Annotated in this window: 242 protein-coding genes, 1 pseudogene and 1 riboswitch (1 of these 244 cut by a window edge); of the genes and pseudogenes, 60 read left to right on the top strand and 183 right to left on the bottom strand. The window is 36.5% G+C overall.

Translation table 11 applies throughout. From position 1 onward, the window contains the following. A protein-coding gene (pdxR, locus tag ABNX05_RS04335) for a MocR-like pyridoxine biosynthesis transcription factor PdxR (RefSeq protein WP_349658593.1) crosses the window boundary here: on the bottom strand, positions 1-1319 show its 5' portion. It extends 73 nt beyond the left edge of the window; only the first 1319 of its 1392 coding nucleotides appear in the window; its start codon is at positions 1317-1319; the stop codon falls past the left edge of the window. A gap of 246 nt (positions 1320-1565) precedes the next feature. Between pdxR and ABNX05_RS04340 the strand changes: the two genes are divergently transcribed. Then, entirely contained in the window at positions 1566-2774 is a 1209-nt protein-coding gene (locus ABNX05_RS04340) for an MFS transporter (protein ID WP_349658594.1), read from the top strand. Between the two features lie 445 nt (positions 2775-3219). Further along, positions 3220-4323, top strand: a complete 1104-nt coding sequence (locus tag ABNX05_RS04345; RefSeq protein ID WP_349658595.1) for a hypothetical protein — start codon at positions 3220-3222, stop codon at positions 4321-4323. 82 nt (positions 4324-4405) lie between these two features. Here the strand turns inward: ABNX05_RS04345 and ABNX05_RS04350 are convergent, their stop codons facing one another. The 12 genes from ABNX05_RS04350 to ABNX05_RS04405 all read right to left on the bottom strand — a co-directional run bounded on the left by ABNX05_RS04350 (position 4406) and on the right by ABNX05_RS04405 (position 21051). Next, a complete protein-coding gene (locus ABNX05_RS04350) occupies positions 4406-8881 on the bottom strand; it encodes an endonuclease (protein ID WP_349658596.1) in 4476 nt (1491 codons plus the stop codon). A 576-nt stretch (positions 8882-9457) separates the two neighbouring features. Then, complete coding sequence (locus tag ABNX05_RS04355; protein WP_349658597.1) at positions 9458-11173, bottom strand: FTR1 family iron permease; 1716 nt, start codon at positions 11171-11173, stop codon at positions 9458-9460. Continuing rightward, positions 11148-12407, bottom strand: coding sequence for an iron uptake transporter deferrochelatase/peroxidase subunit (gene efeB, locus ABNX05_RS04360; RefSeq protein WP_349658598.1), 1260 nt, complete (start codon positions 12405-12407; stop codon positions 11148-11150). The genes ABNX05_RS04355 and efeB overlap by 26 nt, the downstream gene beginning before the upstream one ends. An 18-nt stretch (positions 12408-12425) precedes the next feature. After that, a complete protein-coding gene (gene efeO, locus ABNX05_RS04365) occupies positions 12426-13292 on the bottom strand; it encodes an iron uptake system protein EfeO (RefSeq protein WP_349658599.1) in 867 nt (288 codons plus the stop codon). A gap of 162 nt (positions 13293-13454) precedes the next feature. Next, a complete protein-coding gene (locus ABNX05_RS04370; RefSeq protein ID WP_349658600.1) occupies positions 13455-14654 on the bottom strand; it encodes an MFS transporter in 1200 nt (399 codons plus the stop codon). Positions 14655-14665: 11 nt separating this feature from the next. Then, the gene (locus ABNX05_RS04375; RefSeq protein ID WP_349658601.1) at positions 14666-15088 is read right to left on the bottom strand and encodes a MarR family winged helix-turn-helix transcriptional regulator; all 423 of its coding nucleotides are present in this window, start codon (positions 15086-15088) and stop codon (positions 14666-14668) included. Between the two features lie 504 nt (positions 15089-15592). Continuing rightward, positions 15593-16540 carry a nuclease-related domain-containing protein gene (locus tag ABNX05_RS04380; RefSeq protein WP_349658602.1) on the bottom strand — a complete coding sequence of 316 codons (948 nt, stop codon included), beginning with the start codon at positions 16538-16540 and terminating at the stop codon, positions 15593-15595. Positions 16541-16828: 288 nt separating this feature from the next. Then, on the bottom strand, positions 16829-17209 hold the full coding sequence (locus tag ABNX05_RS04385; protein WP_349658603.1) for a hypothetical protein: 381 nt from the start codon (positions 17207-17209) through the stop codon (positions 16829-16831). Between the two features lie 94 nt (positions 17210-17303). Continuing rightward, a complete protein-coding gene (locus tag ABNX05_RS04390; protein WP_349658604.1) occupies positions 17304-18311 on the bottom strand; it encodes a FecCD family ABC transporter permease in 1008 nt (335 codons plus the stop codon). Beyond that, positions 18304-19305, bottom strand: a complete 1002-nt coding sequence (locus ABNX05_RS04395) for a FecCD family ABC transporter permease (RefSeq protein WP_349658605.1) — start codon at positions 19303-19305, stop codon at positions 18304-18306. The genes ABNX05_RS04390 and ABNX05_RS04395 overlap by 8 nt, the downstream gene beginning before the upstream one ends. 25 nt (positions 19306-19330) lie before the next feature. Then, on the bottom strand, positions 19331-20248 hold the full coding sequence (locus ABNX05_RS04400; protein ID WP_349658606.1) for an iron-hydroxamate ABC transporter substrate-binding protein: 918 nt from the start codon (positions 20246-20248) through the stop codon (positions 19331-19333). 14 nt (positions 20249-20262) lie between these two features. Further along, on the bottom strand, positions 20263-21051 hold the full coding sequence (locus tag ABNX05_RS04405; protein ID WP_079560181.1) for an ABC transporter ATP-binding protein: 789 nt from the start codon (positions 21049-21051) through the stop codon (positions 20263-20265). Between the two features lie 148 nt (positions 21052-21199). Here ABNX05_RS04405 and ABNX05_RS04410 point away from each other — a divergent pair, with 148 nt between their 5' ends. The 3 genes from ABNX05_RS04410 (at position 21200) to ABNX05_RS04420 (ending at position 25538) form a co-directional block, all read left to right on the top strand. Further along, positions 21200-22249 (top strand): NAD(P)/FAD-dependent oxidoreductase, encoded by a 1050-nt coding sequence (locus tag ABNX05_RS04410; protein ID WP_349658607.1) that lies wholly within the window; start codon positions 21200-21202, stop codon positions 22247-22249. A 587-nt stretch (positions 22250-22836) separates the two neighbouring features. Beyond that, positions 22837-23583, top strand: a complete 747-nt coding sequence (locus ABNX05_RS04415) for an ABC transporter ATP-binding protein (protein ID WP_349658608.1) — start codon at positions 22837-22839, stop codon at positions 23581-23583. Positions 23584-23693: 110 nt separating this feature from the next. After that, positions 23694-25538 carry an FtsX-like permease family protein gene (locus ABNX05_RS04420; protein ID WP_349658609.1) on the top strand — a complete coding sequence of 615 codons (1845 nt, stop codon included), beginning with the start codon at positions 23694-23696 and terminating at the stop codon, positions 25536-25538. A gap of 9 nt (positions 25539-25547) precedes the next feature. On the opposite strand, the gene ABNX05_RS04425 is transcribed toward ABNX05_RS04420, so the two are convergent. Next, positions 25548-26333 (bottom strand): sensor histidine kinase, encoded by a 786-nt coding sequence (locus ABNX05_RS04425; RefSeq protein ID WP_349658610.1) that lies wholly within the window; start codon positions 26331-26333, stop codon positions 25548-25550. A 203-nt stretch (positions 26334-26536) separates the two neighbouring features. Further along, the gene (locus tag ABNX05_RS04430) at positions 26537-27211 is read right to left on the bottom strand and encodes a response regulator transcription factor (RefSeq protein WP_349658611.1); all 675 of its coding nucleotides are present in this window, start codon (positions 27209-27211) and stop codon (positions 26537-26539) included. Between the two features lie 645 nt (positions 27212-27856). On the opposite strand from ABNX05_RS04430, the gene ABNX05_RS04435 reads away from it, so the two are divergent. Continuing rightward, a complete protein-coding gene (locus ABNX05_RS04435) occupies positions 27857-28648 on the top strand; it encodes a class I SAM-dependent methyltransferase (protein WP_349658612.1) in 792 nt (263 codons plus the stop codon). A gap of 155 nt (positions 28649-28803) precedes the next feature. Here the strand turns inward: ABNX05_RS04435 and ABNX05_RS04440 are convergent, their stop codons facing one another. Together ABNX05_RS04440 and ABNX05_RS04445 are read right to left on the bottom strand one after the other, a co-directional pair. Continuing rightward, the gene (locus tag ABNX05_RS04440; protein ID WP_349658854.1) at positions 28804-29403 is read right to left on the bottom strand and encodes a TetR/AcrR family transcriptional regulator; all 600 of its coding nucleotides are present in this window, start codon (positions 29401-29403) and stop codon (positions 28804-28806) included. Between the two features lie 12 nt (positions 29404-29415). After that, positions 29416-30132 (bottom strand): MBL fold metallo-hydrolase, encoded by a 717-nt coding sequence (locus tag ABNX05_RS04445; RefSeq protein WP_349658613.1) that lies wholly within the window; start codon positions 30130-30132, stop codon positions 29416-29418. 324 nt (positions 30133-30456) lie between these two features. Between ABNX05_RS04445 and ABNX05_RS04450 the strand changes: the two genes are divergently transcribed. From ABNX05_RS04450 to ABNX05_RS04460, 3 genes are all read left to right on the top strand, one after another. Then, complete coding sequence (locus ABNX05_RS04450; RefSeq protein ID WP_349658614.1) at positions 30457-31584, top strand: DUF418 domain-containing protein; 1128 nt, start codon at positions 30457-30459, stop codon at positions 31582-31584. A 151-nt stretch (positions 31585-31735) separates the two neighbouring features. Continuing rightward, on the top strand, positions 31736-32713 hold the full coding sequence (locus ABNX05_RS04455) for a sensor histidine kinase (protein ID WP_349658615.1): 978 nt from the start codon (positions 31736-31738) through the stop codon (positions 32711-32713). Then, positions 32710-33315: a response regulator transcription factor gene (locus ABNX05_RS04460; protein ID WP_349658616.1), complete on the top strand. Its 606-nt coding sequence runs from the start codon at positions 32710-32712 to the stop codon at positions 33313-33315. Before ABNX05_RS04455 ends, ABNX05_RS04460 begins: the two co-directional genes overlap by 4 nt. Before the next feature lie 85 nt (positions 33316-33400). Here the strand turns inward: ABNX05_RS04460 and ABNX05_RS04465 are convergent, their stop codons facing one another. The 10 genes from ABNX05_RS04465 to ABNX05_RS04510 all read right to left on the bottom strand — a co-directional run bounded on the left by ABNX05_RS04465 (position 33401) and on the right by ABNX05_RS04510 (position 42647). Further along, positions 33401-34486, bottom strand: a complete 1086-nt coding sequence (locus ABNX05_RS04465) for a hypothetical protein (RefSeq protein ID WP_349658617.1) — start codon at positions 34484-34486, stop codon at positions 33401-33403. Between the two features lie 185 nt (positions 34487-34671). After that, positions 34672-35382, bottom strand: a complete 711-nt coding sequence (locus ABNX05_RS04470; protein ID WP_349658855.1) for an ankyrin repeat domain-containing protein — start codon at positions 35380-35382, stop codon at positions 34672-34674. Between the two features lie 143 nt (positions 35383-35525). Then, entirely contained in the window at positions 35526-36212 is a 687-nt protein-coding gene (locus ABNX05_RS04475) for a response regulator transcription factor (RefSeq protein ID WP_349658618.1), read from the bottom strand. After that, positions 36190-37668: a sensor histidine kinase gene (locus ABNX05_RS04480; protein ID WP_349658619.1), complete on the bottom strand. Its 1479-nt coding sequence runs from the start codon at positions 37666-37668 to the stop codon at positions 36190-36192. Before ABNX05_RS04480 ends, ABNX05_RS04475 begins: the two co-directional genes overlap by 23 nt. Positions 37669-37831: 163 nt before the next feature. Further along, positions 37832-39196 (bottom strand): PepSY-associated TM helix domain-containing protein, encoded by a 1365-nt coding sequence (locus tag ABNX05_RS04485; protein WP_349658620.1) that lies wholly within the window; start codon positions 39194-39196, stop codon positions 37832-37834. Positions 39197-39385: 189 nt separating this feature from the next. After that, complete coding sequence (locus ABNX05_RS04490) at positions 39386-40405, bottom strand: 2,3-butanediol dehydrogenase (RefSeq protein WP_349658621.1); 1020 nt, start codon at positions 40403-40405, stop codon at positions 39386-39388. 17 nt (positions 40406-40422) lie between these two features. After that, complete coding sequence (locus ABNX05_RS04495; RefSeq protein WP_349658622.1) at positions 40423-41031, bottom strand: TetR/AcrR family transcriptional regulator; 609 nt, start codon at positions 41029-41031, stop codon at positions 40423-40425. A 587-nt stretch (positions 41032-41618) separates the two neighbouring features. Continuing rightward, positions 41619-41801, bottom strand: coding sequence for a hypothetical protein (locus tag ABNX05_RS04500; protein WP_349658623.1), 183 nt, complete (start codon positions 41799-41801; stop codon positions 41619-41621). A 61-nt stretch (positions 41802-41862) separates the two neighbouring features. Next, positions 41863-41985 carry a hypothetical protein gene (locus ABNX05_RS04505; RefSeq protein ID WP_349658624.1) on the bottom strand — a complete coding sequence of 41 codons (123 nt, stop codon included), beginning with the start codon at positions 41983-41985 and terminating at the stop codon, positions 41863-41865. 30 nt (positions 41986-42015) lie between these two features. Beyond that, positions 42016-42205, bottom strand: a riboswitch (cobalamin riboswitch). Positions 42206-42497: 292 nt separating this feature from the next. Further along, positions 42498-42647, bottom strand: coding sequence for a hypothetical protein (locus tag ABNX05_RS04510; protein ID WP_349658625.1), 150 nt, complete (start codon positions 42645-42647; stop codon positions 42498-42500). Positions 42648-43047: 400 nt separating this feature from the next. On the opposite strand from ABNX05_RS04510, the gene ABNX05_RS04515 reads away from it, so the two are divergent. Together ABNX05_RS04515 and ABNX05_RS04520 are read left to right on the top strand one after the other, a co-directional pair. Next, a complete protein-coding gene (locus ABNX05_RS04515) occupies positions 43048-43410 on the top strand; it encodes a VOC family protein (protein WP_349658626.1) in 363 nt (120 codons plus the stop codon). A 529-nt stretch (positions 43411-43939) separates the two neighbouring features. Beyond that, the gene (locus tag ABNX05_RS04520; RefSeq protein WP_349658627.1) at positions 43940-44863 is read left to right on the top strand and encodes a C40 family peptidase; all 924 of its coding nucleotides are present in this window, start codon (positions 43940-43942) and stop codon (positions 44861-44863) included. A 59-nt stretch (positions 44864-44922) separates the two neighbouring features. On the opposite strand, the gene ABNX05_RS04525 is transcribed toward ABNX05_RS04520, so the two are convergent. Then, positions 44923-46308 carry a UDP-N-acetylmuramoyl-tripeptide--D-alanyl-D-alanine ligase gene (locus tag ABNX05_RS04525; RefSeq protein ID WP_349658628.1) on the bottom strand — a complete coding sequence of 462 codons (1386 nt, stop codon included), beginning with the start codon at positions 46306-46308 and terminating at the stop codon, positions 44923-44925. Between the two features lie 145 nt (positions 46309-46453). Next, a complete protein-coding gene (locus tag ABNX05_RS04530) occupies positions 46454-47848 on the bottom strand; it encodes a UDP-N-acetylmuramoyl-tripeptide--D-alanyl-D-alanine ligase (protein WP_349658629.1) in 1395 nt (464 codons plus the stop codon). Between the two features lie 149 nt (positions 47849-47997). On the opposite strand from ABNX05_RS04530, the gene ABNX05_RS04535 reads away from it, so the two are divergent. Further along, on the top strand, positions 47998-49203 hold the full coding sequence (locus tag ABNX05_RS04535; protein ID WP_349658856.1) for an ATP-grasp domain-containing protein: 1206 nt from the start codon (positions 47998-48000) through the stop codon (positions 49201-49203). A 147-nt stretch (positions 49204-49350) separates the two neighbouring features. On the opposite strand, the gene ABNX05_RS04540 is transcribed toward ABNX05_RS04535, so the two are convergent. The 7 genes from ABNX05_RS04540 to ABNX05_RS04570 all read right to left on the bottom strand — a co-directional run bounded on the left by ABNX05_RS04540 (position 49351) and on the right by ABNX05_RS04570 (position 55029). Then, positions 49351-51621: a YheC/YheD family protein gene (locus tag ABNX05_RS04540; RefSeq protein WP_349658630.1), complete on the bottom strand. Its 2271-nt coding sequence runs from the start codon at positions 51619-51621 to the stop codon at positions 49351-49353. A gap of 120 nt (positions 51622-51741) precedes the next feature. Next, positions 51742-52200: a hypothetical protein gene (locus ABNX05_RS04545; RefSeq protein ID WP_349658631.1), complete on the bottom strand. Its 459-nt coding sequence runs from the start codon at positions 52198-52200 to the stop codon at positions 51742-51744. A 440-nt stretch (positions 52201-52640) separates the two neighbouring features. Beyond that, positions 52641-52973, bottom strand: a complete 333-nt coding sequence (locus ABNX05_RS04550; protein WP_349658632.1) for a DMT family transporter — start codon at positions 52971-52973, stop codon at positions 52641-52643. Between the two features lie 14 nt (positions 52974-52987). Further along, positions 52988-53314: a DMT family transporter gene (locus ABNX05_RS04555; protein WP_349658633.1), complete on the bottom strand. Its 327-nt coding sequence runs from the start codon at positions 53312-53314 to the stop codon at positions 52988-52990. Between the two features lie 5 nt (positions 53315-53319). After that, positions 53320-53850: a TetR/AcrR family transcriptional regulator gene (locus ABNX05_RS04560; protein WP_349658634.1), complete on the bottom strand. Its 531-nt coding sequence runs from the start codon at positions 53848-53850 to the stop codon at positions 53320-53322. A gap of 316 nt (positions 53851-54166) precedes the next feature. Then, entirely contained in the window at positions 54167-54379 is a 213-nt protein-coding gene (locus tag ABNX05_RS04565) for a helix-turn-helix domain-containing protein (RefSeq protein ID WP_079560164.1), read from the bottom strand. An 11-nt stretch (positions 54380-54390) separates the two neighbouring features. Then, the gene (locus ABNX05_RS04570) at positions 54391-55029 is read right to left on the bottom strand and encodes a DUF2975 domain-containing protein (protein WP_349658635.1); all 639 of its coding nucleotides are present in this window, start codon (positions 55027-55029) and stop codon (positions 54391-54393) included. 210 nt (positions 55030-55239) lie between these two features. Here ABNX05_RS04570 and ABNX05_RS04575 point away from each other — a divergent pair, with 210 nt between their 5' ends. Beyond that, the gene (locus ABNX05_RS04575; protein WP_349658636.1) at positions 55240-55899 is read left to right on the top strand and encodes a hypothetical protein; all 660 of its coding nucleotides are present in this window, start codon (positions 55240-55242) and stop codon (positions 55897-55899) included. A 37-nt stretch (positions 55900-55936) separates the two neighbouring features. Here the strand turns inward: ABNX05_RS04575 and ABNX05_RS04580 are convergent, their stop codons facing one another. The 3 genes from ABNX05_RS04580 to ABNX05_RS04590 all read right to left on the bottom strand — a co-directional run bounded on the left by ABNX05_RS04580 (position 55937) and on the right by ABNX05_RS04590 (position 60718). Continuing rightward, positions 55937-57211 carry a DUF5068 domain-containing protein gene (locus ABNX05_RS04580; RefSeq protein WP_349658637.1) on the bottom strand — a complete coding sequence of 425 codons (1275 nt, stop codon included), beginning with the start codon at positions 57209-57211 and terminating at the stop codon, positions 55937-55939. Positions 57212-58245: 1034 nt separating this feature from the next. After that, positions 58246-59760 carry an osmoprotectant update ABC transporter permease/substrate-binding subunit OpuFB gene (opuFB, locus tag ABNX05_RS04585; RefSeq protein WP_349658638.1) on the bottom strand — a complete coding sequence of 505 codons (1515 nt, stop codon included), beginning with the start codon at positions 59758-59760 and terminating at the stop codon, positions 58246-58248. Then, a complete protein-coding gene (locus ABNX05_RS04590; protein ID WP_349658639.1) occupies positions 59753-60718 on the bottom strand; it encodes an ABC transporter ATP-binding protein in 966 nt (321 codons plus the stop codon). The genes opuFB and ABNX05_RS04590 overlap by 8 nt, the downstream gene beginning before the upstream one ends. 696 nt (positions 60719-61414) lie before the next feature. Here ABNX05_RS04590 and ABNX05_RS04595 point away from each other — a divergent pair. Continuing rightward, complete coding sequence (locus ABNX05_RS04595) at positions 61415-62173, top strand: glucosaminidase domain-containing protein (RefSeq protein WP_349658640.1); 759 nt, start codon at positions 61415-61417, stop codon at positions 62171-62173. Positions 62174-62231: 58 nt separating this feature from the next. Here ABNX05_RS04595 and ABNX05_RS04600 read toward each other — a convergent pair whose 3' ends face one another. The 15 genes from ABNX05_RS04600 to ABNX05_RS04670 all read right to left on the bottom strand — a co-directional run bounded on the left by ABNX05_RS04600 (position 62232) and on the right by ABNX05_RS04670 (position 76733). Further along, on the bottom strand, positions 62232-62588 hold the full coding sequence (locus tag ABNX05_RS04600; RefSeq protein WP_349658641.1) for a hypothetical protein: 357 nt from the start codon (positions 62586-62588) through the stop codon (positions 62232-62234). Positions 62589-62717: 129 nt separating this feature from the next. Beyond that, positions 62718-63533 carry a C40 family peptidase gene (locus ABNX05_RS04605; protein WP_349658642.1) on the bottom strand — a complete coding sequence of 272 codons (816 nt, stop codon included), beginning with the start codon at positions 63531-63533 and terminating at the stop codon, positions 62718-62720. Further along, a complete protein-coding gene (locus tag ABNX05_RS04610) occupies positions 63530-64315 on the bottom strand; it encodes a serine hydrolase (protein ID WP_349658643.1) in 786 nt (261 codons plus the stop codon). The genes ABNX05_RS04605 and ABNX05_RS04610 overlap by 4 nt, the downstream gene beginning before the upstream one ends. Positions 64316-64322: 7 nt before the next feature. Beyond that, a complete protein-coding gene (locus tag ABNX05_RS04615; RefSeq protein ID WP_349658644.1) occupies positions 64323-65255 on the bottom strand; it encodes a S66 peptidase family protein in 933 nt (310 codons plus the stop codon). Then, on the bottom strand, positions 65252-66199 hold the full coding sequence (locus tag ABNX05_RS04620; RefSeq protein WP_349658645.1) for an ATP-binding cassette domain-containing protein: 948 nt from the start codon (positions 66197-66199) through the stop codon (positions 65252-65254). Before ABNX05_RS04620 ends, ABNX05_RS04615 begins: the two co-directional genes overlap by 4 nt. After that, positions 66189-67253: an ABC transporter ATP-binding protein gene (locus tag ABNX05_RS04625; RefSeq protein ID WP_432760120.1), complete on the bottom strand. Its 1065-nt coding sequence runs from the start codon at positions 67251-67253 to the stop codon at positions 66189-66191. Before ABNX05_RS04625 ends, ABNX05_RS04620 begins: the two co-directional genes overlap by 11 nt. Positions 67254-67259: 6 nt before the next feature. Next, positions 67260-68234, bottom strand: a complete 975-nt coding sequence (locus ABNX05_RS04630; protein ID WP_349658647.1) for an ABC transporter permease — start codon at positions 68232-68234, stop codon at positions 67260-67262. Further along, on the bottom strand, positions 68234-69304 hold the full coding sequence (locus ABNX05_RS04635; protein ID WP_349658648.1) for an ABC transporter permease: 1071 nt from the start codon (positions 69302-69304) through the stop codon (positions 68234-68236). The genes ABNX05_RS04630 and ABNX05_RS04635 overlap by 1 nt, the downstream gene beginning before the upstream one ends. Before the next feature lie 76 nt (positions 69305-69380). Beyond that, positions 69381-71204 (bottom strand): peptide ABC transporter substrate-binding protein, encoded by a 1824-nt coding sequence (locus ABNX05_RS04640; RefSeq protein ID WP_349658649.1) that lies wholly within the window; start codon positions 71202-71204, stop codon positions 69381-69383. A 179-nt stretch (positions 71205-71383) separates the two neighbouring features. Next, positions 71384-72451, bottom strand: a complete 1068-nt coding sequence (locus ABNX05_RS04645; protein WP_349658650.1) for a dipeptide epimerase — start codon at positions 72449-72451, stop codon at positions 71384-71386. Positions 72452-72474: 23 nt separating this feature from the next. Further along, entirely contained in the window at positions 72475-73269 is a 795-nt protein-coding gene (locus ABNX05_RS04650; protein ID WP_349658651.1) for a M55 family metallopeptidase, read from the bottom strand. Continuing rightward, the gene (locus ABNX05_RS04655; protein ID WP_349658652.1) at positions 73266-73802 is read right to left on the bottom strand and encodes a M15 family metallopeptidase; all 537 of its coding nucleotides are present in this window, start codon (positions 73800-73802) and stop codon (positions 73266-73268) included. The genes ABNX05_RS04650 and ABNX05_RS04655 overlap by 4 nt, the downstream gene beginning before the upstream one ends. A 765-nt stretch (positions 73803-74567) precedes the next feature. Then, entirely contained in the window at positions 74568-75605 is a 1038-nt protein-coding gene (locus tag ABNX05_RS04660; RefSeq protein WP_349658653.1) for a DmpA family aminopeptidase, read from the bottom strand. A gap of 1 nt (position 75606) precedes the next feature. Continuing rightward, complete coding sequence (locus tag ABNX05_RS04665; protein WP_349658654.1) at positions 75607-76284, bottom strand: aspartate/glutamate racemase family protein; 678 nt, start codon at positions 76282-76284, stop codon at positions 75607-75609. A 161-nt stretch (positions 76285-76445) separates the two neighbouring features. Continuing rightward, positions 76446-76733 (bottom strand): hypothetical protein, encoded by a 288-nt coding sequence (locus ABNX05_RS04670; protein ID WP_349658655.1) that lies wholly within the window; start codon positions 76731-76733, stop codon positions 76446-76448. Positions 76734-76962: 229 nt separating this feature from the next. Here ABNX05_RS04670 and ABNX05_RS04675 point away from each other — a divergent pair, with 229 nt between their 5' ends. Further along, positions 76963-78357, top strand: a complete 1395-nt coding sequence (locus ABNX05_RS04675; RefSeq protein ID WP_349658656.1) for an alanine/glycine:cation symporter family protein — start codon at positions 76963-76965, stop codon at positions 78355-78357. Between the two features lie 55 nt (positions 78358-78412). On the opposite strand, the gene ABNX05_RS04680 is transcribed toward ABNX05_RS04675, so the two are convergent. Further along, the gene (locus tag ABNX05_RS04680) at positions 78413-80374 is read right to left on the bottom strand and encodes a methyl-accepting chemotaxis protein (RefSeq protein WP_349658657.1); all 1962 of its coding nucleotides are present in this window, start codon (positions 80372-80374) and stop codon (positions 78413-78415) included. Positions 80375-80713: 339 nt separating this feature from the next. Here ABNX05_RS04680 and ABNX05_RS26355 point away from each other — a divergent pair. Further along, positions 80714-80889: pseudogene (locus ABNX05_RS26355) on the top strand (transposase); the annotation flags it as partial. 343 nt (positions 80890-81232) lie between these two features. Here ABNX05_RS26355 and ABNX05_RS04685 read toward each other — a convergent pair. Next, positions 81233-83194, bottom strand: coding sequence for a methyl-accepting chemotaxis protein (locus ABNX05_RS04685; RefSeq protein ID WP_349658658.1), 1962 nt, complete (start codon positions 83192-83194; stop codon positions 81233-81235). A gap of 275 nt (positions 83195-83469) precedes the next feature. After that, on the bottom strand, positions 83470-85149 hold the full coding sequence (locus ABNX05_RS04690) for a methyl-accepting chemotaxis protein (RefSeq protein WP_349658659.1): 1680 nt from the start codon (positions 85147-85149) through the stop codon (positions 83470-83472). Positions 85150-85475: 326 nt separating this feature from the next. Here ABNX05_RS04690 and ABNX05_RS04695 point away from each other — a divergent pair, with 326 nt between their 5' ends. Next, the gene (locus ABNX05_RS04695; RefSeq protein ID WP_349658660.1) at positions 85476-85811 is read left to right on the top strand and encodes a hypothetical protein; all 336 of its coding nucleotides are present in this window, start codon (positions 85476-85478) and stop codon (positions 85809-85811) included. A gap of 45 nt (positions 85812-85856) precedes the next feature. Here the strand turns inward: ABNX05_RS04695 and ABNX05_RS04700 are convergent, their stop codons facing one another. The 8 genes from ABNX05_RS04700 to ABNX05_RS04735 all read right to left on the bottom strand — a co-directional run bounded on the left by ABNX05_RS04700 (position 85857) and on the right by ABNX05_RS04735 (position 89647). Continuing rightward, complete coding sequence (locus tag ABNX05_RS04700; RefSeq protein WP_349658661.1) at positions 85857-86393, bottom strand: DUF1572 family protein; 537 nt, start codon at positions 86391-86393, stop codon at positions 85857-85859. A gap of 170 nt (positions 86394-86563) precedes the next feature. Continuing rightward, positions 86564-87466: a hypothetical protein gene (locus ABNX05_RS04705; RefSeq protein ID WP_349658662.1), complete on the bottom strand. Its 903-nt coding sequence runs from the start codon at positions 87464-87466 to the stop codon at positions 86564-86566. Continuing rightward, positions 87459-87869: a sigma-70 family RNA polymerase sigma factor gene (locus ABNX05_RS04710; RefSeq protein ID WP_349658857.1), complete on the bottom strand. Its 411-nt coding sequence runs from the start codon at positions 87867-87869 to the stop codon at positions 87459-87461. Before ABNX05_RS04710 ends, ABNX05_RS04705 begins: the two co-directional genes overlap by 8 nt. Positions 87870-88037: 168 nt before the next feature. After that, complete coding sequence (locus tag ABNX05_RS04715) at positions 88038-88166, bottom strand: RNA polymerase sigma factor (RefSeq protein WP_349658663.1); 129 nt, start codon at positions 88164-88166, stop codon at positions 88038-88040. Between the two features lie 106 nt (positions 88167-88272). After that, complete coding sequence (locus ABNX05_RS04720; RefSeq protein WP_349658664.1) at positions 88273-88881, bottom strand: SCO family protein; 609 nt, start codon at positions 88879-88881, stop codon at positions 88273-88275. Between the two features lie 104 nt (positions 88882-88985). Then, positions 88986-89108, bottom strand: a complete 123-nt coding sequence (locus tag ABNX05_RS04725) for a YvrJ family protein (protein WP_082337366.1) — start codon at positions 89106-89108, stop codon at positions 88986-88988. Positions 89109-89194: 86 nt separating this feature from the next. Next, positions 89195-89419, bottom strand: coding sequence for a DUF2922 domain-containing protein (locus ABNX05_RS04730; protein ID WP_349658665.1), 225 nt, complete (start codon positions 89417-89419; stop codon positions 89195-89197). Positions 89420-89431: 12 nt separating this feature from the next. Then, entirely contained in the window at positions 89432-89647 is a 216-nt protein-coding gene (locus ABNX05_RS04735) for a DUF1659 domain-containing protein (protein ID WP_349658666.1), read from the bottom strand. Between the two features lie 172 nt (positions 89648-89819). Here ABNX05_RS04735 and ABNX05_RS04740 point away from each other — a divergent pair, with 172 nt between their 5' ends. Both ABNX05_RS04740 and ABNX05_RS04745 read left to right on the top strand, forming a co-directional pair. Continuing rightward, on the top strand, positions 89820-90482 hold the full coding sequence (locus tag ABNX05_RS04740; protein WP_349658667.1) for a hypothetical protein: 663 nt from the start codon (positions 89820-89822) through the stop codon (positions 90480-90482). Positions 90483-90722: 240 nt separating this feature from the next. Continuing rightward, complete coding sequence (locus ABNX05_RS04745) at positions 90723-90902, top strand: hypothetical protein (protein WP_349658668.1); 180 nt, start codon at positions 90723-90725, stop codon at positions 90900-90902. Positions 90903-91287: 385 nt separating this feature from the next. Here ABNX05_RS04745 and ABNX05_RS04750 read toward each other — a convergent pair whose 3' ends face one another. From ABNX05_RS04750 to ABNX05_RS04760, 3 genes are read right to left on the bottom strand one after another with little or no spacing between them, the layout of a single operon-like run. Further along, positions 91288-91821 carry a hypothetical protein gene (locus tag ABNX05_RS04750; protein ID WP_349658669.1) on the bottom strand — a complete coding sequence of 178 codons (534 nt, stop codon included), beginning with the start codon at positions 91819-91821 and terminating at the stop codon, positions 91288-91290. Between the two features lie 13 nt (positions 91822-91834). After that, the gene (locus tag ABNX05_RS04755; RefSeq protein ID WP_349658670.1) at positions 91835-92431 is read right to left on the bottom strand and encodes a replication-relaxation family protein; all 597 of its coding nucleotides are present in this window, start codon (positions 92429-92431) and stop codon (positions 91835-91837) included. After that, a complete protein-coding gene (locus ABNX05_RS04760; RefSeq protein ID WP_349658671.1) occupies positions 92370-93668 on the bottom strand; it encodes an FtsK/SpoIIIE domain-containing protein in 1299 nt (432 codons plus the stop codon). The genes ABNX05_RS04755 and ABNX05_RS04760 overlap by 62 nt, the downstream gene beginning before the upstream one ends. Positions 93669-93934: 266 nt before the next feature. Here ABNX05_RS04760 and ABNX05_RS04765 point away from each other — a divergent pair, with 266 nt between their 5' ends. Next, a complete protein-coding gene (locus tag ABNX05_RS04765; RefSeq protein WP_349658672.1) occupies positions 93935-94150 on the top strand; it encodes a helix-turn-helix domain-containing protein in 216 nt (71 codons plus the stop codon). Between the two features lie 16 nt (positions 94151-94166). Here ABNX05_RS04765 and ABNX05_RS04770 read toward each other — a convergent pair whose 3' ends face one another. Both ABNX05_RS04770 and ABNX05_RS04775 read right to left on the bottom strand, forming a co-directional pair. Next, positions 94167-94346 (bottom strand): hypothetical protein, encoded by a 180-nt coding sequence (locus ABNX05_RS04770; protein ID WP_349658673.1) that lies wholly within the window; start codon positions 94344-94346, stop codon positions 94167-94169. A 15-nt stretch (positions 94347-94361) separates the two neighbouring features. Beyond that, positions 94362-95255 (bottom strand): helix-turn-helix domain-containing protein, encoded by an 894-nt coding sequence (locus ABNX05_RS04775; protein WP_349658674.1) that lies wholly within the window; start codon positions 95253-95255, stop codon positions 94362-94364. A 166-nt stretch (positions 95256-95421) separates the two neighbouring features. On the opposite strand from ABNX05_RS04775, the gene ABNX05_RS04780 reads away from it, so the two are divergent. Both ABNX05_RS04780 and ABNX05_RS04785 read left to right on the top strand, forming a co-directional pair. Beyond that, the gene (locus ABNX05_RS04780; protein WP_349658675.1) at positions 95422-95634 is read left to right on the top strand and encodes a helix-turn-helix domain-containing protein; all 213 of its coding nucleotides are present in this window, start codon (positions 95422-95424) and stop codon (positions 95632-95634) included. Between the two features lie 80 nt (positions 95635-95714). Beyond that, complete coding sequence (locus ABNX05_RS04785) at positions 95715-96515, top strand: hypothetical protein (RefSeq protein WP_349658676.1); 801 nt, start codon at positions 95715-95717, stop codon at positions 96513-96515. A gap of 62 nt (positions 96516-96577) precedes the next feature. On the opposite strand, the gene ABNX05_RS04790 is transcribed toward ABNX05_RS04785, so the two are convergent. From ABNX05_RS04790 to ABNX05_RS04940, 30 genes are all read right to left on the bottom strand, one after another. After that, on the bottom strand, positions 96578-96919 hold the full coding sequence (locus tag ABNX05_RS04790; RefSeq protein WP_349658677.1) for a YhjD family protein: 342 nt from the start codon (positions 96917-96919) through the stop codon (positions 96578-96580). Further along, on the bottom strand, positions 96916-97113 hold the full coding sequence (locus tag ABNX05_RS04795) for a transcriptional regulator (protein ID WP_349658858.1): 198 nt from the start codon (positions 97111-97113) through the stop codon (positions 96916-96918). Before ABNX05_RS04795 ends, ABNX05_RS04790 begins: the two co-directional genes overlap by 4 nt. A 325-nt stretch (positions 97114-97438) precedes the next feature. Next, entirely contained in the window at positions 97439-97837 is a 399-nt protein-coding gene (locus ABNX05_RS04800; protein ID WP_349658678.1) for a hypothetical protein, read from the bottom strand. A gap of 298 nt (positions 97838-98135) precedes the next feature. After that, positions 98136-98903: an N-acetylmuramoyl-L-alanine amidase gene (locus ABNX05_RS04805; protein WP_349658679.1), complete on the bottom strand. Its 768-nt coding sequence runs from the start codon at positions 98901-98903 to the stop codon at positions 98136-98138. Continuing rightward, complete coding sequence (locus ABNX05_RS04810) at positions 98900-99322, bottom strand: phage holin family protein (protein ID WP_349658680.1); 423 nt, start codon at positions 99320-99322, stop codon at positions 98900-98902. The genes ABNX05_RS04805 and ABNX05_RS04810 overlap by 4 nt, the downstream gene beginning before the upstream one ends. Before the next feature lie 70 nt (positions 99323-99392). Continuing rightward, positions 99393-99779, bottom strand: coding sequence for a DUF2513 domain-containing protein (locus ABNX05_RS04815; RefSeq protein WP_349658681.1), 387 nt, complete (start codon positions 99777-99779; stop codon positions 99393-99395). 99 nt (positions 99780-99878) lie between these two features. Then, complete coding sequence (locus tag ABNX05_RS04820; RefSeq protein WP_349658682.1) at positions 99879-99989, bottom strand: CD1375 family protein; 111 nt, start codon at positions 99987-99989, stop codon at positions 99879-99881. After that, positions 99989-100396 carry a hypothetical protein gene (locus ABNX05_RS04825; protein WP_349658683.1) on the bottom strand — a complete coding sequence of 136 codons (408 nt, stop codon included), beginning with the start codon at positions 100394-100396 and terminating at the stop codon, positions 99989-99991. The genes ABNX05_RS04820 and ABNX05_RS04825 overlap by 1 nt, the downstream gene beginning before the upstream one ends. Before the next feature lie 14 nt (positions 100397-100410). Next, positions 100411-102573, bottom strand: coding sequence for a hypothetical protein (locus tag ABNX05_RS04830; RefSeq protein ID WP_349658684.1), 2163 nt, complete (start codon positions 102571-102573; stop codon positions 100411-100413). Next, positions 102573-103709: a siphovirus ReqiPepy6 Gp37-like family protein gene (locus ABNX05_RS04835; protein ID WP_349658685.1), complete on the bottom strand. Its 1137-nt coding sequence runs from the start codon at positions 103707-103709 to the stop codon at positions 102573-102575. Before ABNX05_RS04835 ends, ABNX05_RS04830 begins: the two co-directional genes overlap by 1 nt. A gap of 4 nt (positions 103710-103713) precedes the next feature. Beyond that, complete coding sequence (locus ABNX05_RS04840) at positions 103714-104601, bottom strand: phage tail family protein (RefSeq protein ID WP_349658686.1); 888 nt, start codon at positions 104599-104601, stop codon at positions 103714-103716. Positions 104602-104612: 11 nt separating this feature from the next. Continuing rightward, positions 104613-109295 carry a hypothetical protein gene (locus ABNX05_RS04845; RefSeq protein ID WP_349658687.1) on the bottom strand — a complete coding sequence of 1561 codons (4683 nt, stop codon included), beginning with the start codon at positions 109293-109295 and terminating at the stop codon, positions 104613-104615. A gap of 262 nt (positions 109296-109557) precedes the next feature. Continuing rightward, a complete protein-coding gene (locus ABNX05_RS04855; RefSeq protein WP_349658688.1) occupies positions 109558-109914 on the bottom strand; it encodes a hypothetical protein in 357 nt (118 codons plus the stop codon). Between the two features lie 24 nt (positions 109915-109938). Further along, a complete protein-coding gene (locus tag ABNX05_RS04860; protein WP_349658689.1) occupies positions 109939-110562 on the bottom strand; it encodes a major tail protein in 624 nt (207 codons plus the stop codon). Positions 110563-110579: 17 nt separating this feature from the next. Beyond that, on the bottom strand, positions 110580-110897 hold the full coding sequence (locus tag ABNX05_RS04865) for a hypothetical protein (protein WP_349658690.1): 318 nt from the start codon (positions 110895-110897) through the stop codon (positions 110580-110582). Then, the gene (locus ABNX05_RS04870) at positions 110894-111259 is read right to left on the bottom strand and encodes an HK97 gp10 family phage protein (RefSeq protein WP_349658691.1); all 366 of its coding nucleotides are present in this window, start codon (positions 111257-111259) and stop codon (positions 110894-110896) included. Before ABNX05_RS04870 ends, ABNX05_RS04865 begins: the two co-directional genes overlap by 4 nt. Continuing rightward, complete coding sequence (locus ABNX05_RS04875; protein WP_349658692.1) at positions 111260-111625, bottom strand: phage head closure protein; 366 nt, start codon at positions 111623-111625, stop codon at positions 111260-111262. Further along, on the bottom strand, positions 111612-111920 hold the full coding sequence (locus tag ABNX05_RS04880) for a hypothetical protein (RefSeq protein WP_349658693.1): 309 nt from the start codon (positions 111918-111920) through the stop codon (positions 111612-111614). The genes ABNX05_RS04875 and ABNX05_RS04880 overlap by 14 nt, the downstream gene beginning before the upstream one ends. A gap of 9 nt (positions 111921-111929) precedes the next feature. Beyond that, positions 111930-112109, bottom strand: coding sequence for a termination factor Rho (locus ABNX05_RS04885; protein ID WP_349658694.1), 180 nt, complete (start codon positions 112107-112109; stop codon positions 111930-111932). A 36-nt stretch (positions 112110-112145) separates the two neighbouring features. Next, positions 112146-113285 (bottom strand): phage major capsid protein, encoded by a 1140-nt coding sequence (locus ABNX05_RS04890; RefSeq protein ID WP_349658695.1) that lies wholly within the window; start codon positions 113283-113285, stop codon positions 112146-112148. 25 nt (positions 113286-113310) lie between these two features. Continuing rightward, positions 113311-114039, bottom strand: a complete 729-nt coding sequence (locus ABNX05_RS04895; protein ID WP_349658696.1) for a head maturation protease, ClpP-related — start codon at positions 114037-114039, stop codon at positions 113311-113313. After that, positions 114026-115183, bottom strand: a complete 1158-nt coding sequence (locus ABNX05_RS04900; RefSeq protein WP_349658697.1) for a phage portal protein — start codon at positions 115181-115183, stop codon at positions 114026-114028. Before ABNX05_RS04900 ends, ABNX05_RS04895 begins: the two co-directional genes overlap by 14 nt. A 51-nt stretch (positions 115184-115234) precedes the next feature. Beyond that, a complete protein-coding gene (locus ABNX05_RS04905) occupies positions 115235-116953 on the bottom strand; it encodes a terminase large subunit domain-containing protein (protein ID WP_349658698.1) in 1719 nt (572 codons plus the stop codon). Between the two features lie 188 nt (positions 116954-117141). Then, complete coding sequence (locus ABNX05_RS04910) at positions 117142-117492, bottom strand: HNH endonuclease (RefSeq protein ID WP_349658699.1); 351 nt, start codon at positions 117490-117492, stop codon at positions 117142-117144. A gap of 4 nt (positions 117493-117496) precedes the next feature. Further along, positions 117497-117772, bottom strand: a complete 276-nt coding sequence (locus ABNX05_RS04915; protein ID WP_349658700.1) for a hypothetical protein — start codon at positions 117770-117772, stop codon at positions 117497-117499. 14 nt (positions 117773-117786) lie between these two features. After that, a complete protein-coding gene (locus ABNX05_RS04920) occupies positions 117787-118128 on the bottom strand; it encodes a hypothetical protein (RefSeq protein WP_349658701.1) in 342 nt (113 codons plus the stop codon). A gap of 3 nt (positions 118129-118131) precedes the next feature. Then, positions 118132-118347, bottom strand: a complete 216-nt coding sequence (locus ABNX05_RS04925) for a hypothetical protein (protein WP_349658702.1) — start codon at positions 118345-118347, stop codon at positions 118132-118134. 71 nt (positions 118348-118418) lie between these two features. Beyond that, complete coding sequence (locus ABNX05_RS04930; RefSeq protein WP_349658703.1) at positions 118419-118676, bottom strand: hypothetical protein; 258 nt, start codon at positions 118674-118676, stop codon at positions 118419-118421. A gap of 46 nt (positions 118677-118722) precedes the next feature. Further along, a complete protein-coding gene (locus ABNX05_RS04935) occupies positions 118723-118938 on the bottom strand; it encodes a hypothetical protein (RefSeq protein WP_349658704.1) in 216 nt (71 codons plus the stop codon). A 445-nt stretch (positions 118939-119383) separates the two neighbouring features. Then, positions 119384-119800 carry a DUF722 domain-containing protein gene (locus ABNX05_RS04940; protein ID WP_337990320.1) on the bottom strand — a complete coding sequence of 139 codons (417 nt, stop codon included), beginning with the start codon at positions 119798-119800 and terminating at the stop codon, positions 119384-119386. Between the two features lie 123 nt (positions 119801-119923). Here ABNX05_RS04940 and ABNX05_RS04945 point away from each other — a divergent pair, with 123 nt between their 5' ends. Further along, a complete protein-coding gene (locus ABNX05_RS04945) occupies positions 119924-120265 on the top strand; it encodes a hypothetical protein (RefSeq protein WP_349658705.1) in 342 nt (113 codons plus the stop codon). Positions 120266-120318: 53 nt separating this feature from the next. Here the strand turns inward: ABNX05_RS04945 and ABNX05_RS04950 are convergent, their stop codons facing one another. The 9 genes from ABNX05_RS04950 to ABNX05_RS04990 form a co-directional block, all read right to left on the bottom strand. Then, the gene (locus ABNX05_RS04950; RefSeq protein WP_349658706.1) at positions 120319-120852 is read right to left on the bottom strand and encodes a nucleoside triphosphate pyrophosphohydrolase family protein; all 534 of its coding nucleotides are present in this window, start codon (positions 120850-120852) and stop codon (positions 120319-120321) included. Then, complete coding sequence (locus ABNX05_RS04955; protein ID WP_349658707.1) at positions 120839-121066, bottom strand: hypothetical protein; 228 nt, start codon at positions 121064-121066, stop codon at positions 120839-120841. Before ABNX05_RS04955 ends, ABNX05_RS04950 begins: the two co-directional genes overlap by 14 nt. Beyond that, positions 121063-121404, bottom strand: a complete 342-nt coding sequence (locus ABNX05_RS04960; RefSeq protein ID WP_349658708.1) for a hypothetical protein — start codon at positions 121402-121404, stop codon at positions 121063-121065. The genes ABNX05_RS04955 and ABNX05_RS04960 overlap by 4 nt, the downstream gene beginning before the upstream one ends. Positions 121405-121420: 16 nt before the next feature. Then, positions 121421-121594 carry a hypothetical protein gene (locus ABNX05_RS04965; protein ID WP_349658709.1) on the bottom strand — a complete coding sequence of 58 codons (174 nt, stop codon included), beginning with the start codon at positions 121592-121594 and terminating at the stop codon, positions 121421-121423. A 72-nt stretch (positions 121595-121666) separates the two neighbouring features. Then, a complete protein-coding gene (locus tag ABNX05_RS04970; protein WP_349658710.1) occupies positions 121667-122206 on the bottom strand; it encodes an ERCC4 domain-containing protein in 540 nt (179 codons plus the stop codon). After that, positions 122203-122439: a hypothetical protein gene (locus tag ABNX05_RS04975; protein ID WP_349658711.1), complete on the bottom strand. Its 237-nt coding sequence runs from the start codon at positions 122437-122439 to the stop codon at positions 122203-122205. Before ABNX05_RS04975 ends, ABNX05_RS04970 begins: the two co-directional genes overlap by 4 nt. Beyond that, positions 122436-122810 carry a beta barrel domain-containing protein gene (locus ABNX05_RS04980; RefSeq protein ID WP_349658712.1) on the bottom strand — a complete coding sequence of 125 codons (375 nt, stop codon included), beginning with the start codon at positions 122808-122810 and terminating at the stop codon, positions 122436-122438. Before ABNX05_RS04980 ends, ABNX05_RS04975 begins: the two co-directional genes overlap by 4 nt. Positions 122811-122924: 114 nt before the next feature. Next, positions 122925-123353 (bottom strand): hypothetical protein, encoded by a 429-nt coding sequence (locus ABNX05_RS04985; protein WP_349658713.1) that lies wholly within the window; start codon positions 123351-123353, stop codon positions 122925-122927. Positions 123354-123667: 314 nt separating this feature from the next. Further along, complete coding sequence (locus tag ABNX05_RS04990) at positions 123668-126043, bottom strand: phage/plasmid primase, P4 family (RefSeq protein ID WP_349658714.1); 2376 nt, start codon at positions 126041-126043, stop codon at positions 123668-123670. Positions 126044-126145: 102 nt separating this feature from the next. Here ABNX05_RS04990 and ABNX05_RS04995 point away from each other — a divergent pair, with 102 nt between their 5' ends. Further along, entirely contained in the window at positions 126146-126913 is a 768-nt protein-coding gene (locus ABNX05_RS04995; RefSeq protein WP_349658715.1) for a DUF4393 domain-containing protein, read from the top strand. 111 nt (positions 126914-127024) lie between these two features. Here ABNX05_RS04995 and ABNX05_RS05000 read toward each other — a convergent pair whose 3' ends face one another. The 8 genes from ABNX05_RS05000 to ABNX05_RS05035 are packed head-to-tail and all read right to left on the bottom strand — an operon-like array spanning position 127025 to position 129918. Then, positions 127025-127471: a DUF669 domain-containing protein gene (locus ABNX05_RS05000; RefSeq protein WP_349658716.1), complete on the bottom strand. Its 447-nt coding sequence runs from the start codon at positions 127469-127471 to the stop codon at positions 127025-127027. Further along, positions 127458-128405, bottom strand: coding sequence for a DEAD/DEAH box helicase family protein (locus tag ABNX05_RS05005; protein WP_349658717.1), 948 nt, complete (start codon positions 128403-128405; stop codon positions 127458-127460). The genes ABNX05_RS05000 and ABNX05_RS05005 overlap by 14 nt, the downstream gene beginning before the upstream one ends. An 18-nt stretch (positions 128406-128423) precedes the next feature. Beyond that, positions 128424-128894, bottom strand: coding sequence for a siphovirus Gp157 family protein (locus ABNX05_RS05010; protein ID WP_349658718.1), 471 nt, complete (start codon positions 128892-128894; stop codon positions 128424-128426). A 2-nt stretch (positions 128895-128896) separates the two neighbouring features. Next, positions 128897-129073: a hypothetical protein gene (locus ABNX05_RS05015; RefSeq protein ID WP_349658719.1), complete on the bottom strand. Its 177-nt coding sequence runs from the start codon at positions 129071-129073 to the stop codon at positions 128897-128899. A gap of 8 nt (positions 129074-129081) precedes the next feature. Continuing rightward, complete coding sequence (gene abrB, locus ABNX05_RS05020; protein WP_349658720.1) at positions 129082-129351, bottom strand: transition state genes transcriptional regulator AbrB; 270 nt, start codon at positions 129349-129351, stop codon at positions 129082-129084. Positions 129352-129375: 24 nt separating this feature from the next. After that, positions 129376-129522 carry a hypothetical protein gene (locus tag ABNX05_RS05025; RefSeq protein ID WP_349658721.1) on the bottom strand — a complete coding sequence of 49 codons (147 nt, stop codon included), beginning with the start codon at positions 129520-129522 and terminating at the stop codon, positions 129376-129378. A gap of 14 nt (positions 129523-129536) precedes the next feature. After that, positions 129537-129680, bottom strand: a complete 144-nt coding sequence (locus tag ABNX05_RS05030; RefSeq protein WP_349658722.1) for a hypothetical protein — start codon at positions 129678-129680, stop codon at positions 129537-129539. Continuing rightward, positions 129673-129918: a hypothetical protein gene (locus ABNX05_RS05035; protein ID WP_349658723.1), complete on the bottom strand. Its 246-nt coding sequence runs from the start codon at positions 129916-129918 to the stop codon at positions 129673-129675. Before ABNX05_RS05035 ends, ABNX05_RS05030 begins: the two co-directional genes overlap by 8 nt. A 60-nt stretch (positions 129919-129978) precedes the next feature. Here ABNX05_RS05035 and ABNX05_RS05040 point away from each other — a divergent pair, with 60 nt between their 5' ends. Beyond that, a complete protein-coding gene (locus tag ABNX05_RS05040; protein ID WP_349658724.1) occupies positions 129979-130443 on the top strand; it encodes a DUF2321 domain-containing protein in 465 nt (154 codons plus the stop codon). Between the two features lie 259 nt (positions 130444-130702). Here ABNX05_RS05040 and ABNX05_RS05045 read toward each other — a convergent pair whose 3' ends face one another. Both ABNX05_RS05045 and ABNX05_RS05050 read right to left on the bottom strand, forming a co-directional pair. Next, positions 130703-130954, bottom strand: a complete 252-nt coding sequence (locus ABNX05_RS05045) for a hypothetical protein (protein WP_349658725.1) — start codon at positions 130952-130954, stop codon at positions 130703-130705. A 22-nt stretch (positions 130955-130976) separates the two neighbouring features. Beyond that, positions 130977-131159 (bottom strand): helix-turn-helix domain-containing protein, encoded by a 183-nt coding sequence (locus tag ABNX05_RS05050; RefSeq protein WP_349658726.1) that lies wholly within the window; start codon positions 131157-131159, stop codon positions 130977-130979. Positions 131160-131552: 393 nt separating this feature from the next. Between ABNX05_RS05050 and ABNX05_RS05055 the strand changes: the two genes are divergently transcribed. From ABNX05_RS05055 to ABNX05_RS05070, 4 genes are all read left to right on the top strand, one after another. Continuing rightward, a complete protein-coding gene (locus tag ABNX05_RS05055; protein WP_349658727.1) occupies positions 131553-131894 on the top strand; it encodes a helix-turn-helix domain-containing protein in 342 nt (113 codons plus the stop codon). 3 nt (positions 131895-131897) lie between these two features. Next, a complete protein-coding gene (locus tag ABNX05_RS05060; protein ID WP_349658728.1) occupies positions 131898-132392 on the top strand; it encodes an ImmA/IrrE family metallo-endopeptidase in 495 nt (164 codons plus the stop codon). Positions 132393-132480: 88 nt separating this feature from the next. After that, a complete protein-coding gene (locus ABNX05_RS05065) occupies positions 132481-134127 on the top strand; it encodes a recombinase family protein (protein ID WP_349658729.1) in 1647 nt (548 codons plus the stop codon). 159 nt (positions 134128-134286) lie between these two features. Further along, positions 134287-134715, top strand: a complete 429-nt coding sequence (locus ABNX05_RS05070) for a DUF2621 domain-containing protein (protein ID WP_197144166.1) — start codon at positions 134287-134289, stop codon at positions 134713-134715. 190 nt (positions 134716-134905) lie between these two features. Here the strand turns inward: ABNX05_RS05070 and ABNX05_RS05075 are convergent, their stop codons facing one another. The 4 genes from ABNX05_RS05075 to ABNX05_RS05090 are packed head-to-tail and all read right to left on the bottom strand — an operon-like array spanning position 134906 to position 136745. Then, positions 134906-135037 (bottom strand): hypothetical protein, encoded by a 132-nt coding sequence (locus ABNX05_RS05075; protein ID WP_349658730.1) that lies wholly within the window; start codon positions 135035-135037, stop codon positions 134906-134908. 56 nt (positions 135038-135093) lie between these two features. After that, the gene (locus tag ABNX05_RS05080) at positions 135094-135591 is read right to left on the bottom strand and encodes a CcdC family protein (protein ID WP_349658731.1); all 498 of its coding nucleotides are present in this window, start codon (positions 135589-135591) and stop codon (positions 135094-135096) included. 22 nt (positions 135592-135613) lie between these two features. After that, entirely contained in the window at positions 135614-135982 is a 369-nt protein-coding gene (locus ABNX05_RS05085) for a response regulator (protein ID WP_249071955.1), read from the bottom strand. A 52-nt stretch (positions 135983-136034) separates the two neighbouring features. Then, positions 136035-136745, bottom strand: coding sequence for a cytochrome c biogenesis CcdA family protein (locus ABNX05_RS05090; RefSeq protein ID WP_349658732.1), 711 nt, complete (start codon positions 136743-136745; stop codon positions 136035-136037). Positions 136746-137172: 427 nt separating this feature from the next. Between ABNX05_RS05090 and ABNX05_RS05095 the strand changes: the two genes are divergently transcribed. The 4 genes from ABNX05_RS05095 (at position 137173) to ABNX05_RS05110 (ending at position 140957) form a co-directional block, all read left to right on the top strand. Next, positions 137173-137901: a FadR/GntR family transcriptional regulator gene (locus tag ABNX05_RS05095; protein WP_349658733.1), complete on the top strand. Its 729-nt coding sequence runs from the start codon at positions 137173-137175 to the stop codon at positions 137899-137901. Between the two features lie 181 nt (positions 137902-138082). After that, a complete protein-coding gene (locus ABNX05_RS05100; protein ID WP_349658734.1) occupies positions 138083-138799 on the top strand; it encodes a (Fe-S)-binding protein in 717 nt (238 codons plus the stop codon). 14 nt (positions 138800-138813) lie between these two features. Then, positions 138814-140241, top strand: coding sequence for a LutB/LldF family L-lactate oxidation iron-sulfur protein (locus ABNX05_RS05105; protein WP_349658735.1), 1428 nt, complete (start codon positions 138814-138816; stop codon positions 140239-140241). Continuing rightward, entirely contained in the window at positions 140241-140957 is a 717-nt protein-coding gene (locus ABNX05_RS05110) for a LutC/YkgG family protein (protein WP_349658860.1), read from the top strand. Before ABNX05_RS05105 ends, ABNX05_RS05110 begins: the two co-directional genes overlap by 1 nt. Positions 140958-141043: 86 nt before the next feature. Here the strand turns inward: ABNX05_RS05110 and ABNX05_RS05115 are convergent, their stop codons facing one another. Continuing rightward, positions 141044-142330: an MFS transporter gene (locus ABNX05_RS05115; RefSeq protein WP_349658736.1), complete on the bottom strand. Its 1287-nt coding sequence runs from the start codon at positions 142328-142330 to the stop codon at positions 141044-141046. A 149-nt stretch (positions 142331-142479) separates the two neighbouring features. Here ABNX05_RS05115 and ABNX05_RS05120 point away from each other — a divergent pair, with 149 nt between their 5' ends. Further along, positions 142480-143730 carry a helix-turn-helix domain-containing protein gene (locus ABNX05_RS05120; protein WP_349658737.1) on the top strand — a complete coding sequence of 417 codons (1251 nt, stop codon included), beginning with the start codon at positions 142480-142482 and terminating at the stop codon, positions 143728-143730. 43 nt (positions 143731-143773) lie between these two features. On the opposite strand, the gene ABNX05_RS05125 is transcribed toward ABNX05_RS05120, so the two are convergent. Then, positions 143774-145678, bottom strand: a complete 1905-nt coding sequence (locus ABNX05_RS05125) for an endonuclease MutS2 (protein ID WP_349658738.1) — start codon at positions 145676-145678, stop codon at positions 143774-143776. A 710-nt stretch (positions 145679-146388) separates the two neighbouring features. Here ABNX05_RS05125 and ABNX05_RS05130 point away from each other — a divergent pair. Continuing rightward, positions 146389-147291 (top strand): LysR family transcriptional regulator, encoded by a 903-nt coding sequence (locus tag ABNX05_RS05130; protein ID WP_349658739.1) that lies wholly within the window; start codon positions 146389-146391, stop codon positions 147289-147291. A 135-nt stretch (positions 147292-147426) separates the two neighbouring features. Here ABNX05_RS05130 and ABNX05_RS05135 read toward each other — a convergent pair whose 3' ends face one another. The 4 genes from ABNX05_RS05135 to ABNX05_RS05150 all read right to left on the bottom strand — a co-directional run bounded on the left by ABNX05_RS05135 (position 147427) and on the right by ABNX05_RS05150 (position 150752). Beyond that, positions 147427-147576, bottom strand: a complete 150-nt coding sequence (locus ABNX05_RS05135) for a hypothetical protein (protein ID WP_349658740.1) — start codon at positions 147574-147576, stop codon at positions 147427-147429. A gap of 40 nt (positions 147577-147616) precedes the next feature. Then, positions 147617-148837, bottom strand: a complete 1221-nt coding sequence (locus ABNX05_RS05140) for an amidohydrolase (RefSeq protein ID WP_349658741.1) — start codon at positions 148835-148837, stop codon at positions 147617-147619. A 24-nt stretch (positions 148838-148861) separates the two neighbouring features. Then, positions 148862-150094, bottom strand: coding sequence for an amidohydrolase (locus ABNX05_RS05145; protein WP_432760121.1), 1233 nt, complete (start codon positions 150092-150094; stop codon positions 148862-148864). Between the two features lie 520 nt (positions 150095-150614). Then, positions 150615-150752: a hypothetical protein gene (locus ABNX05_RS05150; protein WP_349658743.1), complete on the bottom strand. Its 138-nt coding sequence runs from the start codon at positions 150750-150752 to the stop codon at positions 150615-150617. 1026 nt (positions 150753-151778) lie between these two features. Here ABNX05_RS05150 and ABNX05_RS05155 point away from each other — a divergent pair. Further along, entirely contained in the window at positions 151779-152177 is a 399-nt protein-coding gene (locus ABNX05_RS05155; RefSeq protein WP_349658744.1) for a GNAT family N-acetyltransferase, read from the top strand. Between the two features lie 539 nt (positions 152178-152716). Here the strand turns inward: ABNX05_RS05155 and rarD are convergent. The 9 genes from rarD to ABNX05_RS05200 form a co-directional block, all read right to left on the bottom strand. Continuing rightward, positions 152717-153622, bottom strand: a complete 906-nt coding sequence (gene rarD, locus ABNX05_RS05160) for an EamA family transporter RarD (protein ID WP_349658745.1) — start codon at positions 153620-153622, stop codon at positions 152717-152719. A 131-nt stretch (positions 153623-153753) separates the two neighbouring features. Further along, complete coding sequence (locus ABNX05_RS05165) at positions 153754-154290, bottom strand: hypothetical protein (protein WP_349658746.1); 537 nt, start codon at positions 154288-154290, stop codon at positions 153754-153756. Positions 154291-154463: 173 nt separating this feature from the next. Beyond that, positions 154464-155633 carry a toxic anion resistance protein gene (locus ABNX05_RS05170; protein WP_349658747.1) on the bottom strand — a complete coding sequence of 390 codons (1170 nt, stop codon included), beginning with the start codon at positions 155631-155633 and terminating at the stop codon, positions 154464-154466. Positions 155634-155970: 337 nt separating this feature from the next. Beyond that, entirely contained in the window at positions 155971-157212 is a 1242-nt protein-coding gene (locus ABNX05_RS05175; protein WP_349658748.1) for an ABC transporter permease, read from the bottom strand. Next, positions 157199-158104, bottom strand: a complete 906-nt coding sequence (locus ABNX05_RS05180) for an ABC transporter ATP-binding protein (protein WP_197144072.1) — start codon at positions 158102-158104, stop codon at positions 157199-157201. Before ABNX05_RS05180 ends, ABNX05_RS05175 begins: the two co-directional genes overlap by 14 nt. Before the next feature lie 11 nt (positions 158105-158115). Beyond that, on the bottom strand, positions 158116-158646 hold the full coding sequence (locus tag ABNX05_RS05185) for a DUF2812 domain-containing protein (protein WP_349658749.1): 531 nt from the start codon (positions 158644-158646) through the stop codon (positions 158116-158118). A gap of 220 nt (positions 158647-158866) precedes the next feature. Continuing rightward, entirely contained in the window at positions 158867-159403 is a 537-nt protein-coding gene (locus ABNX05_RS05190) for a DUF2812 domain-containing protein (RefSeq protein WP_349658750.1), read from the bottom strand. After that, positions 159396-159719, bottom strand: coding sequence for a PadR family transcriptional regulator (locus ABNX05_RS05195; RefSeq protein ID WP_349658751.1), 324 nt, complete (start codon positions 159717-159719; stop codon positions 159396-159398). The genes ABNX05_RS05190 and ABNX05_RS05195 overlap by 8 nt, the downstream gene beginning before the upstream one ends. 511 nt (positions 159720-160230) lie before the next feature. Continuing rightward, positions 160231-160803, bottom strand: coding sequence for a TetR/AcrR family transcriptional regulator (locus ABNX05_RS05200; protein ID WP_349658752.1), 573 nt, complete (start codon positions 160801-160803; stop codon positions 160231-160233). A gap of 197 nt (positions 160804-161000) precedes the next feature. On the opposite strand from ABNX05_RS05200, the gene ABNX05_RS05205 reads away from it, so the two are divergent. Then, entirely contained in the window at positions 161001-161759 is a 759-nt protein-coding gene (locus tag ABNX05_RS05205; protein WP_349658753.1) for an SDR family oxidoreductase, read from the top strand. 58 nt (positions 161760-161817) lie between these two features. Here the strand turns inward: ABNX05_RS05205 and brnQ are convergent, their stop codons facing one another. Then, positions 161818-163167 (bottom strand): branched-chain amino acid transport system II carrier protein, encoded by a 1350-nt coding sequence (gene brnQ / locus ABNX05_RS05210; RefSeq protein WP_349658754.1) that lies wholly within the window; start codon positions 163165-163167, stop codon positions 161818-161820. Positions 163168-163357: 190 nt separating this feature from the next. After that, entirely contained in the window at positions 163358-164110 is a 753-nt protein-coding gene (locus ABNX05_RS05215) for an alpha/beta hydrolase (protein WP_349658755.1), read from the bottom strand. Positions 164111-164394: 284 nt separating this feature from the next. On the opposite strand from ABNX05_RS05215, the gene ABNX05_RS05220 reads away from it, so the two are divergent. Continuing rightward, positions 164395-165276 (top strand): LysR family transcriptional regulator, encoded by an 882-nt coding sequence (locus tag ABNX05_RS05220; protein ID WP_349658756.1) that lies wholly within the window; start codon positions 164395-164397, stop codon positions 165274-165276. A 179-nt stretch (positions 165277-165455) separates the two neighbouring features. Here ABNX05_RS05220 and ABNX05_RS05225 read toward each other — a convergent pair whose 3' ends face one another. Next, entirely contained in the window at positions 165456-166256 is an 801-nt protein-coding gene (locus ABNX05_RS05225; RefSeq protein ID WP_349658757.1) for a DUF1835 domain-containing protein, read from the bottom strand. Between the two features lie 14 nt (positions 166257-166270). Further along, the gene (locus tag ABNX05_RS05230; protein ID WP_349658758.1) at positions 166271-166894 is read right to left on the bottom strand and encodes a LysE family translocator; all 624 of its coding nucleotides are present in this window, start codon (positions 166892-166894) and stop codon (positions 166271-166273) included. 287 nt (positions 166895-167181) lie between these two features. On the opposite strand from ABNX05_RS05230, the gene ABNX05_RS05235 reads away from it, so the two are divergent. The 7 genes from ABNX05_RS05235 to ABNX05_RS05265 all read left to right on the top strand — a co-directional run bounded on the left by ABNX05_RS05235 (position 167182) and on the right by ABNX05_RS05265 (position 173809). Beyond that, positions 167182-167565, top strand: a complete 384-nt coding sequence (locus tag ABNX05_RS05235) for a sodium:proton antiporter (RefSeq protein WP_349658759.1) — start codon at positions 167182-167184, stop codon at positions 167563-167565. Between the two features lie 501 nt (positions 167566-168066). After that, complete coding sequence (gene proB, locus ABNX05_RS05240; protein WP_349658760.1) at positions 168067-169152, top strand: glutamate 5-kinase; 1086 nt, start codon at positions 168067-168069, stop codon at positions 169150-169152. Positions 169153-169173: 21 nt separating this feature from the next. Beyond that, positions 169174-170424: a glutamate-5-semialdehyde dehydrogenase gene (locus tag ABNX05_RS05245; RefSeq protein WP_349658761.1), complete on the top strand. Its 1251-nt coding sequence runs from the start codon at positions 169174-169176 to the stop codon at positions 170422-170424. Positions 170425-170648: 224 nt separating this feature from the next. After that, a complete protein-coding gene (locus ABNX05_RS05250) occupies positions 170649-171563 on the top strand; it encodes a DMT family transporter (RefSeq protein ID WP_349658762.1) in 915 nt (304 codons plus the stop codon). A 610-nt stretch (positions 171564-172173) separates the two neighbouring features. Then, positions 172174-173148, top strand: coding sequence for a carbohydrate kinase family protein (locus tag ABNX05_RS05255; RefSeq protein ID WP_349658763.1), 975 nt, complete (start codon positions 172174-172176; stop codon positions 173146-173148). A 21-nt stretch (positions 173149-173169) separates the two neighbouring features. Beyond that, positions 173170-173559, top strand: coding sequence for an RDD family protein (locus ABNX05_RS05260; protein WP_349658764.1), 390 nt, complete (start codon positions 173170-173172; stop codon positions 173557-173559). Between the two features lie 61 nt (positions 173560-173620). Then, on the top strand, positions 173621-173809 hold the full coding sequence (locus tag ABNX05_RS05265) for a nucleotidyltransferase domain-containing protein (RefSeq protein WP_349658765.1): 189 nt from the start codon (positions 173621-173623) through the stop codon (positions 173807-173809). Between the two features lie 572 nt (positions 173810-174381). On the opposite strand, the gene ABNX05_RS05270 is transcribed toward ABNX05_RS05265, so the two are convergent. Beyond that, a complete protein-coding gene (locus tag ABNX05_RS05270; RefSeq protein WP_349658766.1) occupies positions 174382-174816 on the bottom strand; it encodes a GNAT family N-acetyltransferase in 435 nt (144 codons plus the stop codon). A gap of 160 nt (positions 174817-174976) precedes the next feature. On the opposite strand from ABNX05_RS05270, the gene ABNX05_RS05275 reads away from it, so the two are divergent. Then, positions 174977-175429: a MarR family winged helix-turn-helix transcriptional regulator gene (locus tag ABNX05_RS05275; RefSeq protein WP_349658767.1), complete on the top strand. Its 453-nt coding sequence runs from the start codon at positions 174977-174979 to the stop codon at positions 175427-175429. A 177-nt stretch (positions 175430-175606) separates the two neighbouring features. Continuing rightward, a complete protein-coding gene (locus ABNX05_RS05280; RefSeq protein WP_349658768.1) occupies positions 175607-176032 on the top strand; it encodes an HD domain-containing protein in 426 nt (141 codons plus the stop codon). A gap of 427 nt (positions 176033-176459) precedes the next feature. Here ABNX05_RS05280 and ABNX05_RS05285 read toward each other — a convergent pair whose 3' ends face one another. From ABNX05_RS05285 to ABNX05_RS05330, 10 genes are read right to left on the bottom strand one after another with little or no spacing between them, the layout of a single operon-like run. Beyond that, positions 176460-177287, bottom strand: a complete 828-nt coding sequence (locus ABNX05_RS05285; RefSeq protein ID WP_349658769.1) for an ABC transporter permease — start codon at positions 177285-177287, stop codon at positions 176460-176462. Between the two features lie 14 nt (positions 177288-177301). After that, a complete protein-coding gene (locus tag ABNX05_RS05290) occupies positions 177302-178243 on the bottom strand; it encodes an ABC transporter permease (protein ID WP_349658770.1) in 942 nt (313 codons plus the stop codon). A 17-nt stretch (positions 178244-178260) separates the two neighbouring features. Next, on the bottom strand, positions 178261-179808 hold the full coding sequence (locus ABNX05_RS05295) for an ABC transporter substrate-binding protein (protein ID WP_349658771.1): 1548 nt from the start codon (positions 179806-179808) through the stop codon (positions 178261-178263). Positions 179809-179826: 18 nt separating this feature from the next. Further along, positions 179827-180798: a P1 family peptidase gene (locus ABNX05_RS05300; protein WP_349658861.1), complete on the bottom strand. Its 972-nt coding sequence runs from the start codon at positions 180796-180798 to the stop codon at positions 179827-179829. Positions 180799-180835: 37 nt separating this feature from the next. Then, entirely contained in the window at positions 180836-181813 is a 978-nt protein-coding gene (locus tag ABNX05_RS05305; protein ID WP_349658772.1) for an ABC transporter ATP-binding protein, read from the bottom strand. Continuing rightward, on the bottom strand, positions 181788-182816 hold the full coding sequence (locus ABNX05_RS05310) for an ABC transporter ATP-binding protein (protein WP_349658773.1): 1029 nt from the start codon (positions 182814-182816) through the stop codon (positions 181788-181790). Before ABNX05_RS05310 ends, ABNX05_RS05305 begins: the two co-directional genes overlap by 26 nt. A gap of 25 nt (positions 182817-182841) precedes the next feature. Next, a complete protein-coding gene (locus tag ABNX05_RS05315) occupies positions 182842-184296 on the bottom strand; it encodes an aldehyde dehydrogenase family protein (RefSeq protein ID WP_349658774.1) in 1455 nt (484 codons plus the stop codon). Between the two features lie 11 nt (positions 184297-184307). Beyond that, complete coding sequence (locus tag ABNX05_RS05320) at positions 184308-185054, bottom strand: SDR family NAD(P)-dependent oxidoreductase (protein ID WP_349658775.1); 747 nt, start codon at positions 185052-185054, stop codon at positions 184308-184310. A gap of 1 nt (position 185055) precedes the next feature. After that, positions 185056-186144 carry a tartrate dehydrogenase gene (locus tag ABNX05_RS05325; RefSeq protein WP_349658776.1) on the bottom strand — a complete coding sequence of 363 codons (1089 nt, stop codon included), beginning with the start codon at positions 186142-186144 and terminating at the stop codon, positions 185056-185058. Continuing rightward, positions 186141-187373, bottom strand: coding sequence for a M20 family metallopeptidase (locus ABNX05_RS05330; protein ID WP_349658777.1), 1233 nt, complete (start codon positions 187371-187373; stop codon positions 186141-186143). The genes ABNX05_RS05325 and ABNX05_RS05330 overlap by 4 nt, the downstream gene beginning before the upstream one ends. A 203-nt stretch (positions 187374-187576) precedes the next feature. Between ABNX05_RS05330 and ABNX05_RS05335 the strand changes: the two genes are divergently transcribed. Beyond that, a complete protein-coding gene (locus tag ABNX05_RS05335; protein WP_349658778.1) occupies positions 187577-187834 on the top strand; it encodes a hypothetical protein in 258 nt (85 codons plus the stop codon). 768 nt (positions 187835-188602) lie between these two features. On the opposite strand, the gene ABNX05_RS05340 is transcribed toward ABNX05_RS05335, so the two are convergent. From ABNX05_RS05340 to ABNX05_RS05400, 13 genes are all read right to left on the bottom strand, one after another. Further along, positions 188603-189511: a hypothetical protein gene (locus ABNX05_RS05340; RefSeq protein WP_349658779.1), complete on the bottom strand. Its 909-nt coding sequence runs from the start codon at positions 189509-189511 to the stop codon at positions 188603-188605. A 406-nt stretch (positions 189512-189917) separates the two neighbouring features. Next, positions 189918-191042 carry a conserved virulence factor C family protein gene (locus tag ABNX05_RS05345; RefSeq protein ID WP_349658780.1) on the bottom strand — a complete coding sequence of 375 codons (1125 nt, stop codon included), beginning with the start codon at positions 191040-191042 and terminating at the stop codon, positions 189918-189920. A 12-nt stretch (positions 191043-191054) separates the two neighbouring features. Then, entirely contained in the window at positions 191055-192941 is a 1887-nt protein-coding gene (locus ABNX05_RS05350) for an ABC-F family ATP-binding cassette domain-containing protein (protein ID WP_349658781.1), read from the bottom strand. Then, entirely contained in the window at positions 192941-193078 is a 138-nt protein-coding gene (locus ABNX05_RS05355; RefSeq protein WP_349658782.1) for a hypothetical protein, read from the bottom strand. The genes ABNX05_RS05350 and ABNX05_RS05355 overlap by 1 nt, the downstream gene beginning before the upstream one ends. Positions 193079-193180: 102 nt before the next feature. Next, on the bottom strand, positions 193181-194602 hold the full coding sequence (locus ABNX05_RS05360) for an anion permease (protein WP_432760122.1): 1422 nt from the start codon (positions 194600-194602) through the stop codon (positions 193181-193183). 566 nt (positions 194603-195168) lie between these two features. Next, positions 195169-196716, bottom strand: coding sequence for an esterase/lipase family protein (locus ABNX05_RS05365; RefSeq protein WP_349658863.1), 1548 nt, complete (start codon positions 196714-196716; stop codon positions 195169-195171). Between the two features lie 848 nt (positions 196717-197564). After that, positions 197565-198179, bottom strand: a complete 615-nt coding sequence (locus ABNX05_RS05370; RefSeq protein WP_349658783.1) for an HD domain-containing protein — start codon at positions 198177-198179, stop codon at positions 197565-197567. A 904-nt stretch (positions 198180-199083) separates the two neighbouring features. Continuing rightward, positions 199084-199386 (bottom strand): hypothetical protein, encoded by a 303-nt coding sequence (locus tag ABNX05_RS05375; RefSeq protein ID WP_349658784.1) that lies wholly within the window; start codon positions 199384-199386, stop codon positions 199084-199086. Positions 199387-199668: 282 nt separating this feature from the next. Beyond that, positions 199669-200727 (bottom strand): S-methyl thiohydantoin desulfurase domain-containing protein, encoded by a 1059-nt coding sequence (locus ABNX05_RS05380; protein WP_349658785.1) that lies wholly within the window; start codon positions 200725-200727, stop codon positions 199669-199671. A 16-nt stretch (positions 200728-200743) separates the two neighbouring features. Beyond that, positions 200744-202318 carry an OPT/YSL family transporter gene (locus tag ABNX05_RS05385; protein WP_349658786.1) on the bottom strand — a complete coding sequence of 525 codons (1575 nt, stop codon included), beginning with the start codon at positions 202316-202318 and terminating at the stop codon, positions 200744-200746. Between the two features lie 23 nt (positions 202319-202341). After that, positions 202342-203094: an IclR family transcriptional regulator gene (locus ABNX05_RS05390; RefSeq protein WP_349658787.1), complete on the bottom strand. Its 753-nt coding sequence runs from the start codon at positions 203092-203094 to the stop codon at positions 202342-202344. Positions 203095-203108: 14 nt separating this feature from the next. Continuing rightward, positions 203109-204788: a hydantoinase B/oxoprolinase family protein gene (locus ABNX05_RS05395; protein ID WP_349658788.1), complete on the bottom strand. Its 1680-nt coding sequence runs from the start codon at positions 204786-204788 to the stop codon at positions 203109-203111. Positions 204789-204791: 3 nt separating this feature from the next. Continuing rightward, the gene (locus ABNX05_RS05400) at positions 204792-206828 is read right to left on the bottom strand and encodes a hydantoinase/oxoprolinase family protein (protein ID WP_349658789.1); all 2037 of its coding nucleotides are present in this window, start codon (positions 206826-206828) and stop codon (positions 204792-204794) included. A 311-nt stretch (positions 206829-207139) separates the two neighbouring features. Here ABNX05_RS05400 and ABNX05_RS05405 point away from each other — a divergent pair, with 311 nt between their 5' ends. Further along, positions 207140-207340: a hypothetical protein gene (locus tag ABNX05_RS05405; protein ID WP_349658790.1), complete on the top strand. Its 201-nt coding sequence runs from the start codon at positions 207140-207142 to the stop codon at positions 207338-207340. A gap of 76 nt (positions 207341-207416) precedes the next feature. Here the strand turns inward: ABNX05_RS05405 and ABNX05_RS05410 are convergent, their stop codons facing one another. Beyond that, positions 207417-209096 carry a formate--tetrahydrofolate ligase gene (locus ABNX05_RS05410; RefSeq protein ID WP_349658791.1) on the bottom strand — a complete coding sequence of 560 codons (1680 nt, stop codon included), beginning with the start codon at positions 209094-209096 and terminating at the stop codon, positions 207417-207419. Positions 209097-209299: 203 nt separating this feature from the next. Here ABNX05_RS05410 and ABNX05_RS05415 point away from each other — a divergent pair, with 203 nt between their 5' ends. Next, positions 209300-209500 carry a cold-shock protein gene (locus tag ABNX05_RS05415; RefSeq protein ID WP_079560081.1) on the top strand — a complete coding sequence of 67 codons (201 nt, stop codon included), beginning with the start codon at positions 209300-209302 and terminating at the stop codon, positions 209498-209500. A 76-nt stretch (positions 209501-209576) separates the two neighbouring features. Here the strand turns inward: ABNX05_RS05415 and ABNX05_RS05420 are convergent, their stop codons facing one another. Continuing rightward, positions 209577-210362: a VOC family protein gene (locus ABNX05_RS05420; protein WP_349658792.1), complete on the bottom strand. Its 786-nt coding sequence runs from the start codon at positions 210360-210362 to the stop codon at positions 209577-209579. 180 nt (positions 210363-210542) lie between these two features. On the opposite strand from ABNX05_RS05420, the gene ABNX05_RS05425 reads away from it, so the two are divergent. Next, a complete protein-coding gene (locus ABNX05_RS05425) occupies positions 210543-211031 on the top strand; it encodes a flavin reductase family protein (protein WP_349658793.1) in 489 nt (162 codons plus the stop codon). Between the two features lie 251 nt (positions 211032-211282). Here ABNX05_RS05425 and ABNX05_RS05430 read toward each other — a convergent pair whose 3' ends face one another. From ABNX05_RS05430 to ABNX05_RS05440, 3 genes are all read right to left on the bottom strand, one after another. Next, on the bottom strand, positions 211283-211438 hold the full coding sequence (locus ABNX05_RS05430) for a YezD family protein (protein WP_349658794.1): 156 nt from the start codon (positions 211436-211438) through the stop codon (positions 211283-211285). Positions 211439-211800: 362 nt separating this feature from the next. Next, positions 211801-212466, bottom strand: coding sequence for a phosphopantothenoylcysteine decarboxylase domain-containing protein (locus ABNX05_RS05435; RefSeq protein WP_349658795.1), 666 nt, complete (start codon positions 212464-212466; stop codon positions 211801-211803). 519 nt (positions 212467-212985) lie between these two features. Then, on the bottom strand, positions 212986-213861 hold the full coding sequence (locus tag ABNX05_RS05440; RefSeq protein ID WP_349658796.1) for a LysR family transcriptional regulator: 876 nt from the start codon (positions 213859-213861) through the stop codon (positions 212986-212988). Positions 213862-213995: 134 nt separating this feature from the next. Between ABNX05_RS05440 and ABNX05_RS05445 the strand changes: the two genes are divergently transcribed. After that, positions 213996-214895, top strand: coding sequence for a DMT family transporter (locus ABNX05_RS05445; protein WP_349658797.1), 900 nt, complete (start codon positions 213996-213998; stop codon positions 214893-214895). Positions 214896-215024: 129 nt separating this feature from the next. On the opposite strand, the gene ABNX05_RS05450 is transcribed toward ABNX05_RS05445, so the two are convergent. The 4 genes from ABNX05_RS05450 to ABNX05_RS05465 form a co-directional block, all read right to left on the bottom strand. After that, positions 215025-215372 (bottom strand): general stress protein, encoded by a 348-nt coding sequence (locus ABNX05_RS05450; RefSeq protein ID WP_349658798.1) that lies wholly within the window; start codon positions 215370-215372, stop codon positions 215025-215027. A 211-nt stretch (positions 215373-215583) separates the two neighbouring features. Beyond that, on the bottom strand, positions 215584-216024 hold the full coding sequence (locus tag ABNX05_RS05455) for a Dps family protein (RefSeq protein WP_349658799.1): 441 nt from the start codon (positions 216022-216024) through the stop codon (positions 215584-215586). 274 nt (positions 216025-216298) lie between these two features. Further along, entirely contained in the window at positions 216299-217090 is a 792-nt protein-coding gene (locus ABNX05_RS05460) for an RpnC/YadD family protein (protein WP_349658800.1), read from the bottom strand. Between the two features lie 115 nt (positions 217091-217205). Beyond that, positions 217206-217379, bottom strand: coding sequence for a hypothetical protein (locus tag ABNX05_RS05465; RefSeq protein WP_349658801.1), 174 nt, complete (start codon positions 217377-217379; stop codon positions 217206-217208). A 169-nt stretch (positions 217380-217548) separates the two neighbouring features. Here ABNX05_RS05465 and pepF point away from each other — a divergent pair, with 169 nt between their 5' ends. Next, positions 217549-219357 (top strand): oligoendopeptidase F, encoded by a 1809-nt coding sequence (gene pepF / locus ABNX05_RS05470; protein ID WP_349658802.1) that lies wholly within the window; start codon positions 217549-217551, stop codon positions 219355-219357. A 223-nt stretch (positions 219358-219580) separates the two neighbouring features. Next, positions 219581-220564: an SEC-C domain-containing protein gene (locus tag ABNX05_RS05475; RefSeq protein ID WP_349658803.1), complete on the top strand. Its 984-nt coding sequence runs from the start codon at positions 219581-219583 to the stop codon at positions 220562-220564. Between the two features lie 257 nt (positions 220565-220821). Here ABNX05_RS05475 and ABNX05_RS05480 read toward each other — a convergent pair whose 3' ends face one another. After that, positions 220822-221013: a zinc-finger domain-containing protein gene (locus ABNX05_RS05480; protein WP_197144123.1), complete on the bottom strand. Its 192-nt coding sequence runs from the start codon at positions 221011-221013 to the stop codon at positions 220822-220824. A 364-nt stretch (positions 221014-221377) separates the two neighbouring features. Between ABNX05_RS05480 and ABNX05_RS05485 the strand changes: the two genes are divergently transcribed. Together ABNX05_RS05485 and ABNX05_RS05490 are read left to right on the top strand one after the other, a co-directional pair. Beyond that, a complete protein-coding gene (locus ABNX05_RS05485; protein WP_197144124.1) occupies positions 221378-221770 on the top strand; it encodes a ribonuclease HI family protein in 393 nt (130 codons plus the stop codon). A 344-nt stretch (positions 221771-222114) separates the two neighbouring features. Further along, on the top strand, positions 222115-222753 hold the full coding sequence (locus ABNX05_RS05490; RefSeq protein WP_349658804.1) for an NlpC/P60 family protein: 639 nt from the start codon (positions 222115-222117) through the stop codon (positions 222751-222753). Between the two features lie 196 nt (positions 222754-222949). Here ABNX05_RS05490 and ABNX05_RS05495 read toward each other — a convergent pair whose 3' ends face one another. Together ABNX05_RS05495 and ABNX05_RS05500 are read right to left on the bottom strand one after the other, a co-directional pair. Then, the gene (locus ABNX05_RS05495; protein ID WP_349658805.1) at positions 222950-224134 is read right to left on the bottom strand and encodes an MFS transporter; all 1185 of its coding nucleotides are present in this window, start codon (positions 224132-224134) and stop codon (positions 222950-222952) included. Between the two features lie 5 nt (positions 224135-224139). Further along, positions 224140-224538 carry a MarR family winged helix-turn-helix transcriptional regulator gene (locus ABNX05_RS05500; RefSeq protein WP_349658806.1) on the bottom strand — a complete coding sequence of 133 codons (399 nt, stop codon included), beginning with the start codon at positions 224536-224538 and terminating at the stop codon, positions 224140-224142. Between the two features lie 232 nt (positions 224539-224770). On the opposite strand from ABNX05_RS05500, the gene ABNX05_RS05505 reads away from it, so the two are divergent. Beyond that, positions 224771-225325: a DJ-1/PfpI family protein gene (locus tag ABNX05_RS05505; protein WP_349658807.1), complete on the top strand. Its 555-nt coding sequence runs from the start codon at positions 224771-224773 to the stop codon at positions 225323-225325. 37 nt (positions 225326-225362) lie between these two features. Here the strand turns inward: ABNX05_RS05505 and ABNX05_RS05510 are convergent, their stop codons facing one another. From ABNX05_RS05510 to coaW, 4 genes are all read right to left on the bottom strand, one after another. After that, positions 225363-225692: a DUF3889 domain-containing protein gene (locus ABNX05_RS05510; protein ID WP_349658808.1), complete on the bottom strand. Its 330-nt coding sequence runs from the start codon at positions 225690-225692 to the stop codon at positions 225363-225365. A gap of 101 nt (positions 225693-225793) precedes the next feature. Continuing rightward, positions 225794-225937: a hypothetical protein gene (locus ABNX05_RS05515; protein WP_170938888.1), complete on the bottom strand. Its 144-nt coding sequence runs from the start codon at positions 225935-225937 to the stop codon at positions 225794-225796. Positions 225938-225951: 14 nt separating this feature from the next. Beyond that, positions 225952-226188, bottom strand: coding sequence for a hypothetical protein (locus tag ABNX05_RS05520; protein ID WP_386827991.1), 237 nt, complete (start codon positions 226186-226188; stop codon positions 225952-225954). A gap of 121 nt (positions 226189-226309) precedes the next feature. Next, on the bottom strand, positions 226310-227146 hold the full coding sequence (gene coaW, locus ABNX05_RS05525; protein WP_349658809.1) for a type II pantothenate kinase: 837 nt from the start codon (positions 227144-227146) through the stop codon (positions 226310-226312). 106 nt (positions 227147-227252) lie between these two features. Between coaW and ABNX05_RS05530 the strand changes: the two genes are divergently transcribed. Both ABNX05_RS05530 and ABNX05_RS05535 read left to right on the top strand, forming a co-directional pair. Further along, on the top strand, positions 227253-227450 hold the full coding sequence (locus ABNX05_RS05530) for a hypothetical protein (protein WP_349658810.1): 198 nt from the start codon (positions 227253-227255) through the stop codon (positions 227448-227450). 397 nt (positions 227451-227847) lie between these two features. Further along, a complete protein-coding gene (locus ABNX05_RS05535) occupies positions 227848-228669 on the top strand; it encodes a squalene/phytoene synthase family protein (RefSeq protein WP_349658811.1) in 822 nt (273 codons plus the stop codon). A 58-nt stretch (positions 228670-228727) separates the two neighbouring features. On the opposite strand, the gene ABNX05_RS05540 is transcribed toward ABNX05_RS05535, so the two are convergent. Further along, entirely contained in the window at positions 228728-229216 is a 489-nt protein-coding gene (locus tag ABNX05_RS05540) for a metal-dependent hydrolase (RefSeq protein WP_349658812.1), read from the bottom strand. Between the two features lie 210 nt (positions 229217-229426). Here ABNX05_RS05540 and ABNX05_RS05545 point away from each other — a divergent pair, with 210 nt between their 5' ends. Further along, complete coding sequence (locus tag ABNX05_RS05545) at positions 229427-230671, top strand: ferredoxin reductase family protein (protein ID WP_349658813.1); 1245 nt, start codon at positions 229427-229429, stop codon at positions 230669-230671. The last annotated feature ends 15 nt before the right edge of the window (positions 230672-230686 follow it).

Consider the following 230686-nt stretch of genomic DNA (forward strand, 5'->3'; position numbering starts at 1 on the left):
AAAATATGTGGATATTGTGGTTTATATTTCGAAAAAGTTTGTGAGCAAGGATGAACTGCTATCCCGTGTTCATATGCACTTTCAATTAGCATTTTTTCAGTCATTTTTGTTTTAACTTCAATAATAACGTAAACTCCTGAGCTACTCCCTTTTATTTCAACATCATTTTTAAAGTGTTTTAGTATTTCCCTATTCAATAGATTCATTTTACGTTTATACAAAGCTTTCATCTTCCTTAAGTGTGAGTACCAATAGCCTTCATTCATGAAGATCGCCAATGTTCTCTGGTGAATAGATGAGGATGTTTGCTCAAGCAAAGGAAGTATCTTTTTATATTCACTTACTAGTCTCTTTGGCAAAACCATATAACTAACCCGGATAGAAGGTAACAATGCTTTTGAAAAAGTTCCTAAATAAACCACCCTATCATTAGAATCTAAGCTTTGAAGAGACGGTATAGGTTGATGGATGTAACGAAATTCACTATCGTAATCATCCTCAATAATATATCCTTCCACCCTTTTTGCCCATTGAATTAACTTTAATCTTTCATTGACGGGGATAGTTACTCCGTATGGAAAGTGGTGAGTAGGAGTGACATATAAAAGTCTAGAAGATGACTGTAAAAGGCGATCGACTACAATGCCTTGTTCTGTTACCGGGATTGGATCAATGATAAATGACTGAAGCGCAAATAAGTCCCTCGCCACATTATATCCAGGGTCCTCTACTGCCAAATATTGATAGTCTTGCTTTAGCAACAGCGTCAAAAGTAATAACAAGTGTTGTGTACTACTGCCAATAATAATCTGTTCAGCAGAAGCATTAACCCCTCTTGATTGGAACAAGTAATCTACTAATGCCTTTCTTAGTTGAATATCACCTTGTTTATCTCCGTATGAAAACATGCTAGAGTCTTTAATTACTTTGTTAGTAAGCATTCTCCATGTTTTCAAAGGGAAGTTCTCTTGATCCACTGTCCCGATTTTAAAGTCAATCGTTTTGATGTCAGTTTGATTCTTTTCATGATGCTGTTCTTTAATGGGTTCATAATTAAGCGTCTCATCCGATATATTTGCATCTACAAAAAACCCCTTTTTGTTCTCACTTCGAATATACCCTTCCGATTGCAATTGTTCATAAGCTAGCTGAGTTGTGTTTCTGCTGACCTCTAGTTGGAGAGCAAGTTGCCTAATCGATGGCAACTTCGTATTCCACTCTAATTTACCAGATAAAATCTGAGTACGTATGTATTGATAAACTTGTTGGTACATAGGAGTGTTACTTTCTCGATTGATATTAAAAATTAGCTCATTCATCGTTAAAACACCTCATCTGTCATTTGTGTTTATTGTAAACTGTACCTTTTAGAAATGACAGTATAAATGAATAATGAATGTAGAAAAAGGTCACTGATGACAATATTTATGAACATATTTTGTGGGAATCAACTTGATAACAATAAGAATTCAAAGAACTTCTGTCATCTTGGGAGGTCTTAACCTAAGTTCCTCTATTTCAGCGGATGGTACAAGGAATTTAATATATTAGAGGAGGTGGAAATATTGGATAAACCTCGATTATGGACAAGGGATTTTATCGGTATTGCCATTACTAATTTTCTCGTGTTTACAACATTTTTTTATTTATTGGTCACATTACCGATATATACGTTACAAGAATTGCATGGTGCCAAAACTGAAGCAGGACTTATTACTACAGTTTTTTTGATTGCCTCCATCCTAACACGCCCATTTGCAGGTAAATGGATCGAAAAAGCAGGAAAATATGTCGTTTTTATAAGTTCCCTCCTTGTTCTTTTCGCAGCTTCAGCTTTGTATTTTATTCCGCAATCTTTGATCGGCTTACTATTTCTTCGCTTTTTTCATGGAATTGGATTTGGAATGGCCACAACGGCCACTGGAGCAATTGTAGCTGATCTCATCCCTGAATCCCGTAAAGGAGAAGGAATGGGGTACTATGGACTAACGCTAAATCTTGCTATGGCTATTGGTCCCTTTTTAGGTTTGACTGTTATGCATCAAACAGCGACAAGTCTAATGTTTATCTTAAATGCATGTTTTGCTTTCTTTGCACTCGTTGCAGGATTATTTGTTAAATTACCTAAGAAAACTTTTATGCCTGAACAGGAAATTGAACGAAAAACAAGCATGAAAATTGGAGATTATTTGGAACGTTCCGCTATTCCTGTATCATTGATTTCAGCTTTCTTTGGACTGATTTATTCAGGAATTATTTCCTTCGTATCCTTATATGCAAAAGAGCAAAGCTTAGTGGAAGCTGCTAGTTATTTCTTTGTTGTATACGCAGTGGTCCTTTTAATTTCACGACCTTTTACCGGAAAATGGTTTGATTTATTCGGGGCAAATATGATCATTTATCCCGCTATTTTATGCTTTGCAGTCGGTACGTTTTTACTGAGTGTATCAAATACGTCCTTGTTATTTCTTACATCAGCAGCCCTTATTGGTGTTGGATGGGGAACTGTATTTCCGAGCTTTCAAACTATTGCTATTCAAGTAGCACCCCCTAAAAAGAGAGCATTGGCTACGGCTACATTCCTTTCTATCTATGATTTTGGATTCGGCATTGGGTCATTTATCTTTGGTATTGCCGCAGCTAAAATTGATTACGGATCCATATATTTTTATTGTTCATTCCTTATCATAATCGGAATTGGTGTTTATTATTTACTGCATGGTAGACTATCTTCACATTCTATTGTGAAAAAGGTAAAGAAGGAGATTGCCTAGGTTTTTGACGTCAACAGCATAAAAACATGCTATTACAGTGTAACATTGATTCTTCAACATATGGCATGCTGAACTCGATGACCCTACTGAAATTGTACGTTTTTAAAAAATAACACGCCACTTCAACTTAAACCTTGAAGTGGCGTGTTGAGTACACTTCTTTTTATCCAGCGTTCGATCTCACACTTCCATATTTGCTAAACTCAGATTCAATATGACATATTGGCAAATAAAGATTCCACTACAATCTCCTCAACAGCTTCCATAATCTCACTATCTGCATCTACTTTATGAACTTGTTATAACACTTCTTCTAGTAAATTTATAGATTTCCCAATAAATATTGGTACTTTCAAAAAAATATGTAGATACTACGATGTGACTAAAGGTAGAATTGAAAATGATAGATTATGACTAAATTAAAGATTAAATGGAGGTTTTCAGGATGTTGAGAAATTTGTCTATCCTCTTACTAGTATGTTTATTAGTAGGATGTTCAAGTAATGAGGGAGTTTCTAAGAAAAATGAAGAGGCTTCTGAGAAGCAAACAGCAGAGCAAGCGCTCCCTCAATCAAAAGAAGAATGGCAGAGTACGGTAAAAACAAGTGAATGGTATGAGCAAACGAAATCTAAATTCCCTGTAGCGGCTGAACAATTTGTCGATTTTGATGGAGATAAAATCCCTGAATATATTTTCGGTTATAGTGATCAAACCCGTTACGGTTACATTGTAGGGAAATATAATAGAACAAATAAAACTTGGGAAAACTGGAGTGATCTACACTATGAATATCCAATCTATAACGAGATTGCATTCCATGGCGTACTAAATGGACCAGATGATAAAGAAATACTCATCGCGAGTGACTTTCAACCAGGAGTCAAAACGATTGCACATGAAGTAAACCTTATTAAGGCTTCTGATGATAATTCTCATGTCATAATGGGCTTCAAAGCATATGCAGGAAGTAGGGAGGATATAACTATAAATCCAACTACAAATTCCTTTCATTTAGTTGGGACGGAATTAAATCAAACCTATCTAGTAAAAGACGATCATCTATTAGCAAATAATGAAAAAATATTGCTCGAAACAGGCCTTCCATTAATACATAATGAAGCATTTATGAAAGCATTAAATAACAGTTTCACCAAAACTGGGATTTCCTTTATGGACACTATTGGTGATGGCGTTCAAAAGAATAAGGCTATAGCGAAAGAAGAATCATTTGAAGGTGTTTCATGTAAATCGTATGAAGATTACTCAATTTGCACTACATTTTACGATGGAAACATAAACGACGCACCAATTACACATGTTCTTTTATTTAACTTTAAAGAAGTAACGGCAAAAGATATTTCAAAAGCTATACATCAAAAAGTGACAATAGAAACAAAGGATTTCACCGATACTATTGACCAAATACTATATTTCGCAACATTTACTGTTGATGATGTAGTATTTCATGCTGAATTCGATGGGCCTACTGAAAATGCCCTTTTGAAAAGAATAAGTATTCAAAACCTTAAAGAGCACTCCGAATTTTAGTAGAATTGAAAAGAGTTTAATAAAACTCAAACGCCACTTCAACTTAAACCTTGAAGTGGCGTTTTGAGTACTCTTCATTAACTTACCATATCTTCTCCACCCATTCAGGATGATCTATAAATGGATTTCGATTGCCTTGGATTTCGTAAATTTTTTCATTTCTTTGTTTTTCATATTCATCTACAGGATCTTGCTTATGCCATTGTAAAAGAACAGAGAGCTTACCATGATAAGGAGCAGTTCCATTATTAACTTTGTCATTTAATTCAAGATCCACCTTATCCCCAGCTTCATAGCGAGTGGCCATATACAATAATATACGTGCTACATCACCTTTTACGCGATTAGGTGGTTCAAATGAATCTGAATCTTTCAAGCAACCATTACAACCTGCCACTGGACTGCCACCATTGTCAAAATCTAAATTCCCTCTTGAGCTATTAACTTGTACATCGGTTGGGCGTAAGTGATGGATATCTGTTCCTGGGCCATTGCTTGTCCCAAAGTTACCATGTGACTTTGCCCACGTATGCTCTCGGTTCCAGTTCCCTACATTGCCACCACTGTTTGTTTTTGGACTAGTTTTCCCAGAGTAAAATAAAATGACATTACTCGGATTAGCAGGATCTTCATCCGTATACTTCAATGCATTCCAAACATCATCATAAGAAAGTACCTTTTGAACTGAGATGATATCATGAAGAGCCTTTTTAAGTGCTTGCCCTTCCTTGTTATAAGCACCTGAATAATAATCATTAGCAATGACTGTCACGCTGAAACTTGTAGTGACACTTTTCTTCCCATCAGAAGCTGTAACGCCAACAATATGACTACCCTCTGTTAAATTAACTGTTAATATCGTTCCATTTATCGTGCCTTTTGTAGCAGTAAATGAAAGTTTATCACCATCAGGATCGGAAAAATGATTTGTTAAATCAATTTTAATTTCCTCTCCAATAGCTACAGTTTTGTTAGTAATAGGTTCTTTAACGATTGGTTGATTGTTTTCAGCAGGCACAGAAGGATTCACAATCGGTTTTCCCTTTGAATTTGTAAATTTAATTTGCTCAGGAGCTGCACCCTTTTTATAGATGATCGATTGTAAATCTAAATTTTCAGCGCCTCTTATTTCACTGACTTTTGCACCTTCAATTGTGAGTGATTTCACGATAGTGCCTTTAAGGTCAAGAATCATCCCTGCTTTCGCTGGACTTAGGATAACATCAGTCGTCTTAAAGCCCTCCCCATGGAGTTCTGCATAGGCACCTTTAAGGAACACACCTTTTGGAATAGCAGATTGAGCATCTAAATGAAGTGCTATACTAGGTTTATTGATTGTTAATTTGTTCTTTTTGAAGTTCTTATAGTCATATACTATTTCAGGTTTAATCGGTTCAACAGTTGAATCATTATTAACATCAATTTGAACCATTACTGGATCATGGTCACTTGCACGACCGGCCATATCTGTAAAATCAGCATTAATATGAAGAATATCAACTTCTGTTTTCTCTGCCAAATTGTTTGACACTAAAATATGGTCTAATACTTGTGAATTCCCCTGATATACATATGTGTATCGATCAGAAGCCTCTACTTTATTAATCATATTCGTCATCCATTGTCCTTCATGGATTTTAAGCGCATCCGCAAATTGATAATCATTAAAATCACCTAAAGAAACAATGTTTGCATCTGGATTTTTTGATTTAACGTCTCCAACAAAATTAGAAACAATATTGGCGATTTTTTTACGTTGTACTTCACTTCCATACTGTGGAGGCTGAATCGAACCAAATAATGGGGTATCCCCACTTTTAGAATTCCAGTGATTTGCGATCACAATTACATCTTCATCTTGGAATTCAAATTGCGCTGCTAAAGGTTTACGGCTACTTTTAAACGCTTCGTTTGCAGGATCAATACGCCCAGGGTTCACTGTTAATTTCCCATCTTCATAACCAACAGCTGTTGTAGCATCTCCTGCTGGAATACCATCCTTTAACTTCACTCGCTCTGGATTATAAAGGAAGCCAACTCGAATATTTGCATCTGGTGCTCCACCGTCTTGATTGTTAATTGGATCGATATTAACATACTGATACTCGACCCCACCTACACCTTTAATGGCATCAATTAATCTTTGATAACTTTGATCCGCTTTTGAATCTCCTGCAGATGGCCCGTTATTATCTTGTACCTCTGTTACACCAACAATATCAGGACTGCCCATATCAATACCAATTGCTCTTGCTAATTTTTTCGCTTTATCATCAGTAGTAGACGTTTTGTTATTAGAGAAGTTCTCCAAATTATAAGAGGCAATTGTTAACTTATCTTCTGCCTTTACTATTTTTGTCGTCTCAGGTGATGTATTTCCTTTTTCATGAGCTGCCTTCATCTCATCTAGAGAAGCATAGATTTTAAAGTTTTGATACGAATAGCCTACGATTCCCGTAATTGGCCCTTTAAATTTATCCCCTGTAGCCACTTCAAAATCACGTGCAGCTCCATTCGGTTCTAGTCGGAATTGAACTCTGTTTGGATTTGCATTTTCTTTCTCATGCAATACCCCACCGTGAATTGTGTTTGTTGGTTCACCCTCAAGTACTGTTACTAAATCCCCATGCTCTTGTGGTGCTACCGCTTTCACGTTTCCAACTTCTACTCTCATGCCTTCGATACTTTCCCAAAAATCGATAGCGTCGATTGTTGGATTAAAAATCCCAAGATTATCACTGTCGATTTTACTAAAAGACATTTTTAACTTATCGATTCCAATTGCTTTTGGTAAGGCTACACTACTTTTAAGTACTTCCACTTTTCCGTCTTGATCGTCACGCACATTAATTTGTGTTGTTTTTAAATCTGTTTGCTGTCTGTCATCATAGCCATCGTATGCATATTCGCTTACTTTACCTTTAACAGATACTAAATCCCCAACTTTTATTGGCCATGGTTTCTTTCCACTGTACAGAAAAATACCTTCAGAAGTGTTCGGATCATGATCGGCTAATTCATCTGGCGTTTGTATCGTATAATACCAATTATTATTTAACGTGAATGAATAAGTTACGATTCCTTCAATTCCTTCAACTGTTTTACCATCAAATGTTGTAGCATGCCCCGCACCTTGAATATCATGAATTTGTAATTTATCTGCAATGCTATATTCAAATGTAGTTATTTCACTAAACTTGCCATCTTTAGATTTAACGATTGTTTTTAAAGTCGTATTTTTGCTAATCTCAATTGGTGTTTCATATTTAAGACTTTTCTCAGTTGGCTCTGTACCATCTAATGTGTAATAAATTTCTGCATCTGCTGTGGATGTTGTTAAAGTCACTGTTGTTTTCCCAACAAACGTTCCACTTCCAGGAGATGCGCTAGCAGGCTTTAGTGCTGTACTATCCACTACGATATCTGCTTCTGATCGAGGGATCACCTGATAGTCTTTATCGAACTGTTGAACAATACCAGTGATAGATTCATAGTTTGTACCGACAGTTAAGCCAAGCGAATTTGTCTCATCTCGCACAAGAAAATTCGTTCCGTCATTTGCAGTAAAGTTTGCCCATCCTGCACCTTGTTGAACATCTGTAAGCGTAACATTTTTCACTGTTACTAACTGCGATTCACTCTCTTCATTTACTTGAGCCCCTTCTACTACCTTTGGAGCAGGTACCCCAGCATTTTCAACTTTTTCAACGATTGTAGCACCATCTAATTGTAGTAAACCACGATAGTCTGCTAACTTCCCTTTTAACGTAACTTCATCCCCGACAGACATAGCTAGACTAGTAGGTCGTACCGCAATACCACCTGTCTCATCTTGAACAGAAAACGTATTTTTTAAGCCCGCTGCAACTCTACCTTTGACCGTTACCGTTTCACCTACACTTTTATTTCGAGCATCTCCAATTGAGAGAATTGCCGGTACTTCGGGGTCAACAGGCCCTCCTGAATTGCCATCCATTACGTGTTGGCCTAAATTGGATAAATTATCTACCGGTAATGAATCCCATTCCGATGCTGCATTAAAAGAATCATTAATAGTTGTATCACCCGTCAAAACTGAACTCTTCCTTACTAAAGTTACATCTTTAGCAAAATCTGCTGAAGAACCAACTTGTCCAATGGAATCGACTATTTCACCAGATTTTCTTAATACGACTGGATCATTTCCATTGAAATTAATAACCGTTATGTTTTCTAGATTTCCTTTTGCTTTAATGTTTGGATCTGCATCTTTATGATGTAAAACATACGTAGCACCGTTTTCTAAAGTACCTGTTAAACTCACTTTATTCTTTGCGGTAGCTTCTCCGTTCGTATGAAGCTCTAGCGTATAATTACTTAAATCAACCACGGCACCTGTACCATTATAAATTTCAATCGCTTTATTGAAGGAAGTTCCTTCAATATACTCTGAAATGATTAAATCCTTTGCAAGTGTTTCTGCATTTACTGTAATGGGTGCTACAGGTGCGGCAAAACTTGCGACTAAAGTTGTTGCTAAAAAGGTATTTAACGGCTTCTTCCAATTCTTCTTTGACATCAGGTCAGTTCTCCTTTCAATTTAAAGAAAGTCAGTTTTTTTGCAAAAGATACTTTCGATTTAGGTCTATACCGTACAGACGACAATTATCGCGTACGCCATGTCGTAAATGGTCGAACTATTCAAAGCATATTTCCCCATTACATATATATGTAATCATATTATTATTAATTCACTATTTTTATAGTATTTATATTATGTTAATGATTTGTAATAATAGAAAACACATCTACTACAGGGATTTTAACAATTTATAACATAATTTTAACATATAAATAAAATTAGACACTTACCTAAAATGCTTAATTATAAAAAACTAAAACGGGCTAATTGATTTAGGCAAAAAGAAAATAGTCTCTTAACCAGTTACTGGCCAAGAGACTATTTTCTATCTTTCTACTACTTTTGTATCAACATTATTATGTGGAAGTATAGCGGCTCATCGGACGCGCCCAGTCGGAACGGAAATCAACCCCACTCTTTGCCGAAAAACCATACACTATTGCAGATGGCTCCTTATTTCATTGACACAACATAATAAAGGGCAGATGAAAGTCTATTCATCTGCCCTTCTATTTATTTTTGTTTCTTTTTATAAATAATCGTACCTACAACAAGTAAAAGTAAAATCGCTTGTCCAATCATTGTTTCTACTGTTGGATAGAAACCAATGATGTTGACAACTGGCAAGCCATCTACAATAGTTGTTGAAACAGAATCCCTTAACTGTAATGTATGCAGGCTGACACCAATAATTTTAAATGCCAATACGTAGATTAACACCGTAGCTACAGCGAAAAATTTATGAATTGGAATTTTTCCACTTGCTTTAAATAATACAAATGCAAAAATAACTAATATTAAAAGTGCTACTACGATTCCTAGTACAAACTGTGATGTCTCCATTTTAGGTGCAATTCCTGCATAGAAGACAAGTGTTTCTGCACCTTCACGGAAAACAGATAAAAAGCTAATTGATGCCATCGCAAACACTGAGCCCGTAGAGATGGCATTGCCCATTTGTTTGGAAATATAGCGGTTCCAGCTTACCACACTCGATTTACTATGGAGCCAAATACCTACTCCAATCATCATTGCTGCTGCAAGTAAACCAACATAACCTTCCATTAACTCTCGATTAGTATCAATCGTTGCAGAATTAAAAATCGTAGACATTAATACCGCAGCAACTGCAGATAATAGAATCCCTACAAATGCGCCAGCATAAATCCATTTACGCATTGATTTTTGACCTGATTTGTCTAAGAACGATACTAAAGCTAAAATAATGAGCAGAGCTTCTAACCCTTCACGCAGTAAAATAAGAGCAGCATCCCAAAAAGAATAATCTGTATTCCCTTGGATCAGCTCGATTTCGGTACGAATTTTATCTAGCTTGCTTTGAATACCTTTTTTATCAAATGTTGATTTTAATAAATCACTCGCGATAATCGGCATTTCACTTTCAATTTTAGTATATAGACTACCATTACGAGTGGAGATTTCAATTTCCACACTTGGCCAGATAGTAATAAATTCTCGAATTTTATCAGAAGCTGCTTTATAATCACCTGCATCGATAAAATCGTTTGCCTCATCAATATAAGCGATTAATGTAGCTAATGAATATTCCCCTTCCACTACTTCTGCCGTTTCCTTACCAGCCACAAAATCCTCTATTGTTTGCTTTAAGTCAGCAAATTGGGATTTCATAAGTTCTATATCAGGTTCCTCAGCGGAAATGGAAATGCGTAAAAACGCCATTTGTGTTTCAATTTGCCCATACATCGCGATACTTTGCTCACGCACAGGTCTTTCGTTTTTATTCCATTTAATATTAAAGTCTTTATAGGCTTCATCAATTGCATTGATGTCACCACCTACTAAAGCTTTCTCAAAGTCCCCCATGATTGGCTTAAACTTTTGCCCAAATTCTGCACGCTGTGCCGCTTCATCAACAGGATTCTCAAGCTTTTCTAATGCCCGTAAGACATTTGACAATTCAGATAGCGCCTTTAAACGTTCATCCTTAGTTGTAGCTTCAACTGCTTGTGCAAGAATATTATCAACTTTTTCTTTTGCTTTCTTTTGCTCTGATGTAACCGATGCCCAGTCTGTTGCAAACTGTTCAAGGGCTTGGTCGGCTTCGGATTCCTTATCCTGCTTCGTATTCATTAGTGCATCACTAATAGAAATGTATAAGTGACTATAAGATTGCGCTGCCTGCACGGGTACAGCAAGTGTCAATAACAAGCAAAGTACCAAGCTACAGCGCGTTAAAAAGTGCTTCACCTATATAACTCCCCTTTTGTACACCAGGGAAGCAAGCGAACACTGCGCTGCCTCGATGTGTAGTATACTCATTCATTTTATCTAAACGTCCTAAGCTATTTTGAACTGTTATAAATTGGGCTGGGTCTTTTTGATAAGAAATAAACATAAGTCCCGCATCATGCGCACCTGTATTCGTCATAACACCCGAGGCATAAGAATACGAACGACGTAACATACGTGCACCTGATTTACGTGCCAAATGTACGTGTGACGTATCTGGCATAATATACTCACCTTTACTATCCTTCGCTTCTACATCGAAATCATCGAACTCTTTCTTTTTACCAAAAGGTGCACCACTATCGCGATAACGACCAAATGTTGCCTCTTGATCTTTCAAAGATGTGCGATCCCATGTTTCAAGGTGCATTTGAACTTTACGTGCGACTAAATAAGAGCCACCTTTTAGCCATCCTTTATCGACCCATACAACTTTATTTAAATCTTTGTCATCGGCAGTCGATGGATTTCCAGTGCCATCCTTGAATGCAAATAAATTTCTCGGTGTTCCGCCACCAGCAGGGAATGAGTTAAAGCCTGCTTGAGACCATTTAATTTCTACCTTACCAGATGCTGCACGAACTAAGTTACGTACTGCGTGGAATGCCACCTGCGGATCATCCGCACATGCCTGAATACAAAGATCTCCACCTGTAAGTTCTTTTTGTAGCTGATCTTTAGGGAAATGTGGTAAATCATTTAATTCTGCAGGCTTCAAATGTTGGATCCCGAGCTTATCAAACAAAGATGGGCCAACACCAATAGTAATTGATAAATTTGAAGCGTCTAAACCTTCTGCTTCACCTGTATCTCCTGTAGGAACTCTAGTATTTGTTGTTAAATCTACCATTAATTCACCATTCATTAAACGTACAACAAGAGGTGTCCATTTTTTGAACAACTCTTGTAGGTCTTTCTTTGATGTAAATAATACATCCAAAGAAGCAAAATAAATATTTGTCTGAACTGGTGTAATAATGCCAGATTGATGTTTTCCATAAAAATCAACTTTATTACGTGCAGTCGTGCTATCCTCAACAGGCTCGAACACATCGTAGCCCATTACTTTCATAACACCACCTAAGCCAGAAGCACCTATCGCTATACCAGCTGCTCCGATACCTGTTAGCTTTAACATGTCACGTCTTGATATTTTTTTATTCATCCATTTTTCATCATTTGACGCTGTCATTTATTATCACTCCAAAAATTACTCTAAAATAATACCCATTTGACTTAATGGTTCACCAAGTTGATTAACTGCTGCTGAAAGTGCTTTTGTATCTTCATCAGTTAATTTTTCGTAAGAAACATATCCGCCATCAGCAGTCGCATGCTTCGCTAATAAATCATCTACTGCTTTAAATTTTTCATCTAATGTAGCAACTAAGTCTTTATCTTTCGCTTCTAATTTAGAACGTAAGATTTCAAAGATTTTTTCTGCACCTTCAATGTTTGCTTTAAAGTCATAAAGGTCTGTGTGAGAATAGATTTCTTCTTCACCAGTGATTTTTGATGTTGATACTTCATTTAATAAATCAACCGCACCTGTAATCATTAAATCAGGTGTAACTTCTACAGTTTGAACTAATGCGTGTAATTCTTTTGCGTCTGCTAGTAATTGATCTGCAACAGCCTCGTAGCCTGCCGTTTTGTTTTCTACCCAAAGCGCATGTTCTAGCTTATGATAGCCTGACCATTCTTCTTCGCCTTTACCTTCTTCTTTAATATCAGCTAAACGACCGTCAATACGTGGGTCCAGGTCACCAAAGCTCTCTGCGATTGGCTCCGAACGCTCGAAATACATACGTGCCGGTGCATAGGCTGCTTTTGCTTCTTCAATTTTACCAGCTTTAAATGCTTCGACAAATTTTTCTGTTTCTACTAAAAATTGATCCATTTGCTCTAATGCAAATGTTTGATAGGCTGCTAGTTCTGCAGATAAATCAACTTTTGTAGCTTTTTCTGCTTGTTCTGTTGCTGGCTTATCGTCTTTTTTAGCTTCGTCTGTATTTCCACAGCCAGTCATTAGAATGCCTCCTGCAACTAATACTGACAATAATGATGTTTTTTTCATGCTAAGTACCTACTTCCGAAATAGTTTATATCGAGAATGATAATGATTATCAAATAGAATTGCAAGAAGTATTTTTATTTATAGAAAAAAACGACATTTTAAAGTTGATCTAATTAGATAACTAGAAAAATGACGTTTTTTCCACAATATAATTATTATAAACTACGAAATTTTCGCATGATTTCTATTTTCATATTTTCCATATAAGAAATAATAAAGGATAATTGATACTAAAATTACAAATACCATCGCAAAGAAAATGGCACTGTACCCCGAAGTCGGAACGAAGAATCCTAAGAAATAAGGTCCAACCCCTAAACCTAAATCATATAAAATAAAATATGTCGAGGTCGCAAGTCCTAAACGCTCATTTGGTGTAACTTTTATAGCTATTGCTTGCGCTACTGAATTGAAATTGCCATAACCGATCCCTATGCAAGCTGCGGCTAGTAAAAATACAACACTACTTGTCGCGGTACTAAAGGCATACATTCCGAGTGCAAAAATAACTAAACAAGGGTAGATAACAATGTTCGCACCTCTATTGTCTAGTAATTTCCCTGTAAAAGGACGTGTCGCTAAAATAACAATTGCATATATAATAAAGAAATAACTTCCTGCTGTTACTAAATCAAGCTCTTTCGCGTAAAACGTCATAAATGACATAACCCCTGAATAGGCAAAGCCAATAACGAGCGCCACAAAAGCAATTGGCACGGCACGCATTTCAATAAAATTAGTGAGCTTAAAGCCTGTTTTCTCCGCCATCTCTTTGGCATTCTTCGGTGCATCTGGAACGGTTACGATAAAATACAACAAGAAGCATACAATAGCTAATACGGAATCGACAGCAAAAATCATCCGATAATCTTCAAACAGCTGCGTTAGAAGGATACCTACAAACGGTCCGATAGCAGTAGCTAAAATAGCACTCAAACTGTAATAACCAATACCTTCTCCTCGTCGATCAGACGGTAAAATTTGTGCAATAATTGTTCCTGTCGCCGTACTAGCCATCCCAAGTGCAATACCCTGTACTAAACGATTGACCATTAGAAGCGGCAAATTCGTCGCGATAAAATAAGACATCGTGGATAGCATAAACAATAATAATCCACAAAATAATGTTTTTTTGCTACCCCAATCCCCAATAATACGCCCTGTCCCAAGACGCCCAAATAAAGTACCAATAATAAAAATACTCGATACAAGCCCTGCCGTACTAGTCGAAGCTCCAAAATGCTCAACCGCATAGCCTGCAATCGTTACCATCAATAAAAAAAATATTAATGTAATGGTAAAATTAATAAGTGAGACGATTAAAAAGTCCTTCGTCCAAAGTTTATGTCTAGTTGCTTCCACTTTTTTCTCTCCTACCGATTAATGTTTGCACATATGTTCGCTAACACTTGTGTCGCAATTTCAATATCCCGCTCGGATACCCCCGCGAGTGCCTGTTCCATAGTTGGTTTTAAATGCGCTTGAATTTCTTGCACAATCTCTTCACCATTAGCCGTCAATTGTACAAGCTTTTCGCGCTTATCCCTACCCGCTACCGTTTCCACGTAGCCAAGCTCCACAAGCTTTTGCACAAGCCTCGTCACACTCGGCTTTTCAATAAACATAAAATTCGCAATGTCCACAAATGTATGTGGCCCTTTATCCATCAATAACCGAAGAAGAGCCCATTGAGAGCTATACAACTGATATTTCCCTAACTGCACATTTATTAGATTGATAAACGGTCTATACATTAAGCGGTACTGATTAAAAAATTCTTGTTCGATCGTCAACATTACCACTCCTTTTTAATTAGTTAGCCTAACTAACTATACGCTTTTAGTTTTTATTTGTCTAGTAGGAATTAGTGGGGAAATTCGGGGTTTTCGTTGAGCTGGTCGTTCTATCCGTCGGTTTGAGAAGACTTTCGTCGACGGTAGTTCTATCCGTCTCTATAGAGTTTCTATCCGTCGGTACTTTAGTTTCTTCCGTCGCTTCGATATTTCTTTCCGTCGTTAGCTCCTTGCTTTCCGTCGACGTTAGTTCTATCCGTCTCCTTTGAGTTTCTATCCGTCGGTACCTTAGTTTCTTCCGTCGCTTCGATACTTCTTTCCGTCGTTGAGTTCTTGCTTTCCGTCGACGTTAGTTCTATCCGTCTCTATAGAGTTTCTATCCGTCGGTACCTTAGTTTCTTCCGTCGCTTCGATACTTCTTTCCGTCGTTAGCTCCTTGCTTTCCGTCGCCCCAAGGCTTATATTCTTCTACATAGTAAAAAATCAGACCGCTTGATTTTCTACTTTTTATTTAATAATTAAATACTTCCTATTACGTTTTGTTCCCTCAGCTTTCAATGGTAACTTTTGTAGTAATTTATAAGCTGTATTCGGCGAATCTATTGCAAAAAACTCACAAAAGCTTTTATTTGTTAACGTTTCACCTACTAGCAATCGATAATCCTCAATAGTCCTAAAAATAGCCTCGTTATTAACTTCCCCACAGCGTTGACAATACCAATTTGGATAACGATAGTTCAAAGGCTGTCTATTTAAACATCTTTCACATAGCACACCTTTTACTATATCCCGGGCAGGCAATACTATTTCTCTTTTGATTGGCCTATGCATGGACAATAATTTTGAGGCAAATTGAAAAAGTTTTTCCTCCTCCACTACTGTCTCTTTATGCTGTTGAAGCCATTCTCGCACGTGATACCGTAAACCTTGTACATGAAAAATAGGTTGTCCCCTTAAATTCTTCGATAAAATAGCATTTTTCGTTGCTAAGACGACAGCATAATGAACGGGAATCTCAAGCCTCGACTGTTGTAACATACCCACCATCCACTCCATATGTCGTCTACTTTGATGAATTGGATTCGTCATTCCCTCGACATCGCCTTCTGCTGTAGTTCGCGTAAATTGATAATAAGATTCATCGAAATCTAGAAATCCTGTCACATTTTTAATTTCGAGTATCAAAATAAAATGAGGACATAGTAAAACGGTGTCTATTTGATGAGTAGTACCAAAGTGATTAAATATTTGTAAATCATGAAGAAAATAATGAGGCTGAGGTAAAATGATTTCAAGCCATTCGGCATCTACTCTTTGCTCTCCAGCAAAGCCTGCGTGTATACGCCTCAACCTCTCAAAATAATTCATGTATTCAGTATGTGTACTAGGTAATCTTCGTATCAAAGCCTCTAAAATTTTGTGTTGCTCCGATTCCTGACGTTCTAATAAAATCATTTTTTTCACCTCCTATACCTATTTTATTAGAAAAGAACTTCATAAAAAGAGGTTCCAAAAAACTTGAAATACTCGTAGTACAAATTAAATTTTTCACCTACTTTTATAGACAGAAAGAACGGAAAAATTCCAACGTTTCAGCTCTAGCTAGTAATTTTTTGATCGCTTTCCGTCGGTATCCTAGTTCCTTCCGTCGCCCTGAGACTTCTATCCGTCGATGAGACTTGGCTTTCCTTCGCTACAAATTCTATCCGTCGCTTTGAGATTGCTTTCCGTCGCTTTTTCCAACTAAAAGGCCCCCACTGTATCAAACGGAATCTGTTCACCATTTTTATATAAATCAATGTATTCATAATTAGCATCTTTCGTAAGTTTAAAAATATGCTGCGTAATACCTTCGTCGTTTTGATTTTCTTCTTCATCAATGTTTATTACAATCGTATCGTCCTTACTCTTCACGCTGACCATAACAGTTCCCTTTGTATTTATCACAAAATAAGAGCGTTTTTCACCATCATTAATCATTTGTACATAATCTTCCATTCCAAGGATGTTTAATATTTCTTGAAGTTCCTTTGATACAGATTTTACTTCAGTAATTGCTAATGTTGAATTACATGCTGACAATGAAATTATCGAACATAATAAGACAATTACTATTTTCCTCATGTACCATCACTCCCCATTTACATTAATGTTTCTTATTCAACAAATATTCCCAAAAACCGTTCAACAAAAAAAACAACCGAACAGCCTAAGCCATTCAGTCGTTTTTTCGTAGTAAATATAAAAAATATGGGGCGCCAATACAGGCTACAACAATACCTGCTGGTACGGTCGCACTCGAAATAACTACGCGGCCAATTGTATCTGCAACCATAAGTAAGCTGGCACCGATTAATAATGTGAGTGGTAAAAAGAATTGATAGCGCGGTCCAACGAGCTGCTTTGCAATATGGGGAGCCATCAGACCGATAAAGGCAATGCCCCCGGTGATCGAGACAGCTGCCGCAGCTAACGCGACAGAGACTACTAATAATTGCAAACGCTCTCGTTCGATGTTTAGGCCTAAGCCAACCGCTGTTGGTTCGGTCATTGCAAGCACATTTAACACATTTGCTTTATACAAAATAAATGGAATGCCTAGCACTAACCAAGGCAATAAAGCCCAGAAAAATGGCCAGTCTGTTCCCCAAACATTACCCGCAAGCCATTGTGCGATAAATTGCACATCACTACGCTCAGCAGAGGAAACTAATATCATCATTACACCTGCTAAGGCAGATGCTACACCTACCCCGACTAAAATGAGTTGGACCGGCTGCACACCCACATTGCGCTTATATGAGAAAAAGTAAATGAGGAGTGCCGTTAATAAAGCGCTGGCAAATCCGACAAGTGGTAACACATACGCGAAATGAGGTAAATCACCATCAACAAGGATATAAAACAGCGTAATCCCTACACCTGCTCCAGCATTAATTCCAATAATACCAGGGTCCGCTAAATCATTACGTGTTACCCCTTGCAAAACAGCACCTGCTAATGCTAATGCCATTCCTGCTGCTGCTAGTACAAATAATCTTGGTAAGCGAACAGAAAACAGTACGAATGATTCTTTGAAGCTGCCGTCTCCAAGTAAAATCGGTATTATGCGATCAATCGAAACTGAAGCTGCTCCCATTGAAATACCCATTACAAAAATAGCTATTGTTAATAGCGTCCAAACCATGAGCCATCTACGTTGTTTTTTTCTTCCAATTTCAAACAATTTGACGACCTCCCTTCCGAACAAGAAGTAAGAAGAACGGAAGGCCGATAATTGAAATAATTGCAATTACCGGTGTTTCATATGGGGCATTAATCATTCTACCTGCAAAATCTGCAGTCACCATTAAACATCCACCGATAATAGCACTCATTGGTAAGACAAATCGATAGTCTGTTCCAACAATTGCTCGGACAATATGTGGTACCATTAACCCAACAAATGCTAAATTTCCTACTAGCGCAACAGCGGAGCCTGCAAGAATTACAACGACAAACATCATAATTCCTTTAATGGCTGTTGTTTTTTGTCCTAATCCGACAGCTACTTCTTCATTTAAACTTAAAATGGTTAATTGACGACTAAACCCAAAAGCTACCGCTAATCCTATTACAATAACAGGAACAATTATTAAAGCTTTCCATGTAGTGCCAATTAAACCACCACTCGTCCACATCGAAACATCTTTTGAAATTTTAAATAATATTCCCGTTCCATCTGCTATTGCTTGTAATAGAGCAGATACGGCTGCCCCAGCTAAGACTAACTTTAATGGAGAAAAGCCATTCTTCGTTGAAGCGCCAATACCATAGACAACAATCATCCCTACACCCGCACCTATGAAACATGCAAAAATAAACATATAGTACGAGGTATTTGGAATAAACGCCATCGTCAATGCCAGTGCAGCATTTGCACCTGCTGTTAGACCAAGGAGACCTGGATCTGCTAATGGATTTCTAGTAACCCCTTGCATAATAGCCCCAGCAACTGCAAGTGCACTACCTACAAAAATAGCAGCAATAATACGAGGAAATCGAATTTCACGTAATACAGAGTAGTGCTTGCCACCGTCTTGTCCGACAATCGCTTGATAAACATCTTGAATACTCGTATTAGCCGCGCCTATACAAAGCGAGATCGTAACTGTAACTGCTAATAAGATCAGTGCAAGCAATACTTGAAGCCAAAACGGGAAATTTCGAAACTTTATCATTTGCCTTCGCTACTCTCTACTGAAATTATTGTAAAAATTTCTTTTCAAAGAAATCTAGTTGATAATCTAAAGTTTTTGGATCATTAAAGTAAAATTCATTGCCACTCACTTCAAATAAATGACCATTCTTCACCGCTTCTAAATCTTTAAACCATGGAGCATTTTTAATGGCGCTATCCTCACCTTTAAACGTACTAAAGATCACATAGTCACCTGCATATTCATTTAATACTTCTGTAGAAATTGCAAAATAACCTGGTTTTAAAGCATCTTGTTTTACTTTTTCAGGCATTTTCAAGCCCATTTCTTGATATAAAATTTCTGTTCCTCGACCCCAGTTATCTCCATACACATACATTTGTTTATTAAACATTTCTGCGACAGTAACCGTTGCATCTTCGCCGATTTTTTCTTTAATTTTTGTACCTGTCTCTGCAGCACGTTCTTTAAAATCTTTTACCCAATCAGTTGCTTCTTTTTCTTTGTTCACAACTTTACCGATTTCGATGAATTGCTGTAAATAATCCACTTTACCATACGTGAACAACACAGTTGGTGCGATTTCTCCTAATTTATCTGCATTTTCAATACCATTTAAACCAATAATTAAATCTGGCTCAAGCTCAATAATTTTTTCGATATCCGTATTTTCAACAACTACTGCATCTTTAATATCATCTTTGAAGTTTGGATTATCTGCAGCCCATGAATCAATACCGACAACATTAACGTCAAGCTGTAGTAAATGCCCAACAAATGAAGATAATACAACTACACGTTTAGGGTTTGCTGGTACTTCAACAGGGCCAGCTTCTGATTGATACGTAATCGTATCTGCAGATGCCTTATCTTTAGAGCCCTCATCCGTCTTCTCTTCTTTATTGCCGCACGCTGCAAGCACTAGTACGACCATCATAAACATTGGTAATAACCACTTTTTCATAAATCTTTCTCCTTTTAAACTGTTTGTAATAAGTTATATGTAATGCACATTGGCTTATCAGTACGTGGATCCTTACCAATTACTGCATCAATATTAAACACTTTTTCTAATACTTCAGGTACTATAACTTCCTCTGCAGTACCAAACTTCACAAGCTCTCCTTTTGATAGCGCAACAATATAATCTGAAAAGCGTGCTGCCTGATTTAAATCATGTAGCACCATAACAATTGTGCGCCCTTCTTCTTCGTTAAGCTTGTTAAGTAATTCTAAAACTTCTAACTGATGGGCCATATCTAAATAAGTTGTTGGCTCATCTAAAAAAATAATATCGGTCTCTTGAGCTAATGCCATCGCGATCCACACCCGTTGACGCTGTCCACCTGATAAAGCATCAACTGTGTTCAGACGAAAGTCATCCGTTTTAGTTACCTTTAAGGCCCAGTCAATCATTTCTTTATCTTTTTGAGATAAATTACCGAAGCCCTTTTGATATGGAAATCGACCGTAGGATACAAGCTCTTCCACTGTTAAACCATGTGCACTTTCCGGACTTTGTGGCAATATGGCTAGCTCTTTCGCTAATTCTTTTGTATTCATCTCGGAAATATTTTGACCATCTAGTATGACTTGTCCACTCTTATGCTTCAATATCCTTGTAATAGCCTTTAAAAGTGTAGATTTACCACACCCATTGGAACCAATGATAGTCGTTATTTTACCGTCTGGAATTTGTAACGATAAATCATGCACAATCGTTTTGTCCTCGTAGCCGATACGAATCGATTCAACTTGTAAACGCACGACGTAACCTCTCTTTCCTTTTTGTTCTTTCCATGCTATGATAGCGATTAGCCGACAATGATAATCATTATCACTAGAATTAGTCTAGTTTTCTTATGTAGTTTTGTCAAATACTTTTTTATTATTTTTTTAGGATGTGGTGATATATATGCAACATTTATATGATGTAACAATTATTGGTGGTGGTCCTGCAGGCCTATACAGTGCCTTTTATAGTGGTTTACGAGGATTGAAAACGAAATTAATTGAGAGTCAACAACAGCTTGGTGGTAAAGTTTTACTTTATCCTGAAAAGCTAATTTGGGATATCGGTGGTCATCCCCCTATATTGGGAGAACAATTTGTGAAACAGTTAATTGCACAGGCAAAAACGTTTCATCCTACCATTTTAACAGGTACAAAAATCGATTTTATCGAGCGCCAAGATGATATTTTTGTTCTTCATACTGCGCAAGGAGATAAACATTATTCTAAAACCGTTCTTTTAGCCGTTGGTGGTGGTATTATTAATCCTCAAAAGCTTTCACTAGAAGGTGCAGAAAAATATGAAATGACTAATTTACACTATACCGTACAGTCATATCAACGTTTTGTAGATAAGGAGATCATTATTTCGGGAGGCGGAAATGCTGCGATCGACTGGGCAGTTGAACTAAGTCCTATCGCCAAAAACGTAACTGTTGTTTATCGTAAAGATAAGTTATCCGCTCATGAGGCAACAATTCAAGAGGCTTTAGATGCTGGCGTAAAGATTGAATGTAATACGACTATTACAAAATTAACTGCCGATGCCGACAAAACAGCCATCCAATTAGTGACATGTGAAAATACACAAACAAAACAAAGCTATACGCGTCAAATCGATGAAGTCATCGTTAGTCATGGCTATAACCGTGAAGCATCATTAGAATTGGAGCAAGCAATCACCATTCCTAAAAAAGATGATTACTATTTTGAAGGGAAAGCAACGGGAGAAACCGCACAGCCTGGAATTTTTGCAGCAGGTGATATATTAGCGTTTGAAGGAAAAATCAACCTCCTTCTAGGGACTTTCCAGGATGCAGCCAATGCCGTGAACTCTATTAAAACGTATTTAGAGCCCTCTGCCTATCGTCAAGGGGTCGTGTCATCACATAATGAAGTATTTAAAGAGAAAAATCGCACTATTATTGATAAGCATCTTATACAAACAAAATAGGCATCATGAATCCTTCGATTTACCAACAAATAATTTATCTGTCTTTACCTTTATGATTGATGGAATCATTTATTTTCAACCTAAAGAGACTCTCTTAAGACTTGGAGTTATCAAGTCATAAAAAGATAACTTAATTAAAGGACACTGCATATTTAATACGACTAATATGTAATGTCCTTTCTTGTTGAACTAACGCGCCCTGTTATAGGTTCCAAATATAGATTGATTAAGTAACAGCAATAATAAACGTTAACTTTAAAAAAAATTTAATCAAAATGACGTTTTTTTATTTGTTTAAATTACGACTTCTTATCATAAAGTTTGATCATTACTTACTGCACTAACGCCCACGCCCTCTATGTCCATTCGATATAACTACATTCTTCGGTGTGTTGTTCTAGAATTCTGCTCATCACACAATACCCTTGTTACAGAAATTACCTTTTCAATTTAACTAAGTTTTAAAAACTTACGAAAATAATCTACTCTTCACCCATTATGACAAAAATGTCACTTTAAATGATGTTATTTCTATGGTTGGCGGGCACATTAATTTATATAGTATGGTGGTGAGGGAGGTCGAAACAATGACTATAATTATACAAACAAAAAACTTATCAAAATCGTACGGAAAGACACAAGTCTTAAAGAATATTGATCTGACAATGGAACAAGGAGAATTCACTGCGATTATGGGTCCGTCTGGTTCTGGAAAAACGACATTAATGAATACTCTCTCAACAATTGATTCATTTAATGGTGGGGATGTTTGGATTGAGGGACAATCGTTGTTAGATTTAAAAAAGGAAGCATTACGAGAATTCCGCCAAAAACGAATGGGATTTATTTTTCAAGATTATAACCTACTGGATACCTTAACGGTGAAAGAAAATATCCTGCTGCCACTCTCGTTACAAAAGACACCTGTCGCAGAAATGGAACAACGTTTAACCAAATTAATTGAAGCTTTAAATATTGAAGAGATTTTACATCAGTATCCGTTAGAAATTTCAGGCGGTCAAAAACAGCGTACGGCTGCTGCAAGAGCGATTATTACCAATCCAGCGATTGTGTTTGCCGATGAGCCAACGGGTGCACTTGATTCAAGATCAGCTACCCAACTACTAGAACAACTTCAATTGCTCAATAATACTTTTAAGACAACGGTTCTGATGATAACCCACGACCCATATGCAGCGAGCTACTGCCAGCGTGTAATTTTTCTTCGTGATGGAAAAATCGTAAATGAAATGTTTAAAGGCGAGCAATCGGAAAAAGAATTTTTTGAACGAATCCTAACGATCCAAAGTGCCATAGGGAGTGACCAGCGATGAACTTAGTTGATTTATCATGGAGGAATATGAAGCGGAACTTTCGATTGTATACCATATATTTCATTTCCATGTTTGTCGGGGTTGTTATTTATTTTACCTTTTCCGGCTTAATGTTTAACAAGGACGTAGTTGCAGCGATTCAAAATAAAGAAAACTACAAAACGGTTATTTTGATTGCCTCGATTATCGTCTTTTTGTTTATTGTATTTTTTATTTTGTACGCTAACTCATTTTTCATGAAGCAGCGAAAAAAAGAATTTGGCATGTATTTACTTTACGGGATGAAAGAAAGACACGTTGCTACAATGGTCTTTTTTGAAACGTTATTTCTAAGCACCATTTCTGTATCAAGCGGTATATTAATCGGTGGATTCCTATCGAAATTCTTTGGTGCGGTATTAATGAACTTAATGCACTACAATGAAGACATTTCTTTTTCTTTTCCCCTTGAAGCAATTGTCTCAACTATACTGCTATTTGCTTTTTTAATCGGCATAATTACTATTCAAAGTTATTTTAATGTCCTTCGACTGCAATTAGTTGAATTGTTTCATGCAAAAGAAAAAATGGACAAACCGGTTAAATTTTCTATGCCTTTGGCGATATTGTCCATCATATTGATAGTAGCGGCTTACTACACGATTACCCTGGCAGGAAATACAGACATTTGGAAAGATTATTTTAAAGAAACATTAATAGTTACAACAGTTGCATTGATTGCTGGAACATATTTATTTTTCCGCCAGTTTTCCGGTTGGATTTTACAAAAAATGAGTCAAAGTAAAAATTACTTTAAAGGTAACAAAATGTTATGGATTTCCTCCCTTCGTTTTGCCATTCGAGGAAATACAGTAAACTTTACGTTTAATTCACTGATTAGTGCTATTGTCATTTTTACTGTTGGATTTATTGCTGTAGATTACGCAGTGAAAGGTGATGTTGTAAAAAAAGAATTTCCAAACCATTTTGCATTTTCGACGCAAGATGATAAAACACAAAAACAAATTGAACAACTTATGAATGACTCACATCCAATTGTTGATCATGAAAGAATCACAGGAATTCAGACAGAAAAAATCCCAAATAGAAAAGCGTTTTTTAGCTATCCTGAATATTACACAGAGGAGTTTTACCTTTTCCCTGAATCACAATTAAATGCGATTGTTGATTTACGTGAAGCTGGTGAAAAAGTAGATTTAAAAGGTAAAGAAGCAATTGTTTTAACAAGAGGATTAGACGAACCTACAAAATATAAAAGTTCTCAGCCTGAAATTACCGTTTTAGAAGACAATACATTTCGTGTAGTCGAGAAAATGCGATACCCGTTATTAAGTATCCCTACAAGTCCTGGTGGAGATTCTCATCCTCAACCTTCTGTACTCATTATTTCAGACGAAGCTTTTAATTACTTAAAAGAAAATCGCACCCTTTCTTCATATGAGATTTTTCAAGTCGAAGATCCGAATACTTCCAATGACTTATCACGAAAAATATACGATATCGTTATGACAACAGAAGGAGCATATTATTCAGCCTATATAGATATGTATTCTATAGATACTGAGTCGTCCTCTTTAGTATTGTTTTCCGTTGCATTTTTTGCCGTCATTGCATTGTTTGCATTAGGAAGTGTCATTTATTTCAAACAACTACGCGAAGCTACAGAAGAACGAGAACACTACTTAATTTTACGAAAAATTGGTGTTGACGACAAAGAAATAAAAAAAATTATTAGGAAACAATTGCTGTTTGTTTTTTTACCGCCACTAATACTTGGATTGGTACACAGTTGGTACCTTTTATACTACTCAGTCATCCTAGTAATAAAAGATTTACCTTCCTTAACGACAATTATCTTTTCTGTCATGGGTTTGTATATATTAACGTATTTAATCTTTTACGTTTCTTCAACATCTATATACTACAAAATTATCAACGAAAAAAACACACGATGAGATTTTTACTCAACGTGTGTTTTTTTGTACTATTAAATATGGATCACTATCTAGTGGGAAGTGAATGATAAACTGGGTGAATACCTTTACTTTCGATGTGCAACTAATGTAATGACCTAACTTATTACTTAATTGTTGGGATAAATATAAACCCATTCCGGTCGACTTCGAATGCGTTCTTCCAGTTTCTCCAGTAAAACCACGATTAAAAATTCGCGGAAGGTCTTTTTCGCTGATGCCAATCCCGCTGTCCCGAATAATAAGCCGTTTTTCTTTTAGTGTTTCAGATGCTGAAATAGTTATCTCTCCACCATGTTCTGTATATTTTAAACTGTTCGTTAGTAACTGATTGACGATAAATTTGAGCCATTTAGGATCACTTTGAACGATTAGTGAGTCTGCCTGCATGTTAATGCGGATTTTTTTTGAAAAAAATATTTTCGAATGAGATTTAATAATCTCCTTTGAAATCTTGATAATATCACATGTTTGAATATCATAATCCTGGTTAAAACTGTCGAGTTTGGCGTAATAGAGAGCTTGATCGACGTAGTTTTCAATTTTCGTGATTTCTTCCCTTAAACTACCCGCGTCCATATCGGTTTGCTGTAGTAAACGAAGAACTGCAATCGGTGTTTTTATTTCATGGAACCAAGAGACGATAAAATCATAATGTTCCTTCTGCCTATCTTTAATCTGATTCATTTCACGGATATGTGCACGTTTAAGCTCATCAATGTAATCTTTAGCGAATTCCCCTTCCAGCGACAAACTGTCACAATTCTCACTTGCCATTTGTCGTATCACACGTAGATTTTGCTGGTAGCGTAATAGTAAAAATCCGCTTAATACAATCGAAGATATCGTGAAGGCGTAAAGGAATGTCCCCCACGCCCAACTATCATTGCTATCAGTAAAATATATTGCTGTTGTGATAAGGAAGCTAGTTAGATAAAGGAAAATAATGGGTTTTTCATAGGATAAAAAACGTAGGAAGTTCATTCAATCAAATACCCCATTCCTTTCCTTGTGACAATGAAGTCCTCCAGTCCAAGCGCAGCGATTTTCCTGCGCATTCGGTTCACATTCACAGTCAATGTGTTATCATCAACAAACTGTTCTTCATTCCATAATGCTTGCATTAAGTCTTCGCGCGAAATTATTTTCCCGATATTCCGCATCATCAATTGTAAAAGGATGAATTCATTCCGGCTCAACTCAGTACTTTGATCCTTATATTCTATTGTTGAATTCGTTACATTTAGTTTCAAGCCTTGATGAACGAAGGTGATGTCCTCATCTTCCTGATACGTATATCTACGGCGAATAAGTGCACTAATCTTCGTAACTAGAATATCCAAATCAAATGGCTTCTGAATAAAATCATCTCCACCCATATTTATCGCCATAATAATATCCATATTCTGATTTCTAGAGGAAAGGAAGATAATTGGCACCTTCGAAACATTGCGAATCTGCTGGCACCAGTAGTACCCATCAAAAACTGGCAGATTGATATCCAATAGAACAAGATGCGGAGATGTATACTCAAATTCAGTTAGTACTTGGTCAAATTGAGTTACTTCCACCACATCATACTGCCATTTCCTCAATTTATCGGCGACAATCTGCCTAATTTTATCATCGTCCTCAATTATCATAATTTTATACATTAAATCCCTCTTCATTGTAAAATGTTCACTTTATTTATTTTAGCACAATCTTTTGGGTATGTTTGTGCTAGACTCAACGATATTCTTGAAATCATGTAATATTAGAACGTCGCGTTGATTATTATTTTCACAACCGTTTGATCAAAGTAATTATATTGGGCTATCCGATCTGTACCAATACCATTTCTTTCTTCTTTAACTAAACTGCTACTATATTAAAAAAATCCTGTCAAAACAGGATTTTAATTAATTGATGTACATTATAATATACGCCTTCCATCGAGTTATACTACCTAAAGAGATTCAAAAATGATCCCATTTGTCTTAACATATTAACTCCATATGTTATTGTTCCCGCATGGCCCATAATTGTATTTAAATGCTGTGGTAATCTTCCAAATCTAGAAGTTTGGGGTTGCTGGTAAGGGTTAAAAAAGGGTTGCCCTTGTCTACCTTGCATGGGAGGGCCAAAACCTTGTCTATAGCTTGGTGGAAATGGTCTCATTCTAGAATTAGGCGGATAAAATGACATCAATACACCCCCTATCATATATCTTTTAACTAGTATACGTATGTATTATTTTATTGTTTAGACTATCGGAGAAGTTGCTCAAAAATAATATACATATTGAAGTCCATTAATTAGTGAAGGTTCTTTATTACAACTTTGGCTCTTGCCGGAACCATACTTTTTTAAATTTCATATTATACAAAAATACGAATAAAGAAGGGATTCCGATTCAAAATTCGAAATATCTAGAATTTCTGGCCAAATTTGGTGTTGGCGGTGCGCATCCTGGTGGTCTTAATTTAACAAAGGAACTATTCAAAGCTGAGAACATTGGTGAAAATCCTTATATTTTAGATGTAGGCTGTGGTACAGGCCAAACCGCTGCCTATTTGGCAGAGACGTATGAAGCAAAAGTAACAGGCATCGATATTAATTCTGTCATGGTCGCAAAAGCTAAAAAGAGAATGAAAAAAAATCGCTTACCCGTAAAAATAATCCAATGCTCAATTGAACAAGTACCTTTACCCGATCATACATTTGATTTTATTATTTCTGAATCTGTGCTTTCTTTTGTCAATAAACCGAATGCACTTAAAGAAATCTTTCGTTTATTAAAGAATGGCGGTCGGTTTATTGCTATTGAATTTACTATTCATCAACCGCTTGAAGAAAAAATTGAAAAAGAAATCAAAGAGTTTTATGGATTTGATTCGTGTTCAATGAAAAAGGATTGGGTAGATTTATTTAACCAGGCTGGTTTTAAACATATTCGTATACAAAAAAACAAATCGATTTTCTCAATACCTGAGCTTAATCACTCAGAGGATATTGAACCTGAACTTTATGAAGTAATGGATAAACATTTTGAAATGATCTTAAAGTATGAAGGGCTATTAGATTATAGAATTTATTCATGTACTAAATAGTAGCATGTCACGTTATTCAAAAAGAAAGCATTAATCGCAACTGCTATCTATATGAAAAGAGTAGGAAACTCGTATTCAAAGACAAGTCTCCTACTCCAATATTAATTCCTTTGTAGTATCGACTGAAATCAATCCTTCGTTCTTCTTCCCTTCCCTTAGTCATTCATTTCCATGTTCTGATCTTTATGAATCGTAGCTGCATGAATGCCCTCAATAAAGGTATTGATTAGGATTGAAAAGCTTTTATTGATATCTAATGGCATCCCGAATCCCCCCATTTGTTCGATTGAAGAGAATCCATGTAGAAAACTTCGTAATCCTCTGACCATATGAATCGCAGTTTCTTCTTGCAAATGATAGGCATCTAGCACTTGAAGTACTAGTTGTACAACAGACTCTTGGGCTTGCTGTAATTCTTGATCATTCGCATCTGGAAAGCGAGTACTAGCATCATACAACCCCGGATGTTGTCTAACAAGTTGAAGATATGCTTGACTAATTGCACGAATGGCTTCATCACCCGAACGTCCTACTGCAGCTCGTAGCATATATTCATGTAATTTTTTTACGCCTTGAATGGCTAATTTCTGTTTCAATTCATTTAACCCATCAAGATGGTTATATAAGGACGGTGGCCGTACTTCCAATTTTTCAGCTAATAGGCCAATTGAAAGTTGGTCCAATCCTTGCTCATCAGCTATCTCTGTTGCCTTTTGTAAAATAATAGATAAATCTAACTTTATACGACGGGACATTTTTTTCACTTCCTATTTAGAGGATAAAAAAGCTTTTTCTGCTTTAGCAATGGCTATGTTCAAACGCTCCTGCGGTTGCTTTAACATCTTCCCATGCCCTACAGCAAGTAAATTTGGATTCAGATCGCTTAATTTTTTTGCACTTATTAGAGCAGTCTCTTTATCCCATGTAGCAAGAGCAGGAAATGGAAACAACGGATTCATCATTCCAGGTACTATTAACTTTCCTCTAGTTACAAGGGCATCACCCGCTATTAAACTTCTATTACGTGGGTCAAATAGAGAAATGGAACCAGGTGTATGCCCTGGAGTTGCAATCACTTCTAATGAACCAACACGATCACCTTCTTCAAGTAATACATCCGGTTTAGTTTTGATATTTTTTGGAAGGCCACCACGAATAGGGGTGTTTTTTTCATTTGGTAGTAAGGTACTATTTCCTCCCAATAGAAGCGCATCTCTAGAAGAAATGTACACTTTACTATATGGTAATAATTCTTTTAACGTATCTAGCGCTCCAATATGATCATTATGTGCGTGGGTAAGAATTATTCTCGTAATCGGTTTTCCGATATTTTCAGCAGCTTTTATTATACTTTTTGCACTATATGGTAATGCTGCATCGATCAGTGTAAGCTCGTTTTCTTCTTCTACGAAATAACAATTAACAGGAAAAATCCTCGGCATAAAGGACAATTGATACACTGTCCCACTATTTTCAACTTTCATTTTACATCATATCCCCTCTGTAAACTAATTGTATTTCAATTTTAACTAATCGAATTAGTTTTCACAATATTTATTTTTTAAATAAAATTCTTTTTTTTACACTATTTACGGATGTAAAAACTATAGCCATATAAATCCCATTCATTTTCCGAAAACAATAGACTACGATTTAATAATGTCCCCCCTTCCGAGATGGCCTTGCTTTACTTTTGATACACCTAAAAATGACACCTGTCATAAAGAACCTTTGACTGGTGTGAATATGTTTTTTCCTGTCGTTTTTTTATCATTAATGTGAGAAAACAAAGAAAGAGTGATTTCATAATGAAAATTCAACAAAGATTACCCTTAATCGATATATTACGAGGCTTTGCTGTATTAGGGACACTTGGCACAAATATTTGGATATTTGCTTATCTTGGTGATATTTCGTATATCACGACGAGCAATTATTCAGGTTGGTGGTCATTGAACGATTTTTTAAGAATGGTAGTCCTATTTTTCGTAAACGGTAAACTTCTTGGTTTATTAACAATCATGTTTGGTGTTGGTCTGGAATTAAAATATCAGCAAGCTTTACGAAAAGGAAATGCTTGGCCAGGAATGTATATTTGGACAATAGTCTTTTTATTTATGGAGGGGCTTATCCACTTCACCTTTGTCATGGAATACGATATTTTAATGAGCTATGCTGTGACAGCCATCATTGTTGCTTTTATTGTTAAATTTGGTGATAAAGCGATTAAACGCGCTTTATACGTTTTTGGTAGTATCCACGCAGTAATGATTTCGCTAATTTTTGTCAGTGCATTGCTTGGTGCCAACACTTCACTTGCTGGCGTCGATCCTGTTAGTCTTTATGAAAATGGTACTTGGTTTGAACAAATACAATATCGTTTAACAAATTTTCTGTATTATAGAACGGAAGCTATTTTTATTATCCCGATGAATATCTTTTTATTTTTACTTGGTGTTAAGCTGATGAGAAATGGTGTATTTTCGCAAAATGACAAAGGACGTCAGGCACGTCAAAAGCTATTTAAAATCGGTATTTTTATTGGAGTACCATTAAATCTTCTAATCTTTATTCCTGGAGGAGTAATTGATTTACCTGCTCGTTATTTATTCGCACCAATTCTATCTATTGGTTATATTGGAATATTAGGTAAAATGGTAGAATATAAGAAGTTTGATTGGTTATGGAAGAGATTTGGTGAGATTGGGAAAATGTCTTTAAGTTGCTATGTACTTCAAAATACTATGGCATCTATTATTTTCTACGGCTGGGGCTTAGGTTTAGGTGGGAAATTGAATAGCATTGAAGTTATTGGTATTTGGTTAACCCTTTCCCTCCTCCAACTTTTCATTGCACATATTTGTATCAAGCATTTTCATGTTGGACCTATGGAATGGATAAGAAAACATGCCATTCAAAGTGTCACGCAGAAATAATCGACAAGGGCTGGTGTGAAATATAAAGATTTATCCAAGAGATCAGGCAAAACATTATTTAATTATTGACGTAGTTTCGTTAATTTTTTTATTCACCGTAGTATTAGGATCGAATTCTCCATTACCATTATTGGCTAAAATAATAATCCTTATGTTATTTTTACTAGCTTTCTATATTGCTTTATGGAATCAAGATTGGCGTTTACTTATTGCTTCCTTAGTAGGCTTTACTCTTATTATCATACTAGGTATTTATGAAGGATCCGCCATGTTATTTTCTGGATTTATTTTTGCTGATTTAATTGGGCGAGCTAAAAAGAAATGGCATATCGCTGTAGGAATGTTTGCCATTGCCCTTATGTTTTTGATCGTTATTTGGTTTGAGTCAGGAGCGTCTTTCAAATTAGAATTCCAAGTATTAATATCCGTCATGATTATTCAGCTTCTATTTCCAATGCTAATTTACTACGTAGAAAAGTCTAAAAAATTACAATCAGAATTAACAGAGGTAAATACGCAGCTCGTTCAACAAGAAGAAAGACAACGTATTGCAAGGGACCTTCACGATACGATCGGTCATACATTGACAATGATTAAAATTAAAACCGAATTAACTACAAAATTAATCGATAAAGATACGATGCGTGTGAAAGATGAGTTAAATGATATTTTAGCAACAACACGAACTGCGCTAAAGCAAGTAAGAGAATTAGTATCCGATATGAATTTTATTTCGTTAGAAAGTGAGCTTATTCATTGTAAACAGCATTTACAAACAGCGGATATTTCAATAAATATCAATAATAACTGTCCAAAGCTTCTCCTAGCGAGTGTGGAAGAAACGATGCTGTCCTTATGTCTGCGGGAAGCAACTACAAATATTATTAAACATAGTCAAGCAAAAAAATGCCAAATCGATATCAATACTATAAATGGAATTTTAAAAATAAATATTATTGACGATGGTGTCGGCTTACATATCCAAGGGCATGGGAATGGACTTTCATCGATGAAAGAAAGAATGAATGCTCTTCTAGGAACTGCTTCCATTGAGAATTTACCGACATATGGAACAATTGTGACATTAACACTGCCTATCCAACACTACAGATTGGAGCAAACTACATGATACGAGTATTACTAGCAGAAGATCAACAAATGTTACGTGGTGCCTTGACTTCCTTGTTGTCGTTTGAGCCTGATATAAAAGTGATCGCAGAAGTTTCAGATGGTCAAAAAGCGTGGGAATTTATTCAACATGAGCTACCAGATGTATGTGTTTTGGACATCGAAATGCCGAATCTTTCTGGGCTTGACCTTGCTGAAAAAATTAAACAGGCCAATTTACCATGCAAGGTGATGATTGTCACTACCTTCGCACGCCCTGGCTATTTACAAAAAGCGATGGATTGTGGGGTACATGGTTATTTATTAAAAGATGAACCTATAGACTTTTTAATTGAAACAATAAGAAAAGTCATGCATGGTGAAAATGTCGTCAGCAGAGATTTAGCAGCTACGTTGTTTATGAAAGAACAGAATCCATTAAATGAACGTGAAATTGCTGTTCTGCAGCTTGTAAAAGAAGGACTCACAACAAATGAGATTAGTAAAAAACTATTTTTAACGAAAGGTACTATTCGAAACTATTTATCCACCTCTATTCAAAAACTTCGAGTCGAGTCTAGACAACAAGCTGCTCAAGTCGCCAGTGATAAAGGGTGGCTATAGAAAAGAATCTCGTCACCAGTCGTGACGAGATTTTTTACATGTTAGAATCCTAAGATATAAAATTTGGTATCTACTAAAAGATTCTTTATTTCGCTTTTAAGACTACATTTGTCGCTGTAGCCCAGTTGTTTAATGGGACAACTGTATAATTTACATTTGCTTTGAATATACCACCGTTCGCAATATCAAAAATGCCTACTGCACCTTTACGTGATGAGTATCGATATTGCGCTTGAAGTGAACTTCCATCATTTCCTCGTAATTCTACACTTCTACCTGCAAACAAATCAGATTGAGGATCATTTGTTAGCTGTAATTCAAATGATTTATTATCAACAGCTTTGGCAGACTGAAGCGTAAATGGAATCATTTCTTTTGCTAAAAAGCTTTTTTCATCAATTTCAGCCCATTCAGCGTTAATACGATATGTGACACCAGGCTTCAGCTTTTTCCCTTCAGGTAGTCTAAACTGAGGAGCTTGTTTGCCATCTGCAGCTTGTGTAAATGGTACATAATTTGCTACAAACTCTTCCCCTTCGCTTGATTTCACAGTAACATAGCGATCACGCAAGGAAGATATAATATCGAAGCGTGTACCATTAGCATCTCGATTATGACGATCTAAGCTAAAAGCTAGATTTCCACGACCTGCACGATACGCTTCAATAATATTTGCATAATCAACAACGCCATCCTCTTGGAAAGACTCCAGTATAAATGTATCGTTTGTCACTTGCGCTACATTACGAACAAATACTTTCTCATCAGTTCCCTCAAACATTTTTTTGCGCTGATCTTTATAGCTCAACGTATACATATAGTCATCTTTCTGGAATGTTACAGGTACAATATATTTACTCTTTGAACCAGTCATTAATCGTGGAACATTGACAATCTCTAAGTCACCATTAAATATGAAATGTTTTTTAATCGCTTCTAAATTATTCAGATCTACATCCTCTGCTGCTAACGGCTTGTTAAACGTAATTTGCAGCGTCATTGTGTTTAATGACTTAATGTTTGTAATCTTTGCTACTTGTTCATTTTTGGCGCTTGCTACTGATTGATTCCCTGCCGCTTCTACACTTAAAGGCTCGTTAAATGTTACAAGACCAGCTGATAATACCGAAAGTGCTAATGCTGCTGGGACAATACGTTTTCTTAATTTCATCTTTAAATCTCTCCTTTACTTGTGCAATTTGTTTACAAGATTTATCATAAGATCCATCTCTAAACTGCCAATAAATAAACTATTAAAAAACTATTAAAAAATAAAAAAATTAATTTAATAATACAAAAGAAACCATAAAAAAACTGTAGATCAACTCAGCATTAAGTTCATCTACAGTTTAGTTTTTATACCGCCCCTGCTGCGTTGAGAATCTTTTCAATCTCCTTGAATCCTCGTTTTTTAGCATGTTGTGACGGGGTCACATTATTATCATCTGCTATATTAACATCTGCACCATGTTCGATTAACAATTGAATCGTTTTTTGCTGTGTTGGATTACCGTCATTTAAAATGATCGCCTCCATGAGCGCAGTCCATCCTAAATGATTGACATGATTAACGTCAATTTGTGTATTGGTCAATAATTCTTTTATAACCTCAATATGCCCTTGCTCTGCAGCAGGGATTAATGCCGTTCCCCCATATCTATTCGTAATCTTAGGGTCTGCACCAGCTTGAATAGTCATCTTTAAAATATCAAGGTATCCTTCTGCACCTGCATAAAGGAAAGGTGTGTTCAGCATTTTATCCTGAATGTTCACATCAGCTCCTGCGTCTATTAATAGTTTTGCCGCCTCGACATTATTCTTATATGTCGCAATCATCAATGCTGTTCGATCGTTGGAGTCCTTTGCATTGATATCGACTTTTTTATTCAAAATACTTTGGAGTTGGTTGATATCACCTTTTTCTACTGCTTTAAACAATTCACTAGTTGATTCCTTTTTCAAAATTTCACTCCCCCCTTTGCTATTATACAAAGCCCCCGTTTCATTTGAGGCACATCCTTGAAGGATAAATAATAACGCCAACATAACCACCTTCATGTTTGTCATCATTAAACACCTCTTCTAACGACATTTTTTAATACTTCCCATAGTTTAAGTGTTAATGCTAAATTATCCATTAATTATTTCTTAAAAAAGTCTAAAAATTTTCAAGAAAAAATAACCCTTCACTTAACAACGAGATATTTTCGTTAGACATTTAAGCGGTACCCAGCTCCCCAAACGGTTTCCAAAAACTTGGGCTGTGCAGGGTCCCGTTCAATTTTTTCACGCAGTTTTCTAATATGAACAGTCACTGTCGAAACATCTGCTGCTGACTCATAGCCCCAATTTCTTTCATAGAGTTGCTCCTTGCTTAGCACTTGATTGGGATGTCTGAAAAAAAAGACAAGCAGATCAAATTCCTTTGTCGTAAAGGCAATATCTTCCCCATTGACAAAAACCTTTCTTGCAGAAGTATCAATGCTAATCCCATGAATAGAAATGATATTATTCGTTTGTTGATTACTTGCTAAACGTTCATATCTCGATAAATGTGCCTTCACTCTTGCAACAAGCTCACTTGGACTAAATGGCTTCGTAATATAGTCATCCGCACCTAGTCCAAGTCCTCGTATTTTGTCTATGTCCTCTTTTTTTGCTGAGACAAACAGTATTGGAATATTGTGAACTGCACGAATCTGTTTGCAAATCTCAAACCCATTCATTCCAGGAAGCATAATATCTAAAATAATTAAATCATATTGTCCCTGAAGAGCCTCTTTGAGTCCAGCCTCACCATTATGTTCCATAACAACTGAAAAACTATTAATCTCTAAATAATCTCTTTGGAGCTCAGCAATGCTCACTTCATCTTCAATTAGTAATATTTTTTTCACTGTTTCTCACCTTTTCCTCAGCCTTTTTCAATGAAAAGAAAATGCTTGTTCCCTTACTTAATTCACTAGTTACCCAAATGTCTCCATCCATTTCAAGGACAATTTGTTTAGCAATGGCCAATCCTAAACCACTACCACCCGTTTGCGAATTTCTTGATGGCTCAGCCCGATAAAAACGATCAAAAATTAAAGGTAATGCATTCGGATCAATACCTATTCCATTATCCATTACTTGAATGACCACTTCATCTGATTTTTCTAACAGTGAAATAGTTATTTGCTTTTCTTGCTTATCCATATATTTTTCACTATTGCTCAATAAATTCGCCAATACGCGACGTAATTTATCGCGATCAGCCATAACATAAAGTGGTTTATTAAACGAAGTATATTGTACATGGATCTCTCTAGATACTAAGTCGAAGCTTGCTTCTTCTACGTAATCCCTTATATATTGATGAAGGTCTATTGTTTCAACATTAAATGGTAGTTTCTTCAAATCCAGCTTTGAAAATAAAAAAAGTTCATCAATTAATAAATCCAGATCCTTCGCTTTTGTATAGATGGTAGTTAAATATTTATCCATTTTTTCTTCTGTATTCGCCACACCATCTTTTATCCCCTCTACATAGCCAATAATAGATGTAATAGGTGTTTTTAAATCATGTGAAATATTTGACAGTAGTTCTTTGCGGTTTTCTTCATATTGTAACTGCAATTGTACGGAATCCTTTAACTTGATTCTCATTTCCTCGAAGGAGCGATTTAATTGACCAATTTCATCATTCGAATGGACATTAATGGCAAAGTTTAAATCTCCAGATTTAATACGTTTAGCTCCCTCTTTTAGAGTTGATATCGGTTTGATAATACTTCTAGATACTAAATAATTTAATAATCCAATAATCATCATAAAAAATAAAAATAATATACCTAAAAGTATTGGAAGCAGCTCTCTAATTACTTCCGCATGGGAGCTAACTTGTTTTAAAACAAAAATACTTCCCTCTGTGTCATCAGGAAAATAAAAATCGAACTTTACATACGTATAAAATGAATTCTCCATCATAATCGTGTCGCGTGTATTAATATTCGTTGCTTCAAAGCCTGGAAGACTATTCAGTAACATCTGTTCATGATTAGAATGCGAAGTATAAATAAGCTGATGATCTTTTCTTACTACAATTCCAATTGAAGAATCGCCAATTTTCTGAAGCTGTTCAATATCCAATAACTGCTGGGGACTATTTTTGGCAAGTACCTTTAAATCCAGAAATGCGCTCTCCTCAACTGTTGTTAAAGGTTTTTGCACATAGGATTTTTTGTAAAAATGCTCAATGGCCTTTACATCACCTGTAATCGCAAATGAAAATAAAAACCCTGCAGCTATTAATAGTGTGATAGCTATTATGATTACAGCTACATAAGATAGCAAAAACCTTGTTTTAATGGACATGCTCTTCCTCCCGTAAGTTAAACTAAAAAAACTTTACCATACAAATCTTAAAACTTTATAAAATGACCTTAAAAAAATAAAAAACTCTATTTAAAGGAACTTTAAGTAAAAAAGCGACACTGCTATCCTCTCATTTAAAGGAGTAGGCAGTATCGCTACAATTTTAATTTACATCTTTTTTTGCTAATTTATTTTTAGACACCAAATTTATAATTAATTCTACAAGGACGACAGCAATTAAAGAAAGTCCAAATAGTGGCATCAATATTCCTAAAATGATCATGAAAATGATAAAAGGAATAGATACCTTTTGAGAGATTTTAGGTGGTGCAGATAGTATACCTTGTTTCTTTCGCAGTAGCCATGTTCTGAATCCCCAAGCAATAACTACTAAAAATGCTAGACATACTAGTAAATTGATTAATTTATTTGCCCAACCAAACAAATGACCTTCATGTAAAGGAATACCCCATGTGAACCATTTTGCAAGAATGCCATAGTCCTCATAGCCAACCTTGTCTATGAATTTCCCGCTATATTGATCAAAATACATTGTCGTTTCATCATCCGGGCTAACATCAAGACCTGTGACACCTGTGTTACTAGATTTTGCAACTGTATAGACACCGTCTTCGCTAGTAGGATAAATAATAGCGTATGGTTTTGAGATATTCATTGCATCAATTTCTTGTTGTAGCTTTTCCACACTGAGTTGGTTAGGGTTAGCAACAAAGCCTGTATTTCCTCCCCCGTGATGGGCTGCATGAGCCGAGTCTGACGCTGGAGGAGTTTCTTGACGAGTAGCCCAAGGAATCTCACTTACATCAGATGTAGGTGGCTGCTGTTGCAATAATGGCGTCCCGAAAGAAGGATAATCTTGTGAAGCTTGGTAAATATATTTCCCCATAAACGCAGACCATGGTAAGCCTGTGAAAATAATAACTAGCATTGGAATCGTAATAATTGTACCAACAAGGGCATGGAACTTTCTACTCTTTTGACGTTTGTTTGTCTGCTTTGTTTTCTTTAGTAATTTTCCTTTGAACGTCATGTAAATGCCTGAAAGCATTAAAAAGATTGCCCAGCACGCAGCTAATTCAACTAAATAATTGACAAACGTTCCCCCAATAAATAAGGAACTATGGATATTTCTAATAATATTCCCAAATGTATAGCCAGCATCTTGACCACCAATAATTTGGTTATGATCATCTAAAAACACATATTTTTCTTTGCCATCTGCATTTTTCATCGATAAACGTGTATTGTATGGCTCTTCTAACTCAATAATTTTATTTGTTTTGTAGCCAGCATATGATTCTTCTGCAAGTTTAACAGCATCATCAATAGATTGTACCTCGGTTTTTCCACTTTCACCAAAAAAGTATTTATCATATAACTTATTTTCAACATCAGTATAAAATAAATAGCCTATACCACTTAATGTAAGTGAAATAAGCAGTGGCGTAATAAATAATGCAGCATAAAAGTGCGTTCGCCAAAAGCTCTGATAAAATGTGTTTTTCATGTTGTATTCTCCAATCTATAATAATAAGCGCAAAATTATTATATAGATAAAAAGTGAAATAAGAATGAAGTCCTAAAGGTTTTTTTATGACAATTATATGTATTCCTATTAATATAATAAGTTTATAAGAAATAAAGAGTAGCCAAACGCAATCATTTCAGGTTTGACTACTCTACTTCTTCTATAAAATTACAAATTCATATTCACAAGAATTTTGCATTGGCTACGATCTTTTGCTAATACTTCAAAGCCTTTATCCACAATATCATCTAAGCTTATTTGACTCGTAATAACGGCATTCCCATCAATAACGCCTCGTGCAAGTAAACGGATAACTTCAGGGAATATATTTAAATAAGCAAATGAACCACTAATCTTTACTTCTGGTGAAACAACTGTATTAGGATTGAATTCAACAGGTCTTTCCCAAACACTAACGATTTTGAACTCGCCACCTGGATGGACAGAATTCACCCCACTTGTAAATGTAGCTTGAACACCAGCTGCGTCATAAGCTACTTCGACACCACCGTTTGTTTTTTCACGGATAAAGGTAGCTGCATCTGTATCGATTGGATTAATGACATAAGTTGCACCAAGCTCAAGGGCTTTTTGACGTCTTTCATCTGAAACTTCTACAACGAAAATTTCACTAGCGCCTGCTGCTTTTACTGCTTGTAAAACTAATAATCCGATTGGACCAGCACCGAAAATAGCTGCTGTATCACCAAGTTTTAACTGACTTTGACGCACAGCATGTACGGCAACCGCAGTTGGTTCGACTAGTGCTCCTAGCTCTAAGCTCATATTATCTGGTATTTGATATACATTTTCTTCACTGACAACTGCATATTCTGCAAAACCTCCAGAAATTGAATATCCATATGACTTTCCTTTTTTACAAAGGTTTGAGAAGCCACGTTTACAGTTATCACATTTTCCACATGGAATTGGTGGTTCAATAGCAACACGGTCACCTACTTTAGTATGTGTCACACCGTCCGCAACTTCAACAACCACACCAGCAAACTCATGCCCTAGCACTGGTTGTGTACGGAATGGATAAGCCCCACCTACGTATTCATGCATATCACTACCACAAATACCTGCAAATTCAACTTTAACTTTAACCATGCCATTTTCTAATGCTGGAAGTGCTGCTTCTTCAACTCTGATATCGTTTATTCCATATAATTTTGCTGCTTTCATTGTTAAAACCTTCTTTTTTATTTTTTTGTATGAAGCCCATCTAATACGAAGCTTACTGCAAGATCTGCTATATATTCAGGAGTTTTATCGTACGATGAACGATTTAAAAATGGATTATTAAAGGAGAACATTAACGTTCCCATAACAAAATTTACTGCTATATCAATCGATTCAAAATCAATTGTCTTTTGCTCTTTACAGGCTACTAAAATAGCACGGAGTTGCTCCCAAGATGGTAAAAAAACATCCTTTAGCATTTCTAATCTGGGACTATTCATGACAATCTCTTGCTGCAAAATATCAATCAATTCATGTTCGTTAGTACGATAAAGGACAAAATTTCTGCAAAAACTTTTAAGAGAATCTAATGAATCGTTCAAGTCGTAGTTTGCATTCATAAAGGTGTGGCGAAGAGGTTCAAATAAAGCATTAAAAACATTTTCTTTACCACCAAAATGATATGAAACTAAGGCAAGAGAAACATTCGCCTCATCACAAATTTGCCTTACAGTTGTTCCATCATACCCTCTTGAAGAAAACAGAGATTTTGCGGCTTTTAAAATTTGTTCCTTTACTTCTTTATTTTTCTCGTTTTGTTCATCTAATTTTTTATTAATTGGAATCACCTCTTTTTTGAACAAGTGTTCAAAACAACTGTTCAACGAAATCATACTCTTGTATTTTTAGTATGTCAATCATTTAGCACGTTATTAGAGAATCTCGCTATGAACGAATTAAAGTAAAAAAGGCTACTTAATGCCCCGTAAAATGGTGAACATTTAGTAGCCTTTTATTTTATTCCACTTAACAAGCAGTAGCCATATAGTTACATAGGGTTTAACTGCCCGTATAAGCCCGATTGGTGAAGGCTATTAATCAGTGGGGTAGTTCGTCCCCACTGATTAAAGTTTCACTTTATCCCGCTTTAACGGGCAGTACCTCTCCTTACTTTATATTTAAGCTATAGTCATGTAGTTACATCGGGTTTAACTGCCCGTATAAGCCCGATTGGTGAAGGCTATTAATCAGTGGGGTAGTTCGTCCCCACTGATTAAAGTTTCACTTTATCCCGCTTTAACGGGCAGTACCTCTCCTTACTTTATATTTAAGCTATAGTCATGTAGTTACATTGGGTTTAACTGCCCGTATAAGCCCGATTGGTGAAGACTATTAATCAGTGGGGTAGTTCGTCCCCACTGATTAAAGTTTCACTTTATCCCATTAGTTCTTTCATTACATTTTTATATGCTGTTAAAATATCATTTTTATGAACAGCATCCTGCCCTACATACTGTTCAACTAGCTCTCCTAATGTTAGAGAAGTACTTGTATACTGGTTTTCCATGATTTCAAATTTTAACAGGCTTTCATAATACTCGATTACTTGTGGATTCATGTGTAACACTCCTTCATTTTTAGCATAAAAAAACATCTTTCCCTTTACAGAAAGATGTCTACTATGACAAATACACGACATAATACGGTGATTGCCATGGCGAAAAAAGCTTTCTATTACTAATAGAAGCTACCTTTGTAGCAATCATCGTACTATGAGCATGCAGGAGAAGTTCTCTAGTCACACTCAACACCCCCTATCCTCGTAGGTTTTTTGGTTGTACTAGATAAAGGCAGGTCTCCTGGCTTATGTTCATCACACCTTTCACCTTCCCATTACAAGTCGTAACAGTGGTCTTTTGAAACGTGCTCCCATTTACAGTTGCGGGACAGCGTCGGATTTGCACCGATCTTCCCTTTTAAACAAATCAAAATATGATTTGTACCTCTATCTTATTATTCCGTTTTTATTATTATACCATAGTGGTTTATGTTCATTGTTATACCGTCACTAATTCTAAAAAAGCTTTTTGCCATAGGTCTATTTCAGACAATTTTGAAGATATATCTACCTTATTAATCAAATGCTTTTCTAAATGAGCCTTATCAATTAACTTAAGGAAAACCAATATATCTTTAGCTGTTCTCCTTTTTCTCTTTCAATTATTAATTCAAATAACTCTATCATCAATGGAAAAAAGAACTTCGAATAAGAAGAACATAGGAAGATTTTAGTCTTCCTATGTTTTCATTCATATTATTTATCTGTTTGTTTTTGCTTCTTTTTCAAATACTCCACACGTATTTTTTCAAGTTGCTGCTTTTTATCAAATTTGGCAGGCTTTTGTTTTTCATGATACTTTTGCACAGCTACCTTACCTTTGGTATCCAATTGATATTTCCCCACTTTGTTCACCTACTTTTTTTGTCTTTAAAGAGAAACTATTCAACTTTGTACCTCTATCTTATTATTCCGTTTTTATTATTATACCATAGCGTCTAGTGTTATTAAGTCTTTCTATCTTTTATCCAATGTGTATCCCCCATTGCCAAAACCTAGGCATAATTGCGTCCGGAATCGGCTTTGTGCTTAGGCCTTCAGATGTTTTCTGTGCGAAAGCGTAGCGTCAGCAACAACACGAGGGCCGACACGATGTCGGTCATTTCGGTAATGCCACAGGACGTGACGTTCTTAGACTGAGTTCCTCTATTTCAGCGAGTGTTTAGACACCCGCTGAAAGAAATTAAAGGGTTTTCCATTATTATCCTAGAAGTAAGTATTGATTAGCATTAAAGGAGGAGAACAAATGGTGATAGACTTACATCACGTTCAAATTACAATTCCAAAAGGTGAAGAAGAAAAAGGGAAACATTTTTACTGTCAAGTATTAGGACTAAAAGAACTTGAAAAGCCTGATTCGCTTAAAGGGCGAGGTGGATTTTGGTTACAAGTCGGCAATAAAGAGGTACATGTAGGGACAGAAGAGGGCTTTGATAGATTGACGACTAAGGCTCATATCGCCTATCAAGTTGAAAATATAGGTGAGTGGAAAAAGACATTAATCGAACATCATATAGAAATTTTCGACTCAGTTGCTATTCCTCATTTTGAACGCTTTGAATTTAGAGATCCATTCGGTAATAGAGTAGAGATGATTCAGGAAATTTAAAGCAACAGTTGAATAGAAGTTAATTTCTATTCAACTGGCATGTTTTCAAAAATATGATGGTGACTATCACATGACAGTCGTTTTAACAAATGTCATCTAACTTTTGAATTTTATCGGATCACTTTTTCGTTTTATTGGCCAATTGTTTTATTTTATCGATTAACTTTTGACGTTTTATCCCCCAACTTTTGAATTTTATCGGCATCCGCCGTCTAAAAAGCAAAAAATGAAAACCTGAATATCGCTAAGTATTTCATGCTGAGTGTATCGTCGTTTCCCCCTCTGTCATGGCTTTTACTACCCTATGACCTTTCGATTCTAGCAATTACTTCACCCAACTGAAACATTTGTAATATAACTGTAAATTAAGGCGATGAAGCCTTTTGTATCAGGTGTTTACAGTGAATTCCCATCCACCGTGGTAACAATTACCTCAAAGAAGCCTTACTTTTTCATGCTACGATTAATTCCAGAGAAAAGCCAAAACAGGATTAAACTTAACAAATAGCTTCAGGAGGAACTTAACATCATGAATAAAAAATTTTTAACAACAACATTAGCATTATCGATAGGTTTTAGTACATTGGGAATAGTGCAACCAACTGTTCACCCAGTAGAAGTAGAGGCTGCAACAACTAATAACTCTCAGGCTGTTGCTGCGAAAGCAGATCAACTAATTCAAACTGGTGAAAGCTTAATTGGTAAAGCGACATACAGTAATACAACATACAAGGCTACGTATCCATATAAGTTTTCTTGTGCATCTTTTATCATGTACATTTTCGAGAAAAATGGTATAGATATTGGAACTTACAATGAAGATTATATGATGCAACAAGGGACTTACGTGGCAAAGAATCAATTACAAAAAGGCGATTTACTTTTCTTTAAGAGTAAAAAAACAGGAACAGATCCTGATCATGTGGGCATGTATATTGGCAACAATAAAATGATTCACATGGCTGATTCTAAGCAAAATATCGTTATTTCAGATTTAAACAGTAAACCATATTATACAGATAATTATGTTACTGCTCGTAGAGTATTACCTACACTACTTTCAGCTAATCCTGCTACGAAAGGCGATAAAATTGTTGAAAACGCCTTTAATTATAAAAATAAAGTAACGATCAGCTCTACAAATAACGAAGCAAGTCTTCGCTTTACAGCGCCAGGATATGTAGACTTTGTCTATCGCAAGAGTGGAGTTAAACTTGGTACAACCAATTTAAAGGATTTGATGAATGCTGGCACAACGGTTTCACGTGCCAATTTAAAAAAGGGAGATTTAGTGTTCTTTAATAGTGTTGTAGGCTCTAAAACCCCTTCACTAGTAGCTATCTATGCAGGTGATCACCGTATTATCATTCCAAGTTCTAGTGGTATCACTACAAGAGTACTAATGGTTGATTATTACAAAGAGCATTATATTACAGCAAAACGTGTTTTTTAAGACCGCTCTAAATTGTATGTAGAAAAAAGAAGCATTCCTTAAGGAAGCTTCTTTTTCTTTTATCTATTTTTTAACTGATTCGCAAATTCAATCATAGATTTGCTAGACATTGGTCCTTTAATAAGTACGATGGTTTCACTATCGAGCTTAGTCTTTAGTACATCTAATACTCCTGAAACATCTTTAAACATATGAACGTCTGCCTTCGTACCTTCCTTCAACGCTTGTTTCGCGATATTTTCTGCTCTTTTGCCAATAGTAATAAGTGTATCAATAGTTCTTTTCGCGACCATTGTGCCAATCTCTCGATGATATTTTTCTTCGAAGTTACCTAATCTCTTTATGTCGCCTAAAATAAGAATTACTTTTTTCCCTTCTCCTATCGTATCTAACACCTTTAGTGCCGCTTCAACAGAAGTTGGGTTATTTGTCCAAGTATCATCTACGATTGTACTTTCACCAATCCCTGTTGAGAACTCTAAGTGTCTTGCCATCGCTTTAAACGTTTTTAAATGCGAAATTGCGATTTCAATGGAAAGTCCCATTTCCTTTACAGCAGCTATAGCCGCTAACGCATTATATACTTGGTGTTCACCGTATCCTGGAACAGACACTTCATATTGGTTATTTGACACTTTTAGTACAAATTGCATGCCGTTCTCTGTGAATTGTATATTCGTAGCTTGATAATCTGATTTTTCGTGAACGCCAAAAGTAATCAACTTCCCTTTAAATTTGCGCAAGGGGATCTTTTTAGTGTTTTCATCATCACTATTAATGATTAGTGTGCCATCTTTTTTTATTCCTTCTAAAATTTCTGCCTTTGCTTTTATATACCCATCAAGATTTATACATCCGTCTAAATGATGGACACCGATATTCGTAATAATACCAATCGTAGGCTGATAAATCATACATTGGTGTTTAATATTTCCGATATTGCCCAAACCTAATTCAAATATAGCTGCTTTTGTCTTCTGATTGATTCCAGTCAAGTATGGCAGGGATTGCCGAGGCTCATTTTTACTACTTACAGATGCTTGAACATCCCATTCCTTACTAGTAATGTGTTTAATCATTTCTTTCGTAGTAGTTTTCCCACATGTTCCGGTTAAAGCAACGACTGGTATTTCAAATAGATTTCTGTAATATTCTATGAATTTCCAATAGGACTGCACAATACTCCTGACGCGTATAACAGTTGTATTTTCCAGCGCATTTTTCAATTCTTCTGATGATTTATCCGAAATGACTAGAGATGGCCCCTTTCGATCTATCTCTTGCCAGTTGATGGTATCCCTTTTACTAACAAACATAAGTGTATGATTTTGTGTAAGCTCATGTCGGTTGTAATAAATTGCATGTTTAACAGACCAGCGTTCAGAACCGCTTAATAATTCTCCTTGCAATAGTTTTCTTATCTCATGCACACTGATATGTTGCAAGTTAACTTCGCCTCCTTTCTATAAAGTGTATTTCTAAATAAATGAGCGATAAATGAGCAACCTTCCGCCTTTTTCAATCGGCTATAGTTATGCTCAATCTAGTAAATGATGAAAAACAACATGTAATCAGGTGGATAAAATTAATCTATTTAGAAGAAGAAGGTTTATTTATTTTTAAATCATCTGCCAACTTTGAAACTTCCTTGCTATACATATCTCCTTTAATAAGAAGGATTGTATTTTCATCAACAATTTCTTCTAACAATTGATAAACACGCGTACTATTTTTAAAAGTATAAACAGGTGAACTTAATCCTAAATCAACGGCATGATGCGCCATAATGCTTGCATGTTCCCCTATCGTAATGAGTACATCTACCCCTATTTGACTAATTAATTCTCCCGCTTGCTCGTGAATGATATATCCCCAAGATCCTAAATCTGTAATCGTTCCAATGATGGCAATCTTTTTTTTCCCTTCTCCGAGCGCATTTAAAACCTTTAACCCTGCCTCCAAAGAAGTAGTTGTAATATTCCATGTATCATCTATTAATATGGAATTATTAATGCCTTTAAACACTTGAAGCTGCTTATTCAATTTTTGGTATGATTGCAGTTGTTCAGCTGCTAAAGAAATCGGCAGACCCATTTCATAAATAGCTGCAATCGCAGCAAGCGCATTATATACTTGGTGCTCGCCAAAACCTGGTACAAAAATTTCATAGAGCTGCTTCTTGTGATGTACGTTGAACAGCATACCATTTTTGTGGTAACGAATATTACTTGCTCGAAAATCACAGGATGCATGCTTGCCTATTTTAATGATGCGGCCGTGAAACTTCGATAAATCTAATTTACTTGTGTTAATGTCCTCAGCATTAAGGATTAATGCGCCTGTAGGACTAATAATGTCCAACATTTCAGCCTTTGCTTGGATATATCCCTCCAACGTTTTACAATAATTTAAATGGTGTGCCCCTATATTTGTAATAATCCCGATAGTTGGCTTGAAATATTCTCCTGCAATCCGGATGTCTCCCGGTGAACCAACAGCAGTTTCAAAAACGGCTGCTTCGGTACGATCATCAATATTCAGTAAATATTGTAAAGAAGCCGTTCTAGAATTACTGCTAAGTGTCGTAGCTGTTACATTTTTTTTGGCAGAAAGTATATGTTTAATCATTTCTTTTGTTGTCGATTTACCAGATGTACCAGTAATGGCTACAATCGGAAGTTTAAATTGACTTCGATAAAAGTTCACAAATTTCCAATAGGCCTCGTCTGTATTTGTTACTTTAATGATGATTATTTGCTCAGGTACTTCATTTTTTCTATAAAATCTATCGGTTACAAGTACTAAAGGATAAAATGGCTTAAGTTTTTCCCAGTTGACAATAGGCTTACTCGTAAAAAGGACTGTATTAGGTCTTTTAACTTGCTTTAGTCGATATGCCCCATGTTGAATCAACACTTCCTCCGACCCTTGTACTAAATGACCTGCAGTTATCGCTTTTAAATTCTGCACCGTAAGAGGCTTCATATCAATCTCCCCTCCTTTCCTTTCTAGTATATGTAACTTCTTTAAAGTTGCTTGGATGTAGACAAGATACATAACTAGAGGAAATCTATTTGTTCGCATATATATATAGGTGATTAAGTATCTAAGTACCAATAGAAGGAGTGATATACCTGAAAACGATTATATTTATCGGTACAAACAAGTCCGGGTCAAGTCGTGAAGCAACGAGAGCAGCAGAAAAATTGGGCTACTTTACTGTACTTTTTACAAACAATGAAAAACAAATACAGCAGAGAAAAGCCTACCCAGATATTCATAGAATGATTCTTATTGATACCTCGAATATAGAAGAAATGAAAGATGAAATTAATAACTTAATTAAAACTGGGTTAGAAATAAAATCTATTGTTAGTTTTGTCGATCCTTTTGTCCATATTGCCTCCGTTTTATGTGATGAATTTTGTGTCAACTATACATCTTCAACAGCTATTGAAATGATGGAGGATAAAGAAAAAACTAGAATTTTTTTAGAGAACCAGTCCTATTCTCCAAAGTTTTTTCTTCTCAAGCCCAATGAGTCCGTCACTAATGACATAGAATTTCCATTAATTATAAAATCTCCGAAATCTACAGGCTCCAAAGATGTTTTGTTAGCAAACAACTCGAGCGAACTGAAGAAACACCTGGGCTATCTACGAAGCAAAAATCCACTTGAAACAATTATGATAGAAGAATATATCGAAGGCCCGCAATATTTAGTAGAAGCACTTGTCTATAAAAAGCATGCTCATGTAATCGGTATTATTGAACAAGAAATTACTCAAGGTAAACGTTTTATTATTACTGGTTATGGCGTGCTTGTTAAAGCTCCTAAAGAAATTCAAACTGGTCTTGAGGAAGTTCTCCAATCTATTGTTAAAGCGTTTAACATTGAAAATGGGGCGTTGCATTTAGAGCTTCGTTTAACAAAGAATGGCTGGAAGCTTATTGAGATTAATCCACGAATCTCAGGGGGAGCAATGAACACTATGCTTCACACTGCTTTTGGATTTAATTTAGTGGAAGAAACACTTAAATTATTTTTAGGTGAGCGCCCCAATATCAGGCCAAAGCATAAAAAGTTCGTCTATACTAAATACGTCATTGTTGAAAGTAAAGGGATTTTAGAAAAAGTTATTGGAAAAAATAAAGCAACGAATTCACCAGGAGTCGTGGATGTATATGTAAAGCCGAAAAGAGGAACATTACTGAGCCCTCCTTTATCGATGGGACATCGTTATGCGTATGTAATTGCAGAAGGTGCGACATTAGCTGAAGCTAAAAATAAAGCGATTGATGCCGCGAAAGAAATAAAGTTCATTCTAAAAGTATCTTAAATATCAATTATCAATTATTCCTTGGCATAATTGCATCTGAAATCGGCTTTGTTAAGTAACTTACTAAAATTGCTCTCATTGTTTAGCTACAAAAAATAACCCGAATAATTGTCCCCTTTCAAAAGGTCAATTACTCGGGTCTTTTATTTATTCTTTAAATGTTTGATCTAAAAATTTAACCGTTTCAAACATATTCGTTTTACTAGCACCCTTTACTAAAATGGTGTCGTGAGGTTTTATGACTTTCTCTAAGAGAGCATGCAAGTTTTCCTTATTAATGAAATGATGAATTTTAGAAGGATCCATCCCTTTAGCCTTCGCTGCCTCTCCCATTTCCTCCGTTCTAAAGCCATAAGTAATGAATAAATCTATGTCTTGCTCATAAATGAATTCGCCCAATTTACGATATTCCTCTTCTCTCAAATCCCCTAATTCTCGCATTTGTCCAATAATAGCAACTTTACGTTTCTTCGCTATATTCGTAAGAACATTAATAGCTGCACGTACGCCCTGTGGATGAGAGTGAACGGTATCGTCAATAAGCGTAATGTCATCACGACAGTTATAAATAGTTAATCTTCTAGGTGGTTTTTTGAAATTAAGCCCCGCTTGAATATCTGCTGGACTAAATCCTAGATAATCTGCAATCGCAACAGCATTCAGCGCATTATAAACATGATGCTCTCCTAAAATGGGGATATACATAGCCACTTCCTGTCCTTGTAGCTTTATTTTAAAGGTCATACCGATGTCTTTATATCGAATATCATAAGCATTATAGTCCGCTGTGCCATGAATGCCAACCGTTAATATTTTTCCTTTAAACTGCTTTGTCTCTAAATATTTTGAGTTGTCATCATCCTTATTCAATATTAATAAACCGTTTTGATCCATACCATGTATTAATTCCGATTTTGCCTTGGCCACACCTTTAATATCTCCATCAAAGTTGCCTACATGAGCTAAACCGATATTTGTGATAATACTAATATTCGGTTGGATAATGCTACAGTGATTTGTTATGATACCTGGATAAGCCATTCCGTATTCAAGAACAACAGCCTCGTGCGAAGCATTAATTTCTTCTTTATGTTTTTTCGTATGCTCTGTTGTATTCCAATAATCTTTTGACTCAAAAACATTCCATTTTTGCGACAAAATAGAGGCAAGAAATGCTTTTGATGTCGTTTTTCCAGCACTGCCGGTAATCGCAATAATCGGTAAACCCTTTTCTTTGTCTACAGCCTTATTTGTCGACGGTTGTGTTATTTCACTTTTTACTTCGCCTTTATCCTTATTTGTCGTCTGCTGTGTAGTTTCACTTTTAACTTCGCTTATATCCTTATTTTTCTGCCGTTGCTTAATTTCCCTTTTAATTTGCTTATGGTTGCTAGCAAGGTACATGGCATACTTTATTGTATAGATGACCACATCTAATTCTAAATAGAACGCAGGAGGGCAGCCTGGTCGCCAGTTTACTTCATACATCCAGATTTTTTGATGTTCATCTAGGCCTATATCAATGCCAATTTCATCAATAACTTCTCCAAATTGCGCTATCTGAATTTCATCTAAATGTTGAGCTAGTGACAAGGAAAAATGCTCTAACATACGCCGAATATCATAAGCCTCTTCTTTAAATTCCTGCTCTAGAAAAGGATCTAAATAATTCGTAAATCCACCATTGTTAATATTAGGTATGATTGAGCCATTTGGTGCGATTCGCGGATAAATCGTCGTTATAACCCATTTACCTTCACCGTTTTTTTGAACATGAAGCCGAAAATCATAAATTTGACCTGATTTTGTTATCGATTGAATATAAGGTTGCACGATAAAGGTGCCTGTAGAGAGTTGCCCTCTTATTAAATCATCTAACTGTGGCTTTGAATATTTAGTAATTTCCGTATCCTTCTTTACCTCAAAGTTGGCCCTTCCTACTTTCGAAATAAAATAAATCCTTTTTCCCTTCCGGCCATCTATCGGTTTAAATACCACTTTTTTATAAAATGATATAAATTTGTGGAATAAATCAACATTTTCCACAATTTCAGATGGAATTAAATATTTATCGAATTCCTTAGCTTCCTTCAGTCGCTTCATCACGTTCCATTTATTCCCTATAGAATAAGTTGTAAAAGGGATTTCCTTTTTCAATTTCTCAATAATGTCCTTTGATATTGATAATTTTTCTGGACTTCCTGCATTGTATATTACATCTGGAAAGGGCATCATCCTTTCATGCCAATCGCCATTTTCATATACCTTCCCTCTAATGGAACGATTATCGAAGTTAACACTTTTTGGTGTAAAATAAAAAAATTGAGCCCCTTCTGCTTTTGCAACGGCCGCAAATGCATATGACTTAATTACGGTTTGAGGATCTAGACGATGATGCAACATTCCAATAATTGTCATTCGTTAATCTCTTCCTTTCATCTATTTTCTCTCTAATAATTCAATCAATCCAACGTGCATATAGACAGCTGCTCTAACTTTTATGTTATTTTAGTAGGCTAAAAAAGGTAAATAATTTCATCACCATTTGGGCTCAATGATAAATTTCCCTTTTAACATATCTGGCTTCAGTAACTGAATCGCAGAAATACCACTTAATTCAATGGATTTTACTGTAGACGTTCGCTCTAACCTGACAACCTCTGCAATTAAATTCGTATCATGCCCTTCATAATCATAAGCACGCAAAAGTGAAACAGTTCCTCGACAAAGTTCTTTATCAATAGCCTCTATACGAAAAAACTCTGTTTCAAACTGCTTTACAGTATCCATTAACCTTAAATGAGTACCGTTTTGTGTAATTAAAAAAAAGGGAATTGTATCGCTTCCCACTATTTTCACAAGCAGTTGACCAAAGTATTTAGAATGATAATCCTTTATCACATCTTGGAGTGCTTTTATGTCGTAGAGTGCTTCACATAGAAAATGGTTTCTTTTATTTTCATTATTCATTTCCCCTAGCCCCTCCCAAGTCTTCATGAGCCATTCGTCCAGGACAGAAAGACTACCTATTCAAGGTTTTAGTGTATACAAAAATATAAGTGGGAGTTCAACTGCCCGTAAAAGCCCGATTGGTTTATGAACAATCAGCGGGGATGAGAATCTCCCATTTCACTTTATGCAACATCTTCTCTTTATCATATGTAAAAACAATAAATATGACGACTTTTTTCGATTCACCTATAAAATTAGTTCATTATCTTGAAAGCTGTGGGAAAGTAGTTTACCGAATATAGATTATGTTAACTTTTCATTTGGAGAATTGATATTTTGAAGATCATTGCAGAAGGTTCTAAAGCAAGAATAAAGGGCAGTAAGACTCCCTAAATAACAGTAAAAAAGTTAGGTGGGAGTTCGACTGCCCGTTAAAGCTCGTCTGAAGAAGACTTATTATTTAGTGGTGTACTCCACGTTTCACTTTATTGAACACTTTGTTGGTCTCCCTGATTTAGAAGAATAACACCGCCAATAATTAGTGTAATGCCGATTGCTGAGAATAAATTAAACATTTCTCCCCATACAACAATTCCGACAATTACGGTTAAGGCTGTACCTATACCTGACCAAATGGCATATGCAAGGCTTAATGGCAGCGTTTTTAAGCATAGGGACAAAGAATAAAACGAAATCCCATATCCTAATGCGACAGCTATCGATGGACCTAGAATTGTAAATGCCTCTGAAAACTTAAGCATCGTTGTTGCAAATACCTCACTGACAATAGATAACGCTAAAAAAAGATAACCCTTCATTTACAAATTCCTCCTTAATGTCCGCTACCAGCAAGGTTAAGTATAACTACACCGACAATAATAAATAAAATCCCCATAAGCTTTTTTTTATTAAGTAATTCCTTATAAAAGATTACACCGATTATCGCCGTTAATGCCGTTCCTATTCCTGCCCATATCGCATACGCAGTACCAATTGCTAAAGTTTGTAATGTTAGAGAAAAGAAATAAAAAGCTGTTCCATACCCAAACACTACACCAATTGACGGGAATAATCGTTTAAAGCCATTTGTAAGTTTCAGCATCGAGCTTGCAAAAACTTCTGCGATAATTGAAATAAATAAAAAACCTAAAGCACTCATGTATGTTAGTCCTTCCTTGTCATGTGCATTAATTGTTCAAAGACACCTTCTGTTGCCTTATCGGATAACGGTGCGATATTTAATAGTTTAGAATAATACAATCCATCAATCGTTAACCGAATCAAATGAACAACGGGGGCCTCTAAGCCATCCTGAAACAACTCTTCTAATAAACATTCATAAACGGTTGAGATGGATGAATGGTCATTTTGCAATATTTGAACCGCAATATTTAAAGATGCCCCATTCGCAAGATCTTTTTGAGAAGTTAAAATAAATGCTCTCGACAGTCTTCCAGTCCCTTGCTCAAAACTTGCTAGATGTTCAAAGGATTGTATAACCTCGTTTAAAATCGTTTCAGCAATTGCTGTTTGAAGGGCATCCTTCGTATTAAAATGATATAGTAAACCACCTTTACTAATGTTCGCCCTTTCGGCTACCCTTTCTAAAGTTAAAGTGCTTAAATCATTATCCTTTAAATATTGAATCGCCGTTTGAATAATATGTAATCGTTTTAAATCTGCTTTTGATGACATACAATCCCCCTCTATCAATTTCGCCTTGGCGTAATTGCGTCTAGATTTTGAATTGTACCCGCACAATTCATTCCTTTGAAAATCTGTGACATCCGCCGGAGGCTTTATCTTCATTCAGTAGGGGTTTAGAAACCACCCACGGAATAGAAACCTCATCAGCATTCATCTCACCACCTTCACAGGTAGGAGTCTTCTACTGACTGAAGATAAAAAAACCGTCTGGACGGTCTTTTTTATTTTACAGTTCCTATTTCACATCGTCAATTACCGTGCAAAAAAATCGAGACCCGAATAGCATTCACGCTTCGGGCCTCTTTTATTCTTCATCGTCTATATACTCCAAAATATCTCCTGGCTGGCAGTTCAATGCTTTACATATCGCATTCAACGTAGAAAACCGTACTGCTCTAACCTTTCCAGTTTTTAAGTTGGATAGATTGACAATCGACACATCTACTTTTTCTGCTAGCTCACTTAGCTGCATTTTTCGATCAGCAAGCATTCGATCTAATCGAATAATTATCGTCATTTTTTCACTTCCTAAGCTGTCGCATCATATTCATCCTGTAAAAACGCACCATACCGGAATATACGTGCTATCGTCCAAATGACGAAACCACATAATAATAATGTCCAATTAATTCCGGCAAATTGAAAGCTTATCTCTTTTATCAAACCTGTACCTACTAACAACTCACCTAATTGAATTTGTTCAGTTACTGTAAAAGCAATGTACGTGCGAAATGTATCTACTGTCAAGCTTAATACAACTACAGTATAAGCTATCCATTCTATTTTTCTACTATTCTTTTCTGAAAAAATAATCCCTTTACTTATATGACTCAACAGATTTCTTACTTGAACAACAATGAATAATAATAATCCTATGTAGATTGTAGCAGTCAATAGTAATTTCACGACACTCATTTTCGTATACTGAATATTTTCCGTTACTTTATCTGCTAATTCAATTTGTATCCCTTCTAAATGAATAAATGCTGTTATATTACCTTGTTCCAGAAAATTATTTACACTAATCTCCGGCACAAAAATTACCCCTGCACATAATACGCCTATCATAATAAGTCCAATTACCATTAAAACCATCATGATTGTAAAAATTGAATGTAACCCTTTTGTTAAAAATCGAAATTCTTTACATTGGATTATTTGTTCCATTCCAAGCATCCCCTCTCTTATTGTTAATTATACATCTCACTATACCCTTTTCAATAATTAATTAATGTTTATCGTTAAAAAATTATTGTTTAATTTGAATACCATCATGCATACTGAATTAGGTATACTATGACAAAAGGCAATAGTTACAACTTTGAAAGGGCTGAAATAGAATTGGAACCTTTACCTACATACAGAACGATCTTGCAAATGGATCAAAAAGGAATCTCTCAAACTACAATTAACTTTCTAGTTGAGAATATTGAAGATGACTTTGAAAAGTTCCGCAAAAAATATAAATTTTTATCGATTGCTAAAGGATTTTTGAGAAGCTATTACTCACTTAAAGACGCGGAATTAAAAGCGGAAGTATCAAAATTAGAACAATCCGGTGAAGAGGAACCTTTAAAGAAACTTGAAGGTGATTGGTACTATGCAGATATTATTACTAAACTACCGAATTATTTTAAGTTTGAGGATTTGTATCTGATTAAAGAGCATTCCAATCATGAATATTTTGTACTTAGTAAAGTTAGTGAAGAAATTCTCTTAATTGACTACGGCAATTTTGAAAATATAGAACGCATTTATGTAAATTCATCAATAGAGACTTTTTGTCATTCTTTAGCGGTATATAAACGATGCGTCAATAAAATTGTGAAATACTATAATAATTTTCGAGATAAAGACGAAATGAAATTTAGTGATGAAATACTAGCTATCCCTCATCAATTAAGGACTACATTACGAAAAATTGATCTGTCTATACTTCCTTCTCATTATTGGGAAAAGAAATGTGATGGATGGGAGAAAAAACTTGTGATGCTTGAATCGTCCCATCGCAAAGGATTTGGCCTAAACGGATGGTAAAATAAGCCCTCTCAATTTACGAGAGGGCTCCAGCCATTTATTTTGGTAATGTAAATGTTTCTTTTTTACCTTTAGAAGTATCCTCTGCTCCTTTATTTCGTATCGGACCCAACTCAATGTCAAAGGCTTTATCTTTCCAAATTTTCTCATACTGCTCTTGATCTAATACGAATACTTGTAATAGCTCGCCATTTTCACCAGCTTTAATAATGTCATTAGGCTTATAATTTAATAACATACCTTCGCTTAATAAATATTGCATGCCATCATTAACTGTTAATTTCGAAGACATAGAAGATAAGCCAATTTCACTAGTAGCTTTATTTTCAAGTTTAAATTTCACTGTTAATAAAGTAACACCGTTTGTGAAATTCGAGAAACGAGGAGCTTCCACCTCATTAGGTGTAAATTTTGTAAACTGATACCCTTCTAAAGTAGCATTTACATCACCTATTTTTTTACTTTCATTGATGTCGCTTTTTTCCTTTAGAATTTTCTTTTCACCCATATTGTCCATTGTTACTTTATCTTGATAAAACGTTGAATTACTAGATACTTTTTTCGAACCATCTGCATTTAAAGCAAGATTAAATCTTCCTTCTGTACCAATAGTAGTGTCATATTGTTCTTTTTCGGCAAGCGGTACTGGAATCATTACTGATACTGTGCCCAATTCATTGATTTTTGCTAAATCTGTTTCACCGAATGGATAAGCGATATACCCAGTTACCTCATCACCCGCTTTTATCAAATAATCTGTTTCGAAGCTTAGTTTTCTTGGTAATTGATCTTCTTCCGGAATCAAATACTTATCATTCGTATAATATTTACTAGCACCTGTAAATGTAACGTCTAAACTAGGCATGTAATAAACATCTTTATCCATATCATTCTTCACTGTATATTTAGCTAAAATGACACCACCGTTATTTTCTTCGTTAAATGGAATATTAAAATCGGTATGGAAATCCTTTAACTCTACTACTGAATATGCATCAATCGAAATTGAAACATTCTCCATTTTATGTACTTGTGGTTCATTATTTTCAAAAAGAACTTTAGTTTTCCCTTGTGTTTCCTTCTCCATATAAGAAATTAAGGAAGCAAAGTCAGCTGAACCTTTTGTTGATTCTTGATCTTTTTTAGGTTCTTCCTTTTGGACTTTGTCTTTTTCTTTATCTTGTCCTTTTTCCTCCTGTACTTTCTTTGGTTCATCGTCTTTCTTTGTTTCGTCCCCGTCTTTCCCACAACCACTAAGAATGATTGAAGTCGATAAAATTAGCGAAGACATTAAAAATAAACTCTTTTTCATTTCTTCCTCCAAGCTGTTTCTTAATTAATTTTTGGCTCAACTGTAAAAACGAATAATAAAAGCTATTTTTTGAGCTGATACCCATTTTAATCCACATTTAGTTCCAAAACAACTTGCACTGGAAGAAATTATACTATTGAAGCAACGAACATCCAAATATTGTTTATTGAATAATTCAATCTTATTTTTCAATTACCATTATTTACATATTCAGAACTTTTTCAAGTTATTTTCTTTGAATAATAATTATCAATGTACTAAAAAGGCTGTATCACTCAAAGTTATTAGAAAATAAGTACAATATACCCGAGAACATAGTCTCATTGCAATTTTTGAAATTCCTGATAAAACTAGGCTGCTATCGTATAGATTATTGTTATTAAAACGTAAAAAAAAGAATTAATCTACAAAATATATACAATTAACTCTGTTGAAAAATATTCAAATTGAATTTTATCTACTTATTAAACCATATAGCATTAGTAGCAGACCTAAATAAAACAAACTTGATCCTGTTAAAGGGTTTGTAAAAAAATCAAAAACCCCCATCTACTTTTCCTTTACAGTATCAGCTTTCATTATCTCCGGTATGTAAATACAAAACGTAATATCTATACAAATAATCCCTGTAATGAAGGATCATACAAATCATACACCAAATCTAAATTTTCTTTTCTTGTTTTCATTAAATGGATCATATACCCGACCATTGCCAAAGTTAGTCCGCTTGTTACAATGGTCCAAAAAATCATACGCATTCTTTCAATTCTCTTTTCTCTATGTATTGGATCATTACCCTGACAGTATCTTCTAAATGTCCAAGCATATCAAACTTGGTACCTATTACGAAACAGTTACATAACACTTAATTATACTATTTCATTCACCCTTCCCATTACTCCAAAATATACCAACATCTTATGGCAGTAATTTCGGTTGGCTACGCAACTATCTTTATGAAAACAGCCTAAAACTAATAAAAAGTAGCTAGAAAAAAGATAAATATCTCATTTCTAGCTACTTTTATTTTCGTCTTACAACAGTCCTGCTTTTATTAAATATTCGCGTGCCACGTCTTCTATGTTTTGGCCATCTACATTTACTCGATAATTCATTTCGCGCATCTCATCATCTGTTATTTGATTTGCCAGCTTATTTAAAGCTGTTTCAATTTCAGGATACTTCTCTAGCGTTTCTTTCCTTAGTAATGGAGCTCCTTGATAAGGTGGAAATAGTTGCTGATCGTCTTCCAACACTTGCAGATGATATTGACGTATTTCACTATCCGTTGAATAAGCGTCTAATAAGTTAATATTACCTGATTCGATTGCCTGATATCTAAGCTTTGGCTCCATAGTCGTTATATTTGAAAGTGAAATACCATAATTTTTTTGAATGCCCAAATAACCATCTTCTCGATCATTAAATTCCAATGTGAAACCGGCTTTTATCTTTTCTTGAATAGGTTTAATGTCAGAAATTGTTTGCAAATGATAGGTTTCAGCCATTTGCTTTGATACTGCCAATGCATACGTATTGTTATATTTCATCGGACTAAGCATCACCATATCAAACTTATTCACCATTCCTTCTTGCGCCTGATGATAAACATCCTCTTGATTATTATTGATGGCTTCCTCTTTTAAAAACTCTGAAATTGCCGTTCCAGTAAATTCTGGATAGATATCAATGCTACCAGATTTAAGAGCATTAAATACAAAGGAAGTCTTACCAAGCCCAGGTTTTAATTGCACCTTCAAATCTGTTTCATTTTCGATTAGCATTTTATACATATTAATTAGAATCTCTGGCTCAGCACCAAGCTTCCCTGCAATGATAATCTCTTCTTTCCCTTTGAAGTTAAGTAGTGGGGAGACAATCAGTACTAATGCAACAACACTAATCATACTCAATGCTGAAATTGTTTTTTTAAACGACAGTGATTCTAGCTTTTTGAGTAAGAAGTCAAACACTAAGGCTAAAATCGCGGCAGGTACAGCCCCTAAAATAATTAAAGCTGTATTGTTTCTGTCAATACCAAGCAAAATGATATCTCCTAATCCCCCAGCTCCGATTAATGCTGCTAATGTTGCTGTTCCAACGATTAATACCATAGCTGTTCTAATCCCCGCCATGATAACCGGCATAGCAAGGGGCAACTCTACTTTCACTAATCGCTTTCGCGTATTCATCCCCATAGCCATCGCTGCCTCTTTTAAAGATGGATCTACTTCGTTGATCCCCGTAAATGTATTACGTAAAATGGGAAGAAGTGCATAAACAACTAAGGCAATAATTGCCGGTACTTTTCCGATGCCAAACAACGGAATTAATAACCCTAATAACGCTAATGAAGGAATCGTTTGTAAAACTGCACTAATACCAATAATACTCTCCGCTATTTTCTTTTTATTCGTTAAATAGATCCCTAGAGGAATAGCAATCACCACTGCAAAGAATAGCGCAATGAAGGAAATTTGAATATGCTCTAATAAAGATGCCAATAGCTGGCCTTTTCGTACGCTCAACACCTCAAAAAAATCAGCCATTTAAAGTACCTCTTTCTAAGGAATCCTGTGCTAAATACTGAAGCATAGATGCTCTTGTGACAACACCAATCATTTCCCCTTTTTCTTCCACACCCAAACATTCATAATGAGCTAATTTTTGAAGAATGGTCTGTAAAGAATCATTGAAGGAAATGGTGTTCTCTTGATTTCTTTGAATATTCTCAACTGCAATAGGTTCAATTACATCTTGGATATTGAAAGTATGCTCCCCATATTCTTTTATCCCAATAAATTCTCGAACAAAATCATTAACAGGCTTTTGTATGATTTCTTGTGGAGTACCAATCTGCACAATCTCCCCATCCTTCATTACGCATATTCGATCACCAAGTTTTAAGGCTTCTTGCATATCATGCGAAACAAAGACGATTGTTTTTTGTATCGTTTGCTGAAGCTCAAGAAGATCATCTTGTAATTTTGTGCGGCTAATTGGATCTAAAGCACTAAAAGGCTCGTCCATTAAAATGATTTCGGGATCCGCTGCTAATGCACGAATAACACCGACCCTTTGCTGCTCACCACCAGAAAGCTCTGTTGGTTTGCGCTGACTATATTTATCTGGTTCAAGACCAACCATATCTAGTAACTCAAGAACTCGTTGCTGGATTTGAGGTTTACTCCATTTTTTCAATTCAGGCACAACAGCTATATTTTCTTCAATCGTCATATGAGGAAAAAGCGCAATTTGTTGAAGGACATAGCCGATATTCCATCGCAATTCATGAATGTTGTAATCACTAATTCTTTTGCCGTTAATTCGAATAGTCCCTTCCGTTAAATGAATTAATCGATTTATCATTTTTAATAATGTTGTTTTTCCACAGCCACTAGGTCCAATAAGAACAAAAAATTCTCCCTTTTTGATCTCTAAATTAATAGCTTTCACTGCGCCTTGGTCATTTGCATATTTTTTTGTGACATTTTCAAATGCTATCATTGTATAGTATAAGCTCCTTTTCATCACTATCTGTTAAACGAATACCCTCAGTTGTTACATCAATTTTAATCACCGTTAAAACATTGATACGTAGACCTACTATATTAAATATATATTTTGTTAAAACGATGGGTTGATTTCCGTTACGGCTTGGCGCTTTCCTAGGGCCCAGCCGTAACGGAAATCAGCTATTCCACTTTGCAAGGGTTCCTTGATCTTTTAAGAACACACATTGTCTATTTACTTAAGTTTTAATATAGAAATAAACTACTATTATAGTCTTCTTCATTTCATATACGTTAAGCATAGTAGGTCTAGAACTAACACTTTTTTAAGATATAACGTGTTCCTATATATATTTCACTATCTAAAGTCATTTCAAACTTAATTTTTTGTGTTATATCAAAACGTTAGTCATCTTGACGCGTTACTCTATTTGTCTCATAATTTTCATAGAAAATCGTATACTGTTTTTGAATACGCATAACTACTATTCAATCTCCTTTCATTTCTAAAAGGTGCTGGAAATTAAGGAACTAAATGAAGGGTTTTATCGTTCTATGAATGATATACTCTGTAAAAGAAAACATGACTTTATTTCTATTAATGACTCTAGAATAATTAGAAATATATGAACTTCGTTATTTAATAGAAAGGGGGAAGGCAGATGTTGTAGTCTATCAACATCAATGAACAATGAAATACGTAATTAATTTTTTCAAAGGACTTCTGATTACTATTATTGTTATTTGTATTTCGTTTTTTATGGTGACACAGCTATTCAAGACTAATGAAACTGTAGAGCCTATAGTTGTAGATAATCGTCCTAGTGTAGAAGAGTTTATTGGCTCAATTGCTGAAATTGCTCGGAAACTCGGTGCCGAAAATGACTTGTATGCATCGATTATTATTGCTCAAGCCGTTTTAGAAAGTGAGCATGGACAAAGTGGTCTCGGATCTTCTCCAAATAATAATTTATTTGGTATGAAAGGTAGTTATCAGAATGACTCAGTGACATTTGAAACATATGAGGATGATGGGAAAGGTAATATGACTACGGTGATGGCTCAATTCCGCAAATATCCTTCCTATGAGGCATCTTTACAAGATTATGTGAAATTAATGCGTAATGGGGTTTCATGGGATAAAAATTTCTATGCAGGCGTTTTTAAAAGCAATGCGAAGTCCTATACAAATGCCACAAAGTTTTTAACAGGCTCCTATGCCACAGATTCAAAATACAATGAAAAACTGAATGCAGTAATAGCAAAGTATGATTTACAACAGTATGACAGCCCTGTCAAAGATAAAAAGACAATTACCGTAGCTGATGGTGACTCGCTTATGCATATTGCAGAGGCTCATAATGTTAAAGTTACGTCCATCAAACAATGGAATCAGCTTCGATCTGATACACTTGAAGCTGGTCAGCAATTAAATATTTATAAATATTAATAAAAAATCTCCATGTAAAATTTTTTGTCATGGAGATTTTTTATTTTGAAGTCTATTATTAACTTATTAATCTGTAAATCACAGTCTCTATGTCAAAAACACGCTTGTTTAATGCGTAAGTTCTATCTTCTACTTGCTTAGCAATTTTTTCAGTAAACTCACCTAAATGTTCGACAATATTTTTCTGAAGCTCAGCTTGTCCAATTTTAAGTTCATGCACATCACTCTTAAGTTCACTAACATCATTTTCAATTTTATATAAGCGTTGGTCAATGTCGTCAATACGTTTTTCCACTACATCTAGTTGTTGGTCCATTCCTTCTAGTCGTTGGTCCATTCCTTCTAGTCGTTTATGAACTGGCGTCAATTCTTCTTTTAAAACGGAACGTAGTAACTCTTTTAACTCTAGATTCAATTCATAACCTCCGATCATTTAAATTTTGATTTCATTATAGCATAATGCAAATAGGTTATCTTTATCAATAATTTCCCGATTCTTATCACAATTGAAAAAGAGAAGCCAAGTCAAGCTTCTCTAAAACTTTTATTTAAATAAGCTACCAACAGCAGTAACAGAATTTGCCAAATCCTTCCGATAATGCTGATGCTGCTCGTCCAGACTATTAATATTAACCTCATTCCCGCCAAGCGAAGAATGTACATAAAGAAGCTCTCCTATATATAAAGCAATATGACCTGGAAAGTATATTAAGTCTCCCTTTTGTATGTTCCCTAAAGATATTTCCTTGATAGGAAAACCTTCAACAATTTTAGCGTCGCGATATATATATACCCCATTTAACATATACGCCATTGAACATAAACCTGAGCAATCAATACCAAGTGGCGATTTACCTCCCCAGCGATATGGTGCTGCTAAATAGCTAAGCGCTGTTTGGACCACATTTTCTCGTATTTGTTGCTCAGTTAAGCTGTTTTCTGGAATTTGTTCTTGTAGCCATTGTCTACGTACATAACCAGTCTCACCCGACACTAATTGCACTGCTGCCCATTCAGGATCTAACTTGTCAATAGTTATCGAGCAGATGATTGAACCTTTAACGAGTGTTATCATTTTCGCACTTTGAATTCGAGGCTGCTGCAAAACATCGGCGAAGCTTTGGTTAATAAAATGATTTGCTTCTTGTCGCCAAGTATCTGTTTTTGTTTTATCAACTATTAATTTAGCCTTTTGGCAATAGCCTTCATAACGATAACCGGTTTGTATGCGTGCCCAGTTCTCATCTATGTCTTCCATAATTTCTACCGTCATTCCATATAGTACCTCATCCACTAATTCTGAGGCTTCATCTGCCTTTGCGTGTAAATTTGCGATCATGGACTTCACAATGGCATTCATTCTATCCGCTCCTTCCGCTTCACCAAGTATTCGTAAACAACTTTGGAAATACGACCGATTAGCCGCCTCGCATGATCATTATTCGTCACCTCTGTTACGAAAACACCAATGAGATAATCTCCAGAGCTGCTGTACACAATCCCAGCATCATGATCTACTGTTTCAAGACCACCTGTTTTATGAGCAAGTTTCACATCATCTACTAAATAACGACTTAATGATTCGTGTATTCGTTGGCGACTTAAAATATCGATTGTTAGCTCACAAAATGCTGGTGATAACAAGTCCCTACGATAAATTCGTGAAAATAATAGTGCCATATCACTTGCCGACGTTGTATTATCAAAGCCTTTTACAAGCTTTTCAAAATCCATCATCTTCCGTTGAATGGTTGTTTGCTTAAGCCCTATTTGACGAAAATAATGATTGAGTGCATCCATCCCTAGAAAATCGATTAATACATTTGTTGCTGTATTATCACTCGTAATAATCATCCATACTAAAAGCTCATAGATGGTACTTTGTTCTAGACGCTGCTCACTAATAACACTAAAATCAACCCACTCTTCTGGCGCTATCTCAATCTCTTGCTCTAAAGATTGGTTGTTGCTTTCTATATAGTTCAGAACAGCTAGCAGTATAGGCACCTTTATTAAGCTAGCACTAGAAAACGCGTCTTCTAGCTTTTCACTAATGAAAAATTGCTCAGTCTTACAGTCTTTCACAAACATATGCACTTTATAGGGAGCATTTTGAAGAATCTCTGTTATCGTTTGCTTCATATTTCACCTACTCTATCACTTTTATCATTTGATTCTCCGTATCCATCGTGATCGTACGACCTAGTGGCAGCGACATCGTCGGTAAGATGTGACCACAAGTGATATCCTTAATGATAGGTTTATTGAATGGACCTAAAATTTCTTGGAAAATCGTTTGTAGTGATAGGCTATGCTCTGGATATTTTGGTTTTTCAGGACTACAATTTGTCCAAGCTCCTAGTAAGATACCTGCCACCTCATCTAGTTTGCCTGCTAGTTTTAGCTGCGTAAGCATCCGATCAACACGATGCTCACTCTCGTCTACTTCCTCTAAAAATAATATTTTGCCCTTTGTATCAATTTCATAAGATGTTCCAAGAGATGCGGTAACTAATGTTAAGTTCCCACCAATAAGCTGTCCTGTCGCTTTTCCAGCTACAAGCGTTGTCATTGTACGTCCAGGTGGATTTTCAAGACAGTAGTCAGTTCGTTCTGTTGCTGTCACACTTTCGATAAAGAAATTCCATGTATATGGATCCATCTCTGGCCGAATAAATTCTGTAGAGGGCATTGGTGTATGATATGTGACAAAGCCACATCTTTGGTTAAAAGCGATATGTAATGCTGTCACATCGCTATAGCCAGCAAATACTTTTGGGTTTGCCTTGATCATATCGAAATCCAGAAGCGGTAAAATTTTCGTTGCTCCATAACCTCCACGTATGCAGAAGATGCCATCAATAGTAGGGTCTCTAAACATTTGATTAACTTCAGAGGCTCTTAGCTCATCAGAGCCTGCTAAGTAGCCATGCCTTGCACTACACGTTTCCCCAGCAACTACCTTAAAACCTAGTTTTTCAATACTTTTAACTGCAGGGAGAAATTTTTCTGGTGGGGTTGCACCTGAAGCACTTATCAAACCAATAGTGTCGCCTTTTTTCAAAGCCTTCGGACGAATCATTTGCTTACCTCCATTGTTCGTGAAGTTCGGTATCTTTCCAATTCCTCTTCATTTGCTAATACAAAATGACCTTCCTCTATTTCGAAAAATGACGGTGGCTGAATGTCATAGTTGTGCTGTGACGGATCATAGATTTCTACGACTTTATCACGCTCCTTATAAGGATTTGGCTCAGGTACTGCCGATATTAACGCCCTTGTATACGGATGAATTGGATTAGAAAACAGCTTTTCTGTCTCAGCTAGCTCAACAATTTTACCTTTATAAATTACAGCCGTCCGGTCTGTAATAAAACGGACTACCGATAAGTCATGCGCAATGAATAAATAAGTTAAATCATTTTGCTGCTGTAAGTTTGCTAGTAAATTTAATACTTGTGCACGAATGGATACATCTAATGCTGAAATTGGTTCGTCTGCAATAATAAACTCTGGCTCCATTACTAGTGCACGTGCAATTCCGATACGTTGTCGCTGCCCTCCTGAAAATTCATGTGGGAAACGGCTAGAAAACTCCGGTAATAATCCAACATTTAACAATGCATTGCGTACCTTCTGTTGACGATCGGCTTCATTTTTGACTTTTTTTGTATTAATAAGTCCCTCGGAAATAATATAGTCTACCTTTGCTCGTTCATTTAGCGATGCCATAGGATCTTGAAAAATCATTTGGATTTTCTGTGTAATTTCTCGATCCCACTCTTTTGATATTTTGCCATTTAGCTTCTTACCGTGATACAGTATTTGTCCTTCAGTGACTTCATTGATTCGCATAATAGCTCGGCCGATTGTTGTTTTTCCAGAGCCAGATTCACCTACTAAACCGAACGTTTCACCTTTGCAAATATCAAAGCTGACATCATCAATAGCTATAAATTTATTTTTACCTTTACCAAAAACGACTTTTAAATTTTCCACCTCAACTAACACTTCTTTATGACTCATGGGCGTATCGTCTCCCTTCTGCGAAAAAGGCTTGTAATGCTTCAGGTGGCTTTACTTTCGGAGCAAGTGGATCCAATAGCCAAGTACGTGCAAAATGTGTGTCACTCACCTGAAAAAATGGAGGACGATCCACAAAATCAATCTTTAACGCATATTGATTGCGAGGTGCAAAGGCATCTCCTTTAATTTCTTGAAAAAGATTCGGAGGAGTACCTTTGATGGAATAAAGCTGCTGTCCTTTTGAGCCTAGTTGCGGCAATGAAGAAATGAGCGCCCAAGTATAAGGATGCTTGCCATTAAAGAAAATTTCATGTGTCTTGCCCACCTCGATAATATCGCCCGCGTACATCACTGCAATACGGTCGGCAACTTTCGCAACAACGCCTAAATCATGGGTTATATAAACGGTTGTTAGTCCATATTTTTGTTGGAGATTTTTTAGCAGCTGTAAAATTTGTGCTTGGATTGTGACATCTAACGCAGTTGTTGGCTCATCACAAATTAATATTTTGGGCTTACACGCTAGTGCAATCGCTATCACGATTCGTTGACGCATACCACCGGAAAATTCGTGTGGGTATTGCTTATAGCGCTTTTCCACATCGTGAATGCCAACATCTTTTAACAATTTTAAAGTTTCTTCGTATGCGGCTTTCCCCTTTAATCTCTGATGTAAATGAACACATTCCTCGATTTGCTTACCAATCGTTTTAAGCGGATTTAAAGATGTCATTGGGTCTTGTGTCACCATTGCCACTTCTTTTCCACGAATGCTTAGCCACTCCCGCTCGGTTCTATACTGTGCTAAATCTTGATCATTGTAGAGGATTTGCCCTTGATCAATGTGGCCATTTTTATCGAGCAAGCCCATGATGGATTTCATGAGAACTGATTTTCCTGAACCTGATTCGCCAACGATTGCAAGGCTTTCACCTCTGTATAAATCAAGAGAAATATTGCGAATAGCCGTTAGCACTCTTCCACGAAGTGTAAATTTAATGACAAGATTTCGGATGGTTAAAATAGGTGATTTAGTTTGTGTCACTTCCATCATCCCCCTTTATACGTGATTTTTCGGATCTGCTGCATCTGCAAATGAATTCCCTATAATATAAAATGCAATCGTAATGATACTTAATACAATACTTGGGAAAATGAGCTGATATCTTAATTCTGGAGACATCATGAGCACTCGGCCTTCATTGATTAAATTTCCTAAAGACGGCTCACTAATCGGTAGCCCTAATCCGATGTATGTTAAAAAAACTTCCGAGCCTATTGCAAATGGAATAGCTAAACTCATTCGTAGCATAATGACAGAAATAAGATAGGGTAATAGATTTTTCACTATAATTCGGTAATCAGGTGTTCCTAAACATTTTGAGGCTAAGTTATATTCACGATCTCGTAAAATAACAATTTGATTGCGTATAAACCTCGCCATTTCTACCCAACCAGTAATACACATAGCAATAATGATGGTTGAAATACTCGGTCGCAAAATATAGGACATTAAAATTAGTACGATAGTCGTCGGGATATTATCAACGACGTTGTATAGCTGCGTGATAGGTAGCTCTAATTTACGCGAAAAGCCCCAAAGCGTACCGATCGTAATGCCTACAATAGCTTCTACTAAAGCAACGACACAGCCAATAAATAGCGAGGTCCTTGTCCCTGCCCAAATACGTGACCATAAATCCTGCCCAATGGAGTTTGTTCCAAACCAAAATTCAGTGCCTGGCGCAATATTACGTGCTTGGAGACCTGTTTGCTCATCAAGATATATTTCAGTCGGTGATTTTTGCGCTGGTAAATACGGCTGTAAAATTGTAAAGGTTACGATAATAAGCACGCCAACTAATAAAAAAACAGCGATTCGGTTTTTCAAAAAGGATTTCCAAGTTGAACGCCAATAGGAGTAATTAGAGTAGGCTGTTTCTTCAGCTTGACGCTCATCCACTTCCGCAAACTCGAACAAAGTTTCACGTGATTTGTTTGAAATATTGTTTATTTCTTCTGAATACATTCCCATTAACGTACACTCTCCCCTTTCCCTAATTTAATCCGCGGATCAACAAGGGCCATTGCAATATCCCCTAACATGAGTCCGATAATTCCAAGTGAAGAGAAAACTAGCACTAAGCCTTGTACAATCGTATTATCTTGTCGTTGTATGGCATCTACGAGTAAGCCCCCCATCCCAGGAATGGAATATAAGGATTCAATATAGATAGAGCCTGTAATCGTAAAAAGGATGGTTGCAAGTAAATATTGTGCCATCGGAATAAAGGCATTTCGTAGTACATGTTTAAACATTAATGTACGTTCTTTAACACCTTTCGCCTTTGCTAGCTTAATATAATCCTTATTTAGTTCATCCACCATATAACGCCGCATCCACATCGCATAGGAAGCAGTCGGAGCTAGTGCCATTGATGTAAGTGGTAATATCCAAGTAATGGGCTGATACTCATCAAAAAGCATTGGCAAGTGTAAAATTTCTGTAATATACATTTGAATGACTAAATAATAAACGGCGGCTGGCACTGCAACAACAATGACAATGTAGCCAGTTCCCAAACGGTCCAGCCAGCGTCCCTTCATCTGGGCCATCAATATTCCGAGCGGAACCCCAACTAAAAGTGATAGTGCAACCGCACCTAAACCAAATAGTAAGGAATACATAATCTTATCTGCAATAATCGTGACGACTGGTACATCTGTCCGATATGTAACGGATTTACCTAAATCACCTTGAAACAGATTCGTGTAAAAGTTCCCCAATTGTACAAGTAATGGGTCCCGTAAACCTAAATTCGTTAAATAGATCTCTTGTTGAGCAGGAGACATCTTATCCGCTGCTGCTCCTAAATAACCTTCTTCAGGCATTAAACGGAGTAATGAAAAAACAATCGTAATAATAATAAACAGTGTTAAAACTGATTGTAATAAACGTTTACCTATATACCCCAGCATCACTTCATCCTCCTTTTTCAGAAAGACTAAAGGAGATCCCGACTTTTCTATTTCGGTATCTCCTTCATCAATACTCACTACATTTGAATATTTATCTTGAATGGAGCCATCATGTTTTTTCAACATTAACTACCCTAATGATCGATTCATTTAACTAACAATTATCGGGACGGGATAGGGTTTTAAATAATTGAATTTTCAATTATTTTACCGCATTAGCTAACGCTTCCGCCCGTTCTTGCTCCCACTTCGCTAAAGCTTCTTTAAACTCCTCATTACTCATTGGTTTTTCTAAAACTCGCTGACCTTTAAATTTCTCGGCCGTCACACCAAATGGGGAGTATTGAGCCTCAAATGGATTTAATTTAGAAGCAACATAGCCACTACCTCCTACTGAATAAGGAATGACAAATGCCTCATCAATTAAGAACGCTTCCGCTTTCGCAAACAGCTCGTAACGTTTTGTTGTATCGATCGTCACTTTTGCTTCGTCTACTAAGTTTTGATATTTAGTTTTTCCGTTTGCTTCTGTATAACCTTCAGCTAACTCCGGTTTATTATAAGTACCGTCTGCAGTGAATGGATCCGTATACGTTGATGGATCGGCATAGTCTGGACCCCAGTTAGCTTCAAGGAATGCAAATTTACCAGGTTTACGAACCTCTGCTAAAAACCCTGTCGATGGTCCGGCCTCTACAATAACGTCTACATAGTCAGTTCCTAATAATTTTTCAATCTGCTGTTCAACGACTTGTGAACGATTTGCCCAATCTGGACTACCAGAGTTATAAGGCATTAACACTTTTACCGGGAAAGTTACTTTCCCTTCTAATGCTTTTTTCGCTTTTTCCTTGTACTCTAATGCCTTTTCCTTATTAAAGGAGTCGGTGTTCGTTAGATTAGCTAATGGTTTTAATTGTGTATAGTCAACTCCCTCTATGTTGACAAAGTTTTTAGGCGTAATTGTGTTGCTCAGTAAATCTTTTGGATTATAAGGTTCTAATGTTAACATTGCAGACTCGCGGTCAAGCGCATGGAACAATGATTTTCGGAAATCTTTATTATTGACCGCTTTCTTCCAATTTTCAGGCTCGTATTCTGCATCAAACTGCGGATTAAAGTTTAATGCAAAGAAGTACGTATAGAAGTTATTTTGTGTTTGACGGATTTGTGTTTTTTTCTTTTCGTCTTTAAACCACTCATCAATAATAGAAGTTGGAATACTCGTTGAATCGATTTCTCCTCGTAAAAACAATTCTGGTGCTACTGTAGCCGCTTCTTTATTATATTTATAGCGAATACGATCAATCAGTACATTTTCTTTATCCCAATACTTATCATTTTTCACAAGTACTCGCTCATTTTGCGGTTCAAATTTATCTAAAATAAATGATCCGTTATAAAGGAAATGTTCACGAGTTGTACCAAAACTATCACCTTTTTCTTCTATAAACTTCCCGTTAACTGGGAAGAAGCAGACGTAGTTCAACATCGACAGGAAATAAGGTGTAGGCGTTTCTAAAGTATATTCCACTGTCTGCTTATCTACCGCCTTAATGCCTACCTTCGTAAAGTCAGTCATATCACCGTTATAGAAGGCTTCCCCATTTTTCACGACCGTCGCAATCCAAGCTGTCGATGATTCATTTTTTGCATCAAGTACATAATGTAAGCCATCTACGAAATCTTGAGCAACAACATCCGCATACTCTTTACCGTCATGTGTAACCCATTTTGCATCGTCTCGAAGCTTGAACGTCCAAACAGTAGCATCTTCATTTGATGACCATTCTTTCGCTAAGCCCGGTTGCACAACACCATACTTATCATACTCAATTAATCCATCAACTAAGTTCGCTGCAACAGCAAACTCATTCGTTTCAGAAGTCTTTAAGTAATTTAGCGTTTTTATTTCCCCCGAATAAACAACCCGATACTCTGATTTTTTTTCACTTGATGAATCGTCACTACAGGCTGCACAAAGCATTACAACTAGAAACGCGAAAAGCATCCAATATCTTTTCATAATAAGCATCCCCCTAGCAATCTTTTTATCTCGCATAAACGGGTAGAGATTTATATGTACCGTAAGCGAAAGCGTCAAGTACAAGACTCCCACTTCAAGATATATAAGCAGGGAGGTTAACTACCCGTAAAAGCCCTTTTTGTTCATCAGTGGAGGATGAAACACTTCCACTGGAGAAACTACTTTGAAAATCCTACCCCAACGGCATCTGTCATCCTAATTCGATCATTTTCAAATTTTGGACCCCCAGCAATAGGATCTTTCACACATAAACTCGGTCCATCTAAATCTACCATCGTGATATTTTTCTGTGATGCGGCAAAATGTGCAGCAGCACTCACGCTAATTTTTGTCTCTAACATACAGCCAATCATGCATTGTATGTCGTTTGCCTCCGCAATGTGGCAAATTTTCTGTGCTTGATAAATGCCTCCTGATTTCATGAGCTTAATATTAATCAAATCTGCAGCTCGCTTTTCAATAATTGTATAGGCATCTTTTGCAGTGAAAACACTTTCATCCGCCAAAATATTTGTCTTTGTATTAGCCGTTACGAATTGCATTCCTACTAGATCATGGCAATGAACAGGCTGCTCAACCAATTCAACATTCGTACCTGCATCTTCAAGTGCGCCAATAATTTGTACAGCCTGCTTTGGTGTCCAGCCCTGATTCGCGTCCACCCGTAATGTTATGGCGTGTCCAACTGCATCACGAATAGCAACAACTCGCTCTACATCACCTGCTGGATCTTTCCCCACCTTGATTTTTAAAATTTGAAAACCTCGCTGAATAGCGGCTATACTATCCTTCACCATTTCTTCAGAATCATTTACACTTATCGTAATATCTGTAATTAATTCTTTCCGATAGCCTCCTAGTAATTTATACAGAGGTGTTTGATAGTGTTTCGCCAATAAATCATAAACCGCCATATCTACGGCGGCTTTCGCACTGGTGTTTTGATAAATACTGCTGTCGATTCGCTCCATGATTGCTGTCAATTCTTCAATATCCATCCCGATAACGGCTGGCTTGATATACTCTTCTATCGCGTGCGAAATGGACCCTAGAGTTTCACCAGTAATAGCAGCAGTCGGTGCCGCTTCACCGATGCCTATTTGCCCATCATCAGTGTGAACATAGACGGCAATATTGTGAATGCTATGCACTATTCTTAAAGCTGTTTTAAACGGTGTTATAAGCGGTGCTTCTACTTTCCCTACGATAATATCTTTTATTTTCATCCATTCACCTACCTTTTCATTGCTTATGTTAAGAATTGTAATATTCGAAGCACCTCATAAAAATTATCCGTTACGAATTCCACTGTATTATGTGGTTTAAACGTAGCATTCGGATAGAACGAGTTTCGATATGCACGCGTATGATCACGATAAATGATTTCCACTACAAAGCGCTCCGGTAATGGTACTTGCAAATCTTCCCGCGGAACTTTCATTGAGTCCTCAACAAGTCGTTTCGTTTCTTTAATCGTCAGCTGTGGGCTAACACTAATAGTCGCATTTCCGATCCCTTCTTTTGTAGCAAATGTGAGGATATGATCATTGATTGATTGAATTTCCTCTGTTAACCCCACATCTCCACTAACAAATGAAACTGGAACACCATGTAAAGCAGCCGCGTACGTATTAATTAAAAATTCACTCGCATACTCCCCATTAATTTTCACATCCGCAAAAACACAAAGCGTATGTGCCAAAGGATTACGCGCACTTCCCCCTTTACTGTGGTAACCAATAAAAATCGCTCGATCAAAGCTCTTATCAAGTCCCGCGACCATACACATCGGGTCATACGTCCAACCTCGAATAATTTTGCAATTTACTGGTAAATTAGAAATATCTAGATTACGTGCTGAATCATGGGCATCCTTTAGTAAAATTTCGGTTGCTCCACCACGAATAGCCCCCTCTATAGCGGCTTCTACTTCCTTTGTCATTTGCTTTTGGAAAAACTGATAATCTGGCGCGTTTAGCTCCGTCTCACTCCATGCTGTTGTACCAGTAATTCCTTCAATATCTGCACTAATATAAACCTTCATAGAAATCGAAACTCCTTTATATTATTGTCTTGGATAATGGCTTCCACAGCCCCATAACTAGCTTCTTGCGCACCAACACGTCTTGCCCATGAAACATTATTAAAATCGTAATGCCACCATTCCTCTGAATAATTCGTAAAGCCAACCATCGTCATACAGTTATATAGAAGACGTCGATGTACACAGGCTTCCCAATCTTCCTCTGGCTGTTGTTCAAAATAGCGTGTCGCAGACTTTCCACTGATTTCATCAAATGCTGAACCTAAATTTAATGCATTCCCCTCTAAATCTCCTAGTGTCAGATCAATCGCTCCACCTGTTAAATGTGGGGCGAATTGAGCATGATCTTTGCTTGGAAACGCAACATACTTACGCGTTTCACTTACAACCTCTTGCTCAGTAAAATGGGGATAAAGCTGTGCGATTTGTTTTGAAAAACTCTTAAACAAAAATTGTTGCACTTGGAACGGACGATAGCCATCATATAAGATCAGGCTAAAATTTTCAGGTAATAATAATAGTGCTTTTATCAATCGGTCATAGACACCTTGACGTAAATAAATAACTTGTAAACTATTTGGTATTTTTTGATGATAGTATATTGGCTTAATAAAAATTCTTGAATGTTCTTCTTCAATTTGAATGATTGGCTCACCATTTTCACAAATTGCTGGCGTTGATTCCCTTATTGAAGTTTTATTTGCCTCAATAGGTTGAAAGATGGGGTCATGTATAGTTCACACCTCCAATTTCAGGTTTCGATAAAATTTTTAGATAATTCAGTTTTATCGAATGTATCACACCTTAAATTTATTGACTAGATAAAAAAAGAAATCTTACAGAGTAATAGCTATTCTCTGTTTTTTAAACAAGATGCGCCAAATCATTGATGCAAGGAGTCGAAAGGGGATGTTTTTTCACCTATTTAGGAATTTTATTCGTGGATAGGGTAGAAGATTACCGAAATACAATAAAAAATGAAACCCATCACCTTCTTCAAGGTTTCCAACCATAACGTGTGGTTGATTTCCGTTCCGACTTGACGTTTTCCAGGGGCGTGCAATCAGAACGGAAATCAGCTTATATAAATGGCATACGTTTTATGGAATGACATCCACCATCTGTGATAAGCCTTAGTAATTGGTTATAAAAAAACCTCCATTTTGATATTAATCAAAACAGAGGTAAACTCTTCTAATTATTTCGAGATTACTATACGGTCCAATAGCCAAGTAAATAGTATTTTTATTACTACTTCAAGCACTAAAATTAAAAATGTTTCATGCCTATTTATAGAGCTAAAATCGATAGGCTTCAACTTTATGTCCATCTCGACCAATTGTAGTCTGTGCCTGTGATAATGAATTTAAAATGGCTTCCTCTGTTGCTTCTGCAGCTGCTGCAAATAATTGATTCATGATAGGGTGATCCTCACGTAGCTGTGTACGTGTTTCAACAAGTTGATCTGATAGATGTGCGATATGATGTGCTGTTGTAAAGCCAATGACTATATCTCCGCTGCCATGTGAAAAGTGACTGCCTGTACGTCCTAGTCCAATACCGCAACGTTTAATGACACGTGTTAGTTGACGACTACTAAGCGGAGCGTCTGTAGCAAGTACGATGATAATGGAGCCATCTGTCGGAGATAATGTCGATTCACTTTGACCGTTCGAAGTAATATATCGATGTGCTAGAAACTCTGAGCTTTGCCCGAAATTACTAAGGACCATACATCCTATCGTATAGTTCGTTGACTCATGTGTCACAATTCGGGAAGATGAACCAATTCCACCTTTATAGCCAAAGCACATCATTCCTTTTCCTGCACCAACTGCCCCTTCCTTTGCTGTTTCATTTGATGCGTTGCGGATCGCTTCCTCAGCATGTTCAGGTGTGATAGGACATTCTCGAATAGAATTTAAAAAGCTATCGTTACATTCCCCGACTACGATATTAATAGTTCCTGTTGAATGACCTATTTCACTATTCGAATCTAGCATAAATTGTAACGTTCCTTGTGTTACAGCCGAAACGCCAAATGTATTCGTTAGCATAATTGGCGATTCAATAACCCCTAGTTCATTCACTTGAACGAGCCCTGTCGTTTTCCCAAAGCCATTTATGACATAGCTTGCCGCAGTAACTTTTTGCTGAAATAAATTGCCATCATGCGGTAAAATCGCCGTTACTCCTGTACAGGCATAAGCGCCGTCTTGATTCATCTTCTCATCGAGCGTTACATGACCTACATGCACGCCAGCTACATCGGTAATACAATTTTTCTCTCCAGTGGATATTGTTCCAATAACGATTCCCATTTCTCGTACTTTCATATTACTCCCCCTTATGAATCGCCATATTTACTGCAGCATTTGCATGGAGAATTGTTGTATCAAAAACAGGTACTTTCAGATCCTCCTGTTTAATAAGTAATCCAATCTCTGTACAGCCTAATATAATTCCTTGTGCTCCCGACTGCACAAGGTTTTCAATCACCTGTAAATAATATTCCTTCGATGTTTGTTCAATTTGGCCCAAACATAATTCTTTATAAATGATACGATTGACCTCAGTACGCTCGTCAACAAGTGGAACAATCACTTCAATGCCAAATCCTTCTACTCTAGCTTTATAGAAATCTTGTTCCATCGTGTACTTTGTCCCAAGAAGGGCAACTTTTTGTAAACTAGCTTTTTCTATTTGATTTGCTGTCGCATCCGCTATATGTAAAATCGGTAATTGGATTTTTGCGGCAACGATATCTATAACTTTGTGCATTGTATTTGTACAAATGATAATAAAATCTGCCCCTGCACGCTCTAGAGATTGCGCGGCTTCTCCCAGCACTTGCCCCGCCTTCTCCCAATCTCCCTCAGCTTGGTAATGCTCAATTTCTTGAAAATCTACACTATACAAAATACATTTGGCTGAATGTAAGCCTCCTAATTGTGTCTTTACCTCTTGATTCATAAGACGGTAATACTCAGCAGAAGACTCCCCAATAGTTTTCATACAAATTCCCCCTTTAATTTGACTGATTACACATAATATCATGTTCATTTCTGCTCCAACTTGGTTTCAACAATTGTCATACCTATCTTTTCTTGATTAGCCTATAATTTAATTATTATACTAAAAAGCCAGCCCAAATAAGAGAATTTTCTAAAATTTCACTAATTGAAACTACCTTCCTCCATTTCTTCCGCTTTTCTTTTTAAGAAGTGTAAATATCTAATTAATAAAATGGGGATAGAACTAACAACAAGATTAATACTAATAAAAAAGAAACTGGCATCCTTATAATCAATGAATATAGAATATACAAAGCCGATTAGACCACTCAAAATCAATAAAACAATAGATGAAAACCAGGGAAACAAAAAAGTAATCATTCCTGCAAATATGATCACTAACATAATCATAACTAAAAAGTGCCAATACAAAAGTAAGTAAAACACCATACCGAACCTCCTTTTCATACAACTTGCATTTTTCTTTCATCTCATTCTATTTATCCGGTAAAATCCCTACAAAACAATCCATACTAACCAACATCTAGGGATATGTATTTCAAATATTGTAAAAATATTACGTAGCACACAAAATTAATATAATTCAGTATTTTCAAAAAGTGGATATATTACAAAAAAACAGTGTAGACTAAAGCGTATTGAGATTGGAGGAAAGCAAATGGAATGGTTAACGAATATTGTAGGTGATACTAATAATATTTTATGGACATATTGCATTATTACATTGTTAATAGCTGCTGGATTGTATTTTTCATTTGGCACAAAATTTGTCCAAATTCGACTTTTCCCTGAAATGTTTCGTTTAATAGTGGAGAAAAGAGAGGGAGATTCAGGTGTTTCTCCGTTCCAAGCCTTTACGATTAGCGCAGCCTCACGTGTAGGTACTGGGAATATTACAGGTGTTGCATTAGCAATCGGTGTAGGTGGACCTGGAGCAGTATTTTGGATGTGGATTATTGCCATCTTAGGAATGGCGACTGCCTTTATTGAAAGTACGCTTGCACAGGTGTACAAAGTAAAGGATGGCGATACGTTCCGTGGTGGACCAGCATATTATATGGAAAAAGCTTTAGGTCAACGTAAATTAGGGATTATTTTTGGTATTCTTTTAACGTTAAGCTTTGGCTTTATATTTAATGCGGTACAATCGAATACGATTGCAACTTCTGTAGGTGAGGCATTTAATATTAAGCCTGCTATCATTGGTGTTATGTTAGTTGTGTTAACGGCCATGATTATTTTTGGTGGCGTACATAGAATTGTAAAAGTTACGCAAGTACTTGTACCTGTTATGGCGGTTTTCTATTTAGCTGTAGCCCTTTTTGTTATTGTAACGAATCTGACTGAAATACCTGCCGTTTTCAAATTGATTTTCACAGAAGCGTTTGGTCTTCAGGAAGCTGCTGGTGGTGCGATTGGAGCTGCTATTATGCAAGGTGTACGCCGTGGCTTATTTTCTAATGAAGCCGGTATGGGTAGTGTCCCTAATGCTGCAGCTACTGCCAATACCTCACATCCTGCAAAGCAAGGATTAGTGCAAAGTTTAGGTGTATTTTTTGATACAATTATGATTTGTTCTGCAACAGCGTTTATTATTATTTTAGCGGGTCTATATAATACTGGTGAAAGTAATGGAATTATTCTTACACAAAATTCCTTAGCTGTACATGTAGGTGGATGGGCTCCTTACTTTATTGCAATTTCTATTATTTTCTTTGCCTTTAGTTCGATCGTTGGAAATTACTATTACGGTGAATCTAATATTGAGTTTATGAATGCACATAAAGGTTGGATGTTTGGCTACCGTATTTTAGTTCTTGCTATGGTTATGTTCGGTGCTCTTGCGCAAGTAGAGCTTGTTTGGAACTTAGCAGACCTATTCATGGGACTAATGGCTATCATCAATATTACGGTCATCTTGTTACTTGGTAAAATTGCCTTCCAAGTGTTAGACGACTTTACAATACAACGCAATGCAGGCAAAAATCCTGTATTTTATGCAAAATCAATCCCAACATTGAAAAATACTGATTGCTGGGAAGAAGATCGATAATCTATACAAAAACGCCATTCCTCAAACGGAATGGCGTTTTTTGTTATGTTTATAATTAATATTTAAATTGACTAATTAGCTGTTTTAGCTCGTCTGCCATATGCGCAAGGGCTTGTGCAGAAGCATTAATTTCTTCCATCGAAGCTAATTGTTCCTCTGTAGACGCTGCAACATCCTCTGATGCAGCTGCATTTCCTTTTGCTGAAAATGCCAAATCTTCCGTAACAGCAGTTACCTCTTGTACACTTGCTGACATTTGTTCAGAGGCAGAAGATACCTCTTCCATTTTAGGAGTAATCGCCTCCATACTCGACATAATCACTTGGAACTTCGTGATAGCTTCATCCGATACATGTAGACCATTTTGAACATCCTCTGTAACTTTTGCCATGATGTTTACGGATTGTTCGGTTTCTAACTGAATGCCATGGATTAGCTCGAAAATTTGTTGTGCAGATTTCTGGGATTGCTCCGCCAGCTTTCTAACTTCATCAGCTACAACTGCAAAACCTTTTCCGTGCTCCCCTGCTCTTGCTGCCTCAATCGCTGCATTGAGAGCAAGTAAGTTCGTTTGATCTGCAATGCTTGTAATTACATCTAATATAGACGTAATTTGCTGAGAGCGTTCATGTAGTGATTGAATTTTCGTGTTGGAATCGGTCACTGATACATGAATAGATTGCATTTGATCTTTTGTATCTCGGACGGCCTTTCCACCTTCGTCTGCTTGTAACGTTGCATGCTGTGAAAGATCTGTCACAGTAGAAGAGATTTCCGCGATATGAAGAATAGCATTAGAAAGTTCTTGTAACGATTCTGCATTCTTAGTGGCACTCGTCGTTTGCGTGTCTGCGCTCGATGCAACATCTTGAATCGAAATGGCCACCTTTTCTGTCGCTATGCTCGTTTGAGTGGCATTGGCTGTTAGCTCTTCTGCCGACGATGCTACCTCTTCAGCATTTTGTTCAATTTTTTGAATAAGAGTTCTTAAACTGTCTTGCATATCATTAAAGGCTTGCCCTAGCTGTCCAATCTCATCATGAGAAGTGATTGTCACTTTCTCTGTTAAATCACCTTTACTAATGGTTACTGCACTATCCTTGAGCGATTTAATCGGTTTTATGATTCCTTTCAAAACAAAATAGAAAACAATTGCACTTATGACAATCGCAATAATTAACACGAGTAATGTATGATTTAAAATTGGTGATGCTGATTCATCAATTTCCTTCGCAAAAATTGTTCCGGTAATTTTCCAATTCGTCAATTCGTTCGTTGTAAAGAACAAAATACGATCTTCACCTTCAAATACATATTCATACGTTCCCGATTTGCTGTCGTACATTTTGTCGCTGAAGCTTTCTTTTATTTCGCTACCCGGTTCTATAGTCGGGTCTGAAATGACCATTTTATCTTCACTAAAAATAGATGAATATCCATTTTTCCCGATACTGATAGAGTCCGAAACTTTTTGAATGTCTGTCAATTTTAAATCAATTGCCACTACCCCAGATTGATCTTTTACCTGCTGAGCAATTGTTACAATCATATCTCCTGTCGCTACATCTTTATAAGGTTTCGTTATTAAAGTTTCTCCCTTCAAAGCCATAGCTTCTTTATACCAATCTCTTTCCAAAGGATTGTAATCAGCGCTATTCGATTTTGGTTCTACAAATACTTCTCCGTCATTTGTTCCAACATAAATACTTAAAACATCTGGACTCAGCTTCATATATTCTTGAAAATTCGGTAGTATTTTAGTTTCCTTCTGTTTGTACTTAGAAGAATTTATTTCCTCGCTAAAGGTAGCGATTTCATTTATTTTCGTGCTAATAGTACTATCAATTAACGTATTCAAAATTTTCACACTTTGATCTGTACTAAAAAGTATTTCTTCTTTTATCGAATTTTTTGCTGAAAGATACGATAAGCTTCCTACAGAAATAACTGGGACTAATAGGATAAGAGCAAATAACGTGTAGAGCTTACCCTTAAAGCTTCTAAATAATTTTTTCATGCAACAGTTCTCCTTTAGTCTTCAAAATTCTTGAGATATGTATTTTTATTGTGTTTCTTTTACTGACACTTTACTTGATGATTTAGGCTCGGAAACTATGCCGCTTCCTTCTCTGTTCACAACCTACCCTTCTTTTATCGAAGAAATATCACCCTAGGTTTTTATCGGATGAAATACTTAATTTCAAACCCCTTTTTTTATTTTTTTGATTTAACTAGATTACAACAGCATAGCGTGTGGGTGATGTCATCTTTGCATAGTTGTTGCTGTCGCTTCGCTTTCGCACAGAGAAAATCTTGTTGCTGTCGCTTCGCTTTCGCACAGAGAAAATCAGGTGCCATCTTTCGACAACGAAAAATCAATGTAGAACCTATTTTCGGATTCTTAAAGACTAATTTTCGTTTCATTCGATTTTCTGTCCGTAGTAAATAAAAGGTTGAAAACAATATAGGCTTTTTGCATTGATGCCATTAAATCTCCGGAAATACACTACCATTATTAAATTTAGAAAATAGAATGACTTAGTCAAACAAGAAAATGTCCCAGTGTCATTTATTAGTATTGAAAAACAAAATACTCAAGGACATCTTTGCGAATATTTTCTATAGCTACAAAACAGAATCGCTAAAGCTACTATAGTTCGTTTTTTATATGAATAAAGATTTATTGAAACAAAATCCTGTTTTATTTAAAAAACAACCACTTTCTATTAACAAATGACTCAAGAAAGCGCCCATTCGTTTTGCCGAAGAGGCTTACTTTTTTTAAAATGAAACCTTAATTTCATTGACACAATAGTTTTTCAATAATATAAAATGCCACTCCCCAAAGGAGGAATGGCATTTTTTCGTACGTCTATTAATATTTAAATTGACTAATTAGCTGTTTTAGCTCATCTGCCATATGCGCAAGAGCTTGTGCAGAAGCATTAATTTCTTCCATCGAAGCTAATTGTTCCTCAGTAGACGCTGCAACATCCTCTGAAGCAGCTGCATTTCCTTTGGCTGAGAATGCCAAATCTTCCGTAACAGCAGTCACCTCTTGTACACTTGCTGACATTTGCTCAGAGGCAGAAGATACCTCTTCCATTTTAGGAGTAATCGCATCCATACTCGACATAATCACTTGGAACTTCGTGATAGCTTCATCCGATACATGTAGACCATTTTGAACATCCTCTGTAACTTTTGCCATGATGTTTACAGATTGTTCGGTTTCTAGCTGAATGCCATGGATTAGCTCGAAAATTTGTTGTGCAGATTTCTGAGATTGCTCCGCAAGCTTTCTAACTTCATCAGCAACAACTGCAAAGCCTTTTCCATGCTCTCCTGCTCTTGCTGCCTCAATCGCTGCATTGAGAGCAAGTAAGTTTGTTTGGTCTGCAATACTTGTAATTACATCTAATATAGACGTAATTTGCTGAGAACGTTCATGTAGTGATTGAATTTTCGTGTTGGAATCGGTCACTGATACATGAATAGATTGCATTTGATCTTTCGTATCTCGGACTGCTTTTCCACCTTCGTCTGCTTGTAGCGTTGCATGCTGTGAAAGATCTGTCACAGTAGAAGAAATCTCAGCTATATGAAGAATTGCCTTGGAAAGTTCCTGTAACGATTCTGCATTCTTAGTGGCACTCGTCGTTTGCGTGTCTGCGCTCGATGCAACATCTTGAATCGAAATCGCTACCTTTTCTGTAGCAATGCTCGTTTGAGTGGCATTGGCTGTTAGCTCTTCTGCTGACGATGCTACTTCTTCGGCATTTTGTTCAATTTTTTGAATAAGAGTTCTTAAATTGTCTTGCATATCGTTAAAGGCTTGTCCTAGCTGTCCAATCTCGTCATGAGAAGTGATTGTCACTTTCTCTGTTAAATCACCTTTACTAATGGTTACTGCACTATCCTTTAGTAATCTAATCGGTTTTATAATTGCCTTCATGACAAAAAAGAATACAATCGAGCTGATTACGATCGCAGCAATTAGTACGAGAAACGTTTTTTTCAAAATGGGTGATGCTGATTCGTCAATTTCCTTTGCAAAAATTGTTCCTGTGATTTTCCAGTTTGTCAGTTCATTCGTTGTAAAGAACAAAATGCGGTTATCACCGTCAAAGACATAATCATACGTGCCAGATTTGCTGTCGTACATTTGATTAAGGAAGCTCTCGTTTAATTCCTTACCGGCTTCTAATGTAGGATGTGAAATGACCAAATTTTTGTCACCAAAAATAGAAGGATATCCATTTTTTCCGATACTTATAGAATCTGCGACTTTTTGAATGTCTGTCAATTTCAAATCGATTGCAACTACCCCAGACTGATCTTTCACCTGACGAGCAACTGTTACGACCATATCTCCAGTCCCTGCATCTATGTAAGGATCCGTGATTAAAGTCTCACCTTTTAATTCCTTAGCTTTTTTATACCAATCCCTTTCTAAAGGATTATAATCCGCGCTATTTATTTTTGGTTCTTGGATAAATGTTCCGTCATTTGTTCCAACATAAATACTTAAAACATCTGGACTCAGCTTCATATATTCTTGAAAATTCGGTATTATTTTAGTTTCCTTCTGTTCGTACTTAGAAGAATTTATTTCCTCGCTAAAGGTAGCGATTTCATTTATTTTCGTGCTAATAGCACTATCAATTAATGTATTCAAAATTTTTACACTTTCATCTGCACTAAAAAGTATTTCTTCCTTTATCGAATTTTTTGCTGAAAGATACGATAAGCTTCCTACAGAAATAACTGGGATTAGTAAGATAAGAGCAAATAATGTGTAGAGCTTACCCTTAAAGCTTCCAAATAATCGTTTCATGCAACAGCTCTCCTTTTAACTTTACGAGTTCTTAAAAAGTCTATTGTCAATTTTGAGGTTTCTCTTAATATTCAAAGAGTCCCCAGCACACAGCCTCCCCTTCTCATATCGAATAAATTTTCTTCTTATGTTTTTATCGGACGAAATACACTTAAATTCATACATTTTTTCATTTTTTTGATTTTCTCGACATAATTCGAGCTCTCCACGCCATTATCCACTAAACAAAGAACCCTATGAATCATTCTTTCTGTATGATTCATAGGGGTTATTTGTTAGTATTTAAATGCCTGAATGGATTCTTGTAAGTCAATCGCCATTTTTGACAAATGTGTAGAAGCAGCCGCTACTTCTTCCATCGCCGCATTTTGTTCCTCAGAGGATGCTGCAACACTTTGAACATTGCTACTCGAATTCATGGATACTTCGCTAATGTAGTCAATTTCTTTTACAAGTTTTTCAATATCTTGATGGATTGTTCGAATAGCCGCTGTAACTGATTCAGTTTGAGCTTGCACATCATTAATGGCATCGTCAATTTGAATGAAATTATCTCTTGCCACATTTACTTTTTCACGACCAACCACTACTGAATCATTACTACTGATCATATCTTCCTCGATAATTCTTGTATCTTCAGTAATTTGCAAAACAACCTTTTCAATATCTACCGCCGCTAGATTCGATTCGTCTGCTAGCTTCCGTACCTCTTCTGCCACTACAGCAAAGCCCTTACCATGCTCACCACTGCGCGCCGCTTCTATAGAGGCGTTGATCGCCAATAGATTTGTTTGGGTAGCAATATTTTTAATAACATTGACTGCTGAGACGATCGCTGCTGTATTTTCATCTAAGTCTTTAACGCGTGTACTTAGCTCTTCTGTATTATTGGCAATGTCATTCATCTGTTCAATGACATTACGAACTGAGGAACGACCTATGCTAGCCATATTTTTAGTTTCTACAGTTGCATAGTTAACATGATTAATATTCGTTGATATATCATCCATCTTTTTCAAAATGTGCGAGGATAAGTTTCGTACATCACCTGTTAATGTATCCTGTTCTTCAATACCATGTGCAATATCTTGAATCGATTCTGAGACAACTTCTGTTGCCTGTGTTACTTCCATACTACTCGCTGTGAGCTGCTCGGATGTTGCTGCTACCTGTTCAGCCGAATTACCAACTTGCTTCATCGTATGTTGAAGCTTTTCTGACATCGAATTAAATGAAGCTGCCAGTTGGGCAAACTCATCTTTTGTTTTAAATTGCAGGTGCGTTTGTAGATTGCCAGTTGAGAATTTGTCCAATTCTACTACTGTTTGCTGAATATTTTTTGCTACTCTTCGCCCAAAAACCGTCGCAATAATAATGCTTATAAGTAAGGAGACTATTGCTAGTACAGCAATCTCTTTGCCACTTCTGTCGCCCTTTTGCTTAGTAGCCTCTATACGCGCCTGCATTTCGTCCTGCTGAGCGGTTGCCATCGTTTTTCCAAACTCAACAAGCTTTAGAGAGCCTTTCCCTAAAACCGGTAATGCTAACTGCTGGGCTTGCAGTTTTTCACCACTTTGAAAAAGCGGTACAATTTGTTCATCTATAGGCTTTTCCCATGCTTCTAATTGCTTTAAAAACAGTTCAAAGTCCGTATTTTTATGTTCGAGTTCTTCAATACGCTGTATAGATTTATGTAATGTTTCTCGTATTTCCTGATGATTGTTGAGCATATCTTCTTTACCATATAACATATACCCGCGAATGGCAGCATTTGCACGAACTGTTTGAAAGGAAATATCATTATACAAATTCATTAGTTCCGTATTTTTTTCGATTTCCGCAAGTGTGTGTTTATTATCATTTAAAAAGTATATGGCAATACTAGTAATTAGTAATAGAAATACTAAAACTATACCAAATGCAAATTGCAGTTTTCGTTCTACCGTTGATTTCATACGACTCCCTCTATTCTACTATTAACATTTATCCTCTTGAGTATAGCCTAATCATATCTTTTATCCCATAAGAAGTGCGTCTTTTATCATGAATTAACACTAATTTTTTACAAATTTTAAACACATCACCAAATGTCTTGACTTCTGTAAATTTAATATGGCTATTTAAAAGCGTAGTGCAAACATAGCGGTAGCAATTACACGATGTTGGTAAACGAACGGGCTTTCATATTGCTGTTCATCGGAAACTTTACCAAAATCAGTCAAAATTATTAACAACTACAATAAGGGAGAATAGTAGAAAATGGGACGAAGGACGTTTTTGCATGCCAAAGCTAGGTGAGGATATTTATGAGGTAAATGAACCAAGGGGTGAATTTTTCGGTCCACAAGAGATCTTAAATTACTGTACATTAAAAGATGTGAAAGTTATTGCCTCTGGCTGTACTTTAGGTGAAAAGCAGCTAGCTACTGCATTTTTAAAAAGAGGTTGCCACTCCTATTTGGCCCCGGATGATTACATAGATGGTAGTGCCAATTTAATGTTTCTCATAAGATTTATGTATGAAATCATTGCTAATGGGCGCAAACAACAAGAAGCCTTTGAAATCGCAAAATCTATTGACGATGAGACTTCGATGTATCAGCTTTATTTTGCATAGAGGCAAGGAAGCAAAAAAATCGTAGCCTCACGCTACGATTTTTTATTATTGTTGATGATTTTTTAACATTGATTCTGTAAAAGCCTGAGATTGTCCCTTTGGAATACTTAATGTTTGCCACTCAGAGCCCTTTATTTGCTTTGCGATGTAAACGATTTGACCGACATGTTGTGAATAATGAGACATTTGTCTTTCAATCGCATCTATCACGGAATGCCGTTCTCCTCTTATCGTTACAACCTCTTGTAAATCAGCTTCCGTTAAACCATGTAACTCATCTAAAAATACTTGCCAGCCCTTTTCCCATACTGTCATAACCTCTTCTTTTGTCTGAAGGCTATCCGTAAATTCATCATCACGATTTCTCGTTGCTTTCTCACCATCTGTCGTTAAGAATTCCGTCCATCTCGATATCATATTTCCACTAATATGTTTTACAATCACTGCGATACTGTTTGAATCTTCATTATACGCCCAGTGCAATTGGGCCTCTTCTAGTTGGTTGAGTGTTTTATCGCCTAGCTCTTTGACACTTCTAAATCTTGTTTTGACAACATTTAAATACATTCGCGCTACCGTCATTGTTGAACCCCCCCATCCCTTTTCAACTATTTTAATATAAACACAATACAATGTGCTATTTTGGTAACTAGTTGTTGCCTAAAATAAACCGATACTCACAAGGGGTTCTTCAACACTACTGATTGCTAGCCTTCACCAATCGAGCTTTCCCAGGCAGTTTTTCTTCCACCTTACTTCTTTGCATTCGCTGAATTTATGTGCGGGATAAATTCCCTTGCAAGAGCAACCATTTTTTCTTGTGCTTCCTGTTGATCACCATTTAATTGATAGCCTATTTGATATACATAGCCATTATAATACGTAAAAAACTCATTGGCTCTTGTACTCATTTGATAAATGCGCTTGCCTGCCGCATCAAAATTATAGTATACATACGCGAAACCTTGATCTGGTGTCATCGCTCGAAAATATAAAGGATTCATGAAATTCAAACCTATATTCGTGATTTCCCCTGAAAAATCCTGACTATCCGTAACTTTATAGTATACTAAAGGATTATGATCCACATTTATTACCGTAAAATTAATATATTGACGATCCACTCCAGTGAGAGACTTTTGTTTAAAACTAAATTGAAATTGCTTTTGCAGACTACCATCTTGCATATCTGATGTTACCGCATAGACCTCTTGTATATTTGATTTAAATGGAAGAGTTTCTGGGTCTATTAGATGAACAGCATCCCCCATAGTAGCCGCTACTGCTTGCATAGCCTCGAAGCCCTGAAGCGGCGCATAAAATTTGATATTTTCACGGTGATGTAATTGATCTGCTATTGGAAAATACTGACTGAACGTTGTCTCTGTTCCCTCAACTTCTGTTTGAAATAAATCGGTGAATGATTGTTTTTCTTCTTCATGAAGTATTTCTGTCGTTAAATGGTCAATCGGTTTCGAAGCTTGCCATGCAATAAATAGTAGGATAGAGCATGTCATCATGATGGCCAGTGCACGATACGGCCAAAGTTGCTTTGATGGATACGGATCTTCCTGAATTTGTTGTTGAACCTTTTGAATGATTGCTTCTTTATGTGCTGAGACATCCTTCAACACATGCATTGTATGCTTATCCATGGAAAAGTACCTCCCATTCAATATCATGAAGATCAATTTTTAATAATTCCTTCCCTTTTTTCAATCGTGATTTAACTGTACCTTCAGGGATTTCGAGTAGCTTAGCAATTTCTTTTATCGTCATATCCTCTAAATAAAAATACACAATAGGTTCTCGTAGCTTTAACGGTAATTTCAAAATTGCTTCATCTAAAATCGTTTGTTCATCCTGTTGAATAAGCGTATCTTGTAGAACGGATTTTTGCTTAGAGAAAAGCTTATGTTGCACTGAAATTTTCCGAAATGCCCAGCTCTTTAAATAATCCTTACATTTATTAATGGTCATGCGTGCTAAGTACGCCCTCATCTCTCCTCTTTCTTCATAATACTTTTGATGATGAAAAAATTTAACTTCTTTCAGCAGAGTCTCCCTCCTTTATAGATGGTTAGATGAATGTGGTTATTAGTCCCTTTTCAGCGGGTGTCCAAAATCCGCTGAAAAAAGTTAAAGCCTCCGGCGGATGTCACGGAATCGGAAAAGAGTTCTTTGTGCAAGCACAAAGCCGATTCCAGACGCAATTACGCCAAGGCATTATTGATTAAACACATCTTGAACGATATCCTCAGCTATGTGTAGATCTTTCGTATAGTAGTATGCGATACGAAATAAATGCTCTGTATGTAGTTCCATTAGTTGCTCTAAATATTCTGTATCAGACAAAAGCTTTCCCTCCTTCTACACTATAAACGAGGCTACAGGTATAAAAGATTAAATATAAACTAAAAAAACCGTCTCTTCATTAATTGAGACGGTTTCCTTCGAGCTATTATAAATTTTCATCAATATATGTTTCTATATCTGATGCAATCGTGTCAATAGGGACATCCTCTGGATTCTCTGCAAACCCCGAATACATTTTTACGATTACGCCATCTTTATCAACTAAGAAAAATTGATTCCCATGAACAACTTGGTCGCTGTTAGGATCATTTTTGACAATTATTTTTGTTGATTTTACAGCGAACTGCTCGATATACTTTTGTGAATAACCAGTAAGTAGATTCCATTTTGATTGATCTGGAACATTATATTTTTTCAAATAATCAGCTAATACTTCTGGTTTATCAACGTCAGGATCAACTGAAAACGCAACAATATTATAATCTTCCACACCTTTTTTCTTCAGCTTCTCTTGAACTTGCGTCATATTAAATGACATTGGTGGACAAATTGAAGTACAATTCGTGAAAATATACATACCAATCCACGGTTTTCCTTTTAAACTCTCTAAAGAAACTTTTTCTCCGCGTTGATTGACATGTTCAAAATCTGGTAATTCCAAACTATAATCTGCTTTAAACTTTGAATTTCCACACGCACTCAGCACAGTTGCAAATGCAAAAAGGAAAACAAGCACAATTATTTTATTTCTCATCTTTAACACGCTCCCCACTTACACTATCCTCATCCTATCGTACGATGTAAATATTGACAAGGACACTCAAGTGACAGCTTTCGTACATCTTTGTGAAATCGATTTCACTTTAACGAAACAAGCGCATCATGAATGGCATCTAATTTCACTTCTACTCGGTGCAGTAAATAAAACGACACTAAAATAGGAAAACCGATATCCGATATCATGTTTAACCACTGTTCCATGTTGCTCCCTCCTTCACTGCTGATAATTAAAACTAATATTGTTGAAAATGGTCCTTGCAGTACATGCTGCAAAGACCATTTCTTAGTTATTCGATTTCTAAATCAAATTCTGTTACTTGACGATCAACGAGGCGAGCCCCAGTCATTGTAACCAGAGTGCCAGCTTGTCCGTCAAAAACATTTTTAGCGATGATCGTTTGCATTACCTTTTGAATTTCTTCCGCTGTTATCTTTGGCTTCGGTGCATCAATCGCAAATGTTGCTGTTTTCCCTGCTGCTGTTTCAAATTGCAGTTCTAAAACTTGTGTCATAGCTTTCCCTCCTTAGGATAAATCTGTTGTTTCTTGTTTTACAATGCTATCTAGTGAATGTGAAGATAGACTTGCAATGGCTTTTGCAACAGCTACTAAATCTTCTGCCGAATGCGAGCTGTTCAAATTTCGGTACGTTTTTGTTGTGAACATAGGCTCGTTTTGGGCATCGTGTCCAGCGACATACTTTAAGCGCAGTGTAGCACCTACGAAATTGACTTTTGCCATGGAGTTCACCTCCTTTCTTACACAATATATACTTATAAATATGGGTATAAAACCATGAGAAAATTAGGGGTTAAATAATAGTAAAAAGACCACCCATCTGGAGTGGTCTTTCTTTTTTACATAATTTGCTTTATCCTTAATAATTGATAAGTCATAATTCGGGAGGTATTAAATGATCTCAAGAAAGTCATTGTCTGAATTTCTAATAAATTTTAGCCTTGATTCCTATAAAACATATTTAGAAAAAATTCCTTCCTATATAAAGTCCGAAAAGGAAAAATTAGAAGAATACATTAAAATTGAAGTGGAAGGTATGTCACCGGAAGAAGCCGAATTACATTATGAGTACAATTTTGAAGATGAAATGCACCTTTTCGAAAATTACCACCATACATTCAATGAATCTTTTTATATTACTTTATTTAGTTTTTTAGAAAAAGAGTTATACAAAATATGTAGGAATTTAGAAAGGAAAAATACTCATAAAATAAAGGTGAAACATTTAGCAGGGAATGGAATTGATAAATATTCATTATTTCTAAGCTCGCTGTATGACATTGAAATTTCACACTTTAGTTCTTGGAATGAAATAAAAAAACATCAAAAAATAAGAAATTATATTGTACATAATGATGGTGGTTCTATAACTTCAAGTGATAATATTTTTCAAATAGCAAATTCTTTAGGTTGTGTCTCTGAAGTAGGTATCAGATTGGATACTGATTTATATGAAATAAATATTTTTGAGGCTACTTGTTCACAATTAATAAATTGTATACAAGAATTTTTTAATGAGCTTTTTGCTAAAGCAACAGAATGTGAGGTTATTATTTAACACTTAATTAGACCACCCATCATTGAGTGGTGTTTTATAGCTTATTCGGCCATTCACGATACATCGATTCTCTTTAAATAATGAATTACTATATTACGGATACCATTTATTAGTAATAATTTTTGTGATACAATGTTCCTTGTTGGCACGGTGGGGGGAGACAACCTCATCGTGTGTTTGCTCTCTCCCTATTGTTGGAAAAACAAAAAAATATAAAAGCCAACTTAGGAGGAGTATTTTATGAAGGAAAAAGAAACCTTAGCTTTATACTTAATTACAATGGTGGCAGTTGTTTTAATAGTTTTATATGGCCCACCATTGGTAGAATTTAAAACATCAGGTGGTACAACATTTACCATTTGGGGAGTGATGGAAATCATCCCAATATTCGCAATCGCTAGAAAGAATCAGGATAAGTAATCTTGCAAAGTAATACTGATTCATCACCCCGGGAAGGGAGAACCCTTCTCGGAATGGCCTAGCGAGGCACATCTGATGACTATTTAAAAATTTATTAAGGAAGGGAGGGATATATTGGATAAAGCTAAAAATAATTTTCAAATGTGAAGAAAATTAATTACAGGTCAATTAATCATTGGGAGTACTGGGATTCAGGGTGTATGCAAACACCATACACTCAAACGCGATGCTAACGATGCTTATTTTATAGGTATCTAAAAAGATTTAGGTAAACCTTTTTAAACTTCATACCTCCTACGTGCCAAACAAATTAAAAGCGTGCTTACACACCGTCTTGCTATAGATCGTGTGTAGCACGCTTTTTTTATTTTTAAAACTTTTTCTATTAAATAGCCTCACCTATTTGCTTTAAAATTTGTAGGAATAGTGGACTGAGGTTTATCAATACATATCCTAACCCTGCATTCATAATCATGCTCCAAGCTTTTTCTGAATTACCAAGCATAAAGAAGAAGCATGCTCCAACCATGATTACGGACGCTATCGGAAAACTAATAGAGACTAATATTTGTACAACTGGATCTAAAGCAGTTGCTAATATTTCTAAAGATTTATCTGCAATGATACCTGTAGGTTGAGGAATAGCAGTAACAGGAATTGTGGACGGCATTTGTGCCATTACTGGAGCTAATACATGCTGTTGGATAGGAACGTCTACAGGCATGTTTATGGAGGAAATTGCGCTATGAAATTTATTAAACATAAATAACCCTGTTCCAACTGCAGTGATTGCCGGAACTGATGCAGCTATGGCTACATGTCTTAAAGTTGCATACTTTTCATCCCCTTCAAATCGATCACTGTAATCTGTGTATTCATTAACAGGTACAACCTCAGTTTTTATACGTTTTTTAAACATTTCTATTCCTCCTTTATTTAACATCATTGATTGTATAGATTTTATAATTCGGTAAATCAATACACGCTTCAGCTATTTGTTTCTTTCTTAGCTCCGTTGTGGTCATCCACAATAATACTGGGTAATGGCCCAACTTCAGTGCGATATTCGGCATCAATTCTTTGTATCTCAATATCTTTGACCGATTCTCTTGCATCGTTTGTAGATGATCTACTTCAAGAAAATAAGAATAACCATTTTTATTGAACATCGCATCAGCTATAACAGAAGTCTTTTTATTATCTATCTTCATTTCATTTTTCCAATCAGATGGACACCCTTGAAACAACCACATATCATTTCGCATTACTGTATGTTCAATATGACTACCCTTCTTGCGTACTTTATCACATCCAACATATAATCTTCCTTCGCGATTTAAATAATAAATACTTTGATAACCATTTCTAACGCATTCTAGGTATTTGGATAAATCATTAAGTACTCTGTTTGTATTGCGGATAGTTCCTAATCTGAGGTATTTATTTAATTGATCACGAGTAAGGAAATCAAACTTCTGTAAAAGTAACAGTATCGATTCTTCTCTGTTCGATAATGGTTTCTTTCTCATGGATTTCCTCCTCTCCTAATAAGTGTGGGAGGATAGTGGATTGAATAATATCTGAGGTAATAAGTGGAGTTTGTAGGATTTCTCGTTTATCTGCAGTTTGGTAGATAGCCCTACCTTTGATTTGTGGAAGGAGTTCTGCACCGGTTTCATCTAATACAACTCTAGAAGCTGTTGCAGATTGTACTCTGAAGGATAATTTAGCATCTGAATTTTGTTTGCATTGACGAGGGATTACATCACCTGTCGGATATTGTGTAGCAAGTATTTGGCGAAAACCAAGTCCAGCACCAAGACGAGCGATTTGCGACATGATTGTTTGGCATTGTTGCTTTAATATTTTTTCTTCTTTTGTTACGGCTTCTGTTGGATTTAATTCTCCAACCTCATCAACAATGATGAAATATCTTTCTTTTATTCCACCTTCCTGTACATTCTTCTTGCCTTTACGTCTTAATTCAGACTGTATTTCTCGCATACGACTATAAGCTAGTTGCAACGTATTTAAAGCTTCTTCTGGCTCGTAAGCTATTGATACAGTCTGCTTTATATTCTCGTAGTCACAAAGCTCAACTCCACCTTTTAGATCGATTAAATAGAAGTTAACAGACGATGGTTCACTGTGAACTAGTGATGTAATCACTGAATTAATGAAATTACTCTTACCGTAACGCGTTGCGCCTCCAAGGACTAGATGTGGTACTATTTCAAAGTCATGAAATTTTAATGTGTTGAGTGCTCGAATCAATCCTACTGGCACTCTCCAACCTTCTCCTGATGTAAATGACACTTCTTTCGCTAACGGCTTATCATACACCCTAACAATTAATAATCCATCATAGGATAGTTCAATTTCTTTTCGTTCAGTCAGTTTTGTCTTCCACAATTGTTGCAGCTGCAGAAGAAGATCCTTATTAAAATCTAACTGTTTCATATCGCTGAACGTAATATTCTTCTTTCGATTATTCAAGCCGTCTTCTAAGACCTTTATCTTTGCTTCATAGTCACCAAATGAACGACCTAAAGGAATACGGTACTTGTATTCCCATCCCCATTCAAATCGTTTCTTCTTAACAAGCTGTGTGGTTAATGTATCTTTGCCATCACGGACATTTAATCCAGACAGTGACATGATCCTTTGAATCTTTCCAGAATCATTAGAAGACAATCCTTTATGTTTTGAGAATGCTTTTAAAGCAATTCCACCCATCAGTGAAGTTGTTAAAATTTCGAATAACACACTTTCACCCTTTCTTCATTTTCATTTGCGTCACGGTTATCTTACATAGTAAGAGTTGCTGCAAACAGGAAGGAAATAATACATAACAAAACCAGTCAGTGACTGTAAGGACAACTTTCCTGATTAAAAAGTAGACTAGAAGGAAATTAGGAAGTATATCGAGAAGTAAATCAAGAAGACTTTTTAGTTATCGATATATCAATATGTCGATATTTAGGGAATGATTCCTGATTACCATTATTAAATTTTGTTACGAGGTGACACTATTGGAAGTACGATTAAAATTAAAAAAGATACTAACAGACCGCGGAATAACTCAAAAAGAATTATCCAAAAAAACAGGATTAAGACAAAATGCAATAAGTGAAATGGTAAATAATCAACGTAGTACTATTAATCGTGAACAATTAGCAGTAATATGCAAAGTACTAGAAATAACAGATATGAACGAAATATTTGAATTGATATTAGACCGCAGATAAATGAGCGGTCTTTTCCTTATCTACGCACAATATGCACTCTTACACGAGATTCTATATATTTCTTCTTATCAACAGCTTTATCAACAGTTGTGGATGTCAATCGGTCCGCATTTAGCTTATGTTCCGATTTCTGGACCGAAAGAAAATCATACATATTCATTTGACCATGTTGCTCCATGTATTCAAAATGAGTCATTACTTATCCTCCTCACTACCATTCAAGCCAGTTCTCTAAATTACCTGGTCTTTTATTATTTAATTGTGGAAGGCCATCACGTTCATTTAACCAATTATAGAAAGGTACAGTACGCTCTCTATGTGGTTGGCCCTCCACAGATGATGATTTAATAGGCTTATTATTTAATCGCTCTACAGCCTTACTATAAGATCCTACAAATACGGCTCTTAATGTACTTGTAACTGTAAGCGCACCTTCTTTAATATCCATAGCAATTTTGAATAGCACGTTTTTAGCTTTTATAAAGTCAGGAGCACTTTGAATCTGAGTTGCTAATACAACCTTGTGTAATTCATCTTTTAGGTTATCTGCTAACGGCAAGCTATTCATGAAATCGAATAACATCACCTGGTACTCATTCATGTATTCTTTTTTCTTTTCAGCTTGCAAAGCTAATTCATTACCTAGGCTCATAATATTATTTGCTTGTTTAGAACTTAAAAGATTAAAAGAATTAAATGCTTGATTCTCAGATTGTGGAGGACAAACCGCGTCATTACTAGCTTCATTGTCTGTCTCTCGTTGGGACACGCTCGATGGGACATAAGGTAAAATGCGATAAATGCTAGCTCCTTTTATGCCATTTAATTTTGTTCCAGGTACTTTTTCGATGATTCCTAACTCATCTAATTTTTTCATCGAACGATAAACAGTTTTTGTGCTAATCTCTAATGATGCAGCAATTGTACTTGCTTTTAAGTGACATACTCCTGGATGCTCCAAGCTGTGTGAAGCTAACTTTAAAACGATAGCTCTTTCTGATTCTGTTAGTTCATAATAGTGTGCTGCCATATTGTCATCCACACTCTTATCCATATCTGCTACTGAGTTAAATGTTGTGTATTGTGCTAAGTATTCAAATGCCATTTGTTATTTCACCTTCCTTTTATCCGTATATACGTTTTTCCGTTTAAACGTCTTATTGATATTTATATTATATACGTTTAAACGGAAAGTCAACCATTTTATTTACGTTTAAACGGAAATGTTTTATAATAGAATTAGGAATAATAAATGAAGGATGGTGAATACAATGGAAATGCGAGTAAAGCTAAAAGAGGTACTAGAAGAACGGAATATGACTCAAGGTGAACTAGTCAAAATGACAGGACTAAGACAAGCTGTTGTAAGCGAATTGGTGCATAATCAAAGGATGAGCTTAAAAAAAGAGCACATCACAAAAATTTGTGAAGCACTCAACATTAAACAAATTGAAGATATACTAGAACTTGTTGAAAACAGATAACTAATCAAGGTTGTCTGTTTTTTATATGTACATTCACTACCAAGTTTCCTAAAATGGAAATATAGAGGGAGGATTTATAAATGAAAAAGCTATTTTATATAGGCGCTATGTCTGCGCTATTACTTTCTGCATGTGGAGAAGAAACTGCTACAGTTACTCCAGACGAGTTTAAAAAGTTGGAAAACGGAATGAGTCCTGATGAGGTAAAAGAAATTGTAGGTGGTAAATCGAAAAATCCAGATGCAAAAGAAGATGACGATTTATATTTATATTTAGAATACGATGGAGAAAACGGAGTAGACAAAGAATCTTATGTATCTCTTATTTTCACAGATGGAAAATTAGATACTATTCTGGAAGATGGTTTAATGACGGAGAAAGTAGAGCTGACTAAAGAGGAAAAAGCAAAAATCGCCGAAGACGTAGAAAATTCAAGGAATAAAGCTTCAACAGGTGCGATTGATGAATACGAAACTACATTAAAACAAATTATTACCAAAACTAAGAGTAATTCTATTATCAGTATGAAAGATAAGGAATTAATCGAAGCTGGAAAATATAGTATTGAATTAACAAGTGATATTTTTATGTTTATGGATGTGAATAAAGAAAATAACATCGAAAAAATTAGCGCAGCAACCTCATCGAATGCATTATCAACACAGAATAAAGAAGTTAAAATAGCATTTGAAGCATTATTGCAGAGTGCAGATAAAACTTTAAGTACTCAGCAACAATCAGCTATTTTGGAAAAGCTCGGCTTTACAGGTGATGGAAAACTGGTTGACCATACCGAAGTCTATACTCTTAATAATATTACGTACACATACTACAGTAGTATTGAAAACGATTCTGTAATCTTACAAGTTAAACTAAAATAAGTCGCTCAAATGAGTGGCTTTTTTCATTACATAAAAATAGGCACTCTTTTAATCAGTGCCTGTCATTTATTTTGGTGGCTTAATAATAAATTTTCCACCTGAGTTTTTAGTGCCATATTAGCATAACGTAGCACCACATCATTCCCTGCTGTCGCTACATGTACATCACTAAAGTATTCATCTATCTTTTCCCATTTTACTAACCTAATTTTATCTTTGGCCAACAGCCTTTTTGAGTTGTAACATTCTTGTGAAATGTCATCTAAAAGTTTGTCAAGTATCGGCAAATATACTTTGCTCATTTTAAGGTTTTCGATTACCTTGTAGTCACGCTGTAACGATTGTACAGCCATATCATAAACTACGTATTTATGAAGTAATCGCCTTTGTTCAAAGCTAATCATACAACCTCTCGCTCCTTGTGGAAGACTGGAACAACCGCCAATACACTATCAATCATAAATGTACGTTTTGCCTGTCTACTGAAGCAGTAAGCTTGAAATGAATCTCCGACAACCTTAATGATTTTAATACGTCTTTTTGATACTGTACCGTCTTTAGCCATGTACATCATATTTAAAAATTGATTACGCTGCATCGCTTTAACAGTTGTTCTTTCATCCTTTGCACCTCTCAAATAAGAACGTTTGTTTGTTTTATTTTAGAACAGACGTTTGTGTTTTGGCAAGAAAAAGTTTTAGAAACGTAGAAAAAGCCCCGGTTCAAAATTAATTGAGCACCTGGGCTTTGGTTTTTTAATGATTAAATTGTAAGCTCACATTCAAACAACGCATATAATAGAGCTACACCTCTTGTACGATTAATGTATCAATTTATGGAAATGCCATTTATAAGCAATAACAAAAGCTAACGATTATTCCAGTTACATTACATACTAAAAAAGATAATACTTTCGCAAGTTTTTATATTTTTTTAGTAACAACCCATAAGTCAACAACTAGGTAATCACGTGACTGATTAGCAAGCATCACAGCCATAACATTCCTTATTTCATTATTGTGTTCAGAAATAGAGGCAATTTGAAAGGGAAATAAGTTTGTTACTGGATTAGAGCTATATCCTGCACTTATAACATTTTCATTAGAAGGTGTAATTAATCGGAAATCTACATGTTCACCAGGGACTATACGCTCTGTATTTGTCCAATAATACCGCATAAAGCCATCTTTTAAATCTTCTATTTTAGCATCAGCATCATTAATACGTTTTGCAATCTGTTTAGGTTCTACTTCATATAATTGATTGTATCCATAACACTGATTAGGTGTATATAGTGGGTTATATGCATAATAGCAATTCATTTAACCATCTCCAAGTTTATTATCTTACATTATATGTTTGTTTTTAAAGCATGATATGACAATTGCCTATCGTACCGGAGGTGCCTTGTTTTTATATGCATTATTTGATTACGGACTTATATTTAATTCAACAAGTACTATAATTATTTTGACTATTATTTATAATTTTTACGCTACTAAATAGTAATATTCAAACCCATCAAACGTTCAGTTGTCATAGTTCCATACTGTGAATCCTTCAAGTGTCATTCAGAATAATATTATACTTAACAGCCTGTGTATTTAAGCCTCCACTTACTTATTTACTACGCTGTGCAATGATAAGTTTCAAACCTTCATAGTCTCCTGTAGTCATAGTGCCATTATCAAATTTATCTAACCATGACTTATCAATCAGTTTTTTATCTACAGATTGTTTAATGTGGTCACGTACTGCAACCTCCGTTGTCTCATTCGAAAATTTCATTGTATCATCATCCTTTTCTGTTTGTTTGTCCTCCACAATTGATGGTGTGGAAGGCACTGCTTTACCCAAATATGCTGCTAACTCTTTTGCAATAGCCATACATATCTTTTCGAAATCACGTCGATATATAGCAGCGTCCATAATTGAATTAACAAAGCACACCTCGATTAGAATGGCTGGTTCATAGGTACTAGCAAGAACACCTAAATCTAATCGCTGTTTTGCACCTCTGTTTAATAATTCTCCACCTGTAGCACCTGATATAGCCTTTGAAATGCGTGACGCTAACGTTTGTTGGTCATAGTAAAGTACCTCTGTACCAATTGCCTTTGAACTATCTCCGCCAGAATTAAAATGTATAGATACAATTAAACCATCGCGATCCTTGTTATGTTGACTAACCAGATAATTTATATTTTGACGTTGGTTTGTTGATGAATTGTCCTCGTAATATGTGCATGGTACATTTGAAGTTTTTAAAATTTCATAAACACGTTTTGCTACTTTTCTCGCTTCGGTTACTTCGTTCAAAATACCATTAGCTCCACTGTTTAATAGTTTCCAATGCCCCGGGTGAATTTCAATTTCACTTACATTCATTTCGTCTCACCGTCCTTTGACTTATCATCGTTATCCATTTGTAACTGTGTAAAAGCATTCGCTAAAAATTTAGGTACTTTAATGCCTAACTTCCCTAGATTTTCAATCATACTTATACCTTCCATCCCGATTAAGAACAGGATCATTGCATTACGCATAAAATTTCCACTCTCTGTTGCTGAATCAAGTTGTACTGCTGCAATGACCATTAATACCATTGCTGTCTTTTTGATTAAGCCCTTAAACATCTTTTTACTTTCAGTTTTCTTGAAGACTAAACTAACCATAAAGCCTAGTGCGTAATCGATAGTCATGAATATAACTAACGCTTTAATTAAGTGGTCAATACCTCCAATAAGGTATCCAATCCATGCCATTGCACCGCCAATAAACGATGTATATAATGTGTCTGTTTTCATCTGACACCTTCCTTTTCTGCATAATAAAAGCCCTCCACAATTATCTGTGGAAGGCATATTTTAAAATCGATTATTCTATTCCCAACATCTTCTTTGATTGTTGAATAGCAAGATTTTTCACAACATCAAAAGAAATTTTCGCAATCTCTAATCCTTTTTCTTTTGCAATCCCCTTTGTTTTATTCCATACTGTATCATTTTCAATAGCATCTAAAAAATCATTTCCCTCCCATGTTAATTGAGGACACGCATATAAAAGATTTCCGTCAAACGTTCCGTCCATCTTATAAGAAATAAATCCACCATCTTTCAATAGAGTTAGATGATACATGTATTTTTCGTATTCCTCTCTTTCATGAGATGCAGGCATTCTATCAGTATGTGGAATTTTTCTGTTAAATTTACCATTCGATAAATCGATTAACATTAATCTTACGTATTCCATATCTCTTCTCATTTAATACTCCCCTTTCATCTTCTTTTTACTCAATTCGACAAAAAGGAAAGTATTCCCTCTTAATTCAGACATAAAAAATAACGCTAGCTTATGCTGCGTTTACTTGTTTTCGCTATCGAGTAATGCTTGTACTGCTTCTCGCCACAACAATGGCACTTGGTCAACTGTCCGCAAACTCATTTTAATTAAATCCCAATATAATTTAGCCATTATAAAACCTCCTTATTTGCTATTAATTCCGCCAATTCCGCAATAGCTAATTGATTCTCTAAATTGTCTTGTTGCTGTGCCTCTGCTGATTCTGCCAATGCCAACATTAACGTTTTATTTTCTGTTTTTACGGCATTTAGCTCTTTTTGCAAGTCCTTAATTTGTTGCTCTGGCGACGTAGGCGGTAACTCTATGTCAAAATACTTGTAAAACAGTTCCTGTGTATCTATGTTATAAAATAAATCGGCGCTTTTACCAGGAATGTTTTCAGCTTGTGGCACTTCGTCCACTAGGATACCTAGTTTTAATTCTTCTTCTGTTAACAATTCTGGCGCGTAATGATATGCCCCTATACGTTGTATGTTTGGTTCGTTTGCGTCTTGTAAAAATAAAAATATTTTTCCCATGTTTTACATCTCCTTTATCTTTGTATTTTTAATGTCTTAGAAAGTACTGGAGCTAAAAATTTCGTTGCGTACAATGGCGGTATTACAGCGTTTTCCGAAAACCCTATATTATCTACTGTAGAGATATTCGAAAGGTCACACGGAGCTGTTATTGTCTCTATATAACTGGCGCTTTTAGCATCCGACGCAAGACGGTACATATATACGCCGGTCTTATTAGCGTAACTCATTAAGTCGCCTTTGATAGATAACCCAGAACACTCCTGACCTATAACGCCAATAGACGATAGCGTAGCTAGGGACGTTGAATAAACATAAACTACTCCATATACGTGTATAGCAGATATGCCACCCGCATTGTTAGCGGCTAGCCCTAACAATTGATACTCGTAGGTAAAAGGAACTTTTCCTGTGTAACTAAAATTAACCCCTTTATGTTGGTACATACTTTTGGAACTGGCTAAAAAGATGTAATCTCCTACAGTTTGCATTCTGTAAGGTATCCCATCAGTATGGTTGCCACCTAAGTTAGAACTAACCCCTATGAATGAACCGCTAGTAGCATTAAATCTAGCAATCCACACATACTTATTATCATAGTTAGTAGTAAGAAGTAATACTTCTTTGGTTGGTCCGTTATCCCACAAACAAATGTCAGAAGCCCTGTCCGCGTATGATGATGGGACAGTACCTCCTACTAGAGCAATTCGCGTCCCAGTTATAGGGTTTAGTATCTCTAACCCATAGCCATTTAGCGCAGTGGTGTCGTCTTTGCCGAATACCCCTACATACAACTTATCGTTATATACAATGATACGAGTGTGGTATGAATAGCCAGACGGGCGCATTGACCATAGCATTTTCCCTGTAAGTACGTCCCAACAGTAAAACGTTTGACCTGTATAGTAACTGCTTGACCACGCAAAAGCATATTCGACACCGTTAATTGTGGCGATTTCTGAGTGCATAAAACCTGCAGCATAGCTAAGATTATTAATGTCTATTGGGTCTATTGAATTTGTTGCCATATATGTTCGGTTAACAAGGTCTTGTGCTTTTATAATGTCCCCTTGATAGTATCCACCCCCTCTACCCTGCAAGAAAAAATTTACGCCATTAAAGCATAGTGTATACGGCCCTAAATTCGCCATAGCCCCCGCCGTAAGCGGTTTTCCCGAAGGATCAAGAACTTGATAAACTGCTGTTGACTTTCCTAGTACCGTGTCGGTAATCTTCACAGTGACAGCTCCTGTGTTAGTGCCCGATTTCACGAATCGAAAAGAGGCTCCCGTTTTAGGAACAAGAGTCGCCGCGTCTTTGTTAACCCACGGAAGCAATCCCGTGCTGTTCACAAGTAAGTCATTAACTCCGCCCGAACTTCCTAAATACCAGACGTGCCCTAAATCCTTATCCTCTTTGATATGATTACCGACTTTTGTGTCAACGGCCGCAATAGCTCCATCGACTTCTGTGAATTTCGAATCAACTTTTCTTTCTAAATCTACTATTTTAGCTGCTAAATTTGCTGCAACGTCACCTTCTAAAAGGTCTTGTATTGTAGCAAACCATTCATCAAATTCTTGTTTTTGTTGCGTTTGCCATGCATCAATTTCACCAGCTACACTGCCTGTCGTTTCAGCAAACCATGCTTTATATTGATTAAATATTGTAGTTGTATCAACTTGGTTTACTGTACCGTGTACGATACCGCATAGTGATGTATTTAGCCTTTGGTCAGTAATGTTAGTCTGCGTTATTTGAGTTGCTCCATTATTGATTAATACATCTGCTAATGCTAGCTCATATGCGTCAGCATCTCTTTGTAATGAAGGAGCTACAGGGCTACTTGCAAATGTTCCTTTCTTAATTAAAACTTCAATTTCACGTTCAACATGATTAAGTTTCATAACCACGCGATCGATACGTTTTAATACGCCATCTGCATTGTCGTGCTTTAGCACATAATCTCCATCATTGACTATAAAGTAGCCGTTAATCCATCCTTTACCCGCCTTTACGGAAGTAGTCATGTTTGAATTTGCAGTTACTTGTAATCCTGTACTCGGATTAGGAAATACACCATTGGCGATTAATGTACCGAAAAAAAGTGCAAAAAAATCAGCGCCGTATTTACGGTCGCCGTTGATACTATTATGAAATCCACTTGTAATAGCCACTATTTTACCTCCCTTTTTATCTTGTCTAGTAGCGTTGGAATTGCTGTTCCATAATCTAAATTCAATGTATATCCCTCACGATTCATTTTTTCATTTACTGCAACTATTCGCTGATGCATCATAATGCCTAACTCATCATTTCTGTTCGTAACGACATCACCAAGAAAATAATCCCTGTTAAGTTTGAATTGTGAGTAAAGATTCGCTTCACTTTCAAATGTGCGAATGCGTTGATAATCTTGTTTACGGTTGTTTCCTCGCTCTTTTAGCAAGTCTATATATTCATTCTGTGGAATGGTTACAGTTGTATCGCCTTCTTTATATTCACTTTGTAAATCACGAGCATCAAAAAAGACTTCCCTGCGGTTAAATCCGCTGAAAGCCTCTCCGACTTCTATAATTGTTCGGTCGATGTCTTCACCCTCGCCAGCTACATATGCAGTCGATTTATAATTACTTTTATCGTCTGTATAGGACTGAGATATGATGTTTTCAAACCCCTTAGTAAATGTGATATGAGGATTAGCTTCTTGCTCGGAACTACGATCAACACCCTTAAAAGTGCTAAATACATATTTCTTAGCGTCGTGATTCATTAATATTTCGAATGACACTTCATTCTTTTCGCACATCTCCCAAAGGGCTATGTCTAATTCCTTATGAGTGTATGACTCATCTGCTAAAATGTTTATTCCTTCATTCACGCCCAGTACCAAATTTGGAATGATACGAGAAGGACTAGATGTATTGATACAATTTGCATGAACAAAACCTTTTAGAACATCTTCAATTTTTCCTTGGAAACGCTGCTGACCTATAATCCATCGCCAACTAGTCATGATACTAAGTGAATATGCAATAACTCCAATTACTGTTTTTTCTTCATCTTCAAATTGAGCAGTTTCAATGACATAGCCTCTGTTTGGATCATCCGAACGAACAATGATTCGTAATTCCTTTTCTAATTCATCTTCATTTACGAGTAGCAAGTCAGCGTTTTTCTTGTTGCCTTCCACAGTTAAAAAACAAATGGAGTGACCGTTATATTTCAGCTTAAACTCAACTTCTTCATACACGTCGATTATAGCTAGCCGATTAAAATTAATGTCATATATATGCAATTCAATATCTTGCATAACATCAAACTCCCACAAAACGATTTCTGTATATCATTCGAACTTCCAAGTTGTCGATTCCAGATACGGCATCATAACGAAAAAGATTATCTCCTGGTGCTAACTTTAAGAAATTAGAAAGTCGGTCAACCTTATTAAAAAAATCTGTTTGAACATTGTTACGGATCATCACAACGGATAGTTGACCTTTATTTGTATTTACTCTTATAACGTCTCCACCAATCATATCCGTGTTGAGTTTAAAAGTTTCATAGGTATTCACGTTTATTAAGGATGGTTTCGATAAGCTTGCTAAAGCTTTGAATTCTATAATCATTCCTGTTTCATTATCTCCATCGTTATAAACATTTTTAATTAATGATGGATTACGATAGCCCATTTCAATACCGCCCTCCACAATCTCAAGGGGAAACTCAAATGAAGGTATCCATGATGCTACTTCTACAATTGTTGATGTTGCTGAATAAATAAAGGGATCATCACAAGTAAATTGAATCAATCCTTTTTGCCATGCCCTGTTATCATTCTCAAATCCTTGTGGAAGGCTAGGAGTACCTTCTGCATTGGCATTCACATAATAGGACTCCCCGCCTTTTGTTTCAAAGTCTAATCGAATTGGATTTTGTTTTGGATTGAATACCCTGAATAATTCCCTACGCCTTTCTTCCACCCACCATTTTTCTTGATAATCGTTATAGATGAAAAATGCTAAATCGAAATCACGCACATCCAAACGAGTATTTTGATAAGTAGCTCCATCCATTGTAGAAGACGAATAATTAACACCCGCTGTTAAATTACTTAAATCAAAACCTTCAATCAAACGAAAATGACGACCGAAAGTAATCGAGTCGCCATTACGATTAGTCGCCTTTAATGATTTTACAATCAAGTCGCCACCTCCTAATAATTCAATTGAAATGCTAATCGTTTTAGCATTTTTTCCGATGCTCTACTATTGTCATTCGTTCCCCCATGATTATGAATCACTGGAGCAAAAGTTTTTCTGTTGTCTATAGTAGTTGTAGAAGATGAAATGGAGTTAGCATTCCCCTGTGATTTGGCATGACTACTAGCAATTGATCCATGCACATTGCTCACGGCATCTGATAGCCTTTGTGAAGACTGAGCAACCTTATGAATCATTTCATCCATGCCGACTATTAAGCCTTGGCCAACATTGATACCGAAGCCTTTCATCACACGTGACGGACTGTGGATGTCTAGTGCTTGTTGAATAGTACTTGAAATGGCATTAGCAATTTGTTGGGCTTTTGAAATCAATGGTCCTTCCATGCTTGCTAAACCGTTTAGTAGCCCTTGCCCTGCATCTGCGCCAATTTGTTGCAACGAGCTTAGTTCACTTGCTGTAGTACTTGTGAGCTCCTTTATTTTTAAACTCCACTCAGTTTTCAGTTTATCGAGTTGACTTGCTGCAACTTTACGAAGTTCTTGAATTTGAATATCCGTGTTTTCACGCATGCCGACCAATTCTTTTTCAGTTTGTTCACGCGCTAATTGCGATTTCTCGCGATACAACTCACTGTATTGCGTTAATTGTTCATCAGTCATACTATTAAGTGCTACGAGTTCTGGTAAGGCTTTAACACCTAAATCCGATAGCTCTTTTAATAAACCATCATCGATACTGCGCCCAGAAAGCTTTGCAAATTCATCTTGCCACTTTTTAAAGCCATCAACCTGACCTTGCAAATTATCCAATAATTCTTGTCCTGTACGATTTAGCTCAACTTTAAATGCATCAAACGTACCAGCGTATGACATAAGTGTTTTTACGCGATTGTCAAATACAGTTTTGTACTCTTTGTTTAATCTTTCTTCTTCCTTCAGAAGATCATCATTAATTTTTTGCATTTGAGACTGGTAGTCTTTATTAATAGCTAGGATTTCTTTATTAACAGCATCGACAGCTTTTTGATATTCCTTTTGTGCTAAGATACGTTCTTTTGAGCCCTCCACAAACATTTCAATGGATTGTTCCCAAACGGCTGCCTCGTCTAATAAAGACAATTCATCCAATGATTTTTTATCAGCAATATAACTTTTGATGACTTCTAGATATTCTTTTTCAGATTTTTCTACGAGTGCTTTGTATTTCTTCTGAAAATCAATTTCAGATTTCACCTTTTGGTCTTTATATGAAGCTTCTAACAAAGCAATATCCTGTAATTCTTTTTGAGTTAATGCACGTTTTTTCTTAGCTGCGTTATTTCGAATTTTGTAGATTTTTTCAAGTGTCTTATCATTTTTATCTTCGTTTTTCTTGTTATATTCATCTAGCAGATTTGTGTATTCTTCCTGATATTTTTTAGAAACATCAAGAATACCATTACCGATGTCCTCCATCGCTTTATTAACTCGAGGACTCGATTCATCCAAACCGATGACTAAACCTTCACCTGTCCATAGACCAATCTGTTTCATGACACGTGATGGAGAATGGATACCTAAAATATCTTTAGCCCATTCTGGAATAAAACCAGCTAATTCTTCGACTTTCTTTTTAACACCGCCGAACATATCGCCAATACCTTCAATCAAACCGTTGACGATGTCTTTACCTATTTGGACAAGTTTTACTCCTTTTAAAAACGATTCTGCTTCTTTCCACTTTGTTTCTATTTTAGTTTTGACTTCGCCCATCTTCTTCTCAACGGCCGATTTCATTTCTTCAATCTTCTTACCCGGCCAAGTCTTTATTTCTTCCCATTTTGTGACAGTATCAGTTTTTATTTCTTCCCATTTCTTTGAAGCACTTTCTTTTATTTCGCCCCATTTTTTCGATGCGTTGTTTTTAAAAACTTCCCACTTAGATAATACTTCTCCGGTTTCCCAATCGACTTGTCCCACATGCTCACTGGCTTGGGTTTTAGCTTCGCCCACTACTTTTGTGTGCATGTCTTGCGCATTTTTTATTGTATTATCACGTTGTCTTTCAGCTTCTTCAATTAACTTATCAGCTTGTTCAGCACTAATAGTGCCCAGTTCATCTCTTTGCTTAGTGATTTCTGAATGTGTCTTGTTATATTGATCCTGAGCTTCCTTTACAACTTCATCTTTTTGTTTCTTTGAATTTTGCACGACCTGGGCTGCTTGTTCAGCAGTTATACTGGATGCTTCATTTTTGAGAGTTTCTAAAATAACTTTCTGATCGCGCTCATTTTCAGAGAGATACGTTACTGCATTTTCAGTCATTGTCTGTTGTATCCCGTTAATTTCTTGTTGTTCTGCTTCAGTAATAGCTCGTTTTTGTTCTTTAGCTGTATTTAGAATTTCTGCAATTCGCGCTTGTCCCTCGCTTATTTGTTGTTCTTTTTCAACTTGTTTCGTTTGCATATTAACTAATATTTGTTGTTCTTCTTGCTCTGTTAAAGCTTTTGAATTAGCGAAGTGAGATTGCATAGAAGCAAGTTGTTCTGCATGATCGCTTTGCATTTCGGTTAATACTTGCTGCCCCATTTGGCTATAAATACCGATGATATTTGTAGCCATTTCTTGAGTGACTGTTGTACCGGACCAAGCTAATTGATTGAGTGATAACGTTGCTTGCTCTGATAAATCCATGAAACTTCCGACTGCCTGTGCTGTGGTTTCAGATACCTTAGTTTTCCAATCTTCAACTTGAATCGATGATTTACTAAATTCTTGGGTTACAGCATATATACCAACTCCAAGTCCAGCTACAGCAGCAACTGTTAAACCAATTGGTCCTGTCAATACTGCCAAAGCAGAACCAAGGATACCAACAGCGGCACTCCCTCCACCGACGAGTCCGACAAACGAACCAATTGCCGGCATTAAAGCCGCGAATGCTCCAATTAATGTTCCTAATACTACAACAACACCTACGATTGTAGCTGTTAATTTAGGGTTCTCAGCTACCCAATCAGCAATAGAGGCTACCATTTCTGCAAGATCTGCTAAAACTGGTGCTAAAGATTGTTTAATTTTATTCATAGCTTCTGCTAATCTATAAGCTGGATCAGCATTCATCTTTTCGGTATCTTCGGTGATTTTGCCTTGCATCTCTGCTGTAGCCTTCATATGTTTATTCATATTAAGGATAGTAGCTGCAATGTTTTCACCTTGGTCTTCCCATTTCGTACCAAAAATCTCTACTCCTAGAGCGTTACGAGTAGTTTCGTTTTCAACACTCATTAGAGCTTTAGTCATTTCTTGAAATGCTTTATCTCCACCTGCACCACCTTTAGCTATTGCATCTCCCCAATCTTCAAATGCTTTAGTAGATAGCCCTGCATCCTTGATAGTATCTTTCATTCCATTACTCATACCAGTGCTGAACTCTGCCGCTCTGATACGTCCCTCTTTTAGACCATCGAGCAAATTATCAATATTCCAAGTACCAGTTTCAACACCAGCCGCAAATAATGCTTGAATCTGTTCACCATCATAGCCCGCTCTTTTTAGCTGATTCCCGTATTCAGAAATAATATCCAGTTGTTCTGGAGGGAATCCAACAGAAAGTAATTGGTTAGTAAAAGCTAATGCTTCTTTTTGAGATATACCTAATTCTTTACCGATTTCAAATGACTCCTGGATTAACTCTTTAAAATCAACCTCTTTATATGCACTTGAAATCATTGATGCACCTTTTATTATCTCTTGGTTAGTTTGCATAGATGCATCTTTATTAAGGGTCATTTGTCTTCGTATGCCCTCATATGCAGCTTCTTCATCACCAATCGCAGCAGTTGTTTCCATAATCGATGCACGTACTGCTTTTGTATCTGCTTCATTGAGATTCATAGAGATATCGATTTGAGTATTTAAACTGGATACTTCTAACGCTTCGTGGATCGTAGCAGCTAGTCCACCGCCAGCAACTAATCCGGCTGCAACACCTTTTAGTTTGTCACCAAAACCATTAACACTATCTCCTGCTTTATCTGCGTCTTTAGCTATGTCTGCTAAATCCTTCTGGATAGTTTTTAATGAAGCGCCAGCATCAGCATTACGCAATGAATTACGCATACGGTCAATATCCGCGCTTGCACCTAATGCTTTTTGGCCCATTAAAGTTAACGCTTTGGCCATCTGATCAGAAGTGGCATTACCTTCACGTATTGCATTAGTTAATCTGGTACCTAATACATCCGAAAATTTATTGACCTCTGTTCCTGTCGCACTAAAGAAAGTCTTTAATTCGTTGGTACTTTGAGTTAATTTAGATTGCTCTGCTACAGAACTCATTAGCTTGCCTTCGTATGATTTTAGTTGAGCTTCCGTTGTAGCTAATTCACGTTGAAACGCTTGATACTGTTCAGCGCCAATATCGCCATTACGGAATTGTTCTTCCACTTGTGATTGAGCAGTCTTTAGTACATCTAGTTTTTTGGTTGTATTTTGGATTTGCTCCCCTAAATGTTGCTGCTTCTGTGCTATTAATTCGGTACTACTAGGATCAAACTTTAATCCTCGTTCAACTGCTTTCAACTCACCAGAAACCTTATTACTTTCTTTATTTACATCTTTCAGCGCATCCGTTAACCCGGTTGTATCTCCATTGAGCTCAATCGTAATACCTTTGATTCGACTGGTTGACATTTATTTCACCTACCTTTTCTGGACAAAAAAACACCTGCCAAAGGCAAGTGCTAAAATGAGTCGAAATCTGCTTGTGATGCTTTACGAACAGTTTTCTTTTCTTTTTTGTTTGGATTTTTCTTTTCTAGATATTCATCAATAAAATCAAGCGTCATACCAATGGTCATCGTTTCTAAGTCTTCATGTGTTAATCCGCATTCTTTGCATAAATAAAGGTACGTCTCTGTAGAGATTGGTTCTCCTGTAGACGTACCATCATTATCTATTTTTTTTTAGAGCTAATTGTAAGTGCAATTAAATCTTGCAACTCTGGCAAAATTTCAATGATAGGAAATGTTTCAAATCCATCTAACCAAGTCAATGGATCATGAATTGAATTATCAGCTGTTTTTGCAAACACCCATGCGATATCTAAGAATAAATCAAAATCGATTTTACGCATGAACTCCATTGTTTTTTCGTTATCTGTTGATTTAATATCTTCCTTCGCCATTGTAATTCCTAAACTTGCTATATCTGCAAAGAAGTCACGTTGAAACTGCATTTTATAACGTTTTGTTACAGCACCACTCGATTTAAATTTAACCGGTTTATCATCAATAGTTAATGTAATTTCCATCTATTTGCCCTCCACAATCCTTAATTAAGGTGTTGGTACTTCTGTAGGTTCAAATACCTTTGCATACCATCCATCATAAATTTCTGGTGTTGTTGTCCCTGTTGTAGCACGTTTAACAACACCATCAACAGTTGGCCCAGCAATGAACGATAATTCTTGTGTAGTTGGTTCTGTAGACTCTGTTTTCGTCTCACCAGATGTACCTGGACGACTTACAGTAACGTTATACAGTACATGACGTGTTGCTTTTACATCGCCATCAAATTCAAACATTAAAGCAATCGTTTTCTGCTTTGCATTTGCTGTTTCTGTAAGAACGCCTGATGTTTCATCTAATTCATCTCCTAATACCTCTGTACGGAACTTTAAAGGTAATTCAGCAGCTTCATAAGTGCCCTCATATCCGTTATTCACTGATGTTGCATAAAAAACACGGTCGTCTGCATAGAACTCTGACGTTTCGCCTCGTGGATCCAAACTTAATGAAACAGCACCAGGATATCTTTCTGGTGTTCCATATGTTAATTTTCCATCTGCTGCTTCTGTAGCCACCGCATAATGGACGTTCTTTAAGCCAAAACGTACTTTGTTTTCTCCAAACATTTGAATATCTAATGGCATTAACATTGGGTATCTATTTTCTTTCATAGTGTTAATCGCTCCTTTTAATTAATTAAAGTAATTGAATATGTGCATTTAAAAACTCCCTCGTCTTTGATGAATATTTCATCATAAGACCAAGAGAGTTCGTTTTCTTTTAACATATCTTCGATTTTTTTCTCTGCAGCCAAATCTTTATTGGCTACATACAGCTCAATATCTACATAAGTAGATTTAGATAAAACTGTATTATCAGCACTGAAGGTATCGCCGTCCACAACTAGGTAGCAGAGGAACGGAGGTACTTGTACTGACTTAAAATGAGAATAAGCGACTGGATAACCAAGTGCCTTTAGTTTTTGAGCTAACTCTGATAACGTCACTTACTCAACCCCTTTACTAGCTCATCTTCAAATTCTTGAATCATCCTGTCCTCTACAGGTTTTATATGGACTCTTGCACCCACTCGTCCACCATTTATCTTGGCATGTCCTTTTTCAAGTAAATGTGTTAATCGGTAGTGCTCTTTATTGTGGACGACAAATTTCTTCCCAACTTTTTTACGTGCCCAACTTTCAGCGTAATCCCCGCCACCAGGAGATTTAGGTGAATTTGCCTTTAACAACTCAACGCCTTCATTTGCTACTTTTCCAGCAATATCATTCACCTTTTCCTCTGTTTGGTGTGCGTATAAAGCTAATTGACGATTTATTTCAGAAGCTAGATTATCTACATCAATAGCCATTTAAATACGCCCTTCTGCATAAACAGTGATGGTTTCATTCATGTCGTTATCATTGATAGCTTCTCGAACATCAAAAATTACGCCTTTGTGAACCAATTCAAATGATGTCTTTTCAACATTGATAAAATCATCCAACTTCTTTGAGTACTTCAACACGTAACGTTTTTGAACCTTTACTTGTTCTTGTCCGTTCTCTATCAACTCACCGTTTTTCGATGTTTTCACCATTGCCCAAAAATGACCATAATCTTCAAAAGTTTCGATTTCTTGCAGAAGATCATCTGTTGTAATCGTTCGTTGTCGTAAAAAAATTTTATGTCTATACATACCTGTTTGATTGTTGTAGTTGTAGTTATTCTTTTTCACTGGTATCGCCCTCCACAGATGATGAAGAGGAGAGTGCTTTTGAAATTGCTAGTGTCGTAATTTGTGTTAAAAAATTATTATCAAAATATTCGATTGCGTCGTTATATGCATATCGGCTACGTTCAAAGACCAATTCTTTAAATCGCTCATTTACGTGCACATCATAGTCTCCGCATTTATCGATTAAATCTTCAGTTGAAGCTTTTAAAATGCGAGTTAAATTACCATCTTCATCATCACTTAACTTCATACGCTCTTTAAATTCAGCTAAAAGTTCTTCTGTGATTTCATTCATTTAACTCACCTACTTCTCTTTTGGAGCTTCGTTTTTCTTAATGAAAATCTGACCGTATAAGTTATTTGTGGACGACAATACTTTAATTCGTGCAGCTGTTGGTTTTTTTGAACCTTCAACCGGATAAGGATCCTCTATTTTGTAAAAGTGACCATCCTTATCTTTGAAATTTCTAATTACCTTGTACATCTTAACGCCTCCTCAGATAGTAAAACTCCTTAAAGATTAAGGAGTCACTGGTAATGTGTAAATCGCTGCTACTTTATTGTCGCGTGGTTTACCGAACGCAAATGTTTTCGCAATGTGTAAATTGCAATCTTCCATTGCTAACGTTTCTTTATATTCAGTTACCTCGACGCCACCGCCACGGTATGCATCATAACGATCACAAACGAATGCAACTAACTCACCTTTTGTAGCAAATTCCGATTCAATGAGAATGAAATTGTAAGGAAGTTTTGTAATATAATCACCTAGTGAGTTTTGAATAGTAAAGTCACCTTTTAAATCCCACGCATCAGCAGGATTAATTACTAGTGCAACTTTTCCGCTAACATTTAAAGGCTTACCGTTTTCTTTCTTAGATAATTCTTTACCGATTCCTGCAAATTCTTTGATGATTGTTTTTGGATCAGCTAATGTTAATTCACCCACTGGAGCTTTTTTAGCATGACCGTTTGTTGGGTCTACCGCTGCTGATAAATTACGGATCAAACCAATCGGTTCTTCTTTTGTTGGACCAGCACCGTTGATAATCGCATTTTCTAATGCTACTGCATATGTTTCTGTAATTTGCGTTTGTACATAAGCCGCAACCCATTTAGGGCCGAATTTTGCTAAGTCCTTCGGTAATACAACGAACGCAGTTAGTTTAGATTGCGCAATTTTTTCTTGCTTGAATGCCGCGTTTAATTGCCCTTTGATATCTCCGAAGATTGGGCCCCATACCGCTGCACCTTCATATTCAGAAGTGATTGCAGTTAATGTGATGGTTCCTAGATTTCGGAAATTGATTACAGAAAGTAATGGATGATCGCTTGTTAAATCCTCGTAAATGCGTTCTTCGGTTGTCTCTGGAAGAACAATTTCATCTTGAAAACCATCAGAAACAACTGCATTGAAGAATTTAGTTTCTTCTGCCGTTAATACATCTGCACCACGGTTAGATAAAATAACTTGATCTAAAGTGTTGTTAGCAACTTCATTTGAGATTTGAGTAGTAAGTGAATTGACTAATGCATCTTGCATGTTTACCCAAGCGACTTCGACTTGTTCTGGTGTTGACTCTTCATTTTTTACAACGTTAGCGTAATTTAATTTCGCCTCTTCGTAATTTTCAGTGTGATTGTTTAATTTCATAACCATTTATGATTACCTCCAAATTTTTGTATTAAAAAAGGAACCCTTTACGCTTGTTAGTCGCTTGTACCGGCTGTAGCGTTGGCTCCTGTTTTTGTTGATTTTTCATTTCTGTTAATTCATTCTGGAATGATTGCAGTTGTTTTTCGATAGCTAAAAACTTATCATCTTCATTTGCATTAGTCATTTCTGCTAATTTGTTAGCAGATTCATTCAAACAGGCAACAAAAGATAGTTCTTTTACCTCTTCAAACATGATACCATCTACAAAGCCGTTATCTTTAGCACCTTGTGCATTGAACCAAGTTTCGTTATCCATTAATTTAGATAACTCTTCTTCGCTTTTATTAGTTCTAGCTTTATATGCTTGAATAATAGTAGAGTTCATATCCTTCAAGGTAACTGCTAATTTCTCCATTTTACGATAATCACCATCTGTAGATACACTAACGTTATGGATCATAAATTGACCAGTCGGTGAAATTAAAACTTCATCCCCGGCCATAGCTACCACAGTAGCAATACTAGCGGCAAAGATAATATTGATTTTGATTTTAGCATTATGAGATTTCAAAGCTGTGTAAATCTCTCCTCCAGCTAGTAAATCGCCACCAATAGAATTAATTGTAATCTCTAATTCTTCACCTTCCACAATCTGATTAATTACATCACCTGGAGAGGTGTTTTCAATGTTCAAATTATCATATTTCTCTTTTTGAGAGTCTTTGATAATCATACCTCGGATATTAATTTTCTTCATTTTCATTTTCACCTCCCTTCGAATGTTGCGCTTTTTCATAATTTTTAGTGATGTAATGTAAATTCATAGCTGGATCGTCTGATGGCTCTAAATTCAAGAACTCTACCCGACCTTCATTTGGTGTAATAACTCCGCTTGCGATACCCTTATCAACTTTATCGAGTCGTTCCAATGGATCGTCTATCACAATGCCGCGTACTTTGATTTTGCGTCCGTTTTGATAATCCTTCTTCTCGATTGTCTTGTTGTTCAATTCATCAGAAATTTTCTTAAGAAACGGACCATAACAAAACTTGTCATACGCTTTTAAAGCCGTTTCGTACTCAGACATATCACCACGAACTAACGCAACTGGAATGCCTAAAAGTTGCGCTACGTGTTCAACCGCTTTGTCGGATATTTTCGTAATATCTTCAATGGAACGGCCGCCATTTGTACCATCTGTAATTTCCTCGTAATCGAAGCCTTTCAGTTTTGGTACGATTGCAAACACTTTCGTTTTGAAGGCATTAAACATTTTATTGATGAAGCTTCCTAATTCAGCTAGGTTTTCATCATCGAGTTTTTGTTGTGCATCGACGCTAGCCGTTGCCCTAATTTGATTTGAAAACATCGATGTTTGAATCATACGGCTGAATAATTCGGTGTAATCTGCAAATAGTCCCTTCATGAATTTTGTTAACTTCTCATTGTTGTAAGTAATATAAATAACTTCATCCATTTTGAAGGTACGTTGGAACGTAAATTCCTTTACTGTTACATTAGAAAACGTATCAGGTAATACGGCGTACTCTTTGCGAGTAAATGAATCAGCGATTAATAAATCCCCGCTATCGCTTACTATCACCAACACTTCGTTATTATGAATGGCACGGTAAGCAAAGTCTTGCCAAAATTCTGCTGCTGATTGGTCTGTATTCGGTCTAACGTTGAGTGAATAATCCCAATCATCATAAACGCGTTTATTATGTTGAGAAATACGAAATGTAGCCATTGCAACTGTGCGAGCAATAAAGCCGATGCAAACCTCTAAAGCCATAGTTTTCAGGTAAGCTCGTTGTTCAACTTCCAAGCCCTCAAAATCAAACTCATACGATGACTTTAAAGTTTGATTGCGTTGAAAGATGTTTGATAAAAATCCCATTTTAACTGTCTCACCTCCTTTGTATGCCTCCCACAGTTGAAGATGTAGACGTTAGAAATTAATTGAATTCAATGCTTTCAACGTTGTCCCAACATCAAAATCTTCTAAATCTCTAGTTGCCCACAATCCATAAAGGAACATCATGAAGCCGTCTGTTTTACGCTTCACTCGTTCTTTTTTTTTATATTTTTTCTCGCCGTTGCCACCGATTTCAACCAATACGTTATTGCAATACCAACGCATTAAAGGGTTATCACCCCATATGATTCGCTCTTCATCAAACGCCAATTCAATTCGTGGTGCCAATAATGCACTTGCTGCATCTGGATTGCGAATGACTTCAACTTCGAATCCTTCTTTTTCGAATAGCGGACGCAAAATTTCCATACGGAAGTTATCTCCGATGATTTTCTTGATATTCCAGCCTTCTTTGTCACGCATGTCAACAAACCATTTCACGACGATGAATGGATCCATCGATTCCTTATCCAATACTTTGAGTAGTTTCTTTTCTTCCCACTCACGTATCGGCGCAAATTTACGATGATCTTTTTTATTGTTACCTTCTGCTTTATCGCGACTGTATGCGTAATGCTTATCTGCAAATGGTTTACATACATACGAGTAAGTTAATTCTTTAGGTAGGATGTATTTGTTTTGCTTCAGGAACAATAAACCACATGCTACAAAATCTCGAATAGATGCATAGTCAACACAACCGATGCATTCACGACCTTTTAAGCCGTCCAAATCATACTCTTGATTAGTTGCCAAGATTTTTTCCCACGTTGTTACGTTTTTTTCTAAATCTACTTTAGGCAAATTCATTCGTTTGGTTACAAATTCTTCATAACCACTAGGGTCATTTTCTAACTTGCGATATTGCTTTGTGACAACACGTAATAAAGTTTTTGCATATGGCGATAATGGCTTATGAAACATTGGGTTTGCTTTCTCCCAATTTTCGCTATCGTGCATCTCTTCCTCGTCATTCACAGTGCAGAGGAAGGGGAAAAGGGAATCATCTCGAACGCTTACTTGTCGCTCTAGGATATTCTTAGCTCGTTCCTTTATTTTGTCGATAAAGCCATCTCGAATATAGCCATCAGTCCCTATATAAAATTGCCTTGAATCTGCAACTTTACCAAGACCTGAAGCAAATACATCAACGATTGTTGAATCCTCGTATTGATGTATTTCATCGTAAATGACACAGCCGTCACGCAAACCATCTTTTGTTCCGGCGTTACTTGTGTGAAACTGAAAGACCGACATTGTTTTAATATTTTCGATTGTCTCTTTGCGGACCTTGTAAGCTTCCTTATATTCATCTTTGTTATTAAGCTTGTTATAAACTTCAACAAATGAAGTCTTGGCCTGCTTTTCGCTGTTGGCCACGATTGATACATTGTAATTTTTAATGCCATGTTCCTCACTGATAAAGAAATCGGCAAGTGCGGAAATAAAACCATTCTTACCAGCTCCACGTGCCATGTATATTAAAAATTCATCAAATACTAAAGTTTCATCTTCCGTATATCGCATAAATACGAAGCATGATATAAACGTTTGAAATGGCTGCAACGGGAAGTAACGTTCATTAGCAAACTGAATAAACTTTTCAATCATTTCAATATCGAAGTACGCATCTTCCATCGTTAAAATATCTTCCTCTAGCCATTCAATAAGCTGTACTCGTTCTTCATTTAAAGTTATTTTTCCGTCTCGCCACGACTGAATATAATCAGTGACGTATTTAGGCATTTCCATAGTGTCACCGCCTTTCTATTAGTTCGGATGAACGAGAAAACAGGACATATTCTAAAACGTCTTAGACGTATTAGAAATGCCATTGAAATTGATATTAAATAAAAATAATCCAGACAGTTACCTACCCCTAGTACCGGTGTCCCCTCCAGAAAAATTTTCAAAACTTTTTGACCCGGGGGTATGTTCTTCTACCACTTTTCGTCGTCAGCAAATCGATTACGCTTTGGTTGCCATGAAGCAAACTTGAAGTAACGATCATGTAACTTGTTATGGCAATTTACACATAACGTTTCGAGATTATCTACATCTAAAGCAAGGTCAGGTCTATCTTGCAATTCGAGTTTGTGATGGACTATTAGTTTAATCTTCTTCCGTCGACCTGACTTATTCATCTCGAATGTGTCGATGAATACTAAGCCGTTGCGTTTGCACTCCTGGCATTCAAAGTTGTCCCGTTCTTTTATTTGCTGACGTAACTTACGCCATGTGTATGAGCTGTAGAATTTACTCTTTTGTTCATCAGTAACGTACTGTTGCATGACATCAATCCGAACCTTCTAATCGTGTTGGTAGTTCATCAGCTAAGAAATCCTCAACTGTGTATGAACGATTACACCCTTTACACAAACGATGTTTAAAACTATTACCTGCAAAGTAATCATTGTAATTGCTCTCACCACACCTCGGACATTCCCATTTGTTATCAATAGCATCTAATTCATCAGCCAATGCTTCAGCATGTTTAGCGATTGCTCGTAGCTTTAATTTAGATTTGCTATCAAATTCAAATCCGATTGTGATTCCTTCTACTTTTGCCATTATTCATTCTCCTTTCATATATCTTTCTTCATTCGCTTTTCAAGTTGATCCACTAACCAATCGAAATCTTCTTTAAGAACACAACTAACGATTTCACCTGGACCATCTCGATTTGTTCTTGTAAATCTACCAAAGGATTTAATACTCTCTAATCGCTTTATATCAGCTTCTCTTTTAGAATCTGTACATTGATTCTTCAAGTCTTGGTAATAAGGTAATTGAATGTACTCATGTTCATCCATACCTGTAGGTAACACTTGACATTGACACATCGGACAACGAACACCTTCCATGTGTTTGCTTCTTGATTTAAATGAATGAGCAGGATTGTCCATACATCTATAACCAATCTTCATTGTTCATCCCTCCCACACTTTATTAGTTGATACAGTGCGAATAACATGAGATTCTTTATCGCAATATTTCACTGTGAAATTATGCTGACCTTGTGATTTGTCATCTAATGTTTCGTAATTATAATCAAGACCAATGATTCCTTTTATCCTCTTGCCATTAAGTGTTATCTTCGGTGGTTCGTTAGCCGAACTCATTTTGATAATGATTTCGCTTGCCATTCACTCGCCCTCCACAATTAATAATGATTTGCTCATTAGCTTTTATAGTCTGTTTTAGCTTTCGACTTATATTAATCCCGAATATAATTAGCGTAAAATTGAAACTCTTCTTCATCCCAGATAGATTCTATTTCTTTTTTAGTTTCTAATGCTTCTGTTTCATATTCGGTATTAGATAGTAAAGTGATTAATCGTTCTAGTGGTTTTAAAACTGCTTCTTTATCCATCCAACCATCCTTTCTTACATCTTCAAGACTGCACACCCTATTCATAACCCCACGATTAACGCCTACGATTATTTGGTGGTCGATAGGATATACAGTCTTCAAGACATAATAAAAAGCCGCAACTCGTAGTGAGCGCGACTTATATGTATCATTTTTCATCCTTTAAATCATCAACGTGTATCAAATCTAAACTGTACGTGTGTTGAGTTGTTCCTGAAGCACAACCTTCTGTTGTCGAATTAATGATTTTTACAAAAGCTTTGTGTTTTGGATTAAGCGTTTCGTGTTCTTTTACAATCTTATCAATTTTCTCTTGAACAGTATCATTAGGACCTGTTAGAAAAAAACTAATTGTTCCAGCCATTATCAGCACCTCCCATCTACCTATATCATAGGATAAATGGAATGTATTGTCATATAAAACACTCACTTAAAAAGAGACTACCAAATTAGTAGTCTCTCATGCTTGTTTCTTCACAAGACGTATATTTGTAAGGCAATTAATTTATAACGCATTTCCGTGCGCTTTTGTTATTACTTCACAATATCAATTTACTACACTTTTTTGCGAACTTCCTTGGTGTTAACAAGTTCACTTTCTTTCTAATAGCCATTTAATGATTCTAAATCGTTTACCCATAGGCTTTTTGTGTATGTTTCAACCTCTTTGTCGTTCATTGTTCTAACTTCAACATAACCGCATTTTCTACACTTATATTCAGCTTTGTGTGGATACATGTTCAAAAGTTTAGGTAGCATAAAACTATGATCGCATTTATGTTGAGCTATTTTATTCATAAATGTGTTAATCACACCCAACCAATCCTTTCAGCAGTTTTATCTATAAGAATGTTACGTTTACGTAATACCTTATGACGTGAAATATACAGTTTATCCGAGATATCTTCCCACTCGTAACAGCCGTCTTTATCCCAGTAACGCATATCTACGATTGTTCGCATATCCTCATCAAGTTCACTGTATAGGTCTTCCACAGTCTTGATGATGCGCTTTAAGTTTTGATAATAGGCATCGTTAGCAAGTACCATAGCTTTCTTAGCTGTTGTATCGGAAATTGTATTACTACGACCACCGACCATTTCACCGCCTTGATTATGTGGATGCAACAGCTCCCACTCGCGGTATTGCAATTTCTTCTTATATTGTTCGTATTCAATCCAATATTTCTCGATGTTCTGTATTTCACTACGCGATAACGTAGGCATGTGCAGCACCTACCTTTTAAAATAATTTCAAATAAAATCAACCATTACCACTTATTGCAATATTTAATAATATATGTTTAAATGTAAATTACTAGGGGATTTAACTAGAATGGAGGAATACTAATGGTAAAAAAGATTAATAGTAGTCGTATTATTGTTTTGAGTTTACTAACAGCTTTACTTCTCGCTTTTTCCATCTATCCATCCAATCATGCTTCAGCAGCAGAATTTAAAATACAGAATCCTATTCCTGTAAATAATATAGGTAAACTTTCTGTTAACCCAAGCTCTTATTATGTCACAGTTAATAAAACGTTTAATTCATTTCCACCAGGAACTATTTATCATAGTGAAATGAGAGGAAGTTTTTTATATGGTGGAAATCTGAGTTTATTTGATTATGCTAAAGAAGGCGAATTTAATGTCTACTATGCTGTATATAAAGGTTATATTTACGCTAAATAATTAGCATAATAAATCCAAATCCCCTAGTGTTTTTTTATCTATCTTTCACTTCACTACTGCACCGTATCTACACGCTTTTTACTATCCTTAGTGTTAAATGACTCAGGATAACGCATTTTCAATTTATCAATGTTCATTTCGCAAACTTCTTCAAGAGTTGTATCGTATTTTTCAGCCAACACAATCAAGTTTTTAATTAACATTTTTAATGCTATTTTGACTTTACTTGAATTTAATTCATGACGATGAAACACGAATTTTTTAACTTGTTCCGAAATCTCGCCTGATAAGATAATGATTTTATCGATTAACTTTTCCTTTGTCCCTTCCGCATAATAATTAGGTAGTGACTCGCTGTCGTATGTTTCACCTAAGAAGGTTAATAATCCAAAAGCATAATGCGAAACGTCACCTAATTCCTTTAAAATCGCTTCACGATCATTGGTAGCTCTCAACACTTCTGTACATTCGCCAATCAATCCCATAGCGTAATTTGTTAATCCGTTTTCATAATGAATAGGGTTTTTAGGCTCTCCATCGAATGGCATTGTACGCTTTGATAACTCTTGAAATTTATTTAGTTCCATTTTGCATTTCCTCCAGTTTTTGAATAACAACAGTCGCATATACAGCCCCATCAATCATTTCTTCTCGGTAATGTTTTAGCCATTCAATAGTGGAATGATCCATTGGATTAACCGTTGTTCCGTACTTCGCAAGACCTTTTGCAGTCTGTAATTCTAGTAAGTTTTGCATATCTCGTAATACTGGATTTGCTAAGATTTGTTCTTCAATTGTCATCTCGTTTTATAACTCCTTCTTATAACACGTTCGGTTACAATGTTATTTGCTATTTTCCAGTTTTTAATTGTTCCCGGAGATACACCACACATTTCAGCAATTTCCTTATCTGTTTTATCAGCACTTTTTAATTTAAAATATTTTTCTTTTGTTAATTGAACCTTTGAGTTTTTAACTGGTATGAAATCATCTATATCAATGATTTTAGTATTTCGTTTATTTACTAAGCCAAGTAACTTTTGTCTATGCATTGATATCTCTTTACAATTCGGACAGTTATTAAATTCACTAGCCGATATACAATCACATTTTGACAAAAGAACATCAATTTTCTTCAATATCTCTCTACGCTTCTCAAGCATTTTTGCGTTCATCTACATCCCACACTTTCTTTGTGTGCCAACCCTCATGTATATACTGTTGCACCCATTCTGATTTGTAAGGCATAATGACACTTGCTTCGCATCCATCAACAATCATGGCCATTTCGATGTAACGTGTAAATGGATTGGGTATGGCCTTCCACAATCTACACTGTGGTTTTTTTAGCTTTAATCACCGACTGAACAATAGGAATCCCATTGCGCATGTTCACGATGGTCAAAAAGCCCCTCTCTTTAGGTAGTTTTTCATTTGATGATAGAAATGGTAGTAAATAAAATTCCCACTAAACTTATTATCTAAATAGACAATTTCAAAGCCGTAACGAGCCTTGAAAGTATTCAACGAGCCAAGCAATGCAAGTGGGTCGTATTTACTTCTGTAGTTTCCGTTTATAATTTTTTTGTAGCCTTCTGGATCTTCAAGCAAGAGTGTGAAAGGTATATTTTGCGCTCGAATTAATTCATTTTCAAAGCGCGTACGTTCGTCTTTCAGAAGATTGCCCACAATCTCATCTACACTAGCTTTTCGTTCAACTCGGCTATTTAAATAAATGTCTCTCACGATGCCAAGCCCTTCGTTTTTAGGAATCATTGCTCCATAATCGCCAGTGTCGAGCTTTTTCAATTTGATTGGTATATCCTTGCTACGTAAATACGCCATAATATGGTCATTTACTTGTTCACGAGTATCAACCACGATTGTGAGTGTTTTTAAGATTTTATTTAATTCGGTATCGGTGTAATGGTAGTGAATCATTCTGGCTCACCCTCAATAACATTAGTAGTTACACGAACAACCTCACTCATTCGTACATAATGCCAACCATGACCTTCTTTTCCAAAAGTAATACAAGCATCAATTCCTTCTTTCATTGAGATTTCAATTGTGCTTAAAACTTCTATAAGAGCTTGTTGATCCTCTTCTGTGACAACTTGCTCAAAGGTTTCTTTAGTGCCATTTTTATATAAAAAATCGAAATTCATTTTCATCGATTGTCACCACCTAGCAATTCTTGAAGTTGTTCTAGCGACATCTTATTCACCTTTTTTATCGCTTTTTCTCTAGCGATTTCTGTATCATTAACTCGCTTAACATCAGCTTCAAATGCCTCTTTACTATCCCAAAAGATTTCACCAATACCAAAAGATCCTGCGCTTTTAATTTTTCGTGTTCTTTGGTCAATACGTTCACGATATGGTTTGTCTTTACCAAGATTATCAACTCTTACTGCATAAGCACTGTTACGATTCGCTTCAACAATTTCATATTCTCTAACAGAACGATCACGATTTGTGTAGAAGTACCAAATTGATTCAATCCAAATTCGTTGACCAACTTCTAATTTTTCATATTTAGCCATACCAATCTATTTACCTCCTCATTTTCACTCGAAATAAGCACCGTACAGACGTTCTGTTTAAAAGTTTGATATAATTATCATCTAACCTCTAAGTCTCGTTAGAGAGGCTGTAAATCACTTATTTTGATTAGCGTATAAAACAGCACTGTCGTATAATTTTTTCTTCATAGTATTGGATTCATCATTCTCATATTGTCGATAATCTTCATAAATGTCGTTCCATCCGTTCTTAGACAATGTTTCTTGCCACTCGATGAACAATGTTAATGCTTCAATGTCTTTGCATATCCATTCATTCAATTTCGGATTGTGTTGCCATCCACAGGCTTGATGCACCATTTTCATTAAAGTTTTATCAATAGCACTAGCTTCTTCCCAGGACTTGAACCATTTTTCTATTTCATCGAAAATCGGATCAGCTGCCTTTAATACATCCTCTGGCACCAACTTCGCATTTTTCAAAGTTAATCTACCATCCGATTCATCACGATATATTTCAGCACCATTTTTCCAAATCATCGATAGAACATGAAGGGTTTTCAAAATACCACTTCCTTACAATTTAAAGGTTACTTATTTCTTCAAAAACACCGTTTTAACCCCTGTTAATTAACTTAGTTACTTTTAAGTAACTCGCTTGAAACCCACAGCCACAAAGGTTTGAGCATTTTTAGTTAAACTCGTTACTCGAAAAGTGCATTACGCCCTATATATACTTATATTTATATTTTTTATTTTTTTATTAATATAAAAACAAAATAACAAAAGTAACTATATAACTATAAAAACAACTCTAAACCGTTGGTATGACTGAATTTCGGGGAGTTACATAAGAGAGTTACTTTTCTAACTCTGAGTTACAAAACAAGCTTAAATGACGTATTTTCGACCTCTTTTGTAACTATTTTTTCTTCAAAAGTAACTCCTTGTGGCGCTCGCTCCCGTAAAGTAATACCAGTGAAAAAGTTTTTATTTCCTGCACCACGTTCTTTTTTAAAGCCTTTCGTTTCCAACATTCGGTAAAAACTACGATTACTCACTGTACGTTCACCAGATTGATAACCAAATTTGTCGTATATGGTATATAATTCCTTTGCTTCAATTTTGATATTTTCATTGGTTTTATCTACGTAACAACATTCGGCTAAGAATGGTCCAAGTATGTCCATGTCTTCTTTATAATTACCTGTTGCTCTCGCTACCACTGCAGGTTCGATTAAACCGTCCTTCTGCCACTTTAAGCAGCCCTCAATTGCCCAATTCAATATGCCTGACATTTCAAGTGATAACTTTTCAGGTAGTTTTTTATCACGTTTATGAGCTGGCAAGTTTAAATCAAATGGAATCAATTTAACACGGCGCCATATACCATCATCCAAGCCACCAATAATCGGTTTATGATTAGTCGTAAAAAACACTTTAAACTCTGGAATGTACTCAAAAAACTCTTGTCGTAAGAAGCGAGCTAAGACCGGTTCACCACCCGTTATTTGCTTAACAAATGATTCTGATAGCTTTTCTCCTTCCTCACTTTCGATTGCTGACACAAAACGAGAGCCTACTAGCCTAGCAATATCGTTATTGGCACCCGTTTCTTTTTTCTTGATAAAAGTATCTGATTTAGCTTGTTTTCCATATTCGCCTACAAGGTCCTTAATCGTATTGATAAAAGTTGATTTACCGTTACTACCGCCACCAACCAAGAACATCATAATTTGCTCTGAAATATCCCCTGTAAGGCTATAGCCAATCAATCGCTGCATATACTCTGTTAGCTCTTTGTCACCCAAAAATATTTGGTCTAAAAATGCTAACCAATTTGGACATTTTGCATTTTCATCAAAAGAGATGTTTGTCATCTTTGTAAGTTTCAAATCCCTGTTATGCGGTTGCAAATTACCATCTTTCAAATTCACGACTCCATTTTCGACATTCAGCAAATATTTATGTTGGTCAAAGTCACTACGACTCCCTGGAACTAACACTTTTAAATCCTTAATAGCACTTTCTCGAACATTATGCTTTTCACAGTGTCTAGCCCATTTTTGCTCGATTTCATCTTCTGATTCACCAAGTTTACGAACGACTTTTGCTACAATACGATGTATCTTTCCTTTTTGGTCATACTCCCAATACTTGCCGTTCCATATATACCAACCAACCGATGGAATATAACGAATTACATGACCGTATTCATATGCAATTCGTTCTGCATTTCCTAAATCGGTTAACTTAAATTTACGAGCTGGCTTATCTACTTCCTCTGCCACCACATCATCACTGTGGAAGCTGAATGAAAATTCGCTGTCATTTTGATGATCTAACACAGTAGTTGTAGTGGATGAAATGGCTTCTGCAATAGTACGTTCACCATACGTCTCGCCAGTATCGCTAAAATGGATTCTGTCCCATTTATCTCGCATCAGAGCTGTTTCCCTAAACATTGAATACATTCGCGATGCGCTTTTCCCAGTCCAGAATGCAAGATGGTTACATAAAGCTAAATCGCTAGAAGAATGGTCATCATTTTTCAAATTTCCGTTATACAGTGCTTGGATTTCGTCTCCACTTTTCGAACGGAACATTCTTTCCCACAACGCTTCATTCGATAGTTTGATTTCATCTTTTTCAAACTCAGCTAGGTTCACACGGTCTTTTATGTCGCTGTCATCAAAATACTTTTCAAATATCTCTGCTAACTCATCTGTACGATCATAAATTTCATTAGAATTTTCACGGTTGCCTGTCATCGTAAAATAGCGCCCATATTGGTAAATCTCTAAACCATGCTTTACGCTTTTACGTCCAGTACCTACTACAGATTGTGGAAGGCTACCTTTGATAATGATGTGAATGCCTGTACCACTCACACTAAACTCTGTATAGCTGTCTAGTGTATCTATAATTTCTTGAGCAAAGGTGTTGATTATAGGGTTTGTTTTTTCAGCATCATCAGCGCTGTACGTAATACATTTATCAATATCAATGCCGATATACTTGTCTTGTCTACTGAATACAAAGCCAATGCCATTTGCATCTGATTCTGTATAAAACTTTGCTGCTGTAGGAAATGTGGACCATGTACGGCGGTCATTTGATCGTGCTTCATTCCCATCTACTTGATATGGTATTTTTGTATAGCGCCCACCTTTTTCTTCTGCCCTCCACAATATCCACTGAGGAAGGGCTTTTAGTTCGGATGGTATGCTATTAAAATCGTAATGTTCTTTCATGCCTGCCTCCATTTTTCTAACAAGATATTCATATTTAAATAAATTTTGGTACAATATTAATTAACTAGCTTACATGACTATAAAATTTAAGGGGAAATAAATATGGATCCGATAACTACTAGTGCTATTACTAAAGTAGCAACAGAAGCAGTAAAAGAAGTTTCAAAAGAATCTAAAGAACCTAGAAAAACATTTGATGATTTATGGTATTTAACTTTTGGTAAACTAGGTCTATCAGCCGATAAACTACGTATTAGGCACCAAATTGACTTAGAAAATTATAAAGCCTCAATTATTAAGAAGATTGAATCTATTCCAGATGAAAATTTACAAGAACCTAAAATGAGTATTGTTGGACCTGCTATAGATATCGCTCGCTTTTATATTGAAGAAGAAATACTGCGAGAAATGTTTGCTAAAGTAATTTCTTCATCATTTGATAAAACAAAATCAAATTCCGTCCATCATTCTTTTGTTGAGATAATAAAGCAAATTACACCAATAGAAGCTAAACTTCTAACACTTTTCAAAGAGAGCTTTGGTGGATTACCCTGTGCCAGCTTAGAAATAACAAATAAAGAAAATTCTTTCATTGAATTACAACCTGTCTACATTAAAGGTTTCCTTGACGATCTAAAAACAGGAGAAGAATATTCACTTGAAATCTCAAACTTAATCCGATTAAATTTAATAAGTGAATCTCCATATTACCTAGATGACTTTAAGGATGAATATAATTTTTTCACTCAAGCAACTTATTTTAAAAACTTCGCTAAAATGGCCACACGCCGTGGTCAGAAAGTTCGAGTAAAAGGAAAACAGTTGAAACTTACACCTCTTGGGGAAAAATTAGTAATAATCTGTCTATAAGGTTTTTAATTAATCTCTAAAACAAAAGCATTCTGAAAATATCAGTTTGCTTTTTTCTTTTTAAAAAGAGAAGTCCGCAAAAACAGACCTCTCTATTAAGTTTTATTTAAATCAGAATGGTACTTCATCATTCGAAACAGTAATCGGACCACCTTGTGGTGCTGGAGCTTCTACTTGTGATTCTTTGAAGCCTTTTACCTCCGGATATTTATTTCCATTACGTTCAATATGACCAACCGTAACAACTAAATTTTTGTGTAATAATGTATCAGCCCATTCTTTATAAGAATTGAAAGATATACCATTTGGAAATTTAGCTGCCTTCGAAATAGCTTGTAAACGCCACATTGCTTTTTCAGTAATTGTGAAATTATCGTATAAAATTTTCTGCCCTTGATGATTTTGTGGAACATCTGAACGAATTTCATAATCCACTGTAATTTTGTTGTTACCATTTGTTGATGTACCCGTTTCATAATTAACTACAGTTACTTCGTAGTCTCCCATTGCTATTAATTCAAATCCGCCTTTTGCTTCTTCATGATTAATTTTGAACATTTAATTTTCCTCCTAATTTTTGAATTACTGCTTCTAAATACGTTGTATTAAATTGTTCCAGTTGTTGATTTGCTTTAAATTCGCAATCCGAAACGATCTTTGCTACTGCAGCATCTGCGGAAGACAACTCTCGGATTTTAGCTACATTACTCATACGCTTCGCTTCTTCCTCTTCACGTCTAGCTCGCTCCTCTGCTTGTACATCTACACCTAATTCAAGATAGCGATAAAGTTTGCGTCCTACTTCTTCATTGAGTTGAATTTCATCATCTTTAAACAAGTTAGTGTTATCTTTTGTCGCAACTGCAACATGGTCCATGTCAACACTGAAATTCAACATAAACTCATATTCCATATCATCTTTCTGAACAGGTTTTGTTCCCACTTTTCTTGGTTGTTGTTTGCCTTTATCATTCAATTCCATGACATATTCATTCTTGGTACGCATAGTTGCTAGAATATGAATGTCATTACTCGATAAAGCTTTAATCATATCTGTTACGTGTTTGTTCATTTTGTTCCAGTTTTGAAAACTGTTACCCGACATATTGCCATGCTGCTCTAAAATGCCACCATCACCATTCCAGTTATGAGAAAGACTATCGAATACTATCACTTCTACACCTGCATTTTTAAGCATTAACAGAGCTTGTAAATAGCGTTCCGTTGTATAAGGCGGTTCAAAATTTATGTGCTTGAACGAGCCGATACGAACGCCACTAAATTGTTGATCTACATATAGCATTGAACGTTTATGTTCTGTATCTGCTACACCGATTTTCTTCCACACTTCTTGTTCAGAAAGGTCAGGATATGCTTCTCGCATCATTCCATAAGCAGTTAAGATAGCACCGACTGTTTTACCTGCACCAGACGGACCAATGAACCCTACAAGCGCTTTTTGCTTTTCCCTAACGCTATCAGTTACTTGCATGCCTTCCACACTCCTTTATTAACGAATCGATAAAGAACGATTCTCTATTAATTCAGCACCAGGAATAGTTTCATTTTTTAATCGCTTTGCTAACTCCTGACGGCTAATTGTAGTTGTCACTTTGATATATTCTTTTGGAATTAATTTTTCATCATGAATGTGGACGGCAGATGATTTACGCCAACTGAATGTGAATTTTTCAGTTTTCACTTTATCTTGTCCACTATTTCCAAGCGTTTCAGCAATAGCTTGTTTCATTCGAGTGATACCATTTTCCATGACCCTTCTACGATCAGCTAATCGCTTTTCCTCCGATTTAATGCCTTCCACATCTGATTCAATGTTTTTGATAACCATTGCATAAGCTTCAAGCTTTTCTTCCACAGCATCAGTAATGGAAGCTAGTGTATCTTCTAATCCTTCTTGGCCCTCCTCAATCATCTGTTGAAGTTGGGCATAGGCATTGTTTAATTGATAAAGACTAGCCATTGTTAGCCCTCCTGTGTTAGAATGTCATTGTCATTTATAAAATTTTCACGCTCGCTCTCAACTGCAATTGATTGCGAGTTTTTTTGTTCCTCTATTTGTGCATTCTGTGCGTCTTCAATGTCTTGCCAGTAATCTGATTCTCTATCGTATACATCAGCGTGTGTGTAGCCTATACGCATGAAATCACCTACTTCAACTCAATCTCAGTGACAAGCTTTTTAGCTTCGTTTAGACTTAGAATCAATTTGCCACCTAGTAGAACCAGATTGTCATCTGATACTTCACCAGTAACAGCGCATGTCATATTAGGCTTGTACTTCTTTAAAATAACCTTGTCCCCATCGACAAAAATTTCAACTGCATCTTTAACATCAATACCTAAAGTACGTCTTAACTCGATTGGGATTACTAAACGTCCTAACTCATCTACCTTACGAACAATTCCAGTGCTTTTCATTTGAAATTACCTCCTAATTTTTAATTAACCAATAATGCCGAAATGCTTTAATAAAACGTAAACTAGCCAACCAAAGCCACCTAATACAGTCAATGAAATAAGAATGTTTACTACGAAAATAACCCCTATTGCACGACTTGCACGTTTGAAATTACGGTCAAAGTCATTCATTTAATTTCCCCCTTTTATTGTTGCGCTGCTCGTTTAAGCGCTAATGTTTTAAGTAAAGTTGTATACAATGCATCCTGAAGTGGTTGTCCTTCAATATTGCGGATGCCAAGTTTAATCAGTTGATTAATGACATGTTGGCGTTTTAGTTGCTTAAACATTACCGCCTGACAAATCGACATCTTCTCGCATGTAGTCACCGCGTTTAATGATGTCTACAGCTTCTTGTAACCCTTCTGCCAAAGTGCCAACATTGTCATAACGCTGTTTAATTTCCGTAGGGAATGGCAAATCTGATTGAATGTAATCGTGTGCTAAATCATTTGAAATTTCCTCGTATTCAGCAATTCGTTTTTGAATTGAATTAATCATGCCTTCCACAATCAATCCTGCTTGCATATTTATTCCTCCTTATATTTCCTTTCTGTTAAACTATTGGTAGAAAGGTAGGTGAAGATCATGGGTGTTTATCACTATGCAACTATTTGTACAAATGGACATATAGTAAATGAAAGTGCTTATAAATACACGCCATTCTGTCAGACATGTGGTAAAGAAACAGTTTCCAATTGTCAAAAGTGTGAGACTGACATTAGAGGAGCTTACTCGACTGAATACGGTTATGAAACCGATTATAGGGCTCCTTCTTATTGCTTTAATTGTGGAGAGGCGTTCCCTTGGACAAAAATGCTTTTAAATAATGCAATAGAATTAATTGCACTAGATGACCAATTGCCTAATGATATTAAAGAAATCATCAAAAATGCATTGCCTGATTTAATTATTGAAACTCCTTCAACTCCGTTAGCGACAGCAAAGTATAAAAAATTCATCCCTAGTGCTGCCAAGTACGTACAAGACGGATTGAAAAATTTACTTGTTGATGTTGCTAGTGAAACAGTCAAGAAAGCTCTTTGGGGTTAGCTTTTCCACAATACCCACAATAGTTGTCAGTAATACAAATTACCTCTTTACAGAAATTACATAGTTTATGATCACCATTTTGTAATTTTAGAGAGCTAGTGTATTGTTTCGACTTCGCCTCACTCGTTGTTCCAGCAACTTGTGAGGATTTTTTATTGTCCTCCACACTCTTCACTCTCCTTTCACAGTTTGATAGTTTTACTTCTGACGTACTGCTGATGATTTCTCAAATGCTTTGCGGATTTTTTCTGCTTTAACCTCAACCGGTAATGCCAGCCACTCTGCTACTTTGATTTTCATTTTGTACCTCCTTTGAAGTCTGGATAGTATCACCCACATATTGAATGACCTCATCCCACAATTTTTTTATGGTTTTTGTCCCCTCACCCCAAGCCTGCAAAAGTTCAAGCGCCTTTTCTGGATTTGACTTAGATAGTTCAGCTAGTTTCACAGGTAAATATGCATTTTGACGAACTCGTTCTGGATCTATCGGAAAAAAATTCTTTGTCATTGGACATCGCTCCTATAGTTTTTTATATACATAAAATCTTACGTATGTGCTTAATATGTTCCTGAGCTTTCGGGCCATCTTTACGCCCACGAATTATGTCTGATACATATGCATTTGAAATACCAACCATTTCAGCAAGTTCTTTCTGACTCATTTTGCGTTTAAAAAGTTCACTTCTTACTTGAACACCTAAATCTTCTGGCATAAATAAACCTCCTTTACAATCAATTGACGTTGCTACCGTCGCATAAGCTATAAGTCCGAATATTACAATGTCATCAATTTATAATCACAGCTAATTACTAATTTGGAAAATATTAAGCTAAAATATCCGCTAATTTCATTGACATTAACTAATATATTTATTAGTATATAGACATAGCTAAATAAGACTTTTAAAAAGCCTGTAAACACTACATTTAATCCGTTCCCCAACGTTCAAATGTGATTTGATAGGTTCTCTTTTTTACTCTCTTTTTTACTCTCTTTTTTAGCCAATAAATTAGCTTATGTACACTTTACTAAAATATTCATTAGTTGTCAATGATTTAACTAATGTATTTTTTAGTTTTCGTGCACATGTGAAAGGAACATTGATATGACAACGTTAGATCGTGTGAAAGAACTTTGTAAGGGTAGAGGAATTAATGTCAAAAGCTTAGAGGAAAGGCTAGATATTCCGAATAACACTATCTATCAATGGAAAAGAATTGCACCTAGTTTAGACAAAATACAAAAAGTAGCTGATTACTTTGATGTATCAATAGACTACTTACTTTGTCGTACAGATAATAAAAACCTAATTGAAGATAATCCAGTTCATACCATTGCTGCCCATCATGATGGCGAAGAATGGACAGATGAAGAATTAGAAGAAATAGAACAATTCAAACGCTTTGTAGCTATGAGACGAGAGGCGCGTAAACATCGGGGGGAATAGCACATGTATTCGTACGATACTTTATTAGAGGAATGTGATGATTTAGAAATAGAAGTATATGAAATGAACAATATGAAAAGTAAAGGTTTGTATGGCGATAATGTTATATGGATAAATAAATCATTACCTTCCGTTATTGAAAAATGTTGCGTGCTTGCTGAGGAGATCGGGCATCACCACACTACAACTGGTGATATCCTCGATCTATCCAGCGTAGAAAATCGAAAACAAGAATTAAAGGCTAGAGCGTGGGCATACGAAAGACTTATTCCATTTTCAAAAATCATACTAGCTCATAACCTTCATATAACGAACCGTTACGAATTAGCAGATTTTCTTAATGTAACTGAAGAATTTTTAGACGCTGCCCTTGTTTGGTATAAAAGAAAATATGGGTTATTTATTTCTATAGATAATTTTACAATTTGTTTTGAACCATTAGGCGTCATTGAAATGTTTGATTGTTTTGAGGCTTCAATTTCGAAATACGGATCTTAAACCAATTTATATGTAAAAAAAATTTAACCTAAAAAAGAACATACATTCCAGTTTATGAAGATGGTTAATATGTGATAGGAGAAATATTATGAAAACTATAATATATTATCGCGTTTCCACTAAGCTTCAAGAAGATAGATATAGTTTAAAAGCACAAAAAGAAGAACTCACTAGATATGCCCTTAGCCAAGGTTGGGAAATTGTTGCTGAATTTAAAGACGTAGATAGTGGTGGAAAACTTAATAAAGAAGGACTTAACGGTTTAATGGATTTTGTCGAGGAAAATGCTGCAGATATTGTTTTATGTGTTGACCAAGATAGATTAAGTCGCCTTGATACCCTTAATTGGGAATTCCTTAAAGATGTATTACGAGACAATAAAGTAAAGATTGCCGAACCTGGCACAATTGTAGATCTCGCAAATGAAGATGATGAATTTATCTCTGATTTGAAAAACTTAATCGCTCAGCGAGAAAAACGTGCTATTGTACGTCGAATGATGAGAGGGAAAAGGCAACGCACACGTGAAGGGAAAGGTTGGGGCCCTACTCCATCAGAATATATTTACGATAAAAGCACAGGTACTTATAAAATAAATGAAAAGTGGGCATGGGTCTACCTATTTATGAAAGAAGCATACTTGGATAAAAATATGGGAGATGTAGCAATTGCAGAAGCATTAAATATGATTACCAAAACTCCTAGAGGGAAAGCATGGACAACCTCAATTGTTTCTCATAAACTAACCAGCGAAGTTTATTGTGGTCGTATGATAAAAAAGTTTTCGAATGGTGAAAAAATAGTAGTTGAAAATGTCTATCCTATATTATGTACAGATGAAGAGCATCAAAAAATTTTAGTAAAACGAAAAAGCAAATATCGTCGTAGACCTGAAGGTGACCCTCAGATATTACGTCGCGTAGATATGACATGTGCGTATTGCGGTAAAAAGATGGCTGTTCGTATGTCAGGTGTAAAAGGTCGATGGTTACATTTTTACATTGGTCATCAGTCAGACTGCCATTTAGAAGCAATTAACACGATTCGTGTTGAACCTAACTTTATCAAAGCTTTAAAAGATATTATTAAAAATGAAACATTAGCAAAACAATATATACAAATTGAATACAACGATGAAGATTTACAACGAATCGAAAATGAAATTAATATGACACATAAATTAATGAATGACATCAAATCCAAAATTGACCGTCTTTTACCTCTATATCTTGATGGTACCTGGTCAAAAGAACAACTCAATTCCCAGAAAGCGTTACTTGAAAATGAACTAAAGCTACATGAGGGACGATATAACCAAATAACCAATAAACAAGAATTAATTAAAGCAAACTTATTTAACTATGATGTAGTTATGCAGTATTTAAGTGTCGCAGAACGTTTTGATATCCTTTTAGAGAAATCCGAACAAATGGAAATTATCGGACATTTGTTCCCTACTGCAACTGTGTACGAAGATAAAATTATATTCAACAGTTTATTACCAAATAATGTACCCTTAGATATAAGTGTACACATTGCCCCTGATCCATATAAAAGAGCAAAAATCATTAGCTCAGGTGTGGACCCACAAGGTAAATATAACCGCATACAGCAATACTTAAAGGATAATCCTGAATCTTCTGTACAGGCAGCAGCAAATGCGTTAAAAATTCCTACAAGTACAGCTTATAGATTAGAAAAGAAATTCGGTAAATTTAAAAGTAAAGATTATTAAATTGACAATGTGAATTTCAAAAAACTACTATCCCCTACCCATTCCCATGGTTTTATACATACACATATACTGACTTATTGCTAAAAAAGGGACATTTAGGATGAATTTTTTTATGTAAGCTTTTATAATAGAGTGAGAGAAGGCAAAGAGGTGAACGATTTGTTAAGTGGTTGGTTTTTATGGTTTATCCTATTTTGGGTAGTTGTACTTATTTCATTTATGGCGATAGGCGGATTTTTCATGTTCCGCAAATTTTTAAAGGCATTACCGAAGCAGGACGGTAAATCTGATTTAGATTGGCAGGAGTATTATTTAGATAAAACTATTCATTTATGGGGACAACCTGAGAAAGAGCTTTTATATGAACTTGTAAGCCCTGTACCTGAGCTTTTTAGACAAGTAGCAAAGGAAAAAATTGCAGGGAAAATTGGAGAACTTGCAATAGAAGAAAAGGCATCTGCTATTAACCATGATTTAATTATACGTGGCTATATTCAAGCAACGCCTAAACGCGACCATAAATTTTTACGTAAGAAATTAGATGAAATGCAGATTGACATTTCTCCATATGAACATCTATTTGATTGAAGGTACGCTGCACAGAATCGTTGTGCAGCGTTTTCAATTCCCTTGCTAAGTTTAATTCACATCTTTTCCAATCCCCCCTTTCTGAATCTATCCGTCACCTTGGCTCTTTTATCCGTCGCTCTCGCCTTTCTTTCCGTCGTTCTGACGACTCCTTCCGTCACTTCCGCAATTCTATCCGTCGCCCTGTTTTCTATCCGTCACCTTGACAATCCTTTCCGTCGGCCTGTTTCCTATCCTTCACTTTGGTTCTTCTTTCCGTCGCTCGGACGACTATTTCCGTCGCTCCGACAATTCTATCCGTCGCTAGTACTACTCTATCCATCAGCCAAAATGCATAAAAAAACTACACTAGATAAAATCTCTAGTGTAGTTCTTCCATTAATAATTCTTCAGCGGAATTGTTTTTTTGATTTTTATAAACTGAATAAGCATAGCGATTCGCCAAGGAAGTAACATCGCGAACGCTAGAATCCAAAACATTCCTGCTAATTCACCAACGTCAATGGAGTTACTTAATATTACTTTTGCAACTATACGGAACACTAATAGTCCGATTAGTATAAAAACGAATGCCTTTGAACGTTTTAAATAAATATCTTGGCCTTTTACTTCAAATTTAGAAGTGGCAATTAAGATTGTCGAGAATACCATGCCGACTGCTGCCGCTTCAAGAATTTGCATGGGTGGCACTCGAAATTGTTCGAATAAAAACATTAACGCACCTGTAGACATCGCTATAGGTGGAATGATAATTTTCTTCTCATTTGTCGGTTTCTTAGACGCTCGCATACGTATAACCATGACAAAGGTACCCATAAAAATGGCCATTATGGTCGAACCTATTACATAATAGTGAGAAGGGATATTGCTAAACATAAAAAATCCTCCTCTAATGTCATTAACAATTTTGTCCAAGTAACTGATCAACTACAGCTTTTAATCTTTCTGGCTCGAAAGGCTTTGTCATAAAATCCTTTGCTCCACTTTCAATTGCTTCCACAATTAACTTTTGTTGCCCTAAAGCTGTAATCATAATTATTTTTGCATCTGGAAATTCAGGAATGATTTCTTTTACCGCTGCAATACCTGTCATAACGGGCATTGTTACATCCATCGTTACAAGATCTGGTTGTAACTCACGATACATAGCCACAGCTTCCTTACCATTTGCTGCCTTACCGACTACCTCATAACCCCATTCAGTAAACATATTACTTATTGCAACACGCATAAAGAGCGTATCATCCACTACTAAAACTGTAGGCACATGTTCATCTCCCTCCACGTTATGGTATGGTATGCCACTTTAGTTTAGCAGATTAGAAGCCTGTAAATCCACCGAAAATAGGCTCTAAAATGCGTGTTATATACGTTAATCCATCAAAGAATAACACGACACCAACGGCAATCATAATATAGCCACCGATTTTCACAATTTTTTGGCTGTGTGTACGAATCCAAGTCATCCGCGCTATAAAGAAAGATAACAAGAAGAACGGAATTGCAAAGCCTAAGAAATAAGCTAACATATAGCTAAAACCTGAACTTGGATTTGCACCAGCTAATGCTATAATCGATGCTAAAATTGGGCCAGTACACGGCGTCCAACCAGCCGCAAAGGCTATTCCGATAAATACTGATCCCAAATAACCAGATGGGCGGTTTTTAAATTGGAATTTTCGATCCTTCATTAAAAAGTCAATTTGTAGTAATCCCACAATCATTAAACCAAATACTACGATTAAGATAGCACCAACCTGACGTAATAATGTTTGATAATTAAGGAAGAACTCCGCCGCTAACGATGTCCCTAGTCCAATCATAATAAAGATAATTGAAAATCCTAGTAAAAAGAAGAGGGTATGCAAAATAGCACGTTTTTGCATCATACCTCGTTCCGCTTTTAGCTCATCTAATGTCATCCCCGTTATGTATGATAAGAATGCGGGATATAACGGTAGAGTACATGGTGAAATAAAGCTTAAAAAACCTGCACCTAAAGCTAAAAATAAGTTAATATCAGTTTCCATATTTTCTCACTCGCTCCTTACAGTTACTGCCTCCATCGTACCAAAAAACACTGTAAATTGCGCCCTTCCTGTTTGTGAACGTTTCATGGCAAAAAGGTGTTGAAAAAGTGAAGTTATATGAAGTTCTATTATACTAGTATACAAATTTATTATTCAAACTTTATTACATCAACGTGATGTAGTTCATATACTTTTGCATTATGCGCTCCCCTTATATTATCTGTCAACAATATTTATCATTTTTCCGCATTCCAAGTTATAACATTTTACGCCTATTCAAAAGGCACTAGTACAGTGCTTTCATGCAGGTGCATAGCTTTATTGTAGACTGTACAAAGTCTTTACTGTTAAATAGTGAGAAAATTACTTTTCTTCATGTATAATAAAAACAAAAGAGCCATTGATAGATATAAATGAGGTGTAGTCCTTGGAATTAAGAAAAATTAAACCGAAAAAAATATATGAGGAAGTAACCGAAATCCTCTATGAAAAAATTAGAGCTGGCGAACTAAAACCTGGTGACCGACTTGATTCAGTAGAACAACTTGCAGAACAATTACAAGTAAGTAGATCTGCCATCCGAGAAGCTCTTTCCGCTTTAAAAGCAATGGGGCTTATTGAAATTAAGCAAGGCTCAGGTACTTTTGTTAAAAGTAATCAATCCAATCAGCTCGATTTCCCCTTATCAACTGCCATTTTAACAAATAAGCAAGATATCTCACATTTGTTAGAAGTACGCAAAATTATTGAAGTAGGAACAGCGGCTAGCGCAGCCATTCATCGAACAGACGAAGACCTACAGTCAATGATGCAAATTTTAGATGAAATGAAACATGCACAAGGTAATGGTGAGCTAGGTGAAAAAGCAGATTTTCAATTTCACGCGGCCATTTCTGCAGCATCCCAAAATCCCCTACTTGCAACTTTATTAGACCAAGTTTCAGGTTTAATGTTTGAAACGATGAAAGAGACACGACGAATTTGGTTGTACTCAAAAAAAATAACAAGTGAAAAGTTATATGAGGAACATATGCAAATTTTCCTCGCAATAAAACAGCAAAATGAAGAACATGCAAAACATGCTATGGCTTCACATTTAAGTAATGTGGAAAAAGTTTTATTGCAATATTTCGAAACAACAGAAACTAAAAAATAACCGAAGCTGCCTAGTTTTTATAATAGGCAGCTCTTTATTTTTCCGAAAATTTAAAATAAATACCTTTCATTCATCTGAAAAGTTGTAGTATTATAAAAACAATACATTTACCCGTTAAGTCATCAGATGACCTGTTGATTAGTGGTTCAAGGGGTAAGAGAGACAAAAAGGAGCGGTTATTATGAAAGTTACACTTTTTGCGACTTGTTTAGTTGATATGTTTCAAGGTGATGTAGGAAAAGCTGTTGTCGAAGTTCTTGAAAGGCTTGGCTGTGATCTAGACTTCCCTGAAAATCAAATTTGCTGTGGGCAGCCTGCCTATAATAGTGGCTATGTAAAAGAATCTAAAAATGCTATGAGGAAGATGATCACAACATTTGAACATGCCGAATACGTCGTCTCCCCTTCTGGTTCTTGTGCTTATATGTTTAAGGAATACCCAGAAGTATTTAAGGGAGATCCTGTTTGGGAGCCTAAAGCGCAAGCATTGGCAAATAAAACATATGAATTTACAGAGTTTATCGTAGATGTATTAAAGATCGAGGATGTAGGCGCACATTTAGAGGGCAAGGCTACTTATCATACTTCCTGTCATATGACACGTTTGCTCGGTGTTACAGAAGCACCGTTTAAATTATTAAATCAAGTCAAAGGTTTACAGTATGTCGAACTCCCAGGTAAAGATCGATGCTGTGGATTTGGCGGTACATTTTCAGTGAAAATGGGCAATATTTCAGGAGCAATGGTCAATGAGAAAGTCCAGAATGTTGAAGAAACAGAGGCAGACATTTTAATCGGAGCTGATGCTGGTTGTTTAATCAATATCGGTGGACGAATTAATCGACAAAGTAAGCCTATTAAAGTTATGCATATTGCGGAAGTATTAAATTGCCGCTAGGAGGGGGTAAAAAAATGTCCATGAAAACAAGTGATGATCGCTTTAATCATCGAGTATCGAAAGAATTAGAAAATACTTTTATGCGCGGAGCAGTGTCAAGCGCACAGGAACGCTTTCAAACACGTCGGCTAAAACAAGCTGATGAGCTCGGACATTGGGAGGAATGGCGTTCTCACGGAGAAGAAATTCGAAAGAATGTACTTGCGAATTTAGATTACTACTTGTATCAGCTAAGTGAAAATGTCTCTAAAAGAGGTGGACATGTTTACTTTGCGCAAACAGCAAAAGAAGCGACGGACTATATTCAAAGTATCGCTAAAAAGAACAAGGCTGCTAAGATTGTGAAATCAAAATCTATGGTGACGGAGGAAATTGATTTAAACGCTGCTTTAGAAGAGCTCGGTTGTGAAGTCATTGAAACAGATCTTGGAGAATACATTTTGCAAGTAGATGATCACGAGCCCCCCTCTCACATCGTTGCCCCAGCTTTGCATAAAAATAAGGAACAGATTCGTGATATTTTCAAAGAAAAACAAGGCTATGCGAAAAGTGAAAAGCCTGAGGAAATGGCTTTATATGTACGTGAAAAATTAAGGAATGAATATTTAACAGCAGATATAGGCATTACAGGCTGTAACTTTGCTATTGCAGAGAGCGGATCAATTACACTCGTGACGAATGAAGGGAATGCAGATCTAGTGACAGCCTTGCCCAAAACGCAAATTACGGTAATGGGGATGGAGAGAATTGTTCCTACATTTGAAGAGATGGAAGTGCTAGTAAGCTTATTAACAAGAAGTGCAGTTGGGCAAAAGTTAACAAGCTATATTACAACATTAACAGGGATCAAAGATGAAGGTGATACAGATGGACCAGAGGAATTCCATTTAGTCATCGTTGATAATGGGCGTTCTAATATTTTAGGCAGTGAGTTCCAGCCTATATTACAATGTATTCGCTGTGCAGCCTGTGTGAATGCTTGTCCTGTTTATCGTCATGTTGGTGGGCATTCTTATGGTTCTATCTATTCTGGGCCAGTAGGTGTCGTTCTTTCGCCATTATTAGGTGGCTATGAAGATTTTAAAGAGTTACCATATGCCTCCACATTATGTGGCGCCTGCACGGATGCTTGCCCTGTTAAAATACCGTTACATCAGCTTATTCATAGACATCGTCAAGTAATTGTTGAAAACGAAGGTAAAGCTCCTGTATCAGAAAAGCTATTAATGAAGGCCTTTGGTTTAGGTGCTTCCTCCCCTACCTTATATAAAATGGCGACAAAAATGGCTTCACCAGCAATGGCCCCTTTTACTAAAGATCAAAAAATCTCAAATGGTCCAGGCCCACTAAAAGCATGGACGGAAGCAAGAGATTTTCCAGCACCAAATAAAGATAATTTCCGTGACTGGTTTAAACACCGCCAAAAAGGAGGCGATGAATGATGGCAGGTACTATTGAAAATAGAGATGTATTTTTATCAAAAATTGCAAAACAGCTTGGGCGTGAGCCAAAAACAGAAATGGAGCGACCGACATGGCAATATCAACCTCAAGATCGTGTCCTAAAAGAAGCGACAAAAGATGAGTTAGTAGAGTTTTTAGTTGAACAATGCAAAAATATTCATACGGATATTGTCCTTACAAATACAGCAAATCTTCCAGTAGACTTACAAAAAGTAATTGAGAATTATGGAAGTCAATCTGTTATAACATGGAAAGACGAACGTTTTAAGGGCTTTGGTCTATCATCACTAATGACCGAGCAATGGCCTCAAGCAAATATTCAACTGTACGAATGGGATTCGGAGCAACCACAGGAAAATATTCGACAGGCTGAAAAAGCTAATATCGGCATTACGATTAGTGAAATAACATTAGCAGAATCAGGGACTGCTGTACTTTTTAGTAGTAAGGATAAAGGTAGATCTGTCAGCTTTTTACCCGAGAACTCTATTATTTTAATTCCGAAAAGTACGATTGTTCCACGGATGACGCAAGCAGCCCGCTTAATTAGTGAAAAAGTCAGAAATGGCGAGCAAATTGCCTCCTGTATCAACTTTATAACAGGACCAAGTAATTCAGCAGATATCGAAATGATTCTTATTGTTGGTGTACATGGACCCATGAAAGCTACTTATATTGTGATTGAGGATCAGTAAATCTTGTTGAATGAAGAAAACCAGGCATACTTCACATTGTGAAGAGATGCCTGGTTTTCTTCTAATGATATATGCAAAGCGATACATTAATTTGTTACGCTTTCAGTTACTACCTTTTGTTCATAAAACTCTGGATGTGCTTCTTTTAAGACAGATGTTCGTAGCATAACTAGTGCTATCGTTACGATAATTGCACTTGTGACAAGTAAAATAACCGTTGCCGGGAAAGTATCGTACAAGATACCGTAAACAACCATACCGATCGGCATCATTGACATTGCCATTGTTTCCATTAATCCTAATACACGTCCGCGGTATTCTTCTGAAATTAGCTTTTGCATATAAACCATAATCGGCATGTTAATTCCCATCTCAAAAATAGCGAAAATAAAGTAAATTACAATATAAAAGATAACCATCGTTAAATACGATAAATTCGTTATTAATGGAACAATCGCCAACCCTAAACTGCTAGCCAACAGTATTAGGCTGAATTTAGAAAAACGTAGTGGGGCCTTTACCTCTGCCCGTGTTGCAAAATAGACGGAAGCAATAAGCATACCAACTGCGCCTGATGCCTCTACAAAACCAAAATGAGTTGCTTTTACTTTTAATAATTCAATAATAATGTAAGTCCCCCCTACAACGATGGCAGAGAAGAACAAATTAATCCATAACGAAACCCACATAATTGTTTTTATTACTCTTTGTTGCTTAATATATCGAAAGCCACTAGTAAGCCCAGCCCACATATTTTCCTTCTCTTCCATTTTTCCCCTTGTACTATACAGAGTAAAATTCATTGTGGCTTCTAAGCAAAACGTAATCACATATGCCACCATATGTACAAGTAAAAATGCCTCCATGGAGAAAAATCCATACATCATTCCACCGATTACTGGTCCTCCAATTGCTGCGATGGACACTGACATTTGATTAAATGACATTGCTTTTTGTAGACGTTCTGGATCTACTAGTGTTGCGATTGAAGAAGTAAATGTTACACCCGAAAAGGCAGAGCAAATTGTATTAAAAACTGTAGCAATATAAATAGCATACACCGACAAACCGACCATTTCTGTATAAAGTAGTAACCCAGCAACGGTCAAAATTGTACCTGATTGCGCTATTAAAATTGTGCGTTTCTTTGAATAATTATCAGCTACATAACCAGCCAGAGGCGCGACCAATGCACGAGGTAAAATGGAACAGATCATCGTTGTCGCAAAACTCATCGCTGACCCTGTCAGTGCCAAAATATATAAACCTATTCCAAATGATAAAACATGAGACCCTAACTGCGAGATCATTTTGCTGGCTGTAAATGTCCATAAATGATACGTTGCCTTTTTATACTTTTGCGCTTCATTCATCTAAAATCCCTCCATATTTTTAATTAGGTTAAAAAGTTTAATTTGATTAAACAAAATATAACATAGCTACCACTTTTCACGCAAGCAAAAGTTTAATATAATTAAACAAAATAATATTACTCACTTTTAACGAAAAAGGAGGCGCGGCAATGGACTCTTTAGGCACGCGAATTCGTAAATTAAGGAAGGAACAAAAATTAACATTAGAGGCACTTGCCGGTGATCGTCTAACAAAGGGCATGTTAAGCCAAATTGAAAATGATAAGGCCAAGCCTTCGATGGAAAGTCTTGATTATATAGCGGAACGTTTAGGCGTCAAAGCAAGTGAATTACTTGAACAAGTAACCCCCTCTTCCATACGTCAACTTTTAGAGCAGGTGGAAATTTTATTTGCTGAATTAAAACTTGGTAATACAAATAATGTACAGCAAATCGTAGAGATGATTAAGCCTTATATAGAAGATCTTTCGCTTAGTTATGAGGCAGGGCGTTTACTGTATATATATGCAGCAGCACAACATCATGCGAGATTAACGACATGGGCATCACCGCTTCAACAAGCACGCATTATGTTTAAAGAAATTAATTTACTAAGCCATTGGTTTGAAACTTATATATTAGAGTTGGGCATATTATCGGAAGAAAGAAACTACAAAATGGCTTATTCTTGTATTTTGCAGGCAAAAGAAGAGGCTGAGCAGGAAAATTACCAATTAGATTCGCGAGATACTGTGAAAATGGCTTACTATATTAGCGTTTTTCAGTTAGCAATTGGTGAATATGAAGAAGGAAAACAGCTCATTTATGAGACCATTACCGATGCACATAAAAATCAATTTTACTCTTATATAGATGATATGTATCGTATTGGGGCTTTTTGTGCCATGATTGACCATGATTTTGAGCAAGTAGAGCATATGCTGAAGAAGCTTGAGCAGTATCGGATTTTTGTCGAACAAGTGGATGTCGACGCTTTTATATTTGGATTACGTGCACATTACTATAACAGTTACACTCACGATTATAAGCAGGCACTAGAGGAAATAGAACGTTTTGGAATACTTATGCATGAGGGCTCAATAAAACTAGATAAAAACTTTTACTATTCAGAAAAAGGGAAATCCTTGTATTTGCTGGGTCAATATGAAGAAGCTAAGGAAGCATTTGAACATTTCACAAATGTTCCCCCATTCATCTTACATCCATTTGACATATTAAGCTTAAATGAGTGTTTTTCCTATAAAGCGCTTTGCTATGCACATTTCGGTGAATTAACAACTGCCTACGAAATCGCCAAAATGGCTTATACGGATTCTCAAGATTTAATCGATCTACCTTATAAACAAAAAATTGAAGAAACTTATTTTTCAATTAAAGCACAAATAAATTCGGTTCAATAAATATTTAGGGATTACACTTTGATATATGTGCAATCCCTATTTTTTAGCTCAATTTATTATTTCTAATTTCCTTCTGTATTTTGCGAAGGGCTTTTTTCGAACCGCGCTCTATATCATGCTGAAGCTTCCGATCTTTATAGTCCACAAACAATGTCTCTACATCGTATCCTTCTGGGTATAATTCTGTTGCTGGTAGTTCTAATGCCAAGCGTTTAACATTTACTTTTATGAATTCTCCTTCATAGAACACGGCAACATTAAAGAAATTATCCATTTCTTCATAAACGATTCCAACGTCATCATGATCTAACAGATTTACTCGATCTCCCTTTTTAAATCCATACTTTCCTGTTGTCCTCACATTTTCAATCTTTGGCTTCCGTATTTTACTGTCACTTACGCGTTTTAAATGATAATCCTTACTGTCAATATAGCCTTTAGCTCTTTGTAATACTGTTTCACGTATATTCATTTTCTTAGAAATCCATAGAGCATTACTCTCTCCAGATGTTCCGATCATTAATTTATACAACGGTTCCAATGTTTCACTATTAAAACGCATAGCCGCATTCATAAAATCACTATGCATTTCAGAGAAACGCTTAATTTCTCCATAATGAGTAGTTGCCACTGTAATACAGCCCATATGATAGAACTCCTCCAAGATGGAAATGGCCAGCGCTGCTCCTTCATTTGGTTCCGTACCGCTACCTATTTCATCAAACAGCAAAAGAGTATTATTATTGGATGCCCTCATAATATCCGAAAGGTTTTTCATATGGGATGAAAACGTACTAAGTGCATTTTCAATACTTTGATTATCACCAATGTCTACAAAAACATGATCGAATATAGCTATTTCAGTCCCTTTATCTGCAACAATATGGAAGCCTGACATTGTAGCCAATGTTAATAAGCCAATGGTTTTTAGGACAACTGTTTTTCCGCCAGCATTCGGCCCTGTAATGATTAGGCTACGATAGTCTTTACCAATTTCGAAATGAAGTGGCACCGCCTCACCTGTTAACAGTGGATGCTTACAATTGACGAGCTTTATATAGCCAACATCGTTTAAGCTTGGCTCAACACCTCCAATATGCTTGCTAAACTTGGCTTTAGCAAACACCATATCATATTGGCTAATTAACTCCATGTTGATGTTGATTTCACGGATATGTTCCATCAGGAGCCCCGATAATGTCGCCAAAATCTGATATTCCTCCACCGCTTCCTCTGCCTTCAAAGTGGCCAATTCCACATTTAATTTAGAGACAACACTTGGCTCCATAAAGACCGTAGCACCTTTTGATGAAATCTCTACTATCGTTCCTTGCACATGGTTTTTATAAGAAGCCTTAATAGGAATCGTGTATCGATCATCCTTCTTACTTATAAAAAATTCCTGGATATATGTTTTATTTGCACTGCTATTCAAAAATTTAGTTAAACGGTCTTTAATTTTTTCCTCTGTTGTTTCGATATGATTTCGGATACGCTTTAATTCTCTACTAGCAGCTGAATCGACACGATTTGCTTTAATCGCAAAATTTATCTCCTCTTCCACACTTTTAAATTCAGACATCGAATTAGCATAGGATGCAAGTACGGGTGCAAAAAACTCCTTTTCCAGCATAAATTTTTTAATTTTTCTACAGCCTCTTAAAAAATCTGAGATGCTAACTAATTCACTTGGGTCTAAAATGATCCCCTTTTCAAGCTTTTGAATAGTATTGTCAATATTGGATACCCCTAAAAACGGGACATGACCTTCCGCATCTAAAATTGCTCGTGCCTCAGTCGTTTCATTCAAACGATTTTTAACAACTGTCAAATTTGGGCTCGGTGTTAATTTATCTAATAACTGTTTACCTAATCCACTGACACAGTATGATTTAACGATATCCTTCAATTCATTGTATTGTAACTTCTCAAAAGTAGTATGATTCATTGTTAATGTCTCCTCACTATGATTTTCTAGAATCATTCATGAAGATACCTACTCATTAGATAGCAATGATTTTTATATTCAGTTAAAAAGACAAAAAAAGCTGCGGGAGAACCCACAGCTTTTACATTACAAGGCATGTGTAAAAAGCATCATGAAAAAGACTTCATCCACATGAAGTTTAGTCAGTGCATTACACGCTTTATAAAGTATTGTAGGTATCTTCATAGGTATCGAAATAAATCCACGACTAAATAAAGGGTGATATACTGACATAAATCCCCTGGCGTCTTTAAATTTATTTCATTAAGTTGTTCCTATTTAAAACCTACCGCACTCATCAAAAGCACCTCTCATAAATTATCATTGTTATCTAATTTGTCATCATCTTACTATATGCTGGTAAAAAAGTAAAGGTACTTATGTTTAATGTGATTTATTTAAAAAAAACAACCCTTTTTATCATTTTGTTTAACAGTAATTGGATATATATTGCAAACAACCCTTTTCCCTTTACCAAGATATTAATTCTATAAGTATTACGATGATCGATCAACAATGAGACCATTACTTAATATGCATCACGGTTTAAAGCTCTTTTGGAAAATTTCTTTTCATCTAAAATTATGATATTTTAGAATATAGTATATAAAAAACATTAATATAATTAATATTACTTAAGTTTTTCATATGAGAAGGTGGTTTTTTCATATATGGATATTAGACAGCTGCGATATTTTATAGCAATTGTAGAAGAAAGAAAAATTTCTGCTGCCGCTGAAAGGCTTCATATCTCCCAGCCTCCGCTAAGCCAGCAACTGAAAACAATGGAAAATGAATTAGGAACGAAATTAATAGAGAGAACTGGGAAATTTTTAGAAATTACAGAAGCCGGAAGGGCCTTATATAAGTACGCGCTACAAATGACTCAGTTAATGGAAGAAGCCAGAATGGAGGTAAAAGAAGTCGGAAACGGGGAAAGCGGAAGACTAACGATAGGTATCAATACTTTTTCGGTAACCGGATTACAAGACTTACTTCACCAATTTCACATAAAATATCCTAAGGTTACATATACAATTCAACAAAATGAGTCATCTCATCTTTGTCAATTAGTGAGAGACAGGATTGTAGAGCTGGCGATTATTCGATTACCCCTCGAGTTAGATGATTTTTCAGCTATTCACCTTTATACAGAACCTTTTTACTTTATTACTTCAAATAAAAAGCAGCCTTTTAATCATCAGATTATGCTTACTGACATTCAAAACTACCCGCTGATATTACCGAGTACAGAAGGATTAGGAGTGCATTATATGATTTTGGAAGCATTTGCGAAAGCTCAACTACATCCGAATATTATTGCCGAGTGCTCTGATATCTCCCTATTATTAGATTTAGTTGCTTGTAACTTTGGGGAGGCTATTGTTCCGGAAACCGTCATTAAACAATACAAAAACTACAATATCCAAGCTTTCAAAATTACAGATACAGAACTTTCTGCATCCACGGGCTTGATATGGCTGAAGGAACATCATCTATCAAAAACCGCTCAAAACTTTACAAAACTGTTAACGAGGCACCATCAGCAAAACACGGATTTACAGGGGCAATGATATTCTAACATTCAAAATCCCAATCTCTCATAAGTCATAATTGAGAAATTGGGATTTATTTATTCAACTATATGGCCCTTTCATGTTAAAGAACACTGATCGATTATAGTAGAATTAAAAGATTGACCTCAATCTTTAATACTGAATCACATTTTTCGATGCTATATTTGTTACCAAAATCTCAATAAAAACAATCACACTATTTATCATTAAATAATAGCCCATTTGCATGCCATCAAACATTGCAAAAGCACCTAAAAGGGAGACCACTAACAAACTACACATTTAGTAGGTCCTCCAGAAGAAGTCCCAAAGATTTTCTTCCCTATATTTCTCCCGCAACTACATTACCTTTAAACATCGTAGCAGTTCTATTGGATCTTCTAGCAATAGCCTCTGCAGAGCAAGAGGCTTCAACAAAGACAATGTTTGCTTCGTCTCCGACTCTTGGCCAAATCTGATTGCCTTCATTGTTCAACGTAGTTTTCCCGTCAGTTATAAATCCAAGTGTTTGTGACAATGAACGTTCATCAGCCCACCCTGAAATTTCTGCCAAACGACTAACACGCTCCAAAATGTCTCCGTTTCCAAATGGGGACCAGACATCGAAAATATTATCGCATCCAACAGAAACTTGGACTCCTTTCTTGTGCAATAAGCCTATAGGTGGAAATTCCCTTCCAATTGGCACGCTAGTAATGATAGAAATACCTGCATCAGCCAAAATTTCAGCCATTTCTTCTGCATGTGCCTTTGAGATTTCCCCAAGTCCAAATGCATGACTGATTGCTACTTTACCTTGCAAACCTGCTTCTTTCGTTAATGCTGCCAATCTTTTCATAGTATAGACACCGAGGTGATCCGGATCATGTAAATGTAGGTCGATTCCCGCACCCCCTTCAATAGCAAGGTCAACCATATCATGTAATGATTTTTCGATATTACCATCAACTGTAGCTGGATCGACTCCTCCTACCAACGTTGCTCCCTGACGTAGACTTTCCCTTACTAAATCATGTGCCTTTGTACGTAACAAACCGTGTTGCGGGAAGGCAACAATTTCATATGATAATTTACCTTCAAATGTTTGTAATGCTTTTTGGACCTCTTCTAAATTTTTTAATCCAACCTCTGGATATATGTCCACATGGGTACGAACGTGTGTTACCCCAGCGTTCAAGTATATATCCAGTAATTTTTCTGCCCGTTCTTGCGTGGTTATTTTTAGAGAAGAGAGTATTTTTTTCTCGATTTCGAGTCGTTCATAAATATGATTAACTGGCGTTACTGCACGCCATTCATCACCAAGCAATGTTTTATCTAAATGACAATGTTTTTCGGTAAAAGATGGTAGAAGTAACAACTGTTTTACATCCTTTTGTGGGAAATCGTCTGAAATTGTTTCATTAGCAGAGATAATTTTCGCGATTTTCCCATCCTGGATTAACAGGTGGCGGCAATCTGTCTTTGTGCCGATTACCATATCGCTTTCTATTTGGTATTTACTCTCTACTAGTGCGTTTGTTAGCCAAAATGTTTTATCCATATTATCTACCCTTTCTTATGTAAATCATGAAAGTTTGTCTGTAACAAAATTTCCAGCAAACACTACTGCCTTTCTGTTTGCTCTCCTTGCAACTGCTTCAGCTGAACAACTTGCATCAACTAAAACGAAATCAGCATTGTCACCGACTTTTGGCCAAGCAAGTTCCCCTTCTTTATTTAACGGGGTTATGCCACCGGTAATATACCGAAGCGTTTGTCCTAGTGAGCGTTCATCGCTTAAACCGAAGCGCTCTGCCAATGTTCCTGCCTTTTCTAAGCTGTCTCCTTTTCCAAAAGGAGACCAGTGATCCATAACGCTGTCAACGCCAAGAGACACATTGACACCTTTCTCTTGAAGTAATGGGATTGGTATTGTATGACCAATTGGAACGGAAGATGCAATTGAAATTCCTTGTTTGGCTAGTAGTTCAGCCACTTCGCTTACTTCCGCACGTGATATATCTGCAAATGCCAATGCATGACTAATTGTGACTCTACCTTGCCATCCAGCTTCTTGTGTTAGAGCTGCAAGCCGTTTAAAGGTAAAGATACCTAGATGACCACCATCATGTAAATGTAGATCAATATCTGCATTTGCTTCAACAGCAAGCTCCATTACAGTTTGCAAAGATTTTTCAAGATCTCCGTCAATGGTTGCTGGGTCGACACCACCTACAAGAGAAGCCCCATTGCGCAGGGCTTCTCTAACAAGTTGAACGGAGTCACTACGCAATAATCCATGTTGTGGGAAAGCAACGATTTCAACTGTAGCTTTTTCTTTATAAGCTTCCACAGCTCGTACAGTTGCCTCAAGATTTTTTAAGCCAATGACTGGGTCGACATTACAATGTGCACGAATATGAGTTGACCCTTTACTAGTTAGCAAGTTCAGTAACTTTTCAGCCCTTTCTGTGGCAACAGGAAGTAGTTTTGGAAGCAATAGTTCTTCCTCCTCCAGACGAGTGAAAATTCCCTTCATCGGAATGGAGGGTGCTTTCCATGGTCCGCCATAGTAGGTTTTGTCAAGATGTACATGCATATCTCTAAAGGAAGGCAACATCAAATAGTTTTTTGCGTCCTTCACAGGGAAAATTGTTTCTAAGGGCTTGTCCACCGAAACAATATCTGTTATTTTTCCTGCTGTAACTTGAACGTGAAAGCTTTCCGTTTCAGTACCTGTAACTGTACCATCTAGATATTGGTAGCCGGTCTCCAATTGAACATTCTTTAACCAATATGTTTTATCTGTCAATTCCATTTCCTCCTCGCTTGTTACTGCGCGTTTATTTATTTAATTCATTCCAGTGTTGGTATTCTTTGATGTCGTCTTTATGTGATGCTGTTCCCTCTTTTATTGATAATGTTATCATTGTATAAAATATATTAAAAATATTAAAAAAATTACTTTTCGTTAGGTTTTTGATATATCGGAAGATAAAAATCACAATCATATGCGTTTTGGAGAAATCTTTCGGCAGTTTTTGGGAAGTATTTTATACGATATTCCTATCAATTTGCCTTATCTGTTCGGGGCATGCATGCTACATGTTAGTAGCTTCATATCGTTAAGAAGTAAAAATGGGTCAATTAATCCAAGAACATAAGGTTTTGATTGTCACTAAGTGATAGGTTATTATCTAATGGTTCCTTTTTTTGAAAAAGTAAAACGGTTCTAAGCTTAAAGTATTAAATTGAAAAATCAATAATTTGGGAATGTTTTTTTAGGGAGTTAAGTTCTGTCAGGTACACTCAATTTACATCGGCGAAATCAAAAATAATTATTGAATTAGAAGATGGAAAAATGTTTTAGAAAGTAAATCAACACCTTTACTCGGATTGACAATAGCATTATCACCGTGCAGTACAAGTGACAACGCAAATGAACCAAAGAAAGAAACAAAATAGATCTGTATCAAGTTGAATATGAGGAAGTTCCATTAATCGATCCCGCCCTATAGTTGAAGATTTCAAAATATAAAAAGTGACGACGCATACATACGTTTAGACTGAAGTAAACTATATTATAAAAACACAAATGATTTTTTGTGCTTTATTAAGTTTTATTTGACTCTTCAATTGGAGTTGGATAATTACAGGATAAGGTACGAATTAATAAAAAAAGAAGGAGAGATACGATGTTCGATCAAGTTGCGTATTTTATTTTTCAAGCCCTAGTAATTCTAACGGTTTTGGTTGTTGTGATTGGACTCCCTCTTGGGGATACACTGTTAAGAAAAAAATAAGACTGCATCTAGTTAATTATTATTGGTAATATATTATCTGCATAATTTTATTCATTTAAGTCGATAGTGCAACAGTGCTCCAAATACCACTAAAACACTGCTAGGCCTTACTTTTGAAGAAAGTGCATAAAAACATGTATAAATAAGGTTCACAAAGAAAGCCACGAAATGTTGATAGTACAACCTTCGATGGCTTTTGTGGCGTTTTCAAACTTTTATTTCTTTTGCTACGAAATACAATTCTTTACTTTCATTGTTCATATTTTGCCGCCCTCATAATTTTTGGTAAAGAGTATAATTTGTACATTGTATACTTGGTCTCCGTTAGGATAAAAGGCGAACCCTTTTTCGCCATGATCATTTGCAATATACTCCTATAATTTGTAAGAAGGTATGATACAATTAAATTTACAAAATTAAACAAACAGTCCATTTTGCGGAACAAGGATTAGAAATTTTTAAAAAAAGAATTAGCATTGGTGAATACTTTGTATACCCTATTTTAAGAATTATGGAAATGATATTAGGAATGTTTTAGGATGTGTGAAAATAGCTTTTCATAGGAGAGGAGATAAAAAAATGATTGAATTACGAAAAATAACCGGGGATAACATAGATGAAGTAATAGCACTTGAAGTGGGAGAAAACCAGAAAGATTTTATACAAACTACTAACCTCAGAAGCTTTTGAGACGCTCATATGTTGAACGCAGACGGGATACCAGCGACTCCCATTGCCATTTATGCCGATGGAGTTGCGGTTGGATTTTTGATGTATATTTATACGTTGGATCATGAATCATTTGAAAATGAAGTTTTTTACGGGAAGAAGAGCTATTTTATTTGGCATATTATGATTGATATGAGTTACCAAGGGAAAGGATATGGCAAACTTGCTTTTGAAAAAATGTTGATGGATATTGAAACTATGCCAAATGGAGAAGCAGAATATGTAACCCTCTTTTATCGAACAAGTAATGTCATAGCTAAAACATTATACGCTTCATTTGGTTTCGTAGATACAGGAATCATTCAGGATAATTCGATGCTGGCGATTAAATATCTAGATGGGAAAATAACAGAATCCTTAGTAGAATAGGATCTCTCGGAAAGAAATGAAAGCTATCAACGTCTCGACCCATAATAACACAAATATCCAGAAGAAAAAAACGATTTTGTTAACTCTGTCCTAGCACAAATATACTATCTAATCGGGCTCGATTGTTTTAAAATTACAAGTTCGTTGTAAATCCTCATAAATCTGAAGCTCCCTCAACATAATGTCCAGTTTTATCTGTAGGCATCTCCTTTTAATAAAGATATAAAAACTTATGTGTAAGTTTTCGACAATTGAACAATTGATCTCCTTATTCTTCATACTTTCTTATTTCCTACACAATCTGGCCCGATTGATGAACACAAGTTAAACAACATTCTGCTCGACCATTCTTCATTTTTAATAATCTCTATTGATAGTTTCTATTTGTGTGAAATGCTAGGATACTATCCCAATTCTATAGAAACATTGAATGGCAAAAAGCTCTTTACCTCCCCTCATATTGCAGGGACTTTTCTAAAAACAAAAACAGTAGTACAATCCAAAGGCAAGGTTTGTACTACTAACATTCGTGTATTTAATTATGCAGATTTATGATGAGCCCTTCTCACTTCAATGATTTTCGATCCTGAAAACAGTAGTAAGGCAGCCCAAATAATGCTAAATGCCAAAAGCTCTATTTGACTAAACGGTTCCTTAAAAAGTACGATCCCTATAACTAACGTAATCGTTGGCGATACGTATTGAATAAAGCCTAATAAATAGAGTGGAATATTTTGTGCACCTTTCGCAAATAAAATTAACGGTACTGCTGTCACGATACCACTTACAATCATGAGGATGTCTGTTTTCACATCAACATGTAAAAAAGAGGCATGATTCGTTGTAAAGAGGTAAACATAATAGCCTAATGCAAACGGTAAAATAAATAACGTTTCTATGGCTAGACCTCTTGTCGCATCAAGCTTAATTTTCTTTTTCAGAACACCATAAATTGCGAAGGATATAGCAATAAGAAGTGCAACCCATGGGATTGATCCATAATTTATCGTTAAAATAATTACAGCAATAAAGGCAATTCCGGTAGCCACCCATTGCGCACGATTAAGTGCTTCTTTAAAGAAAATAACCCCTAAAATAACTGACAGTAAAGGATTAATATAATAGCCTAAGCTCGTTTCAATTAAGTGATTATGGTTAACTGCCCAAATATATAAATACCAGTTCATCGAAATAACAAATGAAGCTCCAGCAAGCTGCCAAAAATGCTTTTGGTGCGACCACAAATATTTTAAGTCTGCGAGAAGATCCTTGCGCATTCCAAATACTATTACTGCTAGTACCGTAAAGACAAAGGACCAAATGACGCGCGATAATAAAATTTCCATACTCGGTACATGTTCAAGTAGTTTCCAATAAAGCGGAAATGCACCCCAAAAAGCATAGGCGAAAAATGCTGCTAGAACTCCTTTTTTCTCATTTGACATTGCCTCTAACTCTCCTACTCCATATGAATCTATACGACTTTGCGTATTATACCATTAAAAGAATAGACTTATTATAGGACTTTGAGTGGAAACTGTAAATGCCCAATTTTAATAAATTGACATGTATATTGTTACTTTTTTATTTCAGATTCAAGCTCAGAAATATATTTGCGCACCGTACTATAACTAATATCAGGATTAATTTGACGTTTAATACGAATATGAATCTCTTTAATACCGACACCTTGCTCTCGCATATCGCGAATCATACATTTTAAAGGACCTGACAATGATTCCTTTGACAGCGCAGTATATTTACTTAATTCAATTAGTAGCTCTGTATTTTGTCGGCGAATCTCCTTGAGCTCTTCTACGACGCAATTATATTCTGTTAACTTTTTTTGTAAGACGGCGTTTTGCTTCTTTATTTTTTGCATGTCTTCCACAAGCTCTAAATTTTGTTTCTTTAAAATTTTCCTCTCTTGCTCTAAGATTGTGTGCTTTTCATCTAAATCTATATGCAAGGCATTGAACAGTTCTTCTATATGCGTTAATTCATGGTAGCGACTTTTTATTACGAGCATTAGTTTTTCTGTCGTATTAATCGCAAGTGCTCCATCATTTAAAGACTCACAAGATAATAAAGTTGGATTCATTTTGCTCATCATCTTTTCTTTCTCCATGATTGATTGTTTTATATAATCGAATTTCAGTGTTTAGCATCTTTCCTCTTCCTTTTCTCTGATAATGATTCTCATTTACTTTATCATAATGAGGAATTTCAATTTTGTCAAAAAATAAAAAAACTTCTTGCAAGATAAGATTGCAAGAAGCTTTACATTTACATTTTTTTCAGTTTTTCATATTCAAGTTGTAAACGTTCAATACGTTTACGGCCTTCCTCACGATTTCTTGCTGTTTCTGCTTGAATTTGCTTCGTTTCTTGAATACCTGACATAATTGTTTGCCAAGTTGTTTCAATTGTTTCGATTTTAATGCTCGGGCTACCAGCCGCACGTGCGATATTAACGCTATTTTTACTAATATTTTCTGCATTTTTGACAAGCATTTCATTTGTACGACGGTCTAATTCACTCATTGAATCAGAAATTAGTTTTTGGCGCTTTAACGTCACCGCATGAATAAGCCCTTGCTTGAATATAGGAATTGTCGTCACAAATGCAGAGTTAATTTTAGCAATTAAATGGTTATTACCTTGCTGCATTAATCGAATTTGTGGAGCAGACTGGAATGATACTTGTTGTGCCATTTCTAAATCATAACGACGTTGTTCTAGTAAATCAACGGCACGTACCATCGTTTCATATTCCATTGCTGCTAATTGATCGCCAGTTTGTGCTTTTTGCTCTAGTGCTGGTAATGATGAACGCACTTCATCTGTTTTCACTTCAATTGCTGCTATAAATTTACTTAGCGTTTGGAAATAGTTTAAGTTTTGATCATATAAATTCTCAAGATCAATAGTATTTCGCTTCATTTCACCTTCGTATTTTTGAACCTCACGGAAAATAACGTCAACTTCTTTATTCATGCTGTCATATTTGGATAGAAACTTTTCTAATTGTTCCTTTCCTTTACTGAACAGCTTCGTAAGGAAGCCTCCTTTTTGTTCCTCCGCAAAATCTTGAGGATCAAATTTATCCATAATTCTATTTAAATTATTTAATAATACACTTGATTCCTCAAGCTTACTTGTTTTCATCGTTGCTAGCATTTTATCTGAAAAGGTAGAAATACCATTCGCTGTTTCTTTTCCAAGTTCTAGCATAGCAATTTGATCTTTCTCATCAATTTTTTGTGCTAATGCATGAACCTCAGGATCTTGCTTAAGCGCAAGTTGATTTTGAGCAATTTGTGATAGCTCTTGCTCTGAAACAAGCACTGGTTTTTGTGCTTGCTCCGCCTGTAATAATGGATTAGGTTGTAATAATGGATTTTCTGATGCGAATGGATCCTTTGATTTCAATAGGTCGTTGTCAAATTCAGACATAAAGTTTTACCCCCTGCGATTTATCTCTTTTACTTACATACGTTTCCAAGCTAAAAAAGTTTCATTTTAGTCAAGCATCTGCAAAATAAGAGTCACTAAATGTAGGAAAACCCTCGAGATGCTCTAGTTGATTTTCTTATGTGGCAAGGCGTTAAATAGGTGATTATTTAATAAAGATTCAATCCTTGCTTGAGAAAACAATACTTCACTCTCTACTACAAATTATAGCTTGTTTCATTCAGAAATTCGACTGAATCCACGAAATACTTTACATCGTTTTCTAGTATTTACATATTTGCACTAAAAAAGCAGCTACTAAATGTAGCTGCTTTCACCATCATGTTGTCACTTTTAGTACGGTCTTAATTTTTTGAATAACGCCACCTGAACTATAAGTTAGCACACTGCGTTTATAGAATGAAATACTGAATAAGTAAGCCACAATAATTGTCGCTATTAAAATACCTAATGATAAAAGTGGTACCATCACTCCTATATCAGTAGCCCCGATACGCATCGGCATGATCATTCCAGACGTAAATGGAATATAAGAGAATATCTTAATGATCATTGTATCCGGATTCCCCATTCCCGATAACATAACATAGAAACCAATTAATGTAATCATCATGGCTGGCATTAATACTTGACCTGCCTCTTCAACTTTAGACACTAAAGAACCGAATAGTGCGCCAACAATTAAATAAAGAATAATTGTTAATAGTAAGAATAGCACAGCATATATGACATAACCAATAGATAATTCACTAACGATACTAGCTGCCATATCCCAAATAACGCCGTTCTTCGCAAATTTCGCATAGATTAGGAAGACAACTATAATAATACCCATCTGTGTTAATGCGAGTAATAATACACCAGCAATTTTTGCTTTAAAATGGGTAGCTGGTTTAACACTTACTAGTAGCATCTCCATTGCACGTGAACCTTTTTCAGTCGCAATTTCCGTTGTAATCATAGATAGGAATGTAGAAATAAAGAAATAAATTAAAATACCTACTGCATAAGATACAAATTGTCCCGATTGTTTTTCTTCTTCGCTTTTACCACCTGTAGACTCTGTATTTAAGTTTTTATCAGTAATAATCGTTTTGGCATCCATAATTTGTGCTGCTTGGTCTGGTGTTAATGATAACTGTTGTACAGCATAATTTTGGCCAGCAAGTTGCAATATCGAATTTATCGCACCTTGATCATTTAATTTCAACGGTGTGAAAGTGGTAATTTCAGCATGTAGCTGTCCATCTTGATCTGTTATTTTAACGATTGCATCTAGCTTTTCGTCTTTGACCTTTTTCTCTAGCTCCGATATATTCGATTCATTTTGTATAAATTCCATATCACCATTCGATACAAAGAGACTACTTAAATCAGCTGTTGTTTCATTGACGATTGCAATTTGTTGCGCTTGATCATCACCTGTAAAAAGCTCTTTAATATCTGACCAGAAAACTGCAACGGACATCCCGAGTATATAAATGACGGTCATTACTACAAAGGATTTTGATTTTATTTTTGATGTGTAAAGCTGTTTCATTAATAAATTAAACTTCGACAACGTTGCCACCTACCTTATCTTTAAAGATCTCATCTAACGATAAATAATCTAAGCTGAATTTTTCTATATATTTACCATTGGAAAGCTTCTCGAAAATACTTTGTGCATAGCTCTCATCCTCTAGAGTAAGCACAGTTTGCTCTTTCTCCACTCGGACATCTTTGACTCCTTCTAGTGTCAACAATTGAGTTGTCGACCATTCTGTACGTACTGCTAATCTCGTTTTTCCGTATTGTTTCTTTAAATCTAGTAAACTACCTGAAAATAGAGAGACTCCACGTTTTAATAGACAAAGATGATCACATAGCTCCTCTACATTATCCATCTGGTGACTAGAGAACAAAATCGTTGTGCCCTGTTCTTTTAAATGTAATATTGCATCTTTCAGTAAATCTTTATTCACAGGATCCAGTCCACTGAATGGTTCGTCTAGTATTAAGAACTGCGGTTTATGAATAAAGCTAGCAATCAGTTGTACTTTTTGCTGATTCCCTTTTGACAACGTTTCAGCCTTATCTTTTCGTCTTTCTTCGAGCTCAAATCGATTAATCCAATAATCAATCTCCTTCTTTAACTCCGACTTCTTCATGCCACGTAGCTCGCCGAAAAAGTAAAGCTGATCCTCTACCTTCATCGTCGGAAAAATGCCTCGTTCCTCTGGTAAATAGCCAAGTACATCACGGTTAATGGCATTAACGGGTTTGCCATCCCATGTGATCGTACCAGCCGTTGTCTCTTGTAAATCTAGTATCATTCGGAACGTCGTTGTTTTACCAGCTCCGTTTTGTCCAATCAGGCCAAAAATCTCCCCTTTTTCAATCGTAAAGTTTAGATTATCGACTGCTGTGAAATCTTTGTATTTCTTTGTGACACGCTCTAATTGTAATGTCATTCTTTTTCCTCCTACGCTTCAAATATATGTAATTCTCTTTGCAGTCCTTTTTTACGTCTTTCAACCTTCAAAATTTGTGTACACATTATTATTACGACTACAAAATTTATAGATGATACTCCCGTGGTTAAGATTATTTCTGTTGATTCACCAAGTAAAATATAAAGATTGATAAATCCAATTAATAAATTAAGAAATGTTGCAGCAATAAAAAGGCGGCTTATTAATGTTAAATATTTTATTTTCGAAGAACTATCTGAAAATAATTCAAATGGACCTTCTGATTTCTTTTTTCGGTAATAAGCCCATACTCCAAATTTTGAAACAAACTCAATATTCATCGTCTCTAAAAAATCAAAGTAGTCCTGCTTTTTACCTTTGACTAGTTCATTGCGATATATGTATTGACCAGGTTCCCCTTTTTCAAAAATAAAGTATCCCACCATTGTACGCTTTAGATGCCAACCTTGTGCTGCCATATCATTAACCCATGCTTCTTCCTTTTCATAATCAAGAAAAAAACGATACACTCTTTTTCTCACAAAATTCCACCTCCCATCTAAATCTTACAAAATTGATGTGAACTCTTGGTTAAATATGCGCTTTGATAATAGCCGTAATAACGTAGCATTTTCTTTGTTTAATTATTTAATTTTTCTGATTTCCCGGAAAATAATTTCTAAGCAGATATTCATCCCATTCTTATAAACTTTTCATCCAGCTTGGCAAATAGACAACCAGACTTTTTAGTTATTTCCTATACTAATCTGTATACAGATCCAAATCCTTCTTTAATTTATGGCGCACATGCATAAGTTTTAATAATGGAATTGAAAATAATACGACTACAAGAATATTAGTGATATTCATTGATAATTTAATCCAGTCTATTGCCTGTGCTGAAAAAATTCCACTCAGTCCAATTACAGCTAGAACCAAATTTAGGAGGATGAGTGATAGTAGCACTGAAATTTTTTGAGACAGCTTACTAATTTTATTTTTCTTATCAGAGTAAAGTTCAAAAGGACCATCATTTGCTGACTTTCTAAAGAATACGAAATGACCAGAACGATCTACCTGTTCAATTCCCGAGGAATTTAGAAATTCTAAGTATTCGTCTTCATATGAGGTACCAAATCGCTCCAATTCATCATGCCGATAAATATAGCTACCTGGTTCCCCACGCTCGAACGTAAAACGTATCCAAGTAAACTTTTTCAAATGCCAACCTTGGTTTGCCATATCGTTAACCCATCTCTCAATATCATAAGGGTTAACAACCAATCGATATTTATCCATTCGTTCCATCATCCTTTGTTATACGGATACCATTGTCAAAAAGTTCCCTTAATCTCAAAATTTCATATTCAATGACTTTTTTTCCACTTTTAGTAATGATGTATTCCTTTTTTCGACCGTCACCACCTAGCGCTTCAATCCATCCTCGTTCGAGTAATGTTTTGATTGCTCCATAAATCGTACCCGCTCCAAGGCGGACTCGACCATTACTCATTTCCTCTACCAGTTGCATGATGCCGTAACCATGCCTAGCATCAAATAACGCTAATAAAATATAATAAACGCCCTCTGTTAAAGGCGGATGCTCTTGCGTCATACGAATCCCCCTTTTATATCGCCTAACAATATATCGTCAGCTGATACATTTAGAATATATCAGCTGACGATATAGTTGTCAATGTTATTTTTTCCATAAAAAGTTATTAACACACTTAGTGTAGTACTATTAGGTTGTTTTGATTCACTTTTAGTAATATTCTTGGATACCCGAATATTTAAGTAGTTATTGATTACTGTAACATTGGCCATTTCTACTATCGTCATAGCTTTAAAAAGATCAAAAGTAAAAAGCAAAAGTGAGCAAATTTCCCCCACTACTGTTCAATAATATTGTTAAAAAAGCGATGTACTAACTCAACATTAGTACATCGCTTTTTTAATAAAATCATAAAACAGTGAAGATACCTTTGCTAAGATGCGGTACTTTAAATAAAGGTGCTTTCCGTTCCAGGCAATCTCTTTCCCGTGGGTGAGAGTCGAGCCACCACCTTCTCTTATATTGTTGCTGTCGGAACGGAAATCACTCCCTCGGTTTGCCGATGAGTCCTTTAATACTTTTCACCAATCCGCAAAATAGCAGCAAGTTGTTTATTTAAGGTACCTACGCTGTCCTCAAAATCTTGGCGATACCATTGAATGATTAGGCCGATGATTGCATTTGCTTGATACGCACTATAATATTCAATGGATATCTCATCATGTATTTCATTATGGATTGTGATATCCCTTTTTAGCAAAGAGAAAATTCCATCAAATAACATATAATAGTAGGTAAGCGGTACATTTTTAGAAAAAACAATGCGATAAAACATTTTAAAGCGCTCAATATGATGAAAAATACGAATAGTATTTGGATCTATTTGATTTTTATCCATTGTTGTTACTGCACGGTACGGTTCCTCGTAGGAATTATTCAAATCCTCCATAATTTCCTGAAAGTATTCCTCAAATAGCCCTTCCTTTTGCTCATAGTGCAAGTAGAAGGTACCTCTATTCACCTTTGCCATCCGACAAATTTCTGCAATGGTAATGTTCTCTAAAGGCTTCTTACTCAGTAATGTTAGTAAAGCATTATGTAATGCTTGCTTCGTTTTGACAACTCGTAAATCGTTAGCGCTCAAATAATTTATCCCCTTATTAAACAGATTTTTTATATATGTTGATTACTGAACAGTTTATAGTATTTTGCATATTGAAATCGCTTACAAAGCTATTATATTATTTTAATGAACACATGTTCAATATCTAACATAATATATCCTAGAAATCACTGGGACAAACGCTGGTGAAAGAACATAATTTATAGGAGGTTTTTGTGATGAGATTAGAAGGTAAAGTAGCAATCGTAACAGGTGCTGCGTCAGGTATGGGTAAAGCTATTGCAGAGGGTTATGCGAAAGAGGGAGCAAAGGTCGTAGTTTCTGATTTAAATATAGAAGGTGCACAAGCTGTTGTCGAAGGCATCAAAGCTGCAGGTGGCTCAGCATTCGCCATTCAAACAAATGTTGCATCAACAGAAGATTTACAACGCTTATTTGATGAAACAAAAAATGCTTATGGCAAATTAGATATTTTAGTGAATAATGCGGGTATTATGGATGGAATGGAGCCAATTGGTGAAGTTTCTGATGAGCGTTGGGACAAAGTGTTCGCGGTAAATACAACTGCTGTTATGCGTTCAATGCGTATGGCGACAGAAATTTTCCTTGCTCAAGGACATGGTGTATTTGTCAATAATATTTCTGCTGGCGGTCTCTATGGTGCTCGTGCTGGAGCTGCTTACACTGCTTCTAAGCATGCCGTTGTTGGGCTAACAAAAAACACAGCATTTATGTATGCAGATAAAAATATTCGCTGCAATGGGATCGCTCCAGGTGCAGTGATAACAAACATTGCTTCTACAATGACAAACGTGAGCCAAACAGGTGCAGCTCGCCAATCACTAGGTATGGCCATCAACCCACGAGCTGGACAACCTGAGGAAATTGCTCAGCTTGCTATTTTCCTTGGCTCAGATGAAGCAAGTTTTGTCAATGGACAAGTAATTGCTGTTGATGGTGGCTGGACAGCTTACTAAGATTCAACATAAGAGAAAGCACGCACATGTAAAATTCATTGTGCGTGCTTTCTCTCATTTAAAATTCCTTTTTATGATTTCTTACTGGGAATAAGCATCCAATAAATGCCCCAATTAACGCTGGTAATATCCACCCTAAGCCTATGTCGTAAAATGGTAAAAGGTTCGAATAAGTTTTCTCAATTGCATCAAAAATAGTTAGCTTCGCCGACGGAATGCTATCTACTAATGCTTTATAGCCATCAATGACACTAATAAAAATTGTGAAAATCATAGCAACCGCATATACCGGTTGTTTATTTTTAAATAGTGATGAGCATAATGCAAGGACAATTAAGACAATTGCTATTGGATAGAGGAACATCAGCACTGGAATGGCAAACTTAATAATATTCGTTAATCCGAAGTTGGCAATTGTAAATGACATAACACACAAGATTAATACAAACCATTTATAGCTAATTTTCGGAAATACTTCATGGAAAAATTCACTACAAGATGTGATTAAGCCAATACTTGTCTTTAAACAAGCAAGGACAATAATAACTGCTAATAAAATAGCCCCGAATGATCCAAAATAGTGATCTGCCACTGCGGCAAAAATTAAACCACCGTTATCAAATGTACCAACAGCTTCCACACTCGACGCTCCCATATACGTGATTAAACCGTATATTAACATCATTAAAGCCATGGCAAAAATACCAGATTTCCACGTTGCTTTAGCAATTTCTTTTCTTTCCGTTATTCCTGCGCTTTTAATTGCATTAATGACGACAATACCAAAAGCTAGTGAAGCTAACGCATCCATTGTGTTATAGCCTTCTTTAAAGCCTGTCATAAATGCTGAATCAATATAATCCCCCAGAGGCTGTTGGAAATGCCCCATCGGTTTTACAATACTAATTATAATTAAAATAAATAACACAATTAGAAATGCTGGTGTTAAATATTTTCCGATATAATCCATAATTTTCGCTGGATTCAATGAGAAATAATAAACGATGGCAAAAAATACAAAGCTAAATAAAGCGAGTAAAAGTGTTGTATGTTCAGCTTGTATATATGGTTCAAAGCCAACTACAAAAGGAACTGTCGCTGTACGAGGAATCGCAAAAAAAGGACCAATCGTTAAATAGAGAGCTAATGAAAAGATGATACCGAATAATGGATGAACGCGGCTCGCTAAGTCACGCAAACCGTTACTACCTGACAAACCAATAGCTAAAATACCTAGAAAAGGTAAACCGATAGCTGTTACTAAAAATCCAATTAAGCCAAGCCAAAAGTTAGTCCCAGCTAATTGTCCAAGCTGAATTGGAAAGATAAGATTCCCTGCTCCAAAATACAGTCCGAAAAGCATCGTACCGATGACTGCATATGTTGAAAAAGGTATTTTCTGTTGCATTTTGATGAACTCCTTAGATGTATTTAACTATTGCGAACAATTTAAATGAAGAGATTTTTCACTATAATTCCACTATATTAACATAGCTTTTATTTGAAAAACAATAGTTGTTTTTTCTTTTAGAATTGTTAATTGTACAGTTCCTAGCATTAAACAGGCAAAACTAAAAGAGCTGTCTGCTGACAGCCCCTTAGTTTGCTACAGACCACTCTATATGATCTAAAAACTTATATACGTCCTCATACACTTTTTCGCGCTCTTTATCTAATGTAATAATATGACCTGAATTTTCATACCAAATAATCTCTTTATCGTCTGTTTCCACGGTATTTAAAATAAACGGTGCACTTTCTTGATAAAGCTCATCATCTAATGAACCTTGTAATACTAATGTAGGTGCTTTGATTGTAGATAAATCATCGCGTGTTTCTGTCGTTAAACGTGTCACACCATCTAATGAATCCTTAGGTGTAATTCGTAATTCATGTAATTCTGAAATGATTTGATCTTTTGATTTATTTTCAAAATGTTTATATAAACGAGCGTAATGATATAAACGTGTAAATAATCCTTTTGAGTTATCGCGTGTGATTGGTGCACACATGGCAACACATGCTTTCACAGGGAATGTCTCTGCTACTTTTAACGAAAATACGCCGCCAAGCGAAATTCCTACTACCGCGATTTCTTCATAGCCATTACTCTTTAGGAAGTTATAACCTTCCACAACATCATTCCACCAGTCTTCTGGTTTTGTTTCAAGTAATGCTTCTGGTTCTACACCATGCCCACTATAAATCGGTGCATGAACCGTATAACCACGTTTTGATAAAAATTCTCCTAGCTTTTTCACATCTTTTGTGCTACCTGTGAATCCATGCAGTAATAGTACGGCTTTTTTGCCTCCCTCAATTGTTAGAGGTTGTGGCTTAGATAAATTCATTTTATAATATCCCCTTCACGGAAATTTGTAATTGTGTAATTTATGTGTCTATCTTAACACCCTTTATTCATAATGTACAATTTATAGTTTTTATCATATTAATGTGTTTCGTGCATTAATGATGTGAGGTTAACGGCTGTACTATCACACTTTCAGCTACTTTCATTTTTCATTTCTCTTTTTAAGTGCTCCATCCTTTTTAAATTTTTTTGGCGCCTATACTTCCTAGTCTTTTACCGTTATAATGCAGTTAACTCAAAAATAACGAGAATAGAGGTGAAAAAATGGAGTGGCAGCAATTGGAGTATTTCGTAACGGTAGCTAAACTCGAGCATATGACTCGTGCAGCTGAAGCATTAGCGATTTCTCAGCCAGCATTAAGTCGCTCTATTTCAAAGCTTGAAGAGGAATTAGGAGTACCCTTATTCGACCGTCAAGGACGCTCGATTATGCTCAACCGATATGGCGAGCTTTTTTTGTATCGGGTCCAACGCATGCGTAAAGAGTACGAAAAAGCAGTGATTGAATTACAGGAGCTGAATAACCCAGAGCTAGGAGATGTATCACTCGGATTTTTACATACTCTAGGGACTAGCATTGTACCTGACTTGATCCGTTCCTTCCGTCAGAAGCATCCGCATATACGCTTTCACTTTACACAAAATTACTCACACTCCCAGTTGAAGCAATTACTTGCGGGAGAGTTAGATCTTTGCTTACTCGCAGCGATTGACACGGAGCCACCTGTTTGTTGGAAAGAGCTATGGCGAGACGAGCTTTTTATTATGGTGCCGATTGACCATCCACTCGCCAACCGTAAAAGCATCAAAATGAAGGAACTTGAACATGAAAATTTTGTTCTGTTGAAAAAGGGTTACGCATTACGCCGCACAGCGGATAAATTATTAAATGCTGCAGGTATCAAACCGAAAATTACGTTTGAAGGTGATGAGGTATCTACAGTTGCTGGTTTTGTAAGTGCTGGGCTTGGCGTGTCGTTGCTACCTGTTGATGAAGACTTGAATCCAAATAAATTGGCGAAAATTCGTGTTGAGGATATGGTTTGTGAACGGACCATAGGTATGGCTTGGATTGAAAATCGATACCTTTCACCATCAGCACGACAATTTCAGCAATTTGTATTCGATTTTTACGAAAAGAAGTAATCTTTACTCATATAAAATGGTCTAAAACATTAAAGTGAGTAACAATTGTTACTCGCTTTTCTTTATATTCAATTGCGGAAAAGTTAATCCTTTACATGACTTTTCACATTAAGCCAATTTTCTTGAACTAAAAAAAACCACCTTCTCCGAATGAAAGGTGGTTACTGGAAGCAGTTTTATTATTTTTCCCCTACATATTTTACTTGATACGAATACATATCTGTTGTATCTCCATCAACCTCAAAAAGTCCCTGCTTTGCAAGTGTCATTAGTCGTTTTTCCACAAACTCTTCACCTAAATACTCATCAATTGAACCAATTGCTTCACCGATGATACGCATCGGTTTAAGCCATTCCTCATTTAGTTCTGCATGAGCTCTTTCGGCACATTCTATAATGATAGGATCCAATGCATCTTCCGCTACATGGACAATTCCATCTTGCCAAACTCGCAATGTACTAGGGTTTTGTTTTAGCTCTTCCCATTCATTAGCAAGTTGCTGACACTCATCAATTGAAAAACGCTTTGCCTCAGAACGTAGCTTCATAAGCAAGTCTGGCGAAAGCTCACCTGTTTGACGAATCGTCATGTTTGGTTGTACACGTTTCAAGCCATCCGTGGCATCAATCCCATATACCATACTACATTTATTGATCAACTCTCTCATGACATAACGTAACCCAATCTCTTCATGAGTGCTTTCGCTGTACCATACCCAGACATCAACATCACACGGTAAACCTGCAATTTTTTGCTTCCATTCTTTATGAAGATCCTCGTTCAATTCACGTTCTTCACTGTCCCTAAAAATATTGGCTCGTAACCAGCTTTTGCGTACTTCTGAGCTACTTAGCGGACCAATCGAGAAAATCTCATTGACACTAAGCACTGACTCCTCTCGTTGTAAATGATGTTGTCGTATTGCATGTTTAATTGAACCTTGCGTAGATAAGCTAAACGTTATATGTAAAATTGCCATGAAAATCCCCCAATTTACTGTTTACTTAGCGCTATTTGTATTCCAATAAAAGTGAAAAGTACACCTTGAATCATATTTAATCGTTTAGCAATTGCAGGCTTCCCAATAATTACTTTTCTTACTTTACCGGCAAAAATACTAAATAATGAAAATAGAATAAGCGCTTGTACTAAAAATACAATACCCAAAACTAGCATCTGTAAACCTACATGGCCATTAGAAGGATTTACAAACTGTGGCAATAGTGCTAAGAAAAATAAAGAAACTTTTGGATTTAAAATATTCATTAAAATACCTTTTCTATATAACGTCACATAGGCTTGTACATTTTGCTGTTCCATGGTGAATGGATCACCTTTCGCACGAAACGACTGCCATGCTAAATACAATAAATACGCCGCTCCTGCAAATTTAACAATAGAGAAAATAACTGTGGATTGATAAATAATAGCCGAGATACCGAGAACCGCCGCACCTATATGAACGAGCAAACCTGTACATAAGCCAAGTGATGTTGCTATACCAGCCTTTTTATCCTGCGCAATACTTTGTGCAAGAACAAATAAATTATCTGGCCCTGGCATTACAGTTAAAATAATTGACGCTCCTACAAACGCCATTAAGGTTGAAAATGCCAATACTATCCCTTCTTTCTATTGCATTTTACAAAAATATCCATCATCAGTGAGATTAATTTCTATTCAGACTAACTCTATTTTTAGTAGAACAATTACTTTTCAAAAATAATAACCATAAAATGTATTTCTTAACATTATACTATATACATACATACTTTTTCTAAATTTTTACAAAAATCTCTACCCAATTCTGCTCGTTTCAGCAATACTTTTCTACCTTAATCCATTATAATAAATATTACCATAACTTAAAAGTCGGATTATTTGGGAGAAAGAGGTGTTAGTTGATGGCAGTAAGCGATATTGTAAAGCAATATGAAGACGAGCAAGGAAATGTCTATTATAAAATGAAAACACATGACATCAGGGTACAGGCCACGCAAACTTCAGGGTTAGCGCCAGTTATTACTTATTGGATGGGCGAAAAAGAGATTACAGACGATATTCGAAGTTTACGCTTTAGCCCTCGCCCTCCCTCAAGTTATATTCAAGATTACGATAAATTTCAAACTATGCTTTATGCGAAAGAACAACGTTCCATCAACGAACTATATGAACGAATGAGTATTAAACCGAAAAATATGTCTTCAGGAAAACAAATAGTATGGAGTTCTTTCGTGATTGTTTTAGCGATGCTCCCACTATTAATCGCAATCTGGTGGTTTAAGTAAACAAGGTTATGTTGCTCCTACACGTTACTCTCGATTGTTCAGTAATACCTACTTTTTTTCAAAACTTTCTATTAACATTCCTAATCGGCTTGACAGACATGCTAAAGTAGTGCATTCTTTATAGAAATCGGACTCCAAACAAAAGAATTGATGAAGGTCCATTCAAAAAAGATATTGAATTATACAATATAAGCGAGCGAAGATTAGTACCTAGAAACTGCTTGATCAGAGAGCGATGCCCACCGGCTGTAAGGCATTGTACAAGAAAGACTAAAGAACCTACTTCGTAAATCGTCCTAGCAAACTAGGCGCAGTCTCAAGCGTTATGAGTAAAGTGGAATGTCAATGATGTTCAATCTAGGTGGTACCACGGAAAGTAAACCTTTTCGTCCTAATTTTTTAGGATGAAAAGGTTTTTTAATTTTTAAATTTAGCGAAATCTTTGTGGCTGCTAAAGTTTAAATCATAGTACAAGTGTAATGGCGAATTGGAGGTATTGCTATGGAAAGAAAAAGAATTGTCGTCAAAATTGGGAGTAGCTCCTTAACAAATGCAAAAGGTGAAATTGATAAAATACGTTTAATGGACCATGTCCAAGCGATTGCTGAATTAAAAAAATACGGGCATGAAGTATTGCTTGTTTCATCAGGCGCAGTAGCAGCGGGCTTTAAACAGCTAGGCTACCCTTCTCGTCCCGTCACATTAAAAGGTAAACAGGCTGCAGCAGCAGTTGGGCAAAGTTTACTGATTCAAACCTACAATGCTTTATTTAGCATTTATGATATTGTGCCTGCTCAAATTTTACTTACTCGCACTGATTTTTCCAAAAAAGAGCGTTATAAAAATGCCTGTGCCACATTTGAGGAATTATTAGAACGCTCCATTTTACCTATCATTAACGAAAACGATTCGGTATCTGTCAGCGAATTAACCTTTGGAGATAACGACATGTTATCAGCACTTGTAAGTGGTCTTATACATGCCGATCAGCTCATTATCTTAACTGATATCAATGGCTTGTATAATGCCAATCCATCTAAAAATCCTGATGCACAACGTATTGATCGTTTAACAGAGGTATCAGATGAGATGCTTGGCTTTGCAGATGGTTCAGGGTCTAAGGTCGGTACAGGTGGTATGGAATCCAAATTACTGGCAGCTCGAGCAGCCTTAAATGCAGGTGTCAAGGTGTTTATTGGAACTGGTCACGGTGCTAGTAAGCTTGTCGATATAGTAGAAGGACGTGGTGATGGTACGTATGTTGAGCATGACGCACTTGCTGTTTTAACGAATAATAAACAGTGGATTGCACTAACGGAAGTATCTGGTAAAATTTTTATAGATAGCGGTGCAGAACATGCATTATTGGCAAATGGGAAAAGTTTGTTGCCTGCTGGTGTATATCGTGTCGAAGGCGACTTCGCAAATGGCGACGTTGTCGAAGTCTATAGTGACAAGGGACTGCTTGGCCGTGGTGAGGTCTTATATTCTTCCCTAGAGTTAGCACATGCGATGGGAAAACGTACAGATGAGTTAGCGAACTATCCCATTGAGGTCATTCATCGAGATAAATGGCTAAAAATTTAAACAAATTAAGGAGGAATTCACATGACGAGTGAAGTTCAACAAAAAGGAAAGCTAGCTAAGGCCGCAAGCTATATTTTTAATATTAAAACAACTTGCGAGAAAAATGAGGCTCTCACAAAAATTGCTGAGCAATTACTAATCGACCAAGATACGATCATTGCTGAAAATGCAAAGGATTTAGCAAACGGCGAGAAACAAGGAATGCCCGCTTCTACCCTCGATCGCATTATGCTAAACAAAGAACGAGTAGAGGCAATGTCAAGTGCTATTCACTTGTTAGTTGAATTAAATGATCCAGTTGGTAGTCTTTTAGAACGAATAGAAAAAGAAAATGGATTACTAATTGAAAAGCGTTTAGTACCAATTGGCGTTATCGGGATGATTTACGAGGCACGCCCTAATGTAACAGTAGATGCGGCAACATTATCATTAAAAACAGGCAATGCAGTCATTTTACGTGGTAGCTCTTCTGCTAAATTTTCGAATGTAGCGCTAGTGGCAAGTATTCATCGTGCACTTAGCAAAACGTCTATCCCTGCGGACGCTGTGCAATTAATCGAGGATACAAATCGTGAAACTGTCAAAGAATTATTCCATTTAAAAGAATACTTAGATGTTTTAATTCCTCGTGGCGGAAAGGCACTAATTGACTTAGTAGTAAACGAAGCCACTGTACCAGTACTAGAAACAGGTGCTGGCAACTGTCATATTTATGTAGACCAAACGGCCGATTACTTAAAAACAGAAAAGATTTGCATCAATGCAAAAACACAGCGCCCTTCTGTTTGTAATGCCGCAGAAAGCTTACTTATTCATCCAGAATGGTTTCATGAGCACGGTAAACAGCTACTAAGTGCTATACATCAAGCTGGTGTGACAATTATCGGCGATGATACTGTTTGTCAAGCTCTTGATTTCGCACAACTAGCAACTGTAGAAGACTATGCAACTGAATATTTAGATTTAAAGATTAGCGTTAAAATTGTGGAAAACGTTTATGAAGCAATTGAGCACATTAATAAATATGGCACGAACCACTCTGAAGCCATCATGACAGAGAATCAGTTAGCAGCAGATACTTTCTTACATAGCGTGGATGCTGCTGCTGTTTATCACAATGCATCCACTCGCTTCACAGATGGCTTTGAATTTGGCTACGGTGCAGAAATCGGCATTAGTACGCAAAAATTACATGCTCGAGGACCAATGGGTTTACCTGCGTTAACATCTACAAAGTATTTCATTCACGGTAACGGCCAAATCCGAGAATAATTGTAGAACAATGAAAAGTCGACAGTTGACGTACGTACACTGTCGGCTTTCTTCGCTTATTTTATGAAGCTTTAGGATTGAAAGATTTATAGAGGGACATGGCGGATTCTACTCCTAACCGAGTAGTTCTAACCTCTACATGAGTGAAGAACTTTAATAATGGGGCGAAATAAACGTTAATATTTTCACAAGCGTCAAAAATTTTAATAGAAAGAAGGTTTTATATGAACATTTCAGCGATTATCAAACTAACTGTTTCAATGGCCCTTTTTGGCTCTATTGGATTTTTCACCGTTCATACGGGTGTACCTGCAATCGAGCTAGTATTTATTAGATGTATTTGCGCTACCCTCTTCCTTGGCGGAATGTGGCTTATCACTGGTGGTCATAAGACGGAAAAATGGGATAAAAAAGAAATTTTACGTACACTTCTATGCGGTGTCTTTATTGTCTTAAACTGGGTATTTTTATTTAAAGCCTTTGAAGAAATGTCAATTTCCATTGCCATTTCTATTTATAATTTAGCACCAATATTCGTATTAATTTTTGGCGCATTATTTTTAAAAGAAAAAATGACTATTCAAGCGTTACTAGCAACACTAACTTGTTTTATCGGTAGTATGTTTATTATCGGTTTAAATAATTTTATGTCCCTCTCTGAATTTATGAAATCAGGCTTTATATGGGCATTACTGTCTGCATTATTTTACGCATTTACGATGCTAACAAGTAAAACGATCACAAAGCTTAGCTCCTACGCATTAACATATATCCAAACAACGGTCGGAATTATCATACTATTGCCATTTGTTAATTTTTCGTTATTTGGAGATTTAACGACTACAAACTGGCTATATATTTTAGGAACAGGTTTTATTCATACAGGCTTTGTTTACTATTTATTTTTTGATAGTATTCGTAGCCTCTCTACCATACTAGTTTCAGTATTAGTATTTGTTGACCCTGTTGTGGCAATATTGCTTGATATGCTGTTACTTGATTTTATGCCGAGCTTTATGCAAACAGCTGGTATTGTATTAATTTTCGGCGGTATTTTCTACACTATTTACGTACCAAAGAAAAAGCGAATGCCTCGTAGCAAAAGCGAAGCGTCTGCTACGGAACCCCCCCACCTTTAAAGGTGAATGCGGTTTGGTTCGGATATCTAAACAATGCTGAAATAAGGAATTCAGTCTAAGTATGTGAGGGCAAGGTGACGGAAGTGTCTTGCTGAGCGACGGAATCAAATGAAGGCGACGGAACCGACTGGCTTAACGACGGATTCAAAGCTCATAGTGACGGATAGATCCTGCTGAGCGACGGATTCAAATGAAGGCGACGGAATCGACTGGCTTAACGACGGATTCAAAGCTCATAGTGACGGATAGATCCTTCTGAGCGACGGATTCAAATGAAGGCGACGGATACAAATGAAGGCGACGGAACCGACTGGCTTAACGACGGATTCAATGCGCTTATCGACGGATAGATCCTGCTGAGCGACGGAATCGACTGGCTTATCGACGGATTCAAATGAAGGCGACGGAACCGACTGGCTTCACGACGGATTCAATGCGCTTATCGACGGATAGATCCTGCTGAGCGACGGATACAGATGTAGCCGACGGAATCGACTGGCTTAACGACGGATTCAATGCGCATAACGGCGGATAGCCATTCCTTATGGCAATTTTTCTGCGCGACAGCACCAATTATCTAGGACGAAATTGAAATAAAGGAGGTTTTTCCATGAGTAAACTTTATGCAATTGGTGAATTATTAATTGATTTTACACCTACTGAACAAAATGCCTCCCTTGTTGCAGTTGAGCAATTTACTAAAAATGCTGGTGGGGCCCCTGCCAATGTTGCAGCTGTTTGTGCAAGGCTTGAGCAACAAGCGGCCCTCATTACACAGGTAGGTCAGGATGCTTTTGGAGATTTTCTAGTAGAAACATTAAAGAAAGCCGATGTCGATACGAACTATATTGTTCAAACTGTTGAGGGTGAAACAAGTCTAGCCTTTGTTTCATTGACTGGTGATGGAGCCCGTGATTTCTTATTTTATCGCCGCCACGCAGCTGATTTACTTTACAACAAAGAGCAACTGCCACCGAATCTTTTAAGAGATAAAGATATTCTTCATTTTTGTTCAGTTAATTTAGTGGAAAGCCCAATGAAACATGCACATGTGGCCCTGATAGAACAAGCTCAACAGGCAGGGAGTCTTGTTTCTTTTGATCCAAATGTTCGCTTGCCACTGTGGAATGATGTGAAGGCATGTCGTCAAACCATTTTAGAATTTTTACCAAAGGCCCATATCGTTAAATTGTCTGAAGAGGAGCTTTTATTTTTAACAGCGATTGATGATGAAAAAACAGCCGTCCATTCATTATTTCAAGGGAAAGTACAAGTACTTATCATTACTCGTGGAGCAGAAGGTGCAAGTCTTTATACGAAAAACCTTCACGTTAAAGTACCAGTTGACAAGGTTCAAGCGATTGATACAACCGGAGCAGGTGATGCCTTCATCGGTGCATTGTTAGCCATTTTCCTTAGCAAGCAGATTACAGCGAACAATCTAGTCGACTTTTGTCAGCAGCATGCTACCTCCCTCCTTACATTCGCGAATAGCTATGCGGGAGCTTCGACAGAAAAACATGGGGCCATGCCCTCTTACCTTACTAAGCAAGAGTTTCCATTTAAATACAATATATTCCTTTGAAACTTATGAGGAGGTACTCCGATGAAATCTATTACTAAAAAACGAACAAAAGCATTTCTAATTGATTTGGCAATTTCAACGGCTGTCACAGCTGGAGTGGAATATGTCCTGCGGAAAAAAATAAAAAATGAGGCTATTCATGCCATTGTCACACCAACAGCCGTTATGTGGTCACTTGAATTTGCACAATTACGTAATAATGGACAAACCGTTGGCTATAAAAAAATGGGGATAGCACTTGAGAATAAAAGTGGGACTAGGCTCACTTCTGCTCAAATTCTGAAACGAATGGCATACCGTGACTCAATTAGCCCATTCGACTACTTGAAAAATCCAACAGCGTTCGAACAACAAAACGGACAACTTCTACCTCACGATCACTTCTCAGACACCGTTGTAAACGAAGTCTAACAAAATAAGGCTACTCAAAATATTATTGGGTAGCCTGTTTTAATAGTAGGAGAGGATACACTTGAATTTGGATCATGTTGTTGAGATTTTACTCGAAAGTTTAAAAGGTGATCAATTTGTTGAAGCTGTATTTTTAAGAGGATCCATAGCTAGAGAGGAGTATGATGAATTTTCAGATATCGATATGTACTGCGTTGTGAAGGAAGAAATATTGAAGCATTTTTGCCCAATAGCAAGAAGCATATTGTAACTTATAAGGATACATTTTTGTTGATGACATTTATATTATTGCCCCACAGCTACTAAACGATGCTATTAAAATATTATTTGATCTGAATGAAATTCTTACTGCTAAACTGGAAAGTACAACTATGGCTTTAACTCCACTTGAATTTCAAAATGTTGTAGATAATACTGTCTAGTATTTGTATCAATATTATTGGAGTGCTCAACGCGGAAATGAGATTTGGTGTATTCATTTATTGCGGAATAGTTTAGAACACTTCGCTAAAGTACTCCTACATAAATATTGCCCTGAGCGAGCTTTACTTGGACTTAAAGCGATATATAATTCGCTTCCCTTTGCCCCCTTAATGAGATAGTCGATATTATGAATTGTATGAGCCTTGTTACACATGAAATGGCCGTTAAGAAATTAGTGAACGCCTTCAATATGAATCAGATTGGATATTTGAAAATGTGCCGACTAAAGAAGATATTATGCCATTATGGGAAAAAATAAAAGAGTTATTGCACTAAAATAAAATAGCAAACTAACATAAAACTTAGTTTGCTATTTTTAATATATTGAGTATCCTAGGCCTAATTAAATTGTTTTTTCATTAAAATATGCGGGATGCCACAATCCATAAATTCTTCACCTTCACGTCTATAGCCTAATTTTTCATAAAAGCCTTCTGCATAAGATTGCGCGTTTAATTTTGATTTTGTTAAACCTTTTTCTACTGCTATTTCCTCTAAACGTTGGATAATTACTTTACCTAAACCAAATTTGCGGAATTCTATTAATATACATATACGCTCTAGTTTGCCATAGCCATCAACAATTCGCAGTCTACCAGTACCAACAGGTTGATCGTTATAATACACAAGAATATGATCACATGCTGCATCTAGCGTGTCGAATTCATCATATTCTTCTTCCTCTGGCACCTTTTGCTCCTCAATAAAAACTTTTTGACGAATGGAAAACGCTGTTTGTAAGTCTTTTTCATCTGTAATTTTTTTTGTGTTCATTTTTATATTCCTCCTCATTTTTTCTGTTTTAGGAGTGTACTCTCCCCTGATTGGAAAAGAAAACCACCTGTAGATATGAAGTGAAATTTCCCTTCATGGATGATAATATATAGTATAGAGTATTTTTTATTGCAAATACAATATTTTTCGGAGGCAATCAATGAAGGAAATTTTACGAGATATTGGTGCGATTGCTCGGGCACTTGATTCCATTAGTAATATTGAGTTTAAAGAACTTGATTTAACAAAGGGACAGTATTTGTATGTCACTCGCATCTGTGAAAACCCTGGTATTATTCAAGAAAAGGTTGCTGAACTATTGAAGGTAGATCGCACAACTGCCTCTCGAGCTATTCAAAAGTTGGAGACTAAAGGTTTTGTAGAAAAGCGTAGTGAAGTTGGTAACAAGAAAAACAAACAGCTTTTCCCAACAGAAAAAAGTTTGAAGATTTATCCATTTTTAAAGCGAGAAGGAGACTATTCGAATGCTAGAGCATTAGATGGTTTTTCTCCTGAAGAAATGGACAGTGTTCAAGACTTTTTAATTCGTATTCGTCAAAACATTGAAACTGATTGGGAATACGTAAAAAAAGGGCATAAACGAAATTATTAAAGGTGATTCCTCGTGCTTTTTGAGCATTTGGAACCGTCTTCCTTTGCGAAGAATACCTATTTTAATATAACGTTAACAGCCCTTGAATTACACCCTTTTGGCACTCTAAGCATTAGTTAGCGAGCGAATAGTATGATAAAATGAAAGTTATTATAGGATTTAAGCGAGGTCTGCTATATGTTGCCTGATTATGTTGAGATAGCCCATGAGATAGCTAGAAAGGCTCATGCTGGACAAGTTGATAAAGCAGGCGTTGATTACATTAAACACCCTGAAACAGTCGCCAGCTTTGTGAAATCTGCGGAAGAAAAAGCTACTGCTTATTTGCATGATGTTCTTGAAGATACAAAGATAACAGCAAATGACTTAAAGAACGCTGGAATACCTGATAATGTGATTGAAGCTGTGCAAGTCTTAACCAAAGATAGAAATACACCTTATTTTGATTATCTGAGGCAAGTTAAAGCCTCCCCTATTGCTAGATTAGTAAAACTAGCGGACTTAAAACATAATTCAGACCGCTCCCGGCTTCTAAGCATAACCGATAAGGATTTAGAGCGACTTGAAAAATATAAAAAAGCTACTGAGTTTTTAGAGCAGTAACAAATTAGCAAAAGGTAGAAAGAGAATTGTTAAGTATAATTTATATTGCCGTCATAGCTATTTCAGGTGTTACCTTGATTGTTCAGCTTATCCGCCTTGCCTTTGCTACAAAAGCAAAGAAAACAGCTCACAAAGCACTTGATTAGATTGTCAAATTTGACAGTCTTTTTCTTTTGGGTACATACTGACGACTAAGCGGAGTAAGAGAGTTCGGATGATATAAGAAAAAAGCACCTTGCATAATGCAAAATGCTTTCTTACTTTCGCGGAAGATAATACGGAAAATATCAAACACTACAATTATTAATTGTCCGTCAAACACTCTATAAACGTTTGAACGACTAAAAATTATTTTATTTTTTCACAACCCCTCGACGTCAATAGCGATGAAGGCCAATGATTTATTGAAAAAACAGCATCTGATATTTTACGCTTTTGAACGCGGATCCATAAAATCGCGTAACGCATTGCTAAGCATATACAAACCTAATACAAGTACTGTAATAGCTCCACCTGGCGCATAAGTGTACCAAGGGGCTCCCACTAAATAGGCTTGTGAATCTTTTAACATGCGGCCCCAACTAGGGTTTGGTGGCTGCACACCAAGCCCTAAATAACTAAGTGCCGCCTCCGCAAGCATTGCAGTCGCAAAGGTCACAGTGGCAGCGACGATAATTTGCGATGAAATATTAGGTAATATATGACGAAACATAATGCTATAAGGTTTTACACCGATTAACTTTGCTGCTAAAACATATTCAGTATCACGATGTTGGACGAAACCACTACGTGTAATTCTGGCAATGGCCGGTATGGCAATAATGCCTAATGCAATAGCCGTATTAACAATCCCCGGCCCAAATACAGCCACGAGCATTAAAGCTAGTATAATTCCTGGAAAGGCCATTAATGCATCCATCATGCGCATAAAAATTTCATCGATCCAGCCACCTACATACCCCGCTATACCACCAATTAAAATACCAAAAATTATTCCAATAAATACTGTCATTAGTCCGACTGCAAAGGCCGTTTGTGTTCCTTTCATAATACGGCTAAAAATATCACGACCAAATTCATCCGTTCCAAATAGATAATCACTACTTGGGCTACGTAATTTTTGAGGTATATTCATCGAATTCACATCATGAGGTGTATAAAAAAAGCTGATTATCATGATGATTAGAAAACCGACAATGACTAGTAGACCAATGATTAAATTAATATTTTTCATGTATCTTTGTATATGTTTCATCGTATCCACCTCGCTCATCGTAATCGGATTCTAGGATCTAACACTGAATATAAAATATCGACCATAAAATTAATCATGACCACCGCAACAGTAATATACATAACGATTCCTTGTACTAATGGAAAATCACGATTACTAATAGCTGTGATGAGAAGTTGACCAACGCCTGGCAGTGAAAATACTTGCTCCACAATAATCGTTCCAGCAACAACTTCAGCCATAATTAATCCAAATACCGTTAATATTGGAATCATCGAATTTTTTAAGACATGCTTATACATAACATTTTGCTCAGACATCCCTTTACTACGAATCGTACGCACATAATCGAGCTGAACTTGCTCTAAAATTGACGTACGGACATAGCGAAAATTGACCGCAATTTGTGGAATCGCAATTGTTAACGCAGGGAGAATAAGTGTACTTAACGCTCCTGCTACACTTTGCGTCCACGGAATATAACCACTTATTTTAAAGAAGCTGAACTGTAGTCCAATATATAAAATGAGAATCATTCCAAGCCAGAAAGAAGGAATAGCCATTCCAACTTGTGTCACTGTTGACAACGACATATCACTGAACTTATTTTGTCTTCTCGCCGCAAACATCCCCAATGGTAATGAAACGAGTAACACAATTACGAGGGCGAGCCCAGCTAATGACATCGTTACAGGTAGTCTGTCAAACAGTAAGTCTTTTACCGGCATTGAAAAACGAATAGAATTTCCTAGTTCCCCTGTTAATAATCCCTTCATCCAATCTGTATATTGTTCATAAAGGGGGCGATTCAAGCCAAGCTCTGATCGCAAATTTTCAATTTGTGTGGGATCCGCTTCAGTACCTAACATTGTCCGAACCGGATCTCCAGGTAAAATTTGAAAAACACCGAATGTAATGATCGACACTAGAAGGATAGTTGTTATTAACAGGATGAAACGACGTATAATATACATCATCAAGCACTCATCCCTTTCTAGTTGGAAATTTTAACCTCAGACATATCATGGAACCAGAATGGATAGTTCTTTAATCCAGTAACTTGCTTCTTAGAGCCCCAAACAATTTGATAATCTGCGATATAAACCGCTGCTGCCTGCTCAGCTAAAATTTCCTGTGCACGATGATAGTAGTCAATTTGCTTCGCCTGATCTCTTTCCTTTAAAACGTCTGCCATAATTTTATCGTATTCCTCATTTTTAAATTTGAAGAAGTTTTCACTATCATTTGTTGAAATGTAATCATTAATAATTTCATAAGCAGAAGCACGACCCGTTAAATCGATTGTTGTCATTTGATAGTCCCGACCAAAGTAAACTCGGTCTAGCCAAATTCCCCATTCGACAACTTCAATTTCTACATCAATACCAATCTCCTTTAAATTATCGGCAACGATTTGCGCGATATTTGAATAAATATCATTATGTGAAGATACAGTAATTTTCGTTTTAAAGCCTTTAGGATAGCCCGCTTCTGTTAATAATGCTTTGGCTTTTTCCACATCACGCTTATACATATCTTCTAAGCCTTTCTTTTGATAGTCCCCCATTGCCGGACTCATGTTTGAACCAAGTGGTACAGCATAGCCCGCAAACACTGAGTCAATAATATCGGACTTACTAATCGCGTAGTTAATTGCTTGACGGACCTTTACATTATCAAAAGGTGCTTTCGTTTCATTAAATGTAACGATTAATGATGAATTATTATTTTGATGAGATAAGTTATAGTTATCTCCTACCTCACTTACGCGCTGCCAAGGTACACTCGTTAAATCGACTTCATTGGCCATTAAACTCATAATCGCTGCTTGATCATCCGATTGAAAGGTAAACGTCACTTTATTCAAATAAGGTAAACCTTCTTTCCAGTAGTTTTCATTTTTCTTCAGTTCTAAATTTGTGCCCGGCGAGTATTTTACATATGCAAATGGTCCAGTACCTATAGGGTTTTCATTATGCTTTCCATCATTGCTTTTTGGTAAGATAGCTGATTGTCGAGCCGTTAATGAATTTAAGAAGTTAGAGTTCGGCTCTTTTAGCTTGATCACAAATGTATTGGCATCTGGTGCTTCTGTTGACGCAACATTATCAAAGCTGTTTGACATCTTTTCGCCACCGTTTTTCCCCATTAAACGATCAAATGAATACTGAATATCCTCAACAGTTAAATCCTCTCCATTATGAAATTTCACACCCGGACGAATATTGAATGTATATGTTAAACCATCTTCAGATATTGCATAGCTTTCGGCTAACCCTTCTATTAACGTTCCATCTGTTTGCGGTGCCATTAGTCCTTCAAAAATATTAAGAATCATTTGGTAAGAAATAGACGCTGTCGCTTTATGTGGATCTAAAAAATCTGGGTCGTCATTTATACGTACTACGATTTCTTGAGGTAAATCCGCTACTGTCTTTCCACTAGTACTTGCATCCTTTTTGTCATCACTTGAACAGGCACTCATTAATAAAACGACTATCATTGTCAATAACAGCAACGACCGATTTTTCTTTAGTCTCATGTTATTTCCCCCTATTCTCTATGTGCTCATTATTTGAATGCTTTTATAGCTTTCTACTTCAGCTAATTTATCTGCAGCTTTAATGCCAGTAATGATCGCTTCTTCCATAGCCCTTGTAGCTAGATGACCCAAATAGTCCACCGGAAATCTTTTATTCCCTGTACCAAGCACGAAAATCGTATCTCCATCCAGCATTGTGTGTACTGGATAAATTGTCCGTGCAAGAGCATTTTGTGTAAGCTGGGCTATTTTTTTCGCCTCTGCTTTTGTCAGCTTGGCATTCACTGCAACGACACCGATTGTCGTATTCGTACCAGACAATGCTTCCGATTGCACATGCTCCTCTAAATACGTACAGCAATCCATCCATTCCCCTGTTTTCGGATTCCTTGCTCCTGCTAGCGTTTCTCTTGTAATAGGATCTTTCACATCTCCAACAGCATTGACAGCAACAATTGCACCCACTACAACATCCTCTTGGCCAGCTATAGAGGCGCTACCTAGTCCCCCTTTCATACAAAATTGAGGACCCGCCAATTTTCCTACAGTCGCACCATAACCAGCCCCTGTATTACCATTTGCAAATGGACCAACAACCGCACTTTTAGCGGCTTCATAGCCCATTGGAGCAGTAGGTCTTGTCTTTGGATCACCGATAAATAAATCGAACAGCACCGCACTAGGAACAATTGGAATTGTGGCAACACCTGCCTGTACGCCAACACCTCGCTCCTCTAGAAATTGCATAACTCCTGCCGCAGCATCCAATCCAAATGCGCTCCCCCCTGACAGGCAAATCCCATGCACATGCTCAATTTCGTTAATAGGATCAAGTGCATCTGTCTCTCGAGTGCCCGGCGCTGAGCCTCTTACATCGACACCGCACACCGCACCATTTTCCACTAAAATCGCTGTACAGCCTGTAATTCCTTCACTATTTTCTGCATGCCCTACTTTAACTCCAGGCACATCTGTAATGTTTCCAAGCACCATACACACCCCACTTCACAAAGACTGATTTTTCAGTCTATTTATCATATAAAAAGCACGCTACCCGTTGATGGTTATTTTCTTTTTGAAGCTCTGGCCGTTCCTGATGACATCTTTCCATCACATAGGGACAACGTGTATGAAACACACAGCCTACAGGAGGATTCATCGGGCTCGGCAATTCACCCTGTAACGGTATTTTTTGTTTCGGCTCATCAAAATTGATCACTGGAATGGCGGAAAGCAATGCCTGCGTATATGGGTGCAGAGGATTTGCATATAATTCTTTCTTTGCACCAATTTCCACTACCCTCCCCAAATACAACACAGCTACTCGATCGCTAATATGTTTTACAACACTTAAATCATGTGAAATAAATAAATAGGTCAAATGAAATTCATCCTGTAAATCCATCATTAAATTCAATACCTGTGACTGCACCGAAACATCTAATGCAGATACAGGCTCGTCCGCAATAATGAACTCTGGATGAATAGCAAGAGCCCGCGCAATACCGATTCGTTGTCTTTGGCCCCCGGAAAATTCATGTGGGAACTTTTGCATAGCATCCTCTGGTAAACCTACCTTGTGTAAAAGCTCCTTTACACGTTCTTTGCGCTGCTCTTTCGTTAATGTTAATTGCAGCTTCATCGGCTCTTCTATGATGGCACCTATTCGCATACGAGGATTGAGTGATGCAAACGGATCCTGAAAAATCATTTGCATTTGATTGCGATAAGTTTGTAGTTTACTTCCCTTTAACTGCTGAATAGGGTGTCCTTTATATAAAATTTCTCCATCGGTCGGTTCAACGAGTTTTAAAATAGTTCGGCCAAACGTCGATTTTCCTGAGCCGGATTCGCCTACGATCCCAAGCGTTTCACCTCGGAAAATTTCTAGAGAAATATCATCGACTGCTTTAATGACCTTTTTCTCATCCCTCATCGACTTACGTTTTACAGGAAAGTACGCTTTTAAATGTTTTATTTCAAGCAAGGCTTCTTTCTTCGTCATGATCATGTGCCCCTTTCTTTGAAAATAAATGACAGCGTACTTTATGCTCGTCTTGAATATGAATTGCCTCAGGTTGCACGTTACGGCATTGTGCCATTACAAATGGACAGCGTGATGCAAAACGGCAGCCTTCTGGTAACGCATAAGCCGGTGGAACAGTTCCTGGGATTGACGGCAATCGTTTAACATCTGACTCTAGATTAGGCATTGTTTTCAAAAGAGCCGTTGTATATGGATGCTTTGGATTCATAAAAAGCTCTCGCACTGTCGCTTCTTCTACAATTTGCCCTGCATACATAACTAGAACGCGATCTGCCGTTTCTGCTACAACGCTCATATCATGTGTAATAAATAATATAGCCGATTGATGTTCTTCCTTCATCTTCATCATAAGCTTTAAAATTTGAGCCTGTACTGTTACATCAAGTGCCGTTGTTGGCTCATCAGCAATTAACAGTTGAGGGTTATTGGACATTGCAATCGCAATCATGACACGTTGGCGCATACCACCTGATAATTGGTGTGGATATTCAGCAATCACCTTTTCTGCATTGGCAATACCCACTTCTTTTAAAAGATGCAGAGATTTCTCCCTCGCCTCCTTTTTTGATATCCTTTGATGTCTGCGAATGCCTTCCATCATTTGATTACCGACTGTAAAGACAGGATCTAATGATGTCATCGGCTCTTGAAAAATCATACTAATTTCATTACCTCTTATATTGCTCATCTCTTTATTTTTAAAGTCTAAGAGATTTTTACCATTCAGTTTAATGGTACCAGCAGTAATTTCTCCTGGTGGAATAGGCAGTAATCGCATAATTGATAACGATGTAATACTTTTACCGCTTCCAGACTCACCTACAAGCGCAACCGTTTCTCCCTTACGAATCGTAAAGCTCACATCATCGACCACTTTTGCCTGCTTACCATTTTTTAAATGGAATTTTATTTTTAAATGTTTTACCTCTAGGAGCACCTGATTTTCTTTTGGCTGATCCATATGCATCCCTCCATCTCACATTTCATTACATTTGATTAGGTGGTGCATAGCGTATTGCGATATTTTTCATTTGCGTATAATTTCTCAACGCGACAAAACCTTTTTCTCGTCCAATGCCACTCTTTTTATAGCCGCCAAACGGCATTTGAATTCCGCCTGCTGCTCCATAGTTATTAACAAACACTTGTCCAGCTTTTACACGACTTGAAACATAATGTGCAGTATCCAAATCCTTCGACCAAACGCCTGCAACTAATCCGTAATCTGTACTATTCGCTAAGGTAATTGCTTCATCAACCGTCGTAAACGCAAATACAGTTAACACCGGTCCGAAAATTTCCTCCTGCGCGAGTGGATCATTAGCTTTTACTCCAGCAAGTATTGTTGGCTCAACATAATAACCCTGTTCAAAGCCTTTAATCGTCAGAGTTTCACCACCAGTAACTACGTAGCCATCCTCTTTCGCCTTTTGCAGCAGTGTTGAAATCTTCGTATATTGTCGTTCATTTAGAAGCGGGCCCATATCAACGTCCGCTTCACCAGGGCCAACTTTTAATGCTTGGAATTTTTGTACTAATTTTGCCATGAATTTTTCTTTAGCACGCTCTTCAATTAGGAGTCTTGCCCCCGCCGAGCATGTTTGTCCGGCATTTTGAATAATGGCGCGTACAACTCCTTCAAGCGCTTGCTCCATGTTGGCATCCGCAAAAACAATATTTGGGGATTTTCCACCAAGCTCTAATGTTACTGGTACAACATTTTCAGCGGCTGACTTCATCACCTCAATGCCCGTCGGAACAGAGCCTGTAAACGTAATATGATTGATATCAGGATGGGAAGTTAAATACGGTCCAACATCACGACCTAAACCTGTAATATGCTGAAAAATACCTTTTGGCACTTTATTCGCAAACCATTCCGTTATAGCGTGTGTAGTTAATGGCGTATCCTCCGCGCTTTTAACAATTACAGCATTGCCAGTAGCAATTGCAGCTGCTACACTTCTTGCCGTAATTTGAATAGGATAATTCCAAGGCACGATATGTACGGTAATTCCTACAGGCTCTAACACTACCGCATTTAAAATGCCGTCTTCAATGGGGATCGTATCCCCCATAACTTTATCGGCAGCTCCTCCATAAAACTCAAAATAGCGGGCTGCCGCTTCAATATCCGCTCTTGCTTGAGTTAATGGCTTTCCAACATCACGACATTCTAACAAACTCCATTCCTCTGCATGCAGACGTATATAGCGTGCAAGTTCAATGAGTAGCTGCCCACGTTCATAAGCCTTTATTTGCCGCCACTCTTCACTCTCAAACGTTACTCGCGCAGCGCGTACAGCCTCGTCAACATGGATTTTATTCGCATTCGTAATTTGGGCAATGACTTCACCAGTAGAGGGGTTCATGACATCCAATAATGCTTCCATATCACCATGTATCCACTCACCATTTATCAACATCGGAATTTTCTTCACGCGTATCCCTCCTATAGTCCACGACCACCGTCTACATGCAATGTCGTTCCTGTAACCATATTCGCTGCATCAGAGAGTAAATAACTTACTGCTCCGGCAATGTCTGATGGATTCACTAATCGCCCAAGTGGGACCGATTGAACAAAGACACTCTGCTTAGTTTGCTCGACGTCCGCTCCTTGTGCCGTAAATTGAGAAAGCATCTGCGTATCGGCTGGCCCTGGGTGAATCGTATTCACACGTATTTGGAACGGAGCTAGCTCAATAGCCAAACCACGTGTAAAGCTCTCCGCCGCCCCTTTAGATGCAATATAAGACTGTAAACCTGGGCGTGGTCGTACTGCAGAAATGGAAGCGATTGTGACAATTGAGCCCTTTAGCCGCTCCTTCATATAAGGAACGACTGCCTTTGTTGTAATAAATAAGCTTTTAACATTGACATCCATTAACCGGTTCCACTCGTCTATCGTTACTTGCTCAATCGGTTTTGCTGCCTGCGCTATACCAAGCGCGTTGACAAGTCCATCAATCCGTCCATACTCATCAAAAATCCGCTTGAATACTTCGTTCACACGCTCCTCTTGCAAGACATTGACCTCAAAGCATTGCAAGGCATCGTGCGCTAAATCGTTTAAAGAAGCTACTGATAAATCAAGCCCTACAGCAATATTGCCCTTTGCAAGTTGTTCCTGAATAATGGCTTTTCCCATACCACCACCAGCACCTGTTACAATGATGACCTTTTGCTCTACTGCCATGCTATACACCCCTTGCCGCTAAATTCATTTTGATAATCTCCTGACAAATCGCATCACCCATTTGTGCGGTTGTCGCCTGTCCACCAATATCTGCGGTTTTCACAGCCCCTTCTCGAAGTACCGTCTCAATCGCACTTACTATTAGCACCTCTAAATCAGGTCTTCCGATATGCCCAAGTAACAAAGCAAGTGACCAAATTTGTGCAATTGGGTTTGCTATGCCCTTTCCTGCAATATTTGGTGCTGACCCATGTACAGGCTCAAACATAGAGGGGAATTCCTTTTCTGGATTTAAATTAGCTGACGGTGACAGCCCAAGACCACCAACGATGGCTGATCCTAAATCTGATAAAATATCTCCGAATAAATTGGAGGCAACAACAACCTGAAAATCTTGCGGTCGTTCCACGAAATAAGCTACTAAAGCGTCGATATAGATAGATTCTAACTCTAGTGCTGGTGAACTTTGTGCAACAATTCTTCTAGCATGCTCATCCCAAAACTTCATTGAATGAATAATAGCATTCGATTTTGTCGCGCTCGTAATCTTTGTTTTGCCATTTTTATAGGCATAATCACAGGCGGCTTGGACAATTTTTTCAATACCGATACGTGTCATAATCGTATTTTGAATCGTCATTTCCTGTGGTTGACGATGATAAATTCGCCCACCACTATCGGAATATTCCCCCTCTGCATTTTCACGGAAGATCACAAAATCAATATCCCTTCCATTAGCAAGTGGCGAGGCTATGCCAGGTAGTGATTTAATCGGACGAAAATTAACATATTGCTGAAAGCTTTTTCGTATCGGCATAATTAATTCCCATACTGTCACGTCATCAGGAACACGAGCATCTCCAATAGCCCCGAATAATATCGCATCAAATTCTTTTAATTTGTCTAATGCGTTACTTGGCATCATTCGACCGTGATTGAGATAATAATCTGAGCTCCAAGGAAAAATAGTTGTATCTATTTGTAATGTAGAATCATGTTCCTGAAGAGAATTTAGTACCTTTAATGCTTCCTCCATAACTTCCTTCCCAATACCATCTCCTGGAATAACTGCGATTTTTGTGTGAGTCATTGTGCATCACCTGCTAAAAACTTTAAGGCTGCTAAACGGTAAATGGCTGTAGTTTCTGCTAATTCTTCGATATCGACATATTCGTCAATTTGGTGGGGCATATCACGATCACCCGCTCCAACGGTAACGATCGGTACCCCATGCACATGTAGGAATGTTCCATCTGTAGCTCCTGGAACACCGTTATATTTCGGCTCTTTTTCCGTTACCTCAGCGACTGCCTCATAAATGGCTTGTACAACAAGCTCCTCCTTCGCTGTTGCTGTTGCAGGGCGATTATCAAGCACTGTTAACTCCACTTTAAAATCTGGATCATCTGCTTGCAGGCGTTTTATAATTCCCTCAATTTTACCGAGAAGCTCATCATGATCCTGTGCAGGAACTGTACGAATATCAAGTGTCGTCATACAGTGATCAGGAATGACATTAATTTGCGCATCTCCTTTTACAGGCGCGCGTAAAATCGTTGGTGTAATAGATGGCCAATTAAGCATCGGATCACGTCCTAAACGTGCCTGCTCTTCTTTTTCCAATTTTTCAAGCTCTACGATAAAACGTGCCATGCGCCAGTTCGGATTAATGCCACTCCAGGAAATCGCACCGTGCGCCATTTTACCGAAAACATCCACTTTTAAGCGTATTGCCCCACGCTGCGCGATACAAACGTTGTTTTCCTCTGGCTCACATATAATTGCTCCATCTACATTATCTGCCCAGCCATTTTTTATAAAATGTTTAATACCAAGCATTAGCCCTTCTTCATCACATGGAATACATAAAATAATCTTGCCTGTAAATTCCTCCTGATCCAGTAACAACGACTGACAAGCTGTAATCATACACGCAAGATTTCCTTTTGTATCATTTGTGCCTCGGCCATACATTCGACCATCAATAATTTCTGCACCGAACGGATCGTACGTCCACGCCTCACGATTGCCTTCAGTTACGACATCTGTGTGTCCTTCAAAAAGAAGTGTTTTTCCTGGCTTACCCGAATCAATAATACCAATGACATTCGGTCGACCTGGCACAACTTCCTCAACATGTGTTTCAATCCCTATATTACGTAAATATTGAGCGACATAGTTCGCGACTTCTTGTTCATTGCCATTTGGGTCATCTTCTCGGTAAACGCTTTCTATACGTACTAGCTTTTGTGTAAGTTCAATAACTGCTTCGCGGTCACGTATATAGGATTCAGTTGTCTTTAAACTAGTTACTGTCATTTATAAGCCCCCTACATTTTATAGAATATTCTGAATTTACTTCATTTTATCATTATCCCACTCAACAAACATTAGACAATTTGTAAATAATATATTGAATGCTTTTAACTTTATGTTTAGTAGTGAAAAGCTAGAAAACACAAAAATAATATATATTATGTTATTTTTCGATAAAAAGAGACTTAAGGGGACATTACAATAACGTGGGGTTGATTTCCGTTCCAGCCGGGGGCGTCGGGGCAACAGATGTTTTTGCGCGAAAGCGTAGTGCTAACGTAGCGGCAGCAGAGGGTTTTGGTTTTGGTTTTGTTTGTGCGAAAGTGCAGCGACAGCAACAGCAGATGTTTTTTGCGCGAAAGCGTAGTGCTAACGTAGCGGCAGCAGCAGGATTTTGTTTGTGCGAAAGCGCAGCGACAGCAACAGCAGGATGTTGGTCACGAAGGCGTTATCACAGGAGGTGATGCTTTTAGCCTTTGTTCCTCTATTGCTGATCCCCAAGGAGTCGCTCAACCTACACTCCAATCAACTTGTTTGCATAATATAGGCTTTATCAAAATGTCATCTCATATTTCGGTGATACTGCTGAAGAATTTTTATATAGCTTCAAATTCTAAAGACATTGATAAAGTAAGCTATGTTAGAGGTTACATAACCACAGATGGATACGAGCAGACGTATGACTGGACACAAAAATGTTAGAGCTACGACATTTGAAGATTTAAGGGGAAGATTAGAGGACTTAGCGAATGGTTGTTGTCGAAAAGATTGTTGCTATTCAACAAAGGTTGTAAGTTAATCAATAAGAGAAGCGTATTACTTATATCGCGTTTAAAAGAAAATGTTCAATAAGGAGGGGCATTTTGAGATGATAAATTAATAAAGGGTCACTCTGCCGGAAGTGACCCAAAGTATAACTATAAGATACTATTTGAACTTATCTAATTTCTTAACTTTCATTGAAGCTATAGATAAAATCATTGGTGAACCCGAAAAATTTAGCTTAACGAGCCTAATTGGTTTTACACATAAGATCCGCCCAATTCACCTTGGGCAAACGAATCATTACCACAAGTATTACCAACTAAAAGATCACCTTCCATCCCCACTATTTCTTACGAATAACAGGAATATGCGAAGAATCATGCTTTAACAGGATGCTCCTTGTTAATGAACCTTTGTACTAAACGTTAAAGTGTCAGTGTATTTAAGTTGCTCTCATCTACTAGAGATTAGTTAGTGGATATGGCCATTAAATCATCATTTTCTAGCCAGTGCTTACCGCCGAGAAAATCAACTAAATAAAGCGGTTTGTAGTTGTTATTAATAGTAGTATAGATTACTTCGCCCGTTATCTTTAAGGCCGCTATCATCACTTGTGATCTGATAGGGTATTTAATATCGACGCATTCCTTTAGAACAAGGATGAATTGTTCCATAGAGCAAACACCAGTCTGGAAGATACGGTGATTATCATCGGTCTCAATGTGGTATATAACTCCCCCGTCTTTTAATACATCGATTACGATTGTATGTTGGAATTGACCAACTGAACGAGTAGCCGAAAATCTACACCCGGTAACAGCTCGGTGGAATGGTTCTTCTTTATCCGGATGATATAAGCTTCTCTCTACTTGCTTCCAACCACTTTCTGTAAGTGCATTCTCAATATAACTAAAGATGGGGACGTATCGACTCGGGTTTTCTAGTATGAATTGTTTTATTTCTTCAAGTTCTTGAGCCAATGAGTTGTCGAAATTAGTCTCATCGAAATCTCCCTCGGAATACATTTTAGTCAAATCTTTCATTTGATTTCTAAACTGTTGGGGGGTGATAAGCTCTGTAATGACCCCTTCATATTTAAGTAATTCAGATGTTTGGGTATTGCCTGATGGATCGAACAAATATGGTTTGCCTAAATAAGATGTTTCTAAATATACTTTTAATAGTTTCATTTGCAAAGCTCTGTTGTGTTGTATTATTGGGCACCAAATTGCAATGATGTCATATCCAAAGACTTCATTCATTGCTAAGGCAAATATATGGCTGCGGTTAAGACAATAATCGAATAGTGTTCTTCCTGTAGCACCTACTCTAATTTCATTTAAAGGCAAGTCTACGAAATCGTATTTCAACTGCACTTATCTTCCCTCCTTTAAAACTATAATCTTTTTTTATTTGTCATTTGTTATTATTTATTATGCACTGTGCTCTTATAGCTTAAACTTCAAGGGTACCGATATAGAATATGCCCCTGCTCTCCTATGTTCCTGTTCTCCTGTTCCACTAAAAAATAACTTGTGAGATTTCAATGTATGAAACTTATGAAAAAAACATGACTGAAAGAAAATCAAAACGAAAATCCTTAATCTTAGGAAGTAATTGCCTTCAATAAGGCTAGTTGATCTGCTTTTCCTAATTCTTCGACTGCTTCATACATTCTAGGAAGCAACAAGCTAAAAAAACAACCTAGCGAAAAAATGGAATTGAAATACAAAAAAACCAGCGTCTATTTGAATTGCTCAAATAGATGCTGGTTTTTTCGTTTTATTGCTGGCGAGACTCTGTCATTTGCTTCCAAACAGAACCTTTTGCTTCCTCACCTTGTTCGATGCGGGCAATCGCCATTTTTACTTGTAGCTTCACTTCAAACTCTTTATCCTCTTCAGCAGTTTTTAATGCTGTTAATGATTTCTCCGTACCAACTTCATATAAGTACATAGCTGCACGCCAACGAACTAGTTTATTTTTATCTTGCAATGCTTGCTGCATCGCGTCTTCAAATTCCACTAAGCCGAGGTCACTCATACAATCTCCTGCTGTTCGACGTACCGCTGCACTTTTATCCTGTAATGCCTTTTCCAAAAAAGGTACAACCGCTACATCTTCAATCATCCCTAAATAAACGGTTGCAAGTCGACGGATAGACATTTGCTCATCTTGTAACGCTAAATCTAAAAGTGGTAAATCATCTAGCTCTGGATCTGCCATTTGGTCAAGCAATTGGAAACGTTTTTCCCATTCTGGTTGTTTAAACTGTTCAACAGAAATTTTCAGCTTAGCTTGCTTCTCAATAGTTTTCTCAGAATCATTAATCGTTGCAATAATCTCCGCTAAACGTTCCTCTGAATAAGTTACATCTATTTCTTGTTTTACGGCTTCCGCAATTTCCTCTAGCTCTCCATAACGTACACCATAGTCAATCCACTTACGTTGGAAAATATAATTTTCATCAACTGCAGTCTCAATAATTTTATTAAAAGCTTCCACAAAGCGGTCACCACAGCTTACCCGATGCTCACGTTGATTATCAAACACCTTTACTTGAAGCGGTACTTGTTTATAAAACTGCACATGGACGTACACTTCACCATAAAATTCATTGGCAACTTGTTCATTGTTTACTTCCTGTACATCTTCACCTAACACTTGACGGATACTAGCTAAAATACCTTCCCATGCATACTTTGCGTTACGCTCAACAGCGAAGAAATCTGCTACATGATAAACACCTTTAACACCTTCAATTGCTAAAATCGCTGCCGCTTCACCTGTTGCTTCATCTTTATTATCTTTTGTAAAATTATAGCTTTTGCCAAAAGGTAACTCTGTATCAACGACAATCTTCATAGAATTAGGGCTTGGTGTTGGTTCAATTGTAATAATCTTCATGTATATCGCTCCTTATCCGTTTACGATTTCATCTAAATACGACCATCTTTCAATCAGATGCTCATAATGTGCATTCAGCTCATCTAGTTTCGCCGTTAATTCCTGTAGCTTTGTAAAATCAGCTCCAGCATTGGCAACACCTTCTTCTGTCTCCATAATTGCTGTCTCTGTCTTTTCTATTTCATCAGCAATAGTTTCCCACTCTTTTTGCTCTTTAAAAGATAATTTTTTCTTGTCTGATTTAGGTTTTTCGGTCTTAGGTTTTTCAACTTTCGGCGCCTCTACCTTTACAACAGCTTCCTGTTCACGCTTTAGTAAATATTCACTATAAATATCAAGCGTCTCATTAACATGCCCTAGACCATCTAAAACCCACAGCTTTTTCGCAATTCGATCTAAGAAAAAGCGATCGTGGGATATCGTTATAACAACTCCAGGGAAATGCTCAATGAAGTCCTCTAGCACACCTAATGTTTCAATATCTAAATCATTTGTAGGCTCATCTAATAACAGTACGTTCGGTTGCTCCATTAATAATCGTAATAAATGCAGTCGTTTACGTTCTCCACCTGATAATTTACCGATAGGTGTACCATGTGCATGAAGTGGGAATAAGAAACGCTCCAGCATTTGAGCAGCCGAATAGCGTACACCTTCTGCATCTGTAATATCATTTGAAGCTTCACGAATATATTCAATCATGCGCTCATTTTCATTCATCTTTGGTAGTGTTTGTTTGAAATGCGCTAACTTCACTGTCGAACCAACAAGAATTTCACCAGCATCAGGTTTTAGCTCCCCTGCTAGCATGTTCAATAATGTTGATTTTCCTACACCATTCGCTCCGATAATACCGATACGATCGCCCTGCTGTAGTAAAAATGAAAAGTGATCAAGGATTTTTTGTTGGCCAAATGCCTTTGAAATATTTTCAGCCTCTAAAACTTTCCGACCGAGTCGTGTTGTTGCAAGACCAAGTTCAAGAGAGACATCCTCAGATTTACGCTCCAAGTTATCCTCTAACTGCTCAAAGCGCTGGATACGTGCTTTTTGCTTCGTAGAACGCGCTTTCGCACCACGACGAATCCATTTTAATTCTGAGCGATAGCGGTTGCGATCCTTTTGTGCAGAGGCTGCTTTCATTTCCTCACGAATAGCACGAGCTTCTAAATAATCCCCATAATTCCCCGTATGGCGGTATAATGTTTGATCAGCCAATTCGTAAATATGCGTAGACAGCTCATCTAAGAAATAACGATCATGAGTAATAAATATAACTGCTCCCTTTAATCGTAACACCATTTCCTGTAGCCACTCTGTTGACTGCACATCTAAATGGTTGGTAGGCTCGTCTAATAAATAAAGATCTGCCGGCTCGATTAAAACTTTTGCTAAAGCAACGCGCTTTTGCTGACCGCCTGAAAGTGTTAACACTTCTTTATCAAACATTTCAATCCCAAGCTTCGTAAGTGCTGTCTTAGCAAGAGCATTAACATCCCATGCCTGCTCTTCATCCATACGATGTTGCAAGCTAAATAACGTTTTTTGTAAACTTTCTGAAGTCGGATTTAATGCAAGTTCAGCAACCGTTTCCTCATATTCTCGATTCAGTTTTAAAATAGGTGAATCCCCTGCAAACACTGCCTGTAACACAGTTTCGCCACTATTAAAAGTAGGCTCCTGTGGTAAATACGAAACACGATATTTATTCGGGCGGTCAACTTCCATAGAATCCGCTTCGATTTCATTTGCTAAAATAGAAAGCAATGTGGATTTACCAGTACCATTGATACCAATTAACCCAGCTCTCTCCCCCTCATAAATGGTAAATTCAATATTTTGAAAGAGCGTTTTATCGCCCACTGTTTTCGTTAAATTTTGTACAATTAAATGACTCATTACACTTTTCCATCTCTTTCATTTAGGTGTTGTTTAATGTCCATACTACTTTTTATATGTAGTTTATTATTGATATCCATTTTTATCATAACACCAAATGACAGGTAAACAAAGGACAACAAACTCTTCTTAACCATCAAATAAACCTCCTCCATTACATACAAAATGAAGAAAGGTTAAAAATCTCAAAAAAATATCCGGATAGAAATATTTCTACCCGGATACAGAAGCTAATTATTTCACCAATAATTAAGAAGCTTCCACCATAAACCTCCTACTATAACAAAAATCAGAATTGTTACAACAGAAACTACAAAACCAACTGTCCACCATTTTTTTTGATCAATATAGCCTGCACCGAAAAAGACCGGTGCTGGACCAGAACCATAATGAGTAGTGGCGCCAAATAAATTACTGAATGCTGCTAATAATATAGCCGCTAACATTGCTGGTGCTCCTGCTTGCAGCATAACAGATAAAAACGCTGCATACATCGCACTAATATGAGCAGTGGAACTCGCAAAGAAATAATGAGAATAGAAATAGACTAATGCTAATATGACTACAGCCCATATCCAACTATACCCAGATACAAGTCCACCCACTTCATTACTAAACCACGGAATTAACCCTAGTTTGTTCATAAAAGATGCCATCATAAATAATGTTGCAAACCAGATTAGTGTATCCCACGCGCCTTCTTCCTTCTTAATATCTGCCCATGTTAATACATCTAACAATAAAAGCAACGAAAGACCTATAAGAGCTGCTGTAGTAGCACTAATGCCTAAGTAGTCTCCACCAATCCATAACGACAACACAGCAACAAATACTATGATCATTCGTTTTTCAGAACTTTTCAGCGGACCAAATTCATCCAGCTTCTTTTTAGCAATAGCTGCTGCCTCTGGTGTTTCCTTGATTTCAGGCGGATAAATTTTATAAATAACATAAGGAACAACGATTAAAGCTGTTAACCCAGGGACAATCATAGCCAATGCCCAACCAAACCAAGTAATTGTTACCCCTGCTGAATCGCTTGCCAGCTTTACAATTAAAGGGTTCGCTGCCATGGCTGTCATAAACATAGCAGACGTTATTAAATTTCCTTGAAAGCCTACTTTTAATAAAAATGCCCCCATCTTACGCTCTGTCCCGTCTTCCGGTTTAGATCCGAAAGTATGGGATAATGACTGGATGATAGGGAATATTACACCACCAGCACGAGCTGTATTACTAGGAATAGCAGGTGCTAATATTAGGTCACTCGCTAATAAAGAATAAGACAGACTCAAAGTTTTTTTCCCAAAAAGACGAACAAATACATAGGCAATTCGTTCACCTAGTCCCGTTTTAATAAATCCTCGAGAAATAAAGAAGGCAATAACAATTAGCCAAATCGTTGAATTGCCAAAACCACTTAAAGTCTCTTCAATAGTTAATGTATTAGTTATGGCAATCATAGCCATAGCAATAAAGGATATCGCTCCCATTGGTAACGGTTTCGTTATAAATCCTATAATTGTCGCAACAAAAATAGCAAATAGATGCCATGCTTTTTCATCTACTCCTGAAGGTACTGGACAAAACCAGATTGCTACGCCAACAGCAAGGGAAATGAAGAAAGGAATCCATTTGACTGCGCTTTTTGCTTCTTTCATGATGTTGATGCTCCTTTGACGGTTACCCCAATGTTTTTTAACAGGCGATTTCTCCCACGATCTAATACCCGAATAAACTATAGACAAAATCAAGATCCCCATTGTCGAAAAAGCATAAGTAATTATATATGCTTTGTGCATTGGATGAAAAGAGTTTTGACTCATTTTTTAAGAAAAAATAATCAACAATTACAATTATCTATCTTTTATGATGTTTTTTTGTTTTGAAAATTTTAAACAAACACATATTCATTGAAGTTAGCATGTGCAATTCCACTGAAAAAATACGAATGAGCGCGTTTTGAATGAGTTGGATATGCGTAAGTAATGATATTTTTGATTGGTATATTAAATCCTTTTGTATTCTATTTCATTTTATAAAAGTCTTGTTACTAACAGTAAAAATACCATGCTGATTGCCAACATGGTATTTTTCAAATCTTTTATTTAAATAGTGACTCATTACTCTATACTATCTTTTTTAATTGTATGATTATCAATTTGAACGAAATCCAACCGTTGCTAAAGATATATTTCCAAAGTCTTTTTCTAATTATTGCATATGTCTATTTTATATACTTAGAACGAACAATGGTTCTATTATAAGGATTGCCTTGTAACGTTTCACCGGAAATATTTAAGGTTATATTATATACACCAGATTTTTTATCACCTGGAAAATTCACCATAAAGTTTTGTTGATCAACCTTTTGAATTTGTAGAGATGAAGCAATATCTTTACCTGTTGGATCTAGTATTCGTAAATCGAATGTAAGTTTTTGTAATTGTTGATTAGCTTGCATCGTGATAATATTATTCGTTTCTAATGATACTGTTGGAATACTCACCTTTATCAAAGACGGCCCCCCGTGTTGAACTGCCAATAAATACGCATTATTCTCTGCTTGCGTCCTTAGATTTATCTTCCATTCCCCGATCTCAGAAATAACGCCAGTAAATGTATGAGGTGCTACGCCATTAAAGAAGGAGGCTTCATCCAATGATTGGATTGTCTGGTTGGTATATTTTATTCCTGAAGGAGATACCAACTCTATCTCATCACTAGTTAACCCTGTCCACAATTTAACATTATCTAGTGCAGTATCCACATAAAAAGAATGTGTCACATCATATGACGATTGTAACTTTCCTCCGTAAAAATAATGAGAAACATCCAACTCTTGAAACATATCAGATTGAGAAAAGTATTCTTTGTTTGCAATGATACGATCAGTAGAAGCAGACTGTAGATACTGTTCCAATCTAGAAAATACCGCAGATCCCATTCGAATACTGTCATGGTCAAGAGAGGTATCGGTAAATAAATGTGTTCCGTAAGCTAATTTAGTACTTGCCTCTTTGACTAATCCATCATTTAGATCGGACAGATATAGACCACCCATCCAGAGTGCAGATAGAAATGGTCCTGAATTAGTACCGGCTATTGTATAATAGTTGTTCCTACTTACGTTGGGGTGATTATCTATTAGTGAGCGAAAGTGTTCCATCTCCCCAACTTGAAGTGAATATGTTCCATCATCATTTTCACCGAGTAATGTAGCTAGCCAACCTGCCCACCAGCTATAAGCAAGATCAGCTAACTCTGATCCATAATGAGGTGAACCTAAAGTAAGCACCCTACCAACGTACGAATGAGCATTATTAAGAACTAATGCTGCTTGGGTATCAGGCCCACCCTTGCTATGGGCAATTATATTTAATTTTTTTCCGTGAAAATGTTGACTGATTTCTTTTAACATTGAGGCTAATAACTTTCCATTATCATATTGACTATAAGAACCTTTACCTGCCGCATCGTATAATTGAACAAATACAGTTTGATATCCTGCTTCATAAGCTTTTGTATACATATCATTAAGACCGTGATACTCTGTATTACCATACCAACTTGTAGAGTTACCGTTTTTCCCTTGAACGAAAACAATAGGTGGTTTATTCGGATCAACATTAGGTGGAGTATCTCCTAAAAACCACTCTCCCGGTGTAAAGCTTTCACCTGGTGGCTTCACTCCATAAGGTTCAATCGGGTTTGAGGCAAATACATCTGGAGTAGAAAAAAGAATAATTGTGACCATTACTAATAACGAAACCATTTTTTTCAAATTATTTTCCTCCTAACCATTATAGATTAAGCTCGTAAATCTGTAGAAAAGCAATTTAGATTCCATAATTCCAAAAAAACTCTCGATTACTACATCATCGTAACGGTTTCCTTTGCAAGGCAGATCTAGTATAAAGTCTACAAAAACAGGTGTTGATTAACAGACATTAATGATAATAAATCTGTCTTCAAAGATGTATTTTCAAACAGAGACAAACAAACCTACCATCCACCTATCTCAATATTCTATAAAAGGAAATGATTCCCTTCTAATTCAGACAAAAAAATAGCATTATCTTATACTGCGGCGAAGCCTAATGAGAAGCAGCATAATAGATTGCGTTAACAAGTAAAATAACATAGAGCGAAACGAATTGTCCCTTTGTTTTTAAGTGACATACCAATTGCATTAATTACAGCACAACTTTCCTTGAATATATCCTCGATAATTCCAATATATCTATTTACCTTATTTCCTTATCGATAAAACCAAACATATCTTTTTTTAAGTGATTCATAAATTTCTACCTTCTAGAAAAAGCAAATAATTTCGTTGCAGTTGGTCAAAAAACATTTAATTTAGCAAGTCTTATATCAAATTACTGCCATCCAAACAATTTTCCTAAATTTCCTCACACATGCTTTAAAAATAATAAAAAAGTGGAGTAAATCACTCTAAGTTTAAAACGCGCGCTTGTGCCTTCATTTCACCATTTGATTTAAATTGATGGACAAAACCAACAAAAATCCGTTGTCAATTGGTATAGACAACGGATTTTTTATGAGACATATAACTAATTAATATTTATAAGCCCACATTATTTTTTGAAGCGTGAATAATTACTCACCAATTTCATTTTGTAATTGCTCTAAAAACCGCACCATAAATTGATGGCGTTCTTCAGCCATTTGTTTGCCCTTCTCTGTAATCATTAAATCCTTCAGCAATAAGAGCTTTTCATAAAAATGGGTAACTGAGGATGTATTTTTACTACGATACTCGTCCTCGGTCATATCCATACGCGCATTTTCTTCCTTGTCATAAAGCTTTCGACCTTTAGCCCCACCAAAAGCAAACGTCCGTGCAATACCGATTGCTCCAATTGCATCTAAACGATCTGCATCCCGTGCTATTTTTGCTTCGAGAGAAGTTGCTTCTAGTTCGTTGCCACCATTAAACGATACTTGTTCGATGCAATCCCGAATATGTTGCTTCTTTTCTTCACTTAAAGGTAGCTCGGCAATCAGCTTATTTTCTTGTTCTTTGCTATCGGTATACTTTTTATCACTTACATCATGCAAGAGCACAACGATTTTCACAACTTCTGCATCCGCTTCTGACTCTGTTTCTAATATCGCTAACGCATTTTGATAAACACGTTCAATATGTTGAAAATCATGACTAGCATCAAATTGTTCGTAAATTCCCCGTACTTTGTCCATTAAATTGTTCATAATCTTAGTTCAGTCCCTTCATACATTATTATACTGTATTGCTTAGAATAGTTGGCAATTATTAAGCAACCTCGAGGCTTTTTAAAAAAACAATATCGCAAAGTGATTTTAATTGACAAATTTTTCAGAATATTGTAAGGTGAATGTACAGAACATTTAACCTTGTTCTGTAGCTCACTATTTCAGTGGTGTACAGCAACTATGTTTTGACAGATTTAACAACTTCAGCGGGCTTGCAATTGAATACTGTTTTGAAAGATGACGTGCGTATAGGCGTATAGTGAAAATCAATCATCTAAGAAACCAAATAAAAGTGAACATTTTTCCCTTAGAAATTCTTTATTTCAACCCGCATAGCGAATGTACATGACGAGATAAGTGAACAAATAGTTAGCTTGTTGTCACGACCTAGAAGGCTTTGACCATATGTCCCAAGCGTGTGATATTTGTATCAATAATTGAAGTTACCTTCTGTAATCATACCCTTGTGTATGTGTGAACGTAACTCCTCCCATTAATAACAAATAGCATATCGAATTCTTGCCAACATTTGTGAAAAGTCAAATTATCAGAGTCGTGCTAAAAAAACTAGAGAATTCTTTTTTAGGCAACCATTTTTCCGAATTTCATTTAAGCCGTAAATGAAGTAATAAGTTATGAAGGAAGTAGGAACGATAGTTATGTTACGTATTACCAACCCGCTGAAGAAAAAGTAAAAGCTGCCCATCTTACTATTGTAGATGATGGCAGCTTTTATTGTTTCTTCGATTTCCATTTAAAAGACATTATCCTATCTCCCTATTCCCTACTTCTTGCTATTCCCTATCTTCCTTCTAAGATATGTTCAAAGGAAATTTTTTTCTGAACACAGGAGATTCTAAGGATATGAAGAGCCTTGTTGACCTTATCGTTGTTTATCTTCATTAGTTTGGATTAGCCTTTCCTTGATTTCTTCAATACGCTCTACAGATAAGCCAGTTATTTTACAAATAAATTCAATATCCATACCATCCACTAAAAGGTTCTTGGAAATTTCCTCTTTTCCTTTTTCTATACCTTTTTGCTCTGCCATATGCTTAACATCCTCTAACTTTGCCTCTTCATCAAGGATATATTTTAAGCGTGATTGATAAGCAATAATATCTTCATGAGAAAGACTTAGATCTTCCCAGACATTGAATGCCTGTAATAAATGTTCGTCCTTCATCGCTAGTTCCTCCAATTCGCAATAAATGTTATCGTATTGATTTGACAATGGCATTCCATGTTAAAATCCATTCTCTATGAAAAAGGATTCTAAATATAAACCAGAATCCTTTATACCACAATGAACTACATAGCCTCTTTCATGTTTTTAACCTACTATTTAAGATTGATAGTTTTTAATTTTTCTTCAGCAGGTTAGTATTACTTAATTTAACTTTCGTTCCTACTACCTTCATAAATATTGTAGATGATGGCAGCTTTTATTATTTATTTTCATTTTTATTTACATGATCTTTTCTTTTTGTACAACTTTAATAACCTCATCAATCTCCTGTAACAGAGCCTCATTTTTCATCGTTGAACTTAATATTAGATTCGATTGATCGACTAAAATAACAGCAACATGCATCCCTTCTTTAATGCTAGCGCTCGGTACTGGCATCATTTTTTCCGTATCAAAAGTCATAATGAGGTTTGGAAATTGAGATTGGATATTACCTACTTTAGCTAAAGTCATATACTCGTTCCAGAAAGTTAAGTGAACATCCCCAACCTTTAATTTTCCAATGTCAAAGCCACCTTCCTTTGTTAGCGAATAATCCGTCACGATTCCAGAAACGATGTGCCTACCATTCAACTGACGAATAACATTTTCTAATTTCTCCTCGATTGTTTGTCCATTCTGAAAGCTATAGCCGAGCTCAATCGCAGCGGAAATAGCATGAGGTGCTCCATGTTCTTTTAAATAGCCAATCGTAACAGGGTTTCGAGTAACCCCTACCATTCCTCCAGCTAAAATAGAAGCATGGCGAACGGCTTTTGCAGTATTTTGCAAATCACCCTCGATAAAACCTTGAATTGCAAAATCATTTTTTCCACCCGCATAAAATTGAATAGATTTATAATCTTTTAGCTCATGTAGATTTAAAGAACCCATAATTCCAGTTGGATGAGCTCGCCCATTACACGGTGCATCCACAATTGGTACGTTCAATAAAACCGACTGCAGCCAGCCGTTAATAGTCGTAATAGCGCCATTTTCGTTCGTAATAATTCCTTTTAATCGATTATTAATATACGTATTCATAGTGCTATAGCTCCAACAAAGCTGTTCGTGTGAAATATATTGATCAGCTGCAGAAGGAGCTCCGACCATCGCCACACAAGTGACTAAATCTTCCTCCTCTAAATCCGTTATATCGATTAACTGAGGTGTACCTATAGCGAAAATTTCTTCAACAAGTTTCAAACCTTCCTCTAGGAGACCTCCACCACCGCCTCCTAGAATCGCGCCCCCATAGACTGCTGCTATGCCATCCTCATAAGTTAGAACTTTTACCATATCGAATTACTCCTTTCTATTTTCCTATTTTTAAAATAGAAGAGAAGAAGCTATATAAAGCATCTCCAGCAATGACACCCGCCGCAAATACAGTCATTTCAGATTCTCTTTTCCCTTTCGTCATATAAGTGAAAATAGTTCGAAGTAAAAGACCTAGTAAAACAGCCCATCCAGCAATGGGATTGATTAGTAATAAACCTGTTGCAAACAGAATACCCATTTGTCGTTTCGAACCGCCGATCAGCTGAATCAATGCGCCTGGAATCGCCCAAATCAATAATTGTTTAGCCACATCACCCGTCACACCAGATTGAATTGTAGCAGCATACACATGATTTACAGGAGCTACTAAATCTTGTGCGAAATAAGATTGATAAGAGAGTAAAACAACAATAGCAGAAATAGAGAAGGCTAGAATCCCAGCGATCATTTGTTGTTTACGACCTTCTTTTTCTAAAGCGGGGTCACTACCATTCCCACGTAAAATAAAACCTGTTTTCAGATCATAGCCCATATCCGCAAAGGCAACACCTGTTGCGGCACTATATCCAGCTAATAAAGCAAGTGCTGGAGGTGGGAAGCCAATTAATACGCCCACAATAAGCGTTATAAACGCTACTGCAAATGCTGGGAACCAACCTGCATGCATGGCAGCAATACCAACTATTAATTCATGTACAAATGCAGCAATCGCTGCGAATACGATAAAGCCTATCAACATACCAAAAGACATATGTGACATCAATCCACCGAAAAATGCGATTAATATCGCAATCAATAAATAGGCAATAAACCCTGCTCCAAAGCCCTGTCTGATTTCCTTAGAACCCTTTGAATACACAAACTTTTCTGACTCTTTAAGCGATTTCTTGTTTAATAAAGTAATGACGACTTGGAATAGCGCCACAATTCCAGCGCCAATCATAACACCATGTGGAATATAATACTCGTTTAAATCCACATTAAATAATTGCACCGAATAGCCTCTAAGTAAAAGACCCACTCCAAACATTGTAAGCGCCCATATATTACCGATAAACGCTACCCCAAAAGCTGACATTGGAATTTTAAGTACAGCTCCCACAATACCGACTAAAACACCACCGATTAGAACCTTTGCATTTTTACCGCCTTTATCTCCAGCTTTAATCGCTTCAGCTGTTGCAATCCCTGGTGGCCAAGTACCTGTTGCTGGGAATATTTTTGTATCAAAAAATTTATATAATAATAAAGCATCCACAAACATCGCTAAAATAACACCAATAAACAGTGGTAATACTAAATTTTCATAGCCTAAAACAAATGGAATACCAATAGGCAACATTAAACTACTTGCTGCACTAAAAGTAGCTGATGATATCGCTGTTTGAATAATATTTTGTCTATGCACTGATTTAAAAGCGACCAATTTTCCAATCGGAATTCTACCAAGAATCATTGCAAATATTGCACCAACAATCGATGTATTCGCAGAAATCCCTAAAGTAGTAATCAGTTGTATTCCAATTATTGCACCAACTACAGATGTTAAGACTATCATTAGTAGAGTTACGGGCTCTAAGGCCCGTGGATGTAATACTTTATTATTCATAGTGTCAGCTCCCCTATTGTTAGTTATAGTTTAGAGATGTGAGATTGAATTTGATGAGCAATTTTCACTAACTGTTCAAGCATGAATTTCTCCCTTTGATCGTCAAAGTCATATACTAATCCGGAAATCGTCAGGGATGCCATGATTTCTTTCTTATTATTGAATAATGGTACACTAATACCAAAAGCATGTTCGTTGTACTCCCCTACAGTGACACACCATTTATTTTGTCGTATAATTTGTAGCTCTTCTTGAAAATTATTAAGAAGCTTTTCATGTTCCGCTTCAGACTGCCCTTCATTAAAATACGCTAATAATTCAAGCTGTCTTTCTTTATCCAAGTAGGCAAACATAACTTTACAGGAAGCACCGATGTAAAGTGGCGTTTTTGTACCTAATGACACTGCATACTTTATATTCTTATTACTTTCAGCAATTTTTGTTGTGACACCATACTCTTTATCCATATAAGTTAGAAATACTGATTCATTGATTTCACTTGCAAGACTCTGCATCAAGTCATAGATTGTAAAATGTGGGTCACTCGTATTGGCAAGCGCATCATGAAATATAAACATTTTATAACCTAATTTATATTTTTTTGTAGCTTCATCCTGTAATAAATAACCTGCTTCTGTAAATGTATTAATTGTTCTTTGCACAACACTTGTGTGCAATTTTGTCATGCGTGAAATTTCACGTACACCTAATGTGTTTTCTGTAGTTGCGAAGCATTCAAGTATATCCAATGAATTTTTTAATGTCTTAACAGTCATATATATTTCTCCTTCTATGAGTTTTGGTAACCGTACCGTTTTTCAGCTACCTCTAAAGAAATATATCCATTTAATAAATCTTTTTCAATTGCTTTCGTACTTCTCTCTTTTGGATTGCCATAGCCACCTCCCGTTGCTGTAACAAGCTCTATACGGTCTCCTTTTTGTAATTCATAATTCGCTAGGACACCAACCGGACCAACCTTTGTACCATCTTTTTTATGAATGATCAAATAGTTATGCGACCCTTCACTACCATCATTTAAGCCAAATGGTGCAAATTTATGTCTACCTAAATTGACAGAAACCTTTTGAGCATCATTGTTAACTGTATAAACTCGGCGTACGCCTAAGCCACCTCTAAATTGCCCTGCACCAGCACCATCGCAATTTAAGCTATATTCATCAATCTGAATACCGTATTTTGTCTCCGCAATTTCAACAGGAAGATTATATGTTTCCCCATCTCCCATACAATATTGCCCACTTTGACCATCCTCATCATTTGACGCTCCCCAACCACCTACTGAAGGTTCAACAATTAGGAATGACTCATCATTTTCAGGATTTTTACCTGTTAATATAAATGTACAAACCGACTGTAAATGACCTGCTGATAATCTTTCTGGTAAATGAGGTGCAAGTGCTTTCCAAATTAAATCTGCTGCACCAATACGTGCCTCAAAGTTCATAGAAACTGGGTGTGGACGTTTGGCAGATACAATAGAATTGTCATCTGTCATAATCGTTAAGCGTTTAAAGACACCTTCATTAATGACATCAATATCGCCAAGTAAAGCAAGAAACATCACACGTACACTGGCCATTAAGCCAAATTGCGAGCAGTTTACCGGTACATTCACAGCAGGATGTGATCCTCTAAAATCACACATAAATTCTTCATCACTGATGGTTACCTTTACTTTGATTGGATAAGGTCCGCCTTTTAAAGGATCACCCTCAATAAAGTCTTTCGCATAAAATTCGCCCTTTGGTAATTGTTGGAGTTCAAGTTCAACAATTTTTTCACCCTTGTCCAATAATTTTTGAATGGACAATTTAACAGATTCGGCACCGAATTTCTGACAAAGCTCCGTGATTCGTTTTTCACCCGTTTTTAAGGCAGCCACCTGAGCAAACATATCTCCGATTGATAGTTCTGGTAAGCGAACATTCGTAGAAATGATTTCATAAATACCTTCATTGAGCTCGCCTTTCTGATAAAGCTTCACACCAGGTAACTGTAGACCTTCCTGATAGATTTCATTCGAATTACTTGTAAATGAACCTGGATCCATGCCACCAACCTCTGTCCAGTGTGCTTTATTAGCAGAATAAGCGATAACCTCATTTTTATAAAAAATCGGTAAGACTAAACCAACATCTGATAAATGTGATCCTCCGCCGACATATGGATCATTAATAATAATGACATCACCTTCATGTAAATCTTCCCCATGATTAAACTTTTCAATGACACGTTGTACCATCGGACTAAGCATCCCGATAAAACTTGTTACACCATTACCTTGGCTGATTAGATTGCCTTTTGCATCTGTTAAACCGCAAGCATAATCCAATACCTCATAGATCACTGGGCTCATGGACGAACGAGCTAACGCTACAAACATCTCATCGCCAATAGCTAGTAAAGAATCTTGAATAATTTCTATTGCAAAAACATCTTTTTTCATGTTTTATTTCACCTCCATCTCTACAATCAGATTGCCGTATTTATCTATTTCAATAGATTGTTTTTCATTGATCACAACTGTAGACGTAGGACTTTCCACAATAGCAGGACCAGTAATCACATAGCCAGGTACTAATTTTTGTTGATCATAGACATTTACCTCTACCCAGCCTTTTTCCTTGACGTATAACCTTCGCGTAGCTTTTATACATGTCGAAGCGTCAATATTTAAGAATTCTAATTCCTTAAATTGCACCGCTTCATCTTTTCCGTAAATAGTAAGATGTAAATTCACTAACTCGATGGGCGTCTCTGGTAAATCAAAAGAAAACTCCTGTTTATGTTTAATATGGAAAGCTTCTGTTAAATGTGCAAGCTCCTCTTCATAAATAGCAATATTCGATGCATTCAATTTGACAGCGTGTTCTTGGCCTTTATAACGAAGATCATAATTAATTTCAAAATAATAATGATCTTTTGACATAGGTGCATCCGCATAGGCATTTTCAATAGCTTCATCGATATTTTTTTGGATATCAACTAGATGATGATGATCAAAGTCCATTAAATTTGTTTGGATATAATCTTGTCGGTATTCTGTCATCATCATTCCTAGTGCTGAAAAGACAGAAGAACCATATGGAATAATGACTTTTTTCATGCCAAGGTCCTCTGCTAAATTAATCGCATGTAGAGGACCACCGCCACCAAAGGCAACCATTGTAAAATCTTCAGGGTCATAGCCTTTACGAATAGAAATTAGTTTTAGGGCATTTAACATATTAGAGTTGGCAATATCTAAAATCCCTTGTGCTGCCTCCTCTGCTGTCACATTAAACGGATTAGCAATGGATTCAGTAAGTGATTGCTCCACCTTGTTAATAGACACTGGATTATCAAAGTTTTCTAACGACAGTCTTCCTAAATAAACATTTGCATCCGTAATCGTTGGCTGTGTATTGCCTAAACCATAGGCAACTGGCCCTGGATTCGCACCAGCAGAATCTGGACCAACTTTTAAGGAGCCGAATTGATCCAAACGAGCGATGGAACCACCGCCATTACCAATTTCTACGATATCAACAACTGGAGTTTTAATCGGATAGCCTGCAAACTTTTCATTTCTTTCAATATAGTAATCTGTTGTAACATTTACTTTTCCATTTGTAATTAGCGAACATTTCGCTGTCGTTCCTCCAACATCAAAAGCGATAATATTGGATTCATTTAAAAGTTCACCTAATTTTGCTGCCCCAAACATACCAGCTACTGGGCCAGATTCCACAAGATTGATCGGCAATTCCATTGCTTTATCAAAGCTAGTTGTACCACCATTGGATTGCATAATTTTCAAATGATCTGTAATACCAATTGTTCCTAATTTTTCTTTTAAGCTTTTTAAATATGAGTGTGCAATTGGCTTAACGTATGAATTTAAAACTGTAGTATTCGTTCTTTCATATTCGCGATATTCCTTAATCGTCTCACTCGAAAGTGTAATATACACCTCAGGCCAAATTTTTAAAATTTCTTCTTTAAGCTTTAATTCATGTATTGGATTTTTATAGCCATGAATTAGTGAAATAGCTATGGCCTCTACACCTAATTCTTTAAATTGACGTACGATATTACCTACTTCCTCAGCATTAAGTGCTTTCATAATATTACCTTTAAAATCGATTCGCTCATCGATTTCTTGTCGTAAATAGCGCTCAACAAAAGGTTTTGGCTTTTTATATTTAAAATTGTATAGGTCTGGTCGATTTCCACGAGCAATTTCTAACACATCACGGAAACCTTTCGTTGTAATTAATCCAACTACGCCCCCTTTTCTTTCCGTTAATGTATTAATAATGACTGTTGAACCATGAATAAACGATTCAATAAGAGAATCTTCCGTTACATGTTGTCCTAATACATTTAATATGCCATCCTCAAAATGACCTGGTGTCGTATGACCCTTGTCAAAATGAAGATTTCCCTTCTCATCCGTGTAAACTAGATCGGTAAAAGTACCGCCAATATCTGTTGCGATTTTCAAGTCTTCATCCCCCTACGTTCCTATAATAGGAACAGTGTTCCTATTAATAAATTACGTAAATTATATTTAAAATAAAGAGAAAATTCAATCTATTTTTAATAAAAATTTATTTAGCCATTATATTTGTCGTAAAAATCCACTTTTTCTTTCTAAGATTAGGTATACTTTTACAATAGCGACCTTATTAATTTGCGTAAATTTAACTTAATATGTAAAAACAAAAAAGGCCTCTGGTCAAACACCAGAGGCCAAACTAAAGCGCCTACATACTACAACAGAAATGCTCATAACCTCTATAAGAGAGGATGACTTTGTTGAAAAATCTATTAGAAAATACAAGCCTTTTAGAAAACATATACGAACTATCTATTGCCGTTCTACTCTTATGTTCTGCTTTTTCCGTTAGACTTCTTAAAAAGGTAAAACGAGAAAGAAAGCTTTCTGCCTTTGAACTGACAATAGATATAATCATTCGAGCGGAAGCTTTAACTTCTTTCAGCGGGTGTGTTTGAATACCCACTGAAAGAAGTTTAAAGCTGCCCCCTTTAAGTAAAAGGAGCAGCTTTAACGTTAATTTTTTTGTATCAATTAGAACAACCCTACAGCATGTCCTTCATTATCTACATCCATGCGTAAGGCAGCTGGTGCTTTTGGTAAACCTGGCATTGTCATAATATCGCCTGTAAGACAAACTAAGAAACCTGCACCCAGTTTTGGAATCACTTCACGGATTGTGATAGTAAAGCCCTCAGGACGTCCTAAAAGACTTGGTTGGTCGGATAGAGAATACTGGGTTTTCGCCATACAAATCGGTAAAGAATCCCAGCCGAATTTTTCGATTTGGGCAATTTGTTTTTTAGCTTGTTCAGTAAACTGTACATCTTTCCCACCGTACACTTTTTGAACAATCGTACGAACTTTTTCTTCAACGGACTCTGTTACATCATATAAGGGAGAGAAGTTATTTTCTTCTTCTAATACGGCTACTACTTGCTCAGCTAAGGCTAATCCACCTTTACCGCCTTCTTCCCAAACATTTGTACGAGCAATACGAACATGATTTTCTTGACACCAGCTCAGCACAGCCTCTAACTCCGCTTCTGTGTCCGTAATAAATCGATTTAAAGCGATAATCGGTTCAACGCCAAATGTACGAACCGTATCAACATGTTTAGCTAAATTTTCAATCCCTTGTAAAAGCGCTTCAACATTTTCGCCTACAAGCGCTGTTTTTGGTACACCGCCATGCATTTTTAATGCACGGATTGTAGCTACAATAACAACTGCACTTGGTTTAAAGCCTGCTTTGCGAGCTTTAATGTTCATGAATTTTTCAGCACCTAAATCTGAACCGAAACCTGCTTCTGTCACAACAATATCAGCTAGCTGGCGAGCCGTTTGTGTCGCCATAATCGAGTTACAGCCGTGTGCAATATTGGCAAATGGCCCACCGTGGATAATGGCAGGTGTTCCTTCAAGTGTTTGCACTAAGTTTGGTTTAAAGGCATCTTTTAATAATAATGTTAAAGCCCCTTCCACTTGAAGATCTCGCACGAATACTGGTTCACGCTCAAATGTATAACCAATTACGATACTTGCTAAACGTTCACGTAAATCTTCAATGCTTGTAGCTAAACAAAAAACTGCCATAATTTCTGATGCAACGGTAATATCAAAGCCGTCCTCTCGTGGCATCCCTTGTACAGGACCACCCAGACCCACTACAACTTTACGAAGAGTGCGATCATTTAAATCCATTACACGCTTCCAAATAATACGGCGAGGGTCAATGTTTAAAGCATTTCCTTGGTGTATATGATTATCAATAAAGGCTGATAATGCATTATTAGCAGTCGTAATTGCGTGAAGGTCGCCAGTGAAATGCAAGTTTATATCCTCCATCGGTACAACCTGTGCGTACCCACCACCTGTTGCACCACCTTTCACGCCCATCACTGGGCCAAGTGATGGCTCACGTAAAGCAACAACAACATTTTTATTCAATTGATGAAGTGCATCAGCAAGTCCAACCGTTACGGTTGACTTCCCTTCACCTGCTGGAGTTGGACTAATGGCAGTAACTAATACTACCTTAGCGTCCTCACCCTGTGCTGTTATTTTTAGTGGGTCAATTTTTGCTTTGTAGCGACCATACTGCTCAAGTGCATCTTCTGGAATACCTGCATCTTTCGCGATTTCTGTAATAGGCTTCATCACCGCTTGATTAGCGATTTCTAGATCTGATAAAGGTTGATTAGTCGTTGTCATTTGGCATCCTACTTTCTATGTTGTTAATTTCCATTATAGACTTTATTGTGAAAAAAATCATAGGAAGTTATACAAGCATTTCGACAATCAATTGACAACTTTGCACAATTCATGTATGTTCTTAATGAAAATGCATTTTTTCACATTTTCTCACGACTTAGTTGATTTTATTCTACTTTCAAGCGCATGGGAGGCGAATGCTTATGCAACAGGGAATCGTAAAGTGGTTCAATAATGAAAAAGGTTATGGCTTTATTGAATGTGATGATGGAGAAGATGTATTTGTACATTTTACGGGAATCCAGGAGGAAGGCTTCCGTACACTTGAAGAAGGTCAAAAGGTATCATTTGATGTGGTGGAAGGCAATCGAGGTCCACAGGCGTCAAATGTTGTAAAATTTTAAGTACAAAGGAGCTGTTCATTTGATAAACGGCTCCTTTTTTCAAATGTTCTTCATAGATCTTTTACACTCTTAAACCTCAGCTATTGATCCAATAAAAAGCTCCTGGAAAAACTAGCGTTTCCTTCGTTCTATCAGTATCCTTAAGTGTAACCCCAAACGGCCCTTCATTTAATTGACCTAGCGCCATTGTAGCCGCAGTAACTTCGTCATAAAAATCTAGGCGAATATTTGGTAAGTGTAGGGAAATAAACATTTCTTGTTGTTCAGGCTCTGGTAATTGTAATACTTCCCTCCATAGTTTCACTGTGGCTTGCACATCTTTTACATAAAATTGTACAGATTCCATCGATATGGGTTGATCGCTCTTAATGGCTCCATTTGCTTTTAATTGCGCAACACGTTCCTCGTCTGTATCAGCCCACTCAATCAAAAATGGAAAATCAATTTCCAGCCCTGGCTTCCCAAAATGCAAGAGCTTCCATTCAACTACGGAGCCGTCTGGTCTTGTACGACTACAAGCATCAGGTCCATATACTTCGAAGCCAAGTGCACGTAATCGTTGTCCCTCTTCCTTAATATTTTTTGTACGTAACGCAATTCTTGAAAAACCATAGCGCTCGTTTGTATGTTTAAACGTATAATGTAGTGAATAAGGTAATTTCACTGCATTTTCAAATAATTGACGATCATAGATGGCTATTTGTTCAATATAGTTTAATCCAAAGTAGCTTAACGTATTGAATGTCCCCCACATTGTATGTTGACCACCGTTAACTGTATGGATATTACGTTTTTTTAAGAAAATCATTGTATTCTCAGGTGATTGAACTTGATGAACTAAATGGTCAAAATATAAAGACATGACTAACCCCCCTTTTTTTCTCTATTATATACTTTACCAGTTAGTTTTGTTGGTTTAAAATAAAATTAAGAATATTACAATTATTGAAATTATAAATACTCAGCAAGAAGATGATTGGCACGCTGATGGTTCATCAGAAAAGATTTTTCATTTCCAAAAATCAATGAAGAGGTGATTAGAATGACAGACAAAGTAGCTGCTTTTAAACAAGCATTAGGTAATTATCCAACAGGCGTAACGGTAGTCACTGCTTGTAACGACGCAAACGAACCTTTTGGCTTAACTGTCAATTCCTTTGCATCCGTTTCTATAGATCCACTCCTTATTTTGTGGTCGCTCGATAAAAAATCACAGCTACATTCATATTTTACAGTAGCTCAAAAGTTTGCTGTTAATGTTTTAGCGTATAATCAAGAGCATCTATGTACACTATTTTCAAGTAAAATTCCAGATCGCTTCGCCCAGGCTAACTGGTCAACATCTGCATTAGGTGTTCCAGTTTTGCATGATACTGCAGCCATTTTACAATGTAAAACATTTCAGCAAATCGATGCTGGAGATCATACGATATTTATCGGGCAGGTCCTAGAAATTGACAATGCACAGAAGGAACCTTTACTGTATCATCGCAGACATATCGGTGAAATCCCAAAAAGTTTTTATGAATAGGCTATTGCAAGAAATATATACGCAAAAAAACAGGATGATTCATCGTTGAAATCATCCTGTTTTTTGACGTTGATTTTGTCTTTTTTATTATGGGTGTTTTAGCACAATTCAAATGATAAGCCCCTTCAGATATGGTAAAAAGTAAAAAGGATAGACCGCTGAGCATTACCTAAACAAAATGTTGGCTACAAATACGTTAAGGAAATTCCCTCCACAACTTAGAAATATCTGTTCACCTATCATCAAATCGTTTACTTTTTTTGTGGGAATCTCTGCTTTTCAAGCCTGTTAATTTGCACAATGACACCATCTTGAATCGTAATGTTTACTTCTCCAAACTCCAAATTTTGAATTGCCTTTGCAATTGCTTCTAGTTTTTTGTTATCTACCTTTGCCTCTTTAGTCATCCGATACACCCCTTCTTTTACATATTTTTTGTACAAAAGAGCCAATACGTCAATCTTAGACCTTTATCCTTAGAAAGCTTTGCTTGGTTCTACCTATACTATTTGTTATTGAAGAAGCTTCATTTTAGGCCAAGTACTCTACCGCTTCCGATAAAATAATTACGTTTCTTGGAAATAATTCTATAATTTAGAAAACCTATTGTCAATATAAATATTATAAAACTTATTTGTTTACTAAGGAATAAAGAAAATGAAGTTTATCTATAGTTATGCTAGTAAATATCACCTCAGTCTTCATAATATAAAAAAAACAAAATAAAAACTGTGTAGAGTCTATTTTACCTCTACACAGCTTAATCATTTTATAAAAGATCTATTAATGCTTCTGCGGTCTTTTGCTTGCCCATAACCTTTATTGGTTTCCCGTTAGCTGGTACAATCCAGTGTGGTTCGTCTCCACCGTATAAGGACTGTGAGCTATTAGCTACCATAAACTGAGCGCTGGCAGATTCCATTCGTAGACGTGCACGGGATAGTAAAAATTCCTCATCATCTGTTGCCTCAAGTTTAAAGCCCACTAATGTAACTTCCGGATTCCACCCTTTTATTTGACCTAATACTTTAGGTGCCTTTTTAAAGTGGATGATAGGTGGCTCGTCAGATGGCATTTTGCCTGTCTCCTCTATTAGAATCCCAGACTGGTCATACACTTTGTCAATGAGCCAATCAGAACCGGCAGCTGCCATAATGACGATATCTACATGCTCTTCCTGAACAGCATGTCGAACTTTCTCGCCTAAATCTTCAATGCCTTCAAATCGAATGGTACGCATTTTATCTTTATTCGTTGGAAGCTGTGCGAAATAACCATGCATATACAATACGTTTGCCCCAGCCGCTAGTGCCGCTTCCGCTAAATAACAGCCCATCGATCCTTTCGATAAATTCGTATGCCCGCGCACACGATCCCATTTTTCAAGTGTTCCCCCACTTGTAATGAGTACGGTCTTCCCTTGTAATGTCCCCATACACTCACCTTTTTTCTAATCAATTTCGCCTTGGCGTAATTGCGTCCGGATTTTGAATTGCGCCTAGGCCTGCACGAGGCCGACACGATGTCGGTCATTTCGGTAATGCCACAGGACGTAGCTTTTTTAACGATGCAGGTCAGTTAGCCGTTTTCGCAGGAAGCAAAGGTTTTAGGCTAACATCCTTGTATTCATTCCTTTAAAAATCCGTGACATCCGCCGGAGGCTTTAGGTCAACCTGATGTTGGTCACTCAGTCGTTGCCACAGGACGTGGCGCACTTAGACTAAGATCCTCTATTTCAGTAGGTGATTGGACACCCACTGAAAAAGTAATCAAAATTGCATTCATCTCACCACCTTTAAAGGTGGGAATCTACTGTAGCTGCCGCTTTGCTTTCGCTACAAAAACATTTGCTGATTGAAGATAAATATACAAATACTATTTTAGCGTAATGCTAGGTTATGCTTCAATGCTGTTTTATAGAGAAAGTTGCTATCCTTTAAGACTTACATATAAATCAATTCCTATTTTGCTCTTTTAACCAGGAACTTAGTATTTCCGCAAACTTTTTGGTCACTGGTGATGCATGGTGTTTCATTGCAATTCCAATTGTCCGATAGCCACCTTGTTTTAACGGAATAGCTTTTATCGTAGGCGGCAAATTATTCGTCACTAATTTCGGTAAAATACTAATCCCAAGTTGGTGAGAAATCATCGACGTGATTCCTACCTCTTCAGATAGTTCAAAACGAATATTTGGCTTCACGTGATATTGCTCTAACAGTACTTTTACATCATTTGTTCCTTTATGTGAAGTCATGATAAATGGCATATCTTCTAGTTCCACAATATCAATTTCTGCTTTATTATAAAGCGGACTTTTATCAGAAACGATACACAGCAATGGATCTTGCTGTAGTTCGATAAACTGAAATTGCTTCGACTTTTGACCATTTAAAAATCCTGCATCCACCTCTCCACTCAATAGCCATTGTTCGATTTCATAATAATCTCCCTCACGTAATTCAACTTGTATACCAGGAAATTGATTGTCCATGATCCGAACAATTTCTGGCATCCAGTTTGACGAAATACTTGAAATTACACCAATTCGCACTTTCCCTCGAGTAACACCGAGTATATGTGCTGCTTCTTGCTGTAACAGTTCCTCTGCATCGAGGACATGCCTCATTGACCTTAACATTGCATCTCCTTCACTTGTTAACGAGACACCCGCTCGACTTCTGTGAATGAGTGCAAAGCCGAAATCCTTTTCTAAACTTGAAACAGCATGACTTACAGCAGATTGAGTTAATCCTAATGCCTCTGCAGCTTTTGTAAAGCTAGCTACCTCAGCTACTTTATTCAAAATCTCATATTTGACTAAACTCATTGTCTTGTCCTCTTTTTACATGAATTTTTTTAATACTGATTATTATAAACATTCGTTTTACTAATCACAATACAAGAGATATAGTAAATTTTAGGTTAAAAACTGTTTTAGTACACAGAATGTAGGTGAGCATAATGAGTATCCAAGGAAAAGCAAATTTATTAATGGTTATAGTGACAATGTTTTGGGGATTATCTTATACCTTTATGGTAATGGGGCTTGAAACATTGGCTGTTTATAATGTGGTGGCATTGCGTTGTATCATCGCATTTTTCGCAGCAGGAATCATCTTTTACAAACGCATGATTAAGACCGATGCTAAAACTTTAAAATATGCGGCTATTCAAGGTTTTTTATTATTCATTGTGTTCGTTCTAAGCTTATTCGGACTAGAAACAACTTCGGTATCAAATGCGGGCTTTATTTTAAGTTTAACAGTTGTCTTAGTGCCTATTATCAGCAGTTTTATTGAAAAGAAATTACCTTCAAGAGCAGTCAGTTTTGCAATTATTTGTACAATGATTGGGATTACAGTTTTAACTGCTCACGGCTCATTTACCTTTCAAAAAGGGGATATTTTAATAGCCATTGCTGCACTATGTTATTCGATTTATTTACTGTTAAACAGCTCATTTACGCGTAACGTTGAATCCATTTCATATGGCATTTACCAGCTCGGTTTTGCTGGATTTTACGCACTCATATTAACATTCATTTTTGAAACACCTACACTTCCAAATACAACGTCTTCTTGGATTGCTATTATTGGACTCGGTGTCATTTGTAGTGCATTTTGTTTCGTAGGTCAAACTGTTGCACAACAGTTTACTTCTGCTACACATACAGGACTAATATTTTCCTTGGAACCAATCTTTGCAGCGATGTTTGCTGTGATGTTTTTAGGAGAAGGATTAACAATAAAAGTATTAATAGGTGGTAGCTTTATTCTAATTGGTAACCTTGTTGCTCAATTAGAGCAGCTTCATGTATTACGCTTTATAAAAAAACATGACCACAAAAAAGCGATTCATTAAATCAATTTTGAAACCTTCTACACAAATAAACAGAGTGATGCATGTGCACTCACTCTGTTTATCGTATTATACTAAAGAAATATTCCCTATTATGTGAATGAAGATGACTTTCAATCACCTTTCACTAGATTATGTCGTCATAGGTTCAATTGTAGGCTCAGCAAATACTACGATGACACCTTGTTCTACGAGATGAGAATAGTAAGCTGTTTGTCCCTCTGTAAGATCAAAACGCTTTAATCCTTCCGTCACAGCCGATTCACCAGTAAACCAAGACTTGAATTGATCCACCCAATTCCCTACTTCATGGGTTTTAACATTTATACCCCATTCTACATCCTCAAATTGGCTTGGATCCTTTGCAATAACATGAATGTCCTCTATTTGATATGCTTCTAATCGCATACTTTCTAAAATATGAAGCATTTCTTCCCTTGTATGGGCCACTTCAATTTGTGGGTTTTGTTCATTTATCATGTTCAATTCCTCCTAACTTTTATGGCTTACTAAGTATCTACCCTTCCTATTCAAAAAAAAACATATTTTGCCCATTCTTTTCCGAACTGTAATATATGTTATTTCTTTGAGAAATATGTCCATCTTTTGAAACAACAAATATGAAACAGCAAAAAACAGACAATGGAAATGCATGAACGAGTTTCCATTGCCTATCATTTATTTGTGGTTATTAGTGCCCAAGGAAGGCCTTTAACATCCATGTATGCTTTTCAAGGGACTGGTACATAGCATTCAGTAAATCCTCTGTTCGATCGTCCCCTTCTTCTGCTGCAAGCCCCATTGTTGAATGTAAAGCTTTCATAATTTTTTGGAAATCTGCAATGGTTGTAGCCACCATTTCCTCCGTCGTCTCATTCCCAGTCGCTTCCTCGATAAAGGACAGCACAAGATGTTCTTTTAACGTAGCAACTGGTTGCCCATCCTTCGAAAGGATACGCTCTGCAATTTCATCTAGATTTAAAGTTGTTTCATTATATAATTCTTCAAATTTTGCATGTAGTGTAAAGAAGGAATTTCCTTTAACATACCAATGATAATTGTGCAATTTCGTATAAAGTACAGACCATGTAGCGACAAGTTTATTTAATTGTTTGTTTAAGTTTTGTGTCATTGTTTCTCCTCCAATGTGCCAGTTATTCTAGCCATTAGTATGCGTAGCAAAGTGTATTTGCTATACACACATTTTTTACCATTAACACAAACAATTTTTAAAGTCATTTATCATACAAAATCAAAACATCTTCCCGTGAGAAGATTTGCCTTACAACAGGAGGCAAATGCAGTTCCGCAACAACTTCACACAATAAGATTTCATCATTAGAACGTTAGAAAACTTACAACAAACCTAAAAAGAGATTGGCAATTTGTCTCTCTAAACAATTAGACTATTTAAGTTCCTTTCGAATTTCCTTAATTTTTGTCACTGGAAGCTTCGAAACCTCTGCAATCCATTCGTCTTCAGCGCCCTTTTCAAATAACCCAAAAATTATTTGTTTCATGCCACGTTCAATTCCTAGCTCAATGCCCTCCTGCCTCTCTAATTCCAATACACCAGCAAGTGTTGGTGGTAAACCTCCTTTATATTGATGCAACATTTCTTCCTCCCCTTTAATTTCCACTTTTACATCTCTTATAAGTTGCTCAGTCATAGCTCTTGGTAGTTTCAACAAATAATCAATAAAGTAAAGTAACGCATTTACTTCTGTTTTTTCAACATTTTCTAATGACCACACTTCTCTTAGTAAAGTTCTTTTGTACGCACTACGAAGACTCATTTCATTTTTTGTACGATTCAAATAAAGAGATGCTAGTAATGCTTTACTGAGTAGCTTCGTTGATTTTTTCAATTCTTCTTCATCGAAATCAGATACAACAAATTTATTAAAAGTGTACATTAATTCTGTACCATAATACTTTTCATGATACCGGTTCGTACTTTTTGTACCCTTATCTGTAAAAATAGCAATAGCCACAATCTTCTTACCATATCGATCCCTAATACGATAGAAATATTCAAACATGCGCTTCGCAAAATGCACTTCATCTCCAGCTTGTATTTCCGTATGGACAAGGATCCATTGCTCTTTCCCACTTTTCAGATGAACCTTCGCAATTTGGTCAGCTATTTTGCGCCCTTGACGATGCTCAATAATTTCTTTGAAAAGCTCCTGTTGCAAAAATTCTACTTGCCATCAATTATGCCTCGGCATAATTGCGTCCGGAATCGGCTTTGTGCTCGCACAAAGAACACCTTTCCGATTCCGTGACATCCGCCGGAGGCTTCAATTTCTTTCAGGGTTGTTTGGACACCCTGAAAGAAATTGAAAAATCCACCTCTAAGTGTAAATCTGGCAAAAAGAACAACAAAAAATCTTCAAACAAATCCGCAATTAACTTCTTCCATAAATTATCTTTATTCACTTGGCTAAGTTTATATAGGTCTGGTTTTTCCCATACTAACTGCATGATAACTTCATTCCTCCCCCTTCTTTACATCCATTACACCCAACACGAACATAAGTTTCTACTTTATTGTTCTATTTTTAAAAATATTAAAACTATTCTCTATTATTATTTCACTTTCCGAAATAGTTTCGTTATAATGGAGACACTTACACATAAGGGGTGTTTATTGATGGAAGTATTACGAAAAGATGTACCAGTAGAAGAAACCTGGAATTTAAAAGATTTATTTGAAAAGGATGCGGATTTTGAGCCTGTTTTAGTTCAGCTTGTAGAGGATGCACTAAGCTTTGAACGCAAGTATCAAGGTACAATTACGGATGCGCAAAAAGTAATTGAAGTTTTAACAGCTTTTGAAGCATTACAAAAAAGCATTGTCCCTATTGGCACTTATGCAAATTTAAATATTCAAACAGATCTTACAGATGATGTAGCGCAAATGCGTTCTGCAAAATACAGTACTGCGGTGGGTAAAATAAGTAGTGCATTTTCTTTCGTACGCAGTGAATTACTAGCACTAGACGAGGCAATTTTACAAGAGGCCACTGAGTTGAGTCCTATTTACAAAGTTTACTTAGAGGAATTGTTAAAGCAAAAGCCTTATCAGCTGCACCCTGAAGTGGAAAAAGCATTAGCTGCATTTAGCTCAACTTTTAAGGCACCTTATGAAACATATAATACGACAAAGCTTGTTGATATGCATTTTGGACGGTTTGAGGCAAATGGTGAAAAGCATCCATTAAGTTTTGTATTATACGAAAACAACTGGGAGTTCGAGGCTGATACAAACGTACGTCGTACTGCATTTGAAGCATTTTCTAATAAGTTACGAGATTATCAGCACACAACTGCAAAAATTTATAACACACATATTCAACAAGAAAAAACAATGGCGGATTTACGCGGCTTTGACTCTATCATTGATTATTTATTATTTGATCAGGATGTTGATCGATCACTTTATAATCGTCAAATAGACCTTATTACAAAAGAGCTTGCGCCTCATATGCGCCGTTATGCAAAACTTATTCAACAAGCAAACGACATCGAGAACATGACTTTCGCAGACTTAAAAATAGCGTTAGATCCAGAGTATGATCCAAAATTAACAATGTCAGAAGCAAAAGAATATGTTGAAAAAGCATTATCGGTTATGGGCGAGGATTACAAGAACATGATTGAAAAGGCATTTAACGAGCGCTGGATTGATTATGCAACAAACAAAGGAAAATCTACTGGGGCATTCTGTTCAAGTCCATATGGTAATCATCCTTATATTTTAATGTCTTGGAATGAACGTATGAATGAAGTATTTACGCTAATTCATGAGCTAGGACATGCAGGTCACTTTGTAAATGCGCATGCCCATCAATCTTATTTTAATAGCCGTCCTTCGCTATACTTTATCGAGGCACCATCAACAATGAATGAAATGCTTCTAGCCAATTATTTATTGGCCCATAACGAAGATCCTCGTTTCAAACGTTGGGTTATTTCAAACATTGTGTCCAAGACATACTATCATAATTTCGTCACACACTTACTAGAGGCAGCATATCAACGAAAAGTATATGAATTAATTGACGCAGGTGAAGCTGTTAATGCTTCGGTTTTAAATCAATTAAAACGTTCTGTCCTAGAAGATTTCTGGGGCGATACTGTCGACATTTCTGAAGGTGCAGAACTTACTTGGATGCGTCAGCCACACTATTATATGGGCTTATATCCATACACATACAGTGCTGGCTTAACAATTTCTACACAAGTATCCAAGCGTATCTTAAAAGAAGGTAAGCCGGCGGTAGATGAGTGGTTAGCAGTCCTTCAAGCTGGCGGTACGAAGTCACCTGTAGAGCTAGCTCAAATGGCGGGTGTCGATGTTACAACAGACCAGCCGCTTCAAGATACGATTGCTTACATTGGTCACCTCGTTGATGAGCTTGAACGATTAACGACAGAAATGGAAGCTATTAAAAGCTAAACTAACCTTAGAACCATCTATGCTATTTCTAAAGCGTAGATGGTTTTCTTTTTTTAGTTCTAAGTTGGAAAATATGTTCATATAATAGAATCAGGGCGTCCATTTTTTGATATTTCTAAATAGACAATCATTTTTCTTCGTACAAATGTACCGTTATTATTAAGTAGATGCAATTTATTTAGCAAAATTCGACTAACAATTTTCAAAGGAAGTGTTTCTAATTATGGTAAAACGTAATGATCCATGCCCTTGCGGTAGCGGCAAAAAATACAAAAAATGTTGTGAAGGCAAACAGCAGGTTACAGTAGAAACTGTAGCAATCGAAGAATTAGAACGTGTACTACAAACATTTTACTTAGAATATCCAGAACGCAAAGATGTTCGTGCTTACATCGAGCATGTAGGTACATGGCAGCCTAAATTAGAAAGCGTACTGCAAAGAGAGCTAATTGAAGCGATCGCGTTAGACGACTTCTTTTTCCATCAAGAGCCATCTATTTGGAAAGGTTACTTAAAGAAAACAAAGAAAAAAGCGGTAAGACCTTCAACAGTAAAAGTGTTAGAAGGCTGGTCACAACCTCGTCTATTTATTGGTTCTGTGTCTGTTGTAGAAGAAAAATATTTCAAGGCTACACATGTGTTATCAAATGAAGAAATTTATATTCGTCGTGAAAATGATAAACCAATCCCTGAAGGTATGCATGTCTTTGCATTCATCTTACCGGATGGTACAAAAAAATCAGAGCATTATTTAGCTGTTTCAACACTGATCTTCTTCCCGGAAGATCACGCGAAGGTGTTTGAGCAATTTAATAAAAATTTCGAGGCTTCTGAGAAGAAGATTGGCGCATTCTTAAAAGAAGAGCATTTATCCTTCTGGGAGTTACTTGTGTCAAACGGTTATAAAGGCGAGGAATTCACGAATTTCGAGAGCAATGTAATCACACAAGTGAAAGATTTCCTTGAGCAAAATGATCGTGAAACAGCTCCTATGTTAGAGCTTTTAGAAGACTACTTAATTGAAGGACAACCATCTGCGCGCAAAGAGGCTGCGATCGCTGCTGGCGCGATTCGATATGGTCAAGAAAAAGAGCTGTTCGAGCCGCTATCAATGACAGTAAAAGAAATTGCAGCGACGTTCGATATTTCAGCTTCCTCTCTCACAAAATACTACCAAGACTTAAGTACCTATGCTGAAACTAAATAATACTTAAAATGATATTGCGCTACACGCTCTAAACAGATTTTAGAGTGTGTGGCGCATTTTTGTTACCATAGAAAAAGCTACATTTGTTATCGGTAGTGAACCAATAACAAAGTAGCTTATTTTACGGTAACCAACCATCACCATTTTTTTCGAACAAATTGAGTAAAAAAATTTTTTCATTAAGCTTTACTTTATTTAAACATAGTCCATTTAGTCCTATGATTACTTCAAAGGCATTTCTGCAATATGTGAAAACATTATTTACTATATACCTTCATGAGCTCTTCTCCAAGAAATTGTAGTCGCTCTCCTATTGTGCAGGCTTCAATACAAAAGCGATGAGCTCCAGATTTACCACGCTCTTTTCGTAATTGCTTGATCACTAAGCAATCAGCACAATACATATCATGTAATTCATCAATATCTTTCATAACCGTCACTTTATCCAATTTGAACTCTCGCTCCTTTCACGTCCAAATTTCGCTTCTTACTATTATGAAGTGAACATTTTGAACAAGCAACTATTTTGTTTATCCATATTTAACTTCTTTCAGCAATTATTTTCTGTGCGAAAGCGTAGCGACAGCAACAATTATTTTCTGTGCGAAAGCGTAGCGACAGCAACAATTAAATTCTGTACCGTATGCGCTGCGACAGTTACAGATGTTTTTTGTAACGTAAGTGAAGCGACAGTTACAGAAATCCCCCACCATTTTCATAACGCCGGAATTATTGATTATCAACTAAAATATTGTGAAAAAGCACTATTGATGTACAATTAATGTAAAATCTAAATCAAAAAGTGGGGATTTTATGTTAGAAGTTTATATTGATGCAGCTAGTGCAGGAAACCCTGGCCCCAGTGGTATTGGAATATTTATTAAAGGAGAGGGCCACCATATACAAATAAGTGAGTATATAGGACAGACCAATAACCACATTGCCGAGTTTACTGCATTAGTACGTGGACTTGAGGAAGCACTCAAGCTTAGTTCAAACCTAGTATCAGTGCGCTCTGATTCAAAAATTGTTGTAGCCTCTATGGAAAAAGAATATGTGAAAAATGAGGAATTTAAACCTTATCTTGAGCAGGCACTTACACTTGTAAGTAACTTCGATTTATTTTTTATTAAATGGGTTCCAGATACGCAAAATAAAGCTGCCGATGCACTTGCACGTAAAGCAATTCAAAAAGAAAAAAATTAAACTTCGGGGACTGTCCCTTGTCTTAAACCAAGAGCCGGTCTCTCCCTTTATCTACATTCACTTTATTTAGATACTTAATATCCCCCAATTTTTCATTTTTATCATCTTCAAATACAATCTTCTATAAAACCACCTTCCTATAAATGTAAATCTCCTTCCATATGATATACGTTTACCTTGTATCATCCCTGACTTTAGATAATGAGCCATAAAGTGGATGATTTCCTAATTATTATTAGTAAAATTTGTATCTTTAATGTTATTTTATTGACATACTATTGTAATATTACAATGTTAGTATCATTTATGTATTAAATTTTTATTTTTTCAGGAGGATACATATTATGAAAAAGAATAAAAAGTATAGATGGAGGATGAAATTAGCTACATTGGTTTTAAGTTCATCTGTACTTTTTTCAACAATTGACACAGCATCGGCGGCAACTTATACAGTAAAATCTGGTGATTCTTTATGGAAGATTGCTAATCAGTACGGTGTTTCTTATCAAACTTTAATGAAATGGAATAACTTATCTTCTTCAACCATTCGCGTTGGACAAAAGTTAAATCTCAATACTACATCAACATCAACAGTTAAACCAAAACCAATATCTACACCTAAACCATCAGCTAGCATTGTACAAATTGCTAAAAAACAATTAGGCGTAAGATACACATTTGGTGGAAGTAAACCGAGTACAGGCTTTGATTGCTCAGGCTATGTTACATACGTTTTTAATAACGCTGGCATTTCGACTGCTCGTAAGTCAGCAGCAGGTTTTTTTAGTACAGCTAAAAAAGTAAGCTCACCCCAAGTAGGTGATTTAGTATTTTTCTCTAATACGTATAAAGCTGGTATCTCACATGTAGGCATTTATATTGGAAATAACCAAATGATTAGCGCCAGTGACGGTGGTGTTTCTGTCGCTAACATCAAGAGCACTTACTGGAAAAAACATTTTGCTGGATATGGTCGTTTATAGTGCAAAGAAAAACAGTTGGGATATCCCAACTGTTTTATTTTGCACTTATACATGCGCTACTTTTTTCAATTTTTTAATTATGCCTCGGCATAATTGCGACCAGAGGGTTTTGTTTGCGCGAAAGCGCAGCGTCAGCAAGACGTTGATCACTCAGTCGTTGCCACAGGACGTGGCGTTCTTAGACTGAGTTCCTGTTTTAAGCGGATGTTTGCCCGCGGAAAGAAGTTAAACGCGCTAAATAAATGATAAAGACAACGACTAGTATGCCTGCTCCAATTAGATAAACAGAGCCATAGCCAGCTTGCACGGCCACCATTCCTAAAATATAAGAGCCGAGTGCAATGCCCAAGTCAAACATCGTAAAGTACGTTGCGGTTGCATAACCACTACGTGTATGTGATGCAGACTGTACCGCTAATGCTTGTAAGCTTGTATTCACCGCTCCGTAGCCAATTCCAACAAAGATGGCTGCACATAAAAACAATACCGGCCCTGCGACAAATGCAAGCATAACAAGTCCGATTGCAAAAAATAGTATACCCGGCAGTATAACAAATTGCGGCCCTTTTGTATCATAAAGCTTACCTGTATATGGCCTTGTTATAAGCATTGCCGCTGCAAAAACCGCATAAAACAGACTCGCAACATCCATTAAATCTTTTTGCTGTGCGTACACTGATAAAAACGATAAAACACTCGCATATGAAAAAGCTACTAAACTAGCAATAGCCGCTACCGGAAGTGCATGACGTTCAAATAAATCATTAAATTTAAATGTCAATTTACCTTGGTGTTTAGGCTTAGGTAAATCATCCGTTTTCATCGTTACAGCTAGGATGCCCCCTACTAATATGCAAATACTCATAACAATAAATAGTACATTAAAGCTGCTATATTGAATAAGTAGTAAACCGATAAATGGCCCTATAACTACAGCTAGGTTAGTAGACATTGTAAAATATCCTAGACCTGCACCTTTCCGATTGGCTGGCACAATATCCGCTGCTAATGAGCCAGCTGCCGTTGTAATAATACTAAAGAAGATCCCTTGAAAAAAACGTAATCCTAGTAAAAGTCCAAAAGGATGTATAAATAAATATAAAACTGTACATAAAAAATAGCCGATAATTGAAATAACTAAAAGTTTTTTCTTCCCAAATACATCTAATAACTTACCAGAAAAGGGACGAACGATTATAGCCGATAATAAAAATCCTGACAGTAACAATCCCGCTTCCTTGTCAGTCTGGTGCAACTCACCAATCGCATAAAGCGGCAAAGTCGTTACTAATCCATAAAAAACAAAAAATACCGAGATATTTGTGAAAAAGAGACTAATAAATCGCTTCGTCCATATTTTTGTATTACCCTCTTGCTGCATATCTATCAACCTTTCATTTTTTCCAATAAAATCATAAATTGCTGCTGTTCCTCTACAGTCAATGCCCCTACCATTTCTTCCTCAAATGCTAAAATGGTTTTAGTAATAACAGGCAAATGTTCCTCTGCATATGGAGATAAGGTAACAATTTTTTCTCGTTTATCTTCACCATCTATTCTTAGCACCCAGCCTAAATCCTCAAGTCGAGTTATTGCTCTTGTAATACTCGGCGCTTCAACGTTCAAATACTTCCATATTTGTGTTAATGTCATTGATCCGTGATTATGTAAACAATATAAAATAGTCCATTGTGAGCTATACAAATTATGCTGTTTCAGTACTTCATTTAAACAATTCGTTATATAACGACTTTTTTGGAATAACGCATGAAATAAAGGATTCATGATTGTGACCTCCCGCATTTATTTACCTAGCTAAATAAATACTATACGCCTCATTTTTTTCGTTGTAAAGCAAGCTGTTTATGTAGTGTATTTAGTGGCAATGTTCCAGAGTCGACTGGCGCGGATTCTCACACAATTAACAGCGATTACACTACTTCTTCTAGCTTTTCTATACTATTTATTTGAAAGTGTCGAATTTAGCTACTAGATTACAATAAAAGGAGATGGAAACATGGGGAAAAAGGTATTAATACTTGCAGGAGACGCAGTTGAAGCTTTAGAAATTTTTTATCCTTATTATCGTTGTCTTGAGGCTGGCTATGATGTAACGATTGCAGCACCATCCGCAAAGAAGTTACAAACTGTATCGCACGATTTTGTCGATGGAGTTGATACTTACATTGAGCGTACAGCATATGGCATAGAAGCGCACTCATCCTTTGCCGAAGTAGACCCAACACAATTTGACGGACTCATCATTCCTGGTGGACGAGCGCCGGAATACATTCGTTTAAATGAGCATGTTCCAGCACTAGTGACCCATTTCTTTGAAGCAAATAAACCAATCGCCGCTGTATGTCACGCAGCACAAATTTTCGCGACCATTCCAAAAGTTCTGCAAGGACGTGAGCTAACTGCTTATATTGCCTGCAAGCCAGAGGTTCAAGTAGCAGGAGGAACGTATATCGATGCTAATCTTCATACAGACGGCAATTTGATTAGTGGTCATGCATGGCCAGATTTACCTGGATTAATGCGAGAATTTATTCATAAGCTAGAAAACTAATAGAATGAGGATGCCTGAAGTTAGGCATCCTCTTATTTTATGAAGTGATTTCTTGGAATTCAACTTTTACTAATTTATTTGTATTGGTTACATATTTGATTCGAACTTGTACACCGAATTCCTTGTCACTTAGTTTTATCCAAAGCTTAAATTTCTCAATCGTGGTGTCTCCTTTAACCTCGCTTCCCTCATGCAAATAATCGAGGATTTTAGCTTGAGGATATTTTGCCTGCGTTTCTTTTATCGCTACTTTTCCCCATTGAGCATGGGCTGGTATTTCTTGCTGAGCATAGACACTTGTTGGGAGGTAGGTCGATACGGCAAACAATACAAGAGAGAATCCTAGCATTACAAAAAATTTTCGCAAGTGAATCAACCTCTCATATTTTTTTGGGATAAAGTCGCCAAAACAGCATAAAATAAGTGCTCCCTAAGTATTTTTTCAATTTACTTAAGGAGCAGTTTTTATTATCTTTTGCTGGATTGTTTTGGCTGCTGAGGATTGTTATGAATTACTTGATTAAATTCGGCTGAATATTCTTCACGATCATTTCTTTTATGTGTATCTTCTTTCTTTTTCTTTTTGAAGCTTGTTTTACCCTTCTTTGCCATTTTTTTAGCCTCCACTATTTGTTTTTGTTGGACTGTTGATTTTTCTTATGGTTCGTTTTATTATCTTTATTTTTGGCCTTCGCATCGAATTCTGCAGAGAATTCTTCATTTAAATTGTCATTCGGGTTATTGTTATTACTATTTGATTGATCGAGGTCTATTTTTTTGTAGGTATCAAAAGGATTATGCGTTCTAATGTTCATTGTTTTATTGTTATTTTTGTTGTTTTTATTCGTATTTCTATTGCCCACGGATGTTCACCTCCTAATTGTAATGTGCTCAGGATAGAACGATTTATGCTTTGGGGATTACTGCAGGCATTGCCAAAAAAAAATGTACATCACCAATATTAATTAGTAATGCACATTGTATTTAGACAATCGTATATTCAGTTATATTTAATAATGCACCGACTGCGCCAGAAAAACCGTGGTCATTTATAAAGATTGGTGTATGTTTTTTCGTTCTTGTGTAATTGGCAATAACACGTGCAAGATGATCATTATTACTTAAAGTTGAACCGATATAAACGATATGCTGAGCATTTTTCTCTTCAGCATATTGAATACTAAGGGTAGTAATAACTTCACCAACAAGACCTTGTACAGTTGCAATAATATCTTCTGTTGGATGTTTGACTGACTCGGTAATACCAACTTTACCAAAATTACTAGCTGTCAAATGCCCATCAATAGGTGTGTCCATCCCTTGGTAAATATCCTTTACAAGTAAATCAATACTTTCACGATTTCCCATAGAGGCCAGATTTCTTATTTCATTATAATCCGTGATTCCCGTTGTAAGCGCTGACAATCCAATCAATGTTCCACCACCAACGCCTGTCCCACCAACACGGACATGCGTATTATCTTCCATATAATGAATTGAAGTACCAGTACCAATATTCGTAATCATACTTCGCTCGAATAAGTAGCCCTCTTTATGCAACAAAAATCGAACGCCCTTCAAAGTGGCTTCAAATTCTACTATATAATGAATCGATTTCATTGTTTTAATGACATCAAGTAATTGTTCCGTACGCCCTCCCGTAACTCCAATATCCTCAATATCTGGATGATTAATAATCCAATTCTTCACAGCGAGCAAATCATTTGACGGGAAAGTTGTTAAAACAAGCTCGTTATGCTCATCTAAATAAGCAACTTTTGTCAATGTTCCTCCTGCATCAATACCTATAGCCTTTGGCATACCATTCTCCTTTGACTTTACGTACAATCTCTATTTCAGATGGTGAGATATATACTAGATTTTGCTTTTATTCAAGAGGCTTGTAGATGCCAGTTGAATAACGTTCATGTCTCCACAAATGTCACGGATTTTGCAAGGAGTTATTGTACCAAAATCCGATGTATTGTTTTTAAGTACCGAAAGCAAACAACAGCAACAAATGTTTTCTGTGCGGAAGCGAAACGGCAGCCGCAATTTCTCGAAAGATGAAGCTGCATATTTGTCCTTCCTAAACTTTAACGCTGTTGAAATAATTGTGCAATAACTTAGCAAACTTTCATGAAAAAAACACGAAAAACATCAAATTTATACTATTATTTACGCGATTTTCGCCGCATTTTTATAACTTTAACATTATTCTATTAAAAAAACAAAAGAAGCGAAAATACGCTAATACATTTTCACTTCTATAGGAATTCTTGCAATTAACGAGCCAGATATCCTCATCATTCACTAGGTAATTTTTGTCGCCAACTTAAACATTTTCTCCAGTGCCACTGCCACCTTTGTCGCCCAACCTATACTATTCGCAACTTTGTTATCCATCCTTTCTATCCCATTTGAAAATAGTTAAATATAAATTGAACAATCTGTTTTATCTTTCTTCACTTTTACGATACGATATACTATAGATGCGTTACCATTTGAACGGAGGAATACAAGTGAAAGAGCAAAAGAAACTTTACAAAGAAGCGATGCAAGTTTTAAAGGAAACTAGTCGCACTTTTTATATACCAATTACTTTTTTAAAGAATGATTTAAAATTGTCTGTGGCAGCCGCTTATTTAGCAATGCGCGCTATAGATGAGATTGAGGATCATGAAGAACTTTCAAATGATGTAAAATTTGATTTACTAACTGCAACAAGTGAATTATTAAAAGATACATTTAATGCCGAAGCTTATGAAGCATTATTAGCGCCATATGCAGATCAGCTACCTGAAGTATCTCTTCGTTTAGCAGATTGGCTAATATTTTGTCCTGAAGGCTCACGTAAAATTGTTCAAGCTTCAACGAGTGAAATGGCATTCGGGATGGCAAAATGGGCAAAGGCAAACTGGCAGGTTCATACGCGAGAGGATTTAGATGATTATACATACTACGTTGCTGGGCTTGTTGGGACAATGCTGTCTGAACTTTGGGCGTGGGGTGCAGACATTCAAACAGATCGCGATTTAGCAATTGGCTATGGTCGAGGTCTCCAAGCAGTCAATATTTTACGCAATCAGCACGAAGATCTGGATGAGCGCGGCGTAAGTTTCGTTCCTGATGGCTGGACACGCGATGATTTATTTGCATACGCGGAGGAAAATCTTGCGAAAGCGGATCTATATATGAAAGATATTAATAAACGAACAGTATTATTATTCTGTCGATTACCGCTTGCCTTAGCTCATAAAACATTGAAGGCGATGCAAGATGGTCGTGAAAAAATGACACGAGCAGAAGTAGAACAAACAGTTGAAGAAGTACAGGCCGACTAAAACCAGCTTCTTTAAAAAAGAGCCCTAGTACGAAAAAAATTTCGTACTAGGGCATCTTTTATACTGTCTGTATAAGCTTAATCATAATTTCATAGCTAAAAAAGACTGAAAGTATTGTTAACAACATAAACACTACCTTTTCAGCTTTACTACCCGTTTTTGTAGTAATGGGTAGACGCACTGAAATGGATACTGGGAAGAACAGCTTAACACCCTTCTTCGTCCCCATATCAAGAAGTATATGACTGGCCATTCCTAATAAAATACCTAGTGAAATGGCTTTGTAAGGAATAAATGTATGTAGTAGCATCCCAACTAGAAATAAAAAAAGCAAACTATGTGTAAAGGAACGATGTCCAAACATAGTATTGACAATCTTTGAAATGATGGGAAGCTTCCTCCCAATTTTACTGCCGCCATGGCAAATATCTGGAAGTAATGCACCGATAACGCCTGCTCCTACTAAAACAAGCGGATTATCATTAGAAATTTGTGCAAAAGCAAGGCTTGCCGTGATGCCTCCGATAATATGTGTATTCCCTTGCATATTTACTTCCACTCCTTATGTCTCTATATTTTTACCTTTCTTAATTTATCACACCTCACCCCGAAAGGGAACATATATTCCGAACAAACAATCCCTTTTTTTAAAAAAGTTTACCCGAAATAATAACTCTCATAAAAAATCAGAAACATTTCAGGTTCTTATTGTATATATAGGAGGATTAGAGATAAAAATGAGTATTGGAGGTTATTTATGAAATCTATCAAAGGAATTTTGTTTATTATACTAATCATGAGTGGTAGTGCTTTCCTATGGTATTTTGCTACACCTTTAGAACCTATCCATGCTATTAACAGGCTTAGTCATATTATTGGAGGCATGGCCATTACAGGCTTCTTTCTTGTCTTCTTTTTAGCAACAAGAATAAAAATTCTTGAGCGCTGGTTCCACGGTCTAGAGAATGTTTATTTTTATCATAAATATTTAGCAATATTTTCACTACTATTGGTGATTATCCATGGGCAATTACAAGGTCTAGTCCCCCGCTTCGATAAAGTAGAAAGAACTTCATTCAGTGAATTTGCGAAAGAACTTGGGTCACTTGGCCAATATGGCTTCATTGCGCTTATTTTAATTGCGCTTTTAGCTAAATTTCTAAAATATGAACATTGGCGGATCTTTCATCGGTTATTACTTATCCCATATACATTTGGAATTTATCATGCCTATTTTTCAAGCAGATACGATTTATTACAGCCTACACCTTTAGGTATTTTTACCGTAATAACGGCTACTATTGGATTTATGTCAGCATTATATATGTTGACGATGTATCAGGATATGTTTTTTAAATATAATGGCAACATTACGGGGATCAAAAAATTGGGACCTAATGTTATTGAATTGGAACTCACACTTGATAAAACATTAACGTATCGACATGGACAATTTATTTTTATCAAGATTTTGCAAGATGGCATAGAAAAGGCGCCTCATCCATTTTCTATTTCGGGTGGCGATGGAAAAAAAGTAATTATCTCTATGAAGGTACTTGGCGATTTCACAAAAAAAGTATATGATGCCGTTCAACTAAATACACCAGTCACCCTCGATGGTCCATATGGTCATTTAAATTTTGAAAATGCGTCACAGCAACAAGTTTGGATAGCAGGTGGCATAGGCATTACTCCATTTTTATCTTATTTGCAATCACAGCCCGTCGATCGTAATATCGAGTTATTTTACACTTATCACGGTGAAGACAACGCAATCTATAAAGATTTTTTACAGGAGTATGCTCAAACTAATCAACAATTTAGAGTGAACTTTATTGATACTGCCCAAATGGATAGGCTTTCATTTGAACATTTTTCAGTGCCAGTTCATACGAGTATTTTTATGTGTGGCCCCCAAAAAATGCTTAAACATTTTGTCAAGCAATTGAAAACTTGCAATAAAGATTTAAGCATTCACTTCGAAGCATTTAAATTTAAGTAATAAAAAAACATAAAT

The sequence above is a fragment of the Lysinibacillus zambalensis genome (genome assembly GCF_040183165.1).
Classification (GTDB): domain Bacteria; phylum Bacillota; class Bacilli; order Bacillales_A; family Planococcaceae; genus Lysinibacillus; species Lysinibacillus zambalensis.

Bases quoted from the DNA above. Each gene is read 5' to 3' on its own strand.
- ABNX05_RS05455 (WP_349658799.1), bottom strand. From the start codon at position 216,024: ATGACACAAAACTTAAACAAACAATTAAATAAACTTGTCGCTACATGG.
- ABNX05_RS04440 (WP_349658854.1), bottom strand. From the start codon at position 29,403: ATGTCCCGTCGTATAAAGTTAGATTTATCTATTATTTTACAAAAGGCA.
- ABNX05_RS04490 (WP_349658621.1), bottom strand. From the start codon at position 40,405: ATGAAAGCAGCAAAATTATATGGAATAAACGATATCAGAGTTGAAGAA.
- ABNX05_RS05540 (WP_349658812.1), bottom strand. From the start codon at position 229,216: ATGCAAGGGAATACACATATTATCGGAGGCATCACGGCAAGCCTTGCT.
- ABNX05_RS04430 (WP_349658611.1), bottom strand. From the start codon at position 27,211: ATGTATAAAATTATGATAATTGAGGACGATGATAAAATTAGGCAGATT.
- ABNX05_RS05090 (WP_349658732.1), bottom strand. From the start codon at position 136,745: ATGGAAACTGATATTAACTTATTTTTAGCTTTAGGTGCAGGTTTTTTA.
- ABNX05_RS05250 (WP_349658762.1), top strand. From the start codon at position 170,649: ATGAACATTTCAGCGATTATCAAACTAACTGTTTCAATGGCCCTTTTT.
- proB (WP_349658760.1), top strand. From the start codon at position 168,067: ATGGAAAGAAAAAGAATTGTCGTCAAAATTGGGAGTAGCTCCTTAACA.
- ABNX05_RS05010 (WP_349658718.1), bottom strand. From the start codon at position 128,894: ATGGCTAGTCTTTATCAATTAAACAATGCCTATGCCCAACTTCAACAG.
- ABNX05_RS04790 (WP_349658677.1), bottom strand. From the start codon at position 96,919: ATGATTAGCTTTGAACAAAGGCGATTACTTCATAAATACGTAGTTTAT.
- ABNX05_RS04555 (WP_349658633.1), bottom strand. From the start codon at position 53,314: ATGAGTGCTTTAGGTTTTTTATTTATTTCAATTATCGCAGAAGTTTTT.
- ABNX05_RS04895 (WP_349658696.1), bottom strand. From the start codon at position 114,039: ATGAAGAAAATTAATATCCGAGGTATGATTATCAAAGACTCTCAAAAA.
- ABNX05_RS04420 (WP_349658609.1), top strand. From the start codon at position 23,694: ATGTTTAACAAGGACGTAGTTGCAGCGATTCAAAATAAAGAAAACTAC.
- ABNX05_RS04485 (WP_349658620.1), bottom strand. From the start codon at position 39,196: ATGAAAAACACATTTTATCAGAGCTTTTGGCGAACGCACTTTTATGCT.
- ABNX05_RS04695 (WP_349658660.1), top strand. From the start codon at position 85,476: ATGCCAAAGCTAGGTGAGGATATTTATGAGGTAAATGAACCAAGGGGT.
- ABNX05_RS05110 (WP_349658860.1), top strand. From the start codon at position 140,241: ATGGCAGGTACTATTGAAAATAGAGATGTATTTTTATCAAAAATTGCA.
- ABNX05_RS05505 (WP_349658807.1), top strand. From the start codon at position 224,771: ATGGGGAAAAAGGTATTAATACTTGCAGGAGACGCAGTTGAAGCTTTA.
- ABNX05_RS05275 (WP_349658767.1), top strand. From the start codon at position 174,977: ATGAAGGAAATTTTACGAGATATTGGTGCGATTGCTCGGGCACTTGAT.
- ABNX05_RS04955 (WP_349658707.1), bottom strand. From the start codon at position 121,066: ATGACAATTGAAGAACAAATCTTAGCAAATCCAGTATTACGAGATATG.
- ABNX05_RS04680 (WP_349658657.1), bottom strand. From the start codon at position 80,374: ATGAAAAAATTATTTAGAAGCTTTAAGGGTAAGCTCTACACGTTATTT.
- ABNX05_RS05445 (WP_349658797.1), top strand. From the start codon at position 213,996: ATGAGTATCCAAGGAAAAGCAAATTTATTAATGGTTATAGTGACAATG.
- ABNX05_RS05375 (WP_349658784.1), bottom strand. From the start codon at position 199,386: ATGAAGGACGAACATTTATTACAGGCATTCAATGTCTGGGAAGATCTA.
- ABNX05_RS05060 (WP_349658728.1), top strand. From the start codon at position 131,898: ATGTATTCGTACGATACTTTATTAGAGGAATGTGATGATTTAGAAATA.
- ABNX05_RS04690 (WP_349658659.1), bottom strand. From the start codon at position 85,149: ATGAAATCAACGGTAGAACGAAAACTGCAATTTGCATTTGGTATAGTT.
- ABNX05_RS04645 (WP_349658650.1), bottom strand. From the start codon at position 72,451: ATGAAAATAAAAGATATTATCGTAGGGAAAGTAGAAGCACCGCTTATA.
- ABNX05_RS04820 (WP_349658682.1), bottom strand. From the start codon at position 99,989: ATGGCTAAATTATATTGGGATTTAATTAAAATGAGTTTGCGGACAGTT.
- ABNX05_RS05205 (WP_349658753.1), top strand. From the start codon at position 161,001: ATGAGATTAGAAGGTAAAGTAGCAATCGTAACAGGTGCTGCGTCAGGT.
- ABNX05_RS04455 (WP_349658615.1), top strand. From the start codon at position 31,736: ATGTTATTTTTACTAGCTTTCTATATTGCTTTATGGAATCAAGATTGG.
- ABNX05_RS05385 (WP_349658786.1), bottom strand. From the start codon at position 202,318: ATGAATAATAAAGTATTACATCCACGGGCCTTAGAGCCCGTAACTCTA.
- ABNX05_RS04720 (WP_349658664.1), bottom strand. From the start codon at position 88,881: ATGAGAAATAAAATAATTGTGCTTGTTTTCCTTTTTGCATTTGCAACT.
- ABNX05_RS04775 (WP_349658674.1), bottom strand. From the start codon at position 95,255: ATGGCATTTGAATACTTAGCACAATACACAACATTTAACTCAGTAGCA.
- ABNX05_RS04445 (WP_349658613.1), bottom strand. From the start codon at position 30,132: ATGAAAGTTGAAAATAGTGGGACAGTGTATCAATTGTCCTTTATGCCG.
- ABNX05_RS04630 (WP_349658647.1), bottom strand. From the start codon at position 68,234: ATGGGAATGTATTCAGAAGAAATAAACAATATTTCAAACAAATCACGT.
- ABNX05_RS04825 (WP_349658683.1), bottom strand. From the start codon at position 100,396: ATGGGAAAAATATTTTTATTTTTACAAGACGCAAACGAACCAAACATA.
- ABNX05_RS04565 (WP_079560164.1), bottom strand. From the start codon at position 54,379: ATGACGATAATTATTCGATTAGATCGAATGCTTGCTGATCGAAAAATG.
- ABNX05_RS04400 (WP_349658606.1), bottom strand. From the start codon at position 20,248: ATGAAAAAGTGGTTATTACCAATGTTTATGATGGTCGTACTAGTGCTT.
- ABNX05_RS04385 (WP_349658603.1), bottom strand. From the start codon at position 17,209: ATGAGGAAAATAGTAATTGTCTTATTATGTTCGATAATTTCATTGTCA.
- ABNX05_RS04375 (WP_349658601.1), bottom strand. From the start codon at position 15,088: ATGTTGACGATCGAACAAGAATTTTTTAATCAGTACCGCTTAATGTAT.
- ABNX05_RS05255 (WP_349658763.1), top strand. From the start codon at position 172,174: ATGAGTAAACTTTATGCAATTGGTGAATTATTAATTGATTTTACACCT.
- ABNX05_RS05030 (WP_349658722.1), bottom strand. From the start codon at position 129,680: ATGTTTAAGCAACTAAAACGCCAACATGTCATTAATCAACTGATTAAA.
- ABNX05_RS05165 (WP_349658746.1), bottom strand. From the start codon at position 154,290: ATGATGAGCAAAATGAATCCAACTTTATTATCTTGTGAGTCTTTAAAT.
- ABNX05_RS04530 (WP_349658629.1), bottom strand. From the start codon at position 47,848: ATGAAGCCTCTTACGGTGCAGAATTTAAAAGCGATAACTGCAGGTCAT.
- ABNX05_RS05395 (WP_349658788.1), bottom strand. From the start codon at position 204,788: ATGAAAAAAGATGTTTTTGCAATAGAAATTATTCAAGATTCTTTACTA.
- ABNX05_RS05490 (WP_349658804.1), top strand. From the start codon at position 222,115: ATGAAAAAGAATAAAAAGTATAGATGGAGGATGAAATTAGCTACATTG.
- ABNX05_RS05350 (WP_349658781.1), bottom strand. From the start codon at position 192,941: ATGAGTCATTTAATTGTACAAAATTTAACGAAAACAGTGGGCGATAAA.
- ABNX05_RS05305 (WP_349658772.1), bottom strand. From the start codon at position 181,813: ATGACGAAGAAAGAAGCCTTGCTTGAAATAAAACATTTAAAAGCGTAC.
- pepF (WP_349658802.1), top strand. From the start codon at position 217,549: ATGGAAGTATTACGAAAAGATGTACCAGTAGAAGAAACCTGGAATTTA.
- ABNX05_RS04610 (WP_349658643.1), bottom strand. From the start codon at position 64,315: ATGAAGCAAACGATAACAGAGATTCTTCAAAATGCTCCCTATAAAGTG.
- ABNX05_RS04380 (WP_349658602.1), bottom strand. From the start codon at position 16,540: ATGATTTTATTAGAACGTCAGGAATCGGAGCAACACAAAATTTTAGAG.
- ABNX05_RS04950 (WP_349658706.1), bottom strand. From the start codon at position 120,852: ATGGAACTAAATAAATTTCAAGAGTTATCAAAGCGTACAATGCCATTC.
- ABNX05_RS04410 (WP_349658607.1), top strand. From the start codon at position 21,200: ATGCAACATTTATATGATGTAACAATTATTGGTGGTGGTCCTGCAGGC.
- ABNX05_RS04730 (WP_349658665.1), bottom strand. From the start codon at position 89,419: ATGACACAAGTTTTAGAACTGCAATTTGAAACAGCAGCAGGGAAAACA.
- ABNX05_RS05500 (WP_349658806.1), bottom strand. From the start codon at position 224,538: ATGAATCCTTTATTTCATGCGTTATTCCAAAAAAGTCGTTATATAACG.
- ABNX05_RS05125 (WP_349658738.1), bottom strand. From the start codon at position 145,678: ATGAATCATACTACTTTTGAGAAGTTACAATACAATGAATTGAAGGAT.
- ABNX05_RS04345 (WP_349658595.1), top strand. From the start codon at position 3,220: ATGTTGAGAAATTTGTCTATCCTCTTACTAGTATGTTTATTAGTAGGA.
- ABNX05_RS04635 (WP_349658648.1), bottom strand. From the start codon at position 69,304: ATGTTGAAAAAACATGATGGCTCCATTCAAGATAAATATTCAAATGTA.
- ABNX05_RS04470 (WP_349658855.1), bottom strand. From the start codon at position 35,382: ATGACAAACATGAAGGTGGTTATGTTGGCGTTATTATTTATCCTTCAA.
- ABNX05_RS04460 (WP_349658616.1), top strand. From the start codon at position 32,710: ATGATACGAGTATTACTAGCAGAAGATCAACAAATGTTACGTGGTGCC.
- ABNX05_RS05485 (WP_197144124.1), top strand. From the start codon at position 221,378: ATGTTAGAAGTTTATATTGATGCAGCTAGTGCAGGAAACCCTGGCCCC.
- ABNX05_RS05045 (WP_349658725.1), bottom strand. From the start codon at position 130,954: ATGACAAAGAATTTTTTTCCGATAGATCCAGAACGAGTTCGTCAAAAT.
- ABNX05_RS04795 (WP_349658858.1), bottom strand. From the start codon at position 97,113: ATGCAGCGTAATCAATTTTTAAATATGATGTACATGGCTAAAGACGGT.
- ABNX05_RS04595 (WP_349658640.1), top strand. From the start codon at position 61,415: ATGAAATACGTAATTAATTTTTTCAAAGGACTTCTGATTACTATTATT.
- ABNX05_RS05180 (WP_197144072.1), bottom strand. From the start codon at position 158,104: ATGACATTACAATTAGAGCGTGTCACAAAGAAATACAAAGATTTCACA.
- ABNX05_RS04625 (WP_432760120.1), bottom strand. From the start codon at position 67,253: ATGATGGAAGTGACACAAACTAAATCACCTATTTTAACCATCCGAAAT.
- ABNX05_RS04660 (WP_349658653.1), bottom strand. From the start codon at position 75,605: ATGAAAGTACGAGAAATGGGAATCGTTATTGGAACAATATCCACTGGA.
- ABNX05_RS04845 (WP_349658687.1), bottom strand. From the start codon at position 109,295: ATGTCAACCAGTCGAATCAAAGGTATTACGATTGAGCTCAATGGAGAT.
- ABNX05_RS04915 (WP_349658700.1), bottom strand. From the start codon at position 117,772: ATGGCAAAAGTAGAAGGAATCACAATCGGATTTGAATTTGATAGCAAA.
- ABNX05_RS04750 (WP_349658669.1), bottom strand. From the start codon at position 91,821: ATGTTTAAAAAACGTATAAAAACTGAGGTTGTACCTGTTAATGAATAC.
- ABNX05_RS04935 (WP_349658704.1), bottom strand. From the start codon at position 118,938: ATGGCTGGAACAATTAGTTTTTTTCTAACAGGTCCTAATGATACTGTT.
- ABNX05_RS04550 (WP_349658632.1), bottom strand. From the start codon at position 52,973: ATGAAGGGTTATCTTTTTTTAGCGTTATCTATTGTCAGTGAGGTATTT.
- brnQ (WP_349658754.1), bottom strand. From the start codon at position 163,167: ATGCAACAGAAAATACCTTTTTCAACATATGCAGTCATCGGTACGATG.
- ABNX05_RS05105 (WP_349658735.1), top strand. From the start codon at position 138,814: ATGTCCATGAAAACAAGTGATGATCGCTTTAATCATCGAGTATCGAAA.
- ABNX05_RS04570 (WP_349658635.1), bottom strand. From the start codon at position 55,029: ATGGAACAAATAATCCAATGTAAAGAATTTCGATTTTTAACAAAAGGG.
- ABNX05_RS05420 (WP_349658792.1), bottom strand. From the start codon at position 210,362: ATGTCTTTATATTTTGACCATTTAGTTCATCAAGTTCAATCACCTGAG.
- ABNX05_RS05115 (WP_349658736.1), bottom strand. From the start codon at position 142,330: ATGAATGAAGCGCAAAAGTATAAAAAGGCAACGTATCATTTATGGACA.
- ABNX05_RS04615 (WP_349658644.1), bottom strand. From the start codon at position 65,255: ATGATTCGTCCGAAGGCTTTGAAAAAAGGCGACACTATTGGTTTGATA.
- ABNX05_RS05195 (WP_349658751.1), bottom strand. From the start codon at position 159,719: ATGACGCAAGAGCATCCGCCTTTAACAGAGGGCGTTTATTATATTTTA.
- ABNX05_RS04780 (WP_349658675.1), top strand. From the start codon at position 95,422: ATGGAAATGCGAGTAAAGCTAAAAGAGGTACTAGAAGAACGGAATATG.
- ABNX05_RS05235 (WP_349658759.1), top strand. From the start codon at position 167,182: ATGGCAGTAAGCGATATTGTAAAGCAATATGAAGACGAGCAAGGAAAT.
- ABNX05_RS04925 (WP_349658702.1), bottom strand. From the start codon at position 118,347: ATGGCAAGCGAAATCATTATCAAAATGAGTTCGGCTAACGAACCACCG.
- ABNX05_RS04675 (WP_349658656.1), top strand. From the start codon at position 76,963: ATGGAATGGTTAACGAATATTGTAGGTGATACTAATAATATTTTATGG.
- ABNX05_RS04910 (WP_349658699.1), bottom strand. From the start codon at position 117,492: ATGCAACAGTACGTTACTGATGAACAAAAGAGTAAATTCTACAGCTCA.
- ABNX05_RS05425 (WP_349658793.1), top strand. From the start codon at position 210,543: ATGACAGACAAAGTAGCTGCTTTTAAACAAGCATTAGGTAATTATCCA.
- efeB (WP_349658598.1), bottom strand. From the start codon at position 12,407: ATGACAGCGTCAAATGATGAAAAATGGATGAATAAAAAAATATCAAGA.
- ABNX05_RS04500 (WP_349658623.1), bottom strand. From the start codon at position 41,801: ATGAATCCACAAGTAATCGAGTATTATGAAAGCCTGTTAAAATTTGAA.
- ABNX05_RS04755 (WP_349658670.1), bottom strand. From the start codon at position 92,431: ATGAGAAAGAAACCATTATCGAACAGAGAAGAATCGATACTGTTACTT.
- ABNX05_RS05310 (WP_349658773.1), bottom strand. From the start codon at position 182,816: ATGGATCAGCCAAAAGAAAATCAGGTGCTCCTAGAGGTAAAACATTTA.
- ABNX05_RS05130 (WP_349658739.1), top strand. From the start codon at position 146,389: ATGGATATTAGACAGCTGCGATATTTTATAGCAATTGTAGAAGAAAGA.
- ABNX05_RS04575 (WP_349658636.1), top strand. From the start codon at position 55,240: ATGGATCAAAAAGGAATCTCTCAAACTACAATTAACTTTCTAGTTGAG.
- ABNX05_RS05065 (WP_349658729.1), top strand. From the start codon at position 132,481: ATGAAAACTATAATATATTATCGCGTTTCCACTAAGCTTCAAGAAGAT.
- ABNX05_RS04395 (WP_349658605.1), bottom strand. From the start codon at position 19,305: ATGATAAAGTTTCGAAATTTCCCGTTTTGGCTTCAAGTATTGCTTGCA.
- ABNX05_RS05080 (WP_349658731.1), bottom strand. From the start codon at position 135,591: ATGTTTAGCAATATCCCTTCTCACTATTATGTAATAGGTTCGACCATA.
- ABNX05_RS05430 (WP_349658794.1), bottom strand. From the start codon at position 211,438: ATGACTAAAGAGGCAAAGGTAGATAACAAAAAACTAGAAGCAATTGCA.
- ABNX05_RS04590 (WP_349658639.1), bottom strand. From the start codon at position 60,718: ATGATAGCATTTGAAAATGTCACAAAAAAATATGCAAATGACCAAGGC.
- ABNX05_RS04650 (WP_349658651.1), bottom strand. From the start codon at position 73,269: ATGAAGGTTTATATTAGTGCAGATATTGAAGGAATTACTGGTACAACA.
- rarD (WP_349658745.1), bottom strand. From the start codon at position 153,622: ATGTCAAATGAGAAAAAAGGAGTTCTAGCAGCATTTTTCGCCTATGCT.
- abrB (WP_349658720.1), bottom strand. From the start codon at position 129,351: ATGAAAAGCACTGGAATTGTTCGTAAGGTAGATGAGTTAGGACGTTTA.
- ABNX05_RS04700 (WP_349658661.1), bottom strand. From the start codon at position 86,393: ATGACGGTAGCGCGAATGTATTTAAATGTTGTCAAAACAAGATTTAGA.
- ABNX05_RS04835 (WP_349658685.1), bottom strand. From the start codon at position 103,709: ATGCAAGATATTGAATTGCATATATATGACATTAATTTTAATCGGCTA.
- ABNX05_RS05035 (WP_349658723.1), bottom strand. From the start codon at position 129,918: ATGCAAGCAGGATTGATTGTGGAAGGCATGATTAATTCAATTCAAAAA.
- ABNX05_RS04900 (WP_349658697.1), bottom strand. From the start codon at position 115,183: ATGGGATTTTTATCAAACATCTTTCAACGCAATCAAACTTTAAAGTCA.
- ABNX05_RS05370 (WP_349658783.1), bottom strand. From the start codon at position 198,179: ATGAACAATTTAATGGACAAAGTACGGGGAATTTACGAACAATTTGAT.
- ABNX05_RS05000 (WP_349658716.1), bottom strand. From the start codon at position 127,471: ATGTTCAAAATTAATCATGAAGAAGCAAAAGGCGGATTTGAATTAATA.
- ABNX05_RS04975 (WP_349658711.1), bottom strand. From the start codon at position 122,439: ATGAAAATGAATTTCGATTTTTTATATAAAAATGGCACTAAAGAAACC.
- ABNX05_RS05040 (WP_349658724.1), top strand. From the start codon at position 129,979: ATGGGTGTTTATCACTATGCAACTATTTGTACAAATGGACATATAGTA.
- ABNX05_RS05100 (WP_349658734.1), top strand. From the start codon at position 138,083: ATGAAAGTTACACTTTTTGCGACTTGTTTAGTTGATATGTTTCAAGGT.
- ABNX05_RS04540 (WP_349658630.1), bottom strand. From the start codon at position 51,621: ATGACAATTATTGGAATGTTGCATCATCGTCTAGATCCTCAAACCGTA.
- ABNX05_RS05270 (WP_349658766.1), bottom strand. From the start codon at position 174,816: ATGAACACAAAAAAAATTACAGATGAAAAAGACTTACAAACAGCGTTT.
- ABNX05_RS05140 (WP_349658741.1), bottom strand. From the start codon at position 148,837: ATGGATAAAACATTTTGGCTAACAAACGCACTAGTAGAGAGTAAATAC.
- ABNX05_RS04860 (WP_349658689.1), bottom strand. From the start codon at position 110,562: ATGAAAGAAAATAGATACCCAATGTTAATGCCATTAGATATTCAAATG.
- ABNX05_RS05290 (WP_349658770.1), bottom strand. From the start codon at position 178,243: ATGATGTATATTATACGTCGTTTCATCCTGTTAATAACAACTATCCTT.
- ABNX05_RS04520 (WP_349658627.1), top strand. From the start codon at position 43,940: ATGAATAAAAAATTTTTAACAACAACATTAGCATTATCGATAGGTTTT.
- ABNX05_RS04990 (WP_349658714.1), bottom strand. From the start codon at position 126,043: ATGAAAGAACATTACGATTTTAATAGCATACCATCCGAACTAAAAGCC.
- ABNX05_RS04480 (WP_349658619.1), bottom strand. From the start codon at position 37,668: ATGTCCATTAAAACAAGGTTTTTGCTATCTTATGTAGCTGTAATCATA.
- ABNX05_RS05410 (WP_349658791.1), bottom strand. From the start codon at position 209,096: ATGACAACGACTAATCAACCTTTATCAGATCTAGAAATCGCTAATCAA.
- efeO (WP_349658599.1), bottom strand. From the start codon at position 13,292: ATGAAAAAAACATCATTATTGTCAGTATTAGTTGCAGGAGGCATTCTA.
- ABNX05_RS05190 (WP_349658750.1), bottom strand. From the start codon at position 159,403: ATGGATAAATATCGATTGGTTGTTAACCCTTATGATATTGAGAGATGG.
- ABNX05_RS04545 (WP_349658631.1), bottom strand. From the start codon at position 52,200: ATGAAGACTTGGGAGGGGCTAGGGGAAATGAATAATGAAAATAAAAGA.
- ABNX05_RS04685 (WP_349658658.1), bottom strand. From the start codon at position 83,194: ATGAAACGATTATTTGGAAGCTTTAAGGGTAAGCTCTACACATTATTT.
- ABNX05_RS05435 (WP_349658795.1), bottom strand. From the start codon at position 212,466: ATGGGGACATTACAAGGGAAGACCGTACTCATTACAAGTGGGGGAACA.
- ABNX05_RS04705 (WP_349658662.1), bottom strand. From the start codon at position 87,466: ATGGATAAGCATACAATGCATGTGTTGAAGGATGTCTCAGCACATAAA.
- ABNX05_RS05530 (WP_349658810.1), top strand. From the start codon at position 227,253: ATGTCTCCACAAATGTCACGGATTTTGCAAGGAGTTATTGTACCAAAA.
- ABNX05_RS04725 (WP_082337366.1), bottom strand. From the start codon at position 89,108: ATGGAACAGTGGTTAAACATGATATCGGATATCGGTTTTCCTATTTTA.
- ABNX05_RS04605 (WP_349658642.1), bottom strand. From the start codon at position 63,533: ATGAATGCCATTGTGAAGTCCATGATCGCAAATTTACACGCAAAGGCA.
- ABNX05_RS04350 (WP_349658596.1), bottom strand. From the start codon at position 8,881: ATGTCAAAGAAGAATTGGAAGAAGCCGTTAAATACCTTTTTAGCAACA.
- ABNX05_RS04745 (WP_349658668.1), top strand. From the start codon at position 90,723: ATGAAGGAAAAAGAAACCTTAGCTTTATACTTAATTACAATGGTGGCA.
- ABNX05_RS04640 (WP_349658649.1), bottom strand. From the start codon at position 71,204: ATGAAAAGATATTGGATGCTTTTCGCGTTTCTAGTTGTAATGCTTTGT.
- ABNX05_RS04770 (WP_349658673.1), bottom strand. From the start codon at position 94,346: ATGACTCATTTTGAATACATGGAGCAACATGGTCAAATGAATATGTAT.
- ABNX05_RS05355 (WP_349658782.1), bottom strand. From the start codon at position 193,078: ATGGTTAAGAAGAGTTTGTTGTCCTTTGTTTACCTGTCATTTGGTGTT.
- ABNX05_RS05515 (WP_170938888.1), bottom strand. From the start codon at position 225,937: ATGGCAAAGAAGGGTAAAACAAGCTTCAAAAAGAAAAAGAAAGAAGAT.
- ABNX05_RS05450 (WP_349658798.1), bottom strand. From the start codon at position 215,372: ATGATAAATGAACAAAACCCACAAATTGAAGTGGCCCATACAAGGGAA.
- ABNX05_RS05280 (WP_349658768.1), top strand. From the start codon at position 175,607: ATGTTGCCTGATTATGTTGAGATAGCCCATGAGATAGCTAGAAAGGCT.
- ABNX05_RS05145 (WP_432760121.1), bottom strand. From the start codon at position 150,094: ATGGAATTGACAGATAAAACATATTGGTTAAAGAATGTTCAATTGGAG.
- ABNX05_RS05025 (WP_349658721.1), bottom strand. From the start codon at position 129,522: ATGAATGACTTTGACCGTAATTTCAAACGTGCAAGTCGTGCAATAGGG.
- ABNX05_RS04880 (WP_349658693.1), bottom strand. From the start codon at position 111,920: ATGAATGAAATCACAGAAGAACTTTTAGCTGAATTTAAAGAGCGTATG.
- ABNX05_RS04415 (WP_349658608.1), top strand. From the start codon at position 22,837: ATGACTATAATTATACAAACAAAAAACTTATCAAAATCGTACGGAAAG.
- ABNX05_RS05365 (WP_349658863.1), bottom strand. From the start codon at position 196,716: ATGGTTTCGTTATTAGTAATGGTCACAATTATTCTTTTTTCTACTCCA.
- ABNX05_RS05170 (WP_349658747.1), bottom strand. From the start codon at position 155,633: ATGTCTGAATTTGACAACGACCTATTGAAATCAAAGGATCCATTCGCA.
- ABNX05_RS04620 (WP_349658645.1), bottom strand. From the start codon at position 66,199: ATGAGTCATAAAGAAGTGTTAGTTGAGGTGGAAAATTTAAAAGTCGTT.
- ABNX05_RS04450 (WP_349658614.1), top strand. From the start codon at position 30,457: ATGAAAATTCAACAAAGATTACCCTTAATCGATATATTACGAGGCTTT.
- ABNX05_RS05360 (WP_432760122.1), bottom strand. From the start codon at position 194,602: ATGAAAGAAGCAAAAAGCGCAGTCAAATGGATTCCTTTCTTCATTTCC.
- ABNX05_RS04670 (WP_349658655.1), bottom strand. From the start codon at position 76,733: ATGGTGTTTTACTTACTTTTGTATTGGCACTTTTTAGTTATGATTATG.
- ABNX05_RS04905 (WP_349658698.1), bottom strand. From the start codon at position 116,953: ATGGAAATGCCTAAATACGTCACTGATTATATTCAGTCGTGGCGAGAC.
- ABNX05_RS05260 (WP_349658764.1), top strand. From the start codon at position 173,170: ATGAAATCTATTACTAAAAAACGAACAAAAGCATTTCTAATTGATTTG.
- opuFB (WP_349658638.1), bottom strand. From the start codon at position 59,760: ATGGCTGATTTTTTTGAGGTGTTGAGCGTACGAAAAGGCCAGCTATTG.
- ABNX05_RS05475 (WP_349658803.1), top strand. From the start codon at position 219,581: ATGGTAAAACGTAATGATCCATGCCCTTGCGGTAGCGGCAAAAAATAC.
- ABNX05_RS05380 (WP_349658785.1), bottom strand. From the start codon at position 200,727: ATGGTAAAAGTTCTAACTTATGAGGATGGCATAGCAGCAGTCTATGGG.
- ABNX05_RS05330 (WP_349658777.1), bottom strand. From the start codon at position 187,373: ATGACAGTAACTAGTTTAAAGACAACTGAATCCTATATACGTGACCGC.
- ABNX05_RS05415 (WP_079560081.1), top strand. From the start codon at position 209,300: ATGCAACAGGGAATCGTAAAGTGGTTCAATAATGAAAAAGGTTATGGC.
- ABNX05_RS04805 (WP_349658679.1), bottom strand. From the start codon at position 98,903: ATGAATGTAAGTGAAATTGAAATTCACCCGGGGCATTGGAAACTATTA.
- ABNX05_RS04980 (WP_349658712.1), bottom strand. From the start codon at position 122,810: ATGGCTAAATATGAAAAATTAGAAGTTGGTCAACGAATTTGGATTGAA.
- ABNX05_RS04970 (WP_349658710.1), bottom strand. From the start codon at position 122,206: ATGATTCACTACCATTACACCGATACCGAATTAAATAAAATCTTAAAA.
- ABNX05_RS05225 (WP_349658757.1), bottom strand. From the start codon at position 166,256: ATGGCAATTTTACATATAACGTTTAGCTTATCTACGCAAGGTTCAATT.
- ABNX05_RS05320 (WP_349658775.1), bottom strand. From the start codon at position 185,054: ATGGCAGTAGAGCAAAAGGTCATCATTGTAACAGGTGCTGGTGGTGGT.
- ABNX05_RS04940 (WP_337990320.1), bottom strand. From the start codon at position 119,800: ATGCCTACGTTATCGCGTAGTGAAATACAGAACATCGAGAAATATTGG.
- ABNX05_RS04735 (WP_349658666.1), bottom strand. From the start codon at position 89,647: ATGGCAAAAGTCAATTTCGTAGGTGCTACACTGCGCTTAAAGTATGTC.
- ABNX05_RS05075 (WP_349658730.1), bottom strand. From the start codon at position 135,037: ATGGATAGAGTAGTACTAGCGACGGATAGAATTGTCGGAGCGACGGAA.
- ABNX05_RS05295 (WP_349658771.1), bottom strand. From the start codon at position 179,808: ATGAGACTAAAGAAAAATCGGTCGTTGCTGTTATTGACAATGATAGTC.
- ABNX05_RS04425 (WP_349658610.1), bottom strand. From the start codon at position 26,333: ATGGCAAGTGAGAATTGTGACAGTTTGTCGCTGGAAGGGGAATTCGCT.
- ABNX05_RS04810 (WP_349658680.1), bottom strand. From the start codon at position 99,322: ATGAAAACAGACACATTATATACATCGTTTATTGGCGGTGCAATGGCA.
- ABNX05_RS04870 (WP_349658691.1), bottom strand. From the start codon at position 111,259: ATGGCTATTGATGTAGATAATCTAGCTTCTGAAATAAATCGTCAATTA.
- ABNX05_RS04785 (WP_349658676.1), top strand. From the start codon at position 95,715: ATGAAAAAGCTATTTTATATAGGCGCTATGTCTGCGCTATTACTTTCT.
- ABNX05_RS05155 (WP_349658744.1), top strand. From the start codon at position 151,779: ATGTTGAACGCAGACGGGATACCAGCGACTCCCATTGCCATTTATGCC.
- ABNX05_RS04945 (WP_349658705.1), top strand. From the start codon at position 119,924: ATGGTAAAAAAGATTAATAGTAGTCGTATTATTGTTTTGAGTTTACTA.
- ABNX05_RS04515 (WP_349658626.1), top strand. From the start codon at position 43,048: ATGGTGATAGACTTACATCACGTTCAAATTACAATTCCAAAAGGTGAA.
- coaW (WP_349658809.1), bottom strand. From the start codon at position 227,146: ATGCCAAAGGCTATAGGTATTGATGCAGGAGGAACATTGACAAAAGTT.
- ABNX05_RS04580 (WP_349658637.1), bottom strand. From the start codon at position 57,211: ATGAAAAAGAGTTTATTTTTAATGTCTTCGCTAATTTTATCGACTTCA.
- ABNX05_RS05055 (WP_349658727.1), top strand. From the start codon at position 131,553: ATGACAACGTTAGATCGTGTGAAAGAACTTTGTAAGGGTAGAGGAATT.
- ABNX05_RS04855 (WP_349658688.1), bottom strand. From the start codon at position 109,914: ATGGAAATTACATTAACTATTGATGATAAACCGGTTAAATTTAAATCG.
- ABNX05_RS04920 (WP_349658701.1), bottom strand. From the start codon at position 118,128: ATGAAGATTGGTTATAGATGTATGGACAATCCTGCTCATTCATTTAAA.
- ABNX05_RS05285 (WP_349658769.1), bottom strand. From the start codon at position 177,287: ATGAAACATATACAAAGATACATGAAAAATATTAATTTAATCATTGGT.
- ABNX05_RS05135 (WP_349658740.1), bottom strand. From the start codon at position 147,576: ATGTGTAGTTTGTTAGTGGTCTCCCTTTTAGGTGCTTTTGCAATGTTT.
- ABNX05_RS05050 (WP_349658726.1), bottom strand. From the start codon at position 131,159: ATGCCAGAAGATTTAGGTGTTCAAGTAAGAAGTGAACTTTTTAAACGC.
- ABNX05_RS05465 (WP_349658801.1), bottom strand. From the start codon at position 217,379: ATGCAGTTAGTATGGGAAAAACCAGACCTATATAAACTTAGCCAAGTG.
- ABNX05_RS05440 (WP_349658796.1), bottom strand. From the start codon at position 213,861: ATGAGTTTAGTCAAATATGAGATTTTGAATAAAGTAGCTGAGGTAGCT.
- ABNX05_RS04465 (WP_349658617.1), bottom strand. From the start codon at position 34,486: ATGAAATTAAGAAAACGTATTGTCCCAGCAGCATTAGCACTTTCGGTA.
- ABNX05_RS04665 (WP_349658654.1), bottom strand. From the start codon at position 76,284: ATGAAAACTATTGGGGAGTCTTCTGCTGAGTATTACCGTCTTATGAAT.
- ABNX05_RS04740 (WP_349658667.1), top strand. From the start codon at position 89,820: ATGATCTCAAGAAAGTCATTGTCTGAATTTCTAATAAATTTTAGCCTT.
- ABNX05_RS04885 (WP_349658694.1), bottom strand. From the start codon at position 112,109: ATGTACAAGGTAATTAGAAATTTCAAAGATAAGGATGGTCACTTTTAC.
- ABNX05_RS05015 (WP_349658719.1), bottom strand. From the start codon at position 129,073: ATGCGTATAGGCTACACACACGCTGATGTATACGATAGAGAATCAGAT.
- ABNX05_RS04815 (WP_349658681.1), bottom strand. From the start codon at position 99,779: ATGAGAAGAGATATGGAATACGTAAGATTAATGTTAATCGATTTATCG.
- ABNX05_RS04800 (WP_349658678.1), bottom strand. From the start codon at position 97,837: ATGAATTGCTATTATGCATATAACCCACTATATACACCTAATCAGTGT.
- ABNX05_RS05215 (WP_349658755.1), bottom strand. From the start codon at position 164,110: ATGAATTTATCTAAGCCACAACCTCTAACAATTGAGGGAGGCAAAAAA.
- ABNX05_RS04890 (WP_349658695.1), bottom strand. From the start codon at position 113,285: ATGGTTATGAAATTAAACAATCACACTGAAAATTACGAAGAGGCGAAA.
- ABNX05_RS05220 (WP_349658756.1), top strand. From the start codon at position 164,395: ATGGAGTGGCAGCAATTGGAGTATTTCGTAACGGTAGCTAAACTCGAG.
- ABNX05_RS05245 (WP_349658761.1), top strand. From the start codon at position 169,174: ATGACGAGTGAAGTTCAACAAAAAGGAAAGCTAGCTAAGGCCGCAAGC.
- ABNX05_RS05545 (WP_349658813.1), top strand. From the start codon at position 229,427: ATGAAATCTATCAAAGGAATTTTGTTTATTATACTAATCATGAGTGGT.
- ABNX05_RS04560 (WP_349658634.1), bottom strand. From the start codon at position 53,850: ATGTCATCAAAAGCAGATTTAAAACGATTACATATTATTCAAACGGCG.
- ABNX05_RS05120 (WP_349658737.1), top strand. From the start codon at position 142,480: ATGGACTCTTTAGGCACGCGAATTCGTAAATTAAGGAAGGAACAAAAA.
- ABNX05_RS05005 (WP_349658717.1), bottom strand. From the start codon at position 128,405: ATGCAAGTAACTGATAGCGTTAGGGAAAAGCAAAAAGCGCTTGTAGGG.
- ABNX05_RS04995 (WP_349658715.1), top strand. From the start codon at position 126,146: ATGGATCCGATAACTACTAGTGCTATTACTAAAGTAGCAACAGAAGCA.
- ABNX05_RS05345 (WP_349658780.1), bottom strand. From the start codon at position 191,042: ATGAAGATTATTACAATTGAACCAACACCAAGCCCTAATTCTATGAAG.
- ABNX05_RS05325 (WP_349658776.1), bottom strand. From the start codon at position 186,144: ATGACTCACACAAAAATCGCAGTTATTCCAGGAGATGGTATTGGGAAG.
- ABNX05_RS05390 (WP_349658787.1), bottom strand. From the start codon at position 203,094: ATGACTGTTAAGACATTAAAAAATTCATTGGATATACTTGAATGCTTC.
- ABNX05_RS05495 (WP_349658805.1), bottom strand. From the start codon at position 224,134: ATGCAGCAAGAGGGTAATACAAAAATATGGACGAAGCGATTTATTAGT.